This window comes from Microbacterium sp. H37-C3, assembly GCF_027157935.1.
GTDB classification, from domain to species: Bacteria; Actinomycetota; Actinomycetes; order Actinomycetales; family Microbacteriaceae; genus Microbacterium; species Microbacterium plantarum.
Genome location: NZ_JAPVLR010000002.1, coordinates 1 through 226,372 on the forward strand (window position 1 = coordinate 1; position 226,372 = coordinate 226,372).

At 70.3% G+C, this 226,372-nt stretch carries 210 protein-coding genes, 3 tRNA genes and 1 pseudogene (1 of these 214 cut by a window edge); 109 read left to right on the forward strand and 105 right to left on the reverse strand.

Going from position 1 to position 226,372, the window contains the following annotated elements; translation table 11 throughout:
• The 7 genes from O1W71_RS05040 to mnhG form a co-directional block, all read left to right on the forward strand.
• Positions 1-337: substrate-binding domain-containing protein (locus O1W71_RS05040; RefSeq protein ID WP_269266800.1), on the forward strand; the 337-nt coding region annotated here is incomplete at its 5' end.
• Between the two features lie 71 nt (positions 338-408).
• Positions 409-3,321, forward strand: coding sequence for a Na+/H+ antiporter subunit A (locus O1W71_RS05045; RefSeq protein WP_269266801.1), 2,913 nt, complete (start codon positions 409-411; stop codon positions 3,319-3,321).
• Positions 3,318-3,839 carry a Na(+)/H(+) antiporter subunit C gene (locus O1W71_RS05050; RefSeq protein ID WP_269266802.1) on the forward strand — a complete coding sequence of 174 codons (522 nt, stop codon included), beginning with the start codon at positions 3,318-3,320 and terminating at the stop codon, positions 3,837-3,839. Before O1W71_RS05045 ends, O1W71_RS05050 begins: the two co-directional genes overlap by 4 nt.
• On the forward strand, positions 3,836-5,401 hold the full coding sequence (locus O1W71_RS05055; RefSeq protein ID WP_269266803.1) for a Na+/H+ antiporter subunit D: 1,566 nt from the start codon (positions 3,836-3,838) through the stop codon (positions 5,399-5,401). The genes O1W71_RS05050 and O1W71_RS05055 overlap by 4 nt, the downstream gene beginning before the upstream one ends.
• A 2-nt stretch (positions 5,402-5,403) precedes the next feature.
• Positions 5,404-5,967: a Na+/H+ antiporter subunit E gene (locus tag O1W71_RS05060; protein WP_442924110.1), complete on the forward strand. Its 564-nt coding sequence runs from the start codon at positions 5,404-5,406 to the stop codon at positions 5,965-5,967.
• Positions 5,964-6,236: a monovalent cation/H+ antiporter complex subunit F gene (locus O1W71_RS05065; RefSeq protein WP_114587494.1), complete on the forward strand. Its 273-nt coding sequence runs from the start codon at positions 5,964-5,966 to the stop codon at positions 6,234-6,236. The genes O1W71_RS05060 and O1W71_RS05065 overlap by 4 nt, the downstream gene beginning before the upstream one ends.
• Positions 6,233-6,583: a monovalent cation/H(+) antiporter subunit G gene (mnhG, locus tag O1W71_RS05070; RefSeq protein ID WP_269266804.1), complete on the forward strand. Its 351-nt coding sequence runs from the start codon at positions 6,233-6,235 to the stop codon at positions 6,581-6,583. Before O1W71_RS05065 ends, mnhG begins: the two co-directional genes overlap by 4 nt.
• 12 nt (positions 6,584-6,595) lie before the next feature.
• Here mnhG and O1W71_RS05075 read toward each other — a convergent pair whose 3' ends face one another.
• Together O1W71_RS05075 and O1W71_RS05080 are read right to left on the reverse strand one after the other, a co-directional pair.
• Positions 6,596-7,180: a TetR/AcrR family transcriptional regulator gene (locus O1W71_RS05075; protein WP_269266805.1), complete on the reverse strand. Its 585-nt coding sequence runs from the start codon at positions 7,178-7,180 to the stop codon at positions 6,596-6,598.
• 7 nt (positions 7,181-7,187) lie between these two features.
• Complete coding sequence (locus O1W71_RS05080; RefSeq protein WP_269266806.1) at positions 7,188-7,727, reverse strand: hypothetical protein; 540 nt, start codon at positions 7,725-7,727, stop codon at positions 7,188-7,190.
• A 108-nt stretch (positions 7,728-7,835) separates the two neighbouring features.
• On the opposite strand from O1W71_RS05080, the gene O1W71_RS05085 reads away from it, so the two are divergent.
• Positions 7,836-9,134, forward strand: a complete 1,299-nt coding sequence (locus O1W71_RS05085; protein WP_269266807.1) for a PP2C family protein-serine/threonine phosphatase — start codon at positions 7,836-7,838, stop codon at positions 9,132-9,134.
• A gap of 15 nt (positions 9,135-9,149) precedes the next feature.
• On the opposite strand, the gene O1W71_RS05090 is transcribed toward O1W71_RS05085, so the two are convergent.
• On the reverse strand, positions 9,150-10,163 hold the full coding sequence (locus O1W71_RS05090; RefSeq protein WP_269266808.1) for a glycoside hydrolase family 6 protein: 1,014 nt from the start codon (positions 10,161-10,163) through the stop codon (positions 9,150-9,152).
• A 52-nt stretch (positions 10,164-10,215) separates the two neighbouring features.
• Complete coding sequence (locus tag O1W71_RS05095) at positions 10,216-10,956, reverse strand: alpha/beta fold hydrolase (RefSeq protein WP_269266809.1); 741 nt, start codon at positions 10,954-10,956, stop codon at positions 10,216-10,218.
• Positions 10,957-11,029: 73 nt separating this feature from the next.
• Between O1W71_RS05095 and O1W71_RS05100 the strand changes: the two genes are divergently transcribed.
• Positions 11,030-11,728 carry a helix-turn-helix transcriptional regulator gene (locus tag O1W71_RS05100; protein ID WP_269266810.1) on the forward strand — a complete coding sequence of 233 codons (699 nt, stop codon included), beginning with the start codon at positions 11,030-11,032 and terminating at the stop codon, positions 11,726-11,728.
• Positions 11,729-11,734: 6 nt separating this feature from the next.
• Here the strand turns inward: O1W71_RS05100 and O1W71_RS05105 are convergent, their stop codons facing one another.
• From O1W71_RS05105 to O1W71_RS05125, 5 genes are all read right to left on the reverse strand, one after another.
• The gene (locus O1W71_RS05105; RefSeq protein ID WP_269266811.1) at positions 11,735-13,678 is read right to left on the reverse strand and encodes a YhgE/Pip domain-containing protein; all 1,944 of its coding nucleotides are present in this window, start codon (positions 13,676-13,678) and stop codon (positions 11,735-11,737) included.
• Positions 13,675-14,340, reverse strand: coding sequence for a hypothetical protein (locus O1W71_RS05110; protein WP_269266812.1), 666 nt, complete (start codon positions 14,338-14,340; stop codon positions 13,675-13,677). The genes O1W71_RS05105 and O1W71_RS05110 overlap by 4 nt, the downstream gene beginning before the upstream one ends.
• A complete protein-coding gene (locus O1W71_RS05115; RefSeq protein ID WP_112615629.1) occupies positions 14,340-14,978 on the reverse strand; it encodes a TetR/AcrR family transcriptional regulator in 639 nt (212 codons plus the stop codon). The genes O1W71_RS05110 and O1W71_RS05115 overlap by 1 nt, the downstream gene beginning before the upstream one ends.
• A gap of 60 nt (positions 14,979-15,038) precedes the next feature.
• Complete coding sequence (gene argG / locus O1W71_RS05120; RefSeq protein ID WP_269266813.1) at positions 15,039-16,472, reverse strand: argininosuccinate synthase; 1,434 nt, start codon at positions 16,470-16,472, stop codon at positions 15,039-15,041.
• 119 nt (positions 16,473-16,591) lie between these two features.
• On the reverse strand, positions 16,592-17,260 hold the full coding sequence (locus O1W71_RS05125; protein ID WP_269266814.1) for a peptidylprolyl isomerase: 669 nt from the start codon (positions 17,258-17,260) through the stop codon (positions 16,592-16,594).
• A 158-nt stretch (positions 17,261-17,418) separates the two neighbouring features.
• Between O1W71_RS05125 and O1W71_RS05130 the strand changes: the two genes are divergently transcribed.
• On the forward strand, positions 17,419-17,865 hold the full coding sequence (locus tag O1W71_RS05130; RefSeq protein ID WP_269266815.1) for a hypothetical protein: 447 nt from the start codon (positions 17,419-17,421) through the stop codon (positions 17,863-17,865).
• Here O1W71_RS05130 and O1W71_RS05135 read toward each other — a convergent pair.
• Positions 17,810-18,496 carry a phosphatase PAP2 family protein gene (locus O1W71_RS05135; protein ID WP_269266816.1) on the reverse strand — a complete coding sequence of 229 codons (687 nt, stop codon included), beginning with the start codon at positions 18,494-18,496 and terminating at the stop codon, positions 17,810-17,812. The two genes, O1W71_RS05130 and O1W71_RS05135, sit on opposite strands and share 56 nt — an antisense overlap.
• Before the next feature lie 81 nt (positions 18,497-18,577).
• Positions 18,578-19,261 (reverse strand): hypothetical protein, encoded by a 684-nt coding sequence (locus tag O1W71_RS05140; RefSeq protein ID WP_269266817.1) that lies wholly within the window; start codon positions 19,259-19,261, stop codon positions 18,578-18,580.
• 322 nt (positions 19,262-19,583) lie between these two features.
• Here O1W71_RS05140 and O1W71_RS05145 point away from each other — a divergent pair, with 322 nt between their 5' ends.
• Entirely contained in the window at positions 19,584-20,075 is a 492-nt protein-coding gene (locus O1W71_RS05145; RefSeq protein ID WP_112615653.1) for an FBP domain-containing protein, read from the forward strand.
• Between the two features lie 67 nt (positions 20,076-20,142).
• On the opposite strand, the gene O1W71_RS05150 is transcribed toward O1W71_RS05145, so the two are convergent.
• A complete protein-coding gene (locus tag O1W71_RS05150) occupies positions 20,143-20,409 on the reverse strand; it encodes a helix-turn-helix transcriptional regulator (RefSeq protein ID WP_094261289.1) in 267 nt (88 codons plus the stop codon).
• Between the two features lie 58 nt (positions 20,410-20,467).
• Between O1W71_RS05150 and map the strand changes: the two genes are divergently transcribed.
• Positions 20,468-21,238 carry a type I methionyl aminopeptidase gene (gene map / locus O1W71_RS05155; protein ID WP_269266818.1) on the forward strand — a complete coding sequence of 257 codons (771 nt, stop codon included), beginning with the start codon at positions 20,468-20,470 and terminating at the stop codon, positions 21,236-21,238.
• Here map and O1W71_RS05160 read toward each other — a convergent pair.
• Positions 21,222-21,938: a Pr6Pr family membrane protein gene (locus O1W71_RS05160; RefSeq protein WP_269266819.1), complete on the reverse strand. Its 717-nt coding sequence runs from the start codon at positions 21,936-21,938 to the stop codon at positions 21,222-21,224. The genes map and O1W71_RS05160 overlap by 17 nt on opposite strands.
• Positions 21,939-22,119: 181 nt before the next feature.
• On the opposite strand from O1W71_RS05160, the gene O1W71_RS05165 reads away from it, so the two are divergent.
• Together O1W71_RS05165 and O1W71_RS05170 are read left to right on the forward strand one after the other, a co-directional pair.
• Positions 22,120-22,860, forward strand: a complete 741-nt coding sequence (locus O1W71_RS05165; protein WP_269266820.1) for a GNAT family N-acetyltransferase — start codon at positions 22,120-22,122, stop codon at positions 22,858-22,860.
• Positions 22,861-22,968: 108 nt separating this feature from the next.
• Positions 22,969-24,315 carry an HNH endonuclease signature motif containing protein gene (locus O1W71_RS05170; protein ID WP_269266821.1) on the forward strand — a complete coding sequence of 449 codons (1,347 nt, stop codon included), beginning with the start codon at positions 22,969-22,971 and terminating at the stop codon, positions 24,313-24,315.
• Positions 24,316-24,387: 72 nt separating this feature from the next.
• Here the strand turns inward: O1W71_RS05170 and O1W71_RS05175 are convergent, their stop codons facing one another.
• Complete coding sequence (locus O1W71_RS05175; RefSeq protein ID WP_269266822.1) at positions 24,388-25,020, reverse strand: LysE family translocator; 633 nt, start codon at positions 25,018-25,020, stop codon at positions 24,388-24,390.
• A gap of 156 nt (positions 25,021-25,176) precedes the next feature.
• On the opposite strand from O1W71_RS05175, the gene O1W71_RS05180 reads away from it, so the two are divergent.
• From O1W71_RS05180 to O1W71_RS05200, 5 genes are all read left to right on the forward strand, one after another.
• A complete protein-coding gene (locus O1W71_RS05180; RefSeq protein ID WP_269266823.1) occupies positions 25,177-26,190 on the forward strand; it encodes an amino acid ABC transporter permease in 1,014 nt (337 codons plus the stop codon).
• Complete coding sequence (locus tag O1W71_RS05185) at positions 26,187-26,954, forward strand: amino acid ABC transporter ATP-binding protein (RefSeq protein ID WP_269266824.1); 768 nt, start codon at positions 26,187-26,189, stop codon at positions 26,952-26,954. Before O1W71_RS05180 ends, O1W71_RS05185 begins: the two co-directional genes overlap by 4 nt.
• Before the next feature lie 59 nt (positions 26,955-27,013).
• Positions 27,014-28,006: an ABC transporter substrate-binding protein gene (locus O1W71_RS05190; protein ID WP_269266825.1), complete on the forward strand. Its 993-nt coding sequence runs from the start codon at positions 27,014-27,016 to the stop codon at positions 28,004-28,006.
• A gap of 47 nt (positions 28,007-28,053) precedes the next feature.
• Entirely contained in the window at positions 28,054-29,106 is a 1,053-nt protein-coding gene (locus tag O1W71_RS05195; protein WP_269266826.1) for a GNAT family N-acetyltransferase, read from the forward strand.
• Positions 29,107-29,230: 124 nt separating this feature from the next.
• Positions 29,231-30,838, forward strand: a complete 1,608-nt coding sequence (locus O1W71_RS05200) for a molybdopterin-dependent oxidoreductase (RefSeq protein ID WP_269266827.1) — start codon at positions 29,231-29,233, stop codon at positions 30,836-30,838.
• A 68-nt stretch (positions 30,839-30,906) separates the two neighbouring features.
• On the opposite strand, the gene O1W71_RS05205 is transcribed toward O1W71_RS05200, so the two are convergent.
• The 7 genes from O1W71_RS05205 to O1W71_RS05235 all read right to left on the reverse strand — a co-directional run bounded on the left by O1W71_RS05205 (position 30,907) and on the right by O1W71_RS05235 (position 38,651).
• A complete protein-coding gene (locus tag O1W71_RS05205) occupies positions 30,907-32,796 on the reverse strand; it encodes an FAD/NAD(P)-binding protein (protein WP_269266828.1) in 1,890 nt (629 codons plus the stop codon).
• Complete coding sequence (locus O1W71_RS05210) at positions 32,793-34,073, reverse strand: NtaA/DmoA family FMN-dependent monooxygenase (RefSeq protein WP_269266829.1); 1,281 nt, start codon at positions 34,071-34,073, stop codon at positions 32,793-32,795. The genes O1W71_RS05205 and O1W71_RS05210 overlap by 4 nt, the downstream gene beginning before the upstream one ends.
• Positions 34,074-34,117: 44 nt before the next feature.
• Entirely contained in the window at positions 34,118-35,320 is a 1,203-nt protein-coding gene (locus O1W71_RS05215) for an LLM class flavin-dependent oxidoreductase (protein ID WP_269266830.1), read from the reverse strand.
• Positions 35,321-35,411: 91 nt separating this feature from the next.
• Entirely contained in the window at positions 35,412-35,975 is a 564-nt protein-coding gene (locus tag O1W71_RS05220; RefSeq protein ID WP_269266831.1) for a dihydrofolate reductase family protein, read from the reverse strand.
• Positions 35,972-37,282, reverse strand: a complete 1,311-nt coding sequence (locus O1W71_RS05225; protein ID WP_269266832.1) for a hypothetical protein — start codon at positions 37,280-37,282, stop codon at positions 35,972-35,974. Before O1W71_RS05225 ends, O1W71_RS05220 begins: the two co-directional genes overlap by 4 nt.
• Complete coding sequence (locus tag O1W71_RS05230) at positions 37,282-38,241, reverse strand: aminotransferase class I/II-fold pyridoxal phosphate-dependent enzyme (RefSeq protein ID WP_269266833.1); 960 nt, start codon at positions 38,239-38,241, stop codon at positions 37,282-37,284. Before O1W71_RS05230 ends, O1W71_RS05225 begins: the two co-directional genes overlap by 1 nt.
• Entirely contained in the window at positions 38,238-38,651 is a 414-nt protein-coding gene (locus O1W71_RS05235; protein ID WP_269266834.1) for a hypothetical protein, read from the reverse strand. Before O1W71_RS05235 ends, O1W71_RS05230 begins: the two co-directional genes overlap by 4 nt.
• Before the next feature lie 474 nt (positions 38,652-39,125).
• Here O1W71_RS05235 and O1W71_RS05240 point away from each other — a divergent pair, with 474 nt between their 5' ends.
• Positions 39,126-39,482, forward strand: coding sequence for an inositol monophosphatase family protein (locus O1W71_RS05240; protein WP_269266835.1), 357 nt, complete (start codon positions 39,126-39,128; stop codon positions 39,480-39,482).
• Here the strand turns inward: O1W71_RS05240 and O1W71_RS05245 are convergent.
• Positions 39,472-40,452, reverse strand: coding sequence for a cation transporter (locus tag O1W71_RS05245; RefSeq protein WP_269266836.1), 981 nt, complete (start codon positions 40,450-40,452; stop codon positions 39,472-39,474). The two genes, O1W71_RS05240 and O1W71_RS05245, sit on opposite strands and share 11 nt — an antisense overlap.
• On the reverse strand, positions 40,449-40,946 hold the full coding sequence (locus O1W71_RS05250; RefSeq protein ID WP_269266838.1) for a transporter substrate-binding domain-containing protein: 498 nt from the start codon (positions 40,944-40,946) through the stop codon (positions 40,449-40,451). The genes O1W71_RS05245 and O1W71_RS05250 overlap by 4 nt, the downstream gene beginning before the upstream one ends.
• Before the next feature lie 142 nt (positions 40,947-41,088).
• Here O1W71_RS05250 and O1W71_RS05255 point away from each other — a divergent pair, with 142 nt between their 5' ends.
• Both O1W71_RS05255 and O1W71_RS05260 read left to right on the forward strand, forming a co-directional pair.
• Positions 41,089-42,375 carry an adenylosuccinate synthase gene (locus O1W71_RS05255; RefSeq protein ID WP_114588888.1) on the forward strand — a complete coding sequence of 429 codons (1,287 nt, stop codon included), beginning with the start codon at positions 41,089-41,091 and terminating at the stop codon, positions 42,373-42,375.
• A 1-nt stretch (position 42,376) separates the two neighbouring features.
• Complete coding sequence (locus O1W71_RS05260) at positions 42,377-43,552, forward strand: lactonase family protein (RefSeq protein ID WP_269266839.1); 1,176 nt, start codon at positions 42,377-42,379, stop codon at positions 43,550-43,552.
• 22 nt (positions 43,553-43,574) lie between these two features.
• Here the strand turns inward: O1W71_RS05260 and O1W71_RS05265 are convergent, their stop codons facing one another.
• Positions 43,575-44,723: an AI-2E family transporter gene (locus O1W71_RS05265; protein WP_112615687.1), complete on the reverse strand. Its 1,149-nt coding sequence runs from the start codon at positions 44,721-44,723 to the stop codon at positions 43,575-43,577.
• An 88-nt stretch (positions 44,724-44,811) separates the two neighbouring features.
• On the opposite strand from O1W71_RS05265, the gene O1W71_RS05270 reads away from it, so the two are divergent.
• Complete coding sequence (locus O1W71_RS05270) at positions 44,812-45,108, forward strand: chorismate mutase (RefSeq protein WP_023953263.1); 297 nt, start codon at positions 44,812-44,814, stop codon at positions 45,106-45,108.
• 3 nt (positions 45,109-45,111) lie between these two features.
• Here the strand turns inward: O1W71_RS05270 and O1W71_RS05275 are convergent, their stop codons facing one another.
• Together O1W71_RS05275 and O1W71_RS05280 are read right to left on the reverse strand one after the other, a co-directional pair.
• A complete protein-coding gene (locus O1W71_RS05275) occupies positions 45,112-45,633 on the reverse strand; it encodes a TetR/AcrR family transcriptional regulator (protein WP_269266840.1) in 522 nt (173 codons plus the stop codon).
• A complete protein-coding gene (locus tag O1W71_RS05280) occupies positions 45,620-46,264 on the reverse strand; it encodes a GNAT family N-acetyltransferase (RefSeq protein ID WP_269266841.1) in 645 nt (214 codons plus the stop codon). The genes O1W71_RS05275 and O1W71_RS05280 overlap by 14 nt, the downstream gene beginning before the upstream one ends.
• Positions 46,265-46,611: 347 nt before the next feature.
• Here O1W71_RS05280 and O1W71_RS05285 point away from each other — a divergent pair, with 347 nt between their 5' ends.
• From O1W71_RS05285 to O1W71_RS05295, 3 genes are all read left to right on the forward strand, one after another.
• Positions 46,612-47,937: a quaternary amine ABC transporter ATP-binding protein gene (locus O1W71_RS05285; protein ID WP_269266842.1), complete on the forward strand. Its 1,326-nt coding sequence runs from the start codon at positions 46,612-46,614 to the stop codon at positions 47,935-47,937.
• Entirely contained in the window at positions 47,937-48,860 is a 924-nt protein-coding gene (locus O1W71_RS05290) for an ABC transporter permease (protein WP_114588893.1), read from the forward strand. The genes O1W71_RS05285 and O1W71_RS05290 overlap by 1 nt, the downstream gene beginning before the upstream one ends.
• 73 nt (positions 48,861-48,933) lie before the next feature.
• Complete coding sequence (locus O1W71_RS05295; RefSeq protein ID WP_269266843.1) at positions 48,934-49,845, forward strand: glycine betaine ABC transporter substrate-binding protein; 912 nt, start codon at positions 48,934-48,936, stop codon at positions 49,843-49,845.
• A gap of 52 nt (positions 49,846-49,897) precedes the next feature.
• Here the strand turns inward: O1W71_RS05295 and O1W71_RS05300 are convergent, their stop codons facing one another.
• From O1W71_RS05300 to O1W71_RS05320, 5 genes are all read right to left on the reverse strand, one after another.
• Positions 49,898-50,632 carry a hypothetical protein gene (locus tag O1W71_RS05300; RefSeq protein ID WP_269266844.1) on the reverse strand — a complete coding sequence of 245 codons (735 nt, stop codon included), beginning with the start codon at positions 50,630-50,632 and terminating at the stop codon, positions 49,898-49,900.
• A gap of 28 nt (positions 50,633-50,660) precedes the next feature.
• Positions 50,661-51,494, reverse strand: coding sequence for a hypothetical protein (locus tag O1W71_RS05305; protein WP_269266845.1), 834 nt, complete (start codon positions 51,492-51,494; stop codon positions 50,661-50,663).
• Positions 51,495-51,625: 131 nt separating this feature from the next.
• A complete protein-coding gene (locus tag O1W71_RS05310; RefSeq protein ID WP_269266846.1) occupies positions 51,626-51,784 on the reverse strand; it encodes a hypothetical protein in 159 nt (52 codons plus the stop codon).
• Positions 51,785-51,791: 7 nt separating this feature from the next.
• Positions 51,792-54,113, reverse strand: coding sequence for a phosphoribosylformylglycinamidine synthase subunit PurL (purL, locus tag O1W71_RS05315; RefSeq protein WP_269266847.1), 2,322 nt, complete (start codon positions 54,111-54,113; stop codon positions 51,792-51,794).
• 124 nt (positions 54,114-54,237) lie between these two features.
• Positions 54,238-55,995 carry an alkaline phosphatase family protein gene (locus tag O1W71_RS05320; protein WP_269266848.1) on the reverse strand — a complete coding sequence of 586 codons (1,758 nt, stop codon included), beginning with the start codon at positions 55,993-55,995 and terminating at the stop codon, positions 54,238-54,240.
• Positions 55,996-56,039: 44 nt separating this feature from the next.
• Here O1W71_RS05320 and O1W71_RS05325 point away from each other — a divergent pair, with 44 nt between their 5' ends.
• Complete coding sequence (locus tag O1W71_RS05325; protein ID WP_269266849.1) at positions 56,040-56,690, forward strand: hypothetical protein; 651 nt, start codon at positions 56,040-56,042, stop codon at positions 56,688-56,690.
• On the opposite strand, the gene O1W71_RS05330 is transcribed toward O1W71_RS05325, so the two are convergent.
• The 13 genes from O1W71_RS05330 to O1W71_RS05390 all read right to left on the reverse strand — a co-directional run bounded on the left by O1W71_RS05330 (position 56,626) and on the right by O1W71_RS05390 (position 68,120).
• Positions 56,626-57,213, reverse strand: a complete 588-nt coding sequence (locus O1W71_RS05330; protein ID WP_269266850.1) for a DUF1349 domain-containing protein — start codon at positions 57,211-57,213, stop codon at positions 56,626-56,628. The genes O1W71_RS05325 and O1W71_RS05330 overlap by 65 nt on opposite strands.
• A gap of 15 nt (positions 57,214-57,228) precedes the next feature.
• A complete protein-coding gene (locus O1W71_RS05335) occupies positions 57,229-57,621 on the reverse strand; it encodes an ester cyclase (RefSeq protein ID WP_269266851.1) in 393 nt (130 codons plus the stop codon).
• 228 nt (positions 57,622-57,849) lie between these two features.
• The gene (locus O1W71_RS05340; RefSeq protein ID WP_269266852.1) at positions 57,850-58,059 is read right to left on the reverse strand and encodes a hypothetical protein; all 210 of its coding nucleotides are present in this window, start codon (positions 58,057-58,059) and stop codon (positions 57,850-57,852) included.
• A gap of 75 nt (positions 58,060-58,134) precedes the next feature.
• The gene (locus O1W71_RS05345) at positions 58,135-58,356 is read right to left on the reverse strand and encodes a hypothetical protein (protein ID WP_269266853.1); all 222 of its coding nucleotides are present in this window, start codon (positions 58,354-58,356) and stop codon (positions 58,135-58,137) included.
• A 301-nt stretch (positions 58,357-58,657) separates the two neighbouring features.
• Positions 58,658-59,098 carry a VOC family protein gene (locus tag O1W71_RS05350; protein WP_269266854.1) on the reverse strand — a complete coding sequence of 147 codons (441 nt, stop codon included), beginning with the start codon at positions 59,096-59,098 and terminating at the stop codon, positions 58,658-58,660.
• Between the two features lie 26 nt (positions 59,099-59,124).
• On the reverse strand, positions 59,125-59,625 hold the full coding sequence (locus O1W71_RS05355; protein WP_269266855.1) for a GNAT family N-acetyltransferase: 501 nt from the start codon (positions 59,623-59,625) through the stop codon (positions 59,125-59,127).
• A gap of 23 nt (positions 59,626-59,648) precedes the next feature.
• Positions 59,649-60,323: a response regulator gene (locus O1W71_RS05360; protein ID WP_112615739.1), complete on the reverse strand. Its 675-nt coding sequence runs from the start codon at positions 60,321-60,323 to the stop codon at positions 59,649-59,651.
• A complete protein-coding gene (locus O1W71_RS05365) occupies positions 60,320-62,839 on the reverse strand; it encodes a sensor histidine kinase (protein WP_269266856.1) in 2,520 nt (839 codons plus the stop codon). The genes O1W71_RS05360 and O1W71_RS05365 overlap by 4 nt, the downstream gene beginning before the upstream one ends.
• A gap of 139 nt (positions 62,840-62,978) precedes the next feature.
• Positions 62,979-63,587 carry a potassium-transporting ATPase subunit KdpC gene (kdpC, locus tag O1W71_RS05370; protein WP_269266857.1) on the reverse strand — a complete coding sequence of 203 codons (609 nt, stop codon included), beginning with the start codon at positions 63,585-63,587 and terminating at the stop codon, positions 62,979-62,981.
• 21 nt (positions 63,588-63,608) lie between these two features.
• The gene (gene kdpB / locus O1W71_RS05375; protein ID WP_269266858.1) at positions 63,609-65,786 is read right to left on the reverse strand and encodes a potassium-transporting ATPase subunit KdpB; all 2,178 of its coding nucleotides are present in this window, start codon (positions 65,784-65,786) and stop codon (positions 63,609-63,611) included.
• Complete coding sequence (gene kdpA / locus O1W71_RS05380) at positions 65,786-67,468, reverse strand: potassium-transporting ATPase subunit KdpA (RefSeq protein WP_269266859.1); 1,683 nt, start codon at positions 67,466-67,468, stop codon at positions 65,786-65,788. Before kdpA ends, kdpB begins: the two co-directional genes overlap by 1 nt.
• A 1-nt stretch (position 67,469) precedes the next feature.
• The gene (gene kdpF / locus O1W71_RS05385; RefSeq protein ID WP_064955215.1) at positions 67,470-67,556 is read right to left on the reverse strand and encodes a K(+)-transporting ATPase subunit F; all 87 of its coding nucleotides are present in this window, start codon (positions 67,554-67,556) and stop codon (positions 67,470-67,472) included.
• Positions 67,557-67,904: 348 nt separating this feature from the next.
• On the reverse strand, positions 67,905-68,120 hold the full coding sequence (locus O1W71_RS05390; RefSeq protein WP_269266860.1) for a hypothetical protein: 216 nt from the start codon (positions 68,118-68,120) through the stop codon (positions 67,905-67,907).
• A 126-nt stretch (positions 68,121-68,246) separates the two neighbouring features.
• Between O1W71_RS05390 and O1W71_RS05395 the strand changes: the two genes are divergently transcribed.
• The 5 genes from O1W71_RS05395 (at position 68,247) to O1W71_RS05415 (ending at position 71,584) form a co-directional block, all read left to right on the forward strand.
• Positions 68,247-68,636 (forward strand): hypothetical protein, encoded by a 390-nt coding sequence (locus tag O1W71_RS05395; protein ID WP_269266861.1) that lies wholly within the window; start codon positions 68,247-68,249, stop codon positions 68,634-68,636.
• A gap of 9 nt (positions 68,637-68,645) precedes the next feature.
• A complete protein-coding gene (locus O1W71_RS05400) occupies positions 68,646-68,981 on the forward strand; it encodes a TraR/DksA family transcriptional regulator (RefSeq protein WP_088379684.1) in 336 nt (111 codons plus the stop codon).
• A gap of 164 nt (positions 68,982-69,145) precedes the next feature.
• Positions 69,146-69,511: an ArsR/SmtB family transcription factor gene (locus tag O1W71_RS05405; RefSeq protein WP_112615751.1), complete on the forward strand. Its 366-nt coding sequence runs from the start codon at positions 69,146-69,148 to the stop codon at positions 69,509-69,511.
• A 56-nt stretch (positions 69,512-69,567) separates the two neighbouring features.
• Positions 69,568-70,545, forward strand: coding sequence for an SRPBCC family protein (locus O1W71_RS05410; RefSeq protein WP_269266862.1), 978 nt, complete (start codon positions 69,568-69,570; stop codon positions 70,543-70,545).
• A 4-nt stretch (positions 70,546-70,549) separates the two neighbouring features.
• Positions 70,550-71,584, forward strand: coding sequence for a DUF1266 domain-containing protein (locus O1W71_RS05415; RefSeq protein ID WP_269266863.1), 1,035 nt, complete (start codon positions 70,550-70,552; stop codon positions 71,582-71,584).
• Between the two features lie 58 nt (positions 71,585-71,642).
• Here O1W71_RS05415 and sufU read toward each other — a convergent pair whose 3' ends face one another.
• Complete coding sequence (gene sufU, locus O1W71_RS05420) at positions 71,643-72,101, reverse strand: Fe-S cluster assembly sulfur transfer protein SufU (RefSeq protein ID WP_023953189.1); 459 nt, start codon at positions 72,099-72,101, stop codon at positions 71,643-71,645.
• The gene (locus O1W71_RS05425; RefSeq protein ID WP_269266864.1) at positions 72,098-73,426 is read right to left on the reverse strand and encodes an aminotransferase class V-fold PLP-dependent enzyme; all 1,329 of its coding nucleotides are present in this window, start codon (positions 73,424-73,426) and stop codon (positions 72,098-72,100) included. Before O1W71_RS05425 ends, sufU begins: the two co-directional genes overlap by 4 nt.
• A 200-nt stretch (positions 73,427-73,626) precedes the next feature.
• Here O1W71_RS05425 and O1W71_RS05430 point away from each other — a divergent pair, with 200 nt between their 5' ends.
• On the forward strand, positions 73,627-74,574 hold the full coding sequence (locus tag O1W71_RS05430) for a hypothetical protein (protein ID WP_269266865.1): 948 nt from the start codon (positions 73,627-73,629) through the stop codon (positions 74,572-74,574).
• Positions 74,575-74,687: 113 nt separating this feature from the next.
• Here the strand turns inward: O1W71_RS05430 and O1W71_RS05435 are convergent, their stop codons facing one another.
• The 6 genes from O1W71_RS05435 to O1W71_RS05460 form a co-directional block, all read right to left on the reverse strand.
• On the reverse strand, positions 74,688-76,739 hold the full coding sequence (locus O1W71_RS05435; protein ID WP_269266866.1) for an APC family permease: 2,052 nt from the start codon (positions 76,737-76,739) through the stop codon (positions 74,688-74,690).
• A gap of 94 nt (positions 76,740-76,833) precedes the next feature.
• Complete coding sequence (locus O1W71_RS05440) at positions 76,834-77,595, reverse strand: hypothetical protein (RefSeq protein WP_269266868.1); 762 nt, start codon at positions 77,593-77,595, stop codon at positions 76,834-76,836.
• A gap of 61 nt (positions 77,596-77,656) precedes the next feature.
• Positions 77,657-78,628: a hypothetical protein gene (locus O1W71_RS05445; protein ID WP_269266869.1), complete on the reverse strand. Its 972-nt coding sequence runs from the start codon at positions 78,626-78,628 to the stop codon at positions 77,657-77,659.
• Positions 78,625-79,839 carry an amidohydrolase gene (locus O1W71_RS05450; RefSeq protein WP_269266870.1) on the reverse strand — a complete coding sequence of 405 codons (1,215 nt, stop codon included), beginning with the start codon at positions 79,837-79,839 and terminating at the stop codon, positions 78,625-78,627. The genes O1W71_RS05445 and O1W71_RS05450 overlap by 4 nt, the downstream gene beginning before the upstream one ends.
• A 55-nt stretch (positions 79,840-79,894) precedes the next feature.
• Positions 79,895-80,899 (reverse strand): LacI family DNA-binding transcriptional regulator, encoded by a 1,005-nt coding sequence (locus O1W71_RS05455; protein ID WP_269266871.1) that lies wholly within the window; start codon positions 80,897-80,899, stop codon positions 79,895-79,897.
• A gap of 15 nt (positions 80,900-80,914) precedes the next feature.
• Positions 80,915-82,630 carry a glycoside hydrolase family 13 protein gene (locus tag O1W71_RS05460; protein WP_269266872.1) on the reverse strand — a complete coding sequence of 572 codons (1,716 nt, stop codon included), beginning with the start codon at positions 82,628-82,630 and terminating at the stop codon, positions 80,915-80,917.
• A gap of 78 nt (positions 82,631-82,708) precedes the next feature.
• Here O1W71_RS05460 and O1W71_RS05465 point away from each other — a divergent pair, with 78 nt between their 5' ends.
• Positions 82,709-83,227 carry an adenine phosphoribosyltransferase gene (locus O1W71_RS05465; protein ID WP_112615769.1) on the forward strand — a complete coding sequence of 173 codons (519 nt, stop codon included), beginning with the start codon at positions 82,709-82,711 and terminating at the stop codon, positions 83,225-83,227.
• Between the two features lie 30 nt (positions 83,228-83,257).
• Here O1W71_RS05465 and O1W71_RS05470 read toward each other — a convergent pair whose 3' ends face one another.
• From O1W71_RS05470 to purS, 3 genes are read right to left on the reverse strand one after another with little or no spacing between them, the layout of a single operon-like run.
• Positions 83,258-84,187 carry a 2-hydroxyacid dehydrogenase gene (locus O1W71_RS05470; protein WP_269266874.1) on the reverse strand — a complete coding sequence of 310 codons (930 nt, stop codon included), beginning with the start codon at positions 84,185-84,187 and terminating at the stop codon, positions 83,258-83,260.
• A 24-nt stretch (positions 84,188-84,211) separates the two neighbouring features.
• A complete protein-coding gene (gene purQ, locus O1W71_RS05475; RefSeq protein ID WP_269266875.1) occupies positions 84,212-84,916 on the reverse strand; it encodes a phosphoribosylformylglycinamidine synthase subunit PurQ in 705 nt (234 codons plus the stop codon).
• Entirely contained in the window at positions 84,913-85,158 is a 246-nt protein-coding gene (purS, locus tag O1W71_RS05480; RefSeq protein ID WP_269266876.1) for a phosphoribosylformylglycinamidine synthase subunit PurS, read from the reverse strand. Before purS ends, purQ begins: the two co-directional genes overlap by 4 nt.
• Before the next feature lie 233 nt (positions 85,159-85,391).
• On the opposite strand from purS, the gene O1W71_RS05485 reads away from it, so the two are divergent.
• The 5 genes from O1W71_RS05485 to O1W71_RS05505 all read left to right on the forward strand — a co-directional run bounded on the left by O1W71_RS05485 (position 85,392) and on the right by O1W71_RS05505 (position 91,229).
• Positions 85,392-86,654 (forward strand): ABC transporter substrate-binding protein, encoded by a 1,263-nt coding sequence (locus O1W71_RS05485; protein WP_112615775.1) that lies wholly within the window; start codon positions 85,392-85,394, stop codon positions 86,652-86,654.
• A 70-nt stretch (positions 86,655-86,724) separates the two neighbouring features.
• The gene (locus O1W71_RS05490; protein ID WP_442923870.1) at positions 86,725-87,780 is read left to right on the forward strand and encodes a carbohydrate ABC transporter permease; all 1,056 of its coding nucleotides are present in this window, start codon (positions 86,725-86,727) and stop codon (positions 87,778-87,780) included.
• Positions 87,777-88,694, forward strand: coding sequence for a carbohydrate ABC transporter permease (locus O1W71_RS05495; protein ID WP_112615779.1), 918 nt, complete (start codon positions 87,777-87,779; stop codon positions 88,692-88,694). Before O1W71_RS05490 ends, O1W71_RS05495 begins: the two co-directional genes overlap by 4 nt.
• Complete coding sequence (locus O1W71_RS05500) at positions 88,691-90,208, forward strand: GH1 family beta-glucosidase (RefSeq protein ID WP_269266877.1); 1,518 nt, start codon at positions 88,691-88,693, stop codon at positions 90,206-90,208. The genes O1W71_RS05495 and O1W71_RS05500 overlap by 4 nt, the downstream gene beginning before the upstream one ends.
• A gap of 34 nt (positions 90,209-90,242) precedes the next feature.
• Positions 90,243-91,229 carry a LacI family DNA-binding transcriptional regulator gene (locus tag O1W71_RS05505; RefSeq protein WP_269266878.1) on the forward strand — a complete coding sequence of 329 codons (987 nt, stop codon included), beginning with the start codon at positions 90,243-90,245 and terminating at the stop codon, positions 91,227-91,229.
• Positions 91,230-91,264: 35 nt separating this feature from the next.
• Here O1W71_RS05505 and O1W71_RS05510 read toward each other — a convergent pair whose 3' ends face one another.
• The 3 genes from O1W71_RS05510 to O1W71_RS05520 form a co-directional block, all read right to left on the reverse strand.
• Positions 91,265-92,146, reverse strand: coding sequence for a VOC family protein (locus O1W71_RS05510; protein WP_269266879.1), 882 nt, complete (start codon positions 92,144-92,146; stop codon positions 91,265-91,267).
• Positions 92,147-92,284: 138 nt separating this feature from the next.
• Positions 92,285-93,625, reverse strand: coding sequence for a uracil-xanthine permease family protein (locus tag O1W71_RS05515; RefSeq protein ID WP_064955181.1), 1,341 nt, complete (start codon positions 93,623-93,625; stop codon positions 92,285-92,287).
• A 116-nt stretch (positions 93,626-93,741) separates the two neighbouring features.
• Complete coding sequence (locus O1W71_RS05520; RefSeq protein WP_269266880.1) at positions 93,742-94,620, reverse strand: phosphoribosylaminoimidazolesuccinocarboxamide synthase; 879 nt, start codon at positions 94,618-94,620, stop codon at positions 93,742-93,744.
• Between the two features lie 86 nt (positions 94,621-94,706).
• On the opposite strand from O1W71_RS05520, the gene O1W71_RS05525 reads away from it, so the two are divergent.
• Both O1W71_RS05525 and O1W71_RS05530 read left to right on the forward strand, forming a co-directional pair.
• Positions 94,707-95,330, forward strand: a complete 624-nt coding sequence (locus O1W71_RS05525) for a PadR family transcriptional regulator (RefSeq protein ID WP_114588924.1) — start codon at positions 94,707-94,709, stop codon at positions 95,328-95,330.
• Positions 95,327-96,817, forward strand: coding sequence for a DHA2 family efflux MFS transporter permease subunit (locus O1W71_RS05530; RefSeq protein ID WP_269266881.1), 1,491 nt, complete (start codon positions 95,327-95,329; stop codon positions 96,815-96,817). Before O1W71_RS05525 ends, O1W71_RS05530 begins: the two co-directional genes overlap by 4 nt.
• A 38-nt stretch (positions 96,818-96,855) precedes the next feature.
• Here the strand turns inward: O1W71_RS05530 and purD are convergent, their stop codons facing one another.
• On the reverse strand, positions 96,856-98,127 hold the full coding sequence (gene purD / locus O1W71_RS05535) for a phosphoribosylamine--glycine ligase (protein WP_269266882.1): 1,272 nt from the start codon (positions 98,125-98,127) through the stop codon (positions 96,856-96,858).
• Between the two features lie 35 nt (positions 98,128-98,162).
• Between purD and O1W71_RS05540 the strand changes: the two genes are divergently transcribed.
• From O1W71_RS05540 to O1W71_RS05570, 7 genes are all read left to right on the forward strand, one after another.
• Positions 98,163-98,531: a sterol carrier family protein gene (locus O1W71_RS05540; protein WP_114588927.1), complete on the forward strand. Its 369-nt coding sequence runs from the start codon at positions 98,163-98,165 to the stop codon at positions 98,529-98,531.
• Between the two features lie 51 nt (positions 98,532-98,582).
• Complete coding sequence (locus tag O1W71_RS05545) at positions 98,583-99,467, forward strand: HtaA domain-containing protein (RefSeq protein WP_269266883.1); 885 nt, start codon at positions 98,583-98,585, stop codon at positions 99,465-99,467.
• Positions 99,468-99,469: 2 nt separating this feature from the next.
• Positions 99,470-100,573 (forward strand): heme/hemin ABC transporter substrate-binding protein, encoded by a 1,104-nt coding sequence (locus O1W71_RS05550; RefSeq protein WP_269267515.1) that lies wholly within the window; start codon positions 99,470-99,472, stop codon positions 100,571-100,573.
• Positions 100,570-101,619 carry a FecCD family ABC transporter permease gene (locus tag O1W71_RS05555; RefSeq protein WP_269266884.1) on the forward strand — a complete coding sequence of 350 codons (1,050 nt, stop codon included), beginning with the start codon at positions 100,570-100,572 and terminating at the stop codon, positions 101,617-101,619. Before O1W71_RS05550 ends, O1W71_RS05555 begins: the two co-directional genes overlap by 4 nt.
• Positions 101,616-102,401, forward strand: a complete 786-nt coding sequence (locus O1W71_RS05560; protein ID WP_269266885.1) for a heme ABC transporter ATP-binding protein — start codon at positions 101,616-101,618, stop codon at positions 102,399-102,401. Before O1W71_RS05555 ends, O1W71_RS05560 begins: the two co-directional genes overlap by 4 nt.
• 101 nt (positions 102,402-102,502) lie before the next feature.
• The gene (locus tag O1W71_RS05565; protein ID WP_269266886.1) at positions 102,503-105,388 is read left to right on the forward strand and encodes an HtaA domain-containing protein; all 2,886 of its coding nucleotides are present in this window, start codon (positions 102,503-102,505) and stop codon (positions 105,386-105,388) included.
• A 63-nt stretch (positions 105,389-105,451) separates the two neighbouring features.
• Positions 105,452-105,775: a potassium transporter Trk gene (locus tag O1W71_RS05570; RefSeq protein WP_269266887.1), complete on the forward strand. Its 324-nt coding sequence runs from the start codon at positions 105,452-105,454 to the stop codon at positions 105,773-105,775.
• A 105-nt stretch (positions 105,776-105,880) separates the two neighbouring features.
• Here O1W71_RS05570 and O1W71_RS05575 read toward each other — a convergent pair whose 3' ends face one another.
• Both O1W71_RS05575 and nagE read right to left on the reverse strand, forming a co-directional pair.
• Positions 105,881-106,492, reverse strand: coding sequence for a zinc-binding alcohol dehydrogenase (locus O1W71_RS05575; RefSeq protein WP_269266888.1), 612 nt, complete (start codon positions 106,490-106,492; stop codon positions 105,881-105,883).
• Between the two features lie 73 nt (positions 106,493-106,565).
• Positions 106,566-108,488 (reverse strand): N-acetylglucosamine-specific PTS transporter subunit IIBC, encoded by a 1,923-nt coding sequence (gene nagE, locus O1W71_RS05580; RefSeq protein ID WP_269266889.1) that lies wholly within the window; start codon positions 108,486-108,488, stop codon positions 106,566-106,568.
• 98 nt (positions 108,489-108,586) lie between these two features.
• Here nagE and O1W71_RS05585 point away from each other — a divergent pair, with 98 nt between their 5' ends.
• The 5 genes from O1W71_RS05585 (at position 108,587) to O1W71_RS05605 (ending at position 114,468) form a co-directional block, all read left to right on the forward strand.
• Positions 108,587-109,732, forward strand: coding sequence for an ROK family transcriptional regulator (locus tag O1W71_RS05585; protein WP_064955170.1), 1,146 nt, complete (start codon positions 108,587-108,589; stop codon positions 109,730-109,732).
• Positions 109,733-109,782: 50 nt separating this feature from the next.
• Positions 109,783-110,568 carry a glucosamine-6-phosphate deaminase gene (nagB, locus tag O1W71_RS05590; protein WP_269266892.1) on the forward strand — a complete coding sequence of 262 codons (786 nt, stop codon included), beginning with the start codon at positions 109,783-109,785 and terminating at the stop codon, positions 110,566-110,568.
• Between the two features lie 94 nt (positions 110,569-110,662).
• Positions 110,663-111,781, forward strand: a complete 1,119-nt coding sequence (gene purM, locus O1W71_RS05595) for a phosphoribosylformylglycinamidine cyclo-ligase (RefSeq protein WP_269266894.1) — start codon at positions 110,663-110,665, stop codon at positions 111,779-111,781.
• A gap of 6 nt (positions 111,782-111,787) precedes the next feature.
• Complete coding sequence (gene purF, locus O1W71_RS05600) at positions 111,788-113,248, forward strand: amidophosphoribosyltransferase (RefSeq protein ID WP_269266896.1); 1,461 nt, start codon at positions 111,788-111,790, stop codon at positions 113,246-113,248.
• Positions 113,245-114,468, forward strand: coding sequence for an MFS transporter (locus O1W71_RS05605; RefSeq protein ID WP_269266897.1), 1,224 nt, complete (start codon positions 113,245-113,247; stop codon positions 114,466-114,468). The genes purF and O1W71_RS05605 overlap by 4 nt, the downstream gene beginning before the upstream one ends.
• Before the next feature lie 9 nt (positions 114,469-114,477).
• Here O1W71_RS05605 and O1W71_RS05610 read toward each other — a convergent pair whose 3' ends face one another.
• A complete protein-coding gene (locus O1W71_RS05610; protein WP_023953093.1) occupies positions 114,478-114,654 on the reverse strand; it encodes a DUF3073 family protein in 177 nt (58 codons plus the stop codon).
• Positions 114,655-114,802: 148 nt separating this feature from the next.
• On the opposite strand from O1W71_RS05610, the gene O1W71_RS05615 reads away from it, so the two are divergent.
• The gene (locus O1W71_RS05615) at positions 114,803-115,333 is read left to right on the forward strand and encodes a universal stress protein (protein WP_269266898.1); all 531 of its coding nucleotides are present in this window, start codon (positions 114,803-114,805) and stop codon (positions 115,331-115,333) included.
• Positions 115,334-115,389: 56 nt separating this feature from the next.
• On the opposite strand, the gene O1W71_RS05620 is transcribed toward O1W71_RS05615, so the two are convergent.
• The 3 genes from O1W71_RS05620 to O1W71_RS05630 all read right to left on the reverse strand — a co-directional run bounded on the left by O1W71_RS05620 (position 115,390) and on the right by O1W71_RS05630 (position 117,262).
• On the reverse strand, positions 115,390-115,998 hold the full coding sequence (locus tag O1W71_RS05620) for a PadR family transcriptional regulator (RefSeq protein ID WP_269266899.1): 609 nt from the start codon (positions 115,996-115,998) through the stop codon (positions 115,390-115,392).
• 2 nt (positions 115,999-116,000) lie between these two features.
• Positions 116,001-116,924, reverse strand: coding sequence for a DUF4097 family beta strand repeat-containing protein (locus O1W71_RS05625; protein WP_269266900.1), 924 nt, complete (start codon positions 116,922-116,924; stop codon positions 116,001-116,003).
• 173 nt (positions 116,925-117,097) lie between these two features.
• Complete coding sequence (locus tag O1W71_RS05630; RefSeq protein WP_023953086.1) at positions 117,098-117,262, reverse strand: hypothetical protein; 165 nt, start codon at positions 117,260-117,262, stop codon at positions 117,098-117,100.
• 319 nt (positions 117,263-117,581) lie between these two features.
• Here O1W71_RS05630 and O1W71_RS05635 point away from each other — a divergent pair, with 319 nt between their 5' ends.
• Together O1W71_RS05635 and O1W71_RS05640 are read left to right on the forward strand one after the other, a co-directional pair.
• On the forward strand, positions 117,582-117,851 hold the full coding sequence (locus O1W71_RS05635) for a DUF7218 family protein (RefSeq protein ID WP_023953083.1): 270 nt from the start codon (positions 117,582-117,584) through the stop codon (positions 117,849-117,851).
• 1 nt (position 117,852) lies between these two features.
• On the forward strand, positions 117,853-118,815 hold the full coding sequence (locus O1W71_RS05640) for a DNA topoisomerase IB (protein ID WP_269266902.1): 963 nt from the start codon (positions 117,853-117,855) through the stop codon (positions 118,813-118,815).
• 104 nt (positions 118,816-118,919) lie between these two features.
• Here O1W71_RS05640 and O1W71_RS05645 read toward each other — a convergent pair whose 3' ends face one another.
• The 8 genes from O1W71_RS05645 to O1W71_RS05680 all read right to left on the reverse strand — a co-directional run bounded on the left by O1W71_RS05645 (position 118,920) and on the right by O1W71_RS05680 (position 126,976).
• On the reverse strand, positions 118,920-120,314 hold the full coding sequence (locus O1W71_RS05645; protein ID WP_269266903.1) for an MFS transporter: 1,395 nt from the start codon (positions 120,312-120,314) through the stop codon (positions 118,920-118,922).
• Between the two features lie 162 nt (positions 120,315-120,476).
• Positions 120,477-121,247: an SDR family NAD(P)-dependent oxidoreductase gene (locus O1W71_RS05650; RefSeq protein ID WP_269266904.1), complete on the reverse strand. Its 771-nt coding sequence runs from the start codon at positions 121,245-121,247 to the stop codon at positions 120,477-120,479.
• A gap of 11 nt (positions 121,248-121,258) precedes the next feature.
• Positions 121,259-122,230 (reverse strand): 3-hydroxyacyl-CoA dehydrogenase family protein, encoded by a 972-nt coding sequence (locus tag O1W71_RS05655; RefSeq protein WP_269266905.1) that lies wholly within the window; start codon positions 122,228-122,230, stop codon positions 121,259-121,261.
• Between the two features lie 23 nt (positions 122,231-122,253).
• Positions 122,254-123,201 carry a sugar phosphate isomerase/epimerase family protein gene (locus O1W71_RS05660; RefSeq protein ID WP_269266906.1) on the reverse strand — a complete coding sequence of 316 codons (948 nt, stop codon included), beginning with the start codon at positions 123,199-123,201 and terminating at the stop codon, positions 122,254-122,256.
• Between the two features lie 91 nt (positions 123,202-123,292).
• Positions 123,293-124,015: a GntR family transcriptional regulator gene (locus O1W71_RS05665; RefSeq protein WP_071918717.1), complete on the reverse strand. Its 723-nt coding sequence runs from the start codon at positions 124,013-124,015 to the stop codon at positions 123,293-123,295.
• A 31-nt stretch (positions 124,016-124,046) separates the two neighbouring features.
• On the reverse strand, positions 124,047-124,787 hold the full coding sequence (locus O1W71_RS05670) for a triose-phosphate isomerase family protein (RefSeq protein WP_269266907.1): 741 nt from the start codon (positions 124,785-124,787) through the stop codon (positions 124,047-124,049).
• 10 nt (positions 124,788-124,797) lie between these two features.
• The gene (locus O1W71_RS05675) at positions 124,798-125,253 is read right to left on the reverse strand and encodes a ribose-5-phosphate isomerase (protein ID WP_269266908.1); all 456 of its coding nucleotides are present in this window, start codon (positions 125,251-125,253) and stop codon (positions 124,798-124,800) included.
• Between the two features lies 1 nt (position 125,254).
• Complete coding sequence (locus O1W71_RS05680; RefSeq protein WP_269266909.1) at positions 125,255-126,976, reverse strand: dihydroxyacetone kinase family protein; 1,722 nt, start codon at positions 126,974-126,976, stop codon at positions 125,255-125,257.
• 956 nt (positions 126,977-127,932) lie between these two features.
• Here O1W71_RS05680 and O1W71_RS05685 point away from each other — a divergent pair.
• The 6 genes from O1W71_RS05685 (at position 127,933) to O1W71_RS05710 (ending at position 138,769) form a co-directional block, all read left to right on the forward strand.
• The gene (locus O1W71_RS05685) at positions 127,933-130,971 is read left to right on the forward strand and encodes a SpaA isopeptide-forming pilin-related protein (RefSeq protein ID WP_269266910.1); all 3,039 of its coding nucleotides are present in this window, start codon (positions 127,933-127,935) and stop codon (positions 130,969-130,971) included.
• A gap of 79 nt (positions 130,972-131,050) precedes the next feature.
• Positions 131,051-131,455 carry a fluoride efflux transporter FluC gene (locus O1W71_RS05690; RefSeq protein ID WP_269266911.1) on the forward strand — a complete coding sequence of 135 codons (405 nt, stop codon included), beginning with the start codon at positions 131,051-131,053 and terminating at the stop codon, positions 131,453-131,455.
• The gene (locus O1W71_RS05695) at positions 131,452-131,838 is read left to right on the forward strand and encodes a fluoride efflux transporter FluC (RefSeq protein WP_331282644.1); all 387 of its coding nucleotides are present in this window, start codon (positions 131,452-131,454) and stop codon (positions 131,836-131,838) included. Before O1W71_RS05690 ends, O1W71_RS05695 begins: the two co-directional genes overlap by 4 nt.
• Positions 131,839-131,959: 121 nt before the next feature.
• Positions 131,960-135,388 carry an efflux RND transporter permease subunit gene (locus tag O1W71_RS05700; RefSeq protein WP_269266912.1) on the forward strand — a complete coding sequence of 1,143 codons (3,429 nt, stop codon included), beginning with the start codon at positions 131,960-131,962 and terminating at the stop codon, positions 135,386-135,388.
• Positions 135,389-135,793: 405 nt separating this feature from the next.
• Complete coding sequence (locus tag O1W71_RS05705; protein WP_269266913.1) at positions 135,794-137,950, forward strand: DEAD/DEAH box helicase; 2,157 nt, start codon at positions 135,794-135,796, stop codon at positions 137,948-137,950.
• A 171-nt stretch (positions 137,951-138,121) separates the two neighbouring features.
• Positions 138,122-138,769 carry a hypothetical protein gene (locus tag O1W71_RS05710; protein WP_269266914.1) on the forward strand — a complete coding sequence of 216 codons (648 nt, stop codon included), beginning with the start codon at positions 138,122-138,124 and terminating at the stop codon, positions 138,767-138,769.
• 42 nt (positions 138,770-138,811) lie between these two features.
• On the opposite strand, the gene O1W71_RS05715 is transcribed toward O1W71_RS05710, so the two are convergent.
• The gene (locus tag O1W71_RS05715; protein WP_269266915.1) at positions 138,812-139,876 is read right to left on the reverse strand and encodes an Rv2578c family radical SAM protein; all 1,065 of its coding nucleotides are present in this window, start codon (positions 139,874-139,876) and stop codon (positions 138,812-138,814) included.
• A gap of 307 nt (positions 139,877-140,183) precedes the next feature.
• On the opposite strand from O1W71_RS05715, the gene O1W71_RS05720 reads away from it, so the two are divergent.
• Together O1W71_RS05720 and O1W71_RS05725 are read left to right on the forward strand one after the other, a co-directional pair.
• A complete protein-coding gene (locus tag O1W71_RS05720) occupies positions 140,184-140,768 on the forward strand; it encodes an NUDIX hydrolase (protein ID WP_269266916.1) in 585 nt (194 codons plus the stop codon).
• A 50-nt stretch (positions 140,769-140,818) separates the two neighbouring features.
• Positions 140,819-142,012, forward strand: a complete 1,194-nt coding sequence (locus tag O1W71_RS05725; RefSeq protein ID WP_269266917.1) for a M15 family metallopeptidase — start codon at positions 140,819-140,821, stop codon at positions 142,010-142,012.
• A gap of 112 nt (positions 142,013-142,124) precedes the next feature.
• Here the strand turns inward: O1W71_RS05725 and O1W71_RS05730 are convergent, their stop codons facing one another.
• The 6 genes and pseudogenes from O1W71_RS05730 to O1W71_RS05755 all read right to left on the reverse strand — a co-directional run bounded on the left by O1W71_RS05730 (position 142,125) and on the right by O1W71_RS05755 (position 146,886).
• Positions 142,125-142,694, reverse strand: coding sequence for an ECF transporter S component (locus tag O1W71_RS05730; RefSeq protein ID WP_269266918.1), 570 nt, complete (start codon positions 142,692-142,694; stop codon positions 142,125-142,127).
• On the reverse strand, positions 142,691-143,266 hold the full coding sequence (locus O1W71_RS05735) for a siderophore-interacting protein (RefSeq protein WP_269266919.1): 576 nt from the start codon (positions 143,264-143,266) through the stop codon (positions 142,691-142,693). The genes O1W71_RS05730 and O1W71_RS05735 overlap by 4 nt, the downstream gene beginning before the upstream one ends.
• Positions 143,267-143,364: 98 nt before the next feature.
• Positions 143,365-143,715, reverse strand: a pseudogene (locus O1W71_RS16435) (siderophore-interacting protein); the annotation flags it as partial.
• Positions 143,642-144,460 (reverse strand): energy-coupling factor transporter transmembrane component T, encoded by an 819-nt coding sequence (locus O1W71_RS05745; protein ID WP_269266920.1) that lies wholly within the window; start codon positions 144,458-144,460, stop codon positions 143,642-143,644. The gene O1W71_RS05745 and the pseudogene O1W71_RS16435, both read right to left, overlap by 74 nt.
• Positions 144,457-146,268 (reverse strand): ABC transporter ATP-binding protein, encoded by a 1,812-nt coding sequence (locus O1W71_RS05750; protein WP_269266921.1) that lies wholly within the window; start codon positions 146,266-146,268, stop codon positions 144,457-144,459. The genes O1W71_RS05745 and O1W71_RS05750 overlap by 4 nt, the downstream gene beginning before the upstream one ends.
• A 75-nt stretch (positions 146,269-146,343) precedes the next feature.
• A complete protein-coding gene (locus O1W71_RS05755) occupies positions 146,344-146,886 on the reverse strand; it encodes an ECF transporter S component (protein ID WP_269266922.1) in 543 nt (180 codons plus the stop codon).
• A 291-nt stretch (positions 146,887-147,177) separates the two neighbouring features.
• Here O1W71_RS05755 and O1W71_RS05760 point away from each other — a divergent pair, with 291 nt between their 5' ends.
• On the forward strand, positions 147,178-150,690 hold the full coding sequence (locus tag O1W71_RS05760) for a S8 family serine peptidase (RefSeq protein ID WP_269266923.1): 3,513 nt from the start codon (positions 147,178-147,180) through the stop codon (positions 150,688-150,690).
• A gap of 164 nt (positions 150,691-150,854) precedes the next feature.
• Positions 150,855-152,153: an alpha/beta fold hydrolase gene (locus tag O1W71_RS05765; RefSeq protein ID WP_269266924.1), complete on the forward strand. Its 1,299-nt coding sequence runs from the start codon at positions 150,855-150,857 to the stop codon at positions 152,151-152,153.
• A gap of 73 nt (positions 152,154-152,226) precedes the next feature.
• Here O1W71_RS05765 and O1W71_RS05770 read toward each other — a convergent pair whose 3' ends face one another.
• Positions 152,227-152,388 (reverse strand): hypothetical protein, encoded by a 162-nt coding sequence (locus tag O1W71_RS05770; RefSeq protein WP_269266925.1) that lies wholly within the window; start codon positions 152,386-152,388, stop codon positions 152,227-152,229.
• A 218-nt stretch (positions 152,389-152,606) separates the two neighbouring features.
• On the opposite strand from O1W71_RS05770, the gene O1W71_RS05775 reads away from it, so the two are divergent.
• A complete protein-coding gene (locus O1W71_RS05775; protein WP_269266926.1) occupies positions 152,607-153,137 on the forward strand; it encodes a GNAT family N-acetyltransferase in 531 nt (176 codons plus the stop codon).
• Here O1W71_RS05775 and O1W71_RS05780 read toward each other — a convergent pair whose 3' ends face one another.
• Together O1W71_RS05780 and O1W71_RS05785 are read right to left on the reverse strand one after the other, a co-directional pair.
• A complete protein-coding gene (locus O1W71_RS05780) occupies positions 153,138-153,572 on the reverse strand; it encodes a GNAT family N-acetyltransferase (protein ID WP_269266927.1) in 435 nt (144 codons plus the stop codon).
• 32 nt (positions 153,573-153,604) lie between these two features.
• Complete coding sequence (locus O1W71_RS05785; RefSeq protein WP_269266928.1) at positions 153,605-154,033, reverse strand: hypothetical protein; 429 nt, start codon at positions 154,031-154,033, stop codon at positions 153,605-153,607.
• Between the two features lie 147 nt (positions 154,034-154,180).
• Here O1W71_RS05785 and O1W71_RS05790 point away from each other — a divergent pair, with 147 nt between their 5' ends.
• The 3 genes from O1W71_RS05790 (at position 154,181) to O1W71_RS05800 (ending at position 156,302) form a co-directional block, all read left to right on the forward strand.
• Positions 154,181-155,143 carry an NAD-dependent epimerase/dehydratase family protein gene (locus O1W71_RS05790; RefSeq protein ID WP_269266929.1) on the forward strand — a complete coding sequence of 321 codons (963 nt, stop codon included), beginning with the start codon at positions 154,181-154,183 and terminating at the stop codon, positions 155,141-155,143.
• Between the two features lie 113 nt (positions 155,144-155,256).
• Positions 155,257-155,787 carry a hypothetical protein gene (locus O1W71_RS05795; RefSeq protein ID WP_269266930.1) on the forward strand — a complete coding sequence of 177 codons (531 nt, stop codon included), beginning with the start codon at positions 155,257-155,259 and terminating at the stop codon, positions 155,785-155,787.
• Between the two features lie 20 nt (positions 155,788-155,807).
• Positions 155,808-156,302 (forward strand): RNA polymerase sigma factor, encoded by a 495-nt coding sequence (locus tag O1W71_RS05800; protein WP_269266931.1) that lies wholly within the window; start codon positions 155,808-155,810, stop codon positions 156,300-156,302.
• A gap of 198 nt (positions 156,303-156,500) precedes the next feature.
• Here the strand turns inward: O1W71_RS05800 and O1W71_RS05805 are convergent, their stop codons facing one another.
• Together O1W71_RS05805 and O1W71_RS05810 are read right to left on the reverse strand one after the other, a co-directional pair.
• On the reverse strand, positions 156,501-157,472 hold the full coding sequence (locus tag O1W71_RS05805; protein WP_269266932.1) for a pirin family protein: 972 nt from the start codon (positions 157,470-157,472) through the stop codon (positions 156,501-156,503).
• The gene (locus O1W71_RS05810; protein WP_112615867.1) at positions 157,469-157,810 is read right to left on the reverse strand and encodes a GNAT family N-acetyltransferase; all 342 of its coding nucleotides are present in this window, start codon (positions 157,808-157,810) and stop codon (positions 157,469-157,471) included. Before O1W71_RS05810 ends, O1W71_RS05805 begins: the two co-directional genes overlap by 4 nt.
• A gap of 128 nt (positions 157,811-157,938) precedes the next feature.
• Between O1W71_RS05810 and O1W71_RS05815 the strand changes: the two genes are divergently transcribed.
• The 3 genes from O1W71_RS05815 to O1W71_RS05825 are packed head-to-tail and all read left to right on the forward strand — an operon-like array spanning position 157,939 to position 161,622.
• Positions 157,939-160,194 carry a carbon starvation CstA family protein gene (locus O1W71_RS05815; RefSeq protein WP_269266933.1) on the forward strand — a complete coding sequence of 752 codons (2,256 nt, stop codon included), beginning with the start codon at positions 157,939-157,941 and terminating at the stop codon, positions 160,192-160,194.
• Positions 160,195-160,197: 3 nt separating this feature from the next.
• Entirely contained in the window at positions 160,198-160,404 is a 207-nt protein-coding gene (locus tag O1W71_RS05820; protein ID WP_269266934.1) for a YbdD/YjiX family protein, read from the forward strand.
• 18 nt (positions 160,405-160,422) lie between these two features.
• Complete coding sequence (locus O1W71_RS05825; protein WP_269266935.1) at positions 160,423-161,622, forward strand: glycoside hydrolase family 3 N-terminal domain-containing protein; 1,200 nt, start codon at positions 160,423-160,425, stop codon at positions 161,620-161,622.
• Positions 161,623-161,662: 40 nt separating this feature from the next.
• Here the strand turns inward: O1W71_RS05825 and gtfA are convergent, their stop codons facing one another.
• Genes gtfA through O1W71_RS05850 form a run of 5 tightly spaced genes read right to left on the reverse strand, consistent with a single transcriptional unit; the run spans position 161,663 to position 167,278 of the window.
• A complete protein-coding gene (gtfA, locus tag O1W71_RS05830; protein WP_269266936.1) occupies positions 161,663-163,141 on the reverse strand; it encodes a sucrose phosphorylase in 1,479 nt (492 codons plus the stop codon).
• A gap of 26 nt (positions 163,142-163,167) precedes the next feature.
• Entirely contained in the window at positions 163,168-164,133 is a 966-nt protein-coding gene (locus O1W71_RS05835; protein ID WP_269266937.1) for an alpha/beta hydrolase fold domain-containing protein, read from the reverse strand.
• Positions 164,130-164,954 carry a carbohydrate ABC transporter permease gene (locus tag O1W71_RS05840; protein ID WP_269266938.1) on the reverse strand — a complete coding sequence of 275 codons (825 nt, stop codon included), beginning with the start codon at positions 164,952-164,954 and terminating at the stop codon, positions 164,130-164,132. Before O1W71_RS05840 ends, O1W71_RS05835 begins: the two co-directional genes overlap by 4 nt.
• On the reverse strand, positions 164,951-165,913 hold the full coding sequence (locus O1W71_RS05845) for a carbohydrate ABC transporter permease (RefSeq protein ID WP_114588965.1): 963 nt from the start codon (positions 165,911-165,913) through the stop codon (positions 164,951-164,953). The genes O1W71_RS05840 and O1W71_RS05845 overlap by 4 nt, the downstream gene beginning before the upstream one ends.
• Before the next feature lie 9 nt (positions 165,914-165,922).
• Entirely contained in the window at positions 165,923-167,278 is a 1,356-nt protein-coding gene (locus tag O1W71_RS05850) for an ABC transporter substrate-binding protein (protein ID WP_269266939.1), read from the reverse strand.
• Positions 167,279-167,412: 134 nt separating this feature from the next.
• On the opposite strand from O1W71_RS05850, the gene O1W71_RS05855 reads away from it, so the two are divergent.
• The 15 genes from O1W71_RS05855 to O1W71_RS05925 all read left to right on the forward strand — a co-directional run bounded on the left by O1W71_RS05855 (position 167,413) and on the right by O1W71_RS05925 (position 194,207).
• On the forward strand, positions 167,413-168,501 hold the full coding sequence (locus O1W71_RS05855; RefSeq protein WP_269266940.1) for a LacI family DNA-binding transcriptional regulator: 1,089 nt from the start codon (positions 167,413-167,415) through the stop codon (positions 168,499-168,501).
• A 14-nt stretch (positions 168,502-168,515) separates the two neighbouring features.
• Positions 168,516-171,044 carry a DEAD/DEAH box helicase gene (locus O1W71_RS05860; protein ID WP_269266941.1) on the forward strand — a complete coding sequence of 843 codons (2,529 nt, stop codon included), beginning with the start codon at positions 168,516-168,518 and terminating at the stop codon, positions 171,042-171,044.
• A 60-nt stretch (positions 171,045-171,104) separates the two neighbouring features.
• Positions 171,105-171,641, forward strand: coding sequence for a DUF1697 domain-containing protein (locus O1W71_RS05865; RefSeq protein ID WP_269266942.1), 537 nt, complete (start codon positions 171,105-171,107; stop codon positions 171,639-171,641).
• 71 nt (positions 171,642-171,712) lie between these two features.
• Positions 171,713-173,779, forward strand: coding sequence for a DNA helicase RecQ (gene recQ / locus O1W71_RS05870; RefSeq protein ID WP_269266943.1), 2,067 nt, complete (start codon positions 171,713-171,715; stop codon positions 173,777-173,779).
• 157 nt (positions 173,780-173,936) lie between these two features.
• Positions 173,937-176,057, forward strand: a complete 2,121-nt coding sequence (locus tag O1W71_RS05875) for an acyl-CoA dehydrogenase family protein (protein WP_269266944.1) — start codon at positions 173,937-173,939, stop codon at positions 176,055-176,057.
• Positions 176,058-176,115: 58 nt separating this feature from the next.
• Entirely contained in the window at positions 176,116-176,763 is a 648-nt protein-coding gene (locus tag O1W71_RS05880) for a DNA-3-methyladenine glycosylase I (RefSeq protein WP_269266946.1), read from the forward strand.
• Complete coding sequence (locus O1W71_RS05885) at positions 176,744-179,119, forward strand: excinuclease ABC subunit UvrA (RefSeq protein ID WP_269266947.1); 2,376 nt, start codon at positions 176,744-176,746, stop codon at positions 179,117-179,119. The genes O1W71_RS05880 and O1W71_RS05885 overlap by 20 nt, the downstream gene beginning before the upstream one ends.
• Positions 179,120-179,270: 151 nt before the next feature.
• Entirely contained in the window at positions 179,271-185,342 is a 6,072-nt protein-coding gene (locus O1W71_RS05890) for an Ig-like domain-containing protein (protein WP_269266948.1), read from the forward strand.
• A 51-nt stretch (positions 185,343-185,393) separates the two neighbouring features.
• Complete coding sequence (locus O1W71_RS05895; protein ID WP_269266949.1) at positions 185,394-186,365, forward strand: AAA family ATPase; 972 nt, start codon at positions 185,394-185,396, stop codon at positions 186,363-186,365.
• Entirely contained in the window at positions 186,365-187,798 is a 1,434-nt protein-coding gene (locus O1W71_RS05900; RefSeq protein ID WP_269266950.1) for a DUF58 domain-containing protein, read from the forward strand. Before O1W71_RS05895 ends, O1W71_RS05900 begins: the two co-directional genes overlap by 1 nt.
• Positions 187,798-190,089: a transglutaminase-like domain-containing protein gene (locus O1W71_RS05905; RefSeq protein ID WP_269267518.1), complete on the forward strand. Its 2,292-nt coding sequence runs from the start codon at positions 187,798-187,800 to the stop codon at positions 190,087-190,089. Before O1W71_RS05900 ends, O1W71_RS05905 begins: the two co-directional genes overlap by 1 nt.
• A complete protein-coding gene (locus tag O1W71_RS05910) occupies positions 190,086-190,469 on the forward strand; it encodes an FHA domain-containing protein (RefSeq protein WP_269266951.1) in 384 nt (127 codons plus the stop codon). The genes O1W71_RS05905 and O1W71_RS05910 overlap by 4 nt, the downstream gene beginning before the upstream one ends.
• A 5-nt stretch (positions 190,470-190,474) precedes the next feature.
• A complete protein-coding gene (locus O1W71_RS05915) occupies positions 190,475-191,290 on the forward strand; it encodes a PP2C family protein-serine/threonine phosphatase (RefSeq protein WP_269266952.1) in 816 nt (271 codons plus the stop codon).
• The gene (locus O1W71_RS05920; protein WP_269266953.1) at positions 191,290-192,540 is read left to right on the forward strand and encodes an FHA domain-containing protein; all 1,251 of its coding nucleotides are present in this window, start codon (positions 191,290-191,292) and stop codon (positions 192,538-192,540) included. Before O1W71_RS05915 ends, O1W71_RS05920 begins: the two co-directional genes overlap by 1 nt.
• Positions 192,537-194,207 (forward strand): serine/threonine-protein kinase, encoded by a 1,671-nt coding sequence (locus O1W71_RS05925; RefSeq protein ID WP_269266954.1) that lies wholly within the window; start codon positions 192,537-192,539, stop codon positions 194,205-194,207. The genes O1W71_RS05920 and O1W71_RS05925 overlap by 4 nt, the downstream gene beginning before the upstream one ends.
• A gap of 9 nt (positions 194,208-194,216) precedes the next feature.
• Here O1W71_RS05925 and O1W71_RS05930 read toward each other — a convergent pair whose 3' ends face one another.
• The 5 genes from O1W71_RS05930 to O1W71_RS05950 form a co-directional block, all read right to left on the reverse strand.
• The gene (locus tag O1W71_RS05930) at positions 194,217-195,587 is read right to left on the reverse strand and encodes a serine/threonine-protein kinase (protein ID WP_269266956.1); all 1,371 of its coding nucleotides are present in this window, start codon (positions 195,585-195,587) and stop codon (positions 194,217-194,219) included.
• A 115-nt stretch (positions 195,588-195,702) separates the two neighbouring features.
• Positions 195,703-196,158 (reverse strand): recombinase family protein, encoded by a 456-nt coding sequence (locus O1W71_RS05935; protein WP_269266957.1) that lies wholly within the window; start codon positions 196,156-196,158, stop codon positions 195,703-195,705.
• Positions 196,159-196,205: 47 nt separating this feature from the next.
• Positions 196,206-197,906 carry a cation:proton antiporter gene (locus tag O1W71_RS05940; protein ID WP_269266958.1) on the reverse strand — a complete coding sequence of 567 codons (1,701 nt, stop codon included), beginning with the start codon at positions 197,904-197,906 and terminating at the stop codon, positions 196,206-196,208.
• A gap of 15 nt (positions 197,907-197,921) precedes the next feature.
• On the reverse strand, positions 197,922-198,926 hold the full coding sequence (locus O1W71_RS05945) for a malate dehydrogenase (protein WP_269266959.1): 1,005 nt from the start codon (positions 198,924-198,926) through the stop codon (positions 197,922-197,924).
• A 64-nt stretch (positions 198,927-198,990) separates the two neighbouring features.
• Entirely contained in the window at positions 198,991-199,581 is a 591-nt protein-coding gene (locus O1W71_RS05950) for a CGNR zinc finger domain-containing protein (RefSeq protein WP_269266960.1), read from the reverse strand.
• Between the two features lie 63 nt (positions 199,582-199,644).
• Between O1W71_RS05950 and O1W71_RS05955 the strand changes: the two genes are divergently transcribed.
• Together O1W71_RS05955 and pip are read left to right on the forward strand one after the other, a co-directional pair.
• Entirely contained in the window at positions 199,645-200,997 is a 1,353-nt protein-coding gene (locus O1W71_RS05955) for an MFS transporter (RefSeq protein ID WP_269266962.1), read from the forward strand.
• A 40-nt stretch (positions 200,998-201,037) separates the two neighbouring features.
• Positions 201,038-202,015, forward strand: coding sequence for a prolyl aminopeptidase (gene pip / locus O1W71_RS05960; protein WP_269267519.1), 978 nt, complete (start codon positions 201,038-201,040; stop codon positions 202,013-202,015).
• Between the two features lie 71 nt (positions 202,016-202,086).
• Here pip and O1W71_RS05965 read toward each other — a convergent pair whose 3' ends face one another.
• Positions 202,087-203,073: a LacI family DNA-binding transcriptional regulator gene (locus tag O1W71_RS05965; RefSeq protein WP_269266963.1), complete on the reverse strand. Its 987-nt coding sequence runs from the start codon at positions 203,071-203,073 to the stop codon at positions 202,087-202,089.
• A gap of 205 nt (positions 203,074-203,278) precedes the next feature.
• Here O1W71_RS05965 and O1W71_RS05970 point away from each other — a divergent pair, with 205 nt between their 5' ends.
• The 5 genes from O1W71_RS05970 to O1W71_RS05990 all read left to right on the forward strand — a co-directional run bounded on the left by O1W71_RS05970 (position 203,279) and on the right by O1W71_RS05990 (position 208,295).
• The gene (locus O1W71_RS05970) at positions 203,279-204,100 is read left to right on the forward strand and encodes an ABC transporter permease (RefSeq protein ID WP_269266965.1); all 822 of its coding nucleotides are present in this window, start codon (positions 203,279-203,281) and stop codon (positions 204,098-204,100) included.
• Positions 204,097-204,894, forward strand: coding sequence for an ABC transporter permease (locus O1W71_RS05975; protein ID WP_269266966.1), 798 nt, complete (start codon positions 204,097-204,099; stop codon positions 204,892-204,894). Before O1W71_RS05970 ends, O1W71_RS05975 begins: the two co-directional genes overlap by 4 nt.
• Positions 204,891-205,883, forward strand: a complete 993-nt coding sequence (locus O1W71_RS05980; protein ID WP_269266967.1) for an ABC transporter ATP-binding protein — start codon at positions 204,891-204,893, stop codon at positions 205,881-205,883. Before O1W71_RS05975 ends, O1W71_RS05980 begins: the two co-directional genes overlap by 4 nt.
• Before the next feature lie 110 nt (positions 205,884-205,993).
• Entirely contained in the window at positions 205,994-207,076 is a 1,083-nt protein-coding gene (locus O1W71_RS05985) for an extracellular solute-binding protein (protein ID WP_269266968.1), read from the forward strand.
• 97 nt (positions 207,077-207,173) lie between these two features.
• Complete coding sequence (locus O1W71_RS05990; protein ID WP_269266969.1) at positions 207,174-208,295, forward strand: adenosine deaminase family protein; 1,122 nt, start codon at positions 207,174-207,176, stop codon at positions 208,293-208,295.
• Between the two features lie 135 nt (positions 208,296-208,430).
• Here the strand turns inward: O1W71_RS05990 and O1W71_RS05995 are convergent, their stop codons facing one another.
• The 4 genes from O1W71_RS05995 to O1W71_RS06010 all read right to left on the reverse strand — a co-directional run bounded on the left by O1W71_RS05995 (position 208,431) and on the right by O1W71_RS06010 (position 213,039).
• Complete coding sequence (locus O1W71_RS05995; RefSeq protein WP_269266970.1) at positions 208,431-210,041, reverse strand: DEAD/DEAH box helicase; 1,611 nt, start codon at positions 210,039-210,041, stop codon at positions 208,431-208,433.
• A 331-nt stretch (positions 210,042-210,372) separates the two neighbouring features.
• Positions 210,373-210,633, reverse strand: coding sequence for a glutaredoxin family protein (locus O1W71_RS06000; RefSeq protein WP_023952954.1), 261 nt, complete (start codon positions 210,631-210,633; stop codon positions 210,373-210,375).
• A gap of 19 nt (positions 210,634-210,652) precedes the next feature.
• Positions 210,653-211,780 (reverse strand): glycosyltransferase, encoded by a 1,128-nt coding sequence (locus O1W71_RS06005; RefSeq protein WP_269266971.1) that lies wholly within the window; start codon positions 211,778-211,780, stop codon positions 210,653-210,655.
• Between the two features lie 95 nt (positions 211,781-211,875).
• The gene (locus tag O1W71_RS06010) at positions 211,876-213,039 is read right to left on the reverse strand and encodes a polysaccharide deacetylase family protein (protein WP_269266972.1); all 1,164 of its coding nucleotides are present in this window, start codon (positions 213,037-213,039) and stop codon (positions 211,876-211,878) included.
• 141 nt (positions 213,040-213,180) lie between these two features.
• Between O1W71_RS06010 and O1W71_RS06015 the strand changes: the two genes are divergently transcribed.
• The 3 genes from O1W71_RS06015 to O1W71_RS06025 all read left to right on the forward strand — a co-directional run bounded on the left by O1W71_RS06015 (position 213,181) and on the right by O1W71_RS06025 (position 214,991).
• Positions 213,181-214,065, forward strand: coding sequence for a DUF72 domain-containing protein (locus O1W71_RS06015; RefSeq protein ID WP_269266973.1), 885 nt, complete (start codon positions 213,181-213,183; stop codon positions 214,063-214,065).
• Between the two features lie 16 nt (positions 214,066-214,081).
• Complete coding sequence (locus O1W71_RS06020; RefSeq protein WP_199484999.1) at positions 214,082-214,219, forward strand: hypothetical protein; 138 nt, start codon at positions 214,082-214,084, stop codon at positions 214,217-214,219.
• Between the two features lie 76 nt (positions 214,220-214,295).
• Positions 214,296-214,991, forward strand: a complete 696-nt coding sequence (locus O1W71_RS06025) for an SOS response-associated peptidase (RefSeq protein ID WP_269266974.1) — start codon at positions 214,296-214,298, stop codon at positions 214,989-214,991.
• A 73-nt stretch (positions 214,992-215,064) separates the two neighbouring features.
• Here the strand turns inward: O1W71_RS06025 and O1W71_RS06030 are convergent, their stop codons facing one another.
• The 4 genes from O1W71_RS06030 to O1W71_RS06045 all read right to left on the reverse strand — a co-directional run bounded on the left by O1W71_RS06030 (position 215,065) and on the right by O1W71_RS06045 (position 215,760).
• The gene (locus O1W71_RS06030; protein ID WP_269266975.1) at positions 215,065-215,316 is read right to left on the reverse strand and encodes a hypothetical protein; all 252 of its coding nucleotides are present in this window, start codon (positions 215,314-215,316) and stop codon (positions 215,065-215,067) included.
• 133 nt (positions 215,317-215,449) lie between these two features.
• Positions 215,450-215,522, reverse strand: a tRNA-Phe gene (locus tag O1W71_RS06035).
• 70 nt (positions 215,523-215,592) lie between these two features.
• A tRNA-Asp gene (locus tag O1W71_RS06040) sits at positions 215,593-215,666 on the reverse strand.
• 21 nt (positions 215,667-215,687) lie between these two features.
• Positions 215,688-215,760, reverse strand: a tRNA-Glu gene (locus O1W71_RS06045).
• Between the two features lie 228 nt (positions 215,761-215,988).
• Between O1W71_RS06045 and O1W71_RS06050 the strand changes: the two genes are divergently transcribed.
• Positions 215,989-217,434 carry a M23 family metallopeptidase gene (locus O1W71_RS06050; RefSeq protein ID WP_269266976.1) on the forward strand — a complete coding sequence of 482 codons (1,446 nt, stop codon included), beginning with the start codon at positions 215,989-215,991 and terminating at the stop codon, positions 217,432-217,434.
• An 80-nt stretch (positions 217,435-217,514) separates the two neighbouring features.
• On the opposite strand, the gene O1W71_RS06055 is transcribed toward O1W71_RS06050, so the two are convergent.
• The gene (locus O1W71_RS06055; RefSeq protein ID WP_120263697.1) at positions 217,515-218,048 is read right to left on the reverse strand and encodes an inorganic diphosphatase; all 534 of its coding nucleotides are present in this window, start codon (positions 218,046-218,048) and stop codon (positions 217,515-217,517) included.
• A gap of 775 nt (positions 218,049-218,823) precedes the next feature.
• Between O1W71_RS06055 and tilS the strand changes: the two genes are divergently transcribed.
• The 10 genes from tilS to O1W71_RS06105 all read left to right on the forward strand — a co-directional run.
• Positions 218,824-219,825 (forward strand): tRNA lysidine(34) synthetase TilS, encoded by a 1,002-nt coding sequence (gene tilS, locus O1W71_RS06060; RefSeq protein ID WP_269266977.1) that lies wholly within the window; start codon positions 218,824-218,826, stop codon positions 219,823-219,825.
• A gap of 9 nt (positions 219,826-219,834) precedes the next feature.
• On the forward strand, positions 219,835-220,386 hold the full coding sequence (gene hpt, locus O1W71_RS06065) for a hypoxanthine phosphoribosyltransferase (protein ID WP_023952935.1): 552 nt from the start codon (positions 219,835-219,837) through the stop codon (positions 220,384-220,386).
• Positions 220,387-220,470: 84 nt separating this feature from the next.
• Entirely contained in the window at positions 220,471-222,486 is a 2,016-nt protein-coding gene (gene ftsH, locus O1W71_RS06070; RefSeq protein ID WP_269266979.1) for an ATP-dependent zinc metalloprotease FtsH, read from the forward strand.
• 9 nt (positions 222,487-222,495) lie between these two features.
• Positions 222,496-223,086 carry a GTP cyclohydrolase I gene (gene folE, locus O1W71_RS06075; protein ID WP_269266980.1) on the forward strand — a complete coding sequence of 197 codons (591 nt, stop codon included), beginning with the start codon at positions 222,496-222,498 and terminating at the stop codon, positions 223,084-223,086.
• Complete coding sequence (folP, locus tag O1W71_RS06080) at positions 223,083-223,925, forward strand: dihydropteroate synthase (RefSeq protein WP_269266981.1); 843 nt, start codon at positions 223,083-223,085, stop codon at positions 223,923-223,925. The genes folE and folP overlap by 4 nt, the downstream gene beginning before the upstream one ends.
• A complete protein-coding gene (gene folB / locus O1W71_RS06085) occupies positions 223,922-224,290 on the forward strand; it encodes a dihydroneopterin aldolase (protein WP_269266982.1) in 369 nt (122 codons plus the stop codon). The genes folP and folB overlap by 4 nt, the downstream gene beginning before the upstream one ends.
• On the forward strand, positions 224,287-224,835 hold the full coding sequence (gene folK / locus O1W71_RS06090; protein ID WP_269266984.1) for a 2-amino-4-hydroxy-6-hydroxymethyldihydropteridine diphosphokinase: 549 nt from the start codon (positions 224,287-224,289) through the stop codon (positions 224,833-224,835). Before folB ends, folK begins: the two co-directional genes overlap by 4 nt.
• On the forward strand, positions 224,832-225,320 hold the full coding sequence (locus O1W71_RS06095; protein ID WP_112615975.1) for a DUF3180 domain-containing protein: 489 nt from the start codon (positions 224,832-224,834) through the stop codon (positions 225,318-225,320). Before folK ends, O1W71_RS06095 begins: the two co-directional genes overlap by 4 nt.
• Entirely contained in the window at positions 225,268-225,876 is a 609-nt protein-coding gene (locus tag O1W71_RS06100) for a PH domain-containing protein (RefSeq protein WP_269266986.1), read from the forward strand. The genes O1W71_RS06095 and O1W71_RS06100 overlap by 53 nt, the downstream gene beginning before the upstream one ends.
• On the forward strand, positions 225,873-226,372 hold the 5' end (the start) of the coding sequence (locus tag O1W71_RS06105) for a PH domain-containing protein (RefSeq protein ID WP_269266987.1). It continues 1,291 nt past the right edge of the window; only the first 500 of its 1,791 coding nucleotides appear in the window; its start codon is at positions 225,873-225,875; its stop codon lies beyond the right edge, outside the window. The genes O1W71_RS06100 and O1W71_RS06105 overlap by 4 nt, the downstream gene beginning before the upstream one ends.

A 226,372-nucleotide genomic window follows, 5' to 3' on the forward strand; every position in this document is an offset into this window, starting at 1 on the left:
GGCGGCGGTCGGACGCGCCCTCTTCGCGGGCGACGGCCCGCATCCGACGGCGGTCGTCTCGCAGAGCGATCTGCTCGCGGTGGGTGTGCTGCGCGCCGCGGAGGAGGCCGGGCTGCGGGTACCGGAGGATGTCAGCATCACGGGCTTCGACGGCATCGTGGTCGACGGTCTCGCGCCCTACGAACTGACCACACTCGTGCAGCCGGCGTGGCAGAAGGGGCGAGCCGCCGGCGAGGCTGTGGCAGCGCTCCTGGCCGGAGACACGCCCGACTCGCAGTGGTTCACGAGTACGTTCCGTGTGGGGAACACGACGGGGCCGGTCGCTGTCAAGTATTAGCCGGTCGACCGTAGACCGGCATCCTGTCGGTAAGATGGGTGACACGACCCCCCACGCCCAGAGGAGGCCTGTTGCTGATCTTCCTCGGTGCGTTCGCGGTTCTTCCGTTGGTTCTGCCGTGGTTGATCAAGCGGATCGGCGCCCGCGCATTCTTCGTCGCAGCACTCCTGCCCATCGCAGCGTTCGTCGACGCGGCCCGTCGCGCTCCTGAGGTTCTGAGCGGCGGCATTCCGTTCGAGTCATACGCCTGGATCCCTCAGCTCGACATCGCTCTGTCGATGCGGATGGACACCCTCGCGTGGATCATGACGCTCATCGTCACCGGCGTCGGTGCGCTCGTGATGATCTACTGCCGCTGGTACTTCGACGGCAAGAAGGTCGGCGTCGGGCAGTTCGCGGCCGTGCTGCTCGCCTTCGCCGGCGCCATGTACGGACTCGTTCTCACCGACGACATCGTCGTGCTGGTGATGTTCTGGGAGATCACGAGCGTTCTCTCCTACCTGCTCATCGGGTTCTACAACGGCCGAGGAGCGAGCCGCCGTGCCGCGCTCCAGGCGCTTCTGGTCACCACCCTCGGCGGTCTCGTGATGCTGATCGGGGTCGTCATGCTGGTCGTGCTCTACGGCACCACGAGCCTGAGCACGATCGTCTCCTCCCCAGCACCGGAAGGTGCGCTCCTCAGCATCGCGATCGCTCTCACGCTCGTCGGTGCCCTGAGCAAGTCGGCCATCTTCCCCTTCCACTTCTGGCTGCCCGGCGCCATGGCCGCGCCCACCCCGGTCAGTGCCTACCTCCACGCTGCGGCGATGGTGAAGGCCGGCATCTATCTGATCGCCCGTCTCGCGCCCGCCTTCGCGCACGAGGACCCGTGGCGTCCCATGGTCATCGGGCTCGGCGTCTTCACGATGCTGCTCGGAGGTCTGCAGGCCCTGCGCGAGTCCGACCTCAAGCGCATCCTCGCCTTCGGCACCGTCAGCCAGCTCGGCATGCTGACGGTCGTTCTCGGCTATGGCGAGCGCAACTCCGCCCTGGCCGGCCTGGCGCTGCTCGTCGGCCACGCGCTGTTCAAGTCGTCGCTGTTCCTCGTGGTCGGCGTCATCGACCGACAGCTGTCGACCCGCGACATCCGTGAGCTCTCGGGAGTGGGACGCCAGGCGCCGACGCTCGCAGTCTTCTCGATCATCGCGATCGCCTCGATGGTGGGCGTGGCACCGACCATCGGCTTCGTCGCGAAGGAAGCCGCGCTCTCGTCGCTGCTCGAGGGGGGCACGGATCCGCTCGCCCTCGCACCGCTGATCGGCATCGTGCTCGGCTCGCTGCTCACCACGGCTTACGGCGCACGCTTCGTGTGGGGCGCGTTCTTCACGAAGAAGGATGCCGCAGGCGCGACCCTGCCTCGCACGGAGTGGCCCGATCCGCCGATCGGATTCCTCGCCGCCCCGGTGCTGCTGAGCGGCCTCACCGTCGTCGGGGGCATCGCCGCACCGTTGCTCGATGCCGCGTTCTCGGGCTACGCCGCCACGATGCCCGAGGCGGCGGGAGCCGACGGCTACGATTACCACCTCGCCCTCTGGCACGGTTTCGAACCCGCGCTTTTCCTCTCGGTCGGCAGCATCCTCGCCGGTCTCGTGCTGTTCTGGTTCGTCGGGCGGCGCCCCGGCACGCAGCGTCGCTGGCTCCCCTTCACCGCCGTCGACGCCTACAACGGGACGGTTCGTGCCATCGTGCGGACCTCGGTGTGGACGACGTCGCTCACCCAGCGGGGGTCGCTTCCGGTCTACGTGGGCACGATCTTCGTCGTGTTCGTCGCGGCCGAGGGCACGGCGCTCATCGCGCACGGCGGCTGGCAGGCCGACCTCGCCGCGTGGCACTCGCCGATGCAGGTCTTCGTCGCACCCATCATGATCATCGCGGGCATCATCGCGGTGCGTGCCCGCAAACGTTACACCGGAGTCGTGCTCGTGTCGGTGACGGGGCTCGGCATGGTCGCGCTCTTCGCGTCGGCCGGTGCGCCCGACCTCGCGCTGACGCAGATTCTGGTCGAGACGGTCACGCTCATCGCCTTCGCGCTGGTGCTGCGCCGCATCCCCTCGCGGATGGGCGACCACAATGCCTCGGTCTGGCCGATCGGGCGTGCGCTGCTCGGCATCGGCGTCGGCGCGACGATGGCACTCGTGGCAATCGTCGCGACCAGCGCGCGCGTCGCCGAGCCGATCTCGACCGCGTTCCCCGACCTCGCGTACGAGATCGGTCACGGCAAGAACGTCGTCAACGTCACCCTCGTCGACCTGCGCGGCTGGGACACGATGGGCGAGCTGTCGGTGCTGATCCTGGCGGCGACGGGTGTGGCCTCGCTCGTGTTCGTGACGCATCGCTCCGACACGCTCTCTCGTGCGATCTCGTCGCTGCCCACCGGCGCGCTGCGCACGCGCCGTCCGCTCGTCGAGACGTCAGAGGGGCCGCGGCCCCGCGCCGGATCGGGATCGTCGCGGCAGGCTTGGCTCGTGGGCGGGCAGAAGCTCCGCCCCGAGACGCGTTCGATCATGCTCGAGGTGATCGTCCGCATCCTGTTCCACACGATCATCGTCGTGTCGCTGTATCTGCTCTTCGCCGGCCACAATCTGCCGGGCGGCGGCTTCGCCGGCGGACTCGTCGCGGGGATGGCGCTCGTCATGCGCTACGTCGCGGGCGGACCGTACGAGCTCGGGGCTGCCGCTCCGACGGATGCCGGGCGACTGCTGGGCGTCGGGATGGCGCTGGCTGTCGGTACCGCGGTCGTGCCCCTCTTCTTCGGTGCGCCCGCCCTGACGAGCACGTTCTGGGAGGCGGAGCTGCCCGTTCTCGGCCACGTGGAGTTCGTCACCTCGACGATCTTCGACGTCGGCGTCTACCTCGTGGTCATCGGGCTCGTCCTCGACGTGCTCCGCTCGCTGGGCGCGGAAGTCGACCGGCAGCGCAAGGAGCGAGAGGAGCTCGCCCGATGAACGTCTCACTGATCCTGATCATCATCATGGGCGTGCTCTTCGCCGCCGGCGTCTACGCGATGCTCGAGCGCAGCCTCACCCGCGTGCTGATCGGCTTCCTGCTGCTCGGCAACGCGGCCAACCTGTTCCTCCTCGTCGTCATGGGGGCGCCCGGTGTCGCGCCGTTCTACGGCTCGGCCGATGACCCTGCCGAGTTCAGCGACCCGCTGCCGCAGGCGCTGACTCTCACGGCGATCGTCATCACCTTCGCCGTCTCGGCTTTCCTGCTCGCCCTGATCTACCGTTCCTGGCAGCTCGGTCAGGCCGACACGGTCGAGGATGACGAGGCCGACCTCGCCGTGCGCGATCGCATGGCCGAAGACGAGGAGGCGATGGAGCAGGAGATCACCGACGAAGACGACGACGCGACGACCGACTTCGTCGGCGACCAGACGTCACCCATCACCGTGCTGCACTCGCGCGACTTCGACGCGCTGCGCGACGACGCGCCCACCGATCGCCCCGGAGGAGACCGATGAGCGCCCTGGTTCCCCTCCTCGTGACGCTGCCCCTGCTGGGGGCCGCGGTCGCCCTCATCTTCGGTCGCCGCCGCCGCATCCAGGTCGGGGTCTCGATCGTCACGCTCACCGCGACGCTCGTGATCGCGGCGGTGCTGCTGAACGTCATCAACGCCACCGGCGTGCCGATCGCAGTCTCGGTCGGCGGGTGGCCGATCCCGTTCGGCATCGTGCTCTACGTCGACCGGCTGGCCGCGCTGCTGGTCGTCGTCTCGAGCGTCGTCCTGCTCGCGGTCCTGCTCTTCTCGGTCGGCCAGGGCGCCGCAGACGGTGACGACGAGACACCGGTCTCGATCTTCCACCCGTCGTACCTCATCCTCTCGGCGGGCATCTTCAACGCCTTCATCGCGGGCGACCTGTTCAACCTGTACGTCGGATTCGAGATCCTGCTCGTCGCGTCGTACGTGCTCATCACGCTCGGGTCGACCGAGTCGCGCATCCGCACGGGCGTCGTCTACATCGTCGTCTCGCTCGTGTCGTCGATCCTGTTCCTGTCGGCGATCGCCGCGATCTACGGTGCGCTGGGCACCGTGAACATGGTGCAGCTCTCGCAGCGGATGACGGAGCTGCCGCAGGAGACGCAGCTCGTCCTGCACCTGCTGCTGCTGCTCGCGTTCAGCATCAAGGCCGCCGTCTTCCCGCTGTCGTTCTGGCTGCCCGACTCGTATCCGACGGCGCCCGCTCCCGTCACCGCGGTGTTCGCGGGGCTGCTGACGAAGGTCGGCGTGTACGCGATCATCCGCACCGAGACGGAGATCTTCCAGGACAACAGCGTCAACACGCTGCTGCTGATCGTCGCGCTGGCGACGATGATCGTCGGGGTGCTCGGCGCCGTCGCGCAGGCCGAGCTCAAACGCATCCTGTCGTTCACCCTGGTGAGCCACATCGGCTACATGATCTTCGGCCTCGCCATAGCCACGCCGGCGGCCGTCGGCGCGACGATCTACTACATCGTCCACCACATCGTCGTGCAGACGACCCTCTTCCTGGCGGTCGGTCTCGTCGAACGCCGGGCCGGGTCGACCTCGATCCTGAAGGTCAAGGGCCTCATGCGCGCGGCGCCGCTGCTCGCGGTCCTCTACTTCATCCCCGCGATCAACCTCGGCGGTCTCCCGCCCTTCTCCGGCTTCATCGGCAAGTACGCGCTGTTCGACGCGGCCGCCGACGAGGGCACCCCTCTGATGTACGTGCTGATCGTCGCGGGCATCATCACCTCGCTCCTCACCCTCTACGCCCTCATGCGCGCGTGGAACCTCTCGTTCTGGCGTGAGAAGGACGAGATCGGCGAGGGCGAGAACGAGACCGACTCGCGCATCGCCTACCTCGGCGATGCCGAAGGGGCCGACGTCCAGACCGAGAAGCGCGTCATCCCGCGCATCATGACGACGGCGACGGCCGGGATGGTCGCCGTCACGGTCGCGCTGACCGTGTTCGCCGGACCCCTGTACGACCTCTGCGCCGCCATCGGAGAATCGCTCCTGCAGCCGGTAACGATCAGTCAGCTCGAGCAGGAGGTGCAGTGATGATGGGCGAGGCCAAGCGCAACGCGGCCACCGCGCTCTGGCGACAGCTGCCGTTCTTCGTCTGGCTGGTCGCGCTGTGGATGCTGCTGTGGGGTCAGTTCACGGTGCTCGCGGCGCTGACCGGGATCGTGGTGGCGCTCTTCGTGACGCGCGTGTTCCGCCTGCCGCCCGTCGAGCTGTCGGGCCGGGTCAACATCTGGTGGGGTGTCGTCTTCTTCCTCGAGTTCCTGTTCTCGCTCGTCAAGGGGTCGCTGCTGGTCGCCTGGCAGGTCATCGATCCGCGCCGCCAGCCGGGCGCCGCGATCATCGCCGTGCCGCTGCGTACCGATGACGACCTGATCATGACGCACGTCGCGGTGACGGCATCCCTGATCCCCGGCTCGCTGATCATCGACATCGACCGCGACCGCCGAATCCTGTACGTGCACGCCATCGGCATCCGCACGCAGGAGCAGCTCGAGCACCAGCGGCGCGAGATCCAGCACTGGGAGGAGCGCATCGTCCGAGCGGTCGGATCGAAGGAACAGGCGCACCAGCTGTCGGACCTGCGGAGGGAGCGCTCATGACCTGGCTCGTCGTCGTCATCTCGGTCGTGTTCGCGGTGTCCGCGCTGCTGACGCTGTGGCGCATCATCGTCGGCCCGTCGATCCTCGACCGCGCCGTCGCATCCGATGTGCTCCTGACGCTCGTGATCTGCGCGCTCGGCGCCGAGATGGCGATCAACCATCACACCCGCACCCTACCCGTGCTGCTGATCGTCGCCGCGGTCGGCGTGTTCGGTTCGATCTCGATCGCGCGCTTCGTCGCGCGGAAGGACAACACGGACGCCTCATGAGCATCACCGACGTCATCGCCCTCGTGCTCGTCCTCATCGGGGCCCTGCTGTGCCTCACGGCAGCGATCGGGCTGCTGCGTTTCCGCGACGTGCCGACGCGTCTGCACGCCGCCACGAAGCCCCAGGTCCTCGGCTTCATCCTCATCTGCGTCGCCGTGGGGGTTTCGCTGCACTCGTGGCCGGTCGTGGCCTTCCTCGTGCCGGTGGCCCTGATCCAGCTCGCGACGGCGCCGCTGTCGGCCCACATGGTCGGACGTCAGGCGTACCGCAACAAGACGCTCGACGGTGAGTCGCTCTTCGTCGACGAGTTCGCCGACGCCCCGGCTCCGAGCGACACCCGCGACTGACCCGACGACGCGCTAGCCGGCGAGCGAGTCGAGGTGACGGTCGAGCACCTGGTCGACATCGACGGCCGGGTCGGTCGACGACGTCCAGATGAGGTGCAGCGCCAGCCCGTCGAGGAGAGCGTGCAGGCGCTCCGCTTCGAGCACCGGATCGATGTCGGCGCCGAGCCCTCCCGTCTCCCCGAGCTCGCTGATCACGGCGGCACAGACGCGATGGACGCCGTCGTGCAGCTCGCGGGCGTGGCCCTGCAGGCCGTCGTCGGTGAGAGCGAGCCGGCTCAGCTGCAGCTGAACCAGGAGCTCGGTGCGCCGCGAATCGTCGAGCGGCAGCAGCTCGCGCATCCAGCGCATCGCGCGCTCGCGTCCCTGGCCGGTCACGGCGAGCAGACGGGTCGTGACGTCCTGTTGGAGGCGCTCGAAGCAGAATCGGCGCAGCTCATCCTGCGTGGGGAACGCACGACGAAGGGATGCCGTCGCGATCCCCGCCTCGTCGGCCACCCGCCGCACCGACAGCGCCGCCACTCCGTCGCGGGCGAGCACTCGGAACGCGGCCGCGGCGATCTCGTCGTTGCGGTGGTCGTGGTCGATCAGGCGGGGCATGTCATCATCATCCCGCAGCGACCGGAGCACGCTTGGGCCACACGGAGTAGCTAATGGCCCAGAGCAGGTCGATCCCGACGATCACCCCGAGGATCGGGAAGAACCCGAGCAGCTCGGAGGTGCGGTCGTCGTCGCCGACGAGCAGGATGAGCCCGCCGAGGATCGCAGCCGCGATAGCGGACGCGAGCAGCGTGCGCGGCACATCCTTCCAGCAGGCGATCGCGTATGCGGTGCCGTACAGCGCGGGGCGCGGCGCCGCGCCCCGGAAACGCGTGGCGACCTTCGCATCGGCCCAGGCGATCATCCGGTGTCCGTAGGCGACGGAGATGCCGATGTAGAGCGCCGCCAGCCCGTGGTGCCAGGAGGCCGTCCCGCCGCCGAGCAGGTCGATCGCGACGAGCAGCAGCAGGACGAGGTCGATCAGCGGCGCGGCGAGGAGCAGCATCGCGCCGAGGCGGGGTCGGTTGAACGCGTAGCGGGCTACGAGGCCCGCGATGATCGCAACCCAGAATCCCACCTCGCAGGCGATGATGGCGGCCAGGATCATGGTCGAGTCCTCTCGGTTCGGCGGATGGAGCGATGTTAGCACGCGCGTGTTACTAAAACCGGCGCCCTTCGTCGCCCACCGAGGCCCGAAGTCGTATTGACTGGAGACATGACGCACGCCCCGCCTGACGCCCGGGTCTTATCCGTCGAGGCCGCTCCCGCGGTCGTGGTGCCCGTGCACCGGTCGTGGGAGAACCTCGCGCGGCAGGCCATCGTCGCGGCGTTCGTCGTCGGAGCGGCCATCGCGAGCGCCGCCGTGCCGTGGCTCCCCGTGACGGATGCGGCGAGGATGTGGCAGGGAGCGGCGCTCGCCGTCCTGCTCCTCGTCCTCGGCGCGCTCATGGCGCGATGGCCGGCGCTGCGGCGTGCGGAGCTCGTTATCCCGATCGGCGACTTCGTCGCGATCGGCCTGCTGCGGTTCGGCACGGGTGACACGCAATCGGTGTTCCTCGCGATCGTCGTCCTCCCCGTCATCTGGATCGCTGCCGGACCGGGGCGCTGGCGCATCGTGCTCCCGCTCGTCGGTGTGTGCGTCACGCTGCTGCTGCCGCTGGTGCTCGCGCCCGACCAAGTGCTCACCGTGAGTGAGCTCGTTCGACTGATCATCGCCGTACTCGTCTACGCCGCAGCGGGCGCCGTCGTGAACGAGCTGTCGCGCCGCTCGCTGCAGAAGCTCACGGCGTCGCAGTGGCACCGGCGTCTGGCCGAGGCCGAGGTGTCGCAGGCCGCCGTCGTCCAGCGGTCTCTGCAGCCGGTCGACGGGTCGGATCTGCCGGCGCGCTTTCGGGTGGCCGGCGCGTGCGTCCCGGCCCGCACCGTGGGCGGCGACTTCTACGACTGGTACGCCACCCCCGACGGCGGCACCGCCTTCACCCTCGGCGACGTCATGGGCAAGGGGGTCGGTCCCGGGATGATCGCCGCCGCCGTCCGCACGGTCATTCGGAGCAACGTCGACGATCCCGACCCCGCCGCCGCACTCCGCCGCGCCGCGATCGGTCTCAACACCGGTCCGACCGACACGATCGGAGCCCAGTTCACGACGTGCTTCCACGCGCGCATCAGCCCCGATGGGATGCTGCGGTGGGTCGATGCGGGTCACGGCCTCACCGTGATCCGTCGCGCGGACGGCACCAGCGAGTTCCTCCGCTCGGGCCACCTTCCGATCGGCGTCGGGACCAGCTGGACGAGCGATGAGCTCTCGTTGCGCCCCGGTGACAGCGTCATCAGCGTCAGCGACGGCGTACTCGATCTGTTCGGCGGATCGCTCGACTCCATCGACCGCTATCGCGACTTCGTCAGCAGCCGGCCCGATATCGACACCGTCGTCAGCGAACTCGTCGCTCGGGCCGCAGGAAGCGAACAGGAGGATGACGCCACTGTCATCGCCGTGACCTGGGGCACGGCCTGATCGCCGGCGTCGGCCTCAGAATGCGCGGTTCCGCACCAACTCGAGGGCGGCCTCTTCGTACCAGCTGCCCGCCGCGGGACCGCCGTTGCAGGTGCCGTCGCTCTCGCCGGGTCGCTTGATCCAGAGCAGCGCGTCGAGTCCGGAGCCATCCGCGCCGACGCTCGGCGGCGTCCCCAGGCCCACGCCGCTCGGGTTGCACCATGTGCCCTGCCACCCGCGACCGTTGCGCGACGTGTCGATGACGTACCGCGGGCTGCCGCCCAGCAATGCTCGCAGGCGCTCCGCGTACCGCTGCTCGTCGGCGGTCGGCGAGAAGTTCGACACGTTGGTGGAGAACCCGCGGCCGTCGAGGACGCCGGCTTCCCGCAGCCGCTGCGCCATCGTCTCGGGCGGCACCCAGTTCGCGTTCCCCGCATCGATGTAGGCGGTGACGCCGGCCTCGGTGAGGGCACGGACGGCGTCGCGGATCAGCGTCGTCCGGGGCCCCTGACCCGCGCACTCGCCCAGCATCGACAGGGCGTCCGGCTCGACGATCACGGCGGATGCGGTGCCGCGCAGCGTCTGCGCGATCAGCCGTGCCCACTCCCCATAGCGTTCGACCGGCAGCCCGCCTTGCGAGTACGCGGAGCAGTCGCGGGCGGGGATCGCGTACATGACGAACGTCGCCACCTTGTTCTGCGCGGCCGCCGCGGCGGTCTCGGCCCGCAGCACCTGCACGAGCTCGGCATCGCTGTACCACTCCCCGAGCCAGGTCGCGGTGGGCATGCGCGCGATCACGTCGAAGGCATCGGCCACCGCCGTGCGTCCCTGAGCTCGCGCGTCCGACGCCGCTTGGGCCGCAGCCGAATGGGTCGGCAGCGCGGCACCCCGAGCGAGCGGATTCGGGCCCGAGGTCGGGGCGACCGCTGGTCCGGCGCCGCGGCGCGCCTCCTCGTGCGCGCTCGCGGGCGCCGCATGCGCGACTCCGGCGGCGAAGGCGAGAGCGAGCACCGCCGCGAGCGCCGATGAGATCCGTGGAACGCTGCGCATGATCGACCTCCTTGCAACGGTGCCCCGAGACTACCGGGATGCCGCGCGCTCGTCAGCGGCCTCGTGCGACCTCCGCCCGGATGATGTCGGCGAGCTCGCGCGGCCTGCTCCACATCGGCCAGTGGCCCGTGGGGAGGTCGACGACGTCGACGTCCCGAAGCCGGGTGACCTCGGCGAACATGGGATGACCGCTCTCGGCCATCCGCATGACCTGCTCGCCGGAGATCGAGCAGCACACCAGGGTGGTCGGCACGGCGTAGCGGGCGCCATCGGTGAGGATCACCGGTTCCCTCACTACGGATGCCGGCTCGGCGACCGCCCGGGCTCGGAACCGCGTCAGGCCCTCGGGCTCGATGCCGTCGAGGCTCGCCTGCTGTGCGAGCTCGTCGAAGGGCGGCAACGGCAGCTCCGAGACGGCCTCCGGGAGTCCCGGTGCGAACGCGGCACCGCTCGCCATCGGGCCCGAATCCACCCACACCACACGTCGGACGAGTTCCGGATGCCGGTCGAGGATGATGCTCACCGGACCGTTGGCGCCGCTGTGGGCGACCAGGACGGCTGGATCGTCCCGCGACGCTCCGAGCTCGTCGAGCGTGTCGCGGATCGCGCCGACCTGATCTTCGAGCGTGCGCGTCGCGTGCTCGGGGTCGTCGGCGTCGAGGCCCGGCAGGGTGAGCGCTCGTGCGCGCCCGTCGACGGGTGAGAGATGGACGACGACGTCGTCCCATGCCCAGGCGCCCAGCCAGTGGCCGGGGACGAGGACGAGCGGGGGAGAGGTGAGCTGATCGGTCATGACACCAGCATCCGCCGGGTATGGGACAGCAGTGTGTCATCATCTATGTCATGAATTCACCGCGGCGTCGACGATGAAGCGCGCGGAGCGCTTGCACGCCCTGTTTGAGACGCTGCGGCGAAGCGGGACGCGCGGTGTGTCGGCCGAGCGTCTGGCACGTGAGTTCGAGGTCTCGGTCCGCACGGTCAAGCGCGACCTCGATGCGCTCGAACGCAGCGGTGCGCCGATCTGGTCGCGGCCCGGTCCGGGCGGCGGCTACGGGCTCGCCGCCGGGTCCTCGCTCCCGCCGATCAGCCTCTCGCCCTCTCAGGCGGTGGCGCTGATGGCGGCTGTCGCCGCTGCGTCGGATGCGCCCTACGCCGACCTCGCGTCGGCCGCGGTGCGCAAAATCGTCGACGTGCTCGACCCCCGGACGCGGGAGCGCGCGGTCGACCTCGCCGGACGCGTCTGGGTCGACGGGGCGCCCGCGGCTTCGCGAGCCGTCCGATCAGCGCTCGAGGAGGCGATGCTCGAGCAGCGCGTCGTCCGCATCCGCTACACAGCCGAGAGCGGAGCCACCACCACGCGCGACGTCGAGCCGGTGCTGTTCGCGTCGAACGGCGGTCGGTGGTACCTCATCGGATGGTGTCGACTGCGCGACGCGATGCGGTGGTTCGCGGTCGATCGCGTCGAGCGTGCGCACGTCAAGGCGGCGGAGTGCGAGGGCCACAGCGTCGCCGAGGTCGGGCAGCCGCCGGAGCACGCCCGACCGGTCGACGGGGTGCGTGCCTAGCGACGATCAGCCGATGAGGCTGGGCTGCAGGTCGCGCAGCGTGCGGCCGTGCGTCATCCGGGCCACGCCGATCGCGGCGAGGATGAGTGCTCCGGCCATCCACGTGAACAGCACCGCGAGGTCGAGGCTGACCCGGCTCAGGTCGCCCCCGTACATCCACTGCCGCATGCCGTCGACGACGTAGCCCATCGGCAGGACGTGGTGCAGGGCGGCGAGCGGTGCCGGGAGGGTCTGCCAGGGGAAGGTCCCGCCCGCGGTGACGAGCTGCAGCACCATCAGCACGAGTCCGATGAACTGACCCACGGATCCCAGCCACACGTTGAGCGCCAGGATGATCGCGGCGTACGTGAACGATGCGGTGATCAGCATCCCGAGGGTGCCGACCGGACTCGAGAAGTTGAATCCGAGCGCGATCGACAGCACCCCGAAGAGGACGATCATGCCCACTCCGCCGAGTATCGCCGGAGTGAGCCAGCCGGCGAGGGTCACGCGGAGGGGTGAACGCAGCGCGGTCACCGCCCGGCGCGAGACCGGCTTCACGATGAGGAAGAGGGCGTAGATGCCGATCCATCCCGCGAGGGCGGCGAAGAAGGGCGCCAGGCCGGCACCGTAGTCACCGGCCTTCGCGAGGTTGCCGGAGTCGACCGCCACCGGGTCGGCGATCGTCTGCGCCTGCTGCTCGCGCAGCTCGGAAGTAGAGACGGGCAGCTGGGCTACGCCGGAGCTCAGCCCGTCGCGCAGGGTGACGAGCCCGCCGTCGAGCGTCCCGAGTCCCGAGGCGAGCCGACGGGCGCCCTCGTCGAGCTGAGCGGCGCCGGTCGCGGCCTCGTCCGTCGCCGACGCGAGCTGGCCGGCACCCGACGACACGGATGCCGCACCGTCGGCGGCCTGCGCGGCACCGGTGGCGAGCTGTGCGGCGCCCGAGCTGACCTGGGCCGCCCCCGCGGCGAGGCGGTCGATCTGACCCGTCGCCTCGTCGACGCGCGTCGCGCCCGACTGCAGACGGTCGCCGATGGGATCGAGGCGGGCGAGGACCTCCGCGATCTGCGTCTGATCGAGACCTCCGTCGGCGAGCAGCGCGGCGATGTCTGTGCGTACCTGCGGCAACTGACCCGCGGCGTCGTCGACGGCTGCGCGAACGCGGTCGGCGTAGCCCGCGAGCTCGGCCGTCCCGTCGGAGACCTGGGCCGCACCGGACGCCAGGTCCGACGATCCCTGAGCCAGCGTGCGGGTGCCGTCGGCGAGCTGCGACGCGCCGACGGCGAGCTGGTTCGCACCGTCGCGCAGCTGCACCGCTCCGCTCGACAGCCGCCCGGTTCCGTCGGCGAGCTGGTTGGCGCCGTCGAGCGCCTGACCTGCCCCGTCGACGAGCTGGTTCGCCCCGTCGGTGGCGTTCTGCAGCTGCACGCGGATGTCGGCGATGCCGGTGAGCAGCCGCGATGCCGCCTCGCGTCCGACGAGCTCGGCGACGGAGGAGCGGATCCGCTCGACCGCCTGCGAGCCGATCGACGAAGCGAGGTAGTTGTTCGCGTCATTGGTGGCGAGCACGAGCGTCGCCTGGCGGGGCTCGTCGCCTGCGGCGCTGGTCAGGGCGAGCGAGAAGTCCTCGGGGATGGTCACCGAGAAGTCGACGTCGCCGGTGCGCAGGGCTTCTTGAGCCTCGGCGGCGGTCATGTCCTTCCAGCCGAAGGCCCGGCCCTCGACGAGCTTGTCGGTCACGTCGGACCCGTAGTTGACCGTGCCGTTGCCGTCGCTCTTGGGCGCCCCCGAGTCGAGGTCGACGAGCGCTACCGGGATGTCGGCGAACTTCCCGTACGGGTCTTGGTTTGCCCACAGATACAGCCCGCCGTAGAGGACGGGGACGAGCATGAGCGCGATGAGCGCGACCACCGACATCCGGGTGGCCGTCAGCCGTCGTAGTTCGGCGGAGATGAGGGCGGGGATCTTCATCGGGAGGCCTTCGGACGGGTGCCGCGCAGCCGGATGCCGCTGGGCACCAGGCGTCGGTTCGGCGCGAGGGGATCGGTTTCGGTGAGCAGCGTCGCAGCGGCCTGGCCGGCGATCACGAGCACCGCGAGGCCGCGTCCCGCGAACTCCCGGGCGAGGGTCCACCAGTCGTGCGGATCGCCGCCGTGGCGGTCGGGGGAGACGAGCACGATGCCCTCGACGCCCGGTCGTAGGACCGCCAGCTCGAGCAGCATCCGGATGCGGTCGGTCGCGGGCACGTCCCCGATGGGGACGCGCGAGTACGAGCGCAGATCGTGCTCGTCGAGCCACCGCCGCGCGGAGATCGGGTCGGCGAGGCGGCCCGCGAACATCAGCTCCTCGCTGACGACGCCGACCGTGGAGATGTTCGGGGGTGGGTCGCTCACGTCCGGCGCGTCGATCAGTGCGGTCTTGTGCCGCAGCGTGCGCGAGGCGCGGGCGCCGTCGAGTAGGACGGTGCCGCCGTCGGGCCGCATCCGTCCGCTCGCGATGAGGCCCAGGACGGTCGGGCGCTGCTCCGTCTCGGCGATCGCGAGGGTGGCACGGCCGGTGCGGAACGACAGGGTCGTGGGCGGCAGAGCGAGGTCTTTGCGGCCCTTCGCCACGGCACGCAGCTCGACGCGCATCAGGAGACCGCCCCCACGACGTCGGGGTGCGAGTCGATGAGTGCGGCGGCGTCGCGCCACGAGAGCCCCGCGATCGAGAGGACCGCGCGCACGACGAGCGACCGCGCCTCGGGTGAGGACGCGTCGAGCCGGACGATGACGGTGCGCGCGGTCTCCTCGATGAGACGAGCGAGAGTCGGCGCGGCGACGTCCGTCCGCAGCGCGCCCTCGTCCTGCCCGCGGCGCACCAGGTTCATCAGTGCGCGGCGAAGCGGGGCGAGCGCGGCGGCGGAGTCTTCGACGTGCCGCTCATCGAGGGCGACGGCGGCGGCCACCTGCACGTGGGATGCCTCGCCCCAGAGCCGACCGGTCAGGCGGGCCAGCGCGACCGGAACCGGCTCGGTGTCGAGTCGCAGCTCGGGATCTGTGGCGATGGCGTTGAAACGCTGGGCGCCCGACGCCACGAGCTCGCGCACGAGCGCGTCACGGTCGTCGAAGTGGCCGTACAGCGCGCGGCGGCTGAGCCCGGCGGCGCGGGCGATCGCGTCGACGGACGCGCTCGGGTCGAGCGCGAGCGTGCGCGCGGCGGCGGAGAGCAGGCCGGCGCGATTGGCGGCGGCATCCTTCCGCGGACGACGGGGGGAGACGGTGTCGGTCACCCGTCGATGATACGAACCTGCACAGGTATGTGCAAGTTATTGATGCGCGCGTGCCCGACGTCAGTCGGCGCCGAAGTCGAACGACGCGGACTCGCCCGCGGCATCCACCCGCTCGGCGAGATCCTGATCGGTCGATTCGACGTTGCCGGTGATCTCGGCCGCCCCGCCGCGCTCGAGGTCGCCCACGAGCTCGGCCGTCGGGCCGCCGATGAGGCCGATGCCGGCGTAGTGCTCGAGGCGCGAGCGCGAGTCGGCGATGTCGAGGTTGCGCATCGTGAGCTGGCCGATGCGGTCGGTCGGACCGAAGGCCGAGTCGCCGACACGCTCCATCGAGAGCTTCTCGGGCGAGTACGACAGGTTGCGGCTCTCGGTGTTCAGGATCGTGTAGTCCTCGCCGCGCCGCAGACGCAGCGTGACGGTGCCGCTGATGGCAGAACCCACCCAGCGCTGGATCGACTCGCGCAGCATGAACGACTGCGGCTCGAGCCAGCGGCCCTCGTACATGAGGCGCCCGAGGCGGCGACCCTGCTCGTGGTAGGTCGCGAGGGTGTCCTCGTTCAGGATGCCGTTGACGAGGCGCTCGTACGCGATGAACAGCAGCGCCATGCCCGGTGCCTCGTAGATGCCGCGGCTCTTGGCCTCGATGATGCGGTTCTCGATCTGGTCGCTCATACCGAGACCGTGGCGGCCGCCGATCGCGTTCGCCTCCATCACGAGCTTGACGATGTCGGAGTACTCGACGCCGTTGATGGCGACGGGGCGTCCCGCTTCGAACGTGACCGAGACGTCCTCGGTCTCGATCTCGACCGCAGGATCCCAGAAGCGCACGCCCATGATGGGCTCGACGATCTCGAGCGAGACGTCGAGGTGCTCGAGGGTCTTGGCCTCGTGGGTCGCGCCCCAGATGTTGGCGTCGGTCGAGTAGGCCTTCTCGACGGAGTCGCGGTACGGGAACCCGTGCGCGACGAGCCACTCGCTCATCTCGGTGCGGCCGCCCAGCTCGGTGACGAAGTCGGCGTCGAGCCACGGCTTGTAGATGCGCAGCGCCGGGTTGGCGAGCAGGCCGTAGCGGTAGAACCGCTCGATGTCGTTGCCCTTGTAGGTCGAGCCGTCGCCCCAGATGTCGACGCCGTCCTCCTTCATGGCGCGGACGAGCATCGTGCCGGTGACGGCACGGCCGATCGGCGTCGTGTTGAAGTAGGTGCGACCGCCCGAGCGGATGTGGAAGGCGCCGCAGGCGAGGGCGACGAGGCCCTCTTCGACCATCATCGGCTTGCAGTCGATCAGGCGTGAGCCCTCAGCGCCGTACTGCAGCGCGCGGCCCGGGATCGACGCGATGTCGTCTTCGTCGTACTGACCGAGGTCGCCGGTGTAGGTGAAGGGGACGGCACCCTTGTCGCGCATCCACGCGACCGCGACGGAGGTGTCGAGACCCCCCGAGAAGGCGATGCCGACGCGCTCGCCGACGGGCAGGGACTGGAGGACCTTCGACATGGGGACAATCCTACTGAGCCGCGGCCTCGCGCCGAGAACGCACGCTCGCCGCGAGAACGCACCCGGCATGGTGCGTTCTCGCCGAGAGGGTGCGTTCTCGGCGGGCCGACGCCCCGGGCTCAGCCCAGCGAGACGCCGGTGATCGTGACGGGCGTCGCGGGGGCGCCGTCGGGGGCACCGCCCTCGGCGCCGGCGGCAGCGACCTCGCGCACGATGGCGAGGCCCGCTTCGTCGAGCGTGCCGAAGACGGTGTACTTCGCGGGCAGCGGGGTGTCCTCGTACACGAGGAAGAACTGCGAGCCGTTCGTGTTCGGGCCGGCGTTGGCCATCGCGACCGTTCCGGCCGGGTAAGTCTCGCTGCCGTCGAGCTCGTCGGCGTAGTTGTACCCGGGGCCGCCGCGTCCGGTTCCCGACGGGTCGCCGCACTGCAGCACGAAGATGCCCGAGGTGGTGAGGCGGTGGCAGGGCGAGTCGTTGTAGTAGCCCTGCTCGGCGAGCGAGACGAAGCTGCCGATCGTGCACGGCGTGCGGTCGGCGTCGAGGGTCATGGGGATGTCGCCGGCCGACGTCTGCAGCACGGCCGAGACCTGGCCCGTCACCTCGGACTCGGCCGGCGGGAGCTCGACGTCGCGCACGCCGCCGGGAGCCTCGACGTAGGCGCAGGCGCCCTCCGGAACGGTCTCGGCGGTCGGCATGGTGTCGGGCTCGGCGGGCGTGGGCGACGATGCGCATCCGGCGAGAGCGAGAGCCGACAGGACGAGAAGGGCGGAACCGAGACGAGCACGCATGTTCAGAGCCTACGGTCTCGGATGCCGCCGGCCGGGTACCCGGATCGACGCGGTTCGCCGTCGCGAGCGAAGCCGGATGCCGGAACCTGGTCAGCACGCGCCGCGAGTGGCACGATCGGTCCGTGATGCCCGCGCCGCGGGCCGCGGAAGGGGTGGCGATGGCTGACAGCACGGCGGGCGGTGCCGGGTTCTCCGACGAGGAGAAGGCGGCGATGAAGCAGCGGGCCGAGGAGCTCCGCTCGACGAAGGGTCTGAAGGGCGCCGCGAAGCTCGCGAAGGAGCTCGAGGCCTGCATGGACGCGATCGACGCGCTCGAGGGGATCGACGGCGAGGTCGCCCGCATGGTCCACCGGATCGTGTCGGAGGAGGCATCCGACCTCGACCCGAAGACGTTCTACGGGTTCCCCGCCTACGCGCGCGCCGGGAAGGTCGTGATCTTCGTGCAGCCGAAGTCGAAGTTCGACACTCGCTACCCGACGCTCAACTTCGACGAGACGGCGACGCTCGACGACGGGCCGATGTGGCCGACGTCGTTCGCGATCGTCGAGGTCACTCCCCAGGTCGAGAGTCGCGTGCGGGAGCTGGTCCGCGCCGCCGTCGACTGATCTCCGGCGCTGGCAGCGAAACCCGGGGTTCTCGGGTGACGGCGACCCCGACGATCGTCAGCAGCGCGGGCACGGCGAGACCCAGCAGAGCGCCGGCGGCGACGTCGTGCAGGTAGTGCGCGCCCTCGAAGAGTCGGCCCGAAAGCACGATGAGCGCTGCGCCCACGGCCGCCCACGTCGCCCACGTCCGGCGCGCCGCCACGGCGATGACCCAGACCGCGCCCATCGCGAGGACGGCGTGGTTCGAGGGGAGGGAGTAGTCGGTGGCGTCGCAGGCGGACAGCGCTGCCCAGCGGGTGCACGGGCGTGCCTGCATGAGGGCCACCTTGACCATCTCGCTGGTCGCGTAGGCGATGACGACTCCGCCCGCTGCGGCGATCGAGAGGATGCGGTGCCGTGACCCGCCTCGCAGCGCGACGGCCAACGCGACGACCGTGCCGACGGCGAGCAGCGACAGGAACAGGTCCGAGAGGTACGCGGTAGCCGGAAGCGCGAGGCCCGCGGTCATCGCCCCGCGCGTCGCCAGGACGCTGAGACTGACGCCCCACCAGGGGATGAGCAGTGCGGCCGCCGCGATGACGGCGACAGCGGACACGGGGAGTATCGACGATCGGGGGATGGCGGTGCTCACCCCAGCAACGCTAGGAAGCGTGCCGCTGCGCGGCATCCGCTCTCAGGCGCACGCGCATCCTCCCCGAGGTGTATTCCTCGTTCAGGAGAGCAGCGCCTCTGCCCGCAGGGTCAGTGCGATCGCGACGAGTGTCGACAGCAGTCCCGAGGCGAGGAGCAGACCCGGATGCGCGAGGCCGATCACGATCTGACGTGTGCGCGGCGCGTCGGCGAGGAAGTGCTCCGGGATGCGGTGGCGCGTGGGCACGGCCGACCATCCGCGCAGTCGCACCAGGTAGCTCGCGTAGCGGATGATCAGCACGCAGTAGAGCAGCACGGTGACCGGAGGCACGATGCGGGCGAAGAGGTCACCGGCGGCGATCCAGGCCGTCTCGATGTCGGTGCCGCTCTCGTCGGCGAGCTGCACCGCGATCGCGCCGCCGATCACGACCGAGCCCAGCCAGAACACGAAGGCGCTGAAGAGCGCGAGGAACCGCGCGAAGAAATGGGTCAGGATCGACGGCTCGTACTCCAAGTGCGACCTCGGCGTCTGTGACAGGACGATGAGCGTCGCCACGAGCGGAGGCAGTGCTGCCGTGAGGGTGAGCGTCGCGCGCAGCCAGTGCGGGCCGCCGAGCAGATCGCAGATGACGAGCAGGGCGACCACGATGATCATCCACAGCAGGCCGAGGGCCGTGGGGTGGGAGGTCACGAAGGAGGGATGATGCTCCTCGAGGCGGGCGCTGGCGCGTTCGACGAGCCGTCGACCCCGATCGTTCGTCGTCACGGGTGGATGCTATCGCCGGTGACCGGCCGGTGTGCAGGGAGTAGCCTGGACGCGTGAGTACCGTCCGTCTGCCGATGCCCTCTGGGCGTGAGGGGGTCTCCGGCGCGCTCAGCGCCGGTGGCACAGTCGCGGCATCCTTCGTCCTCCTCGCCGGTTGATCCGGCGCGCGTCGCGTCGACCCATGTCCGCGACGCGCTCTCCCGGTCCCGGGCGACGACTCCGTCGTTCCGGGATGATCCGCTCACGACCGTCTGCTCGCAGCCCGTTCCGGGCGCCGGCGCGACGGTGGTGCGCGAACGCGTACTCAGACAGGACCCTTTCCATGTTCGCCCTCACCGCGAAAGCCATCCGCTCCTCGTTCATCAACGTCTCGCTCCGCGAGCGCAATTCGCTCGTCGTCCCCGCCGACCTCGGGGACGTCGACTGGTCTACCCGTGACTACTACGGGTGGCGCGACCCCAAGACTCCGCTGCTCGGGTTCATCGTCGCCGAGGTCGACGGCGAGGCCGTCGGCCTGCAGCTGCGTCAGGCAGATCAGGCCACGCGCACCCGCCCGCAATGCTCGTGGTGCTGCGATGTCACCCTCCCCAACGAGGTCGTCTTCTTCGCCGCGAAGCGGGCGGGCAAGGCCGGTCGTGCCGGAAACACCGTCGGGACGCTCCTGTGCTCGGGGTTCGAGTGCTCGCGGAACGTCCGGCGCCTCGACCCGCCGCCCTACCTCGGGTTCGACGCGGCAGCGGCGCGCGATCGCCGCATCGCGACGCTGCGGGCCAACGTCGACGCGTTCTTCCGCGATCTGCGCGACGGCGCCTGAGCCGCCCCGCACCCGGCATCCGGCTTCTCCTCAGCGAGGCGGGGCCGGGCGCCGGCGGTCTCGCTGATCAGGTCGTCGTCGAGGCGATGTCCGTGAGCAGCGCCTCGGCGGCCAGCGCGTCGAGCGACAGGCCGAGGCTCGCGGCGACGGCGGCGACGGTCGCGAACGACGGGGTCGCCAGCCGGCCGGTCTCGATCTTGCGCAGCGTCTCGGGTGATACGCCGGCGGCCGCGGCGACCTCCGTGATCGACCGGTCTCCCCGCGCTCGCCGGAGCTGGGCGCCCAGGCGACGGCCGCGCTCGACGGCTTCGGGCGTGAGCGCGCGACGAACCATCATGCGCTCATCGTAGCGGTATAGTTTGACCGGTATTTATATACCGGAGGAGCGCACCATGATCGAGATCTTCACACCGCGCGAGGTCGATCGCGCCCGCGAGACGGGGGCCATCGTCGGCGGCATCCTCCGCGATATCCGCTCGCGGGTGCAGGTGGGCACCAACCTTCTCGAGATCGACGAGTGGACGCGCGAGCTCATCGACGACAACGGTGCGACGTCCTGTTATGTCGACTACGCGCCGTCGTTCGGGCGGGGCCCCTTCGGGCACTACATCTGCACGGCGGTCAACGACGCCGTGCTGCACGGGATGCCGCACGACTACCGCCTCGCCGACGGGGACCTCCTCACGCTCGACCTCGCCGTCACGAAGGGCGGCCTTGCGGCCGACGCCGCGATCAGCTTCGTCGTCGGGAATCGGCGCCCGGAGGGAGCGGCAGCCCTCATCGACGCGACCGAACGCGCCCTCGCCGCCGGCATCGAGGTCGCACGCGCGGGCAACCGGGTGGGCGATATCTCGCGCGCGATCGGCAATGTGCTCTCCGGTGCCGGATACTCCATCAACACCGAGTTCGGCGGGCACAGCATCGGGTCGGTGATGCACGGCGACCTGCACATCCCCAATACCGGGCGGCCGGGGCGGGGCTACATCCTGCGGCCGGGGCTGCTCATCGCGATCGAGCCGTGGGTCATGGAAGACACGAACGTGCTCGTGACCGACGCCGACGGGTGGACGCTCCGCAGCTCGACCGGATGCCTCACCGCCCACACCGAGCACACGATCGCCATCACCGACGGAGCGGCCGAGATTCTCACCCTGCCGCGGTGATCTCCGTCGGCAGGACGCGGGCGCGGCGGCGGGTGACCCACACTGCTCCGAAGCCGACGGCGACGAAGCCGATCGCGATGACGACGACGTACGCCGCGACCGACCCCCATCCGCCAGGGCCGTTCGGATTCAGGAACGGGTAGGGGTACCAGTACGGCTCGCCCGTCGTGGGGTTCGTGACGAGCGGGCCTCGGACGAGCGTGTAGGCCACCCACAGCAGCGGGAACGTCACCACGACCCATACGACCTGCCAGCGAAGGGCGCGGCGCCGGGCGCCGATCAGCAGGTCGAGCACGAGGAAGATCGGGCCGATCAGGTGCAGCACCTCGTTCGACCACGGCACCGGCTCGGATCCCTGCGGGAGCGTGATCCCGCGCAGGAGTGCGTTGTAGACGACTCCGGTGATGACCATGTACGCCGTGGCGCAGGTGAGCGCGGCGGAGAGCCCGAGCGATGATTCCGGCCCGGCGCGGCCGATCAGTACCCGGACGCCCGCCGTCGCGAGAACCACTGCTGCGATGACGTTCGAGAGGATCGTGAAGAAGCTGAAGAAGTTCGCGAACACGGTCGCGACGTCGCCGCCGGACGCGGCGGTTCGCGTCAGTGACACGGTCAGCTGGGTGATGACGGCGGCGAGGATGACGACGGCCATCGCCAGCCGCAGGAGCGCCCACACCGTCGCCTGCCTCGAGCTCTGCACGTGGGCACACTATCGCTCGACTGCCGTACGTGAACGCATGTGGCGGCGGTCCGGGATGTCGCGTCCGGTCACGGATAGCGTCGCGATGCGGCATCCGCGGGCATGGATCGGCGCATCGACGCGTTGGGTCCGACGGCGACCGCGGCGAAGGCAGCACGCGGCGCGCGAGAGGACGAACCCGATGACCATCACCACCCCTCCTGTTCTGGGCGGCTCCGACGTCCGCGATAACGCCGCATGGCATTCGCTGACCGGGGCGCACGCGCACCTCGCCATCGGCGACGACCTCGTCCGCCGGTATCCCGACGACGTGGCCGGCTTCGTGGGCGTGCGCACGTGGGAGGATCCCGCGGTGTGGGACTCGCTCACGACCGTGGTGGGTTCGGGCAATGAGTTCAGCATCAGTAGGCCCGTGCGCGCGGATGCTGGCGGTAGTGATGGTGCTGGGCCGGCGCTGCCCGACGGGTGGGTGCGCACGTTCGGTGGTGCGGGAGTGCAGCTGGTCGAGACGGACCGCCTCCGGCCGCGACCGGATGAGGAGGCAGTCGAGCTGGGGCAAGCGGATGTCGCCGACATGCTTGCTCTCGTCGATCGGAATCGGCCCGGTCCCTTCCGGCCGCGCACCCACCTGCTCGGCCGGTACATCGGCATCCGGCGCGATGGCCGGCTGATCGCCATGGCGGGCGAGCGACTGCAGCCGGGCGAATGGACCGAGATCAGCGCGGTCGCAACCGACGAGGCGTACCGGCGGCAGGGGCTGGCGTCGCGGCTGGTGCTGGATGTCGCGTTCCACATCCAGCAGCGGGGTGGCCGAGCGATGATGCACGCCGCGGCGTCGAACGTGAACGCGATCGCCGGCTATGAGAAGCTCGGATTCGAGCTGCGGCAGCGGACGAACTTCACGGGCGTGCGCGTGCCCTGACCGGCGGTTCCCCTTCAGCGATTCCTCCCCAGTGGTGCGCTCTGACGAGTTTCGCGCTTCGTACATTTGTTCGATGTGAATGTCTGACCCCACTGCCACAATGGGAACATGTCAGCGAACAGGGGTTGCGGCTCGGACGAGATCGAGGTCTCGCCGCACGGCCCCGCGATCGCGGCTTACGGCGAGGCGCTCGCGCTGGTGCATGACGCGGATGTCGCTTCGGTGCGGGCTCTGGCCGAGCTGGGCCGGTCCGCGTTGCGTGAGGCGCGTCGTGACGGGGTTCGCGGGATGGCGTCGGACATGGAGCTGCGGTCGGTCGCGGCCGAAGCCGCGGGGCTTGCCCGGCGGACCGACAGGCGCCTGCAGGCCGACATCGACCATGCGCTGACGGTCGTCGACGACTACCCGACCGTGTTCTCAGCGTGGCAGGAGCGGCGGATCACCCGCGACCATGTCGACGCGGTCGTCACAGCGGGGACCGGGCTGCCCGATGAGGTGCGGGGCGAGTTCGAGGTCGCGGCGATCGCGGTGTGCGAGCGCGACATCGCCACCCGGGTGAAACCGGCGCTGCGGTCCCTGGCTGAGAGGCTGCACGAGCGCACGTTCACCGACCGGCACCGCGAAGCCGCCGCCGGGCGGTGTGTGCGGGTCTCACACGGGACGGACGGGATGTCGGATGTCATCGCGACCGTCCCGACAGTGATCGCGGTGGGCATGCTCGACCGGCTCACGCAGATGGGACAGTCCGTCAAGGACGCCCGGGCGGATGCCGCCGGCGCACGCGAGCCGGCCGATACGCGAACGATGGATCAGCTGCGCGCCGACATCCTCGGTGACCTCGTCCTCGGCGGGGCGCCGGTCGTCGATCCGACGTATGGGACCGACCGGGCCGGTGGGCTCGGCGCGATCCGGGCGCGCGTTCAGGTCGCGGTCACGGCGGAGACGCTGATGGGGCGTGACGAGAGCCCCGCCGAAGCCGTCGGGGGTGCGCTGATCGATGCCGACACGGCACGCGAGCTCGCCGGGCAGGTGTCCGAGTGGGACCGGCTGTTCATCGACCCCGTCACCCGGACGCCGGTTGAGATCGACATGTACCGGCCGACCGCGTCGATGAAGAAGCTCCTGATGGCCCGGGACCAGCACTGCCGATTCCCGGGATGCCGCCGAGCCGCGATCCGCTGCGAACTCGACCACACCATCGACCATGCCCTCGGCGGGCACACCCACATCTTCAACCTCGCCCACCTCTGCCAACGACACCACTCAATGAAGCAATTCACGAAATGGGAAGTCAGACAGATCGGCGGCGGGGTCCTCGAATGGACCTCACCCCTCGGCCGGGTCTACCGCGAAGACGCTCCCATACCCGCGGTGTGCTTCACCATCGACACCGCGGATCCGCCACCGGATGCGACACGCGGCGGACCACCGCCGGGTGAAGCAGCACCCTTCTGACGCCAGCCGCGCGCCCTCGATGGCGTGCCGGCGCACAGCCCGAGTCCCACGCTCGCGCGGTGCGCGACGTCGTCAGCCCTTCGCGCCCGCGAACGCGAGAGTTCCGCCAAGCCCGATCATCATCACGCCTCCCGCGCTTGCGAGCGTCGCCATGCGGCGCGGTGAGGTGGCGAACCACGCGCGGGCCGTTCCCGCCGCGAGCGCCCACAGGCTGTCGCTCACCACGGCGAGCACCTGGAAGATCAGGCCGAGCGCGAGGAGCTGCATCCAGATCGGACCAGCGTCGGGGGCGACGAACTGCGGGAGAGCAGCCACGAAGAACGCGATCGTCTTCGGGTTCGACACACCGACGACGAACCCCTGAGCAAGCAGGCGCATCGGCGACGTACGCACATTCGAGGGCGTGCGCACGTGCGCGTGACGGTGGCGGATCGCCTGCACCCCGAGCCACACGAGATACGCGGCGCCGACGATCTTGATGACCGTGAAAGCGGCGACCGACGACGCGACGATCGCGCCGACCCCGAACGCCACCGCGAGCAGGGCAGGGACGTTCCCGAGCGCGTTTCCGAGCACGCTCAGCACGCCGGCGCGACGCCCGAGGGCGATCGATCGGCCGATGACGAACAGCACACCGGGGCCTGGGATCACGATGATGACGACAGCCGCGAGGAGGAACGCCAGCAGGTTCTCGAACGGGATCACGAACGAACGCTATCGGCCCGAGGAGTCGCCTGTATTACGCCATGTCTCCGTGCGTGTCGCCGTGTGTGGCGGCGCCGCGACAGCGGCGCCCGCGCCGCTCTACTGTCGGGCGATCCGCAGCATCCGCTGCATCCGCGCCGTTTCGAGGAGATCCGCATGACCGACACCGTCTCGCGCGTCGACCGCAGCGTCGGCGACACTGCGCCGACCGCGCAGCGCGTCGACCTCGGCGACATCCCCGTCGTCCGCACGCGGCACTGGTTCCGGTGGGCGATCGCCGCGATCATCGTGTTCGTCGTCGCACAGTTCCTGTGGTCGCTCGTGACGAACGAGAACTACGAGTGGGGCTACTTCGCGCAGTACTTCTTCTCCGACCCGGTGCTGCAGGGACTCGGCCTCACCCTCGTCTACACGGCGGTGTCGGCGACGATCGGATTCCTGCTCGGGACGGTGCTGGCGCTGGCTCGGCTCGCCAAGTCGCCGCTGCTGAACGCCGCGGCGTGGAGCTTCATCTGGTTCTTCCGCTCGGTCCCCCTCGTCGTACAGCTGGTCGTCTGGTACAACCTCGGCTACCTGTATCCGACGCTCGGGCTGGGCACCCCCTTCACGACCGACTTCTGGATCGTCGAGTTCCCGACGGTGCAGCTCATCAGCGCGTTCGCGGCGGGCGTGCTCGGCCTGAGCCTGCACCAGGCGGCCTACTCCGCCGAGATCATCCGCGGCGGCCTGCTCTCGGTCGACCAGGGCCAGCTCGAGGCGGCCGCGGCCCTCGGCATCCCGCCGCGTCGCCGACTCAGCCGCATCGTGCTGCCGCAGGCCATGCGATCGATCATCCCCAACGCCACGAACGAGGTGATCGGCCTCGTCAAGGGCACCTCGGTGCTGTTCGTGATCGCGATCCCCGAGCTGTTCTACGCGGTGCAGGTGATCTACAACCGCAACAGCCGCGTCATCCCGCTGCTGCTCGTCGCGGTGGTCTGGTACACGATCATCACCACGGTGCTCAGCATCCTGCAGTACTACATCGAGCGTCACTACGCGCGGGGATCCGTGCGGGTTCTGCCACCCACGCCCGTCCAGCGCGCGCGCCGCTGGATCGCTACGCAGTGGGCCCGCCTCGGCGACGACGCGCCGGCACCCCGCCCCCTCGCACCCGGAGGAAAGTCATGACCATCGGTCTCGTCGAGATCCACAACGTCCACAAGAGCTACGCCGGAGTCGAGGTGCTCGGCGGCATCGACCTCACGGTCCAGCCGGGCGAGGTCGTCGCGATGCTCGGCGCGAGCGGCTCGGGCAAGTCGACGCTGCTGCGCACCATCAACCACCTCGAGACGGTCGACCGCGGATCGGTCACGGTCGACGGCGAGTTCATCGGCTACGAGCAGCGGAACGGCAAGCTCTACGAGCTGCGCGAGAAGGCCGTGCTCGAACGCCGCACCCAGATCGGGATCGTCTTCCAGAACTTCAACCTCTTCCCCCACCTCACCGCCCTCGAGAACGTCACCGAGGCGCCGATCGCGCTCGGGCGCCTCTCGAAGGACGACGCCCGCGAGCTCGCGCTCGGACTGCTCGACCGCGTCGGGCTCGGCGACAAGGCCGGTCACTACCCCCGCCAGCTCTCCGGCGGGCAGCAGCAGCGCGTTGCCATCGCGCGAGCGCTGGCTCTGAAGCCCAAGGTGATCCTGTTCGACGAGCCGACGAGCGCGCTGGACCCCGAACTCGTCGGCGAGGTGCTCGACGTCATCCGCGACCTGGCGCAGCTCGGGACGACGCTCATCATCGTGACCCACGAGATCGGCTTCGCCCGCGAGGTCGCCGACCGCGTCGTCTTCCTCGACGGCGGCCGGATCATCGAGCAGGGCCCGCCCGCCGAGGTGCTCGTCGCGCCGAAGCACCCCCGCGTGCAGGAGTTCCTCGCCAAGGTCCTCGCCTGACATCCCATCCCATCCCACCCCTCCACCCGCACCCCACTTTTCGAGAGAGACCCAACAGCATGGCCATCAGTAAGAAGCAGGGCATCGCCGCCGGACTCGGCGTCGTCGCGGTCGCGGCGATCGTCGGCGGCATCGTCGCCGCCGTGAACCTCAACCGACCCGCCGAAGCCGAGGCCGCGGCGCCCGCACCCGCCACGGCTAACGTCGCGACCGACGACATCCACTGGGTGCACCTCGACGAACCCGTCGCCGAGGCCGTCGCCGCCCTCGAGGCGAGCGGGTTCGAGCCCGTCGAAGAGGGGAAGCTGACGGTCGCGCACTCCGCTTACCTGCCGCCGCTCGGCTACATCCCCGAGGGCGAGACACAGGCCGCCGGCACCGAGCCGAACATCGGCTCGCTCATCGCCGAAGCGCTCGGCCTCGAGTACAACCCGGTGGTCGTCGCATGGGCCGACTGGCCCCTCGGCATCCAGTCGGGCAAATACGACCTCATCACCTCGAACGTCACCGTCACGGAAGAGCGCAAGGAGCTCTACGACTTCGCGAGCTACCGCGAGGACCTGCTCGGCTTCTACGTCCGCGCCGACAGCGACATCGACAAGATCGAAGAGGCCGCCGACATCTCCGGTCTGAAGATCGTCGTCGGCTCGGGCACCAACCAGGAGCAGGTGCTGCTCGCCTGGAACGAGGAGCTCGAAGCTGCCGGCGAGGCTCCCGCCGAGCTGCAGTACTACGACGACAACGCCGCCGCCGTCCTCGCACTGCAGTCCGGCCGCGTCGACGCGACCTTCGGCCCCAACGCAACCTCGGCCTGGTCGGCCCGGGAGACCGGCGACACCAAGCTCGTCGGCCTCGTGCCCGGCGGCTGGCCGCAGACCGCCAACATCGCCGCGGCGACCGCCAAGGACAACGGCCTGATCGAGCCGGTGTCGATCGCGATCAACGCCATCATCGAGGGCGGCCAGTACGACGAGGTCCTCGAGACGTGGGGCCTCGAGTCGGAGCGCATCGAGGAGAGCGAGATCAATCCGCCCGGACTCCCCGCGTCGTGAACGGGTATGCGTCGTGAACAGGTCGCGGTGAAAGGTAGCGTCGCCTCGTGACATCGACCGCGACAGCGCTCACCATCCGGCTCGTCCGCACCGAGGAATTCGCTCGGGCGGGCGAGCTGACCGCGCGCGCCTACCAGCACAGCTACGACCGGCTCTCGGAGCAGTACCTCGACTCGCTGAGGGACGTCGCCGCCCGCGTGCGGATCGGAGATGTGTGGGTGGCGGTGGATGACGGCGGGATCCTCGGAACCGTCTGGGTCGCTCGGCCCAACCGTCCGCTCGCCGGCGTCGCGCGACCCGGTGAGACGGACTTCCGCCAGCTCGCCGTCGCCCCCGAGGCCCGGGGTCGCGGTGTCGGCGAGGCGCTCACCCGGCACGTCATCGAACTCGCCCGGCAGCGCGGATCGCATCGCGTCGTCATGAACAGCGGGCCCGAGATGACGGCCGCCCACGCCCTGTACGCCAAGCTCGGCTTCACGCGCCTGCCCGAGCGGGAGGGGCGGATCGAGGTCGAGCCGGGCCGTTTCGTCGACCTGCTCGCGTTCGGATACGACCTCGCGCCGGAGCCGTCTACGTCGGCCCGAGCCTCGGCCGGCGGTTCGGCCGCGACGTGGCTCTTCGAGCACATCGATTACGGTGACCCGCGTGGCGAGGCGCTGCGCGCCGAGATGGACCGCGAGGTCGGTCCTCGGTACGCCGACCGGTTCGACGACGCCGACCCCGAGGCCGCCGCCCGCTCGGCCCGAGCCTTCGCCCTCGACCCCGCGACGATCGTGGCGACGGTGCTCGTGACGGATGCCGCGGGCGAAGCCGTCGGCCACGGCGCGCTGCGCGACCTCGAGCACGACGGCATCCGCGATCTCGAGATCAAACGCGTGTACGTCCATCCCCGGGCGCGCGGTCTCGGCGCGAGCCGCGCCCTGGTCGCGGAGCTCGAGCGCGTCGCCCGCGACCGAGGCGCTCGCCGCGTCATCCTGCAGACCGGCGACCGCCAGCATGACGCCGTCGAGCTGTACGAGCGTCTCGGCTACACGCCGATCCCGATCTACTCCCCGTACACCGAGTACGCGTTCTCCCGCTGCTTCGCGAAACTCCTGTAGCCCCACCCCCGCCCACCCCCGGCGCCGAGCACGTACCGTTTCCGCCGGATTTCCATCCATTGCGGGCTCGGCGACGAAGAACTATGCACGGTACGAGTGATCTGCCGATCGAGAGGCGACAGCGATGGCGAAATCGACCGCATCCGCGAACCAGGCGAAAAGCCGGCGCTGGGTCTGGGGCCTGTGGAGCGCCCTCGCGGGCATCGTCAGCGCGGCCGCCTTCCTCGCCGTCGCCGAGCTGATCGCGCTCCTCGTCGCGCGCGAGAGCAGCCCGATCCTCGCGGTGGGCGCCTTCGTCATCGACATCGTGCCGCAGCCGCTCAAGGAGTTCGCGATCGCGACCTTCGGCTCGGCCGACAAGATCGTCCTGCTCGGCAGCCTCGCGCTCGCCGTCGTGATCGCCGCCGCGATCGCCGGCATCCTGCAGTTCTTCGTGCGGCCGTTCGGCGTCATCGTCATCGCCCTCGCCGGGGTGATCTCGACCGCCGCCATCATCACCCGCACCGGAGCCAGCCCCCTGGCCTTCGTTCCGCCCGTGATCGGAACGCTGGTCGGGGTATTCGTCCTCGTCCTCCTCATCACGCGCCTGCGGCGCTGGGTCGGCGCCACGGATGCCGCGGACGCCGACACTCCCGCCGCCCCGGCGCCCGAGCAGCGCGGCCTCGGTCGTCGATCGTTCCTCGTCGCGACGGGAGGCGTGGGCCTCGCAGCCGTCATCGTCGGCGTCGGAGCCCGCCTGCTCAATGCGACGACGGCCTCGGTCGACGCCCTCCGCCGTGAGTTGCGCATCCCCGAACCCCGGTCGACGGTCACGATTCCCGACGGCGCCGAGCTCGAGGTCGAGGGCATCTCACCGCTCATCACCCCGAACGCGGACTTCTACCGCGTCGACACGGCGCTCACCGTGCCGTCGGTCGACCCGAACACGTGGCGCCTCGTCATCGACGGCATGGTCGATCAGCGCGTCGAGCTGAGCTTCGAGGACCTCGTCGGCATGGGCCTCGACGAGTATGCGGTCACGCTCACCTGCGTCTCGAACGAGGTCGGCGGCGGGCTGGTGGGCAACGCCATCTGGCAGGGCGTCCCGATCCGCGACATCCTGCGCATGGCGGGCCCGCAGTCGGGCGCCGACATGGTGCTCTCGAAGAGCGTCGACGGCTACACGGCATCCACCCCGCTGGAAGCTTTGACCGACGATGCGCGCGACGCGATCTTCGCCGTGAAGATGAACGGCGAGCCGCTTCCGCTCGAGCACGGGTTCCCCGTGCGCATGGTCGTTCCCGGCTTGTACGGCTACGTCTCCGCGACGAAGTGGGTCACCGAGCTCAAGGTCACGACGTTCGAGGCCGATGAGGCGTACTGGACCCCGCGCGGCTACGCGGCCGAAGCGCCGATCAAGTTCTCTTCCCGCATCGACACGCCGCGCACGGGCACCCCGGTGGCCGCGGGAACCGTCGCGATCGCGGGAATGGCCTGGGCTCAGACCGTGGGCATCGAACGTGTCGAGGTCCGCATCGACGACGGCGACTGGCAGGCAGCGACGCTCTCGACCCCGATCAACGCCGACACCTGGGTGCAGTGGATGCTCGAGTGGCAGGCCGAGGCGGGAACCCACTACGTCGAGGTGCGCGCGGTCAACAAGGACGGTGACACGCAGATCGAGGAGCGCGCTCCGATCGCCCCCGACGGCTCGAGCGGCTGGCAGCGCGTTCTGGTGACGGTCTCGGCCTGACCGGACCGGCCCCCCACCCGCACTCGCCATTCGTGGCGAGTCGACGGACGGGGAGGGGGATGCGGGGGCTAGGCCAGGCGGGCGAGCGGCGTAGCCGCGCCGAGGACGGCGTCGACGATCGCTCCGGCCGTGCGATCTGTCTGACGGATCGAGAGCGCGTTCGACGCCGGACGGGTGAAGGCGCCGCTCTCGGGCAGCGACGTGAAGGGGCCGAGCGCGAAGACGGATGCCGTCGGCGAACCGTCCGGCTGCAGCACACGGCCGTCGGCATCGGTCAGCACCCGTACCTCCGACCCCTGCTGACGGGCCAGCGCCCGCAGCACGGGGTTCTCGCTCACGGCAGCTCCCGGCCCGGGCAGCCACGCGTCGACGAGGCTGCGCGCGACGGTCTCGCCCGGGACTCGGCGGCTGGAGGCGACGAAGCCGCGCTCGGGATCGATGCGGACATCGATCTCGGGTCCGAGGAAGCGGACGACCCCGGCATCGGCGAGGGCGAGGAGCTCCTCGAGGCGATGCGCGGGCGGGCCGCTCGCGACGTAGCTGAAGAAGGTGTGCCACCGGCCCGGCAACGACTGCGTGCGCGAGTGCTCGTTCCACCGATCGGCGGGGATTTCGGCAAGCGCGAGGAACGATAACAACGCCGCGAGGAAGACGCCCTGCGCGGCGCTGCGCTTCGGCGACGTGCGCAGATGCAGGTCCGTGACGATGTGCTCGCGCACCCGTTCGTGCGCGTCGTCGCGCTCGGTGAAGGTCGCCGCGGCCAGCGGACGGTCGAGTGACGCGACGTCGAACCGGTCGAGCGGGTCGGGCACCCTCGCCGCGATCGCGGCGAGGAGGGCGGGGTCGTCCCACGCGTGCGACTGCAGCACCGAGCGGAACGTCTCCCAGTCGCCGACGACGCGGTCGGGATGCCCGGTGAACAGCTCGCGGTAGTGGCCGTGGAGTAGCTCGCCCGCGATGAGCGGCCAGACATCCGCCTCGAAGTCGATGAGACCGGGGCGGGCCACCAGCTCGGCGATCGCCGCGGGCGTCAGCACCTCGCGCTGCGGCGCGTCTCCCTGTACGGTCGACGACACCTTGGAACGGTAGGGCACACCCCGGCGCGACCCGAGATGCAGGCTGGGCTCGCGCCCCGACGGCACGTACCGCAGCCCGTCGCCGTCGTCGACGAAGCGTCCGCCACGCCCCTGCGTGAGCAGCACGACGAGGTCGACTGCGGCCAGACCCATCCCGCGCACGATGACGTCGTCACCTGCCCCGAGCTGCGAGAGGTCGGCGTCGGCCGTGAAGGCGGGCGGTACGTAATGCAGCCGCTCGCGGCGCGCTCCGGCGATGAGGCCGGCGGTGGCGGCATCCGGTTCGCGACCGGTGTGACCGAGCGCGAAGACCACGTCGTCGGCGTCGAGCTCGAGCCCGCTCGCCAGGGCCACCCGGTTCTCCGGACTCACGCTCACCACCGTGTCGCGGCGCCAGCGCACCGTGACGCCGGCCGGTGCCTCGGCGACCGTGCGCCGGAAGAACCACTCCAGGTAGTAGCTGTGCAGTCGTCGGGTGGGAAAACTGTCGCCGCGCAGCCCGCGCGCCTCGGCCGCGGCCACCTCGTCGTCGATGTCGATGCCCCGGCCGGACGCCGCCAGCTCACCGCTGCGCCAGAGCTCGGCCCATTCGATGAGCGAGGGGCCCGGACGGATCGGCCCGTCGATGACGCAGCTGTCATCGGTGAAGACCGTCACGTCGCGCGCCATGGAGTTGAGCTTCAGCAGCGGCGATTGCGCTCGCCGCCAGATGCGGCCGGCTCCCGGCGGATGCGGGTCGATCAGCTCGACGTGCAGGCGCGGAGCACCGACCGCGCGCGCATCCGCCGTGCCCGTCGCGGCACCGAACCGCGCGATGATCCGCTCGAGGAGCATGATCGCGCGCGGGCCGGCGCCGACGAAGACGAGCCGATGCACGCTCACGCCGGCACGGACGCCGGGGCCGTGGGCACGGTGGCCGGCAGCCCCAGCAGATCGCGAAGCGTCGCGCCCTCGTCGTACGCGTCGCGGTACGACCCACGTTCCTGCAGCAGCGGCACCACGCGCGTGGCGAACTCGTCGAGGCCGTGGGGGGTCAGGTGGCCGACGACGGTGAAGCCGTCGGTCGCCCGCTCCTGCACGTAGCGGTCGATCTCGCCCGCGATGTGCTCGGGCGTGCCCACGAACGTGTGCTTCGCCGTCAGCCGGATGACGAGCTCGCGCACGCTCAGCCCCTCGGCCTCGGAGAGCTCCCGCAGCGACGCGATGCGCGCTTGCACGGCTCTGTGGCGATTCGCCCAGCCGCGCGCGGTCTCCGAGCCGGTGTCGGGCTCGACGTCGGGCAGCGGACCGTCGGGGTCGTAGTCGCTGAGGTCGCGACCCCACACCTGCTCGAGGTAGGTCAGCGCCTGCTCGGGCCGCACCTGCTGCAGAGCGATCTCACGCGACCGCTCGCGTGCCTCGGCATCCGTGTCGCCGATGACGAAGGTCGCGGCGGGCAGGATCTTCAGCGAGTCCTCGTCGCGACCCCAGGCGGTGAGGCGCCCCTTGACGTCGTCGTAGAACACCCGGGCGGCGTCGAAGTCCTGGTGCAGCGAGAAGATGACCTCCGCGTGCTCGGCCCCGAAGTCGCGCCCGTCGGCCGAGTCGCCGGCCTGCACGATCACCGGGCGCCCCTGCGGCGAGCGGGGTACATCGAAGAGGGCGTCGACGTCGAACTGCGGGCCGGAATGACGGATGCGGCGCGGCAGCGCATCGCCCTCGTCCCACGAGTCCCAGAGCTTCTTCGACAGCGCGGCGAACTCCTTCGCGCGCTCGTACCGATCGGCGTGGTCGAGGAACCCGCCGCGGCGGAAGTTCGCGCCATGGAAGGCGTCGGAGCTCGTCACGGCGTTCCAGCCGGCGCGGCCACCGGACAGGTGGTCAAGCGTCGCGAGCTGGCGGGCGAGCTCGTACGGCTCATTGAACGTCGTGCTCAGCGTGCCGACGAGACCCACGTGATCGGTGACCGCGGTGAGCGCGGCGAGGATCGCGAGGGTGTTGGGCCGTCCGAGCACGTCGAGCTCGTGCACGCGGCCCTTGTGCTCGCGCAGCCGCAGGCCCTCAGCGAGGAAGACATAGTCGAAGAAGCCGCGCTCGGCCGTGCGGGCGAAGTACTCGAATGCCGCGAAGTCGATCTGGCTTCCCGAGGCGGGGTCGGTCCAGACCGTCGTGCTGTTCACGCCAGGGAAGTGTGCAGCCAGGTGGATCTGACGGGGCGAACGGCTCACAGGGCGACCTTCTCTCGTGTCGGGGTGGACTCGGGGGCAGAATCGTGCGTCGGGGCGGCGTACCGGCTGGCGGGCCGCGGCAGGCCGAGCCGGCCGCGCAGGGTGGCCGCATCGTCGTCGCGCAGCACGCGGGTCGCGCGCAGCAGCGGAGCGAGCCGTTCCGCGATCGCGACGACGTCGTCGGGCTGACGTGCGGGACGCAGCCGCACGCCGTCGACGCCGGTCTCGGCGAGGGCGCGGAGGTGCTCGGCGACCTCGGTCGGCGTGCCGGCGACGATGCGCGCGTCGGAGCGGAACTCGGCCCCGGCCAGGTCGTCGAGCCGCGCGAGGGCCTCGCGGGCGGCGGTCGAGGTTTCCTCGATCAGCACGATCACGTCGGCTAACACTCGCAGCCGCTCGCGAGCGCGGCGCAGCTCGGCGGCTGCTCCGTCGAGCTCGGCGAGGATGCCGGTCGCCGCGGCCGCATCGTGGGGTGTGATGAACACGACATCGGCGTGCTCGGCCGCAAGGCGGAACGGCACGGTCTGGTGCGCGAGCACCGAGATGATCGGGCGGCCCTGGGGCGAGCGGGGCACGATCGACGCGCCGGTGATCGAGAAGAACTCGCCCGCGAAGTCGATGTTGTGGATGCGGTCGGCGTCGACGAAGCGCCCGCTCGCGGCATCCCGGATGATCGCGTCGTCCTCCCACGAGTCCCACAGGCGCCCGATCGCGTCGGCGACCTCGCCCGCCTCGCGGAACCCGGTCTCGAGATCGATCTCGTCGCGCCGCCCGAAGTTCGCGCGCTCGGCGGCCGACCCGCCGACGACGAGCCGCACGCCGGCGCGTCCGCGACTGGCGATGTCGAGCGTCTGGATGCCGGTGGCGACGTGGAACGGCTCGGTGTGCGTCGTCGTGACGGTCGGGATCAGGCCGATCCGGTGCGTGAGCGGCGCGAGGGCCGAGGCCAGCAGCACCGCGTCGATCCGCCCGTGCAGACGCCCGGGGTCGGGGTCGTTCGCGTCCTCGAAGCGGTCGGTCAGCGAGAGGGCGTCCTCGATGGTCGCGAACGTGACGCCGGCCCGGTCGAGCAGCCGCACCTGGTCGGCCCAGTGACGCGGTGTGGCGAACTCCCGCGGCGAGAGGGCGGACGCCCGCCACGCGGCGGGGTGCCAGCCGGCCCGCTCGAGAGCGACGGCGAGATGGATGCGGTGAGACATGAGCCCACTGTCGACCTCGCCCCGAGCGGTGCCAAGGCCGCGCGTCATCCGGCGACACCTGTCGTAACAGGGGTTCGCGTCGGCGCGCGCCTTACGGGTTCCGGGCCCGATATCGCGTCGCCACGGCGCCGGACCGGAACGCCGTACGGTCGACGGGGTCGAGTTGGATCTGCCGGTCCAAGCCGGCGAGCAGGGTCGGTCCACGCCCCGCGACGACCGGCTGCACGAGGAACTCGAATTCGTCGATGAGGCCGAGGTTCGCCAGGGCGCTCGGTAGGGTGACGCCGCCGACCCAGAGGCCGGTGCCCGGCTCGGCCTTCAACGCGCGAACGGCTGTCTCGAGGTCGCCCGAGATCAGCTCGGCGTTCCAGTCGGCGTCCGCGAGGGTCGACGACACGACGTACTTCCGCGCGCCGTCGATGGCCTCGGCGAACCTGACCTCGGCGTCATCCATCCAGTCGGGCCACTCGCCCGAAGGCGGCCGCCGCCAGGCCGCCGCCATCATCTCGTACGTCACCCGCCCGAGCAGCAGCGCGTCGACGCCGGCCATCTGCGCCCTCCAGAAATCCATCGATTCTTCGTCGGGCGGCAGGCCCGCCTCGTGGTGGCAGCAGCCGTCGAGCGTCACATTGATCGAATACCGGAGAGGTCTCATGTCGCATCCCGCCTGCGGCGGATGACGCCGCGACGCCAGTCTGAACCTGCGGGCATCGATATGCGAGGAGTCCAGGCCAAAAGCACGGCGAAGACGACGCGCGTCGCGAGCAGAACCGCCCAGATGGCCTCCGCCGAGCCGGAACGCGTGACGGCGAGCAGCGTCAACCCGGGGCCGGCCACCGCCCCGTAGGCGATCCCGAGGGCGGGCAGCCCGGCCGCCGTCGACAGCGCGATCTTGCGGTAGGAGTACAGAACGCCGGCCCACGGTTCGATGAGCAGCTGGCCGGCCATCATCGCGACGACCAGCCAGCCGAGCTGGTCGAAGACGGGGAGGGCGAGCCGCGTGACGGTCAGCGCCACCGCGATCGCCGCGAGCAGGACGAAGCAGTTCACCTGGACCGTCGACAGGCGCATGGCGTCGGCCCGGTCGCGCCCGCTACCTCGGCGCTCGGCGATGACGAATCGCGCCCCGACCACGCCGAACTGCTTCAACGGGACGATGACCGAGCGCATCACGGCCACCGAGAGCGCGACGACAGCACCGTCTGCGGGGGAGTGCGCTGTGGCCACCAGGATCGCCGCGGTGAAGGTCACCAGGAAGACCAGCCCGTCGACCGACGCCGCGGCACGCTCGCCGAGCGAGCGGACCACCACGACGGGGTGCGCGAGAGCTTCTCGCGTCGCTGCCGCGAACATGGGCCACGAGATCATGTCCGCCCGCGCGAGCTGGGATCCTCGTACCAGCGCTCCCAGGATCGACGCGACCGATGTCGTGGCCCCCACGGCCGCGACGGCAGCAAGCGGTGAGACGCCGAGCAGGACGACGACCGCCGCGACGGCCGCTTTCACGAGCGTTCCGGTGACCGCGGTGATCAGGTTCGTGCCGTCGCGGCGCAGCGCCTGGAACGCTCCGTTGAAAACGAAGCCGATTGGGGTGAGCACCGTCGCCGGGATGGTGGCGATCCAGTAGACGGCGAAGAACCCGCCCGCGTCCGAGCGGGAGAGCACCGGGCTGAGCAGCGCGATCGCGATCGATGCGAGCAGCAGGAGCATCGCTGTCCCGACGGCCCCCGTCAGCTCGCCCTCGAGGGAGCGTCCCGCCGTGCGTGCACGAATGGTGGTGACAACGAAACCGGATGCCACGACCGTCACGATCGCGGCGGTCGAGCCGCCCAGCCCGATCGCCGCCTGCACGTCGTCGGAGTAGGCCGTCGCCATGATCAGCAGGATGACGACGCTGCCGATCCCCGGCAGGAACATCGCGGATGCCGCCAGCGTGGCCCGCCCCAGATAGTCGCGCCTCATCAGGGGGCTCCTGTCCACGCCTCGATCGAGGCGGCCACCCGATCCGAGGCGTCGAGACGCAGGGCGTGGAGGGGCGGGTACTCCTTCCAGCCGTGGTCCCCGAGCGCGGACACGGGAACTGAGCCCCGCCGGACTGTGATCGCGAAACTGTTCGACGCGTACATCACTTCCGCCTCGAGACGCTCGATTGCGCGTCGCAGCCGATGGTGCAGCTTGCGCTGGCGTGTACCCACATCGTGGGCGCGACGACGAAGGTTGTCGCCATCCATGAATGCGTCCCAGACGGCGCACTGGAACACATCGAGCTCCATCGGGTTCGGCATGACGTGCGGCCCGGGTCCGCCATCGAGCAGAACGCCGAGACGGATGCCGGCCAGGCCCAGCGATTTCGACGCGCTGACGATCACCGGCGCGTCGGACAGGCGCAGCAGGGGTGCGAGCCCGGCGACGCCGTCGGAGTCGAGAAGCGAGAATGTCGCGTCGACAACGGCTTGGGCGCCCGTGCCCGCCAGCTCCCGGAGGAGATCGCCGGCATCCGCCGTCGCGATCGGCGACGACGGCGTCGTGATGACGACGAGGTCACCGCGGCGCGACCCCGCGAGATCGTCGAGGTCGGCGTACGTGAGGAGAGGGATGCGGCAGGATGACGCGACGCGAGCGAATCCCGGGTACCCGTGCGCCGGGACCCACAGTCGTTCGGGCGCCCGGTGCTCGATCAGGCATTTCAGCGCGGCTTCCGCGCCGCGGTGGAGCGACCCGCGCCGGTCGCCCCCGGGGTCGAGCCTGAGACGCTCCGCGAAGTCTCGGGCTGCTTGCCGTCCGTCGAGGCCGACGTAGGCGTTCCAGCGCGAGAGGCGCACCCGCTCGAGGACCTCGGCCTTCCAGGCGGCATCGACATCTCGATCGTGCGTGGCGAACGACACCCGCGAAGGCGGGCGCAGCGCGTAGTCCGGATTCACGCGGCCAGGAGCATCTCGAGATCGTCGTGCGCGAGGATGCGCCATGGCGACTCCGGCGGCAGTGCCGCCTCGGGCTGAGCAGATGCCGCGACTGCGTTGATCTCGTCGAGCGTCATCCCGAGCTCGGAGCGCAGGAACCCGACCACTGTCCAGTGCTCCGCGCGCTCCGAATCGAAGGGCCCGAAGCTGTGCACGTAGTCCGGGACCCAGCGGAGGAACTCGGCGACGAACTCCCGCTCTCCCGTCCGCGCGGCGTATGCATCCGGCGTGATCGAGGCGTGGTGAATGTACCTGCCACCCGGCAACGATTCGCACAGGCTGAAGTAGAGACTCGTCTGCACGATCAGCTCGTGCCAGACCTCGTCCACATCCGGGGTGACGACTATTCGTCGTCCGCTGGTGCCCGACATGATGGCGAGGTATTTCAGGCACTCGATAATATGCCGGTCGGTGCAGACGACTCCTTTTTCGGCGACGCGGCTCCGAACCGTCTCGATATAATCCCTCGTGAGCACGGATTCCCTCTCCTCTCCTGCCTCGCGGAGGGCGGCGGGTGCCCGCATCTCGGTGCGACCCGCCGCCCAGCACGATCACTTCGGTTCGTCGATCACTGCGCAGCAGTCCATGTGGACCTGCTTCAGCTGATCCAGGTGTCGCGCTTCGATGAGGTCAGCGATGGCATCCATGCTCGCTCCTTTCTGCCGATATCCGGCCTCGGAGTTTCCGGAATAAGACGCACATTTTGCGCCCCGTGGTGCGGGAATTTACCGGCGTCGGGATATGCGCTCAATGGGCCACGGGTGTTCTCGGCCACCTTTGGCGGGTTCTCGTCATCGGTGGCACCCGCTAGCGTCGCCGCCGACGCTTCCCCGGAAGCCGGAGCCGTGGCATCCCGCCTCGTCATCGACGCGGCGGACGAGCTCTCTCGCGCGACCGTCGCTTTCACCCAGGGCTACGAGGTCGGCCACGACGACCCGCGGCGCAACGCGCTGTTCGACCGCCTCGAGGGCAGCACGAAGCGGGTGCTGCGCAGCTGGGCTCCATCGTCCGACTGGGCGCTGCTGGTCACCGGTGGCCTCGGCGCGTTCGTCGCCTATCGCAACGAGATCTGGGACCTCGTCGGCGGCGCGCTCATCGCGACGGAGGCGGGTGCGGCATCCTGGACCTCTGCAGACGGCGACCTGCTCATCGTCGGCGGACCGGATGTCGTCGCGGCGCTGCGCGACCTCGTCACTCGCTGACCGGCACGACGATCGGCAGTTCGCGGACCGGCACGAGCACGATGTCCTGCACCTTCCAGTCGAGCTCGACGCAGCCTTCGCGCGCCGCTTCCAGCTCATCGAGGCTCGGCATCCGCCCGTCCCGCGGGACGACGAACGACTCGACGTGGAACACGTGGCCTTCGTCGCGCACCCGGCTGCCCGCGGCCGACACCCACGGCCGGCCGGCGAGGTACGCGTCGATCTCGCCCGCGAGAGGATGCGGCTCGGCGTCGTCGAACGTCGTCGCCCGCGCATCCATGAGGTCGACGATCGCGGCCCGCAGGTTCTTCAGCCCGTCGCGCAGAATGCCCGCCGCGATGAACAGCGCCGCCGCCGCGTCGAGCCACCAGAGGCCGAGACCGATGCCGGTGACGCCGACGATCGAGCCGACGGCCGTCATCCAGTCGGCCTTGTTCATGTCGGCATCTGCGTAGAGCACCTTGTTGTGCAGCTCGCGCGCCAGCTTGAGCTTCGCGCGCCCGAGGAGGACGGGCGGCACGGCGGTCATCGCCATGACGCCGATCATGAGCCACCCGAGCCAGATCGACGCGCCGAACAGCTCGACCGTCCCGATCGTCGGGTGCTCGCCGCTCAGCAGCCCGATCGCCGACTCGACGATCAGGTAGGTGCCCATCGTGGTGAGGGCGACGGCGGCCACCAGATGACCGACCCCGACCGAGCGATGAAAGCCGTACGGATGCTTGAGCGTCGGCCGGCGCCGGTTGACCCGGATCGCGATGAGGAAAGCCAGCGGCGGGATGAACGACAGCAGATCCTCGATCCACGCCGCCTTCATCGCCTGGGAATTGCCGAGCACGAGGAAGACGAGGGTCACCGTCACCGCGAGGAATCCGATCGTGACCCATTCGAGCCGCACGGCGCGACGCAGCACCTCGACCTGACGCTGCGGCAGCTCCGTCTGCCCGAATCGCACCTCCGACCGGTTCACAGCTCGCCCGCCTTCGCCCGCTCCGAGAGGAAGGTCTCGAGGCGCGAGAGGAACGCGTTCTCGCCGAGCGGCACGAGCATGACGACCTTGAGCGTGCTGCCGTCCTTCGCCGTGGCCTCGGCATACGGGCGCGTGACTCCCGCCTTGTCGGTCCAGGGCGTCTGGTCGGTGATGCCGCCCGCGATGAGGTCCAGACCGCCGTGCTCGAGTTCGCGCACCAGTGCCTCCTCCGAGCCGACCGTCCATTCCACGTCGGCGTCGAGCGAGTCGGCGAACGCTCGGATCGCATCGGGCTCGCTGCCCTGCGGTTCGTCGCCGTCGACCTGCACCCATTCACCGTCGGGGGAGACCCCGGCCCGCAGTGTGCCGCCCTCGACCGTGGCGAGCGTGCCCGACGGGTCGGTGGGGATCGACAGCCCGCACCCCGTGAGCGCGAACGACGATGTCAGCAGCAACAGGACCGCGCCGACCGCTGCGGCGAGCCGGTGGTGCATGAGACCCTCCTCCTTGCGCGTTCGATCGATACATCCGATCTGCGCCAACACCCTGGCGCGCGCGCCGCGATCTCCGTAAGGGGGTTGCGTCCGTGTCGATAGGATGGGGTGCAATCCCTCCTCGACAGAAAGGGAGATCCGCATGCCGGGAATCGTCATCGTCGGCGTCCAGTGGGGCGACGAGGGCAAGGGCAAGGCCACCGACCTGTTGGGCGACCGCACCGACTGGGTCGTCAAGTTCAACGGCGGCAACAACGCCGGGCACACCGTCGTCATCGGTGACGAGAAGTATGCCCTGCACCTGCTGCCGAGCGGCATCCTCTCGCCGGGCGTCAACGCCGTCATCGGCAACGGCGTCGTCGTCGACCTCGAGGTACTGTTCGCCGAGCTCGAGGCGCTGTCGGCGCGCGGGCTCGACATCTCCCGGCTCAAGGTGAGCGCCAACGCGCACCTCATCACGCAGTATCACCGCACGCTCGACAAGGTGACCGAGCGCTTCCTCGGCAAGCGTCAGATCGGCACCACCGGCCGCGGCATCGGGCCGGCCTACGCCGACAAGATCAACCGCGTCGGCATCCGCGTGCAGGACCTGTTCGACGAGAACATCCTGCGGCAGAAGGTCGAGGGCGCCCTCGACCAGAAGAACCACCTGCTGGTCAAGGTCTTCAACCGTCGCGCGATCACCGCCGACGAGATCGTCGAAGACCTGCTCTCGTACGCCGAACGCCTGCGCCCGATGGTCTGCGACACCGGCCTGCTGCTGAGCGAGGCGCTCGACAACGGCGACGTGGTCGTATTCGAGGGCGGGCAGGCCACCATGCTCGACGTCGACCACGGCACGTACCCCTTCGTCACCTCGTCGTCGGCCACCGCCGGTGGCGCCGCGACCGGATCGGGCGTCGGCCCCAATCGCCTCGACCGCATCGTCGGCATCGTCAAGGCGTACACGACGCGCGTCGGCTCCGGTCCGTTCCCGACCGAGCTGTTCGATGAGAACGGCGACTTCCTCCGCTCGCGTGGCTTCGAGTTCGGCACGACGACCGGCCGCCCCCGCCGCGTCGGCTGGTACGACGCCCCGATCACGCGGTACGCGACGCGCATCAACGGCATCACCGACCTGGTGCTCACGAAGCTCGACATCCTCACGGGGCTCGACCGGATTCCGGTCTGCGTCGCCTACGACGTCGACGGCCAGCGATTCGACGAGGTGCCGGTCAACCAGTCCGACTTCCACCACGCCAAGCCGGTCCTCGAGTACTTCCCCGGGTGGAAGGAGGACATCTCGACGGCTCGCACGTTCGACGATCTTCCCACCGCGGCCCAGGAGTACGTCCTGGCGCTCGAGAAGATGAGCGGCACGCGCATCTCGGTGATCGGCGTCGGGCCCGCCCGCGACGCCGTGATCGTCCGCCACGACCTCGTCGACTGACGTGCGGCTGCTGCTCGGCGGCTACACCGCCGACATGGGCGGCGAGGCCGCGGGCATCGGCCTCCTGCACCCCGGCGATCCCGACGGCGCCACCGCCGACGGTCAGCTCTCGCTGCGGCCCGAGGTCGTCGCCGCGTCGTCACCGTCGTGGGTGGCCCGCCATCCGCGCCGGGATGTCGTCTACGCCGCGCTCGAGTTCCGCGGCGAGGTGCAGGCCTACCGGCGCACCGGCCTCGACGCGTGGGCGCCGCTCGGGCGTCCCGTCCCGGCCGGCGAGGCCGTGTGCCACGTGGCCGTCGCGCCCGACGGAGCATCGCTCATCGCGAGCTGCTGGAGCGACGGACGTGTCGTCCGCATGAGCCTCGACGACGCCGGCATCCCGTCGGCTCCGGTGATCGCGCCGGCGGCCGTCGACCCGTACGGACCCGACGCCTTCGCCGAGCCGGCCGCGGAAGACCTCGACCTCGCCGCCGCCGCGCGGGCGCTTCGAGAGGCCGCCGGACCCGAGTTCGCGCATCTGGTGCCCGGCTCAGACGTGCCGGCGCCGCCGCATCCCGGTCCCGATCAGGATGCCGAGGCCGCACGCCCCTCGCGCTCGCACCAGGCGCGACACCTTCCGGGCGGTCTGATCGTGACGACCGACATGGGTCTCGACCTCGTGCGGTTCTGGCGTGACAGCCCGCGGGGGCTCCGGCTCGTCCAGCAGGTCGCACTGCCGCTCGGCAGCGGCCCGCGTCACACCCTCTGGCATCCCAGCGGTCACCTGTACGTGCTCACGGAGCTCTCGCGCGAGGTGTTCGTGCTCGGCGCCGATCGCGCCGGCGAATGGCGGATGCTGTCGGCGACCGGGCTCCTCGGGGCCCTCGACGACGACACGGCGGCCGAGATCGCCATGACACCCGACGGCGAGACCGTTTATGCGGGCGTCCGCGGCAGCAACACCCTCGGGGTGCTCCGCGTCCGCGGTGCCGGTGATCGGCTCGAGCAGCTCGCGCTCGTCGATGCGGGCGTCGATTGGCCGCGCCACCACGTGGTCGTGCGCGACACCCTGCTCGTCGCGGGACAGCTCTCGAGCGAGGTGGTCTCGATGACGCGCGACCCGCGCACCGGGGTTCCCGGCCGCGTGCGCCATCGTGTAGCGGCCCCGAGCCCGACCTGCATCCTGCCGGTCGCGTGATCGCGCGCCCCCACCGCGGGGCTCAGTGCGGCAGCTTCTTCGCGTCCTGACGCGGGATGACGATCTGATTGATGATGAGCAGGATCGACGCCGTGACCGGGATCGCGACGAGCGCGCCCAGCAGGCCTAGCAGGGTGCCGCCGACGAGCGCTCCGATGACCACGAGCGACCCCGGCACCGACACCGTCCGGTTCATGACACGCGGCGTCAGGACGTATGCCTCGACCTGCATGTAGAGCAGGTAGGCCGCGGCGAAGATGATCGCCGGCAGCGGGGCGGTCGGGTTCGTCAGCAGCGTGATGACCGACGCGCCCACCCAGAAGATGACGGTTCCGACGAGCGGGATGAGTGTGATCGCGAATGCGAGCACGGCCATCAGCGCCGCGAACGGAACCCCGAGGATCGTCAGCAGGATGAACGCGAAGGTCGCGTTCATGAGCGCCAGCACCACCATGCCCGAGAGATAGCCTCCGATCGACTCGGTGATCTGCCGGGTCATGTCGGCGACGGTCGCACGCGAGCGCGCGGGCGAGATGCGAACGAGCGCGTTCTTCATGCGGGGCAGCGATGCGAGGAAGTACAGGCTCAGCACCAGCACGATGATCGAACCCGAGATGGCCGTGACGACGTTCACGCCGACCTGCAGCAGGCCCCCGCCGATCGCCGCGATGTTCGACGGGTTGGTCACGAAGCTCTGCACCTCGTTGAGCACGTCGCTCAGGCTGTCGCCGAAGGTGCTCTCCAGCCAGCGCACGGTGTCGCTGCGCAACATGTCGTTGACGATCGACGGCACGTCCTTCGCGAACTGTTCGACCTGGCGGACGACCGGCGGCAGGACGACCCACAGGATGCCGGCGATGATGAGCGCGAGCGCGGCGAACGTGATGACGATGCCCCAGGCGCGCGGGATGCCGCGCCGCACGAGGAACCGCACCACGGGGTCGAGCGCCAGGGCGACGAACAGTGCGATCGCGACGTAGATGAGAACCGTCGACAGGCTGGAGACCGCCAGCCCCAGGACGATCGCCGCGAGGGCTCCCAGCGCCAGGAAGAAGCCGGCCGCGAACGGCCGGGACAGCGCGCCCCAGATGGGCTGATCACGCGTGGCCGGCCCGGCCACCGGAGCGGAGGGCGCCGCGGGAGCTGAGCTGTTCGAGCGAGGCTTCGTCATGGTCACACTCTAGGCGCGGGGTTCACGGCTCGCGGTGGGGTCGCCAGCTCATGCCGAGAAGATAGGGTCGGCGAGGGAAGGAGCCACCATGACCGACGCCACGACCGAACTCCACCGACTGCGGGCGAGCATCGACAACATCGACGCCGCGCTCGTCTTCATGCTGGCCGAGCGGTTCCGCTGCACGAAGCAGGTCGGTGAGCTCAAGGCGACTCACGGCATGCCCGCCTCCGACCCCGGCCGGGAGGAGCGGCAGATCGCTCGCCTGCGGCGTCTCGCAGAAGAGGCCGACCTCGACCCCGAGTTCGCCCAGAAGTGGTTCGGGTTCGTCGTCGCCGAGGTCATCCGGCATCACCGCATCGCGGCCGAGGACATCGCGGACTGACTCTCAGTCGCCGGGAGCCGCGAGCTGCCGGATCGAACGCTCGACCGCGGCGCGCTGATCCTCGTCGAGGTCGAGGAAGCCCGTCGCCCGGCTCATCCACAATCCCAGTGCCGCCGCCACGGCCGTCAGCTGCGCGGGCGTCGCATCCTCCGGCTGCAGCCAGTACGCGCGGATGCCCTCCCACTCGTCGTGCATCCGCCGGCCGCCGAGCGTTTCCACCGCGAGCCGGAGTTCAGCCGGCGTGGCGTCTCCTTCGAGCAGGCCCGCCACGAAGGCTGCGAGCCGGTGCGGGGGATCGTCGGGTTGTCCGGCAAGGTGGGATGCCGCTGACCCGGCCCAGCCGTCGATGAGGCGACCCGCTACCGCCTCGAGGATCAGCTGCCGGGTGGCGAAGTGGTAGACGATGCCGCTCTTGGTGAGCCCGGTCCGTGCGGCGAGGTCGTCGTAGGTGACCGAGTCGGCACCGGAGTCCGCGAACAGCGCGACGGCCGCGTCGAGGATGAGCTCGCGGTTACTCGGCCGCATGACGAGCCTCGCCTGACGCCGTGCCGCCGGCGCGCCACATGGCGGTCGGGCCGGCGCCGTCGGGCCAGGGCAGTCGCGTGAGCGGCACGAAGCCGTGTCGGCGATACAGCGCCGTGGTGCGGTCGTTCGACGATTCCAGATACGCGGGCGAGCCGGTCGTGTCGATGAGCTCGAGCCGCGAGGCCAGCAGGGTTCCCCCGATGCCGCCGCCGACCGCATCCGGGGCGACACCGACCGCCTTCAGGTACCAGTGCGGCACGGCGGGCCGGTGGGCGTCGATCGCGTCCGAGACGCGCAGAGCGCGGGACAGGCCGCCGATGCCGATCGCGCGGACGTATTCCGGAATCGCCGCCGTGCGCATCCCGGTCTCACCCGGGCCCGACCACACCGCCACGCCGAGGAGCCTTCCGGTATCGAGATCGCGCACGCCGTCGACCGTCCCGTTCTGCAACGGTCCGCCCAGGAGCACGGCCCGGAACAGTCGATGACGCGCCCGCACGTCATCACCCCGCTCCTGCAGCAGTGCCCGCGTCGGGGCGTCGTCGGCGAACGCGAGCGTCAGGAGTTCTGCGGCCGCGTCGATCTCCCCGCGCGTGACCGGAGTGACCTGTGTGAGCGTCGTGCGAGTCATGGAGTAACTGTATGTCTACTGCAGAAACAGTTTGCTGTGAGTCGGCGCAGAAGTCGCAGCGCCCGCGCGCGTGATATCGGAATGGCCGATCAGAGGTCAAATCCCGAATCCGATTTGCGACCTACCCCCGAACGTGAAACGTTGGATGAGGCCCGCCGCGGGCCACTACCCGACCAGTCCGCGGTCGCTGGTGGCAACCCTGGGGGTGCCAGACCGGCGAACGTATGGTCGGCGGCCTGTGCTCGTGGATCCGACATCCGCAGCCGAGACGCCGTCGCGAGACGCGCGCCAGGAGGTCGCCACCCGGGCGTAACCGATGCAGCCTGCACCGGCTGCCGAGGTGACCTGTGACCAGTCCGTCTTCTCCGGGGGAAGCGACTTCCCCCGCTCTGGAAGCCAAGAATCTGTACAAGGTCTTCGGGCGCAACCCGAAGTCCGTCGTCGAGAAGCTCCGGGCCGGAGCCCAGCGCAACGAGATCGCCGACGCCGGGACCGCCGCCGTCATCGATGCCTCCTTCACCGTCCAGCCCGGTGAGATCTTCGTCATCATGGGCCTCTCCGGCTCGGGCAAGTCGACTCTGATCCGCATGCTCAACGGGCTGCACGACGCCACCGCCGGAACGATCACGGTGAAGGGCGACTCGATCACCGACGTCGCCCCCGCTCGCCTGCGCAGCATCCGTCGAGAGCGCATCGCGATGGTCTTCCAGCACTTCGCACTGCTTCCCCATCGCAGCGTCGCCGCGAACGTCGCCTACCCGCTCGAGCTGCGCGGCGTCGGGAAGACCGAGCGCCTCGCGAAGGCCGAGGAGATCCTCTCCCTCGTCGGACTCGAGGGCTGGGGCGACAAGCTCCCCTCCGCCCTCTCCGGCGGGATGCAGCAGCGTGTCGGCATCGCTCGCGCGCTCGCCGCCGACAGCGACATCCTGCTCATGGACGAGGCGTTCAGCGCACTCGACCCGCTCATCCGCCGCGAGATGCAGGAGCAGCTGCTCGAACTGCAGCAGAAGCTTCAGAAGACGATCATCTTCATCACGCACGACCTCAACGAGGCCATGTTCCTCGGTGACCGCATCGCCGTCATGCGCGACGGCCGCATCGTGCAGATCGGCACGCCCGAAGACATCCTCACCGACCCGGCCAACGACTACGTCGAGCAGTTCGTGCAGGACGTCGACCGTGCCCGTGTGCTCACGGCCGCGAACGTCATGGAGCGGCCGCGTCCCGTCGTCGCCGAGTCCGCCGGACCGCGCGTCGCCCTCAAGCAGATGCGGGACGCCTTCATGTCGGCCGCCTACGTCGTGGGCCGCGACCGCAAGCTGCTGGGTGTCGTCACCGACCGCGACGCCGTCAAGCTCGTCCGCCGCGGCGAGTCGGCGCTGTCGTCGGTCATCAAGCCCGCGCCGCAGACCGTGAGCCAGGACGAGGTTCTCATGAACCTCTTCGTCCCGGCCGTCGAGTCGCCGCTGCCGCTCGCCGTCACCGATGCGGACGGGCGCCTCGTCGGCGTCATCCCCCGCATCACCCTGCTCGCCGCCCTCGGCCCTGGCCCCGGCGCGACGGAGGAGATCACGATCCCGCTGCAGCCGATGCCGCAGGCCGCGATCGACGAGGTGCTCGCGGAGGCGACCGCCGTCGACGGCGCCGCTCTCCAGAACGGGGAGGTGCGCTGATGGATGGTTTCCGCATTCCGCTCGGCCAGTGGGCCGAGGTCGCGGTCGACTGGATCCGCGACAACGTCTCGTGGCTGCTCGGCGCGATCTCCACCGCCGTCGGCTGGCTCGTCGGCTCGCTCGCCGACCTGCTGCTGAGCGCCCCGATCGTCGTCGTCATCGTCGTCGCGGCACTGCTCGGCTGGTTCCTGCGGTCGTGGAAGTTCGCGATCGGCACCGCGATCTCGTTCGCGATCATCCTCGGCGTCGGACAGTGGGTCACCGCGATGCAGACGCTCGCGCTCGTCGTCATCGCGACGGTCATCGCCGTCGTCATCGCTGTGCCGCTCGGCATCCTCGCCGCCCGCAGCGACCGCTTCAGCGCGGTGATCAAGCCCGTGCTCGACCTCATGCAGGCGATGCCCGGGTTCGTGTACCTGATCCCCGCGATCGTGTTCTTCAGCATCGGCTTCGTACCGGGTCTGGTCGCGACCGTGATCTTCGCGCTTCCCCCGGGCGTGCGCCTGACCGAGCTCGGTATCCGCAGCGTCGATTCCGAGACGGTCGAGGCCGGGCACGCATTCGGCGCCACACCGGGGCAGATCCTGCGCGGCGTGCAGCTGCCGCTCGCCATGCCGACGATCATGACCGGTGTCAACCAGGTGATCATGCTCGCGCTCTCGATGGCCGTCATCGCCGGTATCGCCGGTGCGCCCGGGCTCGGCAAGGAGATCGTCCAGGCGATGTCGACCGTCAACATCGGCACCGGTGTCGAGGCGGGCCTCAGCGTCGTCATCCTCGCGATCTACCTCGATCGCCTGACCTCCGCCCTCGGCGACATGAAGGGCCAGAAGGGGTCGATCCTCGGCGTGATCGGCCGTCGCCGGACAGCCGCGGCCGCCGCCACCGCCGCGGAGAAGCGCGAGCTCGCCCCCGCCGCCTGACCCCGCGGCATCCGAACGTATCCTCCCTGCACCACCCATACGGAACGAAATGAATCCATACGGAAGGCACACGATGAACAAGCGACACCTCACCGGGATCGTGGCGCTCGGCGCCGCGGCATCCCTCGCCCTGGCCGGCTGCGCGAGCGGTAACCAGGCCGAAGGCGGCTCTGGCGAGAACGGCGACAGCAAGGGAACCATCACGCTGGGCTACCTGCCCTCGTGGACCGACGGCCTCAGCACCGCGTACCTGCTCGAGAACCAGCTCGAGCAGCTCGGCTACACCGTCGAGATGCAGGAGCTCACCGAGGCGGGCCCGCTCTACGCCGGTCTCGCGCAGGGCGACGTCGACATCTACCCGTCGGCCTGGCCCGAGCTCACCCACGCCTCGTACATGGAGCGCTACGGCGACCAGATCGACGACCTCGGCGCGTACTACGACAACGCCAAGCTCACGATCGCGGTGCCCGAGTACGTCGACATCACCTCGATCGAGGACCTCGCCGCCAACGCCGACCGCTTCGGCGGCCAGATCTACGGCATCGAGCCGGGCGCGGGTCTGACCAAGCAGACGCAGGAGTCGATGATCCCCGAGTACGGCCTCGACGGCACGTACGAGCTCGTCACCTCGTCGACCGCGGCGATGCTCACCGAGCTCGATACCGCGATCGCGGCGCAGCGCGACATCGTCGTGACCTCGTGGCGTCCGTTCTGGGCCAACGAGCGCTACGGCCTCAAGGACCTCGAAGACCCGCGCGGTGCGATGGGCAACACCGAGGCGCTGCACTTCCTCGCCACGTCCGGCTTCGCCGACGAGCACCCCGAGGCGGCCGAGCTGATCGGAAAGATCAAGCTGGACGACGAGCAGTACGCAGCGCTCGAGGACATGGTCGTCAACCAGTACGGCGAGGGCAAGGAAGCCGAGGCGATCACCGCCTGGCTCGAGGAGTACGGCAGCAAGGTCGACGGTCTGCAGACCAGCTGATCCCGTCTGACGGACAACGAAACCCCCGGGGCCTCCCCGGGGGTTTCGTGCGTCAGGATGCCGTCGGCGGCAGCTGCAGGGCAGCTTTCTCGGCCAGACGCTCCATCGCGGCATCCGACACCGCGATGAGCCCGTCGAGCTCGGCTCGCACGCGCTCGTACGCCGTTCGGCGCTCGGCGGGCGTGGCAGCTTCGTCCACCGCGACGTTGAGCAGACGCTTGGCCGTGTCGAGTCGGCGGCGCTCCGGCTCGCTGAAGGCCCGATCGCGCTGACGGCGGGCGTCGCGTTCCGCGACGTCGAAGGCGACCTCGGCGTCGGTGAGCGCATCGCGGTAGGCCGTCAGGTCGGCGGAACCGATGCGCGCCGACGTCGTCGGTGGGCGCAGGCCGTCAGCGACCTTCTTCGCGCGCAGGAACGCGGCGGTGAGCGGTTGCCGTCCGTCGCTCATGGCCGGGAAGGCGATGAGCTTCGCGACATCGAGTTCGTACTCGAGCCAGCGGTGCGTCAGGTCGTCATGGGCGTCGAAGAGCTGTTGCAGGCGAGCGCCGGTGCTCAGCTGTTCGTCATCCGCGGCGACCGGCGACGCGTCGCCGGCTCGGACGGCACCGGAGCGCATGATGCTCTTCGCCTCGGCCTTGGCGCGGATGATCTCGAGACGGCGCTTGTGCCGTCGCCGCGCGGACTGTTCGAGAGCCTTCGCCGCGCCGCCGGCTGCGGGTCCGATGATGAAGATCAGCCACCAGTAGTTGCCGGCGAACTGCCACAGTCCGGACCAGAATCCATCCACACCGCCATGCTAGCCCCGGGGCGCTGTGTCACTCGGGTGATGAGGGACGCCGGGGGCGGTCGGGGCGATCGCGCCGCATCCGGTTCCACATCTCGGTCGACCGGGTGATGGCGCGCTGGGCGTTGTCGAGAAGGTCCTGCGCGACCTCCGCCCAATCGGCCGGACGGTCGTCGGGCTCGGGTAGCTCGCGCGGCGTGCCCTGCCGGGCGGCGCGCTCTGCCGCGTCGAAGGCGTGAGTCGCGCGGCGGACCGCCTCGCGATAGGCGCTGTAATCGGCCGGGGCCATGCGAACGTCGCGCGAAGCCGGTCGAAGCCACGACGCCTGCTGGTGCTCGCGAAGGAAGAGGTCCATCGGCGGCCAGCGGGCATCGAGCATCATCGGAAAGCCGATCGCCTTCGCGGCGTCGGTCTCGTAGTCCATCCACCGTGCCAGGAGTGCGTCGTGCTCGGCCATCAGCCGGACCAGCGGCATCCGTTCGATCTCCTTGCGCGAGCTCGGCATCATCGCACGCGCCGCCTGCACGCCCGCACGCCGCGCCTTCAGCTCGGCCACGGCGGCCCGTGCCTGACGCTCGGCGATGTGCAGGCGGCGTCGGGCCTCGGGCACTGCTCCGGCGGTGGCGCGCGGCGTGGCCTTCTCGGCCTGGGCGCGCATCAGTTCCGCGCGGGCCACCTTCAGCTGCGCGCGAGCGTGCGTCACAGCCTGTTGCGCCCGGCGCAGGTCGAGCTGCGCGGCATCGAGCTCGAGGCGACGCTGCGACGGTCGTCCCCGGCGCAGGCCGGCCCAGCCGAGGGCGCCCGCGCTGGCTCCCGCCGGCGCGATCCACCACCACTCGGCCGCGAGCATGAGGATCGGATCCACCCCTTCAGCCTACGCACATCGCCACGTCCAGTCTTCGTGCCGGCTGGGGATACACCTGTCGGATCGGTGGTGCTGGTGCGCGGTCGAACCGGCTGTGAGGCCAGACCAGCCCCACAAGTCCTGCGGATGTATCAGCCGAAGAGGAGCGCGAAGACGGTCGAGCCGCCGCCGACGAGGATGAGCGAGATGATCGCGACCCACGCGGTCACGCGCATGCGACGCGATCGTCCCCTGGCGAAACCGGCGTACTCGTCGTCTTCGCCCTGCGGCGTCAGGTCGCGCGCGCTCATGACGCGCTCATGACGTCGGCACCTCGTCGACGATCTCGCCGAAGGCGGCGGGCAGCGTCGCGCGCGACGTGGCGCGGATCTCGGCGACGGGCACCGAGAACAGACCCTGGACGTCGAGCACGGACTCGACGCCCTCGGCGGCATCCGTCACGCCGATGCGGATGACGGGGTAGTTGCGGCCCTCGCAGAGCCCGCGGAACTTGACGTCCTCCTCGCGTGGCACCGACACGATCACGCGGCCGGTCGACTCGCTGAACAGCGCGGTCACGACGTCGACGCCGTCGCGCTCGACGATCTCGCTGAGCCAGACGCGCGCGCCGACGCCGAAGCGGGTCGTCGCTTCGGCGAGGGCTTGGCCGAGGCCACCGGCCGACAGGTCGTGCGCGGCCGAGATGAGTCCCTGCTGCGAGGCGGCCTGGATGAGGCCGGCCAGACGCTTCTCGGCGGCGAGGTCGACCTTCGGGGGCCGTCCGCCGAGGTGGCCGTGGACGGTGTCGGCCCACGCCGAGCCGTCGAGCTCCTCGGCGGTCGTGCCGAGCAGGTAGATGTTCTCGCCGGCGTCCTGCCAGCCCGACGGGATGCGGCGGGCGACATCGTCGACGATGCCGAGCACACCGACCACCGGGGTCGGGAAGATCGGCTGGTCGCCGGTCTGGTTGTAGAACGAGACGTTGCCGCCCGTGACGGGCACGCCGAGCTCGAGGCAGGCGTCGGAGAGGCCGTCGACGGCCTGACCGAACTGCCACATCACCTCGGGGTTCTCGGGGCTGCCGAAGTTGAGGCAGTCGGTGACGGCGGTGGGGTTCGCGCCGGTGACGGCGACGTTGCGGTACGCCTCGGCGAGGGCGAGCTGGGCGCCGGCGTACGGGTCGAGCTGGCAGTAGCGGCCGTTGCAGTCGGTCGCGATCGCGAAGCCGAGGCCCGACTCTTCGTCGACGCGGATCATGCCGGCGTCGTCGGGGAAGCTCAGGGCGGTGTTGCCCAGCACGTAGTAGTCGTACTGGTTGGTGATCCACGACGTGTCGGCGAGGTTCGGGCTCGCCACGAGCTGGAGGAACTGTTCGCGCAGCGCGTCGCCGTCGGTGGCGCGGGGCAGGGATGCCGCCGAGTCGGCCTGCAGGTCGTCGATCCAGGTCGGGTAGGCGACCGGGCGGTCGTAGACCGGGCCGTCGACCGCGACGGTCGAGGGGTCGACGTCGACGATCTGCTCGCCGTGCCAGAAGATCTGCAGGCGGCCGTCGCCGGTCACCTCGCCGAGCACGCTCGTCTCGACATCCCACTTGCCGACGACGGCGAGGAACGCATCGAGCTTGTCGGGGGCGACGATCGCCATCATGCGCTCCTGGCTCTCGCTCATGAGGATCTCCTCGGGCGTGAGCGAGGGGTCGCGCAGCAGCACGTTCTCGAGGTCGACGCGCATACCCGAGCCGCCGTTCGCGGCGAGCTCGCTCGTGGCGCACGAGATGCCCGCGGCGCCGAGGTCCTGGATCGCCTCGACGAGTTCGCCCGCGTACAGCTCGAGGCAGCACTCGATCAGCACCTTCTCGGCGAACGGGTCACCGACCTGCACGGCGGGGCGCTTGGTGGGTCCGCCGTCGGCGAAGGTGTCGGAGGCCAGGATCGAGGCGCCGCCGATGCCGTCGCCGCCCGTGCGCGCGCCGAACAGCACGACCTTGTTGCCGGCGCCGGTGGCGTTGGCCAGCTTGATGTCCTCGTGGCGCATGACGCCCACCGCGAGGGCGTTGACGAGCGGGTTGCCCTGGTAGACCGAGTCGAAGACCGTCTCGCCGCCGATGTTCGGCAGGCCCAGGCAGTTGCCGTAGAACGAGATGCCGCTCACGACGCCGTGCACCACGCGAGCGGTGTCGGGGTGGTCGATGGCGCCGAAGCGCAGCTGGTCCATGACGGCGACGGGACGCGCGCCCATCGAGATGATGTCGCGGACGATGCCGCCGACACCGGTCGCGGCGCCCTGGAACGGCTCGATGTAGCTCGGGTGGTTGTGCGACTCGACCTTGAAGGTCACCGCCCAGCCCTCGCCGACGTCGACGACGCCCGCGTTCTGGCCCATGCCCACCATGAGGCGGGTCTTCATCTCGTCGGAGACCTTCTGGCCGAAGCGGCGCAGGTAGTTCTTGCTCGACTTATAGGAGCAGTGCTCGCTCCACATGACCGAGTACATCGCCAGCTCGCCCGAGGTGGGGCGGCGGCCGAGGATCTCGCGGATCTTCGCGTATTCGTCGGGCTTGAGGCCCAGGGCTCCGTAGGGCTGCTCACGCTCCGGAGTGGCGGTGGCGTTCTCGACGGTATCTGCGACAGGGGTGCTCACGCGGCTGGACTCCAGGACTCGGGATGCCGGACGCGATCAGTCTAGTTGGCGGGAGGAACCGTCGAGTCGCCCGGAAATGCGGATGCGGGCGGTCCGGTACCCGCGCTTTCTGGCGAGTCGACGCTCAGGAGGGCGCGTTGTACGCGCCGAAGAGGCCGGTGCCGTGCTCGACCAGGGCGTCGTAGGCCTCGCCGTATGTGGAGGGCAAGGTGCTGCCGGGATCGAATCGGGCGGCCAGGAGCCCGAGCAGCCCGCGCGCCGGCGGGGTGAGCGGGCGCTTGTGGTGCTTCTCGTCGGGGGCCTTGGCCGTGCCCTTCTCGGGATTGGGCGGCACGTACAGCGACTGCGGTTGAGGCCAGGTGTAGGGCTGGCGCGGCGTCGTGAGGTTGACCGCGTTGAAGATCGGGTTGGCGGTCTCGTCGCGGACGTTGAGCGGCCGCACTCCGTGCAGCCGGCACAGGGTGTTGGTCACCGAGCCGTGGTGCATCTCGTCGTGGATCACGGTTCCGGCCGCGGTGTACGCGCTCACCACGATGGCCGGCACCCGCAGACCGAGGCGGTCGAAGGTGAATCCCATCTCGCCGGGACCGCTCGCGTCGGGCGGCGCTGCCGACGGTGGGGCGACGTGATCGAAGGTGCCGCCGTGCTCGTCGAAGGTGATGACGAGCGCGGTGTTCATGGCGTTCGAGCCGGAGGTCGACGCACTCGTGCGGATCGCGTCGTAGACGTCCTGCGCGAGCTTGTCGCCGGCGCGGACATCGCTGTCGGCGCTGTTGGCGATGCGGATGCGGCTGCCGTCGGGCAGCTCGAGCTCACCCTCGCGGGTCGCGCCCCACGGCGGATGCATGTCGTTGTGGTTGAAGACCATGCGCGGCTCGATGAACGCGTAGTCGGGCAGCTCGCCGTTCGCGGCATCCTCGTAGAACTGCTCCATGACGCGGAAGTTCGTCTTCCAGTAGCGCTCGAGCACAGGCGCGTGGAGCATGCCGGTGAGCGAGACGAGCTGCGTCGCGTCGTAGTAGACGCGCCACGACAGGCCGGCGTCTTCGAGCCGGTTGAAGATCGTGGGTGCCGCGGGGGCGTCGATCCACTTGTCGTAGTTGTCGCCGGTGTGGTTGACGACGTAGCCGTGCGAGGTCGAGGCGTGGAAGAAGCTGCGGTTGCAGAACGTCTGCGACGGCACCCCGGCGAACCAGCGGTCGTAGACCGCGAACTCGCGGGCGAGGGTCGACACCACCGGCAGCATCTCGGGCGAGAAGCCGCCCATCGCGGTGGCGTACTCGTCGGCCGTGGGCTCGCGCTTCTTCGCGAGGCGGTAGTTGACGATGTAGTCGTGCACGAACCCGTCGTTGCGCGGCGCGCTCCCCGCGCGGGGCGCGTTGTACGGCGGCTGCAGTCCGTTGCGGGCTATGTCGGCGTTGGCGGGCGGGTCGATCGTCCCGAACAGCTGGGTGTTGACATGGGGGTAGGTCTCGCCGGGGTCGGGCTGCGGCTGCTGCATGATGTGGTCGGTCGCGCCCGTGTATACGTGCGCGGGCACGGCCGTGCCGTCGGGTGCGGTGTTGGCGTAGTCGCCCTGCAGGATGCCGTCGAACTCGGCCGCGCTCTTCTCATCGGCCGTGTAGAGGTGGCCGAGCAGGTTGTCGAAGCTGCGGTTCTCGAACATGAGCACCACGACGTGGTCGAACCCGGCAACGCTGCGCGCCGCGAGGGGCGCGAACTCGGGCGGGTGCGCGGTCATCGCCGCCGTCACCGCGGCACCGGCTGAGCCCCCGATCGCGAGGCCCGCGGCTCCCAGGCCCGCGCGGCGGAGGAAGTCGCGGCGCGACGGGCGTCGGCTGGCCCAGGAGGCGTCGGTCTCATCGCCATCCGCGTCGGCCATGGGTCCCCTCCCTCGGTCCTCGGCGATCAGGCTACTCTCACACCATGGACGACGGCCTGCGTTTCGATCGAGGAGCCCGGTACGGTGCCGCGATCGTCGCGGCGATGTTCGCGACCTACCTCGCCGTCGCTTCCGACTTCTCCGCGATCGTGCAAGCCGAGATGTACGCCGGCACCATCACCAACGACATGCCGTACGTCGACACGCTCCAGTTCGTGCTCGTGGTCGCGACCCTCGTCGTCGCGTTCGCCCTGCTGCCCACCTCGGCCATGCGTCGCGTGGGCGGCGTGACCGTCGCGTGCGTCGCGCTGTTCCTGTGGGCCACCTTCGGGTTGCTGCGCGGTGCGGGCCACCTCGCACACCTCGACCCGCTGTGGGAGGTCGTGCTCAACCAGGGGTTCATCGCGCTGCTCGCCGGGGTGGGCGGCTGGGTGATCGCGCGGGGGCGGCATCCGCTGTCGTGGGTCGTCGTCGTCGTCTCGCTCGTGCCGCCCATCGTCGGTCCGCGGCTGGTCGAGGCGAACGTCACGAGCGGCGGCTACGCGCTGGCGATGCAGGGCATCGTCGTCGTCGGAGGGTTGGCCGCGGTGTGGGCGGCGGCGGGCGTCGACCGGTGGGCGCGTCGGCGGTTCAGTGGTCGGGATGCAGCGACGCGTCGGCGGCCACGCTCCGCCATGACACGAACCGAACCGTGAGCCCGGCGCGCGTGGGCGCGCAGCAGAACGGTCCGGCGGTGACCTCCGCCCGAGGATCGAGCGGCGCCACCCGGACGAGCCGCCAGTCCTCCTCGTCGACGCGGGCCCTGATCGTGACGGCGTCGCCCGACCTGCTCGCGCGCACGGTGACGACGCGACCAGCCCAGTCGGCAACGGGGGAGAGCGACCAGTCCGACATCCCGCGGGTCACCACCGCGCCCAGACTGTCGGCGCCGTCGCTGTGCTCGATCCCGGCCTTGATCCACGTCTCGTCGTCGACGCGCAGGAAGACGCCCGCCTGATCGAACTGCGCGGCGAAGTCGAGCACGAATGCGACTTCGACGGCGGTGTCGGGCTGCATCGGAGCGAGCAGAGCGTGTTCGTCGTCGTGGACGAACCCATACGACGTCACGCGCCAGGCATCGCTCCCCTCGCGTGCCGTGACGAACAGGTCGTCGCCGTCGAGCACCGTCTCGGCGGGCTCGTTCGTCCACGAGCCCGCGGACCAGTCGATGTCGGTCATGCGATTCCTCTCGGGTCAGTCGCGCAGCTGGGCCAGCAGGGCGGCGTGGTCGGTGGTGCCGGCGAAATCGGTGATTCGCCCTCCCGTCAGCCGCAGGAATCCGAACTCCGCGACATTGACGTGGCGTCGGGTGGGCCGGATACCGCGGAACGGGCCGGTGTGCGTGCCGCTGGCGCGCACATGCGCGGCGATGCGGTCGTCCTCCACGACGAGCTGGATGCGGCGCACCTGCCAATCGGGAAAGGCATCGAGCACCTCGACGACGTCGGTCATCCAGGCGTCGGCTCCGCCCGGCAGGTGCGCTCGCCGGACGTTCGGGTCGATGAACGAGCGAATGGCGTCGAGGTCGTGGCGGTTGCAGGCTTCCAGGTAATCGGCGTACCAGGCGTGCATCTCCCACGGCTCCATCCGCCCATTATCGTGCGAGGCTACGGCTTGTCCGAGGGAGGCGAGGAGACCCAGTGGAGAAGTGCTGAGCGGATCGCTTCCGACAGAACCAGGCCCTCCTGCCAGCCGCGCGTGACGACGGCATCCCGTTCCTCGGGTGTCAGACGCACGGTGACCGGGATGCTCGCCGAATCGCCACGTCTGGGGCGTCCGCGTCTCGGTTCGTCCGACGGTGTCGTGTGCATGGGGTCAGGGGCGAGGCTCGTCGCGGGGTGCTGACATCCAGTACAGGAGAGCCGCGCGGATCGTCTCGGACAGAACCATCCCCTCTTCCCAACCACGGCGAACGGCGGCGTCGCGCTCCTCACGCGTGAGGCGCACGGTCACGGGCGTGCTGGGCGATGCGCCGCGGGTGGGGCGTCCGCGTTTCGGTTCGTCGGCGATCATCATGGTGGTCATGCATGTGAGACGCCGTTCGACGCGGAACGTGACGCGATACGTCGATATTTCTTCGGAGCGGTGGCTGCGTACTTCTCAGCGCGCCGCTGTGGCGTTCTCGTACGCCCGCATGGCGGCATCCTGTGCGTCCATGATCTCGAGCGGCACGGCCATGACGGCGTAGAACAGCGTGTTGGCCAGCGATACGGCCACACGTGGGTCTTCGAAGAGCCGGGCGTAGTTGTCGAAGCCGATGGGGCGTGACGAGTTCGTGGCGAGGTTGTAGCTGCTGAACGAGATGTACAGGCTGTAGATCATCGCCCCGACGGTGAAGACGAGGAATCCGATGATCCACGGCGTCAGGAAGAGGTAGCCCGCGAGCGCTTCGCGCTTGTTGTACTTCTGCCGGATGCGCCCCGGCCGTGTGGCGCCGACCGTCGTCGGTCGCGCGCGAGCGGTACTGCTTATGTCGTCCTCCAGGCCTCGAACCCGCAGGACCTGATGGATGCCGTCCTGTGGGGCCGAAGCTAGAAGAGGTGAGAAGCGGTTCCCCAGTGGCTTGACACGGCGGCATCCCTCGGGCAGTGCCCGCCGGGCAGCCCCGATCAGGCTGGCGTGGTCACAGCGACGAGGAGATGCCTGCGTGCTGGTTCATCTCCGCGACGAAGCTGGTCCCTGTCGCGACGACCTCGACCTTGAAGCCCGCCGCGTTCTCGAGCCAGCCCGCGTAGTGCTGCGGGCCGCCGGCGTGCGGGTACCGCTCCTGGTACAGCGGCATCCAGCCTGCGGTCGGGGCGTCGGCCATGATCGCGTCGACCTCGGCGGGGGAGCCGCCGTGGAAGGCCAAGTGGTTCAGCCCCGGGCGCCGACGGTCGTGCTCGGTGCCGACCGTGTTCGGCGAGGTGGTGAGCGTCAAGTAGGCCCCGCCCCCCGCCCACGACTCGCCCTGCGGCCACGTGCTCTCGAGGTCGAAGCCGACCCGCCGGAGCAGCCAGCCCCAGTCGGAGCGTGCGCTCTCGATGTCGCTGACCCAGAGCTCGACGTGATGGAAACCTGCCATGGCTCCCAGTCTCATACAGAAGCGATCTACAGCTTCGCGTTCATCTGCACGCGCGGGCCAAGGGCGTCGAGGCCGATGCGCTCCTCAGTCTCGACGAGCATGAGCTCGAACTCCGAACGCGGGTCGGTCACCGCGAAGCCGAGGCGCTCGTAGAACGGGGCGTTCCAGGGCACGTCGGCGAAGGTGCGGAGCGACATCCGATCGTGGCCGCGGTCGCGCGCGTACGCCATCGCCGCCTCGACGAGCTTGCGGCCGTACCCGCGGCGAGCGTGCTCGGGCGACACCGATAGCTGTTCGAGGTGGGCATGACCCTCGAGCTCGAGCACATGGACGAACCCCGCGACCACCCCGTCACCGACGTGGGCGACGAGCAGGAATCCCGGTTCTGCAGCGCGTGACGCCCCGGTCGGCGCCGGCCACCAGGTGGGCGGGTCGAGCAGATCACGCAGCAGCGCGTCGGCGTCGTTCTCGATGTCTTCGAGGAGGTCCAGCTCGCCGGGGCTGGGCTGGCGGATGTCGAGCGGCACGGCCCGATCGTATCGAGCGGCGTTCAGTCGACGATGAGCCGGTAGCCCATGCCGGATTCGGTGAGCAGGTGCTCGGGATGCGCGGGATCGGCCTCGAGCTTCTTCCGCAGCTGCGAGACGTAGAGGCGCAGGTACCCGGTGTCGTTGACCTGCTCGGTGCCCCACAGCTCCTTCAGCAGGTCCTGCCGGGTCACGAGTGCCCCGGGGGTTCGGGCGAGGAAGTCGAGCATCCGCCACTCCGTCGGCGTGAGGTGCACGCGCTCGCCGCCGCGCGTCACGGTCTTGGCGGCCCGGTCGATCTCGACATCGGCGAACCGCACGACGGCGACGGATGCGGCACCGCCGGCCCGCCGGGTCAGCGCGCGCAGTCTCGCGAGCAGCTCGTCGATCTGGAAGGGCTTGGTGACGTAGTCGTCAGCCCCGGCGTCGAGCGCCGCCACCTTGTCTGCCGACCCGGTGCGCCCCGAGACGACGATGATCGGCACGGCGCTCCATCCCCTCACGGCCTCGATCACGGCGACGCCGTCGAGGCGCGGCATCCCCAGGTCGAGCACGATCACATCGGGATGCTCGGACGCGGCCGCGGCGATCGCCGCCGCCCCGTCGGCGGCCGCCACGACGTCGTACCCGTGGGCCGCGAGCGTGATGCGCAGCGCCCGCACGAGCTGCGGGTCGTCGTCGGCGAGGAGGACCTTCACCCCTCGATCCTGCCCTCTTGCGCCGCCGCCGATGCCAGGGGCAGCTCGATCACCATGGTGAGGCCGCCGCCGGGGGTCTGCTCGGGCACGAGCTGGCCCCGCATCCCCTCGGTGAAACCCTTCGACAGCGCGAGCCCGAGCCCGAGTCCGGTCGTGTTGTCGGTGTCGCCGAGCCGCTGAAAGGGCGTGAACACGTCGCCGTGACGCTCGGGCGGGATGCCGGGTCCGTGGTCGATCACGCGGACCTGGGCCTGCCCGCCCAGCGAGCTCGTGCTGATGCGCACCGGCGTTCCGGCAGGCGAATGGCGGTGGGCGTTGGCCAGCACGTTGACCAGCACCCGCTGCAACAGCACCGGATCGGCGAGCACCGGCTCGATCGCCTCGTCCAGCGCCAGCTCGACCGCAGCGGGCCCGAGACCGAGCTCGTCGACGGCGGCGAGCACGGCATCGGCGGTGTCGACCGGTCGCAGGGCGACGGCGAGGGCGCCGGCCTCGATGCGGCTCACATCGAGCAGGTCGGTCACGAGCGAGGTCAGCGTGCCGAGGCTTTCGTCGGCGGTCGCGAGCAGCTCGTCGCGGTCGGCGTCGTCGAGTGCGGGGCCGGCCGCGCGGAGTCCCCCGAGCGCCGCAACGGCGGCGGCGAGAGGTCGCCGCAGGTCATGGCTCGCCGCCGAGAGGAGGGCGCTGCGTACCCGGTCGGTCTCGGCGAGCACCGACGCCGAGCTCGCCGCCCGCTGCAGGTCGGCCTGCTCGAGCGCGGCGGCGAGCTGCGCGACGACGACATCCAGCAGCCGGCGTTCCGAGCCGTCGAGCTGCTCCGACTCGCTGCCGTGGAGCTCGAGCACGGCCTCGCGTCCGACGTCGACGCGCAGGTGGCGGTCGTCGCGCACGGGCTCGCCGTCGGCGGCGATCACGGTCCCGTCCGACGCGACCAAGCGCGCACCCGACATCCCGAAGGCCTCGCGCGCCCGCGCGACGAGGGCCGGAATCGAGCCATCGCCCCGCAGCACGCTGCCGGCGACCGCCGCAAGCAGCTCGGCCTCGGCGGCTGCTCGCCGGGCCGACCGCGTGCCCCGGGCGGCGCGGTCGACGATGACGCTCACGAGGAGCGCGATGACGACGTACAGGATCAGCGCCCACGCGTGCAGCGGATCGGAGACCGTGACGGTGTACAGCGGAGCCACGAAGAAGAAGTCGAGCGTCACCCCGGACATCACCGCGGCGAAGACGGCCGGCCACAGTCCGCCGACGAGCGCGACCACGACGACGAGCAGCTGGTACGCGAGCACGTCGCTCGTGATCGACTCGGGGCTCCGCAGCGCGACGAGCAGCCACGTGAGCAGCGGACCGCCGGTCAGCGCGACGACGAAACCGAGGATCCGGCGCCGCACGCTGAGAGCGCCGCCGGCGACACGGGGCAGGGTGAAGCGGCCGCCGGCGGCGGCGTGCGTCACGACGTGCACGTCGATATCGCCCGACTCGCGGATGACGGTGGCGCCGATGCCCGGACCGCTGAGGGCCGCAGCGAGCCGGCCGCGACGGCTGACGCCGACGACGAGCTGCGACGCGTTGACCGACCGCGCGAACTCGACGAGGGCGGCGGGGATGTCGTCGCCGACGACCTGGTGGTAGCTGCCGCCGAGCGATTCGACGAGAGCTCGCTGAGCGGCGAGGGCCGCCGGGTCGGCGGTGCGCAGCCCGTCCTGGCCCGACACGTGGACGGCCAGCAGCTCGCCGCCGGCCGACCGGTCGACGATGCGGGCCCCGCGCCGGATGAGCGTCTCGCCCTCGGGTCCGCCGGTCAGCGCGACCACGACGCGCTCGCGCGCCTGCCACGTGCCCCGGATGCCGTGCTCGGCGCGGTAGTCCTGCAGGGCGCTGTCGACCTCGTCCGCGAGCCAGAGCAGTGCCAGTTCGCGGAGCGCGGTCAGGTTGCCGAGCCGGAAGTAGTTCGACAGGGCGGCGTCGATGCGCTCTGCGGGGTAGACGAGGCCGGCAGCGAGGCGGTCACGCAGCGACGGCGGCGCGAGGTCGACCAGCTCGATCGGGTCGGCCGAGCGCACGACGGCATCCGGCACCGTCTCGCGCTGCGCGACGCCGGTGATCTGCTCGACGACGTCGCCGAGCGATTCGATGTGCTGGACGTTGACGGTCGTGATGACGTCGATGCCGGCATCTCGGAGCTCCTCGACGTCCTGCCAGCGCTTCTCGTTGCGTGACCCGCCGACGTTGGTGTGGGCGAGCTCGTCGACGAGGGCGACGCGCGGGGCGCGGGCGAGCACGGCCTCGAGGTCCATCTCGTCGAGCGTGACGCCGCGGTGCTCGAGGCGGCGGCGCGGAACGATCGGCAGGCCCGCGGTCATCGCGGCGGTCGCGGCGCGGCCGTGGGTCTCGACGATCGCGACGACGACGTCGACCCCGGCATCCTGAAGCCGGCGGCCCTCCTCGAGCATCTCGTAGGTCTTGCCCACGCCCGGCGCCGCACCCAGCAGCACCCGCAGCCGTCCCCGCTTCACGGCATCACCCTAGTTCTCCCCGCCCGGCCCGCCCGCTCCTGCGGGCCGCGATGCAAGGGATTGGGCCCGACACCCCGCCGAAAGGCGTCTTGCCTCGGCGCGCCGCCCCGCATCCCTTGCATCCGTGTCCGGGCGAAGGTCATCGCGCGAGACCGTCCAGTGCCAGGTTCAGCTCGACGACGTTCACCCGTGGCTCGCCGAGGAACCCGAGGTCGCGGCCGGCCGTGTGCGCGGCGACGAGATCGCGCACCTCGACATCCGACAGCCCGCGTTCCGCGGCGACGCGGGCGACCTGCAGCTCGGCGTACGCCGGCGAGATGTGCGGGTCGAGGCCCGACGCCGAGGCGGTGACGGCGTCAGCGGGGACATTCGAGACGTCGACGCCCTCGCGATCGGCGATCGCCGTGCGCCGCTCCTCGATCGCGGCGACGAGGTCCGCGTTGTTCGGCCCGAGGTTCGACCCGCTCGAGGCGGCCGCGTCGTAGCCGTCGCCGGCCGCCGAGGGGCGTGACTGGAAGTACTGCGGCAGCGCTGCGCCGTCGGCATCCGTGAACGACTGGCCGATGAGCGACGAGCCGACGAGCTGGCCCTCGGCGTCGCGCAACAGTGAGCCGTTCGCCTGCGCCGGCAGCGCGAGGCCGACGAGCGAGATCAGCAGGGTGTATCCGACTCCGAGGACGAGGGTGAGGACGCTCATCGCGCGGACGGCGACGGCGGAGGTGCGCAGCGAGGCGCGGGCGGTGGACATGACAGGTCTCCAGGAGGGGGCTCAGAAGCCCGGGATGAGGCTGACGACGAGGTCGATCAGCTTGATGCCGACGAAGGGTGCGATGACGCCGCCGAGCCCGTACACGACGAGGTTGCGGCTCAGGATCGACGAGGCGCTCGCCGCGCGATACTTCACGCCGCGCAGCGCGAGCGGGATGAGCACGATGATGACGATCGCGTTGAACACGATCGCGCTCGTGACAGCGGAGGCCGGCGACGACAGCTGCATGACGTTGAGCGCCGCGAGCCCCGGGAACACCCCCATGAACATCGCGGGGATGATCGCGAAGTACTTGGCGATGTCGTTCGCGAGCGAGAACGTCGTCAGGGCGCCGCGCGTGATGAGCAGCTGCTTTCCGATGCGGACGATGTCGATGAGCTTCGTCGGGTCCGAGTCGAGGTCGACCATGTTGCCGGCCTCCTTCGCCGCCGACGTGCCCGTGTTCATCGCCACGCCGACGTCGGCCTGCGCCAGGGCGGGAGCGTCGTTCGTGCCGTCGCCGGTCATCGCGACGAGGTGACCCCCCTCCTGCTCCTTGCGGATCAGGGCGAGCTTGTCTTCGGGCGTCGCCTCGGCGAGGAAGTCGTCGACACCCGCCTCTCTCGCGATCGCGGCAGCGGTCAGCGCGTTGTCGCCGGTGATCATGACGGTGCGGATGCCCATCGAGCGCAGCTCGTCGAAGCGCTCGCGCAGCCCGTCCTTGACGACATCCTTCAGGTGGATGACCCCGAGCAGCGTCCCGGCACCGGATGGGTCGAGGGTCGCGACGGCGAGCGGCGTGCCGCCGGACTGCGCGATCGCGTCGGCGTGGTGCAGCAGCTCGGCGCGGGCCTCGGCCGAGACCGGTCGCGCCGATGCGTCGAGCCAGGCGAGCACCGACCCCGACGCGCCCTTGCGCACCTGTGTGCCGTCGGGCAGGTCGACGCCGCTCATGCGGGTCTGCGCCGTGAAGGCGACCGCCACGGCGTCGCGCGGCAGCTCGGCCACGACGTGCTTCGAGGCGGCGAGCTCGACGACCGAGGTGCCTTCGGGCGTCGGGTCGGACAGCGACGACAGGGATGCCGCGCGGGCGAGCTCGGCGCCGTCGACGCCGGTCATCGCGACGAACTCCGACGCGCGGCGGTTGCCGTAGGTGATCGTGCCGGTCTTGTCGAGCAGCAGCGTCGTCACGTCGCCGGCCGCCTCGACCGCGCGGCCCGACATGGCCAGGACGTTCCGCTGCACGAGACGGTCCATGCCCGCGATGCCGATGGCCGACAGCAGCGCGCCGATCGTGGTCGGGATCAGGCAGACGAGCAGCGCGACGAGCACCGGGATGCTGACGGGCGAGGCGCTGTACGACGCGATGGGGTTCATCGCCAGCACGACCACGACGAAGACGATCGACAGGCTCGCGAGCAGGATGTTGAGGGCGATCTCGTTGGGCGTCCGCTGACGCGCAGCGCCCTCGACGAGGGCGATCATCCGGTCGACGAAGGTCTCGCCGGGCTTCGACGTGATCCTTACGACGATGCGGTCGGAGAGCACCCGGGTGCCGCCCGTGACGGCGCTGCGGTCGCCGCCGGACTCGCGGACGACGGGAGCCGACTCGCCCGTGATGGCCGACTCGTCGACCGTCGCGATGCCGTCGACGATGTCGCCGTCGCCCGGGATGAGCTCACCGGCCTCGACGAGCACGACATCCCCGAGCCGCAGGTCGGCCGAGGGCACCTCCTCGGTCGCGGAGCCGCGGGCCGCGGCATCCGTCCGCTCGTCGTATGAGACCACCCGGCGCGCGGTCGTCGTCGTGCGGGTCTTGCGCAGCGCCTGGGCCTGCGCCTTGCCGCGGCCCTCGGCGACGGACTCCGCCACGTTCGCGAAGAACACGGTGAGCCACAGCCAGACCGCGATGCCCCAGGTGAACCCGGCGGGAACCGCCGTGCCGCCCGAGGTCTCGGGACCGCCGAGGAACGGCTCCGCGATCGCGATCGCCGTCGTCAGGGCCGCGCCGACCCAGACGAGGAACATGACGGGGTTCCGCCACTGGGCGGCGGGGTTGAGCTTGCGGACCGCGCCGGGGAGGGCGGCACCGACCTGCTCGAGGCTGAACGCGCTGCGCCGGCGCGGTGCCGGGCTGGCGTCCGGGTCCGCGGACGACGGGCCGGATGAGGGCCGGGTTTCGGTCAGAGGGGCAGACATCAGGAGAGTCCTTCGGCGAGGGGGCCCAGGGTGAGGACCGGGAAGTAGGTGAGCGCGGTGATGATGACGACGACGCCGGCGAGCAGGCCCGCGAACTGCGGACGATGCGTCGGGAGCGTGCCGGCGCTCGACGGCACCGTGTCTTGAGCGGCGAGCGATCCGGCGAGGGCGAGCACGAACACGATCGGGATGAACCGGCCGAGCAGCATCGCGACGCCGAGTGCCGTGTTGAGCCACGGAGTGTTGGCGGTGAGGCCGGCGAAGGCCGAGCCGTTGTTGTTCGCCGCGGAGGTGAACGCGTAGAGCACTTCGCTCAGGCCGTGGACGCCCGGGTTCCAGATCGAGGTGCCCTCGACGTCGGCGCGCACGGCCGGGATCGCGAAGCTCAGCGCCGTTCCCGCGAGCACGAGCGTCGGCGTCACGAGGATGTACAGGCTCGCGAGCTTGATCTCGCGCGGCCCGATCTTCTTGCCGAGGTATTCGGGCGTGCGTCCGATCAGCAGGCCGCCGACGAAAACGGCGAGGATCGCGAGCACCAGCATCCCGTACAGCCCTGAACCGACGCCGCCGGGAGCGATCTCGCCGAGCATCATGTTGAGCATCGGCATCATGCCGCCGAGCGGTGTGAAGCTGTCGTGCATCGCGTTGACCGCGCCGGTCGAGGTGAGCGTCGAAGCGCCGCCGAACAGCGCCGACGCGGCGACGCCGAACCGGGTCTCCTTGCCCTCCATCGCAGCGCCGGCGAGCTGCGTCGCCGTGCCGCCGCCGGACGCCTCGGCCCACGAGCCGAGGGCGATCGAGGCGAGGAAGATCCCGCCCATGACCGCGACGATCGCGTAGCCCTGGCGATCGTCGCCGACGATCCGGCCGAAGGCGCGCGGCATGGCGAACGGGATGACGAGCAGCAGCAGTGTCTCGAACAGGTTGGTCCACGGCGTCGGGTTCTCGAACGGGTGGGCGGAGTTCGCGTTGAAGAACCCGCCGCCGTTCGTGCCGAGCAGCTTGATGGCCTCCTGGCTGGCGACCGGTCCGCCGGGGATCGACTGCGCCCCGCCGGCGATCGTCTGCACGTCGGTGAAGCCCGCGAAGTTCTGGATCACGCCGCCCGCGAGCAGCACGACGGCCGCGACGATCGCCATCGGGAGGAGGATGCGGCCGAGCCCGCGCACGAGGTCGACCCAGAAGTTGCCGATCGTCCCCGAGCGGCGATACGCGAAGCCGCGGACGAGGGCGATGGCGACGGCCATGCCGACCGCGGCCGAGACGAAGTTCTGCACGGCCAGACCCGCGAACTGCACGGTGTAGCCGAGCGTCGTGTCGGGGGAGTACGACTGCCAGTTCGTGTTGGCCACGAACGAGATGGCGGTGTTGAATGCGAGGTGCTCGCTCGGTGCGGGCAGGTCAAGGCTGAACGGCAGGATCGGCTGGAGGCGCTGCAGTCCGTAGACGATCACGACGCCGACGAGCGAGAACAGCAGCACGCCGCGGGCGTAGGCCTGCCAGGTCTGCTCGGCGCGTGGATCGACGCCGATCAGGCGGTAGACGCCCCGTTCGGCGGCGAGGTCGCGCGGCGACGTGTAGACGCGGGCGATGTAGTCGCCGACGGGCCGGTACAGCAGGACGAGGATGAGGACGAGGGTCGCGATCTGCAGCGACGCGAACCCGATCTGCGCGGCATCCACGTCAGAACCGTTCGGGCCGCACGAGGGCGACGACGAGGTAGACGATGGCGGCGACGGCCAGCACCGCCGCGAGGAGCGAGAAGACCATCACAGCTTCTCGACCCCCCGGGCGATGAGGCCGGCGACGGCGAAGAGCGCGAGGATCGCGGCGAGATAGATGAGGTCGAGCACGAGATCCGATGCAACACCCCGCCGGATGCCGCGCCCGCTGTCCTCACGGAATCCATACGGCCCCGCGCCCGCTCCTCACGCCGCCCTCACGGTTTTGGTGCCGGTTCGGCGCCGGTTCGACGCCGGCTCGGCGCCCGGTGGCGATACATCCGTCGGACGGCCGGTGCTGGTGTCGCCTCCGACGTGCGCCAAGACGACACCAGCACCACCGGTCCTGCAGATGTATCGCAAGCCCGGGCCTCCCGGCCGGACCAGGGGGCGGGGGTCAGGGTGCGAGCGGCGAGGACTCGTCGTCGATGACCCCAATGCCGACGGCGTGGTGGCTCGGCTCCTCGTCCTTCTGCTCCGGAGCCTTGGGCTCTTCGCCCGGCTCCTTCGCGACGCTGGGCTCTTCGAGCTCCTCCGTCGAGGGGTTCTCGTCGGGGGCGTGCTGGGCGCCGTCGTCGGCGTGCTCGGCCTCGTTGTCGTGGTGTTCGGTCATGTCGTTCTCCCTTCCACTCCCAGCGTGCGCCGATCCGGCCGACCATGTCACCGGCTTGACGTAGCGACTCGTGTGGCCGAAGGGGCCGGGCCCGTACCGCGCGGGGTCCATCGGTAGGGTTCCCGCATGACGACCCGGACCGGCACCCGCGCGCTGAAGCTGTTGTTCGCCTTCGTGGCCGCGGTGATGTGGGCTGGGGCCCTGCTGGCCGCGATTCCCGCCGGCATCAATGACGGGCCGAGCGGCGCCTGCGTCGATGCTCGGGATGAACGCGTGGTTTTCGACCCGTCCGTCATTCCCGAGTCCATCGGGGTCCACGGCGCGTGGCAGCTCTTCCCCCTCGGCGTCGGATGCCGCTACACGGCCCCCACCGGGGAGTCGGTGTTCGTTGCGCCGAGTTTCGGGCCGTCGATCATCGCCCTCCATGCGCTCGCTGTGACCGTTATCCTGGCCGGTCTCGTCGTGAGAGACAGGGGGCGCGAGCCGCGTCGCCACGACGACCTGCTGCGGGCGTAGGGTCGCGGGATGGACCCGGAAGCGCGACTGCACGAGCGCAAGCGTGAGCTCACCGTGCAGCTCGACCGGCTGGATGCCGACGACGACAGCCTTCGTCACGACCGCGCCGACGCCACCGCCGACGACGAGCACGACCCCGAGGGGTCGACGCTGTCGGGGGAGTGGCAGCGGGTTGAGGCTCTACGTCGAGCCGCGCGGGCAGAGCTCGCCGAGGTCGAGGTCTCCCTCGCCCGCGTCGCCGCAGGCACCTACGGTGTGTGCGCAAGCTGCGGCCGCGACATCCCGGTCGAGCGCCTCGAGGTCCGCCCCCACGCGACGATGTGCGTCGCCTGCGCTTCGCGCTAGCCGCGCCCGTAGCTGTTCACGCCGCCCGCATCCGGCCGAACCTCGGAGAATCGCGCGAGATTCGGGCGGATGCGGCATCCCGGTCCGGGTTTCGCGCCGATCTCCGAGATTCGTTCCGCCGCGGGTGTTGACACCCACCGCCCCGAGCCCTAACGTACAACCAAATGGTTGCACGAAACGATCCCCGGGCGAGTGAGCGGAGCGAGCTGAGCGATGACGACATCGACCGTCTCTTCCACGCGCTCGCGACGGCGACGCGTCGCGACATCCTCCGCCGCACGATCGAGCACGAGCAGTCGGTGTCGGCGCTCGCGGCCGACTACGACATGTCGTTCGCCGCGGTGCAGAAGCACGTCGGCGTCCTCGAGACGGCCGGCCTCATCGTCAAGCGGGCGGAGGGGCGCGAGCGCCTCGTCCGCGCCGACCCCGCCATGATCGCCCGCGCGCGGGCCCTGCTCGCCCGCTACGAAGACCTCTGGCGTGCCCGCGTCGATCGCCTCGACGCCCTGCTCGCCGAGCCCGAAGACTGACCCCCGCAGACCCGCACACCCACCCCACGCGCACCATCCGTTCGAAGGAGAATCCGATGCCCGTCACCGACATCACCACCGATGCCGAGAACCTCACGATGACGCTCGTGGCGGATGTCGCCGCGCCCGTCGACCGCCTCTGGCGCGCGTTCACGCAGCCCGCGCAGCTCGAGCGCTTCTGGGGCCCTCCCGGCTGGCCCGCGACCTTCACGCGGTTCGACTTCACGCCGGGCGGACGCGCGCAGTACGCCATGTCGAGCCCGCAGGGCGAGAAGTCGCGCGGCACGTGGGAGTTCATCGCGATCGACGAGGGCCGCAGCTTCGAGGTGCTCGACGCGTTCGCCGACGAGAACGGCGAGCCGATGGAGCAGTTCCCCGCGATGCGCATGCTGTTCTCGTTCGAGACGACCGAGACCGGCTCGCGCCTGACGAACGTCACCTACTTCACGTCCGCTGAGGGGCTCGAGCAGGTCATCGCGATGGGCGCCATCGAGGGCTCGCGCCTCGCCATGGGCCAGCTCGACGCGGTCGTGCAAGACCTCCGCGCGTACGCGCAGGGGCAGGGCACGCGCGTCGAACTGCTCGACGACACGCATGTGCGCATCACCCGGTTCATCGACGGTCCGCGTGAGCTCGTCTGGCGCGCGCACCATGAGACCGAGCTGCTGAAGAAGTGGATGCTGGGTCCCGACGGCTGGTCGATGACGGTCGCCGAGCCCGCCACCGAGGTGGGCGGGACGTTCCGGTACGCGTGGGAGCAGGAGGGCGCCCCCGAGACGGCGTTCGGGTTCGAGGGCGAATTGCTGCAGCTCGACGCGCCGCGCCGCGAGGTCACGACCGAGCGGATGTCGGGAGTCGAGGGGCCCGGCACGGTCAACGACCTCCAGCTCTACGAAGAGGACGGCGCCACCCTGCTCACGCTCCTCATCGAGTATCCCGACAAGGAGACGCGCGACACGGTCCTCGCCACCGGCATGGCCGACGGCATGGAGGACTCCTACGCCCGCCTCGAGGCGGAGGTGCTGTCAAAATGATGGGGTGACGGAACCCGTGATCGCCCTCCAGAACCATCCCGGCGACGTGGAGTTCCCCGTCCGCCCTCGGCGGCGGTACACACGGATGCTGGACGCGCGGCGCAAGGCCGACCCCACCGCCATGCGCAAGCGGGCCCTCCCCGTGACGGCGATCGCGGTGCCGATCGGCATCCTGGGCTTCGTGCTGTCGTACGTGTGGGTGGGCAGCGAGGATTTCGGGAACAACCTGTTCGGTCTCTTCCTCGGGATGTGCGCGGGCCTGCTCGTCGCGTCGATCGTCCTCGCTGTGCGCGACGCCCGCGCTCCGCGCAACGCGCAGCGGCAGTACCTCGCGCTCGCGGCGCGGAGTCCGCTCACGCCGCGGCAGCAGCAGATCCTGGCGCTCGACGCCGCGAGCGACTTCGCGATGCGCGGGTGGAACTCGTCGCTCGCATTCACGCCGACGTTCGCCGAGCTGCCGCAGGACCTGCGCGCCAAGCACCGTGACGGCGCCGACGGATCACCCTGGTTCGCGATGCCGCTGCCGGGCATGCAGCAGCTCCGCGCTGCGCTCGACGAGCAGTTCAAGATCGTCTCGCGCTCCGACGCCGAGCTTCTCGTCGCGGATACGCTCGCCCGCGGCGTGCTCTCGACGCGATTCGCGGAGGTCGCGCAGAGCGATGCGGCCGAGCACATGATGTCGCGCATCGCCGCGCTCACCGACCTGCCGGTCTTCGACATCCACGATCTCGCTCGCGGAGACGAGGGACGTGCGCCCCGGCTGCTGCTGGCGGCCGACATCGAGCGCGCGATCGGCGGCGTCCGCTACGCCTACGTCGCGGGGTACCTGACCGCCGACGAGGCGTGGGCGCTGCTCGAGCCGTTGGCGACGCGCGCGTTCACCACGTACCAGGGTCGCGACGAGTACTGGCGCGAGGTCGTCATCGCGACGGCGTTCCGCACGGATTCGCTCGAGTCGGTGCAGCGCCAGCGCGAGACGCTCGCGGAACTGCAGCGATCGGACTGGCCCGCGGCATCCGTCGCCTGGCCCTCGGCCTGACCGGCGCTCGGCCCTCGGCCTGACCGACCTCTGCGGCCGATCCGCGGTGAGCCGGGGCTCAGGCCCGGCCGAGCCCGTCTTCGAGGGCGACCCAGGCGAGCATCGCGCACTTGACGCGCGCCGAGAACTTCGAGACGCCCGACAGTGCCGCGGCATCGCCGAACGTCTCCTCGTCCAGGGGGATGCTGCCGCGCGAGCGCAGCGCCTCGCGGAAGCGTTCGATGAGGGCGGCCGCGTCGGCCCGCGTCATCCCGTCGCCCTCGACCTCTTCCTCGACCAGCGAGGCGAGCATCGAGGCCGAGGCCTGCGAGATCGAGCAGCCCGTGCCCTCCCACGACACCTCGGTGATGCGGTCGCCGTCGACGGCGACGCGCAGCGTGATCTCGTCGCCGCACACGGGGTTCTTCTGGTGCGAGTCGGCGTGCGCCGCATCGCCGACGTCGTGGAGGGGGTTGCCGACCGGGTGCTTCGAGTGGTCGAGGATGAGCTCCTGGTACAGGGAGTCGAGCCCGGTCATGCGTGCGCCCCTTCGGCCTGATCGCTGACGCCGAAGAAGCCGCGGATGCCGCGCACCGCGTCGAGGAACAGGTCGACGTCGTCCTCGGTGTTGTACAGCGCCGTCGAGGCGCGGACGGATGCCGTCATCCCGAACTGCCGGTGCAGCGGAGCGGCGCAGTGGTGGCCGACCCGCACCGCGATGCCCTGAGCATCGAGGAACTGGCCCGCGTCGTGCGCGTGCACGCCGGCGACGTCGAACGACCACAGGCCGACGCGCTCCGCGCCCGGGGCGTCGCCCAGCAGGCGGACGCCGGCGATCTCGCGGAGGCCCGCGCCCATGCGCTCGGCCAGGGCGACCTCGTGCGCGTGGATGTTCTCGGGTCCGACGTCCTGCAGGTAGCGCACGGCCGCGGCGAGACCGATCGCGGGTCCGACCGCCTGCGTTCCGGCCTCGAACTTCTGGGGAGCCGGCAAGTACTCGGCGTGGTCGAGCGTCACGGTGGTGATCATCGATCCGCCGGTGAGGAACGGCGGCAGCGCGTCGAGCACCTCGGCGCGGCCGTAGAGCCCGCCGATCGCGTAGGGGCCGAGCATCTTGTGACCGCTGAAGACAGCGAGGTCGACGCCGAGCGCCGGCAGGTCGAGCGGCAGGTGCGGGGCCGACTGGCACGCGTCGAGCACGGTCGTAGCGCCGACCGCCTGCGCGAGGGCGACGATCTCGGCGACCGGGTTGACGATGCCGAGCACGTTCGAGACGTGGGTGAAGGCGACGATCCGGGTGCGTTCATCGATGATGGATGCCGCGGCATCCAGGTCGAGCGTGCCATCTGCGCGTGCGGGGATGTGGCGGAGCACTGCGCCGGTGCGGGCGGCGAGCTCCTGCCACGGGATGAGGTTGGCGTGGTGCTCGATCGCCGTCGTGACGATCTCGTCACCGGGTGCCAGCGCGTACGGTGCGGATGCGGGCGCGCCGCGGCCGAGCGTCGCGTTGCCGATCGCGTAGGCGACGAGGTTGAGGCCGGCCGTCGCGCCGCTGGTCCAGACGAGCTGCTCGGGCTGGGCACCGACGAACCCGGCCACGGCGGCGCGGGCGTCCTCGAAGAGATCGGTCGCCTCTGCGGCGAGCGTGTGCGCGCCGCGGTGAACGGCGGAGTTGGCGTGCGTGAGGAAGTCGCGTTCGGCGTCGAGGACCACCGTGGGCTTCTGGCTCGTCGCGGCGGAGTCGAGGTAGACCAGCCGGTGCCCGTTGACCTTTTCCGAGAGGATCGGGAAGTCGGCGCGCAACGACACCGCGTCGAGCGGACTGACGCGCGGCGAAGCGGCGGGAACGACGGGAGAGCTCACCCCTCTAGGCTACGCCCGCGCGCCGGCCCGAGCTCGGGCGCGGGTGGCCGTCTGGCGGCGAGAACGTACCGCCGCCACCAGAACGCACCGTGCGGGGTACGCGCTCGCCGCGACGGGGCGCACTCGAGCCGGGGCGCCGGCAGAGCCGGGGCATCGGCAGGGCCGGGGCGCCGGACGGGGAGCGCTGGCACGATGGGGGCATGAGCGACACGACTCCCGACCCGAACGGACTGCACGATGCGGCGCGCGACCGCACCCGGCGGGACCAGCTGGCCGTGCACGCCGACGCCGCGCGCCGCCTCGTCGAGCAACGCGAGACCGAGCTCGTCGATCTGCAGCAGAAGCTGCGGGTCGAGACAGCGGACGTCCGTCGACTCGAGCGCTTCTCGCCCGCGCAGGTGTGGGGCCTCCTCCGCGGTGACATCGACGACAAGCTCGCCGTCGAACGCGCGGAGCAGCAGGCGGCCGAGCACGCCGTCGACGGCGCGACCGAGCGACTCGCGCACGCCCGGGCTGACCTCGCCCGCATCGAGGGCGAGATCGGCGCGCTGGGAGACGTGGACGCCGCCTACTCCGCTGCTCTCGGACGGCGTGAGGAAGAGCTGCGCGTGGCCGGCCGGGAGGCCGCGGCCGAGCTCACCCGACTCGACGCCAAGGCCGGCGAGCTCAGCGCCGAGTCGCATGAGATCACCGAGGCGCAGGTCGCGCTCGGCCAGGCGCAGGAGGCGCTCGCCGTCGCCCAGCGCGACCTCGATGCCGCGGGAGGCTGGTCGACCTACGACACGTTCTTCGGCGGCGGCATGATCGCCGACTGGATGAAGCACGACCGGATCGGACGCTCCGCGCGTGCTTTCGCGGCCGTCAACCGCGCCCTCGAGACGCTCGCCACCGAGCTCGCCGACATCGACGCGCCGCCGGTCGCGGGTGTGCAGATCTCGGAGTCGCTCGCCGTCTTCGACGTGCTGTTCGACAACGTGATCTCCGACTTCATGGTGCGTCAGCGCATCGCCGACGCGCAGGCCGCGGCATCCGACCTCGATCTGCGCCTGCGCGGGCTGAACGACTATCTCGCCCAGCGAGCGGATGCCGTATCCGCGCGCACCGCCGATCTCCTCTCCCGCCGCGAGCGCCTCCTCCTCGCCCCCTGAACCCCTGATCCGCCGCGCGAGGGCGTACCGCTGCCGCGAGAAGGCACCGTGAAAGGTGCGCCCTCGCCGAGAGGGCGCGTTCTCGCGCGCGCCGGGCGCCGGGCGCGCCGGGCTCAGCGCTCGTCGGGCGAATCGGTGTGGGCCACCAGGCCGTAGGTCGCGGAGGCCCGGCCGGCGCGGTCGTCGCCGGGCATCGGGCGGGAGCGGCGGCCGTAGACGATCTCGGACGAGTCGAGCAGCCACGGCACGAGGGTGATCTGCACGCCGTGCACCATCATCAGCTGCTGAGCGATGCGGCGGGCGCGTCGGTTGTGCAGGAAGGTCTCCCACCAGTGTCCGACGATGTACTGCGGCAGGTACACCGTGACGACGGATGAGCCGTGCTTCTCGCGGTACTTGCGGATGAACGCCGCGAGGGGAGCCGCATATTGGCGGTAGGGCGACTCGATGATCACGAGCGGCACCGGCATCCGGTGCACCTCCCAGTCGGTCTGCACATCCTGCGCCGACTCCTTCGACACCGCCACGTGCACGGCGATGGTCTTGTCGTGCTTCGCCGAGAGGGCGTAGTCGACGGCCTTCGCGACGGGCTTCTGCAGGCGGTTCACGAGGACGAGGGCGACGTCGCCCGTCGAGCCGTAGTGCACGCCGTCATCCATCGCGATCTCGTGCTCGACGTCGCGGTAGTAGCGGCTCACCCCGACCATGAGGAACGCCAGGATCGGGATCGCGATGAACACGAGCCAGGCGCCGTGGGTGAACTTCGTCACGGTGACGATCAGCAGCACCGCCACGGTGAAGGTCGCCCCGATCCCGTTGATGATCAGTCCGCGGCGGGCCTCCGCGCGGTCGGCGGCGGCGGTCGGATGCAGCAGCCGCAGCTCACGCCGCCAGTGCTTGACCATCCCGACCTGACCGAGCGAGAACGACACGAACACGCCGATGATGTACAGCTGGATGAGGGTGGTCAGGTCGGCTTGGAACACGACGAGCACGAGGATCGCGGCGAGCCCCAGGATGATCATGCCGTTGGAGAAGACGAGCCGGTCACCGCGGGTGTTCAGCGACTTCGGCGCGTACCCGTCGCGGGCGAGCACGGCGCCCAGCAGCGGAAACCCGTTGAACGCCGTGTTAGCGGCGAGCAGCAGCACGCAGGCGGTCGCGGCCTGGATGATGAAGAACGGGATCGACCCCATGCCGAACGTCGCGGCGGCGATCTGCGCCATGAGGCTCGGCTGCGGCTGGTTGACGCAGTCGAAGCCGACGAGGGCGCAGGGATCTTCGGCGTAGTGGACGCCGGCGATGAGGCCGAGCGCCGTCAGGCCCGAGAACAGCAGGATGGCGATCGTGCCCATCATGACGAGGGTCTTCTGCGCGTTCGCGATCTTCGGGGCGCGGAAGGCCGGCACACCGTTCGAGACAGCCTCGACGCCGGTCAGGGCCGAGCAGCCGCTCGAGAACGCGCGCAGGATCAGCAGGATGAGCGCGACCTGGCTGAGGCTCTCGGCCTCCATCGCGAACTGGGCGCTCGAGGCGACGGGGGCGTCGCCGAGCAGCGTGCGGATCAGCCCGGTCGCCACCATGACGCCGACCGAGCCGATGAAGATGTAGGTCGGCACCGCGAATGCCGACGAGGCCTCGCGCACCCCGCGGAGGTTCACGATGATGATGAGGACGACGAACCCCACCGCCAGCTCGACCCGCCAGGGGGCGAGCGCGGGCAGCGCCGAGATGATGTTGTCGACACCGGATGCCACCGACACGGCCACCGTCAGGATGTAGTCGACGAGCAGCGCCGCGGCCACGACGACCCCGGCCTTCTCGCCCAGGTTGGTTCGCGCGACCTCGTAGTCGCCGCCGCCCGAGGGATAGGCCTTGATCAGCTGCCGGTAGCTCAGCACGACGACGATGAGCAGGGCCACCACCGCCAACGCGACCCACGGGCTGAAAGCGAGCATCGCCGTGCCGCCGATCGCGAGGATCATCAGCAGTTCCTGGGGCGCATAGGCGACCGACGACAGGGCGTCGGAGGCGAAGATCGGCAGGGCCCGGCGCTTGGGCAGCAGCTGGTCGTCGAGCTTCTCGGAGTCGAGCGGGTCGCCGATGAGGATGCGCTTCGCGATCGGCGTGGTTTCTTCGCCCGGTTCGCGACTGTCAGTGGTCACGGCGGGCGACACTACGCCTGGCGCGGCATCCTGCGCAATCTCGCCGCGCCGAGCGTCACCAGAGCGTCGTCGAACCGTGGTTTCTGCGTTCGGTTCAGAGCCCGCTGTAGGGGCGGTACAGGATGTCGGTGACGCCGAGGCCGTCGGTCGCGTCCACGAAGACGCTGTACGACAGGTCTCGCACCGGACCGTCGGGAGAGAGGAAATCAGTTCGGTCGATGTCGAAGACAAAGCGCAGTTCGCCGTCCCCAGGCATCGGCCATTCGTCATCGGGAGCGCTCGAGCGCACGGCATCTGCGCTCAAGCCGATGGCGAGCGCGAACTCGGGCGTTATGGGCAGCGCCTGCACGTCGTTCGCCCGGATGCTGACCCACGTTGGGATGCTGTACTCAGCGCGCGGCTTGTCGCCGGGGACCTCGATCATGTCGTAGAGCGTGAAACCGCGCCAGTCGTAGATCGTGTAGTCGGGGAAGTGGGTGCCGTCTCCGGGTTGGACCCCGAGTTCGGGCTCCGCGCCGAACGCCTCGGTCAGGGCGGCGACCGCGGGCCCGACGTCGTCGCGCCAGCGGAACTCGAGCAGTGCCGACCCGTCGTCGGCGACGATCGTGAAGCCGGTCGCCGCCATGACCACCTCGGCTGCGACGGGTGCGGCATCTGCCGGTGTGGGTGTCGGCGTGGGCGTCGGGGTCGGCCCCGATGCCGCGCTGGTCTGAGTCGGGGCCGGGGACGACGGCGCAGCCGCGGGTGCGGCATCGCGCTGCGCGAGCAGGAACACGACCACCGCCGCCACGATCAGCAGCACCCCCGCCACGATCGAGAGCACGATGAGGGGCCGCCGCGATGTCGCTGTGGTCATACCCGCCATCCTGGCAGGGGAGTCACCGCCGGCGGCACCCCGGCCGGGTACGGAGACCCTCTCAGCGCCCGGCGCGGAAGGTGTAGGTGACCGTGACCTTGCTGCCCTCGACCCTCACGGCTGCGCCGAAGCGGCGCTGACCGTCCTGGTAGAAGGTGTTGCGGTCCGAGCCGAACACGAACGAACCGCCCTGGCCGGAGTCGGGACCGAGCGCCGCGACCTCGTCGGCCGACATGTCGAGCTCGACCCCGAAGTCGTCCGTCACGGGTACGTCGATGTCCGAGTCGTAGGAGACGTAGGTCGGTGCGGGAACCTCGGCTCGCGGGCGGTTGCTCTCGCTGAGGTAGACGTCGTAGAGCCGGAAGCCCTCCCACGCGTAGATCCGATACGCGTAGTTCTCGGCGTCGCCGTTCTGGAAGTCCTCCGTCGGCGCCGCGCCGAAGAGTTCGGTGAGTGCCGCCACGGCCGGAGCCGCGTCATCCGCCCACGCGTGGGTGAAGGTCGTCGATCCGCCGGCATCGGTGATCGTGAACCCGTCCGCGGTCACCGCGACGCCCGCTGCCGCGGCCGGGGCGCTCGGGCTCTCCGAAGGCTGCGGAGTGCCGGACGGCTGCGGGATCGACTGCGTCGCCGGAGCCGTCGGCACCGGGCCGGCCGCGGGCTCCTGCCGCTGCGACTGCTGCGTCAGATAGATCGCGAACACCACGATGACGGCGACCACGAGCAAGCCGGCGATGCTCGACAGGATGACGAGCAGGCGACGATCGCCGCCGCCGCCGCCGTCGTCGCTCCGCTCGGCAAGACGCGGCGCGAGGGGCTCGTCGGGCCAGTCCGCCATGACGGACGGCATCCCCGACGCCTTCTCGCGCTTGGGTCCGGGCTCACGCGACGCGCGGGGCTTCTTCTCGCGAGGCTCGCGCGGCTGACGCGGTTCACGCGGTTCACGCGGCGCCTTCTCGCGCTTCGCGCGCTCGGGCTTGGCCGGCGGCTCGTAGGGCTCGAAATCGGCGAACGGGTCGTTGGGGTCGCTCATGCGAGGAACTCCTTGGCTGCCACGACGAGGTTCTCGACACCGCGCTCGATCGTCGGATGCATGACCGGCGCGAAGAACGGGGAGTGGTTAGTGGGGATGTCGCGCTCGACGGTGCCGGCCGCGACGGCATCCGCGAACTTCTGCGGGTCGACGCCGCCCCAGAACCAGAACACGAGGGGGACGCCGGCCTCGCGGGCGAACCACGAGACGTCCTCGCTGCCGGTGAACATGCCGGGGTCGACGACGCTGCCCTCGCCGAAGGCGCGCTCGAATGCGGCGGTCAGACGGGCGGTCGCGGTGTGGTCGTTGATCGTCGGGGGCAGGGTGTGGTCGACGGTGATCGTGGGCTCGGTCTCGGCACCGGATGCGGCGGCTTCGGCGCGCACGATGCGTTCCACCTTCGCCATGACGCGCTCGCGCGCGGCGTCGTCGGGGTAGCGCAGGCTGAGCTCGAGCTTCGCCTCGGCGGGGATGATGTTGTTCTTCAGGCCGGCGTGGATCGAGCCGACCGTCACGACGGCGACGTCGCGCGGGTCGACCTCGCGCGAGACGACCGTCTGCAGGCGCATGACCGTCGCCGCCGCCATCACGACGGGATCGATGGTGGAGTGCGGGCGCGAGCCGTGGCCACCGCGACCGTGCAGCACGACGCTGAGGCCGTCGGATGCCGCCATCTGGGTGCCCGGTCGCACGCCGATGACGCCGGCGGGGAGGGGCGTGACGTGCTGGCCCAGCACGATGTCGGGCTTCGGGAAGCGGTCGAGCACGCCGTCGGCGATCATCGCCTGGGAGCCCGCGCCGTACTCTTCAGCGGGCTGGAAGACGGCGACCACGGTTCCCGACCACTCGTGCTGCGTGGCGATGAGCTGCTCGAGGGCGCCGAGCAGCGCGGTGACGTGCATGTCGTGGCCGCAGGCATGCATGACGGGCACGTCGTTGCCCGCGGGGTCGACGCCGCGGGCCGTCGAGGCGTACTCGAGGCCGGTCTGCTCGGGTACCGGGAGGCCGTCCATGTCGGCGCGCAGCCACACGACGGGACCGTCTCCGTTGCGGATCGCGGTGACGACACCGGTGCGGCCGATGCCCTCCTCGTACGCGAGACCGAGCTCGCTGAGCCGAGCCGCGATGACGGCGGCCGTCCGCGTCTCCTGGAACGACAGTTCCGGGTGCCGGTGCAGGTCGGTGTAGAGGGCGTCGAGGTCCAAGGCCATGCTCCGAGCCTACGGGAGGGCGCCTGCGCGCTGCCCGGGGGTCGCTGCGCCGGTTTCAGGCCGGCGGGGCCGTGCTCGACCGCTCGACGAGCGCGAAGTCGAGGTCGGCTGGGGGCTCGGACGCCATCCCGCGAAGCGCCGCGATCATGGCCGAGGCCACGCGCTCGCCCTGTCGGCCCGGGAACTGGTCGACCGTCGTGAGGCCGAAGAACTCGCCGAGGTCGTGGCCGTCGACCCCGATGATCGACACGTCCTCCGGAACGCGCAGCCCGAGCTCGCGCGCCGCCAGCATCGCCCCGATCGCCATCTCGTCCGAGGCCGCGAAGATCGCGGTGGGGCGGGTCTCGGCGTCGCGGAGCAACCGTGTCGCGGCATCATGCCCGCCGGCCATCGTGAAGTCCGCCGCCGCGAAGCGGTCTGTCCGCGGGGCGACGCCGGCCTCGGACAGGGCGGCCTCGAAGCCCCGGCGACGCTGCGTGGGGATGTGGAAGTCGCCCTCGAACTGCGGGTGCAGGCCGATGTGGGCGATGTCGCGGTGCCCGAGGTCGAGCAGGTGCTCGGTCGCCGTCCGGGCCACCTCGATCTCGTCGACGGTGAGCGACCGCAGGCCCGCGAGCTGCCCGCCCATCGCGATGACCGGCAGGCCCAGGTCGCCGAGCTGCGCGATCTCGTCGCTTGCGAGTGCCATCGACACGACGATGACGCCGTCGACGCGCTGCCGTCGCAGCGAGGTCGCGAACACCCGGCGGCGTTCGTCGGCCTCGGCGGTGAGGGCGTACAGCGCGACGTCGTAGCCGTCGCGCTGCAGGGTCGCGGCGATGCCCGTGAGCACGCGCGAGAAGAACCAGCGGTCAAGGATCGGCACGAGCACGCCGATGTTGCGGGTGCGTCCGGACGCGAGGCTCGAGGCCGCCGACGAGACGACGTAGCCGAGATCGGATGCCGCCCGCAGCACGCGTTCGCGCGTCGTGGGCGACACCGGACCCCGGCCGCTCAGGGTGCGGGAGACGGTCGCCGTCGAGACCTCGGCGCGTCGCGCGACGTCGTCGATGCCGACCATCTCCCGCTCCTCTCGTCAGCTCACGCGGATCCAGACCGCCGCGTCGACGGGCAGCTCGGCCACGTCACCGGCGCTCTCGGCGAGATCGGCGACGCTCGAGACCAGGATCTCACCGGCGGGCAGTGCGACCGCATCCGTGCCGGTGTTGGCGACGACGAGCACGTCGCCGTTGCGGAACGCCACGACGTCGTCACCGAGCTGCAGGTCGACCCACTCGAGCGATCCGGCGCCGAGGTCGTGCCGGCGACGTGCGGCGAGCAGCTCGCGGTAGAGCGTCAGGGTCGAGGCGGGGTCGCCGTCCTGCACCGAACGCGCGAGGCCGTGCCACTCCTCGGGCTGCGGCAGCCACGAGGCCCCGGTCGGGCTGAACCCGTATCCGGGGGCGTCGGGCTCCCACGGAATCGGCACGCGGCATCCGTCGCGGCCGTAGCGCTCACCGTCGGTGCGGAACCAGGTCGGGTCCTGACGGGCGTCATCGGGCAGGTGCACGACCTCGGGCAGCCCGAGCTCCTCGCCCTGGTAGAGGTAGGCCGAGCCGGGCAGGGCGAGCATCAGGGTCGTCGCGGCGCGGGCGCGGGCCAGGCCCACGACGGCGTCCGGCTGACCGGGGGAGTCGGGGCCGAGACCGTGGCCCTGCGGGTTCTCCGCGGTCAGCGCCAGGCGTGAGGCGTGGCGGACGACGTCGTGGTTCGACAGCACCCAGGTCGCGGGCGCGCCGACCGCGGGGAAGGCGCGCAGCGACTCGGAGATCACCTCGGTGAGGTGGTCGGCGTCCCACTCGGTCTGCAGGTAGGGGAAGTTGAACGCCTGGTGCATCTCGTCCTGGCGCACCCACAGGGCGGTCTCATCGACGGTGGGCAGCCACGCCTCGGCGCACAGGGCCCGGTCGCCCTCGTACTCGGCGAGGATGCGGTTCCAGCGGCGGTAGATGTCGTGCACGCCCTCCTGGCCCCAGTAGGGCACGTCGAGGCTGTCGCCGCCCATCGATCCAGCGTCCTCGGCCGGCACGAAGTCGGGCAGGCCGTCCGACTTGACCAGGCCGTGGGCGACGTCGACGCGGAATCCGTCGACGCCGCGGTCGAGCCAGAACCGCAGGATGCGCTCGAACTCGTCGCCCACCTCGGGGTTGGCCCAGTCGAAGTCGGGCTGCGTCGAGTCGAACAGGTGCAGGTACCACTGGCCCGGCGTGCCGTCGGGGTTCGTCGTGCGCGTCCAGGCGGGGCCGCCGAAGACCGACTCCCAATTGTTGGGCGCCTCGTCGCCGGTTTCGCCCTTGCCGTCGCGGAAGATGTAGCGCGCGCGCTCGGCGCTGCCCGGCTCCGCCGCGAGCGCTTCCTGGAACCAGGCGTGCTGATCGGACGAGTGGTTCGGGACGAGGTCGACGATGACCCGGATGCCGCGGGCGTGCGCCTCGTCGAGCATCGTGTCGAAGTCGGCGAGGGTGCCGAAGAGAGGGTCGACGTCGCAGTAGTCGGAGACGTCGTAGCCGGCATCCTTCTGCGGCGACCGGAAGAAGGGGCTCAGCCAGACGGCATCGACGCCGAGGTCGGCGAGGTCGCCCAGGCGCGAGGTGATGCCGGCGAGGTCGCCGATGCCGTCTCCCGAGGCGTCGGCGAACGAGCGGGGATAGATCTGATAGATGACGGCGGTGCGCCACCACTCGGCGCCGGGCCGGGAGATCCCGATCGGGGCGAGGGTGGATGCCGCCGTGTCCACGGAAGAGGAGGTCATGGCGCTCACTCTAGTGCAAGCGCTTGCAGTCGCGACCTCGCCGTCGGGGGAGCATCAAAACGGGCCTAGGGTGGTTCGGTGACTTCCGACCCCCTCGAGCACGCTGAGTCGCTCATCGCGCTCATCCCGGACTTCCCCGAACCGGGCATCCTCTTCCGCGACATCTCGCCGCTGCTTGCCGACGCGACCGCGCTGCGCACCGTCGTCGATGCGATCGTTGCGCCCTTCGCGCGTGAGTTCGACGTCGTCGCCGGCGTCGAGGCGCGCGGATTCCTCATCGCCGGCGCTGTCGCGGCAGCGAGCGGTGTCGGCATGGTGCCGATCCGCAAGGCGGGCAAACTGCCGCGCCCGGCGGCATCCGTCTCGTACGACCTCGAGTACGGTCAGGCGACCATCGAGATGGCGGACGATCTGCCACGCGGTACGCGCGTGCTCCTCGTCGACGACGTGCTCGCGACCGGCGGCACGCTGCGCGCGGCCCAGCGCCTGCTCGAAGGCCTCGGGCACCGGACGGTCGGCACCGCCGTTCTCATGGAGCTCGTCGAGCTCGGCGGCCAGGACGTCTGCGGCCCGGTCCACACGATCTTCCGCGTCTGACCCCGGCGGGCCCCATCGGGGTTCGACGGCTCAGGGCTCGACGATGTTGAGCGGCTCCTCGCCGGCGGCGAGGCGCTCGATCTGCGTGCGGACGAGCTTCGCGATCCGCGGACGCATGGCGTCGGCCGCGCCGCCCACGTGCGGCACGACGAGCGCGCCCGGAGCGCCCCAGAGCGGGTGGTCCTCGGGCAGCGGCTCGGGATCGACGACGTCGAGGGCGGCGCGCAGGCGCTCGGACTGCAGCTCGGAGACGAGGGCGTCGGTGTCGAGCACCGTGCCGCGTCCGACGTTGACGACGAGCGCGCCGTCGGGCAGCAGCGCGAGCTCACGGGCGCCGATGAGGCCCTTCGTCGTCTCGCCACCGGGCAGCGTGATCATGAGGATGTCGGTGCGCGGCAGCAGCTCGTCGAGCTCGTCGATGCCGTGCACGTGGACGCCGTCCTCGTCCCGGGCTCGGGACGCCACCGGGACGATCGTCGTCTCGAACGGCAGCAGCCGGGATGCCACGGCCTTGCCCACGCCGCCGTAGCCGAGGACGAGCACCGTGCGATCGGCGACGCTGCGGCTGAACTGCGGTGCCCAGCGCGCGGACTCCTGGTTGCGCACGTAGTCGGCGAGGTCGCGCTGCGCCGCGATCGCGAGGCCCACCGCGATCTCGGCGGTCGCCGTCTCGTGGACGCTCGACGCATTCGCCAGCTTCGTGCCCTCGGGAAGGTAACGCCCCATGCCCTCATAGCCGATCGACTGGCTCTGCAGTATTCCGACGCTGATGTTCTCGAGAGCCGAGAGGAGTCGCTTGCCCGACATGTACGGCGGAACGACCATGTCGAACGCGTCTCGGGGCGCGGGGGACCGCAGGTCCCACACCACGAGGTCGACCCCCTCGGGCACGGCGCCGATGTCGGCTGCCAGCTCGTCGGTGGGCACGCTGACGACGATGGGGCGGGGGGATTCGCTCATGCCCCCACGCTACCGACCCGGTGCTCAGACGCGGGCGAGCACCGCCGCGACGGCCGACGTGAAGAACGTGAGCCCGTCGGTGCCCGAGCGCATCGCGTCGGTGGTGTTCGGGCCGAATCCGGGCTCGACGGCGTGCTCGGGGTGGGGCATGAGCCCGACCACGTTGCCGCGCTCATTCGTGAGACCGGCGATGTCGTCGAGCGAGCCGTTGGGGTTCACGCCGCGGTAGCGGAAGGCCACGAGACCCTCGCCCTCGATCCGCTTCAGCGTCTCGGCCGAGCACGTGAAGCCGCCGTCGGCGTTCTTCAGCGGGATGACGATCTCCTGGCCGGTCTCGAAGCCGCTCGTCCAGGCGGTGTCGGCGTTCTCGACGACGAGGCGCTGGTCGCGGCGGATGAACTGCTGGTGGGCGTTGCGGATCAGGCCGCCGGGCAGCAGGTGCGCCTCGACGAGCATCTGGAAGCCGTTGCAGATGCCGAGGATCGGCATGCCCTTGTCTGCGGCATCCTTCACCTCGGCCATGATCGGCGCGAGCGCCGCGATCGCGCCGGCGCGGAGGTAGTCGCCGTAACTGAAGCCGCCGGGCAGCACGAGCGCGTCGACACCGTCGAGGTCGTGCGAGCCGTGCCACAGCGCGACGGGCTCGGCGCCCGCGAGACGGACGGCGCGCTGCGCGTCGCGGTCGTCGAGCGAGCCCGGGAAGGTGATGACACCGATGCGCGCGGTCACTCCACGACCTCGATGTTCACGACGTCCTCGATGACCGAGTTCGAGAGGATCTCGTCGGCGATGCGGCGAGCGGTCTCGAGGGTCGCGTCGTCGGCGCGGTCGACGGTGAGCTCGAAGCGCTTGCCGATGCGGACGTCGGAGAAGCCGGCCACGCCGAGACGGGCGAGAGCTCCCGACACCGCCTTGCCCTGCGGATCCAGGAGCTCGGCCTTGGGCATGACGTCGACGACGATGGTGGGCATTGCTCGCTCCGGAGGTCGCGGGATGGGTGCGCGACCAGTCTACGGGTGGGAAGGCGCCGCTCGTCCGCCGCATCCGGCCGGTGTCGTGACCTGATCGTGACCATCCACTTCGGGAGCGCTCTCTTGAGTTCCTGGGAGCGCTCCCGTATGGTCATGGTCAATCGGTGAGAGCGCTCCCATAGTCGGGTGCGAACCGCCGCGCACCAGATACCGCAATCACGAAGGAGTGACACGTGAATTCACGCGCACTGCGGCGGATCGGCCTCGTGGCCGGCGTCGCAACCACCTCGGCCATCGTCCTCGCCGGATGCTCGGGCGGAGGTGACCAGGCCGCATCCGGTGGTGACTCCGACACCGTCACCCTCGCGACGTTCAACGACTTCGGCTACACCGACGAGCTGCTCGCCGAGTTCACCGAGGAGACCGGCATCAAGGTCGTCCACACCAAGGCCGCGACGTCGAACGACGCACGCACCAACTTCTTCCAGAAGCTCGGCAAGACCGGCCTCGCCGACGTCGAAGGCGTCGAGGTCGACTGGTTCCCCGAGATGATGCAGTACTCCGACCTCGTCGCCCCGGTTCCGGACGAGCTCGCCGGCCGCTGGCTCGACTGGAAGGAGAAGGCGGCGACCGACGCCGAGGGCAACCTCGTCGCATACGGCACCGACGTCGGGCCGCAGGCCGTCTGCTACCGCTCCGACCTGTTCGAGGCCGCTGGTCTGCCCACCGACCGTGAAGAGGTCGCCAAGCTCTTCCCGACGTGGGACGCCTTCTTCCAGGTCGGCAGCGACTACGTCGCCAAGACGGGCCAGCCCTTCATCGACTCGGCGAACTCCGTCCTGCAGGGCGTCGTGAATCAGCTCGACGTCGCCTACGAGGAGCCGGACGGTACGGTCATCGCGACCGAGAACCCCGACATCCGCGAGGCCTACGACACCGTCGTCGACAAGGCGATCCCGATCTCGGCCTACGCCGGTCAGTGGTCCGACGACTGGTACGCGTCGATGGCCAGCGGTCAGTTCGCCGCGATGCTGTGCCCGCCGTGGATGCTCGGCATCATCGAGGGTGAAGCCCCCGACATCGCGGGCTGGGACATCGCCAACGCCTTCCCCGAGGGCGGCGGCAACTGGGGCGGTTCGTACCTCGTCGTCCCCGCGAACGGCAAGAACCTCACCAACGCGCAGAAGCTCGCCGACTGGCTGACCTCGCCCGAGACGCAGATCAAGGCGTTCAACAACGCCGGCACCTTCCCGAGCCAGCCCGAGGCGCAGTCGAGCCCCGACCTGACCGGGTCGGTTAACGAATACTTCAACAACGCTCCTTCAGGACAGATCGGCATCGACCGCGCCAACGCGATCACCGTCACGACCTTCAAGGGCCCGAAGTACTTCCAGTTCCACGACGCCCTGGGTAACGCGATCACGCGTGTCTTCGACGGCATCGAGGACAAGGAGACCTCCTGGAAGACCTGGGTGACCGAGGTCGGAGCCTTCTGACCCACCCCGTCGGGGCGCATCGGATCATCGGTGCGCCCCGGCGTCCCCCTCTCGCACCCGAAGGACGATCTTGACCACGACTCAGCAGCGCCCGGCGACGCGCGCCCCCCGAAACGACGACGGCGGTCGTCCTCCGCGAGTCATCTCTTTCTCGCAGAAGCTCAGCAAGTGGGACATCCGCTTCTCGCCGTACCTCTACATCTCACCCTTCTTCATCATGTTCGCGATCGTGGGGCTCTTCCCCATCGCGTACACCGCGGTGATCTCGTTCATGGACTGGGACCTCATCCGCGGCGAGGGTGAGTTCATCGGATTCGACCAGTACATCTGGATCCTTTCTCAGCCGCATTTCTGGACCGCGCTGCGCAACACCTTCAGCATCTTCCTGCTCTCGAGCGTTCCGCAGCTCGTGCTCGCGATCTTCATTGCGGCCGTGCTCGACCGCAACATCCGCGCAAAGACCTTCTGGCGCATGGCGGTGCTCGTCCCCTACGTCGTCGCGCCCATCGCCGTCGGCCTCATCTTCAACGCGATGTTCGCCGACCAGTCGGGCTTCATCAACGGCATCCTCCAGTCGATCGGCATCGGCGCCATCCCCTGGCACGTCGAGCCGTTCTGGAGCCACGTCGCGATCGCGACGATGGTGAACTACCGCTGGATGGGCTACAACACCCTCATCCTGCTCGCGGCCATGCAGGCCGTGAACCGCGACTTCTACGAGGCCGCCACCGTCGACGGCGCCGGCCCCGTGCGCCAGTTCTTCTCGATCACGCTGCCCTCGCTCAAGCCCACGCTCATCTTCGTCGTCATCACGGCCACGATCGGCGGTCTGCAGATCTTCGACGAGCCGCGGGTGTTCGATCAGTTCGGCCGTGGTGGATCCGCCCAGCAGTGGCTGACCATCACCCTCTACCTCTACGACGTCGGCTGGGGACAGTGGAACTTCGGCCGCGCCGCGGCGATGGCGTGGATCCTGTTCATCATCATCGTGCTGATCGGACTCGTGAACCTCGTGGTGACGCGCACCCTCGTCCGCGACGAAGGACTTCGCCGTGAGCTCAGCAAACGGGAGCAGAAGAAGCAGTCCAAGCAGGCGCAGCGCGCGCTGAAGGAGAACCAGGCATGAGCACCATCGGCACTCCCGTCCCCCTCGCCACGGTGGAAGAGGGCATCCCGAACGCGCGCAAGCAGCGCCGGGGTGGCCGCGCTCGGCGCATCCGCGGCAGCCGTCCCGGGTTCTGGACCTACGCCATCCTCGGCGCCGTGTTCCTCTCGGCCGTGTTCCCCCTCTACTGGTCGTTCGTGATCGGCTCGGGCGACTCGTCCACGCTCCGCAAGCCCTTCCCATGGATCCCCGGCGGCAACTTCATCGAGAACGCCCTGTCGGTCATCTCCAACCCGGCCGTCAACTTCTGGCCGGCGCTGTGGAACTCCATCTACAGCTCGTTCCTCATCGCCGCCGCCGTCGTGATCACCTCGACGCTCGCCGGCTGGGCCTTCGCGAAGCTGCGCTTCCACGGCGGACCCGGGCTGCTGGTCTTCGTCGTGGCGACGATGGCCGTGCCGCAGCAGCTCGGCGTCGTGCCGCTCTACATCCTGTTCTCCGAGCTCGGCTGGACGGGGCAGATCGGCGCCATCATCATCCCGGCGCTCACCAGCGCCTTCGGCGTGTTCTGGATGACGCAGTACCTGCGTCAGGCGGTGCCCGACGAGCTGATCGAGGCGGCGCGCGTCGACGGAGCCTCGATGATCCGCACGTTCTGGACCGTCGGCATGACCGCGGCCCGTCCGGCCGCGGCGATGCTGTTCCTCTTCACGTTCGTCGGAGCCTGGAACAACTTCTTCTGGCCGTTCATCGTGCTCGACCGGCAGAACCCGACGCTTCCCGTGGCGCTGTCGCTGCTGCAGTCGAACTACTTCGTCGACTACTCGGTCGTGCTCGCGGGCGTCATCCTCGCCACCATCCCGCTGCTACTGCTGTTCATCTTCGCGGGCAAGCAGCTCGTCAGTGGCATCATGGCCGGGGCGGTGAAGGGATGACCCTGAACCTCGACCGCACTCAGCAGGAGAACATGAACGCTTCGCGCAGCTTCCCCACCGGCTTCCTCTTCGGAGCAGCCACCGCGGCGTACCAGATCGAGGGCGCGGCCTTCGAAGATGGTCGTACCGCGTCGATCTGGGATGCGTTCGCCCGTGTTCCCGGTGCCGTGATCAACGCCGACAACGGCGACGTCGCGTGCGATCACTACCACCGCTACCGCGACGACGTCGCGCTCATGAAGGAGCTCGGTCTCGACACGTACCGGTTCTCCACCTCGTGGTCGCGCGTACGTCCCGACGGCGGCGCGCTCAACCCGAAGGGCGTCGACTTCTACGAGCGGCTCGTCGACGAGCTCCTCGGTGCCGGGATCATCCCGTGGCTGACCCTCTACCACTGGGATCTGCCGCAGGCCATCGAGGACCGGGGCGGCTGGACCCTTCGCGAGACCGCCGATCGTTTCACCGAGTACGCCCTCGACATGCACGACGCCCTCGGCGACCGGGTGCACCACTGGACGACGCTCAACGAGCCGTGGTGCTCGTCGTTCCTCAGCTACACCGCGGGCATCCACGCTCCCGGACGGTTCGACATCGGCGACGGGATGCTCGCCGCGCACCACCTGCTGCTCGGCCACGGCCAGACCGTCGCGGCGCTGCGCGAGCGCGACGCGTCGCTGTCGCTCGGCATCACGCTGAACCTGACGGTGGCCGATCCCGCGGATCCGACCGACGCCGCCGACGTCGACGCGGCGCGGCGCATCGACGGCCAGTTCAACCGCTGGTTCCTCGACCCGATCTTCCGGGCCGCCTACCCCGGCGACATCGTCGCCGACATCGAGCGAGTGGATGCCGCGGCGGTCGAGCGCTGGCGCGATGCTGTGCGCCCGGGCGACGAGACGATCATCGCGCAGCCGCTCGACGCCCTCGGGGTGAACTACTACCACGGCGAGTTCGTGGGCGGTCGTCCCGACCCCAACCCGCCGACCCCGGGAGACGCACCCACCGATCGCAAGACCGGCTCGCCGTGGCCCGCCGGTCACGACATCTACTGGCACGAGCGGGGTCTGCCCCGCACGTCGATGCACTGGGAGGTGCAGCCCGCGGGGCTGACCCAGCTGCTCGAGCGCGTGTGGACCGAGTACGCCCAGCCCGTCGGCACGATCCTCTACGTCACCGAGAACGGCGCCGCCTACGACGACGAGCTCGTCGAGGTCGACGGCGAGAAGTCGGTGCCGGACGCCGAGCGCACCGAGTTCCTGCGGGTGCACCTGGGCGCCATCCTCGACGCCCAGGAGGCCGGTGTCGACGTCCGCGGCTACTTCTACTGGTCGCTGCTCGACAACTTCGAATGGGCCTGGGGCTACGAGAAGCGCTTCGGCATCGTGCACGTTGATTACCACACGCAGGAGCGGACGTTGAAGGACAGCGCGAAGGAGTATCGTCGGGTCATCGCAGATCGTGCGATCGACGTTCCCGCTCCGGCGGACGCCGCCCGGACCGCTGTCCCGAGGTAGCCCACCTGTGATCTCCGACCAGAACCGGACGGCCGTGACCATCGAAGAGGTCGCGGCCGTCGCCGGTGTATCGCGCTCGACGGTGTCGCGCGTCGTCAACGGCTCGACCGCCGTCAGCCCCGCCGCCCTCGAGTCGGTGCGCCGCGCGATCGCCGAGCTCAACTACGTTCCCAACCGCGCGGCGCGTTCGCTCGCCAGCCGGTCGACGATGGCGATCGCGCTCGTCGTGCCCGAAGACACCAACCGGGTGTTCGGCGACCCGTTCTTCGCAGCGGTCGTGTCGGGCATCAACTCGCGCATCAGCCGCAGCGACTATGTGCTGAACCTGATCATGGCCAGCGCCGACCCCGGCGACAAGACGGCCCAGTACGTGCGCAGCGGGGCCGTCGACGGCGCGATCATCGTGTCGCACCACACGAGCGACACCTTCATCGAGCGCATCGCGGCCGCGATTCCCGTCGTCTACGGCGGTCGACCGGTGCGATCGCGGATGGGCGACTACTACATCGACGTCGATAACGTCGCCGGTGCGCGGGATGCCACGGCCTACCTCATCGGCCGCGGATGCCGCCACATCGGCGCGATCACCGGCCCGCCGTCCATGCCCGCCGGTGTCGACCGTGCCGAGGGCTACCGCGTGGCGCTGGCGGAGTCGGGCCTCACGCCGGCGCCCGTCGTGCAGGGCGACTTCACGACCGAGTCCGGCGCTGTGGCGATGCGTGCCATCCTCGCGGCGGGTGAGCCGCTCGACGGCCTCTTCGTGGCGAGCGACCTCATGGCGCGCGGTGCGATGCAGGTGCTCGCGTCGGAAGGCATCCGGATTCCCGACGAGGTCGCGGTCGTGGGCTTCGACGATTCGCCGGTCGCGCTGACCACCGAGCCGCAGCTGACGACCATGCGGCAGCCGTCATTCATGCAGGGCGAGTGCATGGCCGATGTCCTGCTCGCGCGGCTCGCGGGGATGTCGCCCCCCGAGGTGACGATCCTCGACACCGAGCTCATCGTCCGCGGCTCGGCCTGACGCGGGCCTGACGCTCGGGTCAGGGCGCGTCGTGCTCAGGCCACGGCGGCCCGGAGCGTGTTGTTCCAGGGGTCGTCGAACGCGAGCGTCTGCCCGTCGTCGCGCACCGCGATGCCGTGATGACGCAGGCGTTCGGTGAGCGACCCGAGATCGTCGGATGTCGGCAGGGCGAGGTCGACGCGGCCGAGGCCGAGCGCCGGCATGCGCGGGCCCGCGCCGCGGGAGTTCCACACGTTCATCGCCATGTGGTGGTGGTAGCCGCCCGCGCTGACGAAGAGGGCCTGGTTGCCCAGTGCCGCGGTTGTATCGAAGCCGAGAACGTCGATGTAGAACGCCCTCGCCGTCGCCACATCGCCGACCGAGAGGTGCACGTGCCCGACCCGGGCGGGGTCGGACGCCGGGGAGTCGGGTGCGGTCGAGCCGTCGAGCATCGCGGCGTCGAGGTGCTCGCGCAGGAAGGCGTTGGGGTCGAGGTAGAGGGTGTCCATCTCGACCTGCCCATGGGTCCACGACCAGGCGCTGCGGTCGCGGTCCCAGTAGAGCTCGATGCCGTTGCCCTCGGGGTCGGTGACGTAGAACGCCTGGCTGACGAGGTGGTCGGCGCTGCCGGTGAACGTCGCGGGGGCGTGTCGGGCGACGCTGAGGAGCGCTGCGGCGAGGGCTGACTGCGTCTCAAACAGGATCGCGGTGTGGAAGAGGCCCGCCGACCCGGCGGCCGCATGGCGGAGCGCGGGTTCGTGGCGCAGGATCACGATCGGCCGACCGGCGCGCCCGAGCGTGACGGTGTCGCCCTCGGCGGCGAGCACCTGCAGCGTGACGACATCGCGGTAGTAACGCGTCATCCCGTCGAGGTCGCCGACCAGCAGGGTGACGGCGCCCATCGTCGTGGCACCTGCGAGCTTCTCATTCACACACATACACAACCCCTCACACCCCCCATGTCATTCCCCCCCCCGGAGCGACGCCGAGTGCACGGCGAAGCGCCGAGTGCACGGCATCCTCGGGTCTGAAAGTCGTTCAGTCGACGGGATGCCGTGCACTCGGGCGCGCTGCGCTTACTGGGGGTCTCCTCCCAGCGGGCCCACGGCGGGGATGGGGCCGCCGTCGTCGGCGCCGGTCTTGCGCCAGCGGGCGATCGCGTTGCCGGCGTGGTAGATCACGAGGGCGGCGATGGTGCCGAGGACGATCGCGCCGAACTGCAGTGAACCGAAGTTCATCGCGAACCCGGCGATCGCGATGACGAACGACACCGCGACGGTGTACTGGTTGACGGGACGCGAGAAGTCCACGCGGTTGTCGACCCAGATCTTGATGCCGATCACGCCGATCAGGCCGTAGAGGGCCGTCGTGACGCCGCCGAGCACGCCCGCGGGGATCGTGTTGAACACGGCCCCGACCTTGGGCGAGAAGGCGAGCAGGATCGCCACGATGCCGGCCACCCAGTACGCGGCGGTCGAGTAGACGCGGGTCGCGGCCATGACGCCGATGTTCTCGCCGTAGGTCGTGGTGCCCGAGCCGCCGAAGCCGCCCGCGAGGGTGGTCGCGACACCGTCGGCGATGAGCGCGCGGCCGGTGTGCTTGTTGATCGAGGGGTCGTCGGTCATGGTCGCGACGCCGCGCACGTGGCCGACGTTCTCAGCGATCAGCACGAGCACCACGGGGAGGAACATCGGCACGATGGACCAGGCCGCGGCATCCCCGATCGCCACGAGGTGGAAGTCGGGCAGACCGAACCAGGCGGCGGCCTCGACGGCCTCGAACTCGACCTGCCCGGTGACAGCGGCCACGACGTAGCCGACGATCACGCCGAGGAAGATCGAGATGCGACCGAGGAACCCGCGGAACAGCACGCTGAACAGGATGACGGCGCACAGGGTCACCGTGGCGATCTCGGGCTGCAGCTGGAAGTTGTTCCAGGCGGCGGGTGCGAGGTTGAACCCGATGAGCGCGACGATCGCACCGGCGACCACGGGCGGCATGAGCTTCTCGATCCAGCCCGTGCCGAAGGCCTGCACGATGAAGCCGACCGCCGCGAGCAGGAGGCCCGCGACGACGACGCCGAGGAGCGCCTGAGTGATCTGCTCGGCGGTCTCGAGGCGGTTGCCGCCGTTGAGCGCCGTGATGGGGGCGATGAAAGCGAACGACGAGCCCAGGTAGCTCGGCAGCTTGTTGCGCGTGATCAGCAGGAAGACGAGGGTGCCGAGACCCGAGAAGAGCAGGGTCGTCGAGACCGGGAAGCCGGTGATGATCGGCACGAGGAACGTCGCACCGAACATGGCGACGACGTGCTGCGCGCCGATCGCGATGGTGCCGGGCCAGTTCAAGCGCTCGCCGGGCTTGACGACAGCGCCGCGCGCGACGGTGCGACCGTCGCCGTGGAGGGACCAGATGGGCATGGGACTCCTCGGAAAGGATGAACGATTCGGGATGGAGCGCGAGAGCGGCCCTACCCTACCTGTGAGATCCCTGCATGCCGCGTCGGCGCTCCGCGGAGCGCGCGTACGGCCCGCCCTCAGCCCGCGAGCGTCTCGAGCAGCTCGCGATACTTCGCGGCGGTGCGCTCGACGATGTCGTCGGGGAGAGCCGGGGGAGTGCCGGTCTTGTCCCAGGCCGCCGCGAGCCAGTCGCGCACGATCTGCTTGTCGTAGCTGGCCATGCGCTCGGCGGGCGTCGTGCCGGTGCGCCAGGCCTCGGCATCCCAGTAGCGCGACGAGTCGCTCGTGAGCACCTCGTCGGCGAGGGTCAGCACGCCGTCGGCGTCGAGGCCGAACTCGAACTTCGTGTCGGCGAGGATGAGCCCCTTGCTCTCGGCGAGGGCGGCGGCCCGTCGGTAGATCTCGAGCGACGCGTCGCGTAGTGCGGCGGCGGTCTCGGCGCCAACGAGTTCGACGGAACGCTCGAACGAGATGTTCTCGTCGTGCTCGCCGAGGGGCGCCTTGTAGGCCGGCGTGTAGATCGGCTCGGGCAGGCGGTCGCCGTTCTGCAGGCCGGTCGGGAGGGGTATGCCGCACACCGTGCCGTTCTCGGAGTACTCGGCCCAGCCCGTGCCGGTCAGGTACCCGCGCACGATGCACTCGATCGGCTGCATGTCGAGTTCGCGCACGACCATCGCCCGCGCGGCCACCGCCGCCGGGGGCTGAAGCCCCAGCACGTGATTCGGGATCGGGCGGCCGCCGTCGCGACCGGCGAGTTGGGCGAACCACCACAGGCTCAGCCGCGTGAGCAGCTCGCCCTTGCCGGGGATGCCGGGATCGAGCACCTGGTCGAACGCGCTCACGCGGTCGCTCGCCACGACGAGCATCCGGTCGGCCGGGCCGTCCGCCGGGCGGTACAGGTCGCGGACCTTGCCGGAGTAGACGTGCTTCCAGCCGGGCAGATCGAGGGCGCTCACCCGGCCATTATCCCGGAGCGGGGAACGCCGCGCCGACTGTGAAAAAGGGCGTATAGTCCACATGGACTAATCGAGAGGGGGATGCCATGCCGGATGCCGTCGATCGGCTCACCCCGCTGGGGCTGATGCTGCTCGCGCTGCTGCACGAGGACGACATGCACGCGTATGAGATGGTCCGCCTGCTGCGCGAACGGAAGGCCGACCGCCTCGTCGCCCTGACGCACGGGACGATCTACCACACCGTCGCGCGTCTCGAGCGGCAGGGCCTCATCGATGACGTCGGCACCGATCGCGACGGCAACCGTCCGGAGCGGACGACGTACACGCTCACGGACGCCGGCGCCGACATGATGACCGCGTGGGTGCGGCGCGAGCTCCCCGCCGTCGACCGCCCCGAGCGTTTCCGCGTCGCGCTGGCCGAATCGCACAACCTCGAGCGCGCCGAAGTGGTGGCGCTCCTCAGCGAGCGGAGGGACGCCCTGGCGGCATCCCTCGACGCGCACCGCCAGGCGCGCGACCATGCGATCGAGCGCGGCTCGTATCCCCAGTTCTGGATCGAGGTGCACCGCGAGACGGCTTTGCTGTCGGCGGATGTCGCCTGGCTCGACGAAGCGGTCGAGTACATCCGTCGTCCCGACACCGTGTGGGGGGTCACCGACCTTGCCCCGACCGACCGCTACCTGGCACAGAGAGAAGCCGCCCGCGCATGAGCGAGAGAACCAGCACCGTCCGCGCCCCCGAAGGCGCCGCCCCCGCCGTCAACCCGTGGCCCGCCCTGTGGGCGATGGTCATCGGGTTCTTCATGATCCTCGTCGACACCACGATCGTCTCGGTCGCGAACCCGGCGATCAAGGCCGCGCTCGACCCGTCGACCGGCAACCTCGACAACGTGGTGTGGGTCACCTCGTCGTACCTGCTCGCCTACGCAGTGCCCCTGCTGGTCACGGGCCGCCTCGGCGACCGGTTCGGGCCGAAGAACATCTATCTGATCGGGCTCGCGATCTTCACGATCGCCTCGCTCGCCTGCGGGCTCTCAGGCTCGCTCGCCGTGCTCGTGATCGCGCGCGCCGTGCAGGGTCTCGGCGCCGCCCTCATGACCCCGCAGACGATGGCCGTCATCACCCGCACCTTCCCCGCCGAGCGCCGGGGCGCGGCCATGGGCCTGTGGGGTGCGACCGCCGGTGTCGCGACCCTCGTCGGACCGCTCGCGGGCGGCCTTCTCGTCGACGGCTTCGGGTGGGAGTGGATCTTCTTCGTCAACATCCCCGTCGGCGTCGTGGCGTTCGTGCTGGCGTGGCGCCTGGTGCCGCAGCTCGAGACCCACCCCCACCGCTTCGACGTCGTGGGCGTCGTGCTGAGCGCGATCGGGCTCTTCCTCATCGTGTTCGGCCTGCAGGAGGGCGAGCACTACGAGTGGGCCGCCGGCATCTGGGCGATGATCGCGGCCGGTGTCGTCGTCATGGCGGTGTTCGTCTGGACGCAGGGACGGACGAAGAGCGAGCCCCTCGTGCCGCTCGAGCTCTTCCGCGACCGCAACTTCGCGATCTCGAACCTCGCGATCGCCGCGGTGGGCTTCACCGTGACGAGCATGGCGCTGCCGATGGCGTTCTTCACGCAGCTCGCGCGCGGGCTCACCCCGACGCAGTCGGCGCTGCTGCTCGTGCCGATGGCGGTTCTCTCGGGCGCGCTCGCACCGCTGGCCGGCCGCATCCTCGACCGCGTCGACCCGCGCCTGCTGCTCGTCCCCGGCCTGACGCTGATGGTCCTGGGCCTCGTCGGCTACGCGCTGCTCATGAACACCGAGGCGCCCGTCCTGCTGCTGCTCATCCCCGCGGCGATCATCGGCGTCGCCAACGCCGGCATGTGGGGTCCGCTCGCCACGACGGCGACCCGCAACCTGCCGCCGCGTCAGGCAGGGGCCGGCTCGGGCATCTACAACACGACCCGCACGGTCGGCTCGGTGATCGGCTCGGCGGCGATCGCGGCCTACATGCAGTCGCGGCTGACGGCGAACCTGCCGGGTGCCGGGGATGCCGCGGGCGGCGACTTCGGCGGCGGCGGCGCGATGCCTCCCGCGATCGCCGAGGGCTTCTCCGCCGCGATGGCGCAGGCCATGATCCTGCCGGCGATCGTCATCGGGGTCGCCGTGATCGTCGTGATCTTCCTCAAGCGCCCCGCGCACCTCGCGCAGCGCTGAACCGGCCGCGACCGAACGAAACCGCCCGCGTCGTGGATTCAGTCCGCGACGCGGGCGGCGATGTCGGTGCGGTGGTGCGAGCCGTCGAGGCTGATCTCGGACAGCGCGCGATAGGCGCGGTCACGGGCCTCGGTGAAGTCGGTGCCGCGCGCGACGACGTTCAGCACGCGCCCGCCGGTGGCGACGAGCCCGTCGACCGTCTCGGCGGTCGCGGCATGCGCGAGGTGCACGCCCTCGACGGATGCCGCGGCGTCGAGCCCCGTGAGCGCCCGGCCGGTCACCGGGTTCTCGGGGTAGCCCTTGCTCGCGAGCACGACCGTGACGGCGGCATCGCTCGAGAACGTCGGCTCGGGCTCGGACTCGAGGCGCCCGCTCGCCGCGGCCATCAGCAGCTCCGAGAGCGGCGACGTCAGCCGCGCGAGCACGACCTGCGTCTCGGGGTCGCCGAACCGCGCGTTGAACTCGATGACCTTGATGCCCGACTCGGTGAGGATGAGGCCCGCGTAGAGGAGGCCGATGAACGGCGTGCCCTCGGCGTCGAGATGGCGGATGACGGGCTCGGCCACGTCGCGCGTGACCTCGGCGACGAACGCGGCCTCGCTGCCGAACCGGTCGGCGAGCCAAGGGAGCGGCGAGTAGGCGCCCATGCCCCCGGTGTTCGGGCCGGCGTCGCCGTCGTAGGCGCGCTTGTAGTCCTGCGCGGGGCTCAGGGCTCGGACGGTGTCGCCGTCCGAGACGAAGAAGAGCGACACCTCGGGGCCGGCGAGGAACTCCTCGATCAGCACCGGGCCGCTCGCGAGGTAGGTGTCGGCGTGGGCGAGCGCCGCGTCACGGTCATCGGTGACGATGACGCCCTTGCCGGCGGCGAGACCGTCGGCCTTGACCACGTGGGGCGCGCCGAGCTCGTCGAGCGCGGCCTCGACCTCGGCGCGGCTCCGCGCGCGCACCGCCCGCCCGGTGGGCACGCCGGCCTCGTCCATGACGCGCTTCGCGAAGGCCTTCGACCCCTCGAGCTGCGCGGCGACCTTTCCGGGCCCGAAGACGGGGATGCCGCGTTCCCGCAGCGCATCGGCGACACCGGCGATGAGCGGGGCCTCCGGGCCGACGATGACGAGGTCGACGTTGGCGCTGCCGGCGAACTCGGTCACCGCGACCGGGTCGTTCTGGTCGAGGCCCGGGACGATCTCGGCATCGCGCGCGATGCCGGCGTTGCCGGGGGCCGCGAGCAGGTCGTGACCTGCGCCTTCCGCGGCGAGAGCGAGGATGATGGCGTGCTCGCGCGCGCCCGAGCCGAGGACCAGGATCTTCACCCGGCCAGCCTACCGACCGGGCTAGCGTGGAACCCATGGCCCGCAGCATCCTCACCGCCGATGGCCGCGCCGCGCTCGCCGCGGTCGCCGCCGCCGACGCCTCCGGCGAGAAACCTGCGCGCACCGACCTGGCGACGGCCGTGCGCTACCTGTTGCAGCTGCTCGTCGAGAAGGCGCCCGGCAACTCGGTCGAGATGCGCGTGCCGCCCTTCGGTGCCGTGCAGGTCGTCGAGGGTCCGCGACACACGCGCGGCACTCCCCCCAACGTCGTCGAGACGGATGCCGCGACCTGGATCGCCCTCGCCCTCGGCCAGCTGGCCTGGGCGGATGCCGCCACCGCGGGCCGGCTCAGAGCGTCGGGCACCCGCGCCGACCTCGGAGCGCTGCTGCCGCTGCGGCCCTGACGCCGACTCCGGTAAGGTTAGGCAAGCCTGAGCTTACCTCTGGAGTCTGCTGTGCGCTCTTCCCTTCTGCCTCGAGCGTCTCTCGGGGCGCTCGCCGCCGCGTCGATCCTCCTCGGCATCGCCGCCCCCGCCTCTGCGGTCGGCGGTCCCGACCCCGCCGCGGCGAGCTCGCCGCCCGCGTGCGACATCACCGACGCGACCATCACGTGGGGCTTCAAGGAGTCGTTCCGCTCGTACATCTCCGGCTCCATCGCGAAGGGAGCGTGGGAGCCGTTCGGCGGCGTCGGTTACGAGACGCCCGCGTTCACCTGGACCGGCGGCACGGGCAGCTACGACCCCGCGACCGGCGCCGGGTCGATCGCCTTCCCCGGCGGCATCCGATTCACGGGGCACGGCGGCCTGCTCGACTCGACCGTGCAGAACGCCACGCTCGAGCTCGCGCCGGCGGCGGGGCGCGTTCTCGTCGACCTCGCCGGGGTGTCGATGGAGAGCGCGCTCGCCGGCGACGACACCGTCGTCACGACGCCCCAGGTTCCGCTCGTGACCCTCGACCTGGCGGGTCTGGAGAGCACGGTCTCGGGAGATGCCCTCACCCTCGCCGCGACGGATGCCGCCACCGCGATCACCGACAAGGGGTACGCCGCCTTCGGCAACTACGAGACGGGCACCGCCTTCGACCCGCTCTCGTTCACCGCGAGCGGGGTGTGCGCGGCTGCTACCCCGACGGCCGAGCCGTCACCCGTCGTCGACGCGTCTCCCGCCGCGGATGCCGCAGAGGCGGGCGACGACGAGAGCGGATCGAGCGGTGCCCTCCCCGTCGCGCTCATCGCCGCGATCGGCGGCGCGCTCGTCGCGACAGTCGGCGGAACCGCCGCCGCGATCGTGGCCGCGCGCCGCAAGCGCCGCGAGGCGTCCGCCGACGGGTCGTCGGCGTGAGGATGCGGCGGCTCGTCGTCGCTGCGCTCGCCGCCGCGGCCCTGTCGCTCAGTGCGTGCGCTCCGGCGGCGACGTCTCACGGCGAGGCTGCGGCGCAGGTCGCGATCGACCGGCCTCCATTGAGCGAACTCGCGCGCGTGGCCGATCCGCGCTCGCTCGAAGGCCCGTCGACCGCGGTGCTCGCTGATGCCGCGGTCGAGCCGGTCCTGACGGATCCCACCCAGAGCCTGCCGGTCACCGTGACCTCTCACGACCTCACGGGCGACGTCGAGGTGACGGTCTCCGACACCGCCCGCATCATCGCGATGGACCTCTCCGGATCGCTCGCCGCCACCGTCTGGGGCCTGGGGCTCGGGGACCACCTCGTGGGCCGCGACGTCTCGACGACGTTCCCCGGTGCGGCGGACCTGCCGGTTGTCACGGGCAGCGGCCACACCGTCAACGCCGAGTCGATCATCGGCCTCGCTCCCACGCTGGTCATCACCGACGGCAGCATCGGGCCGGTCGACGTCGTGCGGCAGCTGCGGGATGTCGGCATCACGGTCCTCTTCGTCGAGCGTTCGGCGTCGTTCGACGGCGCCGCCGACCTGGCGCGCTCGGTCGGCGAGGTGCTCGGCGTCGCCGAGGCGGGAGAGCAGCTCGCTCAGCGGATCGTGAGCGAGGTCGACGAGACGCGTGCGCAGATCGCCGCGCTCGCACCGGAGGCCGCGAGCGAGCGTCTGCGAATGGTCTTCCTCTACCTGCGCGGCACCGCGGGTGTCTACTACCTGTTCGGGTCCGAGTCCGGTGCCGACCAGCTCATCACCGCCCTCGGCGGGGTCGACGTCGCCGGCGAGCTCGGCTGGAGCGGGATGCAGCCCCTCAACGACGAAGCCATGGTCGCCGCCGACCCCGACCTCATCCTCGTGATGACCGCCGGGCTCGAATCGGTCGGCGGCGTCGATGGCCTGCTCGCCGACAAGCCCGCGATCGCGCTGACCGCAGCCGGCCAGCATCGCCGCTTCGTCGACATGGCGGACGGGCAGATCCTGTCGTTCGGGCCGCGCAGCGCGGGGGTGCTCGACGCGCTGGCACGCGCTGTCTACGCGCCCGATCCCGCCTCGTGACCCCGCTCGCCGCAGGGCGCCGCGCAGTCCTCGTCGGGTCCGTGACCGCGGCGTTGCTCGCGGTGGGCGTCGTGCTGTCGGCCGGCCTCGGCCAGCTGCCCGTCGGTCCTGCCGAGGTTGTCGGCTCGCTGCTCCGGGCGATCGGCCTGTCCAATCCGTGGGCGCCGACCGAGCCGCTGATCGAGCAGACGCTGTGGCAGATCCGGTTCCCCCGTGTCGCGATGTCGCTGCTCGTCGGCGCGCTGCTGGCGGTCGCCGGTGCCGTCATCCAGGCGATCTTCGCCAACCCGCTCGCCGAGCCGGGCGTCGTCGGCGTCTCGTCGGGCGCGGCCGTCGGCGCGGCCGCCGCGATCACGCTCGGCGTCTCGTTCCTCGGCCCGTGGTCGATCGCGGTCTGCGCGTTCGCGGGCGGCCTCGTCGCGACCCTCGTGGTCTACGCCGCCGCACGCGCGCACGGGCGTACCGAGTCGATCACGCTCATTCTGACGGGCATCGCCGTCAACGCGTTCGCGGGTGCCGCGCTGGCACTGCTGATGTTCGTCGGCGACACCGCGTCACGCGAGCAGATCGTGTTCTGGCAGCTCGGCTCGATGAACGGTTCGCGCTGGTCGGAGGTGGCGATCGTCGCGCTCGTCGGAGCGCTCGGCACAGCGGCATCCCTCGGTCTCGCACGCCTATTCGACCTTCTCGCGCTCGGTGATCGCACCGCCGCGCACCTCGGTGTGCGCGTCGAGGCGCTGCGGGTCGGGTCGATCGTCCTCGTCGCGCTGCTCACCGGCGTTGCGGTCGCGTTCGTCGGCATCATCGCGTTCGTCGGTCTCGTCGTGCCCCACATCATCCGCATGCTGGTTGGGCCGGCGCACCGCGGGCTCATCTCGCTGTCAGCGCTCGCCGGCGGGGTCGTGCTCGTCTACGCCGACCTCCTCGCGCGGACCATCGTCGTCTCGGCGGACCTCCCGATCGGCATCCTGACGTCGCTCGTCGGCGGGCCGTTCTTCTTCTGGCTCATCCGCCGCACGCGCCGCACCGCCGGGGGCTGGACGTGACCGGGGTCGCCGCCGAGGTGCAGCACGCCAGCCTGCGGCTGGGCGATGCGACGATCCTCGACGACGTGACGATGGATGTCGGCTACGGTCGGCTGCTCGCCCTCGTCGGGCCCAACGGCGCCGGCAAGTCGAGCCTGCTGTCGCTGCTGACGGGCGACCGTGCACCCACCTCGGGGGATGTCCGTCTCGACGGACGCCGGGTGAGCGAGTGGTCGGCCCCCAACCTGTCGCGGCGGCGGTCCGTGCTGCTTCAGTCGAACCAGGTGGCGTTCTCGTTTACGGCGGGGCAGGTCGTCGCGATGGGGCGGACGCCTTGGATCGGGACCGAGCAGGCGGCCCTCGACGATGCGCGTATCGCCGAAGCGGTCGAACGGGCGGATGTCGCGCACTTGCTGCATCGCGCCTACCCGTCACTCTCGGGCGGCGAGAAGGCACGCGTCTCGCTCGCCCGCGTGCTCGCGCAGGACACCCCCGTCGTGCTGCTCGACGAGCCGACGGCGGCGCTCGACCTCCGGCACCAGGAGGACGTCCTCGGCGTCGCACGCGACCTCGCCCGTGACGGGTGCGCGGTGGTCGTCGTGCTGCACGACCTGTCGCTCGCTGCGGCGTACGCCGACGAGGTCGCGATGATCGACGGCGGCCGGCTCGTCGCCCGGGGCAGCACGCGAGAGGTGCTCATGGCGGAGCGGGTCACGGCCGTCTACGGCACCGAGGTGCGCGTGCTCGACGATCCGGATACCGGCCGCCCGGTCATCCTCCCTCGCCGTCACGCCGAGCGCTGACTATCAGCCTCCTCACAAAATTGGATTAGGTAAGGCTAAGCTAACTGACGTCGCGTGCCCGACGCGCGAGCTTCACCTGCATCGAGATTCGGAGGGTTCCCATGCTGAGAACCAGGAGGGCGGCGCTGCAGCGTCCGCTCGCGAGCGTGCTGACCGGCGCGCTCATGGCCATGGCCGCCGTCGTCGGCGTCGCCGCACCGGCGTCGGCCGCCGGCCCCGTTCTGACGACGTCGACCACCGTCGTCGCGAACGAGAAGATCACCGTGGCCGTCTCCGGCACGGGTTTCGAGGTCGCCCCCCAGTACCCGGGCCAGCCGAGCCGGCACGCCTACGTCGCCCTCGTCGAGAAGGGCGACCTGACGGTCGACCAGGCGACCACGCCCAACACCTCGTTGGACGTCTCCGCTGCGGGCGAGATCTCCGGAAGCCTCGAGCAGATCGCGAGCGAGCTCGATCGCACGAAGGCCTACGAGGTCATCTCGTGGCCGTCTCGTTCGTTCCCCACCGGGGCGAATCTCCTCGCCCGCGCCGACGTCTCGATCGACTGGGACGCGCTCTTCCCGCCCGTCGCCGAGTCGACCACGACGACCCTGTCGGTCTCGCCCGACGGAACGGCCGTCGAGGGCGCCGACGTCACCCTGACGGCGACGGTCTCGCCTGCGGCATCCGGCTCCGTCTCGTTCACGGCCGGTGACGCATCGCTCGGCTCGGCTCCGGTCGACGGGGGCGTCGCGAGCATCGTCACCTCGTCGCTCGCCGTCGGCACGCACAGCATCGCGGCCGCGTTCACCCCGGCCGACGCCACGGCCTACTCCGCCTCGACCGCGCCGGCGCTGAGCTACGCGGTCACCGCGAAGGCGACCGAGCCCGAGACCCCGGCGCGGGTGCCCACCCTCACGCTGTCGAAGTCGACAGGGCTCGACCCCGCGGGCGAGGAGATCACCGTCAGGGGCACGGGCTACGACCCCGCCCAGCCGATCTACCTCACGACCTGCACCGACCGCCCGCTCGCAGAGGTCGACTTCGCCTTCATCGCAGCGGGGTGCACGAACGGCGCGAAGGTCGTCACGTCGACTCCCCTCACCCCGACGATGGTGAGCTTCACCGAGGACGGTTCGTTCGAGACCACGCTGACGGTCGCGCCGAAGGGCGAGACGACGGCGGTCTACACGATCGCCAATCACAGCGGCATGACCAACCGCACCCAGGACGCGAAGGTGGTCGTGTCGTTCGGGACGACGCCGGCCGAGCCGCTCCCCGCCCCCACCCTCACGGTTACGCCGAACACGGATGTCGACCCGAGCGGTGCCACGCTGACCGTTGAGGGACGCAACTACCGCCAGAGCGAGGTGGGAGCCGGATTCGCGCTGCGCTTCGGCTGGGTCGCCGAGACCTGGAAGCCCACCGACGGTGCCGCGGATGCCGCGCGCCCGTCGGTCTCATACGTCCGCGTGTCGGGCGATCCGACCGGCGCCGCCAACCTCCCGTGGACCGAGAACGCCGACGGCACGGTCGACTTCACGTGGACCGTCCGGGTCGATGAGAAGTCCGCGAACGAGAAGCGCCCCGGCGACGACTACCGCCTCGGCGTCTTCACCTTCGGCAACGAGAAGTCGCAGGGTCTGCAGCCCGACAACGAGCTCTTCGTCCCGGTGACGTGGGCCGAGGTCGCGCCGCAGCCCGAGCCGACGAAGAGCCCGAGAATCACGGTCACCCCGAACGCCGACCTCGACCCGGCCGTGGCCAACACGCTCACGGTCGCGGGCAGCGGTTTCGTCGGCGACAGCGCCGTCAACGGCGCGTACGTCGGCTTCGGCGAGAAGTCGCTCTGGGCCGGGGCAGGGCCCCTGCCCGCCGAGGGCTGGGTGCAGCTGGCCTGGGTGCGCCCGGGCTCGATCGTCGGTGGTGCCTTCACCGTCGAGCTGACGATTCCCGCGGGCTCGCTCGACCCGACGAAGAGCTACCACGTCGCCACATCCGCGGCGCACGAGCTGTCGATGACCGACCGGACGCTCGACGCCTTCGCCGACGTCACCGTCGCGCAGCCGACGGCCCCGTTCGTCGCGTTCGCGGGCTCGGCTACGGTCGCCCAGGGTGGCGTGCTCGTGTTCACCGGCGGCGGCTTCGCGCCCGGTGACGTCGTGACGGCCGTCGCGCACTCCGAGCCGGTCACCATCGGCACGGCGACGGCGGATGCCGGCGGACGCGTGTCGTTCTCGTGGGCGGTTCCCACCGGCTTCGCGACGGGCGACCACACGCTCGAGCTCAGCGTTGGCGGCGTCGTCGCGGCATCCGCGCCCTTCCGGGTCACGGCTGCCGCTGTCGCCGCAGCCGTCGAGTCGCCGGCCGCACCGTCGTGCGTCGCCCGGTCGGTCTCGGGAGCGACGATCGACTGGGGTGTGAAGGAGTCGTACCGCTCGTACATCACGGGCCCGATCGCCAAGGGAGAGATCTCCGGCGGCTGGGGCACCGGCTCGGGTGCGTACAGCCCCGAGAACGATCGCGGTCGTGTCAGCTTCGGCGGCTCGGTGCACTACACCGGCCACAGCGGTCTGCTCGACATGACCCTGTCGAACCCGCGCGTGCAGATCACCGGCGCGAACACCGCCTCGCTGATCGTGAACGTGCAGTCCAAGGGATACAACGGGTCGCCCGACGTGAACGCGAACGGCGTCGTCTTCGCGACGCTCTCGCTGCCCGCCGTCACGACGACGGCGAATCGGATCAGCTGGACAGGCGCATCGGCCACGCTGACGGCCGCGGGGGCCGAGGCCTTCGCCGGCTTCTACTCGGCGGGTGAGGCGCTCGACCCGGTGAGCATCACGTTCCCGCTCGGCGCCGAGGTGCCGTGCGACGCATCGACCGACGCGACCCTCGCCGCGACCGGTGGACAGGCGCCCGTCGACACCCTGTGGCTGGGTGCCGGGATGCTGCTGATCGGCGCGCTCGCCGTGTCGTTCACGCGTCGCCGTCGCAGCGCGCTCTGACGACTCGCTGAGCCCTCGCGTCGCACCGCCCGGGCATTGCTCGGGCGGTGCGACAATGGAGTCATGGCTGAGGAGATCACCGAACGGGTCGAGTCGGCGCGCGTGCGTCGTGTGCCCAAGTACAGCGTGTTCCTCCTGCTCGGCGCCGCCGCGGGCATCATCGTCGCGCTGGCCCTGACGTTCGGCATCCCGGACGAGGGCGTCAGCACCAACACCGGCCTGCAGTACTCCGCGGGTCAGGTCTTCGGCTTCATCGCGCTCGGCGCCATCCCGGCGTGCATGGCGATCGCGGGCGTCATCGCCCTCGTGCTTGACCGCGCCGCGCGTCGGCGCACGCGCGAGGTGCGTATCCTGCACGAGCGCGTCCGCACCGTCGACAACGCCTGACCCGGGTAAGGCGCACTTTCGCACGTCGGCCGCAGTTCGAACGGCGCCTCATTCACGCAAGTGCGCTCCACGCGCCGCGCACCACGGATGCGGGATCGCGCGAGGTCAGGCGATCTCGGCGATGATCGGCGCGATCGCGGCGTCGAAGGCCACGACGTCGCTGCGCAGACCGTCGGTGACGGCGATCGTGAGCGCGCCGATCCACCACACGCCGCGCTGGCTCAACGGCAGCACCTGCACGTTCAGCTCGAACGAGTGCGCCCGCCGGCCGATGCGGCGCTCGTGCTGGGCGAGCGCCCCGGCGTACGCGCGGTAGGCGACGGCGCCGGCGCCCGAAGAGCGCGCCGTGTACCGGGCGTGCACGTCACGCGCGAAGGCGACCGCCTCGGCCGCATGCGGACGCATGGCGTGCTCGAGCTGTTCCAATCCCTCGGTGGGCAACGCGACGAGCGTGTCGAAACCCTCGACCAGGTCGAGCGGCACGGGGGAGGGATGCGCGAGCGGCTCGACCGTCATCTCCCAGTACGCTCGCCACTGCCGCTCGAGCTCGGCCTGCGTCTCGGGGTCGCGCTCGACGGGTGTCGGCTCGATCCCACGCAGGTGGGGCAGCTCATCCGGAGTGCGGATGCCGAGCACCTGACGCAGGTACAGCGCGACGATGACCGAGGGCGCGGCATCCTCCCGCACCACCCATTCGGGAGTCTTCGCCGCGCTCATGGCGCCAGTTTAGAGCGGGGGTGGTGGGGTGCGGCCGGTGCGGAGGAGATCACGCTCGGCACCGGCCGAGGCGTCACTCGAACTCGATCGACGCGTGTTCGTTGTTCAGCACGATGACCGGCGTGATGGGGGAGTAGCCCGCGCCGCGGATGACGCCCGTGTCGATGCGGAGCAACGGATGTCCCGCGTGCACGCCCTCACCCTGCTGGACGAGCGCCTGGAACCCACGGCCCTTGAGGTCGACGGTGTCGATGCCCACGTGGATCAGCAGCTCGGTGCCGTCGTCGAGGGTCATCCCCACGGCGTGCCCCGTGGGGAACACCGTGGTCACGGTCCCGTCGGCGGGCGCGACGACGGTGTCGCCGGCCGGATCGATCGCGAGGCCCGGGCCCATCGTCCCCTGCGAGAACATCGGGTCGGGAACCTCCGCGAGCGGCACGACCCTGCCCGCGACGGGCTGACGCAGTCGGACGATCGCGGGAGCGGTGGTCGTCACGGCGCCCGCGCCTTGCGGCGCCGGGGATGCCGCGGGCGGCTCGACCTCGCGGCCGGCGAGCACGTCGTCCATCGCATCCTTCACGAACTGCACGTTGAGTCCGTAGACCACCTGCACCGACTTGGCGCCGGAGATCATGGTGCCCGCGGCGCCGGCGCGCTTGAGCGCGTCGCTGTCGACGCGCGACGTGTCGGCCACCTCGAGGCGGAGGCGGGTCGCGCAGTTGTCGAGCTGGACGATGTTGTCCTTGCCGCCGAGGCCCGCGATCATCTTCTCCGCGGTGGGGCCGTAGCCCGCGTCGCGGTTGATTCCCGGGCCGATGTCGGCTGCAAGCTCGTCGTCGTCTTCACGGCCCGGCGTCTTCAGCCGGAACTTCAGGATGAGGAACCGGAACACCACGAAGTAGACCGCGAACCAGAACAGGCCCATGATCGGGATCATCCAGGGGTTCTGAGCCAGCGGGTTCATCCAGCCGAGCACCAGGTCGATGAAGCCCGCCGAGAAGCCGAAGCCCATGCGGGTCGGGAGCAGCGCGGCGATGAAGACCGAGATGCCGGTGAAGACGGCGTGGACGAGGTACAGCCACGGCGCGAGGAACATGAAGGTGAACTCGAGCGGTTCGGTGACGCCGACGAAGAACGAGGCGACGGCGGCTGAGAGGAGGATGCCCGACACCATCTTCTTGCGCTTGGTCTTGGCGGTGACGTACATCGCCAGGGCGGCGCCGGGCAGACCGAACATCATGATCGGGAAGAAGCCGGTCATGTACTGACCGGTCACCCCGAAGACGCCGTCGCCGTTGGAGCCGGCGAGGAAGTTGTTGAGGTCGTTAATGCCGGCGACGTCGAACCAGAAGACCGAGTTCAGAGCGTGGTGCAGCCCGAGCGGGATCAGGAGGCGGTTGAAGAAGCCGTAGAGCCCTGCGCCGACGGGGCCGAGGGTCGAGATCCACTCGCCGAAGATGACCAGGCCCGTGTAGACGATGGGCCAGACGAAGAACAGCACCGCGGCGACGACGAGCGAGATGCCGGCCGTGACGATCGCCACGGAGCGCTTTCCCGAGAAGAAGGACAGCGCGTCCGGGAGCCTGACGTCCTTGAACCGGTTGTAGGCCCACGCGCCGATGAGGCCGCAGATGATGCCGATGAAGACGTTCTGCACCTTGCCGAAGGCGGGGTCGACCTCGGCGACATCCTCGATGCCGAGGAAGCCGGCGACGGTCGCGGGGCTCAGGAGGGTCGTGATCGTGAGCCACGACACGAGCCCGGCCAGCGCTGAGGTCCCGTCAGACTTGTTGGCCATGCCGATCGAGATGCCGATCGCGAAGAGCAGGGCCATGTTGTCGATCAGTGCGCCGCCCGCGGCGGCGAGGAACGTCGCGATGATGTTGGGGCCTGCGGCAGAGGCGATCCAGTAGCTGATCCCGACGAGGATGGCGGCGACGGGAAGCACGGCGACCGGCAGCATGATCGACCGGCCGAGTCGTTGGAAGAATTTCACGGGTCACTCCGATGTGCGCGGGGGAACGGGGTTCTGACAGTATTGGTTAAGAACGTTTCCGAATTATTTCTCGGGAACTGTACTCGATCGGGGAACGTATGACTACGACGTCAGCGGAAGGCGCTGCTTCGCCGAGGGCGCGCGGCCGCCGCATCCGTCCCGAGGACGCGCGCAGCAACAACCGTCGCCTCGTCCTGCAGGCGCTCCACCGAGAGGAAGGGCTGTCGCGCGCCGACATCGCGCGTGCGACCGGACTCTCGCGCGTGACGATCTCCGATCTGGTCGGTGAGCTCGTCGACGAGCAGCTCGTCGTCGAGAGCGGCCGCGGACACCGGTCGGGGCCTGGCGCGCCCTCCCGGGCCCTCGCGCTGGCGAGGTCGTCGCGCAACGTGGTCGCCGTGTCGATCTCGAGCGGCGACACGATCGAGGGCGCCGTCGTCGACCTCGGTGGAACCGTCATCGCGCGCGAGGTCGTCGAGCGCGGCGGGTCGACCGGCGCCGAGGCGCTCGCCGTGCTCGGTGACCTCATCGACCGGCTGGTCCGCACGGCTGAGGCCCCGATCCTCGGGATCGGCGTCTCGACACCGGGCGTCGTCGACGGCGCGGGCGTCGTCCGCGAGTCGTCGCATCTGGACTGGCACGACGTCGCGCTCCGCGGCATCCTGTTCGACCGCACCGGTCTGCCGGTCTCGGTCACCAACGGGCTCAACGCCGCGGGCATGGGCGAGCTGAGCTTCGGCAAGGTCGATCACGATCTGCTGCTCGTCCGGATCGGCGCCGGCGTCGGAGCCGCCGCGATCGTGAACGGCGCGGTCGTCCACGGACGCAACTGGGCCGCGGGCGAGATCGGCCACGTCGTCGTGACGGAGGGCGAGGGCCCCGTCTGCGCGTGCGGCCGCACCGGATGCCTCGAGGCCTGGCTGTCGGTGCCGAAGCTCGAGGCTCGGCTCGCAGCGGCGCCCGACGCCGAGGCCGCTCTGCACGTTCGCCGCGAGGCGGGGCGGTGCCTCGGCATCGCGCTGTCACCGCTCGTCGCGACGCTCGGGCTGACGGACGTCGTGCTGAGCGGACCGGCCGAGCTGATCGAGGGGGCGCTCATCGACGCCGCGAGCGAAGCCATCGCAGCTCGCGTGCTGCCGATCCTCTTCGACGACCTGACCGTGCGCCTCGCCGAGACCCACGGCGACCTCCGACTGCGGGGAGCCGCAGCCCTCGTGCTGTCGGAGACCCTCGGGCTCGCCTGAGCCGAGCCCCGGCATCCGCCCTCCCGACCGAACCGAAAGAAGGAAGAGTCATGGCCGAAGTCGTCATCGTCCCCAGCGAGCAGGAGGCGGGCCGTCTCGTCGGCGACGCGATCGTCGACCTCATCCAGCGGCGCCCCGATGCCGTGCTCGGACTGGCGACCGGGTCGACCCCGCTCGCAGTCTACCGGCACCTCGCCGAGCGCGTGCGCGGCGAGGACATCGACGTGTCGCGCGTGCGCGGCTTCGCGCTCGACGAGTACGTCGGGCTGCCCGCCGGCCACCCGGAGAGCTACCGCAGCGTCATCGAGCGAGAGGTCGTCGAGCCCGTCGGGTTCGACCCGGCCCGCATCGAGGTTCCGCACGGTGACCTCGACGGCATCGAGACCGCGGGGGAGCAGTACGAGGCCGCGATCCGCGCCGCGGGCGGGGTCGACCTGCAGATCCTTGGCATCGGCCGCACCGGGCACATCGGCTTCAACGAGCCGGGCAGCTCGCTCGCCTCGCTGACGCGCGTCAAGACGCTCACCGAGGAGACTCGGGCCGACAACGCCCGCTTCTTCGATTCGCCCGATGATGTTCCGATGCACTGCATCACCCAGGGCATCGGCACCATCCTGCGCGCTCGGCACCTCGTGCTCCTGGCCTTCGGCGAGGCGAAGGCGGATGCCGTCGCCGCCGCTGTCGAGGGACCGGTCAGCACCTCGGCGCCGGGCTCGGCCGTGCAACTGCATCCCCATGTCACGGTCGTCGTCGACGAGGCCGCCGCGAGCGCCCTGACTCAGACGCCCTACTACCGGCACGCGTGGGCGAACAAGCCCGCCTGGCAGGGCATCTGACGCCCGGTCCGTGTCGCGATGGAATCACGACCGATTCGGGCCGCCGAGACACGCCCGGCGCTCGGTCGCTCCACGGGCCGGTACTCTGGATGCCGTGGCCTCGAGTCCCACTGATCCCTATACCCAAGCCGGCGTCGACACCGCGGCGGGAGACCTCGCCGTCGAACTGATGAAGTCGGCGGTCCGGCGAACCCACGGCGACGAAGTCCTCGGGGGTGTCGGCGGCTTCGCCGGCCTCTTCGACGCGAGCGCGCTGCTCGGCTACACGAAGCCGCTGCTGGCGACCTCGACCGACGGCGTCGGCACGAAGGTCGCGATCGCGCAGGCCATCGACAAGCACGACACGATCGGGCAGGACCTGGTCGGCATGGTCGTCGACGACATCGTCGTGGTCGGCGCGAAGCCGCTCTTCATGACCGACTACATCGCGTGCGGCAAGGTCGTGCCCGAGCGCATCGCCGACATCGTCCGCGGCATCGCCGACGGCTGCTCTGCGACGGGCACCGCGCTCGTCGGCGGCGAGACGGCCGAGCACCCGGGTCTGCTGGGCGTGAACGACTACGACGTCGCGGGTGCCGCGACCGGTGTCGTGGAGTCCGAGCAGGTGCTGGGCGCCGACCGGGTGCGGGACGGCGACGTCGTGCTCGCGCTCGCCTCGAGCGGCCCGCACTCCAACGGCTACTCGCTGATCCGTCACATCATCACCGGTGCGGGCATCGGCTACGGCGACCAGGCCGCCGACTTCGGCCGCACCTGGGGCGAGCAGCTGCTCGAGCCGACGCGCCTGTACACCTCGCCGCTGCTGCGCCTGATCGCCGAGCTCGGCGACGGCATCCACTCCCTCAGCCACGTCACGGGCGGCGGTATCGCGGCGAACCTCGCGCGCGTCCTGCCGAAGGACACCTGGGTCGACGTCGATCGCGCGACCTGGTCGCCGTCGCCGGTCTTCCGCGTCCTCGCCGACCTCGGCGGCCTCGAGCTCGAGCGCACCGAAGGCACCTGGAACCTCGGCATCGGCTTCTTCGCCGTCGTGTCGCCGGCCGCAGCGGATGCCGCGATCGCGGCGCTCAGCGCGGATGGCATCGACACCTGGCAGGTCGGTGTCGTCTCGACGGGTCCGCGTCCCGCGGGCGACTACGAACAGGGCGCCAAGGGCGTCGACGGCGGAGCAGTGCGTCTCGTCGGCGGTTACCGCGAAGCAGGAGCGAACTGACACCCCATGTGCGGAATCGTCGGAATCGTCGGGCAGTCCCCGGCGAACCAGGAGATCTACGACGCCCTCCTGCTGCTGCAGCACCGCGGCCAGGACTCGACCGGAATCGCGACCGCTGAGAACAGCGGCGTCTTCCACATCTTCAAGGCCAACGGCCAGGTGCGCGAGGCGGTCCGCACGCGTGACATGCGTTCGCTCCTCGGCAACATCGGACTCGGCCACGTCCGCTACGCCACCAAGGGCACGGCGTCGAGCGAAGAGGAGGCGCAGCCCTTCTACGTCAACGCTCCCTACGGCATCGTGCTCGTGCACAACGGCAACCTGACCAACACGCGCGAGCTGACCGACGAGCTGTTCAGCAAGGACCGCCGTCACCTGAACACCAGCTCCGACACCGAGCTGCTGGTGAACGTGCTCGCCAACGAGCTGCAGGCCACCATCTCGGGTCTCGACCTCGACCCCGATCAGGTGTTCCAGGCCGTCGAGCGCGTCCACGAGCGCGTCGAGGGCTCGTACGCCGCGATCGCGCTCATCGCCGGCCACGGTCTGCTCGCATTCCGCGACCCGTTCGGCATCCGTCCCCTCATCCTCGGCACGCGCCGGGCCGAGAACGGCCGCGACGAGTGGACCGTCGCATCCGAGTCGCTCGTGCTCGAGAACGGCGGCTTCGAGGTCGTGCGCGACGTCGAGCCCGGCGAAGCGGTCTTCATCGACGCCGACGGCACTCTGCACACGCGTCAGTGCGCGCAGCAGACGCAGCTCGCGCCGTGCTCGTTCGAGTACGTCTACCTCGCCCGTCCCGACTCGATCATGAACGGCATCTCGGTCTACGAGGCTCGCCTGCGCATGGGCGAGCGTCTCGCCGACACGATCGCCAAGTACACCCCTCAGGGTGCGATCGATGTCGTCATGCCGATCCCCGACTCATCGCGTCCGGCGGCGATGCAGGTCGCGCGCAAGCTCGGCATCGAGTACCGCGAGGGCTTCTACAAGAACCGTTACGTCGGCCGGACCTTCATCATGCCGGGCCAGGCCGTGCGCAAGAAGAGCGTGCGCCAGAAGCTCAACGCGATGTCGAGCGAGTTCAAGGGCAAGAACGTCCTCCTCATCGACGACTCGATCGTGCGCGGCACGACGTCGAAGGAGATCATCCAGATGGCCCGGGATGCCGGTGCCAAGAGCGTCACGTTCGCGTCCGCCGCGCCGCCGGTGCGCTACCCGCACGTCTACGGCATCAACATGCCCTCGCGTCACGAGCTCATCGCCCACGATCGGACGATCCCCGAGATCGCCGAGGAGCTTGGCTGCGACTATCTCGTGTACCAGGAGATCGACGACCTGAAGGCGGCGATCGTCGAGGGCACCGACATCGTCGACCTCGACATGAGCTGCTTCGACGGGCGCTACGTCACCGGGACGGTCAGCGAGGAGTATCTGAACTGGGTCGAGGGCACCCAGCAGTCGTGACTTCGCTCTGGCGAGGACGCGTCCTCGCGTTCCTCGGCGTCATCCTCGTCGCCTTCTCACTGCGCTCGGCCGTCGCGTCGCTGTCGCCGATCCTCACCGAGATCGACGCGGACCTCGGCGTGCCGTCGTGGGTGGCCGGCCTCATCGGCGCGGCGCCGCCGGTGTGCTTCGCGGTCTTCGGCGTCATCACTCCGATTCTCGAGCGGCGGTTCGGCCTGCAGCGACTCGCGGTCGCCGCGATGGTCGTCGCTGCGGCTGCCCTGCTGGGTCGAGCGCTCGCGCCGGATGCCGGCATCCTGCTCATCGCCACGACCGTGCTCTTCGCCGCGATCAGCATCGGCAATGTCGTGCTGCCGCCGCTGATCAAGACGTACTTCCCCGACCGCGTCGGGACCATGACGGCGGTCTACTCGACGATGCTCGCTGTGGCGGCCTTCGTGCCGCCGCTCGTCGCGGTGCCGATCGCCGACACCGCGGGATGGCGGTTCTCTCTCGGGCTGTGGTCGGTGTTCGCCGTGCTCGCGGTCATCCCCTGGCTCGTGACGCTGCGCCGGTCGCGCATCGCGGCGGCCACGGCGGATGCCGTCATCGCCCCGACCCCGTCGCCGAACGTGCTCAGCCGCCTCGTGCGCCTGCCGATGGCGTGGGCCGTCGCCGTCACCTTCGCGGTGTCGGCATCCAGCGTCTACGCGTCGTTCGCGTGGCTGCCGATCATCCTCGTCGACCTCGCGGGCGTATCCCATGCCGCCGCCGGTTCGCTCCTCGCGCTGTTCGGCGCGATGGGGTTGCCGTGGTCGATCATCGTGCCGCTCGTCATCACGCGCTGGCAGCGGCTCGGCGTGATCTACGCCGTCGCGGCGTCGGCCGGGCTCGTCGCCGTCGCGGGACTGCTCATCGCGCCCGGGTCGGCCGTCGTGCTGTGGGTCGTGCTGCTGGGCACGCCGCAGATGCTGTTCCCGGCTGCGCTGGTGTTCATCCAGCGCAAGACGAGGACGCACGAGGGCACGGTCGCGCTCAGCGGATTCGCGCAGAGCGTCGGCTACGCCGTTGCTGCGGTCTTCCCCATCTCGTTCGCGCTGCTGCACGAGGCGACGGGGGAATGGACGGCCCCGCTCATCATGGTCGGCGTGCTGATGCTCGCCGCGATCCCCGCGGGGATCGTCGTCACACGCCCCCACACGATCGAAGACGAGTGGGAGCAGCGCCACGGCGCATGGTGATGAGCCCGGTCAGGCCTTCTCGTCCTCGTACTCGTCGGAGTACTGGTCAGCCCACTTGTCGACGTACTGATCGTCGTCGGAATGAGCGAGCTCCTTCTCGAGCGAGGAGAAGTTGACATTGTAGGTGTCGTACTTCAGCTCACGCGCGATCTTGGTGTGCTTCGCCTTTTGACGGCCACGCCCCATGCGAGACCCCCTCATTTCTGAGTCACGGGCTGTTCAGCGGTGCCCGGAGCATTTCACGATCCGGCGCTGGGCCGGGGAAGAGTAGCATCAAGAATAACACGGGGGCCCCGAGCCATCGCCGGTGCCGCCGCTGAGACAGGGGGCGACCATGGCCGATCAGCACTCCGCAGGCGACGAAAGTCGTCTTCCGTCGACGCCCGTCATCGCGGGAGTCATCCCCGGGCAGTCGCCCCGCGTCGTGGTCGAGGCGGCCCGGTATGCGTCGATGCTCGGTGTCGGACTCATCGTGGTGCACGTCGATGTCACGCGATTCGTGACCTACGAGGACCCCGACGGCTACGTCCACACCGCTCCCATCGACCTCGGGGCGGTCTCGAGCGCGGCGCAGCTCGAGCAGATCCGCGCCGCCGCCGCTGAGGCGCTCGCGTCGTCGACCGTCGAGTGGACCGTCCATCAGCTGGTCGGGGATCCCGCGCTCGCCATCAAGCACCTCGCCGACCGGCTGGACGCGAAGCTGCTCGTGGTCGGCACGCGTCGCCGGGGCATCGGCGAGTCGATCCGTGAGTTCTTCACGGGGTCGGTAGCGGCGCGGCTGGCGCATCGGCAGCGGCGGCCCATCCTCGTCGTGCCGCAGGGTGAGACCGCCGCGGACGACGAGGACCTCTGGCCCGAGCCCTGAGCGGCCCGGAGCAGAGGTCCTCGGCGCGGTGCGGCGCGGCGCGCCACCGTGCGTCGTCAGCCCCGCAGGGCCCGCAGCATCTCGTCGCGGGTCCGGGCGAGCGCGGCGACGAGGTCGTCGACGACGGATGCCGGTACGTCTCCGTCGCGCGCGATGTGCGACCGCAGGTCGGCCTTCACGTTCGCGCGGAACTCGGCGATCGCGGCATCCGCTCGTTGCGCCTGCGCGCGGGCCTCTGCGCGTGGGTTCTCGGGCGGCGACGGACGCGTGGCGGTCTCGTGGTCGACGTTCGCGGCGGCGGCGAGGTCGGCCTGGAGGCTCTTCATCGCCGCACGCACACTGCCCCGGACCTCGTCGGCGATGAGGCGGATGCTGTCCGCCAAGCCGGCCTGGATGCCGTCGAGGTCATGGCGGCGGGCCGAGAGCTCGTCGCGACCGGCATCCGTGATCTCGTAGACCGTCTTGCGACCGTCGACGGTCTTGGTCACGAGTCCCTCGTCCTCGAGTTTGGCGAGGCGGGGGTAGATCGTGCCGGCGCTGGGCGAGTAGGTGCCGCCGGTGCGCTCGGTGAGAGCCTGCATGAGGTCGTACCCGTGCCGCGGCGACTCGTCGAGCAGCGACAACAGGTAAAGACGCAGGTCGCCGTGTGAGAAGACGGGCGGCATGGTCAGTGATCCTCGCGACGGTCCGCGGCGTCCTCGACCGGGGCGGCCTCGGGTGCTGCCTCGCTTGCGACCTCGGGCGTGCTGCTGCCGGCGACGTCGGTGGCCGCGGGGGCGGAGCGCCGCAGGACGGTGAGGTCGCCCGAGACCGAGTTGGTGCGGACGTCTACGAAGGAGCCGCTGAGCTCGCCGGTCGAACCGGTGAAGCTCGTGAGCGGGCCGGCGCCCTGTCCGGAGCGCACGACGCCGTCGATGAGCACGCGTCCGCTGACGCTGCGCACCTGGTAGTTCGCGGGCAGGCTCTCGTCGAGGCGAACCGTCGCGTCGCCACCCACGGTGTGGAGCGTGATCGACTGGATCGGGCCGGACGAGTCGACGAGCATGGCGCCCGACACCGTGTCGATGTCGGCCGCGCGCAGGGTGCCGATAGCCGACACGTCGCCCGACACGGACTTCGCGGTGAGCGCACCGGTCAGCTCGCGGGCCTGCACGTCGCCCGAGACCGCGTTCGCGTTCACATCACCCGTGATCCCGTCGATGATGATGTCGCCCGAGACGGTGTTGACCCGCGCATCGGCCGTGAGGCCCGACACGAGCGCGCTCGCGCTGACGACGCCGAGCGTGAGGTCCGTGCCGCGGGGGACGGCGACGCTGATCTCGGCCTTCGGGCCGGAGGAGCCGAAGTTGCGGAACACCTGCGTGAAGTTGTCCCAGCGCAACTGCGGGTGGTCGATCTCCACGACGTCGCCGGTCGCCTCGATGCGCAGGTCCTTACCGGTGACGGCGTGCACCTCGATGCGGACGCCGGGCTCGTCGTGGGCGACGATGTCGATCTGGCCCCCGACCATGCTCACCTTGAGCTTCCGAATGTCGTCGATGTCGATCACCCGGGTCTCCTCCGGGTGGACGATCCATTTCTGCAGTGTCATGGCGTTCCCTCTCCTCTGGCGACGGTCGTCGCGCATGATCGCGATATATCGCGTCTGCTGACGGTAACACGATATATCGCGACTCGTCTAGAGTCGATGGGCCGTTCGTTCGCTGCTTCGGGAAATGCAGAACGCCCCCACCCGAAGGCGGAGGCGTTCGCGCAGCGCGGCGGTCAGACGCGCTTGTTGCCGCTGATCACTCGGAAGAGGAACGCGATGAGCGCGATCACACCGACGATCAGGGCGACCCAGAGCAGCCAGCTCAGTGCGCTGTTCAGGCCACTGACGATCGCGAGCACGATCGCAACGACGATGATGATGATGAGGAAGATGTTCATGGGGGCTCCTTGTCTGTCTCCCAATGTCCGTCCCACTGCGAGACGTTCCGACCCCGTGAAGGGCTGACCGCAACGTTAGAGAATGCCGAGCGTGAGTGCCGAGGCCTTGACGACGGATTCGCCGTGGTGGTATTCCACTAGGCGCCGACCCGACGCACATGGTCGTCTCGGCGGCGAGGAAGGCGCCCTTTGTGACGGGTCACGGTCGGACGGCGGGTGGGGTGGGGTGGGGTTAGGGCCTCTCGCGAACGCCTGTCAAGCACCTGCGGCGACCCTCGCGACGGTCGTAGCGTCAGCCTGACGAAGAGGGGAGACCGCCATGCCACAGGGACGCGGATCGAACAGTCTCAAAGACCCCGAGCTCTACGAGGAGCTGCGCGAGGACGGCGCCTCGAAAGAGAAGGCCGCCCGCATCTCGAACGCCGCCGCCCGCGACGGCCGCAAGAAGGTCGGCAGCCGCGGTGGACAGTCGGGCGACTACGAGGACTGGACCGTCGACGAGCTGAAGAAGCGCGCCAAGGAACTCGGCATCTCCGGGTACTCCGGCAAGAAGAAGGCGCAGATCATCTCGATGCTGCGCAACCACTGAGGTGGCCCGACTCGTCCGGGTCCGGCCCGATGTCGATGCCGGCATCCGGCGCATCCGCTCAGGCAAGGGCTTCCGGTACACGGATGCCGACGGCGGGGCGGTCGGGCGGCGCGACCTCGCCCGCATCCGCAGCATCGTCATCCCGCCCGCCTGGAAGGACGTCTGGATCTGCGCGGATCCGCAGGGGCACATCCAGGTCGTCGGAACCGACGATGCGGGTCGTCGACAGTACATCTACCACCCCGATTGGACGCGCAGTCGTGACAAGGGCAAGTACGCCCGAGCGCTGCAGCTCGCCGAATCCCTGCCACGTGCCCGCTCGCGTGCGACCGCCTCGTTGCGACGCGCCGACCTCGATCGCGAGCGCGTCCTCGCCGCGGCATTCCGGCTGCTCGACCGGTCGGCGCTGCGCATCGGTTCGCAGCGCTACCTGCTGCAGCACGGCAGCCGCGGGCTGACGACGCTGAGACGTCGCGACGCCTCCGTGGCCGACACCGTCGTGAGCCTGGCTTTCTCGGGCAAGAGCGGACAGCGCCAGGCGCTCGAGATCCCCGACCCGGACCTCGCCACGGCCATCATGCTCCTGATCGAGGGGCGCCCCTCGTCGCCGCTGCTCGCGTGGCAGCGGCAGCGCCGGCGGGTTCCACTCACCCCGAACGACGTCAACGCCTACGTGCGTGCGCTGACGGGCGGCCCGTTCACCGCCAAGGACTTCCGCACTCTTCGCGGCACCGTCATCGCGGCGGACGCCCTCGCACGCATCGGCATCGCTGAGACGGCCCGGGCAGTGCATCAGGCGGAGGTCGAAGCCGTGCGCGCCGCCGCGACGGCGCTGGGGAACACCCCCGCGGTCGCGCGCAGCTCGTACATCGACCCGCGCGTGTTCGAACGATATCGCTCGGGGATGCTGCTCGACACGACGGTCTCGCCCGAGACGGCCATCCGTTCGCTCGTCCTCGGCTGACGCGCGGCTCGCGCGAGCACGCCGAACCGCAACATCCGACCGCAACGCCGAAACGGCCCGGGCCGCGCGAGGCGACACCGGGCCGTTCGAGAGCGGGCGATGCGTCAGCGGCGCTTGCTCTCGCCCGAGGTGAGGAGGGCGTCGGCCTTCGAGCTGAAGAACCGGGTCGCCCACATCATGACGGCGGCGAGGAACGCGAACAGGCCCAGCGACACCACGCCCCAGGCGCCGCTCTCGGTCGGGACGGCCTCGTTGATCCCCGTGCGCATGATCGGGGCGACGAATCCGCCCAGGTTGCCGAGGGAGTTGATGAGACCGATACCGGCCGCAGCGGCCGCCCCGGTGAGGAACGAGGTCGGGAACGACCACGTGATGGGGCCCGTCGAGAGGAACGCCGCGACCGCCACGGTGATCGCGATGATGCCGAGCAGGCCCTGTCCGTTGGCCCCGGCCCACGCCGAGACCAGGATGGCCGAGCCCGTCACGAGGAAGAACAGCGCACCCCAGACGCGACGCCGGCGAACCGTGTCGGCGTGCTTGCCGACGTAGTAGCAGGCGAACAGGCCGACCGCCCACGGTATGGCGGACACGAGGCCCACCTGCCAGCCGACCGATTCTCCGATGAGGTTCGACACCTGCTGCGGCAGGTAGAACGTCGTGCCGTAGACGGCGATCTGCAGGCAGAAGTAGATGACCGTGAAGTACCAGACCTTCCAGCTGATGAGCGCCGCGCCGATGCCGCGGGGCCCATCGGATTCCTTCACCGTGTCTTCGTGCTCCATCACCGCCTTCAGTGCGGCCTTCTCGTCGTCGTCGAGGAACTTCGCCTTCTGCGGCGAATCGACGAGGAAGAACAGGGCCGCGATACCGGCGACGACCGCCATCATGCCCTCGACGAAGAACATCACCTGCCAGCCGGCCCAGGGGGTGACCTGGTCGCCGATGCTGATCAGGCCGCCCGACAGCGGGGCGCCGAGCATCTGCGAGAAGGGCTGCGCGAGGTAGAACAGCGCGAACATCTGCACGCGGCGCTTGTTGGGGAACCACTGCGCGAGGAACATGATCACGCCGGGGAACAGGCCGGCCTCCGTCACGCCCAGGAGGAAGCGCAGCACGATGAACATCGTCTCGCCGTTGACGAAGGCGAACAGCGAGGCGACGATGCCCCAGGTGACGGCGATCCGGGCGAGCCAGAAGCGCGCGCCGAACTTGTCGAGCAGCAGGTTCGAGGGGATCTCGAAGAGGGCGTATCCGATGAAGAAGATGCCGGCTCCGAGGGCGTAGGCACCCGCCGAGATGCCTCGGTCGACCTCGAGGGCGGACTCGGCGAACCCGACGTTCGTGCGGTCGAGGAACGCGACGAAGTACAGGATGATCAGCATCGGCATGAGCCGGTAGGTGGCCTTCTTGATGCCGCTCGCCAGGTGCGGGCTGCTCAGCAGCTCATTCGCGACCGTGACGTTGGCCCGCGTCGCGGGACCGTAGTCCGATGAGGACACAGTGACTCTCCTTCGAGTTCGTGTGAGGTGTTACGGGGTGACGAGGTAGCGGCTCAGCCGCCGAGTGAGGGAATGATCAGGACGAGGCCGACGACCACGCAGATCACCCCGATGGCCAGGAACCCGAGGCGTCCGCGGGACCAGTTGCGGTTCACGGGAGCCTCAGTGCATGTAGAGGCCACCGTCGACGTTCAGGGTCTGGCCCGTCACGAATCCGGCGTCCTCGCTGATCAGGTACGCCACCGCCGCGGCGATGTCGGTGGGGGTGCCGATGCGCGGCAGGACGCCGTCGGCGGCCATCGCCGTCTTGCGCTCCTCCGTCAGCGTTCCGCCCATGATGTCGGTGTCGATCGGGCCGGGCGAGATGACGTTCGCCGTGATGCCGAGCGGCCCGAGCTCCCGCGCGACGGAGCGCATCAGACCGATCACGCCCGCCTTCGCCGCCGAGTAAGGCGTCTTCGAGAAGGTGCCGCCTCCTCGCTGCGCCGACACCGACGAGATGCCCACAAGGCGGCCCACGCCGTTCGCGACGAGCGTCCGGGCGACGCGCTGCGTGACCCAGTGCACGCCGTCGAGGTTGATCGACTCGACACGGTGCCATTCCTCGGGGGTGACCTCGAGGTAGGGGATCGGGGAGGAGACGCCGGCGAAGTTCACGAGGGCGACGATCTGGGGCAGCGAGGCCTCAAGAGCGTCGATCGCGGCGACGGCCTGCTCGCGGTCGGCGACGTTCGCGCCGACGCCGACGGCCCGCACGCCGTGGGCCTCGGCGACCTCGGCGGCGGTGCGCTCGGCGGCCGCGGCGTCGACGTCGACGATGCCGATGTGCCAGCCGCGCTCGGCCAGGTGGAAGGCGGTCGTGCGGCCGATGCCCCGGGGGCTCGCGGCGCCGGTCAGGATGACGGTGCGCTCAGCGGGGAAGACGGATGCCATGGCGTGTTCTCTCAGTCCTGTGCGGGGTGGATGGGGGCGGGGCCGAGCTCGTCGATGAGCTTCTTCATTGCCACGTACGCCTTGTTGCGGTAGGCGATGAGCTCGGGCGTGCGCTCGGCGGGGACGTCGAGGAACCCCGCGCCGGATTTCGTGCCGAGCTTCCCGGCCGAGACGAGCTGGTCGAGGATGGGCGGTGTCGCGAACCGCTCGGGGAACTCCGTCTGCAGCGACGCGTAGCAGAAGGCGTACACGTCGAGTCCGGCCATGTCGGCGATCGCGAACGGCCCGAAGAAGGGCAGGCGGAAGCCGAAGGTCGTGCGCACGATGGTGTCGATGTCCTCCGGAGTGGCGACGCCCTCCTCGACCAGCTGCGTCGCCTCGTGGAAGAGCGCGTACTGCAGGCGGTTGAGCACGAACCCGGTCGCATCCTTCACGCGTGCGGTCTCCTTGCCCGTCGCGGCGACGATGGCCTCGACGACGGGGAGGACCGACTCGTCGGTGCCGGCGTGCGGGATCAGCTCGACGCCGGGAATGAAGGGGGCGGGGTTCGAGAAGTGCACGCCGAGGAACCGGCTCGGCTCAATCACGGCCTCAGCCAGGCGGCCGATGAGGATCGTCGAGGTGTTGCTGCCGATGATCGCGTCGGGCGCGGCCGCAGCCGAGATGCGGCGGAGGGTCGCGTGCTTGATCTCGATCTTCTCGGGCACGGCCTCCTCGATGAAGGAGGCGGCGGCGACGGCATCCTCGATCGTCATCGCCGTGATGCGCTCGGCGATGACGGCGCTGGCGTCGGCGGGGAACAGGCCGTCGGCGGCGAACTGCGCGGCCTCGGCGATGAGGCGGTCGCGGTTGCCGCGGGCGACCTCGATGTCGACGTCGGCGATGCGCACGTCGGCGCCCGACAGGGCGAGCGACTGCGCGATGCCGCCGCCCATGTAGCCGCTGCCCACCACCGCGTACACGGGGCGTTCGTTCTCGGTCATGACGTTCTCCTCGTCGGTGTCGGTCAGGCTCCGGCGGTCGCCGGAAGCAGGGAGGTCAGGTAGTCGCGGTTGCGGGCGCACACCCCGAGGCTGTCGCCGCCGTACTGCTCCATGAGGAACGGGCCGCGGAACCCGAGCTCGAGCGCGCGGGCGACCATCGCCCGGTAGTTGATGAGGCCGAGCTCCATGCTCGTCGGCGTCGAGGTCTGCCAGCTGCCGTCGGCCGCCTCGTCGCGCGCGTAGTTCTTCATGTGCCAGTAGTTCGCGTAGGGGAGGGTCTTCTCGTGCATCTCGCGCCAGTCCTCGATGGGACGGTGCAGGCGCACGAGGTTGCCGATGTCGGGGTTGAGGCCCACGTTGTCGAGCCCGATCTCCTCGATGAGGCGCACCGCGCTGTCGGCGGTGCCGAGGTAGGTGTCCTCATACATCTCCAGCGACATCGGCAGGCCGACGGATGCCGCATGCTCGCCCAGTTCGCGCAGGCGTCGGACCGCGAGTGCGCGGGTGTCGGCGTCATCGGGGTCGACCGGGCCCGGCGCGGTCCAGAACCACAGAGCGGCGCGCTGGGCCTCGCTGAAGGGCTGATGGAGTCCGGTCGAGAACACGCTCATGCCGAGTTCGGCCGCCGCGTCGATCGCGCGGTGCGCGTACGCGAGGTTCTCCTCGCCCTTGCCCGACTGGATGACGCTCTGTCGCTGCACGTGCACCGAGACGAGCTCGACCCCGTGGCTCGTCGCGATGGACTTCAGCTCGGCCCGGCGGGACGCGGTCAGCTCAGACGGGCGGATGTGGCTGTCCGCGATCTCGATCGCTGTGAAGCCGAGCCGCTCGACCTGCGAGAACACGCCGTCCCAGGTCTCGGCGTCGGCGTCGTGCAGGCGGGTCCCATCCGCGGCGACGGGGGAGAAGCCGTGCATGCAGACCGCGATCGGGCCGGGCGTAGGGGCGGACGGGTGCGACGTTGCGTTCATGACGACTCCATTGGCGAGCGTGTCAGACGAGGACTCCCGTAGATCCTATAGGAAATAGAGAACGCTGCAAGAGGGAGTTCGAGGCGGGGGGTCAGGCCTGTTCGAGTCCGAGCGATCGCTGGCGCACCTGCTCGAGGTGGTGCAGCATCGACCGCTCGGGAGCGTCGGGGTCGCCCGTTGCGAACGCGTCGACGAGAGCCTCGTGCTCGGCGATCGCCTCGCGCACGTCGGTCACACCGTGTCGGACCGACTGCCGCATCCGGTGCAGCTGGGCTCCGAGGGTCTCGGACATCTCGGTGAGATACCGGTTGCCGCAGTGGTCGAACACGACCCGATGGAACGCGGCGTCCGCGACGAAGTAGGCCGCGGTCAGCTCGAGGTCGGCCGCGCCGGCGTTCAGAGCCTCGATGACACGCTTGCCGATGCTGCGGTGCTCCTCCTCCGCGGCGCGCAACTCGTCGATCATCTCGGGCGAGGCGGGCGTCGCGAGACGCGTGGCATGCGTCTCGAGCATGATGCGGGCGTCGAAGAGCTCGCGCAGCTGATCGAGTCCGAGGGGCGGGGCGACTCGGTAGCCGCGCAGCGCCTCGCGCGTGACGAGACCCGTGCGCTCGAGCTGCACGAGCGCTTCGCGCACCGGGGTCTGCGACACGTCCAGCTGACGCGCGATCGTGTCGATCGACAGGCGGCGGCCGGGAACCGCCTCGCCGCTGAGCAGCAGCTGGAGGATGCGCTCGTAGACGTGGTCGCGCAGGCCCCGCCGCTCGATCGTCGCATCGAGTCCCCGCAGGTTGCCATCCCGTGATGCGGTCATCGTCCCTCTTCCGGTTCGCACGGAGCGCGCCTCACCCCGAGAGGGCCTCCACCTCATCGAGGATGTCACGAACTGCGCGCGGGTCGTGCGCGAACCGGCCGAGGAACAGGCCGTCGACGGCGTCGGAGATGGTGGAGAGCAGACCGGGCCCCGCACTGCCGCCGTAGATGATCGAGACCTCGCGGTCGGCGTCGTCGATTCGAGATCTCAGTCCCGAGCAGACCGACCGGATGTGTTCGGATGTCGCGGGCGCCGGCGCCCCGATCGCCCAGAGCGGCTCGTAGGCGATGACCACCGCGCCGCTCGCGCCCGCCTCGTCGGCATCGGCGAGGGCGCTGCGCACCTGCTGCGCGCAGGTAGCGATCGCAGCGTCGATCCCCGCCTCGTCCTCCTCGCCGACGCAGACGACCGGGGTGAGACCGTTCCGCAGCGCCGCATGAGTCTTCGCGGACACCACGCTCTCGGTCTCGCCGAACAGGCGACGACGCTCGGCATGCCCGACCTCGGCGTAGCGGCATCCGAGCTCGGCCAGGACCGCGCCCGAGACCTCGCCGGTGTAGGCGCCGGTGTCATGCACGGCGAGGTCCTGCGCCCCGACCACGAGCCGCCCCGCGCGCTCGAGCGCGCCGGGGATCGAGGGGAACTGGGGCGCGACGAAAGCCGCGACGCGATTGCGTGCGGGGTGCTCGTCGAGGATCGCCGCGACCTCCGAGACCCAGGTCAGCGTGCGGGCGTGCGAGAAATAGGTCTTGAGGCTCGCGCCGATGATCATCGGGCGGACCTCACCCCTCTTCGTATGCGCAGATCTCGCGCACCTTCTCGGCCGAGGCGCTCGAGGTGTCGAAGGTGTAGGTGAGCCATTCCGCCGCGAGGCGCCGTGCCAGCTCGATCCCCACGACGCGCTGGCCCATGCACAGCACCTGGGCGTCGTTCGACAGGATCGACCGCTCGACCGAGTACGAGTCGTGCGCCGTGACGGCGCGGATGCCGGTGACCTTGTTCGCCGCGATCGCGACGCCGAGCCCCGTGCCGCAGATGAGGATCGCGCGATCGGCCTCGCCGTCGCGCACACGCTCCGCGGCGGCGGTCGCGACTGCCGGATAGTTGGTGTGGCTGTCGGCGTCGTCGCCGACGTCGATGACCTCGGCGACGAGGGGGTTCGCCTCCAGGTCGGCCTTGATGCGTTCCTTGTACTCGTAGCCGGCGTCATCCGAGCCGACGATCAGTCGCAGTGCCATGTCAGGCGTCCTCCTTCAGGACATCGAGAACCGTGCGGGTGACCAGCGCGAACGAGACCGCGCCGGGATCGGGGGTGCCGAGACTGCGGTCGCCGTGCGTACGGGCGCGGCCGAGTCGGGCGGTGAGCTGGGCGGTCGCCTCGGCGGCGGCCTGTGCGGCGTCGGCGGCCGTCGCCCACGCGTCGAGCAGGGCATCGCCCTGAGCGAGTCGGTCGCGGAGCGTGTCGGCGAAGGGAACGATCGCGTCGATCATCGTCTTGTCGCCGACCGTGGCCTTGCCGAACGACATCACGGCATCCTTCATGCGTCCCACGCCCGCGGACAGGGCCGAGGCGTCGACTGCGTCGTCATCGCCGAGGGCGGCGCCGAGGTCGACGAGCATCTCGCCCCAGATCGCGCCCGACGTGCCGCCGCCCTTGTCAGCCCACGCGTCGCCTGCGTGCTGCAGTGCCGTTCGCGCGCCCGCGCCGGCGGTGACGGCACGTGAGGCGGCGGCCGCGGCCGCGCGACTGCCGCGCTGCATGCCGATGCCGTGGTCGCCGTCGCCCGCGATGCGGTCGATGCGTCCGAGCTCGTCGGCCTGGTCATCGAGCATCGCCGCGACGGCGTCGAGCGCGTGAGCGACGACGGCGGCCGCGCGTCGCGACTCTTCCCCGGCCGGCCCGATCGTCTCGGTCTCATCATCGTCGTCGGCGACGGTCGTCACCACGACGCGGCCGTCGACCGAGCCTCGACGGAATGCGGGGGTATCGCACGACGCGTGCCACAGCCGGTCGAGCTCGTCGTCGAGCCAGAGGAGGGTGAGCGAGACGCCGGCCATGTCGAAGCTCGTGCAGAACTCGCCGACTTCGGGCGAAACGACCTCGACTCCCGCTTCGGTCAGCAACCGATCGACGGCGCCGTAAACGACGTAGAGCTCCTCGTACTTCACCGAGCCGAGTCCGTTCAGGATCGGCACCACGCGACCGGTCGGGGCGGTGTCGTCGGGCCGCTCAGCGAGCAGCCGCTCGACGAGCAGCTGCGCGAGCTCGGCCGCAGTGGGGATGTCGACCTCGTCGATGCCGGGTTCACCGTGGATGCCGAGGCCTACGGCCATGCGTCCCTGCGGCACGGTGAAGAGCGGCTCGGTCGCGCCCGGGAGGGTGCAGCCGCCGAAGGCGACACCGAGAGAGCGGGTGCGGTCGTTGGCGAGCCGCGCCAGGCGCTCGACGTCGTCGAGGTCGTGGCCCTCCTCCGCGGCCGCGCCGGCGATCTTGAAGACGACGAGGTCGCCGGCGATGCCGCGGCGCTTCTCACGCTCGTGCGGGGGAGCGCTGGAGATGTCGTCGGTCACCGTCACGGTGCGGCAGTCGATGCCCGCCTCGCGGAGACGGTCCTGAGCCTGGGTGAAGTGCAGGACGTCGCCGGCATAGTTGCCGTAGCTGAGGAGCACTCCGCGACCCTCGTGCGCGGCCTTCGCCACAGATCGCACCTGGTGGGCCGACGGCGACGCGAACAGATTGCCCATCACGGCGCCATGCGCGAGCCCGGGACCGACGAGCCCGGCGAAGGCGGGGTAGTGGCCGCTGCCGCCCCCCACGACGACAGCGACCGTGGGCTCCGCGCCGCGGGTCGAGCGGACGACACCTCCCGTGACGGGGCGGACCCACCGGCCGGAGGCCGCGACGAAACCGGCGACGGAGTCCTCGACGAACTCGTCGGGGTCATTGAACAGACGCGTCATTGCGTTCTCCTCTGCGATGGGGGAGCGAACCTTTCGTCGATCCTATAGGAAACGCGCCGGGTCGCGACCCGAAGCCGCGGCATCCGCCGAAGCCGGCGCCGGTGCTCTTCGATGCGACGCGTCGGCGTCTCGACCGTCCCCGACGCCGTGATGCGGCGGGTGGACGCGCTGGGGAAGCCCACCTGAGCGAAAGAATATGAGCAGTTTTAGCTCGACATCAGATTCCAGCCGCGCGACGTTTCTGCATTAGCTCGCGCATCCCTTCTGTATCACGAAAACAAAAAAGACATTATGTATAACGAAAACGTCGTGCCCTCAGGAGAGGCCGTGATTAGCATCGAGACAGGTGGGGCCGGTCTACCGCCCACCAGCGGCGCAGTGGTGGCTATCGCCGCGGGAGTCGTGCTGGCGAATGGCCGCCGGCAGGACCTGGACGCCTGACAAGACACGCGATTCGTCGCCGCACCAAGCTTCGAACAACCCCGAGGAACAGAACTATGGTCACATCCCGTGTCAGAGCGGTGCCGCAGGAACCGGCACGTTCGCATCCGTCACGCCTGCGAACGCGGTTGAGGAAGCTCAGTGCGGCTTCTCTGGCAGTGGTGGTTCTGAGTGGCCTCGCCGCCGCGCAGGCCCCCGCGCCGGCTCAGGCCGCCACCGTCTACCAGATCGAGGGGGCATGGGGAGCGAACACTCCGACCACGGTCAAGACCGGTGACGTGGTCAGCACGACGTGGCGTTACAACGTCAACGACGACGGTCCCGCACCCACGAACGATCCGGTCGACAACGTCACCCTCACCTTCGCCGCTCAGGGGGCGGTGTTCACCACTCTTCCCAGCGTATGCAAGGTCGAGGGCGTCAGTCCGGCCTCGTCGATCTCTGCAGACGGCAAGACGATGACGTGCAACGTCGGAACGCGAGACCAGGGCACCGCCGAACTCGTCATCACCGGGATGACGGTGCAGGCGAAGGACGGCGAACGCGTCACCGTTTCCGGGAGTGTGGGTGGCGTCTCTGCAGCCTTGCCTCTCCTGACCGTGAAGAATGCGTTCGCGATGGACCTGAAGTTCGACGGCACGGCGAGGAGTTACCCCAGCCAGAACGGCACATTCCAAGAGTTCGAGCTGCCGTGGTCGCTCCGCCACGGGCCCAATGGACCCGCAGGCCCGGCCTCCGTTTCGTACCGGATCCAGGTCACCGACTCGCTTAATCAGGATGTCCAGCTCTTCTCGGGTGCGGCCTGCCAGGCGTTGAACCTTGTTTTCTCCGGGTATCCGAGATCCGATAGTGTCGCTCCTGCGAGCCAACGGGCCGCATTCCCGTCATGCACGATCACGCGCGTCTCGAAGAACAACTTCACGCTCACGCTGAGCGGACTGAATTATGCGCAATCGTCCTATCCGACGCAGGACGGTGCCGGGGTCGACCTGCCTTCGGGATGGAATGTCATCGCATCGGGAAAGATCAGCATGTACTTCCCGTACACGGCCCCGGGAAATCTCACGGTGACCGCAAGCGCGCCGACATACACCGCCCCGAGTTCCGGTGCCACCTCCGCTGACGACCCCAACAACAACTCTCACTCCGTGGCCTACACGCGTGGCACCCAGACCGGCGGATGGCAGCCGCAGACCATGAGTCCGCGCCCGATCGGGAGCTACTGGGATGACACGTTCCGGCAGTTCACGGGCGGTCCGGTCCGTCAGGGCGTTGCAGTCGTTCCGACGACGGACACCACCACCAACCAGGTCTGCAGCATCCTCGACACGAGGTACGTGGAGTTCACGCAGGCTGCCGTGGGTCGGCCCGTCAGTGGCGGGACGATCACACCCGATCCGAACGTCACCGAGTGGTACTACGTGGGCGCCGACCCGCTGGTGAATCCCAATAGCACCTCCTACAATCCGAACGCATTCAATTGCGATACCGGCTGGGGAAGCAGCGACTGGGTCTCTACCCCGCCCGCAGATCGAAGCCGGGTGAAGGCCGTCCGTGCCGCTATCGGGAATCAGAGCGGCTTCGACATGACCAATCGCCAGATGGTGATGCTGTATGTCGACTCGACGATCAAAGCAGGGGTCCGAGACGGGCAAGACATCTGGGAGTGGGGATCGTACAAGTACGGTGCGGGCAACTGGATGAACGATAACCGAGAGATGGACCCGGCCAAGAAGCCCGCCTACGGAACGGCCACACCGAACTCTCGCTACCCGTTCACCGGGGCGTTTCGGGACGTGATGCGGGTGATCGTGGCCCAGCCCACCATCGTGAAGCAGGTGGATCCGAGCGAGACGATCCCTGGCGCAACGGTCACCTACACGCTGCGCTACCGTGCCGAAGGGGCGGCGAACATCGCCGTGCCCGGCTACAAGGTGGTCGATACCCTCCCGGCGGGGATGAGCGTGGTGCCCGGCAGTGCCTCAGTGGCCCCGACCTCGGTGAACGGGCAGACCCTCACCTGGGACTTCGCAACCGTCAACACGAATACGGACTACTTCATCACTTTCCAGGCGACGATCCCGAGCACCGCTGCTCCCGGAGCGACGTTCGTGAACACGGCTTCGTCGAGCATCGGCCAGAACCGGGCGACAGCGAACGCCACGACCACGATTCGCGACGGCGGGCTGACTCTGCTCACCAAAACGGCGGAGAATGCGAAGGTCCCGCACGAAGACGGCGTCGCACGAGACTCGTGGACCGTGCGAATCACCTCAGCCGACGTCAAGCCGCAAGCGTTCACGGACACGATCGATGTGCTGCCCTACAACGGCGACGGCCGGGGAACCCGTTTCTCCGGTGGCTACCAGTTGAGCGGGCCGGTTCAGGCGGTCGCCGGCGCGACGGTTTACTACACCAGGGCTGACCCCGCAACGCTGAAAGCCGACCCTGCGGACCCCGCGAATGGGGCAGTGAACAACCCGAGCGGGAACACGGTGGGGTGGAGTACCACGTTCATGCCCGACGCGACGGCAGTGCGGGTGATCGGGCCCTCGCTGGCACCGTCCGCACAGCAGCAGTTCACCATTCCCGTCATCACCACGGGGGCAGCAGCCGAAGACGTCTATGTGAATGTCGCAGAGGCTCGTGCCGAGAGGACCAAACTCCCGATGCGCACCTCGAGCAGGTTCGAGATCGCGGCAGTCAATTCCGTTGCCCTGAAGAAGTACGTGCAGGACTCCGCCGGGGAATGGCACGACGCGCAGAACGTGGACGACTATCCCACGCACTACGCCGGGGAGACGGTGCGGTACCGCCTGGTCGTGACCAACACGGGCGACCAAGCGCTCACCGATGTGCGGATCACGGACGACCGAGTCGACCTCGCCGCGCTGAACCCCCTGCCAGACGGCCTCACCGCCGGGGCAGTGATCCCGGAGCTGCTTCCGGGCGAAGACAACGCGGTCACGATCGAGTACTCGATCGTGCTGGGTGACGAAGCCGCGGGCGGGCAGCTGATCAACAACGCATGCGCCATTCCCGCAGACACGAACGTCGACGAATCCTGCGATCCCGCAGGGATCATCGTCACGACGTCGACGCTCTCGTGGGAGAAGGTGAACGCGGGAGACACGACTGAGCATCTCGCTGGGTCCGAGTGGTCGTTGGTGCGACTCGACGCGCAGGGCAGCCCGATCGGCTCCGCGATCGCGGTGACGGATTGCACCGCAGCCGCGGCCGCCGAGTGCCGTGGCACCGATGTGAATCCGGAAGCAGGAAAGTTCACGATTTCCGGGCTCACTGCCGGGGACTATGTCCTGACGGAGACGCGCGCCCCTGCCGGGTATGTTCTCGACGACACTCCGCGTCAGATCACCGTGCGCGGTGACACGGCGTTCGAGGTCCCCATCGAGAATGTGCAGTCGGAGGTTCCGCAGTTGCCGCTCACCGGAGGCACCGGCACGTTTGCGATCTTCGTCGGGGCTGGCGCAGCTGGTCTTGGGGTTGCGCTCCTTCTGTGGGTGCAGCGGCGTCGCTCTCGCGTAGCGGGGTGAGTCTCCTTCGGGGGTGATGCTCGGCGGGTGCCCGGAGTGGCGGCATCCGCCGACCCGTCCCGGGGTCTACGGTGGCGACGTGGTCGAGCGGGCGCGCATCTCGCCGCTCACGCTGGTCCTCGTCGTGATCGGCGGTGCGGCCGGCGTCGCCGTGCGAGCCGCGCTCACTCTTCCGTTCACGGGATGGACCCACCCCCTCGCGGTGCCCGCGCTCACGCTCGGGTGCAATCTGCTCGGGTCCTTCCTGCTCGGCATCGTCGTCGGTCGCTGGGCGGTCAGCCGGCCCCGGCTCCGCGCATTCGCCGGCACCGGCGTGCTCGGCGGCTTCACGACGTACAGCGCCTTCGCCGTGCAATCGATCCAGGTCGCCACCGCCGCGCCGATCGTCGGGCTCGCGCTCATTGCCATCAGCCTCGCCGGCGGTGCCGTCGCCGCGGCACTCGGGCTCGCCCTCGGCATCCGCCGCGACGGGGATGCCGCATGAACGGGGTGAGTGCCGGGATGCTCGTTGCCCTGGTGGTCGCGGGCGGGGCGGGCGCCGGCATCCGGTACGTCCTCGATGTCCTCCTCATGCAGGGGCGCCGCGATGCCTTCCCCGTCGGCATCCTGGTGATCAACGTCACCGGTTCCGGGCTGCTGGGGCTCCTGACCGGACTCGGCACGCTCGTCGCGGCCGACTGGCTGGCTGTCCTCGGCATCGGCTTGCTGGGCGGATACACGACGTTCAGCACGGTGTCGGTCGACACGATCCAGCTGATGCGGCGCGGCCGGCGCGACTGGGCGATCGTCAACCTCGTCGGCACCTTCGCCATGGCCGTCATCGCCGCGGCGATCGGCATCGTCATCGGGGGATTGCTCCCAGGCTGAGCCCACGCCTCCGCGGCGACCGCGTGGGATACTGAAGTCGATACATCCATGTATCGACGAGCGCATCCCGTTCGCCTGCATCACACCTACCTGCGCCGGTCCGGTGCGCCCGAGGGAACCCGTGTCGAAACTCGCCGTCCTGAGCCTGAAGAACCGCGCTCTCATCGCGCTCATCACGATCGTCGCCGCGGTGTTCGGTGGCCTCGCGCTCACGAACCTCAAGCAGGAGCTCATTCCCTCGATCGAGCTGCCTCAGCTCTCGGTGGTCACGACCTACCCCGGTGCCTCGCCCGAGGTCGTCAACACCGACGTCTCGACCCCGATCGAGACCGCGATCCAGGGCGTGCCCGGGCTCGAGTCGACGACGGCGACGAGCTCGACGAACGCCTCGATCATCCAGGCGTCGTTCACCTACGGCACCGATCTGGCGACCGCGGAGCAGAAGATCCTGCAGGCCATCAACCGCATCGACAGCCAGCTCCCCGACGGCGTCAGCCCGAACGTGCTGAGCTTCTCGCTCGACGACCTTCCTGTGATCCAGCTGGCCGTGACCGGCTACGACGACGCCGAATCGGTGCAGGCCCGGCTCGAGGGCACGGTCATCCCCGACCTCGAAGACGTCGACGGCGTCAACGCCGCCCAGGTCGTCGGAGGCCGCGTCGAGCGCATCACGATCACCCCCGACCAGACCGCGCTCGCCGAGGCCGGGTACACGCAGCAGGCCATCCGCGACGCGCTCGATCAGAACGGCGTCCTGTTCCCCGGCGGCGAGATCACCGAGGGCGACCAGTCGCTGACCGTGCAGGCCGGCGCGAAGATCGCCTCGGTCGACGAGTTGTCGGCGTTGCCGCTCGTGCCGACGGATGCCGCTCAGCTCACCGGCGGCACGACCACGATCGGCGACGTCGCCACCGTCGCGCAGGAACCGTCACCGGTCACCTCCATCTCGCGTGTCGACGGCGAGCCGGCCCTGACCATCGCGGTCACGAAGCTGCCCGCCGCCAACACCGTCGACGTCTCGCGCGGCGTGCTCGACGCCCTGCCCGCGCTCGAAGACGACCTCGGCGGCGAGGCTCAGTTCACGGTCGTCTTCGACCAGGCGCCGTTCATCGAGCAGTCGATCGAGGCCCTCGCCCAGGAGGGCCTGCTCGGCCTCGTGTTCGCGGTGCTCGTGATCCTCGTGTTCCTGCTCTCGGTCCGCTCGACCATCGTCACCGCGATCTCGATCCCCACGAGCGTGCTCATCACCTTCGTCGGTATCCAGGCGTTCGGCTACTCGCTCAACATCCTGACCCTCGGTGCCCTCACGATCGCGATCGGCCGAGTCGTCGACGACTCGATCGTCGTCATCGAGAACATCAAGCGGCACTACGTCGAGGGAGCCGACAAGCTCGCGGCCATCACCCTGGCCGTTCGCGAGGTGGCCGCCGCCATCACGGCGTCGACGATCACGACCGTTGCCGTGTTCCTGCCGATCGCCTTCGTCGGAGACCTGACCGGCGAGCTGTTCCGTCCCTTCGCCCTGACGGTCACCATCGCGATGTCGGCCTCGCTGTTCGTCTCGCTCACGATCGTCCCGGTGCTCGCGTACTGGTTCCTGCGGCCGGGTAAGCCCGTCGTGACGCCCGACGGCCGGCGCATCGACCCCGAAGACCCCGAGGCGCCGCCGTCGCGACTGCAGAAGGCCTACCTGCCGGTCCTGCGCTGGACCCTGCGCCACTCCGCCGTCACGCTGGTGCTGGCGGTGCTCGTGCTCGGCGGCACCCTCGCGGCCGTGCCGCTGATGAAGACGAACTTCCTCGGCGACTCCGGTCAGAACACCTTCACCATGACGCAGACGCTCGGGCCTGCGGCATCCCTCGAGGCGGAGGATGCCGCCGCCCAGCGCGTCGAGGACGCAGTCACCGGCCTCGAGGGAATCGACGCCGTGCAGGTTTCGATCGGCTCGTCCGGATCGCAGCTGCGCGACGCCTTCTCAGGCGGGGGCGGCGGGGTGACCTACTCGATCACGACCGACAGCTCGGCCGATCAGCTCGACGTGCGCGATCGCGTGCAGCGCGCCGTCGCTGACCTCGAGGGCGTCGGCGACATCCAGATCGCCGCCGGTGGCGGTGGATTCGGGTCGAGCGACATCGAGATCGATGTCACCGCGCCCGACCAGACCGCGCTCCGCGAGGCGACCGACGCGGTCGTCGCCTCGCTGCAGGACGCCGACGGCGTGAGCCAGGTCACGTCGAACCTCTCGGCCTCGCTGCCGTACATCGCCGTGACCGTCGATCGCGACGCCGCGGCATCCCGCGGCCTGTCGGAGGTCGCGGTGGGCGGCATCGTCTCGGGCACGATGCAGCCCCAGTCGATCGGCACCGTCGAGATCGACGACACCTCGCTCACCGTCTACCTCGCGGCGTCGCAGGCGCCCGCGTCGATCGACGAGCTGCGGCAGCTGACCATCCCGACGGCCGGCGGTCCCATCCCGCTGCAGGACGTCGCGACCGTCGAGCAGAGCGAGGGGCCGACCTCCATCACGACGCAGCGCGGTCAGCGCACCGCGACGGTCACCGTGACGCCCGCGGGCGACGACCTCAACGCGGCATCCGGGATCGTCCGGGATGCGCTCGACGAGGTCGAGCTGCCTCAGGGCGCGGATGCCGAGATCGGCGGCGTGCTCACGCAGCAGCAGGACGCCTTCGCGCAGCTCGGGCTCGCCGCGCTCGCCGCCATCCTCATCGTCTACATCGTGATGGTCGCGACCTTCAAGTCGCTGCGGCAGCCGCTGCTGCTGCTCATCTCGGTGCCGTTCGCGGCGACGGGAGCGATCCTGTTGCAGATCGCGACGGGCGTGCCGCTCGGCGTCGCCTCGCTCATCGGTGTGCTGATGCTCATCGGCATCGTCGTGACGAACGCGATCGTGCTCATCGACCTCGTGAACCAGTACCGCGAGAAGGGGCTGTCTGCCCACGACGCGACGATCGCCGGAGGATCGCGCCGTCTGCGACCGATCCTCATGACCGCGCTCGCGACGATCTTCGCGCTGACGCCCATGGGGCTCGGGATCACCGGCCACGGCGGGTTCATCTCGCAGCCGCTGGCGATCGTCGTCATCGGCGGGCTCATCTCGTCGACCCTGCTGACCCTGCTCGTGCTGCCGACCCTCTACAACCTCGTCGAGGGAGCGCGCGAGCGCCGCGCGGCGCGGCGGCGCGGTGACGTCGGTGCCGGTGCGGGTGCGGGTGCGGGTGCGGATGCTGGTTCGACAGCCGGTTCCGCGGGAGACGGGGTGTCTGCTGCGCCGATGACCCGGCGCGAGCGGCGCCTCGCGGAGGCAGCCACAGCCGAGCCGACCCACCTCGTCGTGCCTGTGGACGGTTCACCCGATGCCCCCACGCACCTGGTCATCCCGGTCGCGCCCGATGACCACGAGGTCGGCGACGCCCATGCTGGTGCTGGACGGCCGGTGGATTCCGGTGAACCGGAGGCCGGGTTGTCCCGTCGACAGGCTCAGCGAATTCCCGGGCCTTCTCGCGGACCCCGTCGCCGCCGCCTGGCCTGATCGCGGCACGCGCCGGGCTCGCGGCGGGCTCGCGCCGGGCTGCCGGCTTGCCGCGATGCAAGGGATTGCCCGCGGCGCGCCGTGGCCGGGAGCGAGGCGCCGGGGTGTTGCGCCGGAACCCTTGCATCGCAGCATGCGTTGCCCCCGCCCCGGCCCTCGAGCCCGGCCCTCGCACCCGGGCCTCGGCGCCGCGGCGGGCGATTTCTCAGGCGGATGCCGTATCGTGGCCGGGTCGGCTCTGGGCAGCGCGTGATCGCGACAGGTTTTGTGAGTCCATGGGGCCGATGGTGAGCGCCGATCGGCGCGCATGACCATCATGTGAATGGCCCCCGGCCGACGGATGTCCGGGTTTGCCCGCGTGCGCGCGGGCGCTGTTCTCGTGCAGTGAACCCAGAAGGACACACCATGCCCAAGAACAAGAAGCCGGCCGGCGGCCGCGCGCAGAACTTCGAGCCCCGCTACGGCAAGAAGACCTCGTACCAGGACGCGAAGCGTCGCCCCGGTCAGTCCTCGGCCGGAACCCCCGGCAGCAAGAGCCCCGGTCACCGCGGCTACCGTGCCGAGAGCGAAGACACCGGTCGCAAGAACCGCTGGTCCTCGCAGGACCGTGCCGGTCGTGACGAAGCGCGCGGCATCCGTTCGCAGGCCCGCGACGACCGCGGTCAGCGCGAGCAGCGCGGCTACGGGAACGACCGCCGATCGGATGCCGGCGGCCGCCGCCCCTACGAGGCCCAGCCTCGCGACGATCGCCGCACCTTCGGTGATGCGCGTCCCTCCTTCCGTGACGATCGTCCGCGTCGTGACTTCGGCGACCGTCCGAACCGTGACGACCGTCCGCGTCGTGACGATCGCCCCGCGCGTTCGTTCGATGACCGGCCGCGTCGTGACTTCGGCGACCGGCCCCGCCGCGACGACCGCCCCGCTCGTTCGTTCGATGACCGTCCCCGTCGTGACTTCGGCGACCGCCCGAACCGTGACGACCGTCCGCGTCGTGATGACCGTCCGGCGCGTTCGTTCGATGACCGCCCTCGTCGTGATTTCGGCGATCGCCCGAACCGCGATGACCGTCCGCGTCGCGACTTCTCGGACCGTCCGCGTCGCGATGACCGCCCGGCGCGTTCGTTCGATGACCGGCCTCGTCGTGATTTCGGCGACCGCCCGAACCGCGATGACCGTCCGCGTCGCGACTTCTCGGACCGTCCGCGTCGCGATGACCGCCCGGCGCGTTCGTTCGATGACCGCCCGCGCCGTGACTTCGGCGACCGTCCGAACCGTTCGGACTGGAACGCCGAGACGAAGTCGAAGGCCCACCAGGACCACGTCGACACCGTCCACGAGCGCCTGCAGGCGGAGGCCGTGGATGCGGCATCCGTCGCCCAGTCGTCGTTCGCCGACCTCGGCCTCGGTGACAACATCGTCCGTCAGCTCGACGCCCTGGGTGCGGCATCCCCGTTCCCGATCCAGGCGGCCACCATTCCGCCGATCCTCGAGGGCAAGGACGTCCTCGCCCGCGGCCGCACCGGCTCGGGCAAGACCATCGCGTTCGGCGCTCCGCTCGTCGAATCGATCCTGCGCAGCCAGGCCGGCAAGCGTCGCGAGTTCGGGCGTTCACCTAAGGCGCTGATCCTCGCTCCGACGCGCGAGCTCGCGCTGCAGATCGACCGCACCGTCCAGGCGATCGCGCGCAGCGTCGGGCTCTTCACGACGCAGATCTACGGCGGAGTGCCGCAGGCGCGTCAGGTCGGTGCGCTCAAGAAGGGCGTCGACATCATCATCGGCACCCCCGGCCGCATCGAAGACCTGCAGAACCAGGGAAAGCTCGACCTCTCCGAGGTGGGGATCGTCGTGCTCGACGAGGCCGACCACATGAGCGAGCTCGGGTTCCTCGAGCCCATGCAGCGCATTCTCCGCCTCGTGCAGGACGGCGCGCAGAAGCTGTTGTTCTCGGCGACGCTCGACCGCGAGGTCGCCGCTCTGGTCGACGAGTTCCTCGTCGAGCCGGCCGTCTACGAGGTCGCGGGCGAGAGCCAGGACACCTCGACGATCGATCACCGTGTGCTCGTCCTCGACCACCGTGACAAGGCCGAGATCCTCAACTCCCTCGTCGACCGCGACGGCAAGACGCTCGTCTTCGCCCGCACCCGCGCCTACACCGAGATGCTCGCCGAGCAGTTCGAGGATGCCGGGATCGCCGCGGTCGCGCTCCACGGCGACCTCAACCAGGGCAAGCGCACGCGTAACCTGCAGCGCCTGACCGACGGCAAGGTGCGGGTGCTGGTCGCGACGGATGTCGCAGCCCGTGGCATCCACGTCGACGACATCGACCTGGTCATCCAGGCCGACGCTCCCGACGAGTACAAGACCTACCTGCACCGCGCAGGGCGCACCGGCCGTGCCGGTCGCTCGGGCTCGGTCGTCACTCTCATCACGCGTCAGCGTCGCCGTCGCATGACCGAGATGCTCGAGCGTGCCGAGATCGACGCCCCCTTCGACGATGTCCGCCCCGGCGACGACATCCTCGAGGAGGTCTCGGGCCGACAGCTCGCGAACGTCGACGCCTGACCCGACGCCGCTCTGACGCCCCGCCGCACGCTGTGACCCGACGGTCGTGGCGTTCGGCGGGGCGCTTCCGTTGGACGTGCCGACCCCAAACCGGGCCTTGAGCCTGTTGACGGCCTGATCCGCGGCGCGTTCCGCTCCGCGGAGGCGAGCGGAACCTGCGAGGCTCGTGCAATGGGACGCAAACAGCTCGTGGGGTATTGGGGTCTCGCCGCGGCAGTGGCGCTCGTGATGACGGGCTGCTCGGCCGCGACCGATCCGGCATCATCACCGAGCCCGGCGACGTCGACCAAGTCGAGCGCGTCGACCCCGCCCCCGACACCGTCGCAGAGCGCCGACGCCCCGACGTCGGATGCTATGGCGCCGTCGCTCGACGGCGTGAGCTGCGACGAACTCGTCCCGAGCGCGATCGTCGATGCCAACTTCACGCAGGGGGCTGTGCCCAGCGACCCGTGGCGCGACGCTGCTGCTGCGCTGCCTGACGAACCGGCGCGCCTCGCTGCCGAGGCTGCGGGCGACGACATCGCGTGCGCCTGGGCCTTTCCCGGTGGCTCCGACGGCGGCGTCGATGTCTACGGTCTGACTCTCACCCCCGATGCGCGCGATGCCCTCGTCGCCGAGCTCCGCGATACCGCGGTCTTCAGCGAAGGTGATGTCGAGGGGGCGGCGACGTTCACCCGTGTGGAGGATGGCGAGGTCGCGTCTCGGACCGTCGGTTACCTCTTCGATGAGTCGTTATGGATCGCGTTCGTGGGAAACAGTGCGGTGGAGTCGTTCGACCGCGACTACGTCCCCGCGATGCTCGCGGCGATCCGCTCGTAAGCCGTAGCCCGACGCCCACCCTGAAATACGCCGAGCACGGCGTCAGAAGAGCGTGGGAACGGATGCCGCTGCGGCGGCGCGGCCGCGCGAAGTCGTGACCACCGGTCCGGCGCGGAATCGTCGCGTGGCGGGCTGGGCCTCTTCCTCTTCGAGCCCTCCCCGAAGGCGATGCCGCGCGAGCAGAGGTCGAACGCGCGTCGCGAGCATGCGCCGGTAGCCCTGCGGTGCCTGCACCGAGGCCCCGGGGTACAGGCCGCGGTACACCGGCACGAGGTCGGGGCGTTCACGCGCGAGCCACTGCTGGAACCAGGGTTTGACGCCCGGTCGCAGGTGCATCGCGCCGTAGACGACGCGGGCGGCGCCGGCATCCGCGATCCGGCTCAGGGCATCGTCGAGTACCTCGGTCGAATCGGTGAGGTGCGGCACGATCGGCATTAGGAACACCGTCACCCGGAACCCCGCGGCGCTTGCCGCTCGCACCGTGTCGAGGCGAGCGGCGAATGTCGGCGCGCCGGGTTCGAGCAGCTGCCGCAGCGGCTCGTCGAGTACCGCGATCGACATCGCGAGGTCGACGGGCACCGAACGTGCCGCCTCGGCAAGCATCGGCAGGTCGCGGCGAAGCAGGGTGCCTTTCGTCAGCACCGAGAACGGCGTGCCGCTGTCGACCAGCGCCGTGATGATGCCGGGCATCAGCCGATAGCGGCCCTCCGCACGCTGGTAGGGGTCGGTGTTCGTGCCGAGCGCCACCTGCTCGCGCGCCCAGGTCGGTTTCGAGAGCTCGCGGCGCAGCACGTCGGCGACGTTCAGCTTGACGACGATCTGCGAGTCGAAGTCGGCCCCCGCGTCCATGTCGAGGTACTCGTGCGTGCCGCGGGCGAAGCAGTAGACGCAGGCATGCGTGCATCCCCGGTAGGGATTGACCGTCCAGTCGAAGGGCATCGCCGAGGGGCCCGGGACCCGGTTGAGCGCCGAGCGCGACATGACCTCGTGGAAGGTCACTCCTGCGAACTCCGGCGTCGTCACCGAGCGCACGAGGCCGTTGAGTGTCTCGAGGCCGGGCAACGCAGCGGCATCCGCCACGCCCATCTGCTGCCCCTGCCATCGCATGAGAAGATTCGAACAGAAATTCGAAGTGTTGTCAAACATGAAAGCGCGAACCCTCGTATGCTCGGGTGCCGGTGAGGTGACAGGCAGATCGTTTCACCGGGGATCGAGGACGCTGCGAGCGGATGGGGGAGTGCGCTGTGACATTGACGTCAGCTGGGGAGAGGGTGAGATACGCCGGGGTAGCCGACGTGGTCGGTTTCTGCGAGCCGGATCGCACCCGCCCGCCGACGACGAGGGTGCGCCCCCGGCTCGTCCGAATGGATGAAATCCGCCGCGCTGTCGGTGCCGGTGTGAACGGTGCCGCACGATGACGATCATCGATCGAACCGCGTCGTACGCCAAACAGTTCACCGTCAGCGGCTACGTGCTCAATCCCGCGGAGGACCGAATCCTCCTCATCCATCACAAGAAGCTCGCGAAGTGGCTTCCGCCGGGCGGTCATGTCGACGAGGACGAGACGCCCCAGGCGGTGGTCGTGAGAGAAGTGTTCGAGGAGACCGGCGTGGCAGCCGTGCTGCGCCCGCACGCGGGCGTCGACCTCGCCGCGGACGGTCGCACCGAAGCTCAGCTCGACCTCCCGATCAGCATGAGCTATCAGCTCATCCCCGAGCGCCCCGGCGAACCCGCGCACATCCATATGGACATGGCCTTCGTGCTGCACACTTCGGAGCGCGGCGCCCTGACGCCCGCGGCCAGAGAGGTCCACGACGCGGGCTGGTTCTCGAGCATCGAGATCGACGAGCTCGACGCGTTCCCCGCCGTGAAGGTGATCGCGCGAGAGTTGCTCGCTCCGGCGGCCGCGGAAGGGCGCGCGGGCAGTGTGAGCCCGGGGGCATCGCCCGCCGGACCCGATGCCGTGTTCGGCGAGGGGACCAGCCCGGGTCGCGGGTGAACCGCGCTGCGAACGGGAACTCAACCGGGCCCGCAGGGCAGAATGGGGTCGTGGTGCACCCGACCGAGCCCGAGACACGTCGCTCGCGACGTGAGCGATCGGCGGAGGCGCGCCCTCTCCCCTCGCGGCGCGAGCTGCGTGAGCGGGCCGGCGCTTCCGGTTCCGCGGCAAGCGGTGCGGGTGAGGAGGTCGCTTCGGCTTCGTCGGCGGAGGGCCGATCACCGGATGCCGCCGCCCTGACGGCATCCGTGCGTCTGCCGGCATCCGTCTACGTCCGCCGCCGCGCCGTTGCGGCCACGGCTGCACTCGCACTCGTCGGCCTCGTCGTCGCCGGTACCGCCGGCTTCACGTCGGCACTCAGCGGACCGGATGAGGCTCCCGTCGACCCCGTCGCCGCGCTCGTCGGTGACGCCGCGGCGGGCGCGCCCAACGCCTCGTCCATTCCTGCGCCCGCGCAGTCCGGCGATGCTGCCGCCGCCCAGCCGGCCGACGACGCGACGACGGATGCCGCGGCCGCGGGTGACATCTGCGGTGATCCCGGATTCCAGCAGGCGCTCGCGTCGGGCTCTGACGCCGACGTCATCGCCGCGGCCGGGGGAGCCGAGCCTTTCCGGGCCGCGATCGCGGGCGGTGCGGCCCCGTGCATCGATCTGCACACGGCCGGCCGCACGTGGGTCGTCGTGAACAAGCTGAACGCGCTCGATCCGATCGACTACTGGCCCGAGCCGCAAGCGCGCGCCGAGGGCGTCGAGCGGACGAGTGGGGGACACATGCGCGCGGACGTCGCGTCCGCCCTCTCGCAGCTCGCGGCCGCCGCGCAGGCTGAGGGCGCGGGCACAATCGGAGTGAACAGCGGGTTCCGGTCGTACGACTTCCAAGTGTCGACGTACCGCAACTACGTCGGACAGCTCGGCCAGGGCAACGCCGACCTCACGAGCGCCCGCCCCGGGCACAGCGAGCATCAGACCGGTCTCGCCGTCGATGTGGTCGCATGCGACGGCGGGTGCGGGGCGATCGAACAGTTCGGCGGCACGGCGCAGTCAGACTGGGTCGCCGCCAACGCGCATCGCTTCGGGTTCATCATCCGCTACCCCGACGGCTTCACCGAGACGACCGGGTACGAGTACGAGCCCTGGCACCTGCGGTACATCGGCCCTGACCTCGCCGCGCTCTACGCCGAGGGCGGCTACCGCACTCTCGAAGACTTCTTCGGGATGCCGCCGGCCCCGACCTACGTCGGCTGACACCGCCCTGCCCCCGGCGCCCGGCCCGTCGACTCGCCAGGTTCTGCGGATCCCGCACCGGGCGCATCCGCATTTCTCGGCGAGTCGACGGGGGAGGGAAGGGGGAGAGGGGTCAGGCGGGGGTGCGGCGCCGGGCCAGGGTCGCGACGCCCGCGGCACGCAGGCGATCGCCGATCAGGATGCCGAGCCACGTCGCTCCGACGCAGCTGACGATGCAGAGGGCGACGAATCCGATCAGCACGGGCGCGGTCATGCTCCACAGATCGAACGACTGCGCTGCGAACACGGGATACGTCGCGCCGATGATCGCGGCGCCTGCATAGTGCAGCCATGTGTTCCAGCGCCGGTAGAGCGTCGCGAGGAACGGCAGTTCGGGGAAGAACGACCAGTAGAGCATCGTCGCGACCGATCCGATCGTGAAGAACGGGGCAAGCACGAGTCCTGAGATCAGCCCCACGAGCAGCCCCGCTCCCGGGCGTTGCAGCAGCCTGAGGGCGATGACGGCGGGCAGAACCCACAGCCCGGCGATCGCCACCGTTGCGAACGGCACCGTGAGGAACAGGGTCGTCGACGCGACCCACGCGGGCGCGAGCAACGCGCTCGCCGCGACGCCGATCGCGGCGCACGTCAACAGGTATGCCGTCGAGACACGCGCGGCGCGCGACCGGGGTGCCGCGGTCATGCTCGCGTCTCCCGCTCCATCGTGGCTCGGCGTTCATCATCCGGCGCGTGCTCGGATGCCGCCTGGGGCTTCGGGGTCGGCGAGCTCGCGCCCTCGCGCCAGTACCCGACGAAGCTGATCTGTTCCTTCGGGATGCCGTGGTCGGCGACGAGCATCCGCCGGGCGGTGGTCGGCAGCGACTGCTCGCCGACGATGAACGCGTGGAGGGGCTGCGCGGGCAACGCGCCGGGCGCCAATCCGCTCAGCGCTGCGAGGGCGGCTGACCCCGGCTTCGCGTCGGGCGCCCGGACGAGCCAGCGGACCTCGACCCCCGGGGGTGCATCGATCTCGAGCATGTCGTCGCTCGACGGGGCCTCGATGAACGCGGTTCCGGATGCCGTTGCCGGCAGCGAAGCGCAGATGGAGGCGACGGCCGGTGCCCCCGTCTCGTCGGCGACGAGGAGCACATGATCGACGCCTCGCTCGGGGTTGAATCGCAGCCCCTCGTCGATGATGACGACGCTCTCGCCCGCATGGGCCTGCGACGCCCAGCGGGAGGCGGGTCCGGCGGTCGGCCCCGAGCCGTGCAGCACGAAGTCGACGTCGATCTCGGCACCGCCCGCCGGCCCCGACGACCGATACGCCTCACCGAGTAGTTGCGCATGACCGGCCGTTCGCCCTCGGGGATGCGGAGGTACTTCAGGTAGCCGAACAGCTTGTTTGCCTTGGCCGGGATGCGGTCGAGGGCCTCATCGCCGCCGAGCGGCAGGAAAAGGCGGAACCACTGGTCGTAGCCCAGCGGTACGAACCGGTCGATGTCGCCGCGCCCCAAGGTGACCCGCATCCAGTGCGGGGCGAGGCGCTCTGCACGCAGCACCTCCAGACGCACGAGACCGGGCGTCATGGGCTTCACGATGTTGCGGGTCATGCGCAGCATCCTTTCCGGGCTCGCCGGGGTGCGGTCGGCATCAGGGGGTCCAGGGGAAGAGGGGGATGAGGATCGCGGCGGAGGCGAGCCAGAAGAGCGCGACGAAGGCGACATCGCGCCGCCGGAACGGCACCAGGTGCCGCTCGGTGCGGTCGCGATGGGCCCCGAAGGCGCGCGCGTCCATCGCGAGCGCGACCCGCTCGGCATGGCGGATGGCGCCGGCCAGCAGCGGAACGACGTAACCGCCCCACCGTGCGATCGCCGAGAACGGTCCCCGCCCGCCGTGCGCACCGCGCACCCGATGCGCTTGTCGGATGAGGTCGAGCTCGTAGCCGAACCGCGGCACGAACCGGAACGCGGCGAGCGCCGTGTAGCCGACGCGGTAGGGCACCCGCAGCTGCTGGACGGTCGCCCGCACGAGGTCCGGCCCCGTCGTGGTGAGTCCGGCGATGAACGCCAGCGCGGCGATCGCTCCGAGCCGCAATCCGGTCGCCATCCCGATCTGCAGCGCCCCTGCGTGCAGACTCCAGGCGCCGAGCTGAAGCAGCACCGGGGTGTCGGCCACCCGCGCCGCATCGACCCACAGCGACATCCCGGCCCCCACCATCAGGATGCCGATGGGCACGGCGACCGCGAGCAAGAGAACGGTACGCAGCGTCCAACGCGCCCCGACGATGAGCACGCCGTACGCGAGTGCGAGCAGAGCGAGCGGCGTGACGAGATCGCGCGTGAAGATGAGAGCGACCATCGCGGGGACGGGGGCCGCGAGCTTCGCCAGCGGGTTGAGCCGGAACAGCAGCCGACGGGAGGGCGGCGCGGCCGCGTAGGGATCGAGCGCGATGCTCGCCGTCGCGCTCATCGATCGCTCCCCGGCAGATCGCGGAGGCGGGCGATGCCCGACAGCTCGGGGTACCCGTCGAGCCCGTGCAGGGCGCTGCGCAGCGGCGGCATCCGCAGGGCGGCGGAGCGCAGCAGCTCGTCGTCGCCGAGGATGTCGGCGGTCGCTCCGTCGGCGACGATGCGGCCATCTCCGACGACGATGCAGCGCCGGGCGTATTCGCTCACCAGCTGCATGTCGTGGGTGACGACGAGGATCGTCGTGCCGTCGCGGTTGAGGTCGCGCAGCACGTGCAGCAGCTCGTCGGCGCGGGCGCGGTCCTGGCCGAACGTCGGCTCGTCGAGGGCGAGCACGGGTGCGCCGGCGATGAGGGCCGTGCCAACCGACAGTCGGCGCTTCTGACCGCCGGAGAGCAGGAACGGATGCCGGTCGGCGTGCGCCTCGAGGCCGAAGCGGCGCAGCATCCCGTCGACGCGCTCACGCACCTCGTCCTCGGGCGTCCGCTGGCGGCGCAGGCCATGGGCGAGCTCGTCGAAGACCGTGGGTGCGACGAACTGGTGCTCGGGGTTCTGGAAGACGAACCCGACGCGCTCGGCGACCGCACGAGGGTCCGCCCGACTCGGGTCGAGCCCGCCCACGTCGATGCGCCCGCGCGGACCGCGGACGACGCCGGCGATCGCCTGGATGAGGCTCGTCTTGCCCGCACCGTTCGCGCCGACGATCGCGACGAACTCGCCGGTCGCGACCTCGAGGTCCACGTCGTGGAGCACTGTCGTCCGACCTCGACGCAGCGTCAGATCGCGCACCGAAACCGCCGGAGTCGGCGCGTGCGCCGGCGCCTGTGCCGGAGAATCGCGCGAGACTCGGACCGAATCGGAGGTTGCCCCCGACGATGCCGCGATGTTCCGATTCTCGCTACCGGATGCCGCGGCCTCGAGCCCCGCGCGCAGCTCGTCCGGCGTCAGGGGGAGTGGGTCGAACGGATAGCCCGCTTCGCGCAGCCGCAGCGCCGCGATGGTCGACACCGGCAGCCACACGCCGATCGCGTGCAGCTCGGCCGCCCGTTCGCGCAGCACCGCGTCGATCGGACCGTCGGCGATGGTGCGACCGCCATGGTCGAGCACGACGACACGGTCGGTGAAGCCGATCGCCGCGTCGAGATTGTGCTCGACGAGCAGGATCGCCCGGTCGCCCGCGGCAGCGATCTCGCCCAGGGCGGCGTAGACGTCTTCGATGCCCTCGGGGTCGAGGTTCGCGGTGGGCTCGTCGAGCACGAGCAGGGGCGACTCCATCGCGAGCGCGCACGCGATCGCGAGGCGCTGGCGTCCGCCGCCCGAGAGGCGGTCGGGGTTCTCGTGCCGCCGCTCCCAGAGCCCCATCCGGCGCAGCGCCCGCTCGCTCCGCGCGAGGACATCGTCGACGGGCAGCCGCAGGTTCTCGGGGCCGAAGGCCACCTCGTCGAGCAGGGTGCCGGTGACCAGCTGCGCGTCGGGGTCCTGGAAGACCATGCCGACGCGCGTGGTGAGCCGGGGGATCGGGGTGGTCGCAGCATCCTCGCCCGACACGAGTACCGCGCCCTCGGTCGTCGCCGGGATCGACTGCGGGATCAGCCCGTTGAGCGTCAGTGCGACCGTCGACTTGCCCGAACCGCTCGGCCCGAGGAGCAGCACGACCTCACCGGGGGTGACGGAGAACGAGGCGCCGCGGGTAGCTGCGGCATCCGATCCCTCGTAGGTCACCGCGAGATCGCGCACGGCGAGCAACGGCGCGGACGCGGTCGCGGCGACCGGCGTCCCCGCCGTGGCGGCACCGGATGCGGCGGATGTCACGGGCGTCCTCGGATCGGATCGGATGCGCTTAGCTTAGCCGACCCTAACTTGGCCCGGAAAGGCCGCCGAGGGTGCTCAGCGACGGGCGACGCCGGCGCGGCGCAGACCGACGCCGATCCACAGGCCGATGGCCGTCCAGGCGACGGGCCCGAGTACGGCCAGGGTGAGGTAGGTGACCTGAGCCCACAGCGGGAGAGCGCTGAGATGAGCGGCGAAGAACACCGCGAGGGCGACGACGACACCGATCACGAGACCCGAGACGAAGAACCGCCAGGGCGCCCACGAGCGATAGCGGACGAGAGCGGCAACGCCCTCCTGCAGGCCCCCGAACAGCACGGCGGTCCCCAGGAACTGGAACGTGTACGGCGGCGCGACGGCCGAAGACGCGAGCGCCGCGATCAGGTGCGTGATGAGCGCGACCCAGGGGAGGCGCAGAGTCTCCTGCGCGACGATTCCCGGCAGCACATGGATGCCGAGGAGGAAGCCGTAGACGATCGGCAGCCCCGTGATGACGGGGACGGCGAGCCAGCCCTCGATGCCGCCCAGCAGGCCCGTGGCGACCCCGACGGCAGCGCAGACGAGCAGAACGCGCGTCGAAAGGCGGGATGCCGGGGCCACCCGCCCAGCCTATGGGACGCGCGCACGGCGGCTCCCTCCCAGGCCGTGAGAAATGCGGCGGTGGGGGCAATGCTCCCGTGACCCTGAATGAAAGCCGAGGGTTCCTTGTGTCGGAACTGTGAGCTAGGTTGACTTCACCGCGCGCCGATGACGCCGCGCGGACTGCTCATCCATCCCCCCACTGGAGCGCACATGGTTCGCACCACCCTGCGAACAGTCGCGGCTGTATCCCTGGCCGCCCTGTTCACAAGCTCTGCCGCAACGGCATCCTTTGCTGCAACGGGAGAGGGGGTGAACATCCCGGTTCCGATCGAGAGCGAGAGCGGGCGCTACATCGTCCTGCTCGACGAGGCTCCCGTCGCGACCTACGAGGGCGGCGAGGCCGGTCTCGCACCGACCAAGCCCGACGAGGGCGAGCGTCTCGACGCCCAGTCGCGCGCCGTGACCGACTACTCCGGCTTCCTCGAGCAGCGTCAAGAAGAGGTCGCGAGCGAGGTCGGCGCGACTCCCGATGCGACGTACCAGACCACCCTCAACGGGTTCGCGGCTCAGCTGACCGCCGATCAGGCGGGCAAGCTCGCCGCCAAGAAAGGTGTGCTCGGTGTCTTCCCCGACGAGATCCGTCACGTCGACGCCGTGCCGTCGACCGAGTTCCTCGGCCTCGAGGGTGCCGGCGGTGTCTGGGAGAAGGTCGGCGGCATCGATGCTGCGGGCGAGGGCGTCGTCGTCGGCGTCGTCGACACCGGCATCGCGCCCGAGAACCCCGCGTTCGCCGGCGACGCGCTCGGCGCCTCGGCGGGCGACCAGCCCTACCGCGACGGCGACGAGGTCGTGTTCACGAAGGCCGACGGCGGCGAGTTCCGCAGCACGGTCGTCGATCAGGGCGCCGGCACGAAGGATGCCTGGGACCCGTCGCTCCTGAACACCAAGCTCGTCGCAGCCCACTACTTCAGCGACGGCGCAGCGGCCAACGGCTTCTCGTTCGCCGACGACCACCTGTCGCCCCGCGACGGCGACGGCCACGGCTCGCACACCGCGAGCACGGCGGCGGGCAACAACGGCGTCGAGGCGTCCGTCGAGGGAGTCGACTTCGGCTCGATCTCCGGCGTCGCACCGGCTGCCAAGGTCGCGTCGTACAAGGCCTGCTACGTCGGGCCCGACCCGCTCGTCACCACTGACGACATCTGCGCCCTGAGCGACCTGCTCGCGGCGATCGACCAGGCCGTCGCCGACGGCGTCGACGTCATCAACTACTCGATCGGCGGCGGCTCGGCCACGACCGTGCTCGCGCCGGAAGACATCTCGTTCTTCAACGCGGCTGCGGCCGGTGTCTTCGTCGCGACGAGCGCCGGCAACTCCGGCCCCGACCCGGTTACGGCCGACCACGCGTCACCGTGGTACGCCACGGTCGCGGCATCCACCATCCCGACCTGGGAGGGCACCGTCCGGCTCGGAGAGGAGGGCGACACGTCTGCCGCGCAGTTCCCCGGCGCGTCGGTGTCGGTCGGCTTCGGCGACACGATCTCGGGCCCGTCGGTCTTCGCGGGCGACGCCGGCCTGGCCGGTGCTGCGACGCCCGAGCTCTGCCTGCTCGGCTCGCTCGATCCGGCCAAGGTCACCGGCAAGATCGTCGTCTGCGACCGTGGATCGAACGCTCGTGTCGAGAAGTCGCAGGCGGTCGAAGAGGCCGGCGGCATCGGCATGATCCTGACCAACGTCACGCCCGCCTCGCTCGACAACGACTTCCACTCGGTTCCCACGGTGCACGTCTCCGACACCGCGCGCCCGGCGGTGCTCGAGTACGTCCAGGGTGGCACCGACCGCGTCGTCACCCTCATCGGCGAGAACGTCACGGGCACCGAGACCCCGGTCCCGCAGGTCGCGGGCTTCTCGAGCCGCGGACCGATGCTCGCCGATGGCAGCGACGTCATCAAGCCCGACATCACCGCTCCCGGTGTCGCGATCCTCGCGGCCACCGAGAACGGAATCGACGAGGACCCGACCTTCGGCATCCTCTCGGGCACCTCGATGTCGTCGCCCCACGTCGCCGGGCTCGCCGCGCTGTACCTCGGCGAGCACCCGCAGGCGACGCCCGCCGAGGTGAAGTCGGCGATGATGACGACCGCATACAACACCGTTGATGCCGCCGGCGACGCCGTCACCGACCCGTTCACGCAGGGCGCCGGTCACACCGACCCGACGAAGTACTTCGAACCGGGCCTGCTCTACCTGAACGGTCCGGCCGACTGGGCTGCGTACCTGCAGGGGCTGGGGCTGCGCGACTTCGGCGTCGACCCCGTCGACCCGAGCGACCTCAACCTGCCGTCCATCGGCGTCGGTGCGCTCGGCGCACCGCAGACGGTGACCCGCACGATCACGGCCACCGAGCCCGGGACGTACCAGGCGCAGGCATCCGTCCCCGGCGTCGACGTGCAGGTGTCGCCCTCGTCGGTGACGCTCGGGGCGGGCGAGTCGGCCACGGTCGAGATCACGCTGTCGCGCGTCGACGCTCCGATGGGCGAGTGGGCCACCGGCTTCCTCACCTGGACCGGCGGCGCGAACGACGTGCGCTCGCCGATCGCGGTGTTCCCGGTGCCGGTCGATGCCCCGGAGTCCGTGTCGGGCACCGGTACCACCGGCTCGGTCGACGTCACGGTGGCGCCGTCGCTGACGGGTGAGATCGACCTCGGTCTCTCGGGCCTCGTGCCGCAGGAGCTCCGCGTGAACCCGGACTTCCCCGAGGTGCCCGGACACTCCGGTGACCAGGACTCGTTCTACGACGAGGGTGAGGCCGGCTTCAACACCTATGAGATCGTCGACGTCCCGGAGGGCACGGAGTACGCGCGCTTCGCCGTCGAGACCGAGGCGACCGAGACGACCGACCTCGACATGACCGTGTATCGCGTGGTCAGCCCCGACGACCTGCGCTACTACGAGCAGTGGTCGTCGGCGACGGCATCCGCCAACGAGGCCGTCTCGCTCACCGCGCCCACCGCGGGCACGTACCTGGTCAAGGTGAACCGGTACTCGTTCAGCGAGCCCTTCACCTACGACCTCACCACTGCGGTCGTCGCAGCGGGGGCATCGGGCGGCGAGTTCACCGCCACCCCCGACCCGCTGCCGACGGTGCAGGGCGAGAAGGCGACCTACAGCCTGTCGTGGGCGGGCCTCGAGCCCGAGACGTCGTACCTCGGTGTGGTCCGCTACGGCGACTCGTCCATCCGGACGATCGTCGAGGTCGAGTCGGGTCAGGGAGCCCCGGTCGCCGTCGTCGCTCCCGAGGTGTCGGGTTCGGCGAAGGTTGGCGGCACGCTGAAGGCGACCGCCGGTGAGTGGGATCCCGCCGAGGTCAGCGTCGCGTACCAGTGGCTTCGCGGTGGTGAGCCCATCGAGGGTGCCACCTCGGCGTCGTACAAGGTGACGCGCGCCGATGTCGGCACTGCCCTTTCGGTGCGGGTCGCCGCGACGGCGGAGGGCAACCCCCAGGTCGGAACCGCGGTGTCGAACGAGGTGTTCGTGAAGTTCGCCTCGGCGACGAGCGTTTCGCTCAACCGTTACGTCGGAACGGCCTCGCAGCCCTACGTGGTCTCGGTGAAGGTGACGCCGACCGGCGGCGCCCCCGCGACGGGCACCGTCGACATCTGGGTGAACTCGACCCGGTACAGCGCGGATGTCGTCGACGGCACGGCGCGTGTCGAACTGCCCCGGCAGTCGCGCGGGCTGAAGGTCGTCGTCGCCACCTACAACGGCAGTGACACGGTCGAGGGATCGCTGGGGCTCAGCGGCTTCCTCGTACTGTGGTGATGACCGGCTGACGCGCTGCGGCGCGGAGGGGCGGGGCGCTCGGACTTCGGTCCGGGCGCCTCGTCGCATACAGCCGAAGGAGGCCTCGATATCGTTCGCGAGGATGCCCCGGAAGCATCCGGCGACGGACGCGATCGCCCGCCCTCGGCTGTTTGGCTGGCGTCATGCAACACTCACCTCGTTCCTCGATTCTGCTTCCTGCGACGCTGCTCGCCCTCGGTGGACTGCTCAGCGCGTGCAGTGTCGCCCCGTCGGCACCGACATCGCCCCAGGCGGACGCCATCGCGTGGGACTCGTGCGACGGTCTCGTCTCGCGGGTCGCCGCCGTCTACGACGTGCTGGGAACTCCGTCGCCGCTCGAGGGGTGGGGCCACCGGATGCAGTGCGCGAACGTCGCCGTTCCCCTCGACTATGACGACCCCGACGGGCGTCAGCTCGACATCGCCGTCAGTCGGCTCGAGCCGGAAGGTCGAAGCGAAGGCATGATTCTGACGAACCCCGGCGGGCCCGGCCTCGAGGGCAGGACGATGCCGGCCCTGCTCGCGGCATCCGGGATGGGCGATCTCGCGACGGATCACACGCTCGTGGGCATCGACATCCGCGGCACGGGCGGCTCGACGAGCATTGACTGCGATGAGACGCTCGACGTCCCGCTGCCGGAGGGCGTCGTGGACGAGCGCGTGGCGTCGGAGTACTCGGCCGCTGTCGCCGCGGCCAACGAGGCGTGCGTGGCGCAGGATCGCGCGTACTTCTCGCAACTGACCACGGCCAACGTGGCTCGTGACATGGACCGAGTCCGTGCCGCGATCGGCGCCGACCAGGTCGACTACCTCGGTGTGTCGTGGGGAACCGAGCTCGGCGCCGCCTATCTCGCCGAGTATCCCGACCGCGTGCTTCACATGCTGCTCGACAGCATGGTCGACCTGCGGCATGACGCCGCGGCGACTCTGGACGACCTGGTCGCCGCCGACGTCGCTTTCGGTACCGATGACGGCGGGGATGCCCCAGACGACGTCGTGATCGACGGCTTGGCGTCGTCCGACGTCTACGTGGCCGCGAACATCACGACGCGAACCGCGCTGACGTGCAACGCCTACACCGGCGCGACCGACCCCGTCGCCGTCTGGTCTGCTCACCTCGCCCGAAGCGAGGCCATCGGCAGCGACCCGCAGGTTCGCGCGCAGCATCCGCTCAGCGGCGGCATCGCGGGAACGTCCGCATGCGCGGGCTGGCCGATCCAGGAACACGCGCTGGACCTGAGCCCCGGTGACGCGGGAGACAAGCTGCAGATCGTCGCGCACGCATCCGAGACCGTGACCCCCGCGTCGTGGGGTTCGCTCGCGCACACGCTGCTCGGGGGAAACCTGAGCATCGTCGACGACTCGACGCACGGCTCGCTCGCCACCAGCGACAACGCCGCTGAGGCGGTGGAGTACCTCCGGAACGGCACTCCGATGTCGTGAGCTGAGCGTACGAGGGGCGGAGCGCCGGCGGGGTGTCCCGTCCCTCGAACCTCGGCTTCCGTCCGGTCGTGACTCAGGCGGTGCGGGATGCCGCGAGGGTGCGCCCGGCTGTGACGGCGTCCCGTTCCGCGTTCGCGCGCAGCTCGGCCGCAGCCTCGGCGAAGGCGTCGAGTGCCGGGTTCACGCCGACGAGCGTGAAGGGGCGGTGGACGATCGTGAGGTCGAGTCCCCACACGTCTTCGAAGACGCGCCGAAGCCACCCGGTCGAGTGGTCCTAGCCCTCCTTGGGGCTGCCGGCCTCGTAGTTTCCGCAGGGCCGCCCGTCGCGGTCACCTACGCGCTGACGGATGCCGGCTAGCGCCTGGTGCCGATCCTGAGCCAGCTCGGGGAATGGGCCGACGGCAACCTCACGCGCCGCTGAGCGGCACCGGAGCAGATCGGAGAATAGAGACCGTGATCGACGGCCTGAACCTCCCGGCATCCCTTTCCGCACGCACAGCGGATGTCGTCATTCGCCGTGCGACGCCCGACGATCTCGACTCGATCGTGCGGCTGCTGTCGGACGACCCGATCAGTGCGGGGCGCGGTGACGTCGCGGGTGAGGAGGATCGCGACGCGTACGCGAACGCGCTGAATCGGATCGTCGCGGATCCCGCCAACGAGCTGCTGATCGCAGTCGGCGAGACCGGGCAGGTCGTGGCGACCCTGCAGCTGACGCTCATCCCGGGGATGGCGCGACAGGGGAGCACACGCCTGCTCGTCGAGGCCGTCCGGGTGGCGAGCGCGGAACGCTCGTCCGGCATCGGCACCGCGCTCATGCGGTGGGTGGTGGATGCCGCGGCGGTCGAGCTCGGCGCATCCCTCGTGCAGCTCACATCGGATGCCGCGCGCGTCGACGCGCACCGCTTCTACCGCCGGCTCGGCTTCATCGACTCGCACGTCGGCTTCAAGTACGCCGTGCCCGCGGGACCAGCCGTGGTCTGATCAGACCGAGGGCCGCAGGGTCAGCCACACGTCGACGGCGTCCTCGCTGTCGAGGGCGAAGCCGTGTCGCTCGTACAAGCGCCGCGCTGCGCTGCCCTGCAGGACGTTGAGGCGCGTGGGTCCGTCGTGCGGCTCGGCGATCACCCACTGCAGAACGGCGCTGCCGATGCCCCGCCCCTGCAAAGACCCGGGCACGTAGAAGTGCTCGATCCAGCGCGTGGTGTCGTCGGGACGTGTCGTGATGCAACCGGCATCCGTTCCGTCGACGACGATGATGCGGGTCCACTCGGGGCGGAAGCCCGCCCGCATCCGCTCGCGCACCCGATGCTCGTCGAAGCGGCCGAGGCGCTCGAGGTCGTCGCGCAGCACGTCGGCGCGCAGCTCGACGAGCCACTCGATGTCGGCGGGGGCCGCGGGGCGCAGGGTGACGTCCATCGAAGCAAGTCTATGGACCGACCGGTCAGGGGCTACTCGGCTTCCGTGGCCGGGGTCCAGGCGTAGTAGGTGCCGTCGCTTTTCGCCACCGCCCACTCGTCGCAGACGGCGACGCGATCGATCGCGTAGACATCGGGGGCCGAGGCGATCTCCATGGTGGGGGCGGAGAGTCGCTCGACGTCTTCGCACCCCGCCAGTCCGTCGGTGCTCGAGAACATCAGGGATTCCGCCTGGGCGCGGGTCGACACGACGCGTGTGATGTCGCGTGCGTCGGCCGGCATCCAGGCAGGTGCCTCGTCGTGGGCCTGCGCGAGATCGTTCGCCGTCGCGTAGGTGCTTTCGGCTCTGCCGTACGCGACGGAGTCGACGGCGGCGCAACCCGACAGGGTCAGCAGGATGGCCGCCATGCCGAGGGCGGCGGCGCCGGGCGGAAGGTCGCGGGGGAGACGTGGCTTGGTCATGACATCGACGCTACGAACCGCCGCGGCCGGCGTCGTCGCTCGGCCGGATGAGCGTCGTCCATCTTGCGGATGACGTCGCGGCGCGCGGGTTGCGCCGACAGCGAAGGTGATTCGTCCGCGCCGGTCGATGCCGGTTGACTGGCGGGCATGAGACGGATTCTCGTGCTGGGTGGGACCGGATGGCTCGGGCGCGAGATCGCCCGGCAGGCGCGCGACAGCGGGGCCGAGGTGGTCTGCGTCGCGCGCGGCGAATCGGGATCGGTGCCGGACGGGGTGGAGTTTGTGCGGACCGACCGCTCACGTCTGGGTGCCTATGACGGCGTCGGGGGCGCATGGGATGAGGTGATCGAGCTCGCCTCCGAGCCGCAGCTCGTGGAGTCCGCTCTGGACGCGCTCGCGGACCGCGCGGCGCACTGGACTCTCGTGTCGACCGTTTCGGTGTACGCCGACAACAGCACGCCCGGCGCCGACGAGACGGCGCCGCTGGTCGAACCGCAGAACCTCGCCGAGTATCCCGACGCGAAAGTGGCCGCCGAGCGCGCCTCCGCTGCCGCGGTCGGTGACCGCCTGCTCATCGCTCGACCCGGCCTGATCGCGGGTCCGGGTGATCCGAGCGATCGTCTCGGCTACTGGCCGGCGCGGCTGCACCGCGGTGGCGACGTGCTCGCTCCGACGACGGGTCACCGATTCGTCCAGTTCATCGACGTCGACGACCTCGCTGCGTGGATCGTCGGCGCGGGCGCCGCCGGGCTCACCGGAGCCGTCAACGCCGTCGGCGAGGTTCACACGATGGATGACTTCTTGCGCGCCGCGGGGTCCGTCGCCGGGTTCGAGGGCGAACTCATCACGGTTGACGACGAAGAGCTCCTCGCTCTCGACGTGCACTATTGGGCCGGCCCTCGGTCTCTCCCGTTGTGGCTGCCGATCGAGACCGTGGGCTTCGCTCAGCGAGCTGGAAGCGCCTTCGTTGCCACAGGAGGTCGGTCGCGACCGCTCGCTGACACCCTGACCCGGGTGCTCACGGACGAGATCTCGCGCGGCCTCGACCGGCCTCGGCGCTCCGGGCTGACGGTGGACGAGGAGCAGGAGGTCCTCGCCGCCGTCCGCTAGACCATTCACTTCTCCTGGCGCGCGGCCGAAAGCTGTCGGCGACGACTTCTCTCTGCCGTGCAACGTTCGACCGAGGTCCGGCCATGTACGTGGTGAGCACCGAGGAGGAATCCATGGACACATCGATTGATGACCTGTTGCGGGCAAGTGCCCCGCGCCGCGTATCAACGGACGGAATGGTCGCAGCTGAAGTAGAACGCGTCGGGATCGCAGCGCGCATTCATGCCGCGCGTCGGCGGCGCGTCCGCCGGCTGTCGTGGGTCGCTGTGCCGGTGCTCGCCTTGCCGGGAATCGCGCTCGCGTCTACAGCCGGCACCGACCCGCGAATGATCCCAGACTTCGAGATTCCCGTCTCTTACGTCACCGACACCGGTCTGCAGATCTCTTGCTCCATCGAGCTCTTCAACGGCGAGCTCGACCACGTCGAGACCAACACGAAGGCCGTCGAGTACATCGCGGCTCAGAACTGGGAGGGTGTGGGACAGCGGATCTACGAGGAGGCCCTCAAGCGCGACGCGGCCGGTGACTTCGCGCCGTTCTTCGGGGCGGCGCAGGATGTGGTCTTCGCCGGGGCTGACGTTCACATCCTGCCCGGCGACGGTGGTGTCGGCACCGACACCGACTGCACGGGACAGCTGCATTGACGGGGGCACCTGAGCCCGCCGTGACCAACGACGAGCGCGTCGCCCGGCTCGTGAAGGATCACGCCGGTGCACTCCTGGACTACTTCGTCCGGCGTGTGCCCGATCGCGAAGATGCCGCAGACCTCCTGGGTGAAACCCTCGTTGTCGTGTGGCGCAAGGCGCGGTCGGTTCCGTCCGATGCCGTCGAGGCGCGGATGTGGATGTTCGGTATCGCTCGCCGCGTTCTTTCCCAAGGCTGGCGGTCGCGTGCACGTCGGCATGCGCTCACGAACAAGCTCGCACGACACCTCGCAGAGTTGGCGCCGGTCGAGGAGCAGGATCATTCCGCCGATGTGCGCGCCGCGGTCACCAAGCTCCAGGCGGTCGATCAGGAGATCATCCGCCTCGTCTACTGGGATGGATTCACGCTGGTGGAGGCCGCGCGGCACCTGGGAATGAACGCCGCCACGGTGCGCAGCCGACACGCGAGGGCGAGGTCGATCCTGCAGACGCTCCTGCACACCGAACGCGTCTGACGGGCCGCGTCTGGTGGAAGGCGGAAAAGTGCTTCGGTAGCCCCTCGCGAGAACTCAGACCGCTACAGTCCGAGCATGAAGACGGGGGCACTCATCATTCGTAGCGGTGTCAGCATGCTCACCATTGGCCTCACGCCACCCACAGCGATACCTGACCCGCGCGACCTGAACCAGCCAACACATCCATGAGGGGATGAGTCAGAGCCGCCGGCGGCGGGGCGTCAGCCGCACGTGCGGGAGCGGCGGGGCGGGGATGCGCTCGTCGCCGTGACCGACGACGTGGCCGAACCGATCGGATGCCGCTTCCCACTCCTCGCGGGCGAGCTCGATCTCATCGTGGCTGCGGCCGACGAAGTTCCACCACATGACGATCTCGTCGCCGAACGGCTCGCCGCCCAGGAGGAAGACCGTCGCCTCCTCGTCGCCGGTTGTCAGGCGAACGCTGTCACGGCCGTCGCCGAGGTAGAGCAGGGCACCGGGCGCGACCGCATCCTCCGCCCCATTCACCCGGACGGAGCCGAAGACCGGCACGACGGCGTACTCCCACGCGGTCTCGAGGGGCAGGTCGACGACCGCCCCGGCGGGCAGCCGCAGCTCGGCGCCGACGATCGGCGTGTGCATCGTCGCGGGCGAGACGCTTCCGGCGAGTTCGCCGACGACGACGGTCGCCCTGGCGCCGCCGCCGAGGTCGTGCTCGGGCAGGTCGACGTGACGCTCGAAATCGGGGGCGCCATGGCGGCGCTCCTCGGGGAGTGCGACCCACAGCTGCAGGGCATCGAGCGGGATCGGCTCATCGCCGACCGAATACTCGGAGTGGGCGATGCCGGCACCGCTGGTCATGATGTTCAGTGCGCCGCGCTCGATGACGACATCGCTGCCGAGCGTGTCACGGTGGTGCACCTCGCCGGCGAGCGGCCAGGTGACGGTCTGCAGTCCGATGTGCGGATGCGGCTCAACGCGCATCCGCGTGCGCTGCGGGCCGAAGCGGTCGAGAAAGCACCAGGCGCCGACGAGCGGCAGATCGCGCTGTGGCAGAAAGCGGTACACCGACATCGCCCGCACGCCGCCGAGCGGCACCTCGCGCGCCTCGAGCAACGCCCGTCGCGGACCGGGAGAACCCGTCCCCGCGTCTTCGTCGACGGGCGCCGTCTCGGCGTCGAAGCGGGTCACGCCGACGGTTCCGCCGGGGCAGCGGCGTCGGCGGCATCCTCGTCGCGCCACTCGATCTTCAGGCCGGGAACCTCGTTCTCACGAAGGAACTTCACGATGAACGGGCACTCGGGAACGACGGTCTCGCCACGGCGCGCGACGTCGGCGAGCGCATCGGCGGCCAGCGCCTTGCCGAGGCCGCGCCCGCCGAAGGCCTTGTCGACCTCGGTGTGATCGAACACCAGGCGCCCCTCGTCGTCGCGCCGGAAGGCGGCGAAACCGGCGGCCACGTCGCCGACGTGGAGGTCGTAGCGGTCCTGCTCGTCGTTGCGGATCACGGTGGGGGTCTCGTCGGTCATGGTGATCTCCTCTCGATCACCTCCACGGTAAGGCCGTCCGAGACCATTACGACCGAATACCGGGATTGCCGCAGTGCGTCCGCCTAAGCTGAGAAAACGCAATGAAGCGCCTTCCCCCAGGAGAACCGATGCCTCGATCCTCGTCCGACATCGTCACCGATCCGAAACTGCCGCCGGTCGCGGTCTCCGACGACCAGCATCGCGCCGCCGCCCGTTGGACACCGCTCAAGGTCGTGATCTGGATCGCGGTCGCGTTGCTCGGTGGACTCGCGTGGGTCATGCTCGCCGTGGTTCGCGGCGAGACGGTCAATGCGATCTGGTTCGTCTTCGCGGCCGTCTGCACGTACCTGATCGGCTACCGGTTCTACTCGAAGGTCATCGAGCGCTACCTGCTGCGTCCCGACGACCGTCGGGCCACGCCCGCCGAGGTCAAGCAGGACGGCAAGGACTACGTGCCGACCGACCGCCGCGTGCTCTACGGCCACCACTTCGCGGCCATCGCCGGCGCCGGTCCGCTCGTCGGCCCGGTGCTCGCGGCGCAGATGGGGTTCCTGCCCGGGACGATCTGGATCATCGTCGGCGTCGTCGTCGCGGGCGCCGTGCAGGACTACACCGTGCTCTTCTTCTCGATGCGCCGGGGCGGCCGGACGATCGGGCAGATGGCCCGTCAGGAGCTCGGGCGCATCGGCGGAACCGCCGCGATCGTGGCATCCCTGCTCATCATGCTGATCATCGTCGCGATCCTCGCGCTCGTCGTGGTGAACGCGCTCGGCGAGAGCCCGTGGGGCGTCTTCTCGGTGTCGATGACGATCCCGATCGCGCTCTTCATGGGCGTCTACCTGCGCTACCTCCGGCCCGGCAAGGTCACCGAGGTGTCGATCATCGGGTTCGTGCTGCTGATGGGCGCGATCATCGCGGGCGGATGGGTCGCCGACACCACCTGGGGGCAGGAGATCTTCCACCTCGACCGCACGGTCATCGCGTGGGGCATCATCATCTACGGCTTCATCGCCGCGGTGCTGCCGGTGTGGCTGCTGCTCGCTCCGCGCGACTACCTCTCGACGTTCATGAAGATCGGCGTCATCGTCATGCTCGCCGGGGCGATCGTGCTCGTCCGCCCCGAGATCTCGGTGCCGGCGGTCACGATCTTCGGTGAGAACGGGCTCGGCCCGGTGTTCGCGGGTCCGCTCTTCCCGTTCCTGTTCGTCACGATCGCCTGTGGTGCGCTGTCCGGGTTCCATGCGCTCATCGCCTCGGGGACGACGCCGAAGCTCGTCGAGAAGGAGCGCCAGACGCGCTTCATCGGCTACGGCGGCATGCTGATGGAGTCCTTCGTCGCGATCATGGCGCTCGTCGCCGCGATCTCGATCGACCAGGGCATCTACTTCGCGATGAACGCTCCGTCGGCGGCGACCGGCGGCACCGTCGAAGGCGCGGTCGCCTTCGTCAACTCGCTCGGTCTCACCGGGGTCGAGATCACGCCCGACCTGCTGATCTCGACGGCGGCCGACGTCGGCGAGGAGTCGATCGTCTCGCGCACCGGCGGCGCGCCGACTCTCGCGCTCGGGCTCGCGCACATCATGCAGCAGGCCCTCGGCGGCCAGGCGATGATGTCGTTCTGGTACCACTTCGCGATCATGTTCGAGGCGCTGTTCATCCTCACCGCGGTGGATGCCGGAACCCGCGTCGCCCGCTTCATGCTGCAGGACTCCATCGGCGCGTGGATCCCGAAGTTCCGCGACGTGTCGTGGCGTCCGGGTGTCTGGATCACCACGGCCATCATGGTCGCCGGCTGGGGCGCCATCCTGATCCTCGGCGTCACCGACCCGCTCGGCGGCATCAACACCTTCTTCCCGCTGTTCGGCATCGCCAATCAGCTGCTCGCGGCGATCGCGCTCGCCGTCGTGCTCGCGATCGTCGCGAAGCGCGGGCGCTCGTACGTGAAGTGGATCTGGATCATCGCCGTGCCGCTGGCCTTCACCGCGGTCGTGACGATCACGGCCTCGGCGTACAAGATCTTCTCGCCGGTGCCGGCGATCGGCTACTGGGCGAACCACTTCCGCTACCGCGACGCCCTCGCCTCGGGAGACGAGAGCCTCGGCCCGGTCGCCACCGTCGAGGCGGTCATCCGCAACACGGGGGTGCAGGGCACCCTGTCGATCGTCTTCGTCGTCCTCGCGATCATCGTGATCGTCTCGGCCGTCGTGGTCGCCGTGCGCGCGATCGTGCGGGGCGGGGGAGAGGAGACCGAAGACCCCGCCGTCCCGTCTCGCCGCTTCGCGCCTGCCGGATTCATCCCCACCGCCCCCGAGCGCGAGCTCGAGAAGGAGTGGGAGCCGCTGCTCGCCGAGGAGCGGGCCGAGACCGCCCGCCGGGGGCACTGACCGATGGTGCAGAGTGCCGGTCGGGCCGTCCTCCGCGCCGCGCGTGCGCTGCACTGGTACGTCACCTCGCTCATGGGCGACAACGCGTACGCGACGTACCTCGCCCACCAGCGCCGGACGCACCCGGACACCCCGCCCCTCACCGAGCGGCAGTTCTGGCGCCAGCGCATGGACGACCAGGACCGCAACCCGGGTGCGCGCTGCTGCTGACCGGGTGACCATGGAGGGGTGACCCGCACTCCCTCCTCCTCGCGCGCCGCCCGTTCCGCGTTCGCCGCCGCCCTGGTCGGGGTGCTGGCGCTCGCCGTCGGCTGCGCCCCCGAGCCCGAACCGGCCGACCCGACGACGTCCGCCCCGAGCCCGACCGCGACGGCTCCGGCACCCCCGACTCCCACAGCCTCACCCGACCCCGCCGCGGCCCTCGGGCTCGAAGGGTGCGTCGGTCAGGTGCTCATGGTGGGCACGCCGGTCGACACGGTCTCGCCGGATGCCGCAGCCGCGATCCGCGACCGCGGCGTGGGCGGCCTCTTCCTCCACGGCCGCTCGAGCTCGGGCGTCGAGGCCACGGCGGCTCTCGTCGCGCAGTTCCGCGACCTCGCCATCGACGGATCACCGGAGCTCTGGGTCGCGACCGACCAGGAGGGCGGCGAGGTGCAGGTGCTGAGCGGACCCGGGTTCGACGAGATTCCCTACGCTATCCGGCAGGCCGACCTCGGCCCCGACGCGCTCCGCACGGCCGCCACCGCCTGGGGCGGGCAGCTGGCCGCCGCGGGCATCGACGTCAATCTCGCCCCCGTGGCCGACATCGTCACGAGCGCCGAGACGCGCTTGAACAACCCGCCGATCGGCGCGCTCGGGCGGCAGTACGGCTACGACGAACAGGCCGTCGCCGCGGGCGCCGGCGCATTTGCAGACGGAATGCGCGCATCGGGCGTGCTGCCGACGTTCAAGCACTTCCCCGGGCTCGGCCGGGTGGATGCCAACACCGACTACACCGCCGAAGTGCTCGACAGCGTGGTCTCGGCGGACTCGCCGGATGTCGACGTGTACCGCGAGCTCACGGCATCCGGTCCGTCGCTCGTCATGGTCGGCACGGCGCGGTATCAGCACATCGATCCGGATCACCCGGCCGCGTTCTCTCCGGCGGTGCTCGGCCTGCTGCGCGATCGCGTCGGTTTCGACGGCGTCGTGATCACCGATGACCTCTCGGCCGCGGCGGCAGCGGAGATCGTCGCCCCCGGCGATCGGGCCGTCGAGGCGCTGTCGGCCGGGGTCGACATCGTGCTGGCGTCGGCCGATCCGACGGTGCTCCCCGCGATGTACGACGCGGTGCTTGCCCGGGCGCAGTCCGATCCGGCGTTCGCCGCGCGGGTCGACGAGTCGTGCGGCCGGGTGCTCGAGGCGAAGGATGCCGGCACGGCCGACTGATGCTGCGGGTGAGGCGGTCGCCCGCCCCACCCGCCTCGGCTCAGTCTTCGACGAGACGCGCGTGCGACCAGGTGCTCGTCGCCGAGCCGTCGGTCGCCGTCAGCTGGAACGAGGCGTCGCCGAGGTCGAAGCCGAGCGTGACCGACGCGTCGGCGGCATCCCACCGCAGCTCACCGTGAGTGCCCCGCAGGTCGTGCGAGAACGCTCCGGTGAAAGCGGGGTGGGTGGCGCGCAGGCGGAGCGCGTCGAGCTGGAGCCCGACGACCGGTCGCGCCAGTGCGGCGTCGATCTCGTCGGGTGTGTAGTGGTGCCGGTTCACGTCGCGACCGACGCCGGTGGCCTTCAGCAGATCCATGTCGTTCTCGCCAGCGAGCAGCCCGACGTAGTACACCTGCGGGATGCCCGGGGTCATGATCTGCAGCAGCCGGGCGAGCGCGTACCGCCGGTCGTCGCGGCCGAGGGCGTCGTAGAACGTGCAGTTGACCTGGTACAGGTCGAGGTTGGATGCCGCAGCCCCGGTGGCCTGCCGGCTGGTGCCGCCGCTGGCGTCGTGGATCGCCTCGACGAGTGCGTCGATCTGCTCGGGCTCGAGCAGGCCCGGTTCGCCGGGGGCGAGGTCGCTCACGCCGACGTCGATGATGCCGATGCCGTCGTGGGTGTCGAGGACCGTGATGGAGTTCGCAGGGCGGATCTCGAGCCAGCGCTCGAGCGGGCGCGCGTCGCGCGCGTGGAGCGCGTGCAGCACGAGGGGCGGCAGTGCGAAGTCGTAGACGTAGTCGACCGTCTGCGCGATCGCGATCTGCTGCGTGTGGTGCCCGTGGATCTCGAGCAGCACCTGGGCGCCCCGGTCGTGGGCGAGCTGGAGGATGCGCTGCGTGTAGCGCTCGGTCGCGGCCGTCATGAAGCAGCTGGTGCCGGCTTCCTTGCCCGTGTAGCCGACGGCGTCGAGCCGGAGCATCGAGGTGCCGCCCGCGACAAGCGCGTCGATGACCTCGGTCAGGTACTCCCAGGCCGCGTCGGTGCGGAGGTCGATGTCGATCTGCTCGGAGGTGAACGTGGTCCACACCAGCCGCAGCCGGTCGCCGAGCACCATGGCGGTGAACGGGAGGCCCGGGCGCGGGCGGTAGATGCGGGTGAGGTCGGCCTCGGTGACGCCGCCCGGGAAGACGGAGTCGAGCGTGAGGAACATCGGTGCGAACGGCGAGCCGTCGCCGCGACGGCGGACGTCGGCGAAGGCCGCTGAGTCGGCGGAGACGTGGTTGACGATGAGGTCGCTCATGACCGTGTGGGTCTCGCTCAGCGCGCGGACGTCGTCCCACGTGCCCAGTCGCGGATCGATCGAGGCGTGGTCGACCGGGTCGAAGCCGGCGTCCGCGCCGTCGAACGGGGTGAAGTAGGGCAGCAGGTGCACGCCGCCGAAGGCGCCGGAGAGCCGGGTGGCGAGCAGATCGCGGATGCCGGTGACGGTGCCGCCGAGGCGGTCGACGTAGGTGATGAGCTGGGGGGAATCGGGGTTCATGGGTCCTGAGAGTTCTTCCGAGGGGGTCAGATGCGGTGGAGCAGGCGGCGCAGCCACTCTTGACGGGCGCGTCGCGCGTCGCGCGCGAGGACGGTCCACGGCGCGAGGAAGTCGAAGGCGTGCGCTCCGCCGGGCCAGACGTGCAGCTCGGCGTCGCCGCCATCGGCCCACATCCGGCGGGCGAAGGCGACGCACTCGTCGCGGAACGTCTCCGCCGAGCCCACGTCGATGAAGGTCGGCGGCAGCCCCGCGAGCGTTTCGGCCACGGCGGGTGACGCGTACGGCGGGATCTCGCCCTCGACATCGGCGAGGTAGGCGGCCCAGGCGGTCGCGTTGGCGTCGCGGTCCCACGAGCCGTGACCCGCCATCTGCCGTGCCGAGTCCGAGTCGGAGCGGTGGTCGAGCATGGGGCACAGCAGCACGAGGCCCGCGATGCGCGGACCGCCCCGATCGCGGGCGAACAGGGCCGTGGCCGCGGCGAGACCGCCCCCGGCGCTGACCCCCGCGACGATGATGCGGTCGCCGTCCAGGGCGGCGGGGGCGTCGGGCCCGGCCAGCCAGCGGAGAGCGGCAGCGGCATCCTCGAGGGCTGCAGGGTACGGGTGCTCGGGGGCGAGCCGGTACTCCACCGAGACGACCGCGCACCCGGTGCGCTCAGCCAGCTCGGCCGTAGCGGGCATGTCCGAGTCGGCGGTGCCGGCGATCAGCCCGCCCCCGTGCAGGTGCAGGATGACGGGGACGGGCCGGTGCACGACGGCGGGCGTGTAGACGACGACGCCGACCGGCGGGTCGTCTTCGCGCCATCCGGGGACGAGCAGCTCGTCGCGCTCGAAGGCGCCGTGCGCGGTGAGCTCGGCGAGCGGAGCCGCGACCCCGGACGCGCGCACGCGCGGGATCTCGTCGCTGCTCATCGACACGACCACGAGGTCGTCGAACTCGGCGAGAGCACGGGCGACGGCGTTGTCGAAGGGAGGCCGGGCGAGATCCGTCATCCCTTCACCGCCCCCTGCAGCAGAGCCGCCACGAACTGACGCTGGAAGATCAGGAACACCAGGAGCGTCGGCAGCAGGATCAGGATCGACCCGGCGCACAGCAGCGGGATGTCGGTGCCCCACTGGCCCTGGAACGCGCCGAGCGCTCCGGCCATGGTCCGCTTGGTCGGGTCGTCGACGAGGACGATCGCGAGCAGGAACTGGTTCCAGGTCCACAGGAACAGCAGGATCGCGAGCGACGAGATCGCCGGGCCCGACAGCGGCACGTGGATGCGCCAGAACAGCTGCCATGTGGTCGCGCCGTCGATGCGTGCCGCTTCGGTCAGCTCGTGAGGCATGTTCACGAAGTGCGCCCGCATCCACATCACGGCAAACGGCATGAACAGGCCGATCAGCGGCAGGACGATCGCCAGCTGTGTGTTGAGGAGGCCGTATCCCTTCATCTGGTAGTAGATCGGCACGATGATGCCCTCGAAGGGCAGCGTCAGGCCGAGCACGAACAGCACGAAGATCGCACGGGCGAACGGCACGCGCAGGTGGCCCAGTGCGAAGCCCGCCAGTGTCGCGATGACGAGCGAGATCGGCACGACGCCGAGCTCGATGAGGGCGCTCGATCCGAGCATCTTGAGCATGTCGGCCGACTGGAAGGCGAGCGCGAAGTTGTCCCAGTGCGGGGTCTCCGGCCACGACAGGCCCTTCGGATACGTGCCGGGCTCGTGGAGCGCGGTGACGAAGAGCGTGATGAACGGGATGATCGTGAACACCATCACCACGATCAGGACGATGCGGCCCGTCCAGGCCTCGACGGCGGAGGTTCTCATGCGTCTTTCTCGCTTCCGCGCGTGATGCGGTTCAGGGGCAGGACGATCACCAGCACGAGCACCGTCAGCACGACGGCGAGGGCCGACGCCTGCCCGACCTCGCGCTGGAAGAACGCGAGGTAGTAGATCTCGAGACCGGGCACCGTGGTCGAGCCGCCGGGACCGCCCTGCGTGGAGATGTAGATGATGTCGAAGCTGCGGAGTGCGTTGATCACCGTGATGAGGATCGCGACGCCGAGCTCCTGACGCACCGCCGGCAGCGTCACGGTGAAGAACTCGCGGATCGGACCCGCTCCGTCGATGCGGACGGCCTCGTAGAGCGCCGGGTCGATCTTGGTCATGCCCGAGAGCATGAGCAGCATGCAGAGGCCGAGCGAGACCCACGCCCCGATGACGCCCACGGCGGGGAGGGCGGTGTCGAAGTCGCCGAGCCACGCGCGCGTGACGCCACCGAGTCCCACCAGGCGCAGGGCCTGGTTCACCAGGCCGTCGGCGGCGAGCAGCCACGTCCACATGATGCCGGCGGCGACGAGGGGGATCACCTGCGGCAGGAACAGCACGGTGCGGGAGACGCCGGCGAGACGGCTGCCGCCGAGCTTGCGGATGAGGGCGGCCGAGACCAGACCGAGGATCACCGGCACGATCGAGAAGTACAGGATGAGCTTCAGCGCATTGAGGATCGGGACGAGCAGCGCCGAGTCGGTGAAGATCCGGATGTAGTTGTCGAAGCCCGCCCACGTCGCGGTGGTGATGCCGTCCCAGTCGTAGAACGAGTACTGGACGGTCGAGCTGAGCGGGATGAGCACGAACATCGCGTAGGCGATGAGCGCGGGGGCGATCAGGGCGAGACCGATCGACCTCTCGCGCAGGCGCCGCGGGGAGACGCGGCGCCTGCGCGGCCGAGAGGCCGATGAGTCCCGGGATGCCCGGCGGTCGCCGAGCTGTCCGGTGACGGTCATCGGTGCGGCCTACTCCTTCTTCTGGCTGAGGTAGTCGGACTGCACCTTGCTCAGCAGGCCGTCCGCAGTCTGCTTGCCGGCGAAGAGCTCCTGGAGGTTCGGCGTCAGCGTCTTGGCGTAGATCGATCCGGTCGCGTTGGCGATGAAGTCCATCGAGCCGTTGTTCGCCGAGAGGTCGGCGCCGGCGGCGAGGGTCTCGGCGGTGACGCTGCCCTCGGCGATCTCGGGCATGAAGGCGTCGGCCGGGCCCATGGGGTGCGAACCGCCGGACTCGACGGCGATGGTGCGTGCCGTCTCGTTGGTCGCGACCCAGTCGAAGAAGAACGCCGCGCAGTCGGGCTGGTCGGCGTAGGCCGAGACACCGTACGTCGTCGGCGCTGACATCGCGCCGACCTGACCGCCGGCCTCGACCGGGGGCATCAGGAAGAAGCCGACATTGTCGGGCATCTGCGCGTCGAGGTTGCCCGACTCCCAGTCGCCGTTGAAGATGAAGACGCTCTCGCCACCGATGAAGCGGCTCATCATCTGCGAGTAGTCCATCGAGTTGATGTCGGGAGCGAAGTAGCCGGCGTCGATCCAGCCCTTCAGGTGCTCGGCCGCCTCGAGGTTCTCAGGAGTGTCGATCGTGGCGTCGTCCTTGAGGAAGATCCAGTCGTTGATCTTGCTGGGCTCACCGTACGAGGCCATGAGCGCCTGCAGCGGGAAGGCGAGGCCTCCGGTCGCGCCGCCGTTGAACTGCGCGACGGGCGTGAGCCCGGCATCCTTCGCCGCCTGCAGGTAACCGTCGAGCTCGGCGAGCGTCGCGGGCGGCTCGGTCATGCCGGCCTGCGCAGCGAGGGTCTTGTTGTAGAAGACGCCTGTCACCGAGTAGTTGATGCCCATGCCGTACAGCGGGCCGTCGCCGCGCTGTCCGTTCTCGTCGACGCGCAGCTGTTCGAGCTGCGACGAGGGCCACTGGTCCCAGCCGTAGGCCTCGGCGTAAGGATCGAGGTCGTAGAGCAGGTCGCTGTCGACCAGGTCGACGATCGTGGGGAGGCGCATGATGTCCGGCGGCGAGTCGACCAGCACGCGGGGAGCGTTCTGGGTGATGACGGCGAACTGGTCTTCGCGCAGGTTCACGGTGACGTTCGGGAACTGCTTCTCGAACTCGGTGGCGAGGTCGCTGAAGACCGGGAAGCCCGTCTCGACGTAGGCGTCGAGGGTGACGTCATCCGTTCCGCAGGTCGTCTGGATCGGACCGCCGGATGCCGCGCCTTCGCCGGCGGGTGCGGCGCTCGGCGGAGCGCAGGCCGAAAGGGTGACCGCGACGGCGAAGCCGGTCGCCGCGGTGGTGAGAACACGTCGTCGAATTCGTGTCGACATCATCGTCTACCTTCTGTGGGTGGTGGAGGGCCAGGTGCTGCTAACACGAAATAGCACCTGGGCTAAAACGTACTAGCCAGTGGCGGTTCTTCGCAATCGCGGCATACTGAAGCTGCACCGGAGCGAGAGGGGGAGAGATGAACCGCAAGCGCGTGACGCTGGCGCAGGTCGCCGCGGAGGCAGGGGTAGCGGCATCGACGGCATCCCTCGTCCTCGCCGGGCGCGGCAGCGAGCTGCGTCTGTCGCAGGCCCTGCAGGAGCGGGTGCGCGCAGCAGCCGAGCGGCTCGGCTACCGACCCAACGCCGTCTCGGTCGGGCTCCGCACGGGCAGCACCCGCACGCTTGCCTTCATCTCCGACTCCGTCGCCTCGTCGCGACTGGCCGGCGAGATGATCAAGGGCGCCATCGACGCGGCCCGTGCCCGGGGTTTCCTCGTCTTCGTCGGCGAGACCGGTGGCGACGTCCAGCTCGAACGGCAGCTGCTCAACGCCATGTTCGATCGGCAGGTCGACGGCCTCGTCCTGGCGTCGATGATCACGCACCGCCGTACGCTGCCGCCGGAGGCGACGCGCAGCCCGGCCGTCCTGCTCAACCTCGAGGTCGACGGCGCGACGGAGGTTCCGCGGGTGCTTCCCGACGAGTACGCGGCCGGTCGCGAGGCGGTCGGGCACCTGCTCGAGCGCGGGCACCGCGACATCCACCTCATCGGCGCCGGCCCCACCGAGGACGACGTGCCGCCGTTCTCGCTCGGTGCGCAGCAGCGACTGCACGGCATCCTCGACGCGCTGACGGATGCCGGGCTCGAGCCGGCATCCGGGAGCCCGGTCATCCAGTGGCTGCCGCCCGAGGGCTTCCGGCTGACCTCCCAGCTGCTCGACGGAGGAGTCGTGCCGCAGGCCCTCATCTGTTTCAACGACCGCCTGGCGATGGGCGCCTACCAGGCGCTCGGCGAGCGCGGCCTCGCGGTGCCCGACGACGTGTCCGTCGTCTCGTTCGACGACGTCTCGTTCGCGCAATGGCTGCGGCCGGGGCTCACCACCTTCGCGCTGCCCCACCGGGCGATGGGCAAGCGGGCCGTCGAGCTGCTCATCGACCGCGTCGAGGCGTCGAAGGACGGCACCGGTGCGGCCGACGGGGCCGTCGCACCGTCGCTGCTGCCCATGCCTCTGCGCGTCCGGGCCTCGGTGCGCCAGGTCGACGCGGCGGCCGCCGCTCCGCGGGCGTAGGGCAGACTCGAGGGATGACCTCCGCGCCGCTGCTCGACCTCATCGGCCCGGAACCCTCCGACGACGCGATCTACGACGCCTTCACCACCTGGGCGGAGGGACGCGGGCTCACGCTCTACCCGGCGCAGGACGAGGCGGTCATGGAGCTCGTGTCGGGGGCGAACGTGGTGCTGGCCACCCCCACCGGCACGGGCAAGTCGCTCGTCGCGGTCGCCGCGCACGCGGCATCCGTCTCCCGCGGCGGGCGCACGTACTACACGGCTCCGATCAAGGCGCTCGTGAGCGAGAAGTTCTTCGCGCTCGTCGAGATCTTCGGGGCCGAGCGAGTCGGCATGGTGACGGGCGACTCGTCGGTCAACCCCGAGGCGCCGATCATCTGCTGCACGGCCGAGATCCTCGCCAACCTCGCGCTGCGCGAGGGAGCCGACGCCGACGTCGACCAGGTCGTCATGGACGAGTTCCACTTCTACGGCGACCCCGATCGCGGCTGGGCGTGGCAGGTGCCGCTGCTCACGCTGCCGCGCGCGCAGTTCCTGCTGATGTCGGCCACGCTCGGCGACGTGACCGACCTCGCCGACGACCTCTCACGTCGTACGGGCCGGCGGACCGCTCTTGTCACCGGCGTCGAGCGGCCGGTGCCGCTGCACTTCTCGTACGAGCGGCGCCCCGTGCACGACGTGCTCGAGCGGCTGCTCGAGGAGCGCGAGACCCCGGTGTACATCGTGCATTTCTCGCAGGCCGCCGCGCTCGAGCGTGCGCAGGCGCTGTCGAGCGTGAAGATCACGACGCGCGAGCAGCGGGATGCCATCGCCGAGGCGATCGGCGGATTCCGATTCACGACCGGCTTCGGCAAGACCCTCTCGCGCCTCGTGCGGGCGGGCATCGGCGTGCACCACGCCGGAATGCTGCCGCGCTACCGGCGCCTCGTCGAGACGCTCGCACAGCGCGGGCTGCTCAAGGTCATCTGCGGCACCGACACGCTCGGGGTGGGCATCAACGTCCCGATCCGCACGGTCGTCATCACCGCGCTGTCGAAGTACGACGGGACCCGGATGCGGCAGCTCACGGCCCGCGAGTTCCACCAGGTCGCGGGCCGTGCGGGTCGCGCCGGGTTCGACCCGCACGGCAACGTCGTGGTCATGGCGCCGGAGTGGGAGATCGAGAACGCCGTCGCGCTCGCGAAGGCCGGAGATGACCCCGCCAAGCGCAAGAAGATCGTGCGCAAGAAAGCGCCCACCGGCGTCGTCAACTGGGGCGAGGGGTCGTTCGAGCGGCTCGTCGAGGCGCAGCCCGAGCCCCTCACACCGCAGCTGCAGCTGTCGGCCGCGATGCTGCTCAACGTCATCGGCCGCGGAGGTGACGTGTTCGGCAACGTCCGCTCGCTCGTCTTCGACAACCACGAGCCTCGCGCCCGTCAGTATGCCCTCGCCCGCCGGGCCCTCGCGATCTTCCGCACCCTGGTCGCCGCCGGCATCGTCGAGGTCGTGCGCCCCGCGTCTTCTGCTTCTCCGGCCGAGTCGACGATCAGGCTCACCGTCGATCTGCAGCCGAACTTCGCGCTCAACCAGCCGCTGTCGCCGTTCGCCCTCGCGGCGATCGAGCTGCTGTCGCCCGATGATGCCGAGACCGGCACCGGGCACTACGCGCTCGACGTCGTGAGCGTGATCGAGGCGACGCTCGACGACCCGCGCGCGATCCTGTCGCAGCAGGAGTACAAGGCGCGCGGCGAGGCGGTCGGCGCGATGAAGCGCGACGGCATCGAGTACGACGAGCGGATGGCGCTGCTCGAGGAGATCACCTGGCCCAAGCCCCTCGCCGACCTGCTCGCCCAGGCGTTCGAGACCTTCGCGTCGAGCCAGCCGTGGGTGCGCGACTTCGAGCTGTCGCCGAAGTCGGTCGTGCGCGACATGTTCGAGCGGGCGATGTCGTTCGGCGAGTTCGTGTCGTTCTACCAACTGGGTCGCAGCGAGGGCCTCGTGCTGCGCTACCTCAGCGACGCGTACCGGGCGATCCGCCAGACGGTGCCCGCCGAGGCCCGCACCGACGACCTCATGGACCTCATCGAGTGGCTCGGCGAGCTCGTGCGCCAGGTCGACTCGAGCCTCGTCGACGAATGGGAGTCGCTCGCGCACCCCACCGACGACCCCGACGCTCCCGTCGTTCCGCCCGCGCCGCCGTCGGTGCTGGCGAACCGGCGCGCGTTCACGGTGCTGGTGCGCAACGAGATGTTCCGCCGGGTACAGCTCGCCGCGCTGCAGGACGACGAAGCGCTCGAAGCCCTCGACCCCGAGGTCGACTGGCCGGAGGTCCTCGACCGCTACTACGACGACCACGACGAGGTCCTCACCGGGGGCGCCGCGCGCTCGCCGTCGCTCTGCGTGATCGACGAGTCCGCGGCCCGCGACGGACTCTGGCGCGTCGAGCAGGTCATCGACGACCCCGCCGGAGACCACGACTGGCGCATCCGGGCCGAGGTCGACCTGGAGCAGTCCGTCGAGGCAGGCACGGCGGTTGTGCGCGTGACCGAGGTCGTCCGCCTCTGACTCCGGGACGTGAATGGCCGGGCCATGCCGGATGTCGCGGGCCTGGGGCAGGATGAGCCGGTGGCCACACATCTCGGGTTCCTGCGGGCGATCAACCTCGGCGCGACGCGCGTCTTCCCGAAGGACGACATCCGCCGCGTGACCGAGGCCGTCGGCTTCGAGGACGTCGCGACGCACATCAACACCGGCAACATCCGCTTCGACACTCGCATGCGCTCCCGCGCGAAGATCGAGCAGACGCTCGAGCGGGCATACGCGGCCGATCGAGGGTTCGAGGTTCCGGCGATCACGTTCCGCGCCGACGAGTTCGCCGCGCTCGCCGCCGAGGCACTCGCCCTGAGCGAGGCGAACCCCGGCCTGGCCCGCCATTACGTCTACCTGCTCAAGGACGAGCTCGACGCCGACACGGCCGCCCGGGTCGAAGCGCTCGCGACCGCCGCGGGCCGCATGCTGGTCCGCGGCCGCGCGGTCCACGCTCTCCTGCAACCCGGGTATCAGGACGGGACGGTCGATCCCCTGGGCGCGGCGAAGGTCCTCGGCATCGCGACCAACCGCAACCTCAACGTCGTCATGACGCTCGCCGAACGGTGGTGCTGACGAGGCGGGAGGCGACCCCGCCTGTGAACGCACGGAGCGGGCTGTCGGATGCCGCGGCTATCGTGAATCGAGTGAGTCGAGAGCAGCAGTCCTGGGATGCCGATCCCTACGCCGACCTCGACTGGAACCCCGACGAGTTCGCACCGCCCGAGGATTTCGACGCGCCGCCGCCGCCCGAGTTCGACGGATACGGCGCTGCCGTCGCTCGCGCCACCCGCGACCGCGCATCCGCCGGCGCCGCGCCGCCGCGTGCCGCGCCGCCGCGTGCCGTGCCGAACGCGGCCCCCGCCGCCGTCCTCTCGCTCGAGCGTCGCGATTTCACCGGCGCCGACCCGCGCGCCGTGCTCAAGGAGGTCTTCGGCTACGACGACTTCCGCGGCGACCAGGGCGACATCGTCTCGCACGTCATCGGCGGCGGGGATGCCGTCGTGCTCATGCCCACCGGCGGCGGCAAGTCGATCACCTACCAGGTGCCCGCGCTCGTGCGCCCGGGAACGGGACTCGTCGTCAGCCCGCTCATCGCGCTCATGCACGACCAGGTCGATGCGCTGATCGCCAACGGCGTGCGGGCGGCCTACCTCAACTCCACACAGTCTCCGGGTGAGCGCGCCGGTGTCGAGCAGGCGTACCTCGCGGGTCAGCTCGACCTGCTCTACGTCGCCCCCGAGCGTCTGAGCGTGCCGCAGACGACGCAGCTGCTCCAGCGGGGCGCCCTGAGCGTCATCGCGATCGACGAGGCGCACTGCGTCTCGCAGTGGGGCCACGATTTCCGTCCCGATTACCTCGCCCTCGGCGACCTCGACGAGCGGTTCCCCGGGGTGCCGCGGATGGCGCTCACCGCCACTGCGACCCGCGCGACGCACCAGGAGCTCACCGAGCGGCTGCGCCTGCCGCAGGCGCGGCACTTCGTCGCGAGCTTCGACCGACCCAACATCCAGTACCGCATCGAGCCGAAGGTCGATCCGCGGCGGCAGCTCGTCACCTTCATCCGCTCGATGCCCGAGGGATCCGCCGGCATCGTGTACGCGCTCAGCCGCAAGTCGGTCGAGCAGACCGCCGACTACCTCGCCGCACAGGGTCTCGACGCCCTGCCGTACCACGCGGGTCTTCCGGCCGAGATGCGCGCCAAGCACCAGTCGCGGTTCCTCCGCGAAGACGGTGTCGTCATGGTCGCCACGATCGCGTTCGGCATGGGCATCGACAAGCCCGACGTCCGGTTCGTGGCCCACATCGATCTGCCGAAGTCTGTCGAGGGGTACTACCAGGAGACCGGGCGCGCCGGACGCGACGGCGAAGCGTCGATCGCCTGGATGGCCTACGGCCTGGGGGATGTCGTGCAGCAGCGGCGCCTCATCGATCAGAGCCCCGGCGACCGCACGTTCAAGATGCGCATGGGGCAGCACCTCGACGCGATGCTCGCCCTCTGCGAGACCGTCGCGTGCCGTCGGCAGAACCTGCTCGGCTACTTCGGCCAGGACTCCGAGCCCTGCGGCAACTGCGACACCTGCCTCACGCCGCCCGACACGTGGGACGGCCTGATCCCGGCGCAGAAGCTGCTCTCGACGATCGTGCGGCTGCAGCGCGAGCGCAACCAGTCGTTCGGCGCCGGCCACCTCGTCGACATCCTGCGCGGAGCGTCGACCGAGCGCATCCGGCAGCAGCGTCATGACGAACTCGCGACGTACGGCCTCGGCTCCGATCTGTCCGACCAGGACTGGCGCAGTGTCATCCGGCAGCTGCTCGCCCGCGGCATCCTCGTCGCTCGCGGCGAGTACGGCGTGCTCGCGGTCGGCGAGGCCGGAGCGCCGGTGCTCAAGGGCGAGGCTAACGTCCCCCTGCGCCGCGACGTGCTCGGGCGGGGCCAGAACAGCGGCGGCTCTCGCGTGCGCAAGTCGGCCGCGGTCGAGCAGGTCGCCGAGAGCGATCGCGACCTGTTCGAGGCGCTGCGTGCCTGGCGTGCCGAACAGGCGCGCGAGCAGGGCGTTCCGGCCTACATCGTCTTCGGTGACGCGACGCTGCGCGCGCTCGCCGATCGCCGGCCGCGCACCTCGGCCGACCTCGAGGGCATCACCGGCATCGGAGCCAAGAAGCGCGAGGCCTACGGCGACGCGGTGCTCGCCGTCGTGGCATCCCACTGACGCACCGGATGTACGCACCGGATGTCACCCTCGCACAATGCGGGTCGCCGACGTACCGGCATCCGGTTGTGCTGACCGACCAACTCGCTTGGCGAGGCGTTGTGGAAGTCCTACCGTGAATACTGACTCCGATCCTTCCGACGTCGAAAGGCACGCGATGACCGACGCCGCTGTTCGTCCCCACAAGCCCGCAACCGCAGACCGCACCCCCGCCGGGGGCGCCCCGACCGCGCCCCATACCGCGGAGGAGGCGCACGAGGCGCGCATCGACATCGACGCGGTCACCGACATGCTGCTCGGAACCTGGGCGGCGACGCGGCGCGAGGCACGCGAGATGATCAAAGATCCCGTGTTCTGGCAGATCCCGGGCGAGCCGATGGCCGAGCACCGCGAACGCGTGCTCACGCAGCTGCACCTGCTCGTCGAACGCGGCGCCTCCGGACGCGGCTACCCCAAGGAGTACGGCGGCGACGGCGACAACGGCGCGAACCTCGCCGGCTTCCAGGAGCTCGTGCTGGCCGACCCCAGTTTGCAGATCAAGTCCGGCGTGCAGTGGGGCCTCTTCGGCTCGGCCATCCACCAGCTCGGCACGAAGCCCCACCACGACGCCTGGCTGCGCGACGCGATGGAGATGCGCCTGCCGGGCGCGTTCGCGATGACCGAGACCGGGCACGGATCGGATGTCGCGGCCATCGGCACGACCGCCACGTACGACCCCGAGACCGAGGAGTTCGTTATCCACACGCCGTTCCGCGGTGCGTGGAAGGACTACCTGGGCAACGCGGCGGTGCACGGCAAGGCTGCCACCCTCTTCGCTCAGCTGATCACGGGCGGCGTGAACTACGGCGTCCACTGCTTCTTCGTGCCGCTCCGCGACGACGAGGGCAACTTCCTGCCCGGTGTCGGCGGCGAGGACGACGGCGTCAAGGGCGGGCTCAACGGCATCGACAACGGCCGTCTCCACTTCGATCACGTCCGCATCCCGCGCACGAACCTGCTCAACCGGTACGGCGACGTCGCTGCGGACGGCACCTACAGCTCCGACATCGCGAGCCCCGGCCGCCGGTTCTTCACGATGCTCGGCGCCCTCGTGCAGGGGCGTGTATCGCTCGACGGCTCCGCCACGACCGCCTCGGCGCTCGCGGAGTACATCGCCGTGACGTACGCCAACCAGCGTCGTCAGTTCGACTCCGGTGCCGGCACCGACGAGGTCACGCTGCTCGACTACGGCCGGCATCAGCGCCGCCTGCTGCCGCGCATCGCGCAGACCTACGCGCAGTTCTTCTCGCACGACGAGCTGCTGCAGTCCTTCGACGGCGTGTTCGCGGGGCGCACCGACACCCCGGAGGGGCGCGAGAACCTCGAGACGCTCGCCGCCGCCCTCAAGCCGCTGTCGACGTGGCATGCGCTCGACACGATCCAGGAGTGCCGTGAGGCGTGCGGAGGCCAGGGCTTCCTCGCCGAGAACCGCATGGTCGACCTGCACCACGACCTCGATGTCTTCGCCACCTTCGAGGGCGACAACAACGTGCTCCTGCAGCTGGTGGGCAAGCGTCTGCTCAGCGACTACGCGAAGCAGTTCAAGGGAGCCGACGCGAAGGCGCTCGCGAAGTTCGCCGCCGTCTCCACCGCCGAGCGCGTGTTCCACGGTGCCGGGCTGCGTCGGCTCGGTCAGTCGGTCGCCGACTTCGGGCAGACGGCACGATCGGTGCAGCTCGGGCTGCGGGCAGAGCAGCAGCACGAGCTGCTGACGGGCCGGGTCGAGCAGATGATCGCCGACATCGCCGCCGCGCTGCGGCCCGCGTCGAAGATGTCGCAGCAGGATGCCGCTGCCGTCTTCAACCAGCACCAGTCGGAGCTGATCGAGGCCGCCCGCGCTCACGGTGAGCTCCTGCAGTGGGAAGCGTTCGCACAGGGTGTCGAGCGCATCGAAGACGAGGGCACCCGCCAGGTGCTCGTGTGGCTGCGCGACCTGTTCGGCCTGACCCTCATCGAGCGGCACCTCGCGTGGTACCTCATCAACGGTCGCCTCTCGACCCAGCGCGCGGCGGCCGTCACGAGCTACATCGACCGGCTGTGCGCGCGGCTGCGCCCGCATGCCCAGGACCTCGTCGACGCCTTCGGCTTCGCGCCCGAGCACGTCCGCGCGCCCATCGCGTCGGGCGCGGAGGCGGAGCGGCAGCGCGAGGCACGCGAGTACTTCGCCGACCTCGCCGCGTCGGGCACCGCGCCCGTCTCGGAGAAGACGCTCGCGAAGTCGGGCAAGCGCGGCTCCTGAGACCGGCTGCGGCGGTGGCGAACCGCGGCATGTCGGCGGCGCTCGCTAGCCTGGCGCAATGGCGCTCGACCTCATCACCGGACCCGACGGCCTGGACCGATGCGGCTGGGTGGGCGATGACGTCGAGTACCGGCGCTACCACGACGAAGAATGGGGGCGCCCGCTCCACGGCGACCGCGCCCTGTTTGAGAAGCTGAGCCTCGAGGGGTTCCAGGCGGGGCTCAGCTGGATCACGATCCTGCGCAAACGCCCGCGCTTCCGCGAAGTCTTCGCGGGATTCGAGCCGGTGCGCGTGGCCGCATTCGGCGCCGACGAGATCGCGGCCCTCATGGCGGATGCCGGCATCATCCGCAATCGGGCGAAGATCGAGGCCACCATCTCGAACGCGAGGCTGCTGCTCGGCTTCTCCGACGGCGAGTTCGACGAGCTCATGTGGTCGTTCGCGCCCGAGGCCGGCCGGCCACGCCCCGCAACGCTCGCTGACGTGCCCCCGGTGACGGCGGAATCCGAGGCGATGAGCAAGGCCCTGCGGCGCCGCGGGTTCCGGTTCGTCGGGCCGACGACGATGTACGCGCTCATGCAGTCGTCCGGCATGGTCGACGACCACGTCGTCGGATGCCACCGAGCTCTCGCCCTCGGCGACACGAAGCCCCACAATGGGGAGGTTCGTACCGAGAGGATGTCCGATGGCCGCCGCATCCGCTGAGAACGCCGCCGATTCGCACGAGGTCATCCGCGTCCGCGGTGCGCGTGAGAACAATCTGAACGGTGTCGACGTCGACATCCCGAAACGACGGCTGACCGTCTTCACGGGCGTGAGCGGTTCCGGCAAGTCCTCGCTCGTCTTCGGCACGATCGCCGCCGAGTCGCGGCGTCTCATCAACGAGACCTACCCGACCTTCGTCCAGCAGTTCATGGCGCAGATCGGGCGCCCCGATGTCGACGCGCTCGAGAACATCAGCCCGGCGATCATGGTCGACCAGGAGCGGATGGGCGCGAACGCCCGCTCGACGGTCGGCACGGCGACCGATGTGCACGCCATGCTGCGCGTGCTGTTCAGTCGTATCGGCGAGCCGTTCGTCGGGTCGCCGCAGGCGTTCTCGTTCAACGTGCCGTCGGTGTCGGGTGCCGGCGAGATCATGATCGCCGTCGGAGGCGAGGAAGGCCGTGCGGAACGCCGGTCGTTCCAGGTGACGGGCGGCATGTGCCCCGGCTGCGAAGGACTCGGCGAGGTCAGCGACATCGACATCGATGAGCTGGTCGACCGGTCGAAGTCTCTCAATGAGGGCGCCATCCGGGTTCCGGGCTACAGCGCCGACGGCTGGATGGTGCGCGGGTACAGCGAGTCGGGACTGCTCGATCCCGACAAGTCGATCGCCGACTACTCGGATGCCGAGCTCGAGGACTTCCTCTACAAAGAGCCCACGAAGGTCAAGATCCAGAGCATCAACATGACCTACGAGGGACTCGTCCCGCGGGTCACGAAGTCGATGCTGCAGAAGGACCGCGAGTCGCTGCAGCCTCACGTCCGGGCGTTCGTCGAGCGGGCGGTGAGATTCATGCCCTGCCCGGCATGCGGTGGGACGCGGCTCAACGACGGCGCGCGTTCAGCGAGAATCGCCGGAGTGAACATCGCCGATACCGCGTCGATGCAGATCACCGACCTCGCCGATTGGCTCGGCTCCATCGACGACCCCTCCGTCGAGCCGTTGCTCGCGGGACTGCGTGCCACCGTGCAGTCGTTCATCGACATCGGGCTCGGCTATCTCTCGCTCGACCGCTCCTCGGGAACGCTGTCGGGCGGCGAGGCCCAGCGAACGAAGATGATCCGGCATCTCGGATCGAGCCTGACCGACGTCACGTACGTCTTCGACGAGCCGACAGCCGGTCTTCACCCGCACGACATCCAGCGGATGAACAATCTGCTGCGCGGGCTTCGCGACAAGGGCAACACGGTGCTCGTGGTCGAGCACAAGCCCGAGGTCATCGAGATCGCCGATCACGTCATCGACCTCGGACCCGGTGCGGGACGGAACGGCGGGAGGATCCAGTTCACGGGATCGGTCGCCGAGCTGCGGACATCCGGCACGCTGACCGGACGGCACCTCGACCACCGGGCACAGCTGAAACCGGCGGTGCGCACGGCGTCCGGCATCCTCGAGATCCGGGGTGCGACCGCCAACAACCTCAAGTCGGTGGACGTCGACATCCCGCTCGGGACTCTCACCGTCGTCACCGGTGTGGCCGGCTCGGGCAAATCGTCGCTCATCCACGGCAGCCTCGCGGGGCGGGACGGGGTGGTCGTCGTCGATCAGTCGCCGATCCGGGGCAACCGGCGCAGCAGTCCCGCGACGTACACCGCCCTGCTCGATCCGATCCGCACGGCGTTCGCCAAGGCGAACGGGGTCAAGCCCGCTCTCTTCAGCGCCAACTCGCAGGGCGCGTGCCCGGCCTGCAAGGGGCTGGGCGTCATCGTCACGAAGCTCGGCATCACCGCATCCGTCGAGACGGAGTGCGACGTGTGCGAGGGGTCGGGATTCAGCCCCGAGGTGCTCCGGTACACCCTCGACGGTCGCACCATCGCCGAGGTTCTCGCCCTGAGTGCGGCCGAGGCCGCCGAGGCGCTCCCGGCGCGGGTGGCGGGCGGAGTCCTGTCGCGGCTGATCGATGTCGGCCTCGGATACATCACGCTGGGGCAGGCGCTGAGCACGCTCTCCGGCGGTGAGCGACAGCGGCTGAAGCTCGCGATCTCGATGGCCACCTCCGGCTCGGTGTACATCCTCGACGAACCGACGACCGGTCTGCATCTCGCGGATGTCGACAATCTGCTCGCGTTGCTCGACCGGCTCGTCGACGCCGGAAACTCCGTCATCGTCATCGAGCATCATCAGGCCGTCATGGCGCATGCCGATCACATCATCGACATCGGACCGGGTGCCGGGCGCGACGGCGGGCGGGTCGTGTTCGAGGGGACACCGGCCGACCTCGTCGCGGCAGGCGCTACCCTCACGGCCGAGCATCTCCGTCGCTACGTCGGCACGCGCACCGGAGCGGAGAGGTGATGCACACCATCGCGATCGTTGACATGGGGAGAACTCCCCATGTCAACAGACAAATCCGGCACTTCTCCTGACATAGGGTGGTTGCGCAGTTCAACCGATGCGAGCCCGGAAGCCGGGCCGATCACCGTCGCCCCGGGGGGAGCCGAGCCCAATGACGTCGACCTCGTGGCTGCGGGCACGCCCGCGAACGTTCATCTCCGCCGGTATCGTCACCGTCGCGGCGCTGACCATCGGAACCCTCGCGGTCGCCTACGAGGGTGAGCCCACGACCGAGGTCGATCTCCACGACGGCGGCGTGTGGGTGACGAAGCAGTCCAGCTTGCTCGTGGGGCACTACAACAACGAGTCCCGCGTGCTCGACGGCAGCCTGCGCACGACATCCGCCGAGTACGACGTGCTCCAATCCGGTCCCCGCGTCGTCGTGGTCGACGCGGACGGATCGGCGATGTCGGCCGTCGATCCCGCGAAGGTCGTGCTTTCGGGAACCGCTGAGGTGCAGCCGGGCGCGCAGATCGCCCTCGGATCCGACACCGTCTCGGTGCTCGACGCCGCGGGAGACCTGCGCACCGTCCAGTTCGCCGGTGTGAACGGCTTCAGCTTCGGAGGCAACGAGCCGATCGCCGAGCTCGGGGAGAACGCGACGGCGACGGTCGGCACAGACGGCACGATCTATGCCGCGTCCGCGGCCGGCGCGTCGCTGTACGCCTACGCGCCGATCGGCGACGGCACCGTCGCGCAGACCGCCGAGCGGAGCCTCGAGGGCATCGCCGAGGATCACGAGCTGGCCATCACCTCACTCGGGCAGACGCCGTTCGTGCTCGACCGCGAGACCAATGTGCTCTATGGCGGCGACGGCTCGCAGACCGATCTTCCCGCCGATGCGCTGCTGCAGCGTCCGTCCAACTCCGCCGAGACCCTCACCGTCAGCACCCGCAGCGCCCTGTTGCGGGTGCAGCCGGGCGGGCAGACGACGACGATCGAGGCCGGTGCCGAGGGCACCCCCGCCGACCCCGTCTACGTCGGCGGCTGTGCCTATGGCGCGTGGTCGGGATCGGGAGTCTTCGTCCGCGACTGTGCGAACGACGCCGACGATCTGGTGCAGGAAATCGAGGGCATCGATCCCACCGCGAAACTGGAGTTCCGCGTGAACCGGGATGTCGTCGTGCTCAACGACGTGTTCGGTGGGGCGGCCTGGCTCGCGAGCGAGAACATGCAGCGCGTCGACAACTGGACCGACATCACGCCGCCGGAGGGCACCGGAGACGAGGAGCAGGAGACCACGGAAGAGACGGTCGAGACCGCTCTGCCCGAGCGCACCGACGAGAACACGCCGCCGATCGCCGTCGACGACTCGTTCGGCGTGCGACCCGGCCGCACGACCGTGCTCCCCGTCCTCTTCAACGACACCGACGCCGACGGCGACGTGCTGGTCGCCGAGGCCACGAGTGATCCCGCGTTCGGTGAGATCTCGCCGATCCAGAACGGCGGCGCCCTCCAGATCGCCGTGCCCGACGACGCCTCGGGGTCGACGTCGTTCACCTACACCGCCGACGACGGCCGGGGCGGGGAAGCGTCTGCCACCGTCCGGCTGTCGGTACGAGGCGACGACGAGAACTCCCCGCCGGTCCAGCAGCGCGTCACGCCGGTCACCGTCGAGGCCGGCGGCACCACCTCGTACAACGTGCTGAGCGAATGGATCGACCCGGACGGCGACGACATCTTCCTCAAGTCGGTCCAGCCCGACGGCGGTGACGAGGCCGACTTCACGTCCGACGGCCAGATCACGTATCGCGCGATCGGTGCGGTGCAGGGCCGAAAGGACGTGCCCATCATCGTCTCGGACGGCACGGATGACGGCGCCGGCGTGCTCCGGATCGACGTCCGCCCTCCCGGCACGACGGTGCCCGTGACCAACGCCGACCACGTCGTGACCCGTGTCGGTCAGTCGGTCACGGTGTCGCCGCTGACGAACGACACGAGCGCGGGACGCGAGCCGCTGCGCCTGACGCGCGTCGACGAGGTCGAGGGCGCGACGATCCAGCCGGACTTCGCCGAGCAGACCTTCACCTTCAGCGCGGACGCCGTCAACACCTACTACGTCGATTACCTGGTGTCGGCGGGACCCAACAGCGTTCCCGGACTCGTGCGCGTTGACGTTCTGCCGGCGGCGGATACCAATCTTCCGCCCGTCGCGGTGCGAGACGTCGCGCTCTTGCCGACGGGCGGCGACGTGCTCGTCAACGTCCTGGGCAACGACACCGATCCGGCCGGCGGCATCCTCGTCGTCCAGTCGGTGACGGCCGACCCCGATGGCGGGGTGACGGCGGCCGTGCTCGGCCATGAGACCGTCCGGATCACCGACCAGGGCTCGCTCAGCGAGCAGACCCGGGTGTCGTACACGATCTCCAACGGCGACCAATCCGCCACGGGCGAGATCGTCGTCATCCCGATCCCGGCGCCCGACCGGCTGCGGCCACCGGTCGCAAACAACGACACGGCGGTCGTGCGCGTCGGCGATGTCGTCACGATCGACGTGCTCGCGAACGACACCCACCCCAACGGCGACACCCTGCATGTGTCTCCCGAGCTCGTTCCGCCGCTCGTCGACGAGGCTGACGGCCAGGTGTTCGTCTCGGAGGACAAACTCCGGTTCCGCGCCGGTGACGAGCCCAAGACCGTCAACGCCACCTATGAGGCTGTCGACAGCTCGGGTCAGCGTGCCGGTGCGTACGTGACGATCCAGATCCTGCCCCGACAGGACGACGCCAACGCCGCGCCGCGCCCCCGCGACCTCACCGCGCGCACCCTGAGCGGCTCGAAAGTCACGATCCCGGTGCCCCTCGACGGCATCGACGAGGACGGCGACTCCGTCGAGCTGATCGGCATCGCGAGCTCGCCGAGCAAGGGTCGCATCGTCGAGACCGGGTCGAACACTTTCGTCTACGAGGCCTTCGACACGAGCGTCGGCTCGGACTCGTTCACCTACCGGGTGCGCGACCGCCTCGGCAAGGAGGGCACGGCGCGTATCCAGGTCGGCGTCGCGCCGCCCGAGACGACCAATCAGGCGCCGTACGCCGTGAAGGATGCCGTCATCATGCGGCCGGGACGCCAGGTGGCGGTCTCGGTGCTCGAGAACGACTCCGACCCCGACGGCGACCAGTTCGGCTTCGCTGTCGACGCGCTCGAGGTGCCGGACGTCGACGGTCTCGCGGCCGAGGTGTCGGGCGAGCAGATCGTCATCACTGCACCCGACGTGCCGATGAACACGAGCATCCAGTACACGATCGAGGACGCCCGCGGCCTCACCGCGACGGCCCCCGTGCAGATCACCGTCGACCCCGACGTGCCGCTGCAGCGCCCGATCGCCCGCGACGATCGCGTGCGCGCCGAGGACGTCGACGAGAACGGCGTGGCCGAGGTCGCGGTGCTCGACAACGACGACGACCCCGACGGCACACGCAGTGCGCTGCGCGTGACCCTCGGCGCCGGCGGCGAGAACGCCACCGTGCGCCCCAACGGCACGGTGTCGGTGCCGCTGACCGACGAGCGCCAGCTCATCACCTACTTCATCACCGACGAGGACGAGCTCACCGCGGCCGCCTTCATCCACGTGCCCTCGCTCGCCGAGCTGCCGCCGAGCCTCATCTCGACCGAGCCTCTCGTCGTCCAGAGCGGTGAGACCGTCGAGCTGCCGCTGTCGGAGTACGTGCGCGCCTCGGGCGGACGGGATGTCGTCATCACCGAGGCCGAGAAGGTCACGGCGGCCCACTCCAACGGTGCATCCCTCGTCAAGGACGAGCGGACGCTCGAGTACACCTCCGCTGCCGACTACTTCGGTCAGGACGCCCTGACCTTCGAAGTCACCGACGGTTCGGGGCCCGACGACCCCGAGGGCCGCAAGGCGACCCTGATGATCCCGATCACCGTCACGCCGCCCGACAACCGCCCGCCGAGCATGATCGGCGCGCAGATGGAGGTCGCGCAGGGCGAGGATGCGCGGACCCTCGATCTCGCCGCGCTCGCGACCGACCCCGATCCCGGCGATGCCGAGAAGCTGCGGTTCGCGATCGTCGGCGGCTCGCCCGACGGATTGACCGCGCGCATCGACGGCTCGGTGCTCTCGGTGGAGGCGAGCACGGACGTCGCCAAGGGGACCTCACTGCCCGTGCAGGTGAGCGTCACCGACGGCGAATCCGACCCGGTGACGGCGACGATCACGGTCACCGTGACCGCCTCGACGCGCCCGCTCGCCACCGCGAACGCCGATGTCATCGAGCAGGCCGACCAGGGTAAGACCATCTCGGTCGCTGTGCTCGACAACGACGTGAACCCGTTCCCCGAGACGCCGCTGAAGGTCATCGGCGCGTTCACCGAGACCTCGGGAGCCTCGGCGACCGTCGCCGGTGATCGCGTGGAGGTCACCAGCCGCGATGACTTCGTGGGAACCCTCGTTGTGCGGTACCGGATCCAGGACGCGACGGGCGACCCCGACCGTGAGGTCGAGGGCCAGATCCGCATCACGGTGCAGGGGCGTCCGGATGCTCCCGGCAAGCCGACGGTCACGAGCGTCGAGAGCCGCACCGTGGTGATGTCGTGGTCGCCGCCGGTCGACAACGGCGCGTCCATCACCGGTTACACCGTGCGCTCGACGGCCGGTTCGTACACGCGCGAGTGCCGTTCGACGACGTGCACGCTGGACGGACTGACGAACAACGTCGAGTACAACTTCGTGGTCACCGCGACCAACCGCGTCGGCGAGTCCGACCCGTCGCTGCCGTCCGAGACCGCGCGTCCCGATCAGCGGCCCGACACGCCGAACCCGCCGAGCCTGGCCTTCGGCGACCGCAGCCTCGACGTGTCGTGGACGGTTCCGCGCACCGAGGGCTCGCCCGTCGAGAGCTACAGCCTGCAGATCTCGCCCGCACCGCCGTCCGGGGTCGCCGAGAAGACCGGCGTGACCGGTACCCGCATCACGTGGGACGGGCTGCAGAACGGCGTCCAGTACCAGGTGCGCGTCCGAGCCCACAACCGTGCGCCCGAGCCGTCGAGCTGGAGCGTCTGGTCGCAGGCGATGGTGCCCGCCGGCAAGCCGGACGCTCCTGGAGCACCGTCAACGCAGCGCCTCAACCCGGTGGGCAATCGCTCGCAGATGCAGGTGAGCTGGAACCAGCCGGCGAACAACGGCGACGCGATCGCGGGATACCAGCTCCAGGTCCGCCGCGGCGGTGCGACCGTCGACACCATCAGCGTGCCCGCCGGTCAGACCAGCCAGGCCGTGACCGTCGACACCTCGACGACCGACTACACGTTCGTCGTCCGCGCCCAGAACAAGGCGGGCTGGGGCGAGTGGAGTGCGGCATCCGCGCCTCGACGCGCCTTCACGCCTCCCGGCGCCCCGACCGGAATCAGCGCGAGCGAAGGCGACAACCGCGTCACCGTCTCGTGGACGGCCGGGCCGCTCAACGGCGCGAACCCCGGCGAGGTCAGCTACCAGTACTCCGTCAACAACGGCGGCTGGCGCAACGACTGGATCGGGGGCGGCAACGGCGGATCGGGCACGATCGGCAACGGTCAGGTCAACAACAACGGCACCTACACGGTGCGCGTTCGTGCCGTCGCCACGGCCGACGGATCGCGGTACGAGGGTGAGCCCTCGGCGGCATCCAACCAGGTCGCGCCGTACGGCCAGATCGGCAACCCGTCGGCCAACGCCAGCCGCGACGGCAACCGCGTCACGCTGTCGTGGTCGTCGCCCGCCCGCAACGGTCGCGACATCACGACGGAGATCAGCGTGAACGGCGGCGGCTGGCAGCGCGTCGACGCGAGCGGATCGCGCTCGCAGGGAGACGTCGGCTACAGCAGCACGCAGTCCATCCGGGTGCGCGTGAGCGCCGCCGGCAGCGAGGCGCGTGAAGCCTCGGCGAGCGTGACGACGCCGAACCCGCCGCCCCCGCCGCAGCCCCGCGCTTCGGTCGAGAAGGGATCGCCGGTCGGCGGCTGCGTCAACGGCTGCTTCCACCTGAAGCTGAACACGCAGGACTTCCCGGCCGGCAACTACCGCATCGACTGCTACGACGGAAACCGGAAGTTCAACACCTACCCGTCGTCGTACAACGTCCCGGCCAACGGGTCGATCCAGCTGGACTGCTGGATCGGCGCCGATGGACGCGACATCTCGGCCGAGATCATCGGCTGGGGTCGCACCGGCACGACGCGCTGGTAGTCCCCGCATCCGCCCCGGCATCCACTCACCACGAGGAACGAGAACGAACGAATGAGCATGACACCCGAGCAGGCAGCGTGGTTCCGCGACACCTTCGCGCGCCTGGTCGACAACGTCGACGCCGCTCTCCTCGGCAAGCGCGAGGTCGTGGCGCTCGTGCTGTCGGCGATGATCGCCGAGGGGCACGTGCTGCTGGAGGATGCGCCGGGCACGGGCAAGACGAGCCTCGCGAAGGCGATCGCGGCGAGCGTGCAGGGCACCTCGACGCGCATCCAGTTCACGCCCGACCTGCTGCCCTCCGACGTGACCGGTGTCACGATCTACGACCAGGCGAACAAGCGCTTCGAGTTCCACCGCGGTCCGGTCTTCGCCTCGATCGTGCTCGCCGACGAGATCAACCGCGCCTCGCCGAAGACGCAGTCGGCCCTGCTCGAGGTGATGGAGGAGTCGCGGGTCACCGTCGACGGCGTCGCGCACGAGGTGGGCCGTCCGTTCCTCGTCATCGCGACCCAGAACCCGATCGAGCAGGCCGGTACCTACAAGCTGCCCGAGGCTCAGCTCGACCGCTTCATGATCAAGACGTCGATCGGCTACCCGACCCTCGCGGTCTCGGAACGCATCCTCGTCGGCGCCGTCGACCGCAACCCGTCGGCGAACCTCAAGCCCGTGATCACGACGCGCGCCGTCGGCGAGATGGCCGACCTGGCCGCAACCGTCCACATCGATCCGGTCGTCGCGCGCTACGCCGCGCAGATCGTCGAGGCCACGCGCGAAGCGTCGGCGACGCGCCTCGGCGTCTCGGTGCGCGGGGCCATCGCGATGATCCGCATCGCCAAGGTCTACGCCGCCGCGCAGGGTCGCCACTACGTCGTGCCCGACGACATCAAGCTGCTCGCGCTGCCGGTATGGGCCCACCGCCTCGTGCTCGACCCCGAGGCCGAGTTCACCGGCACGACCGCCGAGACGGTCATGAACAACGCCCTCGCCGACGTCGAGGCGCCGCTCGCGCGGGCGGACGCTTGATGGCCACACCCCCTGCCGCCCCGACCCCGACGCGTCGCACGCGCCGGGGCCGAGGTGCTGCCGGCGGTGAGGCGGTCGCCGAGAGCACGGCCGGAACGACGGCCGACACGCGGACCGTCGGTGACACCACGCGCGACGCGGACGCGACCCTCCGGGTGGGGACGACGACACTGTCGGCCGATGCCGCCCCCGTCAACGCGGAGGCACCCTCGCGGCTGGTCGTCTGGCGCGAGCGGCTCGAGTCGTGGTGGGCAGTTGCGCGCCGCGGCATCCGCCTCGTCACCCGCACCATCCGCCCGCTCGGGTGGGTGCTGCTGTTCGCGACCGTGCTGCTGTGGGTCGTCGCACTCAGCTTCGGTTGGCAGGAGATGGTCATCGCAGCCGTCATCCTCACCGCGATCGTCGTCATCAGCGTGCCGTTCCTCTTCGGCGGCACCGCCTACGACGTCGACCTCGACCTGACACGCACCCACGTCGTCGTGGGGGAGCGCGCGATCGGCGGGCTGACCCTCGTCAACGGCACGTCGCGGCCGATCCTGCCCTCGCGGGTCGTCCTGCCGGTCGGCTCCGGGCGCGGCGAGTTCGACGTGCCCCGGCTCGCACCCGGGGCCGCCCACGAAGAGCTGTTCGCGATCCCCACGACCGCCCGCGGAGTGCTGGCGGTCGGACCGGTCAGCGTGCTCCGCGGCGACCCGCTCGGACTCTTCGAGCGCAGCAGCGACCGCCGCCAAGCCGTCGACCTCTACGTGCACCCGCGCACCGTGCCCCTCGAGGGGCTCTCGCTCGGGCGCCTGCGCGACCTTGAAGGGCTCCCCTCGACGCAGCTGGCACCCGACGACGTGTCGTTCCACGCCCTGCGCGAGTACCAGCCCGGCGACGACCTGCGTCATGTGCACTGGAAGTCCACCGCACGCGTCGGCAATCTCATGATGCGCCAGTACGAGGAGACCCGTCGGTCGCACTTCGTGCTCGGGCTCTCCACGTACGCCGGCGACTACGCCGACTCCGACGAGTTCGAGCTCGCGATCTCCGCGGCCGGCTCGATCGGCCTGCGCGCGCTGCGCGACTCCCGCATGCTCGAGGCGCGCACGCAGCGCGGCCCGCTCCGCACGCAGGGGCCGCGTCGGCTGTTGGACAACCTGTCGGCTCTCGAGCACTCGCGCCAGCGTGACGGCGGCGTCGTGGCCCTGGCCGGAACGATCGCGATGAACTCCCACGGCATCGCCATCGTCGTGCTGTTCTGCGGGTCGGGCGCCGACCCGGCCGAGCTCAAGCTCGCGTGCTCGCGACTGCCTCAGGGCGTCCGCGTGCTCGCCGTCGTCGCCGATCGATCGGCCGAGGTCCCGGTGCTGCGCCGCGTCGGCGATGCCGACGTCATCTCGATCAGCGCGCTCGATCAGCTCGCCCCCGCGATGCGGAAGGTGCTGTCGTGATGTCGCCCGCGCGCCGCCGGCTCGTGCTCGACCTCTCCGCCGTCGTGCTGCTCCTCGCCGTGGCGATCGTCGGCTTCGGGCCGACGTTCGACGGCCCGGCCTACCTCCTCGCGGGATTCGGCGCACTGGTCATCGGCGTCGGCATCGCCTGGCTGTGCGCCCGCCGTCGCTGGGGCGTGCTGCCCACGGCGGGCCTGACCGTCGCCGCCTACTTCATCTTCGGGGGTGCCCTCGCGCTGCCGCAGACGGCGCTGTTCGGCGTCATCCCGACGCTCGACACCTGGACGCAGCTCGCCCTCGGCTCCGTGCAGTCGTGGAAGCGCCTGCTCACCACGGTGGCTCCGGTGGCGCCGTACGACGGACACCTGATCGTTCCGTTCCTGCTGACGCTCGTCGCGGCGGTGCTCACCGCCTCGCTCGCCCTTCGTCTGCGCCAGGCGGCGTGGGCCCTGATCCCGGTGACCGCCTTCCTCGTCACGCAGATCCTGCTCGGGATGACCGAGCCCGCGGTGCCCGTGCTGCAGGGCGTCGTCTTCGCCGTCGTGGCGTCGGTGTGGCTCGCGCTGCGACAGGCATGGGATCCCGACAACGCCGCCGTGCGCATCGAGCCGGCCGCGACATCGGATGCCGCGACCCTGCGGCACACGCGGCTGCGCCGCCTGATCTCGGGAACCGCCGTGGTCGCCGTCGCGGTGGGCGCCGGCGTCGCGACCGCCGCCGTGGCGAGCCCGCCGTCGACGCGCTACGTACTGCGCGACATCGTCATCCCGCCCTTCGACGTCAAGCAGTACCCGAGCCCGCTGCAGGGCTTCCGCGGACTCGTCCGGGATGACGCGGAGACGCCGCTCTTCACGGTGCAGGGTCTCCCCGAGGGCGGCCGCATCCGCCTGGCGACGATGGACGCCTACAACGGCATCGTGTTCAACGTCTCGGACGAGGGCGCCGGCTCGTCGAGCTCGTTCACGCCGTTGCGCTCGAACATGTCGCCGGACGCCGAAGGTGTGCCCGGTCGGTTGGAGTTCGAGATCGACGAGCTGCGCGGCGTGTGGCTGCCCGACGCCGGTGCCGTGCGGTCGATCGAGTTCGAGGGCGAACGCGCCGACGAGCTGCGCCGCACCGCCCACTACAACGACGCCACCGGGACGGCGGCCGTCACCGCGGGTCTCGCACCGGGAACGACCTACACCGTCGACACGGTGTTCCCCGTCCGGCCCACGAACGAAGCGCTCGCCGATGTCGCCTTCGCGCCGGTGAAGATGCCGAAGCAGGAGGGCATCCCCGACGGGCTGTCGCAGATCGCCACCGATGCCGTCGGCGACGCGGAGACTCCCATCAAGCAGGTGCAGGCGCTGGCGGACTGGCTCTCGACCGACGGATACTTCAGCCACGGTCTCGAGGACGACCCGTATTCGCCGTCCGGTCACGGCGCGGCCCGCATCACGAGCTTCTTCGGCGGCGACGAGATCATCGGCGACGACGAGCAGTACGCCGTCGCGATGGCACTGCTGTCGGCGCAGCTGGGCATCCCGGCGCGAGTCGTCATGGGGTGGCACCCGGAAGAGGGCGACACCGCCGGCGAGTTCACCGCGACCGGTGACAACGTTCACGCGTGGGTGGAGGTCGCGTTCGAGGGGTACGGGTGGATCCCATTCGACCCGACGCCCGACGAGGACAACGAGCCGAACGAGCAGACCACGACGCCGCGGGCCAACCCGAAGCCGCAGGTGCTGCAGCCGCCGCCCCCGGCTCAGGAGCCGGCCGAGCTGCCGCCCGCGATCGCCAACGACCGCGATCAGGAAGAAGAGGAGGACCCCGGTTTCGACTGGATCGGCGCCATCCTCGCGCCCGTGGGCATCGGCATCGGCGTCCTCGCGATCATCTTCGCTCCCTTCGTCATCATGGGGGCGGTGAAGACCGCTCGACGGACGAAGCGGCGCAACGCCGACAAGCCCGCCGACCGCATCTCGGGCGGCTGGGACGAACTGATAGACCGCGCTGTCGACCTCAACGCGCCCGTCGCCTCGGGTGCGACGCGCACCGAGAGCGCACAGGTCGTCGCCGCGACGATGGAGCAGCCCGACGTGACCGCCCTCGCGACGTCGGCGGATGCCCGCGTCTTCGGACCGGGAGAGCCCACGGCCGAGGACGTCGACGCCTTCTGGCGCGAGGTCGACGCGATCGTCGTCGGCATGAGCGGCCGGGTGTCGGTGTGGCGCCGCCTGCGAGCCCGGCTCAGCCTGCGCTCCTTGCTGCGCGGCCGTGCCCGGCGCGCCCGGGGAGGGGACGCATGAGCGCGACGATCTTCGACACGGAACCGCTCGCGGGCGTCCCCGACATCCGCACCGGCACCCGGGCGCTGCTCCTGTGGGATGACGGCACCCGCACGGCCGTCTACGGGCGGACGGTCTTCGGCCGCGACCCGTCGCGTGCCGCCGGCGCCGATGCGATCGTGCTGCGCGACGAGACGCTGACCCTCTCTCGGACGCATTTCGAACTCGTGCCCCTCGACGCCGGAGGCCTCGCCGTCATCGATCGGGCCTCGACCAATGGAGTCGTCGTGACGCGCGGGCGAGACGGCGTTCCGGTCGTGCCCGGAGCGGAGACCGTGCTCCACAGCGGTGACCGGCTCGATCTCGGTGACCGCTGGCTCGTCGTCGAGGTCATGCGGTGAGCCCCATGTCGGTACGGGTGGGGCACGGGGCGGCGACTCACGCCGGCCTGCGCGGTCGCGCTAACGAGGACTCGTATCTCGCCGCAGCGCCCGTCTTCGTCGTCGCCGACGGCATGGGCGGACACGAGGCCGGAGCGCGTGCGAGTGCCGCGGCCGTCGCAGAGTTCCAGTCCCTGGTGGGGGCCGCCGTGGTGTCGAACGGCGAGGTCCGCGCCGCCATCGAGCGAGCCCGCGCGAACATCGACGCGCTCGCCACCGGCCAGCGTGCGGCGGGCACCACCCTCACCGGTGTCGTGCTCACGCGCGTCGGAGATGCCGGTTACTGGCTGGCATTGAACATCGGCGACTCGCGCACATACCGGTGGGCGCGCGGACGCCTCGAGCAGATCAGCGTCGACCACTCCGTCGTGCAGGAGCTCGTCGACTCGGGCCAGATGGACGCCGAGACCGCCGCGCGCCACGCTCGGCGCAATGAGATCACGCGGGCGCTCGGCGCCGGCAGCGTCGGCCAGGCCGATTTCTGGATGCTGCCGGCGGAGAGCGGCGACCGCATCCTCGTCTGCTCCGATGGCCTGTCGACCGAGCTCGACGACGAGCGGATCGCCCGTATCCTCGACGAGGAGACCGAGCCGCAGGAAGCCGCGCAGCGGCTCGTCCACGAGGCGTTGCTGCACGGAGGTCGCGACAACGTCACGGTCATCGTCGTCGATGCGCTGGGAGACGGCGGTGACGACGCGTACGACACCGTGCCGTCCGGCCAGCCGGATGACGCGGACATAGACACCCGGCCGCGCGCAGCGGCCGCAGGGGGGAGAGCCTGATGGTCGAGGTCCGCTACGTTCCGGCAACGGGCGCGGAGCAGTGGCGCGTCGCACTCGCGCCGGCCGCGGCCGTCGCCCTGCCCGCGAACGTCTCGATCCCGACGGTCGAGGCCGTGTGGCGCCGGTTGGAGGAGCGCGGCATCGGGGCGGTAATCGAGGCCCTGACGGGCGCGTTCGGCACGTCGCTGGCCGCCATTCCCGACTTCATCCTGGCGATCGTCGAGGGCGACGGGCTCCGCGTCGCCGTGCGCGGCCCGGTCGAGCTCGTCGTCGAAACGGAGTCGGGCCCGCTGTCGGTTTCGGGCCAGGGGGTCTCGACGTGGGTCGAGCGCCACATCCCCGGCGTGCAGCGCGCGTCGGCGCTCTTCGCCGACGCGGCGGACGAGGCCGCATCGCTTCCGTTCGTCGAAGGTGTCGTCGCGGCCGATTCGGTTACGGTGGATCTGACGGGCGCGCGACCGGGCGTCCGCCCCGCGAGTCCGTTCGTCGCGGCGCCGACCACACCGGCCGTGCCCGCACCGGAGTCGCCGGCACCGTCCTCCGTCGAGCCCCCCACCGCTGCTGCTCCCGCGTCGCCGGCCCCGGCTGCCCCGGCGGAGGACGAGAGCGAATTCCCGTTCGACGAGTCGCCTGGGGCGCAGACCTTCGTCCCGCTCAGCGACACGGCAGCCGCCGATGAGCACGCGATGATCTGGGGTGAGACGGTCGTGCGTCCGACGCTTTCCGTCGAGCAGCCGGAAGCAGCCGCATCAGCCAGCCCCGCCGACGACGCCACCGTCGTGTCGTCGCCGCTCGCCCCCGCTGGTGATCACGACGGCGAGACCATCGCGGTCGCCGACATCCGCAGTGCGCGGCGGACCGAGCCCGCGGTCTACGAGTCGACGGAGATCGTCCCCGCACGCCGTCTCACGCGGGGACGCATCCGCGTGTCGGACGGGCAGGTCGTCGAACTCGACAACACGGTGATCATCGGTCGGCGTCCGCGCTCTCCGCGCTCGACGGGCGACATGCTGCCCACGCTCGTCGCCGTCGAGAGTCCTGAGCAGGACATCTCGCGCAACCACGTCGAGATCCGCGCGGAGGGCGAGCACGTCCTCGTCGTCGACCTCGACACGACGAACGGATCGGTGCTGCTTCGCGGCGGCAACGACCCGGTGCGGCTGCATCCGAGCGAGCCGACGATGGTCGTCTCGGGCGACGTGCTCGACATCGGCGACGGTGTGACGATCGCCTTCGAGGATCTCCCGTGAGCGCGAAGCGACCCCCGGCGCCGCCGCCCCAGCTGCCGGGCTTCACCTACCTCGAGCTTCTGGGCTCGGGCGGCTTCGCCGACGTCTACCTCTACGAGCAGCACCTGCCCCGGCGCAAGGTCGCGGTCAAGGTGCTGCTTCCCGAGCGGATGGCCGGTGGCTCGGTGGAGCAGTTCACCGCCGAGGCGAACGTCATGGCGATGCTGTCGACGCATCCGGCGATCGTCACGATCTATCAGGCCGGCCTGTCGGATGACCAGCGTCCGTACCTGGTCATGGAGAACTGTCCGCGGCCGAACCTGCAGGTGCGGTATCGCGCCGCTGCGTTCTCGGTCGCCGAGGCCCTCCGCGTCGGCATTCAAGTCGCCGCCGCCGTCGAGACCGCGCATCGCGCCGGCATCCTGCACCGCGACATCAAGCCCGCCAACATCCTGGTGACGGAGTACAACCGCCCGGCGCTAACCGACTTCGGCATCGCGACGACGACGGAGGGGGCCGACGAGACCGCCGGGATGTCCATTCCGTGGTCGCCGCCCGAGGCGTTCGGCGACGGTCCCGATTCGGGCGTGCGGTCGGACGTCTATGCGCTCGGCGCCACCATCTATACGCTTCTGGCCGGTCGTTCGCCGTTCGAGCAGCCCGGTGGCCGCAACGGCGCCGCAGACCTGATCCAGCGCATCGAGACCGCGCCGCTCGCGCCACTCGACCGTGCCGACGTTCCGCCCTCGCTGCAGCAGGCACTGGCACGCGCGATGGCGAAGAGCCCGGCAGCTCGCTTCGACAGCGCCGTGTCGTTCGCCCGCGCGTTGCAGCGCGTTCAGATCGAGCTGGCCCATTCGGTCACGCCGATCGACATCCTCGATGATTCGCCCGACGCGGAGGAGGAAGAGGATGCCGACGGCGAGCTGACTCGCGTTCGCGGGATCGTGAGCATCGAGCCGACCACCGCGCCTCCCGCGGGGTCGACCCGTCGCAAGAGCGGCGCGGAGGCGTCGTCGCCGTTCGCCCCGTCCGCATCGGGCTCGCCGTTCGCGCCGTCGGCGCCCGACGAGACGATGCTCCGACCGTCGGCGCGTGCCGGGCAGGACTCGACGGTCCGCCGACCGCGCACGGTCGAGCCGGTCGCCGACCAGACAGTGCAGCGCGCAGCCGCGGCGCACGGTACCGCCGCGAGCTCGCCGAACCCGGATGCTGCACACGCCGAGACCGATAGGCATTCGGCCGCGGGTCCGGCCGAGAGCACCTCGTCCGGACGTTCGCGTTCCGGGCTGTGGATCGCCCTCGGCGGCGTCGCGGCAGCGCTCGTGGTCGCCGTCGTCGTGGTGGCGAGCATGCTTCAGCCGACCGCGCCTGCGGAACCTCAAGCCAGCGAGTCTCCCTCCAGCGCCCCTCAGGATCCGCTCGCCGGTTTCGTGCCGCGCGTCGGCGATCTCGCGGGCACGGCGGCCGGTGCCGACGTGACGTTCACCTGGACGAATCCGAATCCGGCCGAGGGCGATTCGTATCTCTGGTACCCCGTCACGCTCGACGGCGCCGCCGCGCCCCAGCGTGTGGAGGACGAGACCGTCACCGTTCCCGCCGACCCGTCGGGCCGGACCTGCATCGAAGTCCAGCTCGTGCGCGCGAACGGCGGGGCGGGGGATGCCGTGCGGGGCTGCACGCCCTAACGTCGGTCGTCAGCCGCGGCCAGGCTTGTCCTGATCGCGCTTGTTCTCGCGCTCCTCGGCCTTCTTCTGCTCGTCGGCGGCCTTCTCAGCTTCTCGCTCTGCCTTCTTCGCCGCCTCTTCGGCGGCCTTCCGGTCGGCCTCGGAGGCCGGTCCGTCCTGCTCCGTCGTGTTCTCGGCGGGCGCGGCCGGCTGTTCTTCCGACTCGTCGGTCTGCTCGTCCACGACGGTGACCGGCTCGGTCGTCTCGGTGATCGTCGGCTCGGGAACGGCGGACTGCTCGGTATCGGCGGGCGTGCTCGGAACGGTCTCGCCGGTGGAACCGGCGAGCCACATGCCGCCGAGCGCGGTGGCCGCGAGAGTCGCGGCGGCCACGCCCCCGATGAGTCCTATCCGCCCCCGCGAGGGCCGCCGGCGCTCGCGGGCCGGCGCTCGCGCGGTTCCCGCGGCAGCCGCGGGGAGGATACGCGTCGCGGTGCCGGTTGCGGCAACGGGCGTCGCCGCCGCGACCGATGCGGGAACGGGAGGCGGGGCCGGCGCTGCGGGGCGTTCCGCGAGCTCCTTCGCGGCCGAGAACACCTCGGCCGCGCTCGGCCGGTCTTCCGGACGCATCTCGGTCATACCCCGGAGCAGCGCGGCCCAGGCGGGGTCGAGCGTGTCGGGGATCTCGGGCGCGATCGTGAGTCGTGCAAGCGCCTCGCCGAATCCTTCCGCGCGGGGGAAGCCCCGCTGCCCGGTGAGAGCCTCGAGCACGACCAGGCCGAGCGCGTAGATGTCGGCGGGCGGAGCAGGCGGCGCGCCGGTGAGCTGCTCCGGGGAAAGGTAGGCAGCCGTTCCGATGACGGTTCCGGGCTGAGTGAGCCGAGCGGCATCCACGAGGACGGAGATCCCGAAGTCGGCCAGCTTCGCACCCGACCAGCTGCCGAGCATCGGCGACTGCGACAGAAGGACGTTCGAGGGCTTGATGTCGCGGTGCACGATCCCTGCGTCGTGGACGACGTGCAGCGCCTCGGCGAGGTCGGCGGTCAGAGCAGCGACGTCACCCGCGGGGAGGGGGCCGCCGGCGATACGGGCGGCGAGCGTCGGACCGTCCACGAACTCCATGACCAGGTACTCGGCGCGACCCGGTGCGAGTTGCGCGTCGTAGAGGGTCACCAGTGCGGGGTGGTTGAGCGAGGCGAGCACGGTCATCTCGCTTCGGGCGCGGGAGGATGTCGTCGCCCCTTCCAGCTCGGGACGCAGCAGCTTGATGGCGACGGTGCGGCCGAGCAGCACATCCTCGGCGCGGTGGACGCGGGCCATGCCGCCCTGGCCGACGCATTCGCCCAGCAGGTAGCGACCGTCGAGCATCGCCTCTGTGGGCGGCGGTTCGTTCGTGGCCATGGCGTCCTCCGGCGACCGTGCCCCGGGACGGCTCGGCCAGGCTCCACGGTAGAGATCGCCCGGCCGGGTGCCAGGGTCTTGACACCGGGCGGCGGGGCGGGGCGGATGCCGCGGATCAGGCCTGGCGCGAGCCGAGCACCTTCACGATCACGGAACGTCGGCGCAACTCGGCGATCGTTCGGGTCTCTTCGTCGGCGTCGCGGCCGAGCGCGTGCACGTCCGAGACAACGACGACATCGCCCGCCGTCAGATGACCGAACAGTCGCGACAGGCGCTCCTGCCAGCTTTCTCCGGTCTCGGGGGCGGGATGCCGGAAGCCCTCGATCGGAACTCCGAACTGGGCCAGGGCGTCGCGCTGCGTCACAATGCTCGGCATGTCGTCGCGCGAGACGACCAGACCGACGAGGCGAGCGCCGGCAGGGCGGGCAGCCCACCACTCCGGGCTCGGCTGCAGGGCCGCGAAGCTGTCGGGCAGCTCGTCGACGGGGGAGTCGGGCAGCGCGATCGTACGCGTCTCGGCGTAGTCCGCCGCCGGGCGCGTGGTCCGGTCGTCGTCGGTCGGGGTGCTCACCCTCTCATTGTCGCCGACGCGAGAACGGTTTTCACCACGAGTTCGCGTCAGAGGTCGTTCTGGCGCATCTCGAGGCTCACCTGCTGCGAGTCGAGCCGGCGTTGCGACTCGCGCAGCACCTCGGACGAGAACGCGCCCTCGCTCGACAGCTCGAGCAGTCGCGCGCGCATCGCACCGATGAGCAGCAGCTGCAGCTCGCGGGCGAGGGCGCCGGCGTCCTCGTCTGCGGCGTGCTCCAGCCGGCGGCGCGCGATCGTCAGCGTCCGGGCGTCCCACTTGCCGCCTTCTTCGACGGCGAGTGTCGGGTCGGCCAGCCGGTCGATCGCCGCGATGCGCAGCTCGGCGTCGAGCGCTTCCTCCTCCTCGCGCAGCAGCGAGCTGTCGGCGGTGCTGCTCGGGATGCGCAGCGCCCGCACCAGCGCCGGCAGGGTGAGGCCCTGGAGGAGCAAGCTGATGACGGCGACCAGGAACGCGGTGAGGATGAGGAGCTCGCGCTCCGGGGTCTCACGGGGAAGGGTCTGCGCCGCGGCGAGGGTGACGACCCCTCGCATCCCGGCCCACACGATGATCGTGCCGTGCTTCCAGCCCAGCGGCGACGCCTCGTAGTAGTCGAGGTCGTGGAACGCCCGGGTCACCCGGGTGCGCATGCTCTCCAGACGCCGGCGCGTGGCCCCGGGATTGCGGCCGCGCCCGGCGAAATCAGGCGGCAGGCTGTCGAGGCGCTCCGAGATCTGCTCGAGGCGGTCGCGCTGGCGCAGGCGTGCACGACGCCCCTGGAAGAAGATGAGCCCCGCGACGTAGACGGCGCGGATGGCGAGCAGGATCGCGAGCGAGCCGAGGGCGAGCAGGATCGCCTTTCCGGGACCGCTCTGCTGCCGGAAGTTGTCGTCGAGGATGCCGCGCAGCTCCAGCCCCATCACGAGGAAAACCCCGCCCTCGAGCACGAGCTCGACCGTGCGCCAGTTGATCTCGTCGGAGACTCGCTGCTCGGCGGTGAAGCGTCGTGCGGCACCTTGACCCGTGGTGATGCCCGCCGCGACGGCGGCGACGAGCCCAGAGCCGCCGAGGTGCTCGGTCGGCAGGTACGCCACGAACGGGACGATGAATCCGAGGGCGGTGGCGGCGACCGTGTTCATGCGCGCCCGGACGCGCAGGTTCAGTCCGCCGACGACGACCCCCACGATCACGGCGGCGACGATTCCCCAGACGAAGGTTCCGACCGTGTCGGCGAATGCGAACCCGCCGGCGACCGCCGCGATCGCGCTGCGCAGCAGAACGAGGGCGGTGGCGTCGTTGATGAGGCTCTCACCCTCGAGGATCGTCACGACCCGCGGGGATATGCCGAGCCGCTTGACGATCGAGGTCGCGACGGCGTCGCTCGGGCTCAGCACCGCCCCGAGCGCCACCGCCAGCGGAAACCCGAGCTGGGGCAGAACGAGGGTGAGGAAGCCGCCGATCGCGAGCGCGCTGATGACGACGAGCGCGACGGCGAGCCCCGAGATCGACGGCAGATCGCGCCGGAACTCGACCGCGGGCAGACGCACTGCCGCCGCGTAGAGCAGGGGAGGCAGCACGCCGACGAGGATCAGCTCGGGGTCGACCTCGAAGTCGTCGAGGATCGGCAGCCACGACGCGGCCAGTCCGACCGCGACGAGGATCAGCGGCCCCGCGACACCGAGACGTTTCGACAGCGAGGTCGAGACGGCGATCGCGACGACACCGAGGATGAGTCCGGGCAGCAGTTCCACGCGTCCGGGTGCCCGTCAGAGGATGCCGAGGGCCCGGACGGCGTCGCGCTCGTCGATGAGCTCGGCGACCGAGGCGTCGAGCCGCGTTCGGCCGCGTTCGTCGAGTTCGAGCCCGGTTACGACGCGATAACCCGAGCCGTCGCTCGTGACGGGGAAGGAGCACACCAGACCCTCGGGCACGCCGTACTCGCCGCGCGAGACGACGGCGGCCGAGGTGCGCCGACCGTCGGTGCCGAGCACGTCGTCTCGCACGTGCCGCAGTGCCGCGTTGGCGGCCGATGCGGCAGATGACGCCCCGCGCACCGCGATGATCTCGGCGCCGCGCTTGGCGACGCGGGGCACGAACTCGTCGTCGAGCCAGGCCCGTGCGGCATCCGTTCCGCCCAGCCGGTCGGCGAGGGCGTCGGCCACGGGGCGCCCGGCGACGGTCGCGGAGGCGATGTCGGGGAACTGCGTCGCGGAGTGGTTGCCCCAGATCACCACGCCCTCGATGTCGTTGACGGGCACCTCGAGCCGCGCGGCGAGCTGAGCGACGGCGCGCTCGTGATCGAGGCGGGTCATGGCGCTGAAGCGCTCGGCGGGTACGCCTTCGGCCGCCGACGCCGCGATCAGCGCGTTCGTGTTGGCGGGATTGCCCACGACCAGCACGCGGACGTCGGATGCCGCGGATGCCGCGATGGCCGCGCCCTGCGGGCCGAAGATGCCCGCGTTGGCGGCGAGCAGGTCGCCGCGCTCCATGCCGGCCGATCGGGGCCGGGCACCCACGAGCATCGCGATGTTGGCACCCGCGAACCCCGTGCGCGCGTCATCCGTGACCTCGACCGAGCGCAGCAGCGGGAACGCGCAGTCCTGCAGCTCGAGCGCCGTTCCCTCCGCGGCTCGGACCCCGTCGGGGATCTCGAGGAGGCGGAGATTCACGGGCCGGTCGGGGCCGAGCATCTCGCCGGAGGCGATGCGGAACAGCAGGGCGTAGCCGATCTGGCCGGCCGCGCCGGTGACGGTGACGGTGGTGGCGTCCATGTGCCGAGCCTATTCCTGCCGCTGCGGCCGCACGGGGTGCCGGACCGGAGAATCGACCTCGCGGTCAGGCCTTCCGCTTCGCCTGGTGCCGGGCCACACGGTTGCGGTTGCCGCACCCGGCGGCGGTGCACCAGATCCGATTGCGTCGAGGCGAGCGGTCGAGGTAGACCCACCCGCAGGCATCGTCGGCGCACTGCCGTGCGGTGGTGAGATCGGATGTCAGCAGGTCGTGGGCGCTCATGGCCACCGCCGCGCGCGGTCCGGAGAGATCGGCGGGCGGCACCCACACCCACGCCGAGGCGCGCTCGTCGAAGCTCAGCGACGACCGGGCGAGGGCGTCGACGTGCTCGCGGGCGATGAGATCGGCTGCTGCCGAGGAATGCTGGAACACCGCTTCGTAGACCGCCTCGCGCAGCGCGACGACCGCGCGGTGCTCCCGGGCCGCCACGCCCGATTCGGCCCCGGGCAGCGCGCTTTTCGCGGCGTCCGTCGCGGCGCCGACATCCATCTGGTGGCACCACGACACGACGTCGTCGAAGTCGCGGAGGGTGTCGATCGCGCGTTGGGGGTCGAGCCGCCAGTGCACTGTGTCGACCAGATCGAGAGCGGGGTGCCCCGCGACCCGGGGGAACGCCGCTGCGTCGGACTGCGCCACGAATGAATGCTAACGCTCGTCGTCCGCTTGTGCCATTAGTTCAGGGCTGAGAGTGTGTAACGCATGAAAGTCAGAGCACCCATTAGACACTCCGCGGACGGTCTCGGCGCGGACTTCCGCCGTCTCTGGGTCGCGCAGGGGGCCTCCTCTGTCGGAGCGCAGGTCGGCGACCTCGCTCTCCCGCTGCTCGCCGTCGTGGTGCTCGGGGCGAGCGCCGGCGAGGTGGGGCTGCTGGGCGCGGCGAAATGGATGCCGTTCCTGCTCCTCGCGCTGCCGCTCGGCGTGCTCGTCGATCGGTCCCGTCGCCGCCGCATCCTGATCGTCGCGGACCTCGCCCGAGCTTTCCTGACGGTCGTGGTCGTCGGCCTCGCCGTCGCCGGGGTGCTGACGTTGCCCGCTCTCGTCGGGCTCGTCCTGCTCTTGGGCGCCTTCACCGTGGCGTTCGACGTGAGCTACCAGTCCTATCTGCCCACCGTCGCGGGCCGGTCTCACCTCGAGCGCGCGAACGGTCGCCTGCAGGCGACGGCCGCCGTAGCTCAGATCGGCGGCCCCGGGATGGCGGGGCTGCTCGTCCAGACGCTGACCGCCGCCTGGGCCCTCATCGCTCCCGCGGCCACGTACCTCGTCTCGGCACTCGCCCTGACGAGCATCTCCACCCGGGAACACCGCCCCGTCCCCAGCGGCCGCGGTGCGCTGCCGGAGCTGCGCGAGGGCTTGCGTTTCGTGCGGCGAGATCGCTTCCTGATCGCCCTCGTCGGATTCGCCGCCATCTACAACCTGTTCGCCCAGGCGATCACGGTGCTGTTCACGGTGCACGCCGTTCGCGAGCTCGGGCTGGATGCGGGGCAGCTCGGGTTGATCTTCGGGCTCGGTGCCGTCGGTGCCGTGGCGGCCGCGGCGAGTGCCCCGGCAGCGGTGCGCCGCTTCGGGGCGGGGTCGGTCTTGATCGCGTGCGCAGTCGCGGAGAGCATCGCGCTGTCGATACTGCCGCTCGTGCCCGCATCCTGGTCGCCCGCGGTACTGGTGGCGGTGCTGGCCGCGGCGTTCGCGCTGAACGGAGCCGGCACGTCGCTGTCGAGCGTCGTCGCCGTGACGTTGCGTCAGCTGCGGACGCCGAACGAGGTCCTCGGGCGCGTGAACGCGACGATGCGCTGGGTCTCGTACGGGGTGGTCGCGATCGGCGCGGCGATCGGCGGCGGGCTCGGCGAGCTGGTGGGCACCCGCGCCGGGATGGCCATCGCGGGTGCGGGCGTCATGCTGACGGTCGTCTGGGTCGTGCTGTCGCCGCTGCGGTCGATCCGCGATCCCCGCGAGCTGGTCGACGCGAGCGGCGTCTCGGACGAAGGACCTGAGGCGGCGCATCCCGGCTCGTCTCCGTGCGGCGACGCGGTGGGCGACGCGCCGGAGGTACGGTAAAGCGCATGAACGAACGCGACCGCGGAGCCGCACGGTGAGCGTGTCGGCCGCCCTGGCCGGCATCCTGTATCCCGAGATCGAACCCTACGAGACGGGCTTCCTGCTCGCCGGCGACGGTCAGCGCGTCTACTGGGAGCAGTCGGGCAACCCCGAGGGCAAGCCGGTCGTGTTCTTGCACGGCGGCCCCGGCGGCGGAACCTCGCCGTGGCACCGCCGCTTCTTCGACCCCGAGGCGTATCGCATCATCCTGTTCGACCAGCGCGGCTGCGGGAAGTCGACGCCGCATGCGAGTGATCCGGCTGCCGACCTGCGCTACAACACCACGTGGCACCTCGTCGCCGACATCGAGCTGTTGCGACGCAATCTCGGCATCGATCGGTGGCAGGTCTTCGGCGGCTCGTGGGGCTCGACGCTCGCGCTCGCCTACGCGCAGTCGCACCCGGATGCCGTCTCGGAGCTGGTGCTGCGCGGGATCTTCACGCTGCGGCGCCACGAGCTCGAGTGGTTCTACGAGGGCGGTGCGGCTGCGCTGTTCCCCGACCTGTGGGAGGACTACCTCGCCCCGGTGCCCGTCATCGAGCGGAGCCGGCTGATCGAGGCGTACCACCGGCTGCTCACCGACCCCGATCCGGCGGTGCACGTCCCCGCGGCGCAGGCCTGGACCCGCTGGGAGGCCTCGACCGTGACCCTTCGTCCCGACCCGGAGCTGGTGACCGCGATGACCGCGGCCGAATCGGCGACGGCGTTCGCGCGCATCGAGAACCACTACTTCCTCAACGGCGGGTGGCTGCGCGAGGGGCAGTTGATCGAGGATGCCGCGTCGGGCCGCCTCCGCGGCATCCCGGGTGTCATCGTGCAGGGCCGCTACGACGCGTGCACGCCGCCCATGACTGCGTGGGATCTGCACCGGGCCTGGCCGGAGGCCGAGTTCGTCATGGTCGACGACGCCGGCCACTCGGCGGGTGAGCCCGGCATCGCCGCGGCCCTCGTCGCCGCAACCGACCGCTTCGCTCGCTGACCCGCGCCGCGGGCTGCCGGGCCTTCGCCGAGAACGCACCATCGCCGCGAGAACGCACCGAGGAGGGTGCGTTATCGCGGCGAGAGTGCGTTCTCGGCGGTTCGCGCTCCGGGCCAATGCACCGACACGTCGAGGCGTCGGCGGGTGGGGGCGGACGGCGGGGCGACGAGCATCGGGAGGAGCGCGGCCATCGCCTCGCGGCCCAGCTCGTCGCCGTCGACGTCGATCGCGGGCACGTCGTCGGCTCCGATGGCCTCGGCCACCAGGCGTTCCGCGCTGACGACGATCTCGCCCGGCGAGGCGACGCCCCGAGCGCGCAGGGCGAAGACGAGTCCGAGCCCGATGGATGTCGCATAGGGCACAGCCGCCGTCGCGCCCGAGTCGATGACCGCGTCGGCGGTCGCGACGCCGGCCGCGAAGGTCGCCGGGAACGGGCCGAGCGCGGTCAGGTCGACGCGCTCGCCGACGGCGGCCGCGATCGCGGCCGAGCGTTGCCGGTCTTGCCACGATCCCTCCGGCCCGCCGAGGTACACGATCCCGCGGTGACCGGCGTCGGCCAGACGCGTGGCGAGCTCGGCGAACGCGCTCGCGGTGTCGGCGACGATCGAGGTCATGCCGTCGATCTCGCGGTCGACGAGGACGGTCGGCCCGAAGGCGCCGGCGGCACGGACGATCTCGTCGGGGCCACGCGGGGCGACGAGGATGCAGCCGTCGACCTGCCGGGCGAGGCGCTCGAGCTCATCGAGCCCGTCGGCGTCGTCGAGCCGGTGCACCGCGACCGTGAGCTGCAGGTCGGACGCGCGGGCGCGCTCCTGGGCTCCCGCGATGATCGGGGTGAAGAACGCGTTGTCGAGGGTGGGCACGACGAGCGCGACGATGCCGCTGCGTCCCCGGGCGAGGTGGCTCGCGGCGCGGTTGGGGATGAAGCCCAGCGTCTCGGCCGCGGCGCGCACGCGCGCGACGGTCTCGGGGGCCACGAGGTCGGGGCGGCTGAGCGCCCGGGATGCCGTCGACTTCGACACACCCGCGTGTGCGGCGACATCGGCGAGTGTCGTCACCGTGCCCCCTTCATCCGACCGCCGCATGCCGCGACGGTCCGCTCATCCTACTGAGCGAGAGCAACCGGTTGCGTCGCCGATGAACACCGGTTTTACACGGTGTTAACACGAATGGTCGCGCGCCTCCCCACGCGGGCTCTACGGTAGGAGCAACCGGTTGCGCAACCGGTTGCACCCGCGCCCCTCGCACGAACGGAGTTCGCTCGTGGTTTCACGCCGCACCGGACTGCTGGCCCTCCCCGGGCTCGCGCTCCTGCTGGCGGGGTTCCTCATCCCGTCGATCGCGATGCTGTTCGCCCCTCCCGGCGTCAGCCTGGTCGACATCCTCGAGCGTCTCGGTCGGATGCTGACCGACCCGTTCGATCTCGCGATCATCGGGCGCACGGTCGGGCTCGGCCTCATCGTCACCGTGATCTGCATCGTGCTGGGGTTCCCGATCGCCTATCTGCTCGCCCGCTCGACCTCGCGCTGGTCGGGTGTGCTGCTCGCCCTCGCGATCTTCCCGCTGCTGCTGAGCAACGTCGTGCGCACGTTCGGCTGGCTCGTGCTGCTGGGGTCGAACGGCGCGATCGGCCAGCTGCTCACGGGGCTCGGCCTCGTCGACCGGGCGCCGCAGCTGCTGTACACCGAGCTCGCGATCGTGCTGGGTCTGACGCAGCTCTTCCTGCCGCTCGCGATCATCTCCTGCTACTCCGCCGTCGCCCAGGTCGATCCCGGGCTCGACGACGCCGCCCGCGGTCTCGGCGCGAGCCGTATCCGGACGTTCTGGGGCATCGTCGTGCCGCTCTCGGCGCCGGGCATGGTCGTCGCGTCGACCCTCGTCTTCGCGGGGAGCGTCACCGCCTACACGACCCCCTACCTGCTCGGCGGATCGAGCCAGCGGATGCTGTCAACCCAGCTGTACTCGTACTCGAGCGTGACGATCGACTGGGCGGCGGCGAGCGCGACGGCCATCATCATGACGGTCCTCGTCTTCGCCGTGTCGGGCATCTCGGCCGTCGTCGGACGACGGGGGGCCACCGCGTGAAGACGAGTCGACCCGTCGCGGCATCCCTCGCCGTCGCCGGCTACATCATCATGATCGTGCCGATCCTCTTCGTGGTCGCCACGGCGTTCACGGGCGGACGCACCCTGCGCTTCCCGCCCGAGGGCTTCTCGCTGCAGTGGTTCGAGGCGGCGCTGAACTACGACCCGTTCATCAGCGCCCTGCTGTCGAGTCTTCAGCTCGCCCTCATCGCCACGGTGCTCGCGCTGCTGATCGGTGTTCCCGTGACGCTGGCGATCCACCGCGGCAAGCTGCCCGGCAAGGGTCTCGTCGAGGGGCTCTTCCTCTCGCCGCTCATCGTTCCCGAGCTGGTGGTCGGCCTCGCGCTCTACCAGCAGCTGATGATCGGCCTGCGCCTCGACAACTTCCCGGTGCTGCTCATCGGCCACACCGTGCTGATGCTGCCCTATGCGGTGCGGGTCACCGGCGCGTCGCTCGCGCTCGCCGATCCGGGCATCGAGGAGGCCGCCCGCGGCCTCGGCGCCTCGCCGCTGCGCGCGTTCTTCTCGGTCACGCTGCCCTTGCTGCGCCCCGGCATCTTCTCGGCGGGGCTGCTGAGCTTCGTCACCTCGTTCAACAACGTGCCGCTGTCGCTGCTGCTGCAGAGCCGCGACTTCCGCACGCTCCCCGTCACCATGCTCGACTACGTCCAGCAGAGCTACGACCCGATGGTCGCGGCCACGAGCACCATCATCCTCGCGGGCACCGTCGTCATCGCCGTCATCGCCGAGCGCACGGTCGGCTTCGCCCGCATCTTCGGAGGGATCAACCGATGACCACCGCAGCAGAGTTCGTCGGGGTGACCCAGCGCTTCGGCGACTTCACCGCCGTCGACGACATCGACCTCGCCATCCCGTCGGGGCAGCTCACCACGCTGCTCGGCCCGAGCGGATGCGGCAAGACCACCTCGCTGCGGATGCTCGCGGGCTACACGCAGCCCACTTCGGGCCGCATCATGATCGCGGGTCAGGACGCCACCCGCACCCCGCCGGAGCGGCGCGGACTCGGCATGGTCTTCCAGTCGTACGCCCTGTTCCCGCACATGAGCGTCGCCGAGAACGTCGGCTACGGCCTGAAGCTGCGCAAGGTCGCGGCGGCCGAGCGTCGCCGCCGGGTCGAGGAATCGCTCGACCTCGTCGGTCTCGGACACCTCGCAGCGAGCCGGCCCAAGAAGCTCTCCGGTGGTCAGCAGCAGCGTGTGGCTCTGGCGCGCGCCATCGCCATCCGTCCGACCCTGCTCCTGCTCGACGAGCCGCTGTCGAACCTCGACGCGCGCCTGCGCGTGCAGATGCGCGCCGAGATCCGCCGCATCCAGTCCGAGACCGGCCTGACCGTCGTGCTCGTCACGCACGATCAGGACGAGGCCCTGGAGATGTCCGACCGGATGGTGCTCATGCGCGACGGCCGCATCATGCAGGAGGGTGCGCCGTCGGAGGTGTTCACCGCTCCCGCGAACCGTTTCGTCGCGGAGTTCCTCGGCTACGAGAACTTCCTCGCCGCCGCTGACGGGACACTGACGACCGTGCGACCCGAGCATCTCGCTCTCGGACGCCCCGCCGACGGCACCGGGCTCGCTCTCGACGGTGTCGTGCTCGACGTCGCCTACCGCGGAGTCGACCGTCTCGTGACCGTCGAGACCGCCGACGCCACCGGCGCTGCCGTCCGTCTCATCGCCGATGTTCGCGACGAGGCCGTCGCCGCGCGCCCGGGCGACCGGGTCACCGTCACCGCCCCCACCGCCCGGCTCATCCGCCTCGCCGCCTGAGCCGTCCCGCCAGCCCGTCCCACCAGCCTGTCCCGCCAGCACCAGCACCCGCACCAGCACCAGCACCCGCGCCCCTGCGGCCCGCCCGCAGAGCCCCGAGAGGAACCCGCATGATCCGCACCCGCACCAGCCTCGTCCTCGTGGCATCCGCCGCCGTCGCCGCCACGGCCCTCGTCGTCACCGGCTGCTCCGGCGGTTCGGGAGACTCCGGTGACGGTGGCTCGAGCGACTCGATCGTCGTCAGCGCCTTCCCGTTCGGCGTCGAGCAGTTCCAGGAGGCGATCGTCGATCCCTTCACCGAGAAGACCGGCATCACGGTCGAGATCGAGACCGGATCGAACGCCGACCGCCTGTCGCAGCTGCAGCTCGCCGGTGGCGACGCGGGGATCGACGTCATGCTGATCTCCGACACCTTCGCGGCATCCGGTCAGGAGAAGGACCTGTTCCAGGACTTCGACGAGTCCGACGTCCCCAACCTCGCGAACATCGCCGACTTCGCCGTCGAGGACGGCTATGACGGCCCTGCCTACAGCTACCAGCTCAACGGCACGCTGTACAACACCGACGAACTGGATGCCGCGCAGGCAGCCGACTGGTCGCTCTACGCCGACTCCGCCTACAGCGGCCGCCTCGCCTTCCCCGACATCGCCGTGACGGCCGGGCAGCTCGCCGTCTCGGGCGTCGCGTCGACCTTCGGCGACGGCCCCTACGACATCGATACCGCCTACACGACGATCGGCGGATGGGCGCCGAACATCCTGCAGTTCTACTCGTCGTCGACCGAGGTCACCAACCTTCTCACCCAGGGTGAGATCGTCGCCGCCGATGCCCTCAGCGGGTTCGCCACGACGCTCGTCGCCTCGGGTGAGCCCGTCGCCTGGACCGCGCCGGCCGAGGGCCGGTACATGGCCACCAACCGCGCCATGATCCCCAGCGGCGCGAAGAACCTCGAGGGCGCGTACGCCTTCATCGACTACCTGCTCTCCGTCGAGGCGCAGACGGCATCGGCCGAGATCGTCGGCGACCTGCCCGTCGCCCTCGACGCGACGATCCCCGCTGAGATCACCGCGGTCGTCGGTGACATCGCCGCCGACCCGATCGCGGCGGGCTACGCCACGCTCGACCCCGCCGAGGTCGTCCCGAACCGCGCGCAGTGGGTCGAGCGGTTCGCGCGCGAGGTCGCCTCGCGCTGATCCAGACCGCCCGGCCGTCGAGCACCCCCCATCCTCGGCGGTCGGGCTTCTTCTCGCGGTTCCTCGACCGCACCGCTCCACGAGTACGAACGGCACCATGACTTCCGCAGCATCCCTCACCGACGACTACCTGCAGCGCCTGCCGAAGGCCGACCTGCACTGCCACCTGATCGGCACCGTGCGCGCGTCCACGTTCGCCGAGCTGGCTCGGCGCGAGTCGCTGGCGCTGCCCGCCGACCCCGAGCGCATCTTCACCGACATCAACTCGCTGCCGCCCGACCCGGCCCTGTACCGCAACACGCGCATCCCGGTCCCGCAGCAGCGCGGCGCCGATGAGCCCGAGGTGTCGTACTCGCTGTTCCAGGTGTCGAACTGGGTGGTCGAGGTGCTCCGGGATGCCGACGACCTCACCCGCATCGTCTACGAGGCGTTCGAGGATGCCCACCACCGCAGCGGCACGCGCCACCTCGAGCTGTTCTTCGATGCGCTGCCGCCGCACCTCGCGTCGCTCGGGTACCTCGGCGCCGTCGAGGCGTACGCCGAGGGCATCCGCATGGCGGAGCGCGACTTCGGTATGACCGGGCTGATGATCCAGGGCATCGACCGCAGCCGCAGCGGCGAGGAGGCGCTCGAGGTCGTCCGCCGCGTCGTCGACAACCCGCACCCGTACGTCGCGGGCATCGGCCTCGACAACCTCGAGACCGCCGGTCCGCCCGAGCGCTTCGTCGACGCGTACCGGCTGGCCGGCGAGGCCGGTCTCGGCCGCACCGCGCACTCGTCAGAGCACGCCCCGACCGCCGTCAACACGGTGACCTGCCTCGACCTGCTCGGCTGCGACCGCATCGACCACGGGTACTACGTGCTCGAAGACGACGCGGTCGTCGAGCGGATGCGCGAGGAGCAGGTCGCGTTCACCGTCGCCTCGACGACGTCGCGCCGCTCGTGGCGGCCCTGGCGTCGCGCGTCGATCGGCGCGATGCTCGAGGCCGGGCTCAACGTCATCCCGTGCTCCGACGATCCCGGCATGTTCCCCACAACCCTCGCCGCCGAGTACGGCATCGTCACGGAGCAGATCGGCGCCACCCGCGAGCAGGTTCGCCGGATGGCGATCTCGTCGTTCGAGGCGTCGTGGCTGCCCGCTGAGGACCGGGCCCGGCGCGTCGTCGAGGTCACCCGCGAGATCGACGCGCTCGACGCCGAGTTCGCGCTTTCGGCCTAGGCCTCGCGCGCGCCGCGCGCCGAGAACGCACCGCTCCCGCGAGAACGCACGGTTGCGGGTGCGTTCTCGCGGCGAGCGTGCGTTCTCGGCGGGATGGCCCGCGCCGGATGCCGGGGTGAGCCGGATGGCGGAGGGTCAGCGACCGCCGCGGCGGCCGGCGCTGTTCTGGCGCACGACCGAGCCGACCATGAGCTTGCCGCCTGCGGCAGCACCGTTGGACGAGGCGCGACGGCCGGTGCGGCGCGGGTTGCCCGCGGGAGCGGCGTCGCGCGACTCGCGGGGTGCGCGGTCGGCGCTCTGGCCACCGCGCGCGGACTGCTGCCCGCCGCGGCTCTGCTGCGCGTCGCGCTGACCGCCCGAGCGTGCGCCCTGGCCGTCGCGGCCACCGGCAGCGCCCTGGCCCTGCGCCTGGCCCTGGCCGCGTCCGCCGCGACCGCGCCCGCCGCCGGAGCGCCCGCCGCCGTTCAACGAACCGCCCTCGCGAGCATCACGTGCGGCGCGCTTGCGCTGCGCGTTGGCGCCCTGGCTCGTGCCGCGGGGCGCGACCTCGACCGGCGCCGGAGTCACGTAGGGCGCGACCTTTCCGACGAGGGCGACGACCTCGGGCGACTCGGCCGTGACCGTGACCGGAGTGACCGCGATGGCGGCCTTGCGGAGCAGGTCCTTGACGTCGCGCTCCTGGCCCGGCATCACGAGGGTGACGACGGCGCCCTCGGCGCCCGCGCGGGCGGTGCGGCCCGAGCGGTGCAGGTACGCCTTGTGCTCCATGGGCGGGTCGACGTGAACGACCAGCTCGACGTCATCGACGTGCACACCGCGCGCGGCGACATCCGTTGCGACGAGCACCTTCGCGGCGCCCGACGAGAACGCGGCGAGGTTGCGGTCGCGCTGCGGCTGCGAGAGGTTGCCGTGCAGGTCGACCGAGGGGATGCCCTGCGAAGTCAGCTGCTTGGCGAGCTTCTTCGCCGCGTGCTTGGTGCGGGTGAAGAGGATGCGGCGGCCCATGCCCGAAGCGAGCGCCTTGACGACATCCTTCTTCTCCTCGGCGCCGGCGAGGTGGAACACGTGGTGCGTCATCGCCGCGACGGGGGAGTGCGCCTCGTCGACCGAGTGCAGCACCTCGTTCTGCAGGAAGCGCTTGACGAGCTTGTCCACGCCGTTGTCGAGGGTCGCGCTGAACAGCATCCGCTGTCCGTCGCGCGGCGTCTTGTCGAGGATGCGCGTGACGGCGGGGAGGAAGCCGAGGTCGGCCATGTGGTCGGCCTCGTCGATGACCGTGATCTCGACCGAGTCGAGCGTCAGGTGGCGCTGCTGCAGCAGGTCTTCGAGGCGGCCCGGGCAGGCGACGACGATGTCGACGCCGGCGTTGAGCGCCTGCACCTGACGATTCTGGTTGACGCCGCCGAAGATGGTGGTCGTCTTCATGCCGTAGGCCGCCGCGAGGGGCTCGAGGGTCGCGTTGATCTGCGTCGCGAGCTCGCGGGTCGGCGCGAGGACGAGGCCCAGGATGCGGGCAGCGCGGCGGCTGCCGCCGGCGAGCTCGCCGCCGAGGCGCGCGGCCATCGGGATCGAGAAGGCCAGAGTCTTGCCCGAGCCGGTCTTGCCGCGGCCGAGCACGTCGCGTCCGGCGAGCGTGTCGGGCAGGGTGTCGACCTGGATCGGGAAGGCGGTGGTCTTGCCGTCCTTCGCGAGCGCTTCGACGAGGGGAGCGGGCACGCCGAGCGTGCGGAAAGTGGTGTCAGTCATGAGGGAGTGTGTCTCCGGGCGCACGTCGGCGCCCTGATCGGTGGCCCGGATGCGGGTGCGCATGCGGGGTCGCCGTACGAAAGAGTCCGCGGGATGCCGGTCGTGACCCGGTGGGCGGAAGGCGTTCTACGACGCGTGCGGCGCGATCGCGCCACAAGAACCCCCAGCCTACCAGTGCCCGCCTGTATGACGGTCCGGTCCCTGGCCGGGGCCCGCGCGTCGCGATGCAAGGGATTCGGCCCGACACCCCGGCCGGACGGCATCCGTCACGGGGTGTCGGACCGGATGTCTTGCATCCGCGCACGCGCACAGCGTGCGGAACGCGCGCAGGTCAGATGAGCGAGAGCTCGCGCAGCTTGGCTGCCACGTCGTCGTTGCTCGGCTCGACGTGGTGGGTCGCATCGGGGTAGACCACCACGGGGATCTGGGTGCGGCCCGAGATCTCGCGCGCGACGTCGGCCGCGGCGGGCTCCGCCTCGAGGTCGATGTAGGTGTAGTCGACGCCGAGCTCGTCGAGCTGAGCCTTCGTGCGGCGGCAGTCGCGGCACCAGTCGGCGCCGAACATCGTGATCGTGTCGGTGGAAGCGGTCATGCTTCCAGGGTACGTCCGCTCAGTACTCGGCGGCCCGGGCGCGCTCGGGGGCGGCCTCGAGCACCGGGGCGACGCGCTGCTTCTTGGGTGCGTAGACGACGAGCGCGTGGAACACGAAGCGCACGACGAACGCGGCGATGAGGGTCAGTCCCGCGGCGATGACGCTCGGGATGTGTGCGTTCTCGACGAGCACCCACAGCACCGGGATCCGGATGATCGCCTCGGCGTTGTTGAAAGTGAACGATTTCACGAACCGCTGCGTCATGCTGCCCGATTCCGAGCGCATATCGCTGAAGACGAGGTATTCCAGCAACAGGAAGTTGCCGATGATCGTGATCTCGCTCGCGATGATGGATGCCGGCAGATAGTCCATGCCGAGCCGGATGAGGCCCCACATGATCACCAGGTTCGCGATGGCGCCGACGCCGCCGACGAGCGCGAACGCCGACATCCGCCCGAAACGGAGCATCAGCAGCTGGGTCAGGAACCGGATGCCCTGCGTGAAGGTCGCCTTCGACGAGCCGGCGTAGCGCGGCGCGAAGGCGAACGGTACCTCGGCGACGCGCATGTGCCGGCGAGCGAGGATCTCGAGCAGGATCTTGAAGCCGCGCGGACGCAGAGCGTCGATGTCGATCGTGTCGCGGTCGACCAGGAAGAACCCGGTCATCGGGTCGCTGCACTCACCGAGCTTGCGGGGGAACATCGCCTTGGTCAGCAGTGTCGACGCGCGCGAGACGGTCGTTCGCGTGGCGTCGGCGAGGCCCTTCGAGTCGCCGCCGGCGATGTAGCGCGAGGCGACGACGACATCCACGTCGCCGCGGTCGGCTCGCGCCAGCAGCCGCGGGATGTCCTCAGGAGGATGCTGCAGGTCGCCGTCCATCACGAGACACCACGACGAGTTCGCGGCCCGGATGCCGTCGACCACGGCCCCGCCGAGTCCCGCCACCGGCTCGTCGCGGTGGATCAGTCGCACCGGGAAGTCGGCCATCTTCGCCGCCCGCTCGATGATGGCGGGGGTGTCGTCGGTGGAGTCGTCGACGAAGACGACCTCGATCATCCGGTCGTCGACCGCGTCACCGATCCGCCGCAGCAGCTCCACGACGTTCGGGCCTTCGTTGAAGGTCGGGACGACGATCGTCAGATCCATGAATCGCTCGCAAGTGGAAACGGACGGGGGAGTTCACACAGTACTGAGGATTCATATGCGTACAACCCGTTGACTCTTTGGATATCGCCTGAGATTCATCCGATGGCCTTCTTGATGTCATCCACCGTCATCCCGTAGTTGACGCGGACCACAGGCAGGGCCAGCTTGTCGGTCCCGATCGACACGTAACCGGGCTCGATGGTGCGCGCCATCTCGAAGCCCGCGTCGGCGACCGCCTGCTTGGCCGCGTCGTTGTGGTGGCCGAACGGGTAGGCGATCACCTCTTTCGCGCCGCCGAGCACGCTCGCCGAGGTCTCGAGGTCGGCGACGATCTCGTCGTGCGTCCAGTTGACGATGCGCCCCTGCCCGTCGGCTCCCGCGGAGTGCATGTCGTGGGTGTGCGAGCGCTTGAGCACGTAGGGGGTGAGTTCGGGCCCGGCGCCGTTGGAGGTGATCACGAAGGATGTCGTCATCACGCGGTATCTCTCGACGAGCGGCACGGCGAGCTCGAGCCACGTCGGGTCGGCGTCGTCGTCGGTGATGATGACCGAGTGGTCGGGCAGGAAGAGCCGGCCGTCGATGAAGGCGCTCAGCTCCGGCCATGTCGGCAGGTAGAACTGCTGCTCGGAGATGTACTTCAGGTGAGCTTCCCAGTCGCCGATGTAGGCGTAGTTGCCGCGGAGCCAGCCCGATTCGCCTTCCGGCTTCGTCGTGAACTGGTGGTACATCAGGATCGGGACGCGCGTCTTCGCGCCGTCGTTATCGGCGGTGCTCATCCATGCGGCGTGCACGGTGCGCTGCTGGGCGTCGCAGGCGACGGCATCTGCGCCGTTCAGGCGGCCGGGAATCGACAGCGCCGCGGCATCCTCGGCCGTGCCGTACCAGCCGGCGAACACCATGCCCTCCCGCGAGGGGATCGGCAGGGAGGCGTAGGGCTTCCCCTGCGTCTCGAGGACCGGGGCGATGTCGATCGCGTCGCCCGTGAACGACACGGCGCACGCGTTCGGATCGTCCGCATCGGCGATGAGCTGCTCCGCCGGCGACAGCGGTTCGGGCGTCGGGGTCGCGGCGTCGGTCGTGGGGACGGGGGTGGGCGCGGATGCCGCCGGGTCGGGCGTCGTGCTCGCGCGCTGCATCGCATCGACGGCGAACCAGCCCCCGACCGCTGCGACGAGCAGAACCCCGGTGAGGGCTGCCCCGATGCCGATCGCCCGGCGCTTGCGCCGTCGTCCCGCGTTCGAACGTCGCGTTGCGCCCATCGTTACTCCCCCTGTGGTGCCCGGTGCGTCCGTCGAATCCTAGGGCGCTCGGCTATGCGGGTACGCGCCGGTGTTCTGGGATGCGGCGGCGAGGGCAACCCCCTTCTCCTGCCTCGGTTCGCGGGCGGAGACTGCGGAATCATGAACGCGCCACCTGCAGGAGCCGACGTCGGCCGGGTGCGCGTCGGCATCTCGGGTTGGCGGTATGCCAGGTGGCGCGGCGACTTCTATCCCGCGGGACTCGCTCAGCGACGCGAGCTCGAATACGTCGGGGAGCGGATGTCGACGGCCGAGCTGAACGGGTCGTTCTATTCGCTGCAGCGCCCGTCGAGCTATCAGCGGTGGCGGAGCGAGGTGCCCGAGTCGTTCGTCTTCGCCGTGAAGGGCTCGCGTTATGTCACGCACATGCTGCGGCTGCGCGGAGTCGAGACGGCGCTGGCGAACTTCTTCGCCTCGGGAGTGCTCGCGCTCGGACGGCAGCTCGGACCTGTGCTCTGGCAGCTCCCCGAACGCGAGGAGTTCGACGCCGATGTGCTCGAGGAGTTCCTCGCCCTCTTGCCGCGGACGACGGGCGGGGCCCTCGCGCTCGCCGAGCGGCACGACGAACGCCTCGACGGACGGGCGTGGCTCGAGATCGAGGAGGACCGTCCGATCCGTCACGCCCTCGAGCCGAGATCGGCCGGGTTCGGTTCGGACGCCGCGCTCGCGCTGCTGCGTGCGCACGACATCGCTCTCGTGGTGGCCGACACCGCCGGGCGCTTTCCCCGGTTCGAAGAGGTCACGACCGCGGGGCACGTGTACGTCCGGCTGCACGGTGCGACCGACCTGTACGCCAGCGGGTACACCGACGCCGAGCTCGACGAGTGGACGGACCGCATCCGCGGATGGGCCGACGGCTCGGCGGCATCCGATGGCCGTCCGCGTGACGTGTGGGTGTACTTCGACAACGACGCCCGGGGGAGGGCGCCGCACGATGCCGTCGCTCTCGCCCGACGGTGCGATGCGGCGTTTAGGCTCGGCGGGTGACCGATCGGGATGGCGCGTGAGCGCGCAGCCGGCACCGTGGGTCTGCCCGACCTGCGGCGATCCGCTGCGCTTCGAGATCCTCGACGACGAGGCGTTCCTCGTGGCGTGGTCGTGTCTGAACTGCGGTCTCGTCCGCGTCACCGAGCCGGCCTGAGCCTGTCGGGCCTCCGTGTCCTGGGTGAAGAGGCATCCGCTCGACGCCGCGCGCCCCGCGCCGTAGGGTCGCTGGCATGTGCGGGCGATTCGCGAACGACGCCAAGACGGACGAGCTGATCCGGGAGTACGTCGCCGAGGGTGGCGACCCCGAGGATTGGGTGAAGTCGTGGGCCGGCGCCTATTCGATCGCGCCGACCGAGGATGCTCCGATCGTCCGCGACCGGGGCGAGGGGCGAGAGCTGGAACTCGTCCGCTGGGACTGGCAGAAGCCGGCGAATCGCCCGCGGGGCGGTCCGATCATCAACGCGCGCATGGAGAAGCTGGCTCAAGGATTCTGGGCGCCGGCATTCAGCGCGGCTCGCTGCATCGTTCCGATGCGGGGCTACTTCGAGTGGACCGGCGACAAGACGCCGAAGACACCGCACTTCCTCCACGGCGAGGGCTTGCTCTCGGCGGCCGGACTCACGTGGTCGATGGAGCTGCCGACCGGCGAGAGAACGCGGTGCTTCGTCGTCATCACCCGCGAGGCGCGGGACGCGAGCGGACAGGTGCACGATCGGATGCCGGCGTTCCTGACGCCCGACACCTGGGATGCCTGGCTGACGCCCGAGAAGCTCACCGGTGACCGCAAGGCCGAGACGCTGGCGATGCTCGAGCACACGTCCGGCCAGGTCGCCTCGACGATCCGCGAGCACGTCGTCGACCGCAAGGTCAGCAACTCCCGCACGGTCGATCCCGCCGACCCGACGCTGCTGGACCCGGTGGCCTAGCCGGTGGCGGTTGTCGTGCCGTGTGGCGTGCGGGGGCGTCGTGACGCGGGCGCTGGCGCGCCGTCCGGCGACGTCACTCGTCGGCTGTCGGCTCCTGCCGGTAGTCGTACGCGGGGTCCGACCGCTGCCACAGAAGGTATCCGGCGAGTGCGGTTGCGAGCCCGGCGAAGTGCAGTGCCGGGTAGACCGGTGCCGGGGCATCCGGAAGCAGGCCCGCGAACACGATCGACGCAATGAACGCGGCGGCACTGAATGCGGCCAGCGCCACCGCCCACCGGCGCAGGCGCTGCGTGCGGGGGCTCTGCGGCTGGAGCGATGCCTTCATGCCAAGACGATAGCGGCCGTCGGTGCTTGCCGGCCCGGTCGGCGCGACGCGCGGCTACACCAGGGCAAAGCAAAACCCCCGCCATGTAGAAGCTAGGCGAGGGTTTCTGGGGCCGTTGTAATGACGGTCCGTGTGGCTCCGACGGGCGTCGATCCCGTGACCTCACGATTTTCAGTCGTGCGCTCTACCAACTGAGCTACAGAGCCGCATGGCGTCAGAGATGCCATGTCCTAGACGAAAGGCCCTCTGGAAACCAAAGGGCCCGTCGCTTTAGAGCGACCCTGACGGGACTTGAACCCGCGACCTCCGCCGTGACAGGGCGGCACGCTAACCAACTGCGCTACAGGGCCATGCTTATTAAGTTGTGGGAGTGACCCCAACGGGATTCGAACCCGTGCTACCGCCGTGAAAGGGCGGCGTCCTAGGCCGCTAAACGATGGGGCCGAGCGAACCCAGACCCGGGAGTCAAACGTTCACGCTTACCGAGGGACAAGCATATGCGATCCGACGCGGATGTGCGAATCGGGGGCGTGGCGTCCGCCGCCCGGGCGTGTCTCCGGGCCACAATGGCTGGGTTCGCGCGCGCCGGACGCCGTCGACGACGCTTCCGGTGTTGTGACGTGTGTTGCTACTGTGAACGAAGTTGCTCACGCGATATGGAGGATCACCCGCGTGCGATACGAGAGCCTCGACTCCCCGGAAGACTGCGGTTGCGCCCCGACGCCCGCAGAGAGCAAGAAGCTCTCCCAGCTGATCTCGCGCCGTGGCGCCCTCGGCCTCGGCGCCGTCGGCTTCGTCGCGGCGACGGCTTTCCTCGCCCCCGGCATCCCGTCGGCCTTCGGTATCGAGGGCTATCCGTCGTGGGATGACGTGCAGCGCGCCAAGGGCAACGAGGCGGCGAAGGCCGCCGAGATCTCGCGTATCGAGAAGCTGATCTCCGACCTCGCCGCAGATGTCGCGTACAAGCAGGCCGAGGCCGCGCGCCTGGGCGAGGAGTACGCGCAGGCCCAGGCCGCGTTCGAAGACGCCAGCGCCCGCGCCACCTCGCTGCAGGAGCAGGCGGACGCGCAGTCCGCCGCCGCCCTCGAGGCCGCGCGCCGTGCCGGCAAGCTGGCCGCCCAGCTCTACCGCAACGGCGGCGACGACACGAGCCTCAAACTCTTCTTCTCCGACTCCGCGGCCAGCGCCGACGATCTGCTCGCCCGCCTCGGCACCATGGACAAGCTGCTGCAGGCGAACCGAGGCGTGTACACGGATGCCGTCGCCGCCCGCGAGACCGCACAGAGCCTCAGTGACCAGGCCGGCGTCGCTCGCGACGAGCGCGACCGCCTCAAGGTCGAAGCCGAGCAGAAGATGATCGCCGCGCAGGAGGCTGCGACGGCGGCTCAGGCGGCCCTCGAAGAACAGACCGCGAACATGGCGACCCTCGAGGCGCAGCTCGCGGCGCTCAAGGACGAGACGGCGACGACGGTCGCCGGTTACCAGGCCGGAGTCGAAGAGCAGCGCCGTCGCGACGAGGAGCGTCGTCGCCGCGAGCGAGAAGAGGCAGCCCGTCGTGCCGCCGAGGAAGAGCGTCGTCGCCAGGAGGCGGCAGCAGCGGCAGCCGCCGCAGGCAACAGCGGTGGCGGCGGTGGCGGTGGCGGCGGCAACAGTGGCGGCGGCGGCGGTGGCGGCGGTGGTGGCGGCGCCGGACAGGTCCAGCCCTCCGGCTGGGTGCGCCCCGGTCCCGGCTACATCAGCTCCTGGTATGGCAATCGCGGCACCATCTGCTCTGGCGGTGTGTGCACCAGCGGGCACCGCGGCATCGACTTCGCCGGCGGATGCAGCGCCCCGATCTATGCCGCGGCATCCGGCACCGTCGTCTTCGCGGCGTACACGAACAGCTGGGGCAACTACATCAAGGTCGACCACGGCGGCGGCATCATCTCGGGCTACGCGCACATCCAGAACGGCGGCTTCAACGTCGGATACGGGCAGCGCGTCTCGGCCGGACAGGTCATCGCCTATGCCGGTAATACCGGCATCTCGCAGGGCTGCCACCTGCACTTCGAGATCTACCGCAACGGCGAGCGCATCGACCCCGCGCCGTTCCTGCGCGATCGGGGCATCTCGGTCTGAGCCTCAGCGCTCGCGAGCCCGGAACGACGAAGGAGGGGCGGATGCCGCAGCATCCGCCCCTCCTCGCGTTCGTCTGAGCGTCAGAGCGAGTTGGGCGCTTCGCCCTCACCCTGCGTCTTCGTCTGGCCCTCGTGCTCCTCGAAGCGCTCGAACGCCTCGGAGACGAGACGCTCGGCCTCAGCGGCGCCGGCCCACTCGTCGACCTTGACCCACTTGTTGGGCTCGAGGTCCTTGTAGTGCTCGAAGAAGTGGCCGATCTCGTTCTTGGTCCAGTCGTCGATGTCGCCGACATCCTGGATGTGCGCCCAGCGCGGGTCCTTCGCGAGCACGGCCACGACCTTGTCGTCGCCACCGGCCTCGTCGCTCATCTTCAGCACGGCGACGGGGCGGACCTTCGCCAGCACGCCGGGGTAGATGTCGCGGTCGAGCAGCACGAGCACGTCGAGCGGGTCGCCGTCCTCGCCGAGAGTGTTCTCGAAGAAGCCGTAGTTGCTGGGGTATCCCATCGGCGTGAACAGCACGCGGTCGAGGAAGACCCGGCCGGTGCCGTGGTCGACCTCGTACTTCACGCGGCTGCCGCGGGGGATTTCGATGACGGCGTCGTACGCGCCCATACGTGTGCTCCTTCGATAAGACGGTGGGATGCCGCCGTCCAGCCTACTTCGCGGCGCCTGCCGTGCCGCATACAGGCTGAACCCGGGTTCTGTGCCTGACGCCGAGCTGCCAGGGCCGCTCAACCTGTCGACGGTAAGAGCCCCTCGTGTGGTGGGCGGGGTTGGCCGGTGCGCCTCCCCGCGTCGTGCTGTGCCGTCCGCAGGCTCAGCCCCGGGTTCGGGCTGCCAATGTGGTCGCAACGCGAGCTGAGCCTGTCGACGGCACAGGCCCGGCCGCCGGGTCACCGGTTATGCCGAATACAGGCTCAGCCCGGGGTCCAGGCGGGCGAGGGGTCGCGGCCGGTGTCCTTCCCCATGCTGGCTGTGCCGGCTGCAGGCTCAGCCCGGGTTTCAGGCTTGCCGCTGGGGCCGCAACGCGCGTTGATCCTGTCGACGGCAGAGGCCCGGCTACCGGACGGCGCGAGCCCGGCTACCGGCGCGAGCCTGGCTACCGGCACGAGCCTGGCTACCGGACGGCGCGAGCCCGGGCGCCGGCTGCCGAGCGGCACGCGGCTGGCGTCGGTCACCGGCTGTGCCGTCCGCAGGCTCAGCGCCGCGTTCAGGCTGCCGCGGGGGCTCTGACACCCGCTGAGCCTGTTGACGGCACGGGGCCGCCGCCGGGCGCCACGGGGTCGGCCGCCGCGCGGCACGAGCCCGGCCGCCGGACGGCGCGAGCCCGGCCGCCGGGCGGCACGAGCCGGCCGCCGGACGGCGCGAGCCCGGATACCGTAGGGGCGTGCCGTCGCTGAATCCCGCCATCGCCGAGGTCCGTCGTGCTGTGCGGGCGTCGCTGTCGGCACTGCCGTCCGGGAGCATCGGCATCGTCGCGCTGTCGGGAGGGCCCGACTCGCTGGCCCTCGCCGCGGCAACGGCGTTCGAAGCCCCGAAACTCGGTCTGCGCGCCGCCTCGGTCACGGTCGACCACGGGCTGCAGCCGGGTTCCGACGAGGTCGCCCTCGCCGCCGCGCGCGCCGCCGCCGGCCTCGGGCTCGACCCGCTGGTCGTGCGCGTCGAGGTCGGCACTGCGGGCGGCCCCGAGGCCGCGGCGCGCGACGCGCGTTACGGCGTGCTCCGGGATGCCGCGCGCGACGCGGGCGCCGCCGCCGTGCTCCTCGGTCACACGCTCGACGACCAGGCCGAGACGGTCCTGCTCGGGCTCGCTCGAGGTTCCGGCGCCACGAGCCTCGCGGGCATGGCGCCCGACCGCACCGACGACGATTCCGGCGTGCGCTGGCTGCGGCCGCTGCTCGCGGTCCGACGCGAGACCACGGTCGCCGCGTGTGCAGCGGCCGGGCTCGACCCCTGGCTCGATCCGCACAACCGCGACGACCGCTTCAGCCGGGTGCGGGTCCGCGAGCGCGTCCTTCCCCTCCTCGAGGCCGAGCTCGGTCCGGGCGTGGCCGAGGCGCTGGCCCGCACGGCGGAGCAGCTGCGTGAGGACGCGCAGGCCTTCGACGACATGATCGGCGAGACGATCGAAGACATCGTCGAGCCGGCCGAGGCGGGAATCGCGATCTCGGTCGCGGCGCTCGCAGCGAACCCGCCGGCGTTGCGACACCGCATCATCCGCCACGTCGTGCAGAGCGAGTTCCACGAGAGCCTCACGCGCAGCCAGACCCTCGAGGTCGCTCGGCTCGTCACCGACTACACCGGTCAGGGGCCGATCGACCTTCCCGGATGCCGCGCCCGCCGCGTCGGCCGACTCGTCGAGTTCTCGGCGGGCGGAAGCGGCGCCTAAACTCGTCGCATGCGTGCTGCCGAGATCGCCGACCAGCTCACCGACGTCCTCGTCACGGAGGAGGAGATCCAGGCCAAGCTCGCCGAGCTCGCCGCCCGGGTCGAGGCCGACTACGAGGGCAAGGAGCTCATCCTCGTCGGCGTCCTCAAGGGCGCCGTGATGGTCATGGCCGACTTCGCCCGCGCGCTCAAGCGCGACATCACGATGGACTGGATGGCGGTCTCGTCCTACGGCGCCAGCACGAAGTCGAGCGGTGTCGTCCAGATCCGGAAGGACCTCGACGCCGACCTGCACGGCAAACACGTCCTCATCGTCGAGGACATCATCGACTCGGGCCTCACCCTCAGCTGGCTGCTCGAGAACTTCCAGTCGCGCGGCGCCGAGTCGCTCGAGGTGCTCGCGCTGCTGCGCAAGCCCGAGGCCGCGAAGGTCGAGATCGACTGCCGCTACGTCGGTTTCGACATCCCGAACGACTTCGTCGTGGGCTACGGACTCGACTACGCGGAGAAGTACCGCAATCTGCGGGATGTCGCGATCCTCGCGCCCCACGTCTACAGCTGAGCGGGCTTCGCGCGCCGGCTCCCGGTACGCCCAAAACGAACGCACAGAGCCCGCATAGTCGGCGCGGGGTAGCCTGATCGCACCATGGACGTCAAGAAAGTCACGCGCAACCCGCTGATGTACGTGTTGCTCATCGGCGCGCTGCTGCTGATCGGCTTCATGCTGATCTCCAGCCTCACCGGCGCGAAGCAGATCACGACCCAGCAGGGCTTCGAGCTGCTCCGAGGCGACACCGTCACCAAGGTGCAGACCACGGACGGCGATCAGCGCGTCGATCTGACGCTCTCCGCAGACTTCGAGGGCTCGAAACAGGTGCAGTTCTACTACACCTCCGCGCGTGCCGACGAGGTCGTGTCGGCCGTCGACGCGGCGAACCCCGCCGACGGGTACAACGACGTCGTGCCGCGGGCCACGTGGTTCGACGGCTTCCTCTCGCTCATGCTGCCGCTGGTGCTGCTGGGCCTGCTCTTCTGGTTCCTGATGTCGAGCGCGCAGGGCGGCGGCAGCCGCGTCATGCAGTTCGGCAAGTCGAAGGCCAAGCTCGTCACGAAGGAGACCCCGACGGTCACCTTCGGCGACGTGGCCGGGTCCGACGAGGCCATCGAGGAGATGCAGGAGATCAAGGACTTCCTGAAGGATCCGACGAAGTTCCAGGCCGTCGGCGCCCGCATCCCGAAGGGCGTGCTGCTGTACGGCCCTCCCGGAACCGGCAAGACGCTCCTCGCGCGCGCCGTCGCGGGCGAGGCGGGTGTGCCGTTCTACTCGATCTCGGGTTCGGACTTCGTCGAGATGTTCGTCGGTGTCGGCGCGAGCCGTGTGCGCGACCTCTTCAAGGAGGCGAAGGAGAACTCGCCCGCCATCATCTTCATCGACGAGATCGACGCCGTCGGCCGCCACCGCGGCGCCGGCATGGGCGGCGGTCACGACGAGCGCGAGCAGACGCTGAACCAGATGCTCGTCGAGATGGACGGGTTCGACCCGAAGGTCTCGGTGCTCGTCATCGCGGCGACCAACCGTCCCGACATCCTCGACCCGGCGCTGCTTCGTCCGGGCCGCTTCGACCGCCAGATCGGTGTCGACGCGCCCGACCTCAAGGGCCGCCAGAAGATCCTCGAGGTGCACGGACGCGGCAAGCCGCTCTCGCCCTCGGTCGACCTGGCCGTCATCGCTCGCAAGACCCCGGGCTTCACCGGCGCCGACCTCGCGAACGTGCTGAACGAGGCCGCGCTGCTGACCGCGCGCTCGAACGCGCAGCTGATCGACATGCGCGCACTCGACGAGGCGATCGACCGCGTCATCGCCGGTCCCCAGCGCCGCACGCGCGTCATGAAGGACAAGGAGAAGCTCATCACGGCGTACCACGAGGGCGGCCACGCCCTCGCCGCCGCGGCGATGAACCACTCCGACCCGGTCACGAAGGTCACGATCCTCCCGCGCGGCAAGGCGCTCGGCTACACGATGGTGCTGCCGCTCGAGGACAAGTACTCCGTCACCCGCAACGAGCTCCAGGACCAGCTCACCTACGCGATGGGCGGACGCGTCGCCGAAGAGGTCGTGTTCCACGACCCGACGACCGGTGCCTCCAACGACATCGAGAAGGCGACCGGTATCGCCCGCAAGATGGTCACCGAGTACGGGATGACGACGGAGGTCGGCCCCGTGAAGCTCGGGTCGTCGTCGGGCGAGGTGTTCATGGGTCGCGACATGGGGCACGGCCGTGACTTCTCCGAGCGCATCGCCGAGCGCGTCGACGCCGAGGTGCGGCTGCTGATCGAGCAGGCGCACAACGAGGCGTACGAGGTCATCAACGCCAACCGCGACATCCTCGACAAGCTGGCGCTCGCGCTGCTCGAGGAGGAAACCCTCGACCACCTGCAGCTCGCCGAGATCTTCAAGGACATCAAGAAGCTCCCGCCGCGCCCGCAGTGGCTCTCGAGCCAGGACCGTCCGGTTTCGAGCCTGCCCCCGATCGACGTCCCCAAGCGTCGCGAAGAGGCCGGGCTGGCGGCATCCACCGTCGCCGAGACGGATGCCGAGACCGCCGCCGAGCGCGCTCCGCACCGTCGCCCCTCGGGGCAGGCGCGACCCGCGACCGCGTAGGCTCGGGGCGTGGCCGTCGATCGCGAACGCGTCGCCGCCCTCGTGCGCGACCTGCTCGAGGCGATCGGGGAGGACCCCGACCGTCCCGGGCTGAAGCAGACCCCGCAGCGGGTCGCCGACGCGTACGCGGAGTTCTTCTCGGGAGTGGGCGCGGACGCCGCCGAACCCCTCGCGCACACGATCTCGGTCGCGCGGGGCCCGGCGCCCGACACGCTGCCGTCGGGCGCGGTCATGGTGCGCGGGATCCGGTTCCGCTCGTTCTGCGAGCACCACCTCCTGCCCTTCGCGGGCCACGCTCACATCGCTTACCTGCCGGGCGAGCAGGTCGTCGGGCTCGGCGCGCTGCCCCGTGTGGTCGACACCCTGGCGGCGCGCCCGCAGGTGCAGGAACGCCTCGGTGAGCAGATCGCCGACACGATCGCGGGTGCGCTCGACGCGCGCGGCGTGCTGGTCGTCCTGGATGCTGCTCACGAGTGCGTCACGATGCGCGGCGGACGCCAGACGGATGCCTCGACCGTGACGGTCGCCGCGCGCGGCGTCTACACCGGGCCGGCCGAGCGGGCCGAGCTGATCGCCCTGATCTCGGGCGGTACGGCATGACGGCCATCATGGGCATCCTCAACGTCACGCCCGACTCGTTCAGCGACGGTGGGCGGTACCTCGTCCTCGGTGCCGCCGTCGGTCACGCCGAGGCCCTGCGTCGCGCCGGTGCGCACATCGTCGATGTCGGCGGCGAGTCGACCCGTCCGGGCGCCGAGCGCGTCGACCCCGACGTCGAGCGCGAGCGGGTCGTCCCGGTGGTCGAGGCGCTCGCGGCGCGCGGCATCGTCGTGAGCGTCGACACCATGAACGCCGGCACCGCCGCGGCCGCCGTCGCCGCGGGGGCCCGCATCGTCAACGATGTCTCCGGTGGCCTGGCCGATCCCGACATGCTCGCGGCGGTCGCGGCATCCGACGCGGAGGTCGTCATCGGGCACTGGCGCGGGCATTCGACGGACATGTACGCCACCGCCCGCTACGAGGACGTCGTCGCAGAAGTGGTCGCCGAACTCCAGGATCGCGTCAGCGCGGCGACGGCGGCCGGCATCGCTCCTTCGCGCATCGTCCTCGACCCGGGCATCGGCTTCGGCAAGCGCGGCGACCAGAACTGGACCGTGCTGCGCCACCTCGAACGCATCGTCGGGCTCGGCAAGCGGGTGCTCGTCGGCACGAGCCGCAAGGGCTTCCTGCGCGAGGCCATCGGAGACCCCCGCGACGCAGAAGCCCCCGGCGCAGACATCGCCGACGCCGGCCGGTTCGACCTCGCCCGGCGCGATCTCGCGACCGCCGTCACGAGCGTGCTGGCTGCCGACGCGGGAGCGTGGGGAGTGCGCGTGCACGATGTCGCGACGACCCGCGACGCGCTGGCCGTGCGTGGGCGATGGCGGGAGGTCTCATGAGCGATCGGATCACGGTGCGCGGCATCCGGGCCGTCGGGTATCACGGCGTCTACGAGCACGAACGACGCGAGGGCCAGGAGTTCGTCGCCGACATCGAGCTCGACCTGTCGCTGGCCGACGCCGCGGCGAGCGACGATGTCGCCGACACGGTCCACTACGGAGAACTGGCCGAGCAGGTTGCCGCGATCCTGGCGGGCGAGCCGGCGGACCTCATCGAGACGGTCGCCGACCGCATCGCGCGCGCTGCGCTCGCGTTCGACCGCGTGGATGCCGCCACCGTAACCGTGCACAAGCCGCAGGCGCCCATCGCGGTGCCGTTCGGCGACGTCAGCGTGACCCTCACCCGTCGACGGGAGAACCGATGAGCCGCCGCCTCGCCCAGGAATCGCCCGAGCCCCGCGCTGCCGACAGCGCGCCCGCGCGGCGAGCCGTCGTCGCGATCGGGGCGAACCTGGGCGACCGCGCCGACACGGTCGCGCAAGCGATCGACGACCTCGACCGGCTGCCGCTGACGCGGGTCGTTCGCGCCGCCGATCCGATCGAGACGGTCGCGCTGACCCTCGACGGCCCGGATGCCGCGGCCCCCGCCTACCTCAACTCCGTGGCCCTCGTCGAAACCCGGCTCGCCCCCAGCGTTCTGCTCGGCTATCTCCACGCGATCGAGGAGCGTCACGGCCGTGCGCCGCGCGCGGCCGATCAGGTCCGGTGGCAGGATCGCACGCTCGATCTCGACCTCATCGCGCACGGCGATGTCGTCTGCAACACCCCGACGCTCGTGCTGCCGCATCCGCGTGCGCACGAGCGCGACTTCGTGCTCCGGCCGTGGCTCGCGGTCGACCCCGACGCCGTGCTCCCCGGACGCGGGCGCGTCGACGCGCTGCTGGCAGCGCTGCCCGGGAGCACGCCGTGAGACGAACGTCGCCCGCGACCCTCATCGTGTCGGCGGTGCTCGGCATCGCCGCGGGGTTCGTCATCGATCAGGTGCTCACGGGGGCGGGGCGCGCGACCTTCACCCCGTCGGTCATGCTCCCGGTGCTTTTCGTGCTGCTGGCGGTCTCGGTCATCGCCCTCGCGCTGCCAATCCGTCGGGCGACCCGGGGTCAGGCTCCGCGGGTCGACCCGTTCCGCGCCGTGCGCGTCGCGATGCTGGCGAAGGCGTCGAGCATCGTCGGAGCGCTCGTGGGCGGTATCGGCGTCGGCCTCTTGCTCTTCCTTCTCACACGGCCGGTCCCGCCGTCAGTAGGCTCGACGGGAGCGGTCGTCGCCGCGATCGTCGGAGCCGTGGTGCTCGTGGCGGCCGGTGTGATCGCAGAACAGCTCTGCACCATTCGGAAGGACGACGATGACGACCAGCCCGGACCACCCGAGCCCGACGCCACTCCCTCCCACCACTGACGCTGCGGAGTCCGGCGCGATCGACGCCACCCTCGACGCCGGCACGTACGACCGCATCCGCGAGCCGCGCGGAGCCGGGCGTCTGGCTCTCGAGCAGGGCGTCTGGCACCAGATCTCGCGCAAATACCTCACCGTGCAGCTGATCAGCAACGGGTTCATTCTGGCGATCATCGTCGCCGCGCTGCTGGTGGCGCTTCTGGTCTTCAATCTGCCCTGGCTGCTGATCCCCGGCATCATCCTCATCGTGCTGACCCTGGCGGGCATGGCGATCCTGCCCCGCCAGGTGCGCTCGATCGGCTACCAGCTGCGCGAGGACGACCTGGTCTTCCGCCGCGGAATCTTGTGGCAGCGCATGGTCGCCGTGCCGTACGGCCGGATGCAGCTCGTCGACATCACGCACGGGCCGATGGATCGCGGGTTCGGCATCGCGCAGCTGAAGTTCGTCACGGCCGCGGCAGCGACGGGCGTCGTGATCCCGGGCCTCACGCAGCAGGCTGCCGAGGCGCTGCGCGACCACCTGATGTCGGTGGCTGAATCGCGGCGGACCGGGCTGTGACCGACCCCGTACCGACCCCGCCCCCGGCCGACGCGACCGTCTCCGCTCCGCCGGCCGAGCTCGTCCGCTCACCCCTGAGCGACGGTGAATGGCACCGGCTGCATCCGCTCACGCCGCTGCTGCGCGGCGGGCTGGCGCTGCTCGTCGTGCTCGGCATCGTCGTCGCGAACATGCGCGACCGGCTCATCAGCATCTTCGTGCCCGCCTTCGCCCCCGACGCGCCCATCGACGACTGGGAGGAGTTCGAGGCCGCCGGCGACCCGATCGGGTGGGTGCTGGCGAACAACCTCCTCCTCATCGCCCTGCTCGTCACCGTCGGCGTGCTCGCGCTCATCATCGGCGCGTTCTACCTGTCGTGGCGCTTCCACACCTTCCGCATCACCGACGACGACGTCGAGGTGCGCAGCGGCATCCTCTCGCGCACGCATCGTCGCGCACCGCTCGACCGGGTGCAGGGCGTCAACCTCACCCGGCCCGCGGTCGCGCGACTGCTGGG

What these genes read in the sequence shown, in the direction of transcription:
- O1W71_RS05100 (WP_269266810.1), top strand. Translation starts at nt 11,030, where the DNA reads ATGAAGCGCGCGGAGCGCTTGCACGCCCTGTTTGAGACGCTGCGGCGA.
- O1W71_RS05095 (WP_269266809.1), bottom strand. Translation starts at nt 10,956, where the DNA reads ATGACCGATCAGCTCACCTCTCCCCCGCTCGTCCTCGTCCCCGGCCAC.
- O1W71_RS05265 (WP_112615687.1), bottom strand. Translation starts at nt 44,723, where the DNA reads ATGACGAAGCCTCGCTCGAACAGCTCAGCTCCCGCGGCGCCCTCCGCT.
- O1W71_RS05190 (WP_269266825.1), top strand. Translation starts at nt 27,014, where the DNA reads ATGGCCATCAGTAAGAAGCAGGGCATCGCCGCCGGACTCGGCGTCGTC.
- O1W71_RS05170 (WP_269266821.1), top strand. Translation starts at nt 22,969, where the DNA reads ATGTCAGCGAACAGGGGTTGCGGCTCGGACGAGATCGAGGTCTCGCCG.
- O1W71_RS06005 (WP_269266971.1), bottom strand. Translation starts at nt 211,780, where the DNA reads ATGGATCTGACGATCGTCGTCCCGACCTTCAACGAAGGCCCGAACGTC.
- O1W71_RS05790 (WP_269266929.1), top strand. Translation starts at nt 154,181, where the DNA reads ATGAGACGGATTCTCGTGCTGGGTGGGACCGGATGGCTCGGGCGCGAG.
- O1W71_RS05855 (WP_269266940.1), top strand. Translation starts at nt 167,413, where the DNA reads ATGAACCGCAAGCGCGTGACGCTGGCGCAGGTCGCCGCGGAGGCAGGG.
- O1W71_RS05440 (WP_269266868.1), bottom strand. Translation starts at nt 77,595, where the DNA reads ATGACCACAGCGACATCGCGGCGGCCCCTCATCGTGCTCTCGATCGTG.
- O1W71_RS05250 (WP_269266838.1), bottom strand. Translation starts at nt 40,946, where the DNA reads ATGCACCACCGGCTCGCCGCAGCGGTCGGCGCGGTCCTGTTGCTGCTG.
- O1W71_RS05820 (WP_269266934.1), top strand. Translation starts at nt 160,198, where the DNA reads ATGGTGCAGAGTGCCGGTCGGGCCGTCCTCCGCGCCGCGCGTGCGCTG.
- O1W71_RS05400 (WP_088379684.1), top strand. Translation starts at nt 68,646, where the DNA reads ATGGACCCGGAAGCGCGACTGCACGAGCGCAAGCGTGAGCTCACCGTG.
- O1W71_RS05105 (WP_269266811.1), bottom strand. Translation starts at nt 13,678, where the DNA reads ATGAAGATCCCCGCCCTCATCTCCGCCGAACTACGACGGCTGACGGCC.
- O1W71_RS05955 (WP_269266962.1), top strand. Translation starts at nt 199,645, where the DNA reads ATGAAAGTCAGAGCACCCATTAGACACTCCGCGGACGGTCTCGGCGCG.
- O1W71_RS05200 (WP_269266827.1), top strand. Translation starts at nt 29,231, where the DNA reads ATGGCGAAATCGACCGCATCCGCGAACCAGGCGAAAAGCCGGCGCTGG.
- O1W71_RS05390 (WP_269266860.1), bottom strand. Translation starts at nt 68,120, where the DNA reads ATGACCGAACACCACGACAACGAGGCCGAGCACGCCGACGACGGCGCC.
- purS (WP_269266876.1), bottom strand. Translation starts at nt 85,158, where the DNA reads ATGCCCACCATCGTCGTCGACGTCATGCCCAAGGCCGAGCTCCTGGAT.
- O1W71_RS05530 (WP_269266881.1), top strand. Translation starts at nt 95,327, where the DNA reads ATGAGCGAGAGAACCAGCACCGTCCGCGCCCCCGAAGGCGCCGCCCCC.
- O1W71_RS05080 (WP_269266806.1), bottom strand. Translation starts at nt 7,727, where the DNA reads ATGATCCTGGCCGCCATCATCGCCTGCGAGGTGGGATTCTGGGTTGCG.
- O1W71_RS05055 (WP_269266803.1), top strand. Translation starts at nt 3,836, where the DNA reads ATGAGCGCCCTGGTTCCCCTCCTCGTGACGCTGCCCCTGCTGGGGGCC.
- O1W71_RS05125 (WP_269266814.1), bottom strand. Translation starts at nt 17,260, where the DNA reads ATGCGTGCTCGTCTCGGTTCCGCCCTTCTCGTCCTGTCGGCTCTCGCT.
- O1W71_RS05270 (WP_023953263.1), top strand. Translation starts at nt 44,812, where the DNA reads ATGACCGACGCCACGACCGAACTCCACCGACTGCGGGCGAGCATCGAC.
- O1W71_RS05540 (WP_114588927.1), top strand. Translation starts at nt 98,163, where the DNA reads ATGGCCCGCAGCATCCTCACCGCCGATGGCCGCGCCGCGCTCGCCGCG.
- O1W71_RS05915 (WP_269266952.1), top strand. Translation starts at nt 190,475, where the DNA reads ATGTCGGTACGGGTGGGGCACGGGGCGGCGACTCACGCCGGCCTGCGC.
- O1W71_RS06010 (WP_269266972.1), bottom strand. Translation starts at nt 213,039, where the DNA reads ATGGGCGCAACGCGACGTTCGAACGCGGGACGACGGCGCAAGCGCCGG.
- O1W71_RS05585 (WP_064955170.1), top strand. Translation starts at nt 108,587, where the DNA reads ATGACTACGACGTCAGCGGAAGGCGCTGCTTCGCCGAGGGCGCGCGGC.
- hpt (WP_023952935.1), top strand. Translation starts at nt 219,835, where the DNA reads ATGCGTGCTGCCGAGATCGCCGACCAGCTCACCGACGTCCTCGTCACG.
- O1W71_RS05515 (WP_064955181.1), bottom strand. Translation starts at nt 93,625, where the DNA reads ATGCCCATCTGGTCCCTCCACGGCGACGGTCGCACCGTCGCGCGCGGC.
- O1W71_RS06015 (WP_269266973.1), top strand. Translation starts at nt 213,181, where the DNA reads ATGAACGCGCCACCTGCAGGAGCCGACGTCGGCCGGGTGCGCGTCGGC.
- O1W71_RS05850 (WP_269266939.1), bottom strand. Translation starts at nt 167,278, where the DNA reads ATGATGTCGACACGAATTCGACGACGTGTTCTCACCACCGCGGCGACC.
- O1W71_RS05670 (WP_269266907.1), bottom strand. Translation starts at nt 124,787, where the DNA reads ATGATCATCGGCGCGAGCCTCAAGACCTATTTCTCGCACGCCCGCACG.
- O1W71_RS05930 (WP_269266956.1), bottom strand. Translation starts at nt 195,587, where the DNA reads ATGGCCACGAACGAACCGCCGCCCACAGAGGCGATGCTCGACGGTCGC.
- O1W71_RS05085 (WP_269266807.1), top strand. Translation starts at nt 7,836, where the DNA reads ATGACGCACGCCCCGCCTGACGCCCGGGTCTTATCCGTCGAGGCCGCT.
- O1W71_RS05905 (WP_269267518.1), top strand. Translation starts at nt 187,798, where the DNA reads ATGTCGCCCGCGCGCCGCCGGCTCGTGCTCGACCTCTCCGCCGTCGTG.
- O1W71_RS05765 (WP_269266924.1), top strand. Translation starts at nt 150,855, where the DNA reads ATGCAACACTCACCTCGTTCCTCGATTCTGCTTCCTGCGACGCTGCTC.
- O1W71_RS05890 (WP_269266948.1), top strand. Translation starts at nt 179,271, where the DNA reads ATGACGTCGACCTCGTGGCTGCGGGCACGCCCGCGAACGTTCATCTCC.
- O1W71_RS05840 (WP_269266938.1), bottom strand. Translation starts at nt 164,954, where the DNA reads ATGAGAACCTCCGCCGTCGAGGCCTGGACGGGCCGCATCGTCCTGATC.
- O1W71_RS05910 (WP_269266951.1), top strand. Translation starts at nt 190,086, where the DNA reads ATGAGCGCGACGATCTTCGACACGGAACCGCTCGCGGGCGTCCCCGAC.
- O1W71_RS06055 (WP_120263697.1), bottom strand. Translation starts at nt 218,048, where the DNA reads ATGGGCGCGTACGACGCCGTCATCGAAATCCCCCGCGGCAGCCGCGTG.
- O1W71_RS06000 (WP_023952954.1), bottom strand. Translation starts at nt 210,633, where the DNA reads ATGACCGCTTCCACCGACACGATCACGATGTTCGGCGCCGACTGGTGC.
- O1W71_RS05185 (WP_269266824.1), top strand. Translation starts at nt 26,187, where the DNA reads ATGACCATCGGTCTCGTCGAGATCCACAACGTCCACAAGAGCTACGCC.
- O1W71_RS05450 (WP_269266870.1), bottom strand. Translation starts at nt 79,839, where the DNA reads ATGGCCTTGGACCTCGACGCCCTCTACACCGACCTGCACCGGCACCCG.
- O1W71_RS05575 (WP_269266888.1), bottom strand. Translation starts at nt 106,492, where the DNA reads ATGAGCGCGGCGAAGACTCCCGAATGGGTGGTGCGGGAGGATGCCGCG.
- O1W71_RS05835 (WP_269266937.1), bottom strand. Translation starts at nt 164,133, where the DNA reads ATGACGGATCTCGCCCGGCCTCCCTTCGACAACGCCGTCGCCCGTGCT.
- O1W71_RS05460 (WP_269266872.1), bottom strand. Translation starts at nt 82,630, where the DNA reads ATGACCTCCTCTTCCGTGGACACGGCGGCATCCACCCTCGCCCCGATC.
- O1W71_RS05875 (WP_269266944.1), top strand. Translation starts at nt 173,937, where the DNA reads ATGACCGACGCCGCTGTTCGTCCCCACAAGCCCGCAACCGCAGACCGC.
- O1W71_RS05330 (WP_269266850.1), bottom strand. Translation starts at nt 57,213, where the DNA reads ATGACCGACATCGACTGGTCCGCGGGCTCGTGGACGAACGAGCCCGCC.
- O1W71_RS05655 (WP_269266905.1), bottom strand. Translation starts at nt 122,230, where the DNA reads ATGACCGAGAACGAACGCCCCGTGTACGCGGTGGTGGGCAGCGGCTAC.
- O1W71_RS05730 (WP_269266918.1), bottom strand. Translation starts at nt 142,694, where the DNA reads ATGACCGCGGCACCCCGGTCGCGCGCCGCGCGTGTCTCGACGGCATAC.
- O1W71_RS05090 (WP_269266808.1), bottom strand. Translation starts at nt 10,163, where the DNA reads ATGCGCAGCGTTCCACGGATCTCATCGGCGCTCGCGGCGGTGCTCGCT.
- kdpB (WP_269266858.1), bottom strand. Translation starts at nt 65,786, where the DNA reads ATGTCTGCCCCTCTGACCGAAACCCGGCCCTCATCCGGCCCGTCGTCC.
- O1W71_RS05050 (WP_269266802.1), top strand. Translation starts at nt 3,318, where the DNA reads ATGAACGTCTCACTGATCCTGATCATCATCATGGGCGTGCTCTTCGCC.
- O1W71_RS05695 (WP_331282644.1), top strand. Translation starts at nt 131,452, where the DNA reads ATGAACGGGGTGAGTGCCGGGATGCTCGTTGCCCTGGTGGTCGCGGGC.
- O1W71_RS05685 (WP_269266910.1), top strand. Translation starts at nt 127,933, where the DNA reads ATGACGGTGCAGGCGAAGGACGGCGAACGCGTCACCGTTTCCGGGAGT.
- O1W71_RS05795 (WP_269266930.1), top strand. Translation starts at nt 155,257, where the DNA reads ATGGACACATCGATTGATGACCTGTTGCGGGCAAGTGCCCCGCGCCGC.
- O1W71_RS05145 (WP_112615653.1), top strand. Translation starts at nt 19,584, where the DNA reads ATGTTCGCCCTCACCGCGAAAGCCATCCGCTCCTCGTTCATCAACGTC.
- O1W71_RS05510 (WP_269266879.1), bottom strand. Translation starts at nt 92,146, where the DNA reads ATGTGTGTGAATGAGAAGCTCGCAGGTGCCACGACGATGGGCGCCGTC.
- O1W71_RS05410 (WP_269266862.1), top strand. Translation starts at nt 69,568, where the DNA reads ATGCCCGTCACCGACATCACCACCGATGCCGAGAACCTCACGATGACG.
- O1W71_RS05345 (WP_269266853.1), bottom strand. Translation starts at nt 58,356, where the DNA reads ATGATCTACAGCCTGTACATCTCGTTCAGCAGCTACAACCTCGCCACG.
- O1W71_RS05500 (WP_269266877.1), top strand. Translation starts at nt 88,691, where the DNA reads ATGACCCTGAACCTCGACCGCACTCAGCAGGAGAACATGAACGCTTCG.
- O1W71_RS05630 (WP_023953086.1), bottom strand. Translation starts at nt 117,262, where the DNA reads ATGAACATCTTCCTCATCATCATCATCGTCGTTGCGATCGTGCTCGCG.
- mnhG (WP_269266804.1), top strand. Translation starts at nt 6,233, where the DNA reads ATGAGCATCACCGACGTCATCGCCCTCGTGCTCGTCCTCATCGGGGCC.
- O1W71_RS05990 (WP_269266969.1), top strand. Translation starts at nt 207,174, where the DNA reads ATGACTTCCGCAGCATCCCTCACCGACGACTACCTGCAGCGCCTGCCG.
- O1W71_RS05335 (WP_269266851.1), bottom strand. Translation starts at nt 57,621, where the DNA reads ATGGAGCCGTGGGAGATGCACGCCTGGTACGCCGATTACCTGGAAGCC.
- O1W71_RS05340 (WP_269266852.1), bottom strand. Translation starts at nt 58,059, where the DNA reads ATGACCACCATGATGATCGCCGACGAACCGAAACGCGGACGCCCCACC.
- O1W71_RS05310 (WP_269266846.1), bottom strand. Translation starts at nt 51,784, where the DNA reads ATGAGCGCGCGCGACCTGACGCCGCAGGGCGAAGACGACGAGTACGCC.
- O1W71_RS05165 (WP_269266820.1), top strand. Translation starts at nt 22,120, where the DNA reads ATGACCATCACCACCCCTCCTGTTCTGGGCGGCTCCGACGTCCGCGAT.
- O1W71_RS05220 (WP_269266831.1), bottom strand. Translation starts at nt 35,975, where the DNA reads ATGAGACCTCTCCGGTATTCGATCAATGTGACGCTCGACGGCTGCTGC.
- O1W71_RS05215 (WP_269266830.1), bottom strand. Translation starts at nt 35,320, where the DNA reads ATGTCTCACCGCATCCATCTCGCCGTCGCTCTCGAGCGGGCCGGCTGG.
- O1W71_RS05150 (WP_094261289.1), bottom strand. Translation starts at nt 20,409, where the DNA reads ATGGTTCGTCGCGCGCTCACGCCCGAAGCCGTCGAGCGCGGCCGTCGC.
- O1W71_RS05550 (WP_269267515.1), top strand. Translation starts at nt 99,470, where the DNA reads ATGCGGCGGCTCGTCGTCGCTGCGCTCGCCGCCGCGGCCCTGTCGCTC.
- O1W71_RS05625 (WP_269266900.1), bottom strand. Translation starts at nt 116,924, where the DNA reads ATGACACTGCAGAAATGGATCGTCCACCCGGAGGAGACCCGGGTGATC.
- O1W71_RS05815 (WP_269266933.1), top strand. Translation starts at nt 157,939, where the DNA reads ATGCCTCGATCCTCGTCCGACATCGTCACCGATCCGAAACTGCCGCCG.
- O1W71_RS05405 (WP_112615751.1), top strand. Translation starts at nt 69,146, where the DNA reads ATGGTTGCACGAAACGATCCCCGGGCGAGTGAGCGGAGCGAGCTGAGC.
- O1W71_RS05980 (WP_269266967.1), top strand. Translation starts at nt 204,891, where the DNA reads ATGACCACCGCAGCAGAGTTCGTCGGGGTGACCCAGCGCTTCGGCGAC.
- O1W71_RS05860 (WP_269266941.1), top strand. Translation starts at nt 168,516, where the DNA reads ATGACCTCCGCGCCGCTGCTCGACCTCATCGGCCCGGAACCCTCCGAC.
- folB (WP_269266982.1), top strand. Translation starts at nt 223,922, where the DNA reads ATGAGCGATCGGATCACGGTGCGCGGCATCCGGGCCGTCGGGTATCAC.
- O1W71_RS05780 (WP_269266927.1), bottom strand. Translation starts at nt 153,572, where the DNA reads ATGGACGTCACCCTGCGCCCCGCGGCCCCCGCCGACATCGAGTGGCTC.
- O1W71_RS05225 (WP_269266832.1), bottom strand. Translation starts at nt 37,282, where the DNA reads ATGAGGCGCGACTATCTGGGGCGGGCCACGCTGGCGGCATCCGCGATG.
- ftsH (WP_269266979.1), top strand. Translation starts at nt 220,471, where the DNA reads ATGGACGTCAAGAAAGTCACGCGCAACCCGCTGATGTACGTGTTGCTC.
- O1W71_RS05880 (WP_269266946.1), top strand. Translation starts at nt 176,116, where the DNA reads ATGGCGCTCGACCTCATCACCGGACCCGACGGCCTGGACCGATGCGGC.
- O1W71_RS05295 (WP_269266843.1), top strand. Translation starts at nt 48,934, where the DNA reads ATGAACAAGCGACACCTCACCGGGATCGTGGCGCTCGGCGCCGCGGCA.
- O1W71_RS05130 (WP_269266815.1), top strand. Translation starts at nt 17,419, where the DNA reads ATGGCTGACAGCACGGCGGGCGGTGCCGGGTTCTCCGACGAGGAGAAG.
- O1W71_RS05395 (WP_269266861.1), top strand. Translation starts at nt 68,247, where the DNA reads ATGACGACCCGGACCGGCACCCGCGCGCTGAAGCTGTTGTTCGCCTTC.
- O1W71_RS05720 (WP_269266916.1), top strand. Translation starts at nt 140,184, where the DNA reads ATGACGATCATCGATCGAACCGCGTCGTACGCCAAACAGTTCACCGTC.
- O1W71_RS05710 (WP_269266914.1), top strand. Translation starts at nt 138,122, where the DNA reads ATGGGACGCAAACAGCTCGTGGGGTATTGGGGTCTCGCCGCGGCAGTG.
- O1W71_RS05900 (WP_269266950.1), top strand. Translation starts at nt 186,365, where the DNA reads ATGGCCACACCCCCTGCCGCCCCGACCCCGACGCGTCGCACGCGCCGG.
- O1W71_RS05255 (WP_114588888.1), top strand. Translation starts at nt 41,089, where the DNA reads ATGCCGGGAATCGTCATCGTCGGCGTCCAGTGGGGCGACGAGGGCAAG.
- O1W71_RS05060 (WP_442924110.1), top strand. Translation starts at nt 5,404, where the DNA reads ATGGGCGAGGCCAAGCGCAACGCGGCCACCGCGCTCTGGCGACAGCTG.
- O1W71_RS05495 (WP_112615779.1), top strand. Translation starts at nt 87,777, where the DNA reads ATGAGCACCATCGGCACTCCCGTCCCCCTCGCCACGGTGGAAGAGGGC.
- O1W71_RS05570 (WP_269266887.1), top strand. Translation starts at nt 105,452, where the DNA reads ATGGCTGAGGAGATCACCGAACGGGTCGAGTCGGCGCGCGTGCGTCGT.
- O1W71_RS05075 (WP_269266805.1), bottom strand. Translation starts at nt 7,180, where the DNA reads ATGCCCCGCCTGATCGACCACGACCACCGCAACGACGAGATCGCCGCG.
- O1W71_RS05610 (WP_023953093.1), bottom strand. Translation starts at nt 114,654, where the DNA reads ATGGGGCGTGGCCGTCAAAAGGCGAAGCACACCAAGATCGCGCGTGAG.
- argG (WP_269266813.1), bottom strand. Translation starts at nt 16,472, where the DNA reads ATGTCGAAGGTCCTCCAGTCCCTGCCCGTCGGCGAGCGCGTCGGCATC.
- O1W71_RS05845 (WP_114588965.1), bottom strand. Translation starts at nt 165,913, where the DNA reads ATGACCGTCACCGGACAGCTCGGCGACCGCCGGGCATCCCGGGACTCA.
- O1W71_RS06025 (WP_269266974.1), top strand. Translation starts at nt 214,296, where the DNA reads ATGTGCGGGCGATTCGCGAACGACGCCAAGACGGACGAGCTGATCCGG.
- purF (WP_269266896.1), top strand. Translation starts at nt 111,788, where the DNA reads ATGTGCGGAATCGTCGGAATCGTCGGGCAGTCCCCGGCGAACCAGGAG.
- O1W71_RS05320 (WP_269266848.1), bottom strand. Translation starts at nt 55,995, where the DNA reads ATGGCCGACGCGGATGGCGATGAGACCGACGCCTCCTGGGCCAGCCGA.
- O1W71_RS05620 (WP_269266899.1), bottom strand. Translation starts at nt 115,998, where the DNA reads ATGCCGCCCGTCTTCTCACACGGCGACCTGCGTCTTTACCTGTTGTCG.
- O1W71_RS06100 (WP_269266986.1), top strand. Translation starts at nt 225,268, where the DNA reads ATGACGACCAGCCCGGACCACCCGAGCCCGACGCCACTCCCTCCCACC.
- O1W71_RS05275 (WP_269266840.1), bottom strand. Translation starts at nt 45,633, where the DNA reads ATGCGGCCGAGTAACCGCGAGCTCATCCTCGACGCGGCCGTCGCGCTG.
- O1W71_RS05785 (WP_269266928.1), bottom strand. Translation starts at nt 154,033, where the DNA reads ATGACCAAGCCACGTCTCCCCCGCGACCTTCCGCCCGGCGCCGCCGCC.
- map (WP_269266818.1), top strand. Translation starts at nt 20,468, where the DNA reads ATGATCGAGATCTTCACACCGCGCGAGGTCGATCGCGCCCGCGAGACG.
- O1W71_RS05705 (WP_269266913.1), top strand. Translation starts at nt 135,794, where the DNA reads ATGCCCAAGAACAAGAAGCCGGCCGGCGGCCGCGCGCAGAACTTCGAG.
- O1W71_RS05635 (WP_023953083.1), top strand. Translation starts at nt 117,582, where the DNA reads ATGCCACAGGGACGCGGATCGAACAGTCTCAAAGACCCCGAGCTCTAC.
- O1W71_RS05920 (WP_269266953.1), top strand. Translation starts at nt 191,290, where the DNA reads ATGGTCGAGGTCCGCTACGTTCCGGCAACGGGCGCGGAGCAGTGGCGC.
- O1W71_RS05945 (WP_269266959.1), bottom strand. Translation starts at nt 198,926, where the DNA reads ATGGACGCCACCACCGTCACCGTCACCGGCGCGGCCGGCCAGATCGGC.
- O1W71_RS05650 (WP_269266904.1), bottom strand. Translation starts at nt 121,247, where the DNA reads ATGGCATCCGTCTTCCCCGCTGAGCGCACCGTCATCCTGACCGGCGCC.
- O1W71_RS05715 (WP_269266915.1), bottom strand. Translation starts at nt 139,876, where the DNA reads ATGCGATGGCAGGGGCAGCAGATGGGCGTGGCGGATGCCGCTGCGTTG.
- O1W71_RS05675 (WP_269266908.1), bottom strand. Translation starts at nt 125,253, where the DNA reads ATGGCACTGCGACTGATCGTCGGCTCGGATGACGCCGGCTACGAGTAC.
- O1W71_RS05895 (WP_269266949.1), top strand. Translation starts at nt 185,394, where the DNA reads ATGAGCATGACACCCGAGCAGGCAGCGTGGTTCCGCGACACCTTCGCG.
- O1W71_RS05680 (WP_269266909.1), bottom strand. Translation starts at nt 126,976, where the DNA reads ATGACGCGTCTGTTCAATGACCCCGACGAGTTCGTCGAGGACTCCGTC.
- kdpF (WP_064955215.1), bottom strand. Translation starts at nt 67,556, where the DNA reads ATGGTCTTCTCGCTCCTCGCGGCGGTGCTGGCCGTCGCCGCCATCGTC.
- O1W71_RS05280 (WP_269266841.1), bottom strand. Translation starts at nt 46,264, where the DNA reads ATGACTCGCACGACGCTCACACAGGTCACTCCGGTCACGCGCGGGGAG.
- O1W71_RS05660 (WP_269266906.1), bottom strand. Translation starts at nt 123,201, where the DNA reads ATGAACGCAACGTCGCACCCGTCCGCCCCTACGCCCGGCCCGATCGCG.
- O1W71_RS05745 (WP_269266920.1), bottom strand. Translation starts at nt 144,460, where the DNA reads ATGAGCGCGACGGCGAGCATCGCGCTCGATCCCTACGCGGCCGCGCCG.
- folP (WP_269266981.1), top strand. Translation starts at nt 223,083, where the DNA reads ATGACGGCCATCATGGGCATCCTCAACGTCACGCCCGACTCGTTCAGC.
- O1W71_RS05470 (WP_269266874.1), bottom strand. Translation starts at nt 84,187, where the DNA reads ATGAGCGAATCCCCCCGCCCCATCGTCGTCAGCGTGCCCACCGACGAG.
- O1W71_RS05110 (WP_269266812.1), bottom strand. Translation starts at nt 14,340, where the DNA reads ATGCGCGTCGAGCTGCGTGCCGTGGCGAAGGGCCGCAAAGACCTCGCT.
- O1W71_RS05565 (WP_269266886.1), top strand. Translation starts at nt 102,503, where the DNA reads ATGCTGAGAACCAGGAGGGCGGCGCTGCAGCGTCCGCTCGCGAGCGTG.
- O1W71_RS05350 (WP_269266854.1), bottom strand. Translation starts at nt 59,098, where the DNA reads ATGGCAGGTTTCCATCACGTCGAGCTCTGGGTCAGCGACATCGAGAGC.
- sufU (WP_023953189.1), bottom strand. Translation starts at nt 72,101, where the DNA reads ATGACCGGGCTCGACTCCCTGTACCAGGAGCTCATCCTCGACCACTCG.
- O1W71_RS05525 (WP_114588924.1), top strand. Translation starts at nt 94,707, where the DNA reads ATGCCGGATGCCGTCGATCGGCTCACCCCGCTGGGGCTGATGCTGCTC.
- O1W71_RS05885 (WP_269266947.1), top strand. Translation starts at nt 176,744, where the DNA reads ATGGCCGCCGCATCCGCTGAGAACGCCGCCGATTCGCACGAGGTCATC.
- kdpC (WP_269266857.1), bottom strand. Translation starts at nt 63,587, where the DNA reads ATGTCCACCGCCCGCGCCTCGCTGCGCACCTCCGCCGTCGCCGTCCGC.
- O1W71_RS05180 (WP_269266823.1), top strand. Translation starts at nt 25,177, where the DNA reads ATGACCGACACCGTCTCGCGCGTCGACCGCAGCGTCGGCGACACTGCG.
- O1W71_RS05445 (WP_269266869.1), bottom strand. Translation starts at nt 78,628, where the DNA reads ATGAGCGACCCCAACGACCCGTTCGCCGATTTCGAGCCCTACGAGCCG.
- folK (WP_269266984.1), top strand. Translation starts at nt 224,287, where the DNA reads ATGAGCCGCCGCCTCGCCCAGGAATCGCCCGAGCCCCGCGCTGCCGAC.
- O1W71_RS05430 (WP_269266865.1), top strand. Translation starts at nt 73,627, where the DNA reads ATGAGCGACACGACTCCCGACCCGAACGGACTGCACGATGCGGCGCGC.
- O1W71_RS05995 (WP_269266970.1), bottom strand. Translation starts at nt 210,041, where the DNA reads ATGACTGACACCACTTTCCGCACGCTCGGCGTGCCCGCTCCCCTCGTC.
- O1W71_RS05325 (WP_269266849.1), top strand. Translation starts at nt 56,040, where the DNA reads ATGGACGACGGCCTGCGTTTCGATCGAGGAGCCCGGTACGGTGCCGCG.
- O1W71_RS05615 (WP_269266898.1), top strand. Translation starts at nt 114,803, where the DNA reads ATGGCCGATCAGCACTCCGCAGGCGACGAAAGTCGTCTTCCGTCGACG.
- O1W71_RS05810 (WP_112615867.1), bottom strand. Translation starts at nt 157,810, where the DNA reads ATGACCGACGAGACCCCCACCGTGATCCGCAACGACGAGCAGGACCGC.
- nagB (WP_269266892.1), top strand. Translation starts at nt 109,783, where the DNA reads ATGGCCGAAGTCGTCATCGTCCCCAGCGAGCAGGAGGCGGGCCGTCTC.
- O1W71_RS05455 (WP_269266871.1), bottom strand. Translation starts at nt 80,899, where the DNA reads ATGGTCGGCATCGACGACGTCGCGCGACGCGCCGAGGTCTCGACGGCG.
- O1W71_RS05665 (WP_071918717.1), bottom strand. Translation starts at nt 124,015, where the DNA reads ATGACCGCATCACGGGATGGCAACCTGCGGGGACTCGATGCGACGATC.
- O1W71_RS05235 (WP_269266834.1), bottom strand. Translation starts at nt 38,651, where the DNA reads ATGTCGGGCACCAGCGGACGACGAATAGTCGTCACCCCGGATGTGGAC.
- O1W71_RS06030 (WP_269266975.1), bottom strand. Translation starts at nt 215,316, where the DNA reads ATGAAGGCATCGCTCCAGCCGCAGAGCCCCCGCACGCAGCGCCTGCGC.
- O1W71_RS05065 (WP_114587494.1), top strand. Translation starts at nt 5,964, where the DNA reads ATGACCTGGCTCGTCGTCGTCATCTCGGTCGTGTTCGCGGTGTCCGCG.
- O1W71_RS05985 (WP_269266968.1), top strand. Translation starts at nt 205,994, where the DNA reads ATGATCCGCACCCGCACCAGCCTCGTCCTCGTGGCATCCGCCGCCGTC.
- gtfA (WP_269266936.1), bottom strand. Translation starts at nt 163,141, where the DNA reads ATGAACCCCGATTCCCCCCAGCTCATCACCTACGTCGACCGCCTCGGC.
- O1W71_RS05290 (WP_114588893.1), top strand. Translation starts at nt 47,937, where the DNA reads ATGGATGGTTTCCGCATTCCGCTCGGCCAGTGGGCCGAGGTCGCGGTC.